Annotated in this window: 182 protein-coding genes, 10 tRNA genes, 3 rRNA genes and 3 other annotated features (2 of these 198 only partly in view); of the genes, 30 read left to right on the forward strand and 165 right to left on the reverse strand. The window is 44.5% G+C overall.

Annotated elements, in window-relative coordinates:
• A protein-coding gene (gene secD, locus MHH86_RS24050) for a protein translocase subunit SecD (RefSeq protein ID WP_036677653.1) crosses the window boundary here: on the reverse strand, positions 1-97 show its start. 1,154 nt of this gene lie to the left of the window's left edge; only the first 97 of its 1,251 coding nucleotides appear in the window; its start codon is at positions 95-97; its stop codon lies beyond the left edge, outside the window.
• A gap of 222 nt (positions 98-319) precedes the next feature.
• Positions 320-571, reverse strand: coding sequence for a post-transcriptional regulator (locus MHH86_RS24055; protein ID WP_036677655.1), 252 nt, complete (start codon positions 569-571; stop codon positions 320-322).
• A 196-nt stretch (positions 572-767) separates the two neighbouring features.
• Between MHH86_RS24055 and spoVB the strand changes: the two genes are divergently transcribed.
• Positions 768-2,366 (forward strand): stage V sporulation protein B, encoded by a 1,599-nt coding sequence (gene spoVB, locus MHH86_RS24060; protein WP_076105445.1) that lies wholly within the window; start codon positions 768-770, stop codon positions 2,364-2,366.
• Between the two features lie 4 nt (positions 2,367-2,370).
• On the opposite strand, the gene MHH86_RS24065 is transcribed toward spoVB, so the two are convergent.
• Positions 2,371-3,135 carry a DUF421 domain-containing protein gene (locus MHH86_RS24065; protein ID WP_036677658.1) on the reverse strand — a complete coding sequence of 255 codons (765 nt, stop codon included), beginning with the start codon at positions 3,133-3,135 and terminating at the stop codon, positions 2,371-2,373.
• Positions 3,136-3,361: 226 nt separating this feature from the next.
• Here MHH86_RS24065 and MHH86_RS24070 point away from each other — a divergent pair, with 226 nt between their 5' ends.
• Both MHH86_RS24070 and MHH86_RS24075 read left to right on the forward strand, forming a co-directional pair.
• Positions 3,362-3,754: a TIGR04086 family membrane protein gene (locus MHH86_RS24070; RefSeq protein ID WP_036677660.1), complete on the forward strand. Its 393-nt coding sequence runs from the start codon at positions 3,362-3,364 to the stop codon at positions 3,752-3,754.
• 109 nt (positions 3,755-3,863) lie between these two features.
• Positions 3,864-4,688, forward strand: coding sequence for a phosphatase PAP2 family protein (locus tag MHH86_RS24075; protein ID WP_038572997.1), 825 nt, complete (start codon positions 3,864-3,866; stop codon positions 4,686-4,688).
• 96 nt (positions 4,689-4,784) lie between these two features.
• On the opposite strand, the gene yajC is transcribed toward MHH86_RS24075, so the two are convergent.
• From yajC to MHH86_RS24130, 11 genes are all read right to left on the reverse strand, one after another.
• A complete protein-coding gene (gene yajC, locus MHH86_RS24080; protein ID WP_038572999.1) occupies positions 4,785-5,105 on the reverse strand; it encodes a preprotein translocase subunit YajC in 321 nt (106 codons plus the stop codon).
• A 63-nt stretch (positions 5,106-5,168) separates the two neighbouring features.
• Positions 5,169-6,305: a tRNA guanosine(34) transglycosylase Tgt gene (gene tgt / locus MHH86_RS24085; RefSeq protein WP_036677666.1), complete on the reverse strand. Its 1,137-nt coding sequence runs from the start codon at positions 6,303-6,305 to the stop codon at positions 5,169-5,171.
• A gap of 21 nt (positions 6,306-6,326) precedes the next feature.
• Positions 6,327-7,355 (reverse strand): tRNA preQ1(34) S-adenosylmethionine ribosyltransferase-isomerase QueA, encoded by a 1,029-nt coding sequence (gene queA / locus MHH86_RS24090; RefSeq protein ID WP_076147853.1) that lies wholly within the window; start codon positions 7,353-7,355, stop codon positions 6,327-6,329.
• Between the two features lie 9 nt (positions 7,356-7,364).
• On the reverse strand, positions 7,365-9,464 hold the full coding sequence (locus MHH86_RS24095) for a SpoIID/LytB domain-containing protein (protein ID WP_076147855.1): 2,100 nt from the start codon (positions 9,462-9,464) through the stop codon (positions 7,365-7,367).
• Between the two features lie 32 nt (positions 9,465-9,496).
• Positions 9,497-10,504 carry a Holliday junction branch migration DNA helicase RuvB gene (gene ruvB / locus MHH86_RS24100; protein ID WP_036677672.1) on the reverse strand — a complete coding sequence of 336 codons (1,008 nt, stop codon included), beginning with the start codon at positions 10,502-10,504 and terminating at the stop codon, positions 9,497-9,499.
• A gap of 36 nt (positions 10,505-10,540) precedes the next feature.
• A complete protein-coding gene (gene ruvA / locus MHH86_RS24105) occupies positions 10,541-11,158 on the reverse strand; it encodes a Holliday junction branch migration protein RuvA (protein ID WP_036677675.1) in 618 nt (205 codons plus the stop codon).
• Positions 11,155-11,658: a crossover junction endodeoxyribonuclease RuvC gene (gene ruvC, locus MHH86_RS24110; RefSeq protein ID WP_036677679.1), complete on the reverse strand. Its 504-nt coding sequence runs from the start codon at positions 11,656-11,658 to the stop codon at positions 11,155-11,157. The genes ruvA and ruvC overlap by 4 nt, the downstream gene beginning before the upstream one ends.
• Before the next feature lie 244 nt (positions 11,659-11,902).
• A complete protein-coding gene (locus tag MHH86_RS24115) occupies positions 11,903-12,628 on the reverse strand; it encodes a BofC C-terminal domain-containing protein (RefSeq protein ID WP_076147858.1) in 726 nt (241 codons plus the stop codon).
• Between the two features lie 748 nt (positions 12,629-13,376).
• The gene (locus MHH86_RS24120; RefSeq protein ID WP_076148084.1) at positions 13,377-15,503 is read right to left on the reverse strand and encodes a CocE/NonD family hydrolase; all 2,127 of its coding nucleotides are present in this window, start codon (positions 15,501-15,503) and stop codon (positions 13,377-13,379) included.
• A gap of 11 nt (positions 15,504-15,514) precedes the next feature.
• Positions 15,515-16,675, reverse strand: coding sequence for a membrane dipeptidase (locus MHH86_RS24125; protein WP_076148081.1), 1,161 nt, complete (start codon positions 16,673-16,675; stop codon positions 15,515-15,517).
• A gap of 14 nt (positions 16,676-16,689) precedes the next feature.
• The gene (locus MHH86_RS24130) at positions 16,690-17,664 is read right to left on the reverse strand and encodes an ornithine cyclodeaminase family protein (protein WP_076148078.1); all 975 of its coding nucleotides are present in this window, start codon (positions 17,662-17,664) and stop codon (positions 16,690-16,692) included.
• A gap of 182 nt (positions 17,665-17,846) precedes the next feature.
• On the opposite strand from MHH86_RS24130, the gene MHH86_RS24135 reads away from it, so the two are divergent.
• The 3 genes from MHH86_RS24135 (at position 17,847) to MHH86_RS24145 (ending at position 21,576) form a co-directional block, all read left to right on the forward strand.
• Positions 17,847-18,782, forward strand: coding sequence for an aldo/keto reductase (locus MHH86_RS24135; protein ID WP_076148075.1), 936 nt, complete (start codon positions 17,847-17,849; stop codon positions 18,780-18,782).
• A 520-nt stretch (positions 18,783-19,302) separates the two neighbouring features.
• Positions 19,303-20,493 carry an enoyl-ACP reductase FabV gene (gene fabV, locus MHH86_RS24140; RefSeq protein ID WP_038573009.1) on the forward strand — a complete coding sequence of 397 codons (1,191 nt, stop codon included), beginning with the start codon at positions 19,303-19,305 and terminating at the stop codon, positions 20,491-20,493.
• A 162-nt stretch (positions 20,494-20,655) separates the two neighbouring features.
• Positions 20,656-21,576 carry an aldo/keto reductase gene (locus MHH86_RS24145; protein WP_038573011.1) on the forward strand — a complete coding sequence of 307 codons (921 nt, stop codon included), beginning with the start codon at positions 20,656-20,658 and terminating at the stop codon, positions 21,574-21,576.
• 210 nt (positions 21,577-21,786) lie between these two features.
• Here the strand turns inward: MHH86_RS24145 and MHH86_RS24150 are convergent, their stop codons facing one another.
• Positions 21,787-22,569: a hypothetical protein gene (locus MHH86_RS24150; protein ID WP_038573013.1), complete on the reverse strand. Its 783-nt coding sequence runs from the start codon at positions 22,567-22,569 to the stop codon at positions 21,787-21,789.
• On the reverse strand, positions 22,566-23,507 hold the full coding sequence (locus MHH86_RS24155) for an ABC transporter ATP-binding protein (protein WP_169744800.1): 942 nt from the start codon (positions 23,505-23,507) through the stop codon (positions 22,566-22,568). The genes MHH86_RS24150 and MHH86_RS24155 overlap by 4 nt, the downstream gene beginning before the upstream one ends.
• Positions 23,508-23,663: 156 nt before the next feature.
• Here MHH86_RS24155 and MHH86_RS24160 point away from each other — a divergent pair, with 156 nt between their 5' ends.
• Both MHH86_RS24160 and MHH86_RS24165 read left to right on the forward strand, forming a co-directional pair.
• Positions 23,664-24,401 (forward strand): LytTR family DNA-binding domain-containing protein, encoded by a 738-nt coding sequence (locus MHH86_RS24160; RefSeq protein WP_076148072.1) that lies wholly within the window; start codon positions 23,664-23,666, stop codon positions 24,399-24,401.
• Positions 24,394-25,683: a sensor histidine kinase gene (locus MHH86_RS24165; protein WP_076148069.1), complete on the forward strand. Its 1,290-nt coding sequence runs from the start codon at positions 24,394-24,396 to the stop codon at positions 25,681-25,683. The genes MHH86_RS24160 and MHH86_RS24165 overlap by 8 nt, the downstream gene beginning before the upstream one ends.
• Before the next feature lie 1,190 nt (positions 25,684-26,873).
• On the opposite strand, the gene MHH86_RS24170 is transcribed toward MHH86_RS24165, so the two are convergent.
• From MHH86_RS24170 to MHH86_RS24190, 5 genes are all read right to left on the reverse strand, one after another.
• Positions 26,874-28,676 carry a M56 family metallopeptidase gene (locus MHH86_RS24170; protein ID WP_342479446.1) on the reverse strand — a complete coding sequence of 601 codons (1,803 nt, stop codon included), beginning with the start codon at positions 28,674-28,676 and terminating at the stop codon, positions 26,874-26,876.
• Between the two features lie 17 nt (positions 28,677-28,693).
• Positions 28,694-29,083: a BlaI/MecI/CopY family transcriptional regulator gene (locus MHH86_RS24175; protein ID WP_036687483.1), complete on the reverse strand. Its 390-nt coding sequence runs from the start codon at positions 29,081-29,083 to the stop codon at positions 28,694-28,696.
• Between the two features lie 344 nt (positions 29,084-29,427).
• A complete protein-coding gene (locus MHH86_RS24180) occupies positions 29,428-30,435 on the reverse strand; it encodes an iron ABC transporter permease (RefSeq protein ID WP_036687482.1) in 1,008 nt (335 codons plus the stop codon).
• Positions 30,432-31,481, reverse strand: coding sequence for an iron ABC transporter permease (locus tag MHH86_RS24185; RefSeq protein WP_080742574.1), 1,050 nt, complete (start codon positions 31,479-31,481; stop codon positions 30,432-30,434). The genes MHH86_RS24180 and MHH86_RS24185 overlap by 4 nt, the downstream gene beginning before the upstream one ends.
• Positions 31,468-33,462 carry an AraC family transcriptional regulator gene (locus tag MHH86_RS24190; RefSeq protein ID WP_244886384.1) on the reverse strand — a complete coding sequence of 665 codons (1,995 nt, stop codon included), beginning with the start codon at positions 33,460-33,462 and terminating at the stop codon, positions 31,468-31,470. Before MHH86_RS24190 ends, MHH86_RS24185 begins: the two co-directional genes overlap by 14 nt.
• Before the next feature lie 642 nt (positions 33,463-34,104).
• On the opposite strand from MHH86_RS24190, the gene MHH86_RS24195 reads away from it, so the two are divergent.
• Positions 34,105-34,605, forward strand: a complete 501-nt coding sequence (locus tag MHH86_RS24195; RefSeq protein WP_052097279.1) for an AAA family ATPase — start codon at positions 34,105-34,107, stop codon at positions 34,603-34,605.
• A gap of 170 nt (positions 34,606-34,775) precedes the next feature.
• On the opposite strand, the gene MHH86_RS24200 is transcribed toward MHH86_RS24195, so the two are convergent.
• The 5 genes from MHH86_RS24200 to MHH86_RS24220 all read right to left on the reverse strand — a co-directional run bounded on the left by MHH86_RS24200 (position 34,776) and on the right by MHH86_RS24220 (position 39,891).
• Positions 34,776-35,933: a hypothetical protein gene (locus MHH86_RS24200; RefSeq protein WP_143767795.1), complete on the reverse strand. Its 1,158-nt coding sequence runs from the start codon at positions 35,931-35,933 to the stop codon at positions 34,776-34,778.
• Positions 35,934-36,004: 71 nt separating this feature from the next.
• The gene (locus MHH86_RS24205) at positions 36,005-37,150 is read right to left on the reverse strand and encodes a hypothetical protein (RefSeq protein WP_076215913.1); all 1,146 of its coding nucleotides are present in this window, start codon (positions 37,148-37,150) and stop codon (positions 36,005-36,007) included.
• An 18-nt stretch (positions 37,151-37,168) separates the two neighbouring features.
• A complete protein-coding gene (locus MHH86_RS24210; protein ID WP_076148063.1) occupies positions 37,169-38,377 on the reverse strand; it encodes a hypothetical protein in 1,209 nt (402 codons plus the stop codon).
• Positions 38,370-39,233: an ABC transporter ATP-binding protein gene (locus tag MHH86_RS24215; RefSeq protein WP_076142375.1), complete on the reverse strand. Its 864-nt coding sequence runs from the start codon at positions 39,231-39,233 to the stop codon at positions 38,370-38,372. Before MHH86_RS24215 ends, MHH86_RS24210 begins: the two co-directional genes overlap by 8 nt.
• The gene (locus MHH86_RS24220) at positions 39,223-39,891 is read right to left on the reverse strand and encodes a hypothetical protein (RefSeq protein WP_076142374.1); all 669 of its coding nucleotides are present in this window, start codon (positions 39,889-39,891) and stop codon (positions 39,223-39,225) included. The genes MHH86_RS24215 and MHH86_RS24220 overlap by 11 nt, the downstream gene beginning before the upstream one ends.
• Before the next feature lie 458 nt (positions 39,892-40,349).
• Between MHH86_RS24220 and MHH86_RS24225 the strand changes: the two genes are divergently transcribed.
• Both MHH86_RS24225 and MHH86_RS24230 read left to right on the forward strand, forming a co-directional pair.
• Entirely contained in the window at positions 40,350-40,637 is a 288-nt protein-coding gene (locus MHH86_RS24225) for a transposase (RefSeq protein ID WP_339279432.1), read from the forward strand.
• A gap of 262 nt (positions 40,638-40,899) precedes the next feature.
• A complete protein-coding gene (locus MHH86_RS24230; protein WP_139331146.1) occupies positions 40,900-41,064 on the forward strand; it encodes a hypothetical protein in 165 nt (54 codons plus the stop codon).
• Between the two features lie 500 nt (positions 41,065-41,564).
• Here the strand turns inward: MHH86_RS24230 and MHH86_RS24235 are convergent.
• From MHH86_RS24235 to MHH86_RS24425, 39 genes are all read right to left on the reverse strand, one after another.
• Positions 41,565-41,643, reverse strand: a tRNA-Leu gene (locus MHH86_RS24235).
• Between the two features lie 19 nt (positions 41,644-41,662).
• Positions 41,663-41,739: transfer RNA gene (locus MHH86_RS24240), tRNA-Arg, on the reverse strand.
• A gap of 10 nt (positions 41,740-41,749) precedes the next feature.
• Positions 41,750-41,824, reverse strand: a tRNA-Gly gene (locus tag MHH86_RS24245).
• 36 nt (positions 41,825-41,860) lie between these two features.
• Positions 41,861-41,933, reverse strand: a tRNA-Lys gene (locus MHH86_RS24250).
• A 14-nt stretch (positions 41,934-41,947) separates the two neighbouring features.
• Positions 41,948-42,025, reverse strand: a tRNA-Asp gene (locus MHH86_RS24255).
• Between the two features lie 25 nt (positions 42,026-42,050).
• A tRNA-Met gene (locus MHH86_RS24260) sits at positions 42,051-42,127 on the reverse strand.
• A gap of 89 nt (positions 42,128-42,216) precedes the next feature.
• Positions 42,217-42,292, reverse strand: a tRNA-Val gene (locus MHH86_RS24265).
• A gap of 89 nt (positions 42,293-42,381) precedes the next feature.
• Positions 42,382-42,456: transfer RNA gene (locus MHH86_RS24270), tRNA-Glu, on the reverse strand.
• A gap of 619 nt (positions 42,457-43,075) precedes the next feature.
• Positions 43,076-43,192, reverse strand: a 5S ribosomal RNA gene (rrf, locus tag MHH86_RS24275).
• Between the two features lie 146 nt (positions 43,193-43,338).
• Positions 43,339-46,263, reverse strand: a 23S ribosomal RNA gene (locus tag MHH86_RS24280).
• Positions 46,264-46,496: 233 nt separating this feature from the next.
• Positions 46,497-48,054 (reverse strand): 16S ribosomal RNA (locus MHH86_RS24285).
• Together the 16S, 23S and 5S rRNA genes form the textbook arrangement of a ribosomal RNA operon.
• Positions 48,055-48,507: 453 nt before the next feature.
• Positions 48,508-50,175 carry a LysM peptidoglycan-binding domain-containing protein gene (locus MHH86_RS24290; protein ID WP_339279433.1) on the reverse strand — a complete coding sequence of 556 codons (1,668 nt, stop codon included), beginning with the start codon at positions 50,173-50,175 and terminating at the stop codon, positions 48,508-48,510.
• Between the two features lie 304 nt (positions 50,176-50,479).
• On the reverse strand, positions 50,480-51,361 hold the full coding sequence (ilvE, locus tag MHH86_RS24295) for a branched-chain-amino-acid transaminase (RefSeq protein WP_036685189.1): 882 nt from the start codon (positions 51,359-51,361) through the stop codon (positions 50,480-50,482).
• 4 nt (positions 51,362-51,365) lie between these two features.
• The gene (gene pheA / locus MHH86_RS24300; RefSeq protein WP_076224590.1) at positions 51,366-52,253 is read right to left on the reverse strand and encodes a prephenate dehydratase; all 888 of its coding nucleotides are present in this window, start codon (positions 52,251-52,253) and stop codon (positions 51,366-51,368) included.
• Entirely contained in the window at positions 52,250-53,227 is a 978-nt protein-coding gene (gene thrB / locus MHH86_RS24305; protein ID WP_036685186.1) for a homoserine kinase, read from the reverse strand. The genes pheA and thrB overlap by 4 nt, the downstream gene beginning before the upstream one ends.
• 59 nt (positions 53,228-53,286) lie before the next feature.
• Positions 53,287-54,573, reverse strand: coding sequence for a homoserine dehydrogenase (locus MHH86_RS24310; protein ID WP_036685184.1), 1,287 nt, complete (start codon positions 54,571-54,573; stop codon positions 53,287-53,289).
• Between the two features lie 33 nt (positions 54,574-54,606).
• Entirely contained in the window at positions 54,607-55,044 is a 438-nt protein-coding gene (locus tag MHH86_RS24315; protein ID WP_036685183.1) for an ACT domain-containing protein, read from the reverse strand.
• A 158-nt stretch (positions 55,045-55,202) separates the two neighbouring features.
• A complete protein-coding gene (locus tag MHH86_RS24320) occupies positions 55,203-56,564 on the reverse strand; it encodes a hypothetical protein (protein ID WP_076224592.1) in 1,362 nt (453 codons plus the stop codon).
• A 66-nt stretch (positions 56,565-56,630) separates the two neighbouring features.
• A complete protein-coding gene (locus tag MHH86_RS24325) occupies positions 56,631-57,407 on the reverse strand; it encodes a hypothetical protein (RefSeq protein WP_076224594.1) in 777 nt (258 codons plus the stop codon).
• Between the two features lie 14 nt (positions 57,408-57,421).
• Positions 57,422-58,168 carry a hypothetical protein gene (locus MHH86_RS24330; RefSeq protein ID WP_038573032.1) on the reverse strand — a complete coding sequence of 249 codons (747 nt, stop codon included), beginning with the start codon at positions 58,166-58,168 and terminating at the stop codon, positions 57,422-57,424.
• Positions 58,169-58,178: 10 nt separating this feature from the next.
• Positions 58,179-59,501 carry an SPFH domain-containing protein gene (locus MHH86_RS24335; protein ID WP_038573034.1) on the reverse strand — a complete coding sequence of 441 codons (1,323 nt, stop codon included), beginning with the start codon at positions 59,499-59,501 and terminating at the stop codon, positions 58,179-58,181.
• Between the two features lie 210 nt (positions 59,502-59,711).
• Positions 59,712-61,022 carry a GTPase ObgE gene (gene obgE / locus MHH86_RS24340; protein ID WP_036685174.1) on the reverse strand — a complete coding sequence of 437 codons (1,311 nt, stop codon included), beginning with the start codon at positions 61,020-61,022 and terminating at the stop codon, positions 59,712-59,714.
• A gap of 15 nt (positions 61,023-61,037) precedes the next feature.
• Complete coding sequence (locus MHH86_RS24345; protein WP_076105522.1) at positions 61,038-61,778, reverse strand: Spo0B domain-containing protein; 741 nt, start codon at positions 61,776-61,778, stop codon at positions 61,038-61,040.
• A 243-nt stretch (positions 61,779-62,021) separates the two neighbouring features.
• Positions 62,022-62,333 (reverse strand): 50S ribosomal protein L27, encoded by a 312-nt coding sequence (gene rpmA, locus MHH86_RS24350; RefSeq protein WP_036685171.1) that lies wholly within the window; start codon positions 62,331-62,333, stop codon positions 62,022-62,024.
• Positions 62,334-62,350: 17 nt separating this feature from the next.
• Positions 62,351-62,686, reverse strand: a complete 336-nt coding sequence (locus tag MHH86_RS24355) for a ribosomal-processing cysteine protease Prp (protein WP_036685168.1) — start codon at positions 62,684-62,686, stop codon at positions 62,351-62,353.
• Between the two features lie 12 nt (positions 62,687-62,698).
• Positions 62,699-63,010, reverse strand: coding sequence for a 50S ribosomal protein L21 (rplU, locus tag MHH86_RS24360; RefSeq protein WP_036685166.1), 312 nt, complete (start codon positions 63,008-63,010; stop codon positions 62,699-62,701).
• 14 nt (positions 63,011-63,024) lie between these two features.
• Positions 63,025-63,111 (reverse strand) — a sequence feature (ribosomal protein L21 leader region).
• A complete protein-coding gene (locus MHH86_RS24365; RefSeq protein WP_155288184.1) occupies positions 63,026-63,193 on the reverse strand; it encodes a hypothetical protein in 168 nt (55 codons plus the stop codon). It overlaps the preceding feature by 86 nt.
• Positions 63,174-64,415 carry an Rne/Rng family ribonuclease gene (locus MHH86_RS24370; protein WP_036685163.1) on the reverse strand — a complete coding sequence of 414 codons (1,242 nt, stop codon included), beginning with the start codon at positions 64,413-64,415 and terminating at the stop codon, positions 63,174-63,176. The genes MHH86_RS24365 and MHH86_RS24370 overlap by 20 nt, the downstream gene beginning before the upstream one ends.
• A 54-nt stretch (positions 64,416-64,469) precedes the next feature.
• Positions 64,470-65,312 carry a M50 family metallopeptidase gene (locus MHH86_RS24375; RefSeq protein WP_036685160.1) on the reverse strand — a complete coding sequence of 281 codons (843 nt, stop codon included), beginning with the start codon at positions 65,310-65,312 and terminating at the stop codon, positions 64,470-64,472.
• On the reverse strand, positions 65,305-66,201 hold the full coding sequence (locus MHH86_RS24380; protein WP_076218574.1) for a M23 family metallopeptidase: 897 nt from the start codon (positions 66,199-66,201) through the stop codon (positions 65,305-65,307). The genes MHH86_RS24375 and MHH86_RS24380 overlap by 8 nt, the downstream gene beginning before the upstream one ends.
• A 202-nt stretch (positions 66,202-66,403) precedes the next feature.
• Positions 66,404-67,198 carry a septum site-determining protein MinD gene (gene minD / locus MHH86_RS24385; protein WP_036685156.1) on the reverse strand — a complete coding sequence of 265 codons (795 nt, stop codon included), beginning with the start codon at positions 67,196-67,198 and terminating at the stop codon, positions 66,404-66,406.
• Positions 67,199-67,203: 5 nt separating this feature from the next.
• Positions 67,204-67,863 carry a septum site-determining protein MinC gene (gene minC, locus MHH86_RS24390; protein WP_036685154.1) on the reverse strand — a complete coding sequence of 220 codons (660 nt, stop codon included), beginning with the start codon at positions 67,861-67,863 and terminating at the stop codon, positions 67,204-67,206.
• 79 nt (positions 67,864-67,942) lie between these two features.
• Positions 67,943-68,473, reverse strand: a complete 531-nt coding sequence (gene mreD, locus MHH86_RS24395; RefSeq protein WP_080742577.1) for a rod shape-determining protein MreD — start codon at positions 68,471-68,473, stop codon at positions 67,943-67,945.
• A complete protein-coding gene (gene mreC / locus MHH86_RS24400; RefSeq protein ID WP_036685152.1) occupies positions 68,473-69,351 on the reverse strand; it encodes a rod shape-determining protein MreC in 879 nt (292 codons plus the stop codon). The genes mreD and mreC overlap by 1 nt, the downstream gene beginning before the upstream one ends.
• 62 nt (positions 69,352-69,413) lie before the next feature.
• Entirely contained in the window at positions 69,414-70,448 is a 1,035-nt protein-coding gene (locus MHH86_RS24405) for a rod shape-determining protein (RefSeq protein WP_036685150.1), read from the reverse strand.
• Between the two features lie 38 nt (positions 70,449-70,486).
• Entirely contained in the window at positions 70,487-71,176 is a 690-nt protein-coding gene (radC, locus tag MHH86_RS24410; protein ID WP_036685147.1) for a DNA repair protein RadC, read from the reverse strand.
• A gap of 25 nt (positions 71,177-71,201) precedes the next feature.
• The gene (locus MHH86_RS24415) at positions 71,202-71,798 is read right to left on the reverse strand and encodes a Maf family protein (RefSeq protein WP_036685146.1); all 597 of its coding nucleotides are present in this window, start codon (positions 71,796-71,798) and stop codon (positions 71,202-71,204) included.
• A 34-nt stretch (positions 71,799-71,832) separates the two neighbouring features.
• Entirely contained in the window at positions 71,833-72,078 is a 246-nt protein-coding gene (locus tag MHH86_RS24420) for a DUF4321 domain-containing protein (protein WP_036685144.1), read from the reverse strand.
• 198 nt (positions 72,079-72,276) lie between these two features.
• Positions 72,277-73,500 (reverse strand): SPOR domain-containing protein, encoded by a 1,224-nt coding sequence (locus tag MHH86_RS24425; RefSeq protein WP_342479447.1) that lies wholly within the window; start codon positions 73,498-73,500, stop codon positions 72,277-72,279.
• A 231-nt stretch (positions 73,501-73,731) separates the two neighbouring features.
• On the opposite strand from MHH86_RS24425, the gene MHH86_RS24430 reads away from it, so the two are divergent.
• On the forward strand, positions 73,732-74,718 hold the full coding sequence (locus MHH86_RS24430) for a diaminopimelate dehydrogenase (protein WP_036685143.1): 987 nt from the start codon (positions 73,732-73,734) through the stop codon (positions 74,716-74,718).
• 92 nt (positions 74,719-74,810) lie between these two features.
• Here the strand turns inward: MHH86_RS24430 and MHH86_RS24435 are convergent, their stop codons facing one another.
• From MHH86_RS24435 to MHH86_RS24660, 46 genes are all read right to left on the reverse strand, one after another.
• Positions 74,811-75,998 (reverse strand): glycosyltransferase, encoded by a 1,188-nt coding sequence (locus MHH86_RS24435; RefSeq protein WP_076215570.1) that lies wholly within the window; start codon positions 75,996-75,998, stop codon positions 74,811-74,813.
• A gap of 337 nt (positions 75,999-76,335) precedes the next feature.
• Positions 76,336-77,493, reverse strand: a complete 1,158-nt coding sequence (locus MHH86_RS24440; protein ID WP_076317206.1) for a GGDEF domain-containing protein — start codon at positions 77,491-77,493, stop codon at positions 76,336-76,338.
• Positions 77,494-77,525: 32 nt separating this feature from the next.
• A complete protein-coding gene (locus tag MHH86_RS24445) occupies positions 77,526-78,692 on the reverse strand; it encodes a GGDEF domain-containing protein (RefSeq protein WP_036685138.1) in 1,167 nt (388 codons plus the stop codon).
• Positions 78,693-78,900: 208 nt separating this feature from the next.
• Positions 78,901-80,277, reverse strand: coding sequence for a UDP-N-acetylmuramate--L-alanine ligase (murC, locus tag MHH86_RS24450; protein WP_076147960.1), 1,377 nt, complete (start codon positions 80,275-80,277; stop codon positions 78,901-78,903).
• Positions 80,278-80,283: 6 nt separating this feature from the next.
• Entirely contained in the window at positions 80,284-81,660 is a 1,377-nt protein-coding gene (locus tag MHH86_RS24455) for a folylpolyglutamate synthase/dihydrofolate synthase family protein (protein ID WP_342479448.1), read from the reverse strand.
• A 5-nt stretch (positions 81,661-81,665) separates the two neighbouring features.
• Positions 81,666-84,365: a valine--tRNA ligase gene (locus tag MHH86_RS24460; RefSeq protein ID WP_342479449.1), complete on the reverse strand. Its 2,700-nt coding sequence runs from the start codon at positions 84,363-84,365 to the stop codon at positions 81,666-81,668.
• Between the two features lie 103 nt (positions 84,366-84,468).
• Positions 84,469-84,752, reverse strand: a binding site (T-box leader).
• 194 nt (positions 84,753-84,946) lie between these two features.
• Positions 84,947-86,317, reverse strand: coding sequence for a LysM peptidoglycan-binding domain-containing protein (locus MHH86_RS24465; RefSeq protein WP_076105533.1), 1,371 nt, complete (start codon positions 86,315-86,317; stop codon positions 84,947-84,949).
• Between the two features lie 332 nt (positions 86,318-86,649).
• Positions 86,650-87,585: an RluA family pseudouridine synthase gene (locus MHH86_RS24470; RefSeq protein WP_249267762.1), complete on the reverse strand. Its 936-nt coding sequence runs from the start codon at positions 87,583-87,585 to the stop codon at positions 86,650-86,652.
• A complete protein-coding gene (gene hemL, locus MHH86_RS24475) occupies positions 87,582-88,868 on the reverse strand; it encodes a glutamate-1-semialdehyde 2,1-aminomutase (RefSeq protein WP_036685199.1) in 1,287 nt (428 codons plus the stop codon). The genes MHH86_RS24470 and hemL overlap by 4 nt, the downstream gene beginning before the upstream one ends.
• 97 nt (positions 88,869-88,965) lie before the next feature.
• The gene (gene hemB / locus MHH86_RS24480; protein WP_038573042.1) at positions 88,966-89,964 is read right to left on the reverse strand and encodes a porphobilinogen synthase; all 999 of its coding nucleotides are present in this window, start codon (positions 89,962-89,964) and stop codon (positions 88,966-88,968) included.
• An 865-nt stretch (positions 89,965-90,829) separates the two neighbouring features.
• Positions 90,830-92,377 (reverse strand): uroporphyrinogen-III C-methyltransferase, encoded by a 1,548-nt coding sequence (gene cobA / locus MHH86_RS24485; RefSeq protein WP_036685196.1) that lies wholly within the window; start codon positions 92,375-92,377, stop codon positions 90,830-90,832.
• Between the two features lie 5 nt (positions 92,378-92,382).
• Positions 92,383-93,336, reverse strand: a complete 954-nt coding sequence (hemC, locus tag MHH86_RS24490; RefSeq protein ID WP_076105534.1) for a hydroxymethylbilane synthase — start codon at positions 93,334-93,336, stop codon at positions 92,383-92,385.
• 1,110 nt (positions 93,337-94,446) lie between these two features.
• Positions 94,447-95,094, reverse strand: coding sequence for an NAD(P)-dependent oxidoreductase (locus tag MHH86_RS24495; protein WP_076317204.1), 648 nt, complete (start codon positions 95,092-95,094; stop codon positions 94,447-94,449).
• Between the two features lie 5 nt (positions 95,095-95,099).
• The gene (ccsA, locus tag MHH86_RS24500; RefSeq protein WP_036685126.1) at positions 95,100-95,927 is read right to left on the reverse strand and encodes a cytochrome c biogenesis protein CcsA; all 828 of its coding nucleotides are present in this window, start codon (positions 95,925-95,927) and stop codon (positions 95,100-95,102) included.
• Positions 95,928-95,932: 5 nt separating this feature from the next.
• Positions 95,933-97,330, reverse strand: a complete 1,398-nt coding sequence (gene hemA, locus MHH86_RS24505) for a glutamyl-tRNA reductase (RefSeq protein ID WP_076099450.1) — start codon at positions 97,328-97,330, stop codon at positions 95,933-95,935.
• 841 nt (positions 97,331-98,171) lie between these two features.
• Positions 98,172-98,747: a YdcF family protein gene (locus MHH86_RS24510; protein WP_342479450.1), complete on the reverse strand. Its 576-nt coding sequence runs from the start codon at positions 98,745-98,747 to the stop codon at positions 98,172-98,174.
• Positions 98,748-98,819: 72 nt separating this feature from the next.
• Complete coding sequence (gene rfbB, locus MHH86_RS24515) at positions 98,820-99,815, reverse strand: dTDP-glucose 4,6-dehydratase (protein ID WP_036685119.1); 996 nt, start codon at positions 99,813-99,815, stop codon at positions 98,820-98,822.
• A gap of 28 nt (positions 99,816-99,843) precedes the next feature.
• The gene (rfbC, locus tag MHH86_RS24520) at positions 99,844-100,404 is read right to left on the reverse strand and encodes a dTDP-4-dehydrorhamnose 3,5-epimerase (RefSeq protein WP_076129409.1); all 561 of its coding nucleotides are present in this window, start codon (positions 100,402-100,404) and stop codon (positions 99,844-99,846) included.
• A 20-nt stretch (positions 100,405-100,424) separates the two neighbouring features.
• The gene (rfbA, locus tag MHH86_RS24525) at positions 100,425-101,303 is read right to left on the reverse strand and encodes a glucose-1-phosphate thymidylyltransferase RfbA (RefSeq protein WP_036685112.1); all 879 of its coding nucleotides are present in this window, start codon (positions 101,301-101,303) and stop codon (positions 100,425-100,427) included.
• Positions 101,304-101,365: 62 nt separating this feature from the next.
• A complete protein-coding gene (locus MHH86_RS24530; protein ID WP_076137794.1) occupies positions 101,366-102,535 on the reverse strand; it encodes a nucleotide sugar dehydrogenase in 1,170 nt (389 codons plus the stop codon).
• A gap of 36 nt (positions 102,536-102,571) precedes the next feature.
• Entirely contained in the window at positions 102,572-104,017 is a 1,446-nt protein-coding gene (locus MHH86_RS24535; RefSeq protein ID WP_342479451.1) for an oligosaccharide flippase family protein, read from the reverse strand.
• A 53-nt stretch (positions 104,018-104,070) separates the two neighbouring features.
• Complete coding sequence (locus MHH86_RS24540) at positions 104,071-104,607, reverse strand: acyltransferase (protein WP_342479452.1); 537 nt, start codon at positions 104,605-104,607, stop codon at positions 104,071-104,073.
• A 225-nt stretch (positions 104,608-104,832) separates the two neighbouring features.
• The gene (locus MHH86_RS24545) at positions 104,833-106,167 is read right to left on the reverse strand and encodes an O-antigen polymerase (protein WP_342479453.1); all 1,335 of its coding nucleotides are present in this window, start codon (positions 106,165-106,167) and stop codon (positions 104,833-104,835) included.
• A gap of 13 nt (positions 106,168-106,180) precedes the next feature.
• Entirely contained in the window at positions 106,181-107,197 is a 1,017-nt protein-coding gene (locus MHH86_RS24550; RefSeq protein ID WP_342479454.1) for a glycosyltransferase, read from the reverse strand.
• A complete protein-coding gene (locus MHH86_RS24555; protein WP_342479455.1) occupies positions 107,194-108,345 on the reverse strand; it encodes a glycosyltransferase family 4 protein in 1,152 nt (383 codons plus the stop codon). Before MHH86_RS24555 ends, MHH86_RS24550 begins: the two co-directional genes overlap by 4 nt.
• A gap of 38 nt (positions 108,346-108,383) precedes the next feature.
• Positions 108,384-109,235 (reverse strand): glycosyltransferase family 2 protein, encoded by an 852-nt coding sequence (locus MHH86_RS24560; RefSeq protein WP_342479456.1) that lies wholly within the window; start codon positions 109,233-109,235, stop codon positions 108,384-108,386.
• Positions 109,236-109,247: 12 nt separating this feature from the next.
• Positions 109,248-110,372, reverse strand: a complete 1,125-nt coding sequence (locus tag MHH86_RS24565; protein ID WP_342479457.1) for a glycosyltransferase — start codon at positions 110,370-110,372, stop codon at positions 109,248-109,250.
• Positions 110,373-110,376: 4 nt separating this feature from the next.
• The gene (locus MHH86_RS24570) at positions 110,377-111,243 is read right to left on the reverse strand and encodes an NAD-dependent epimerase/dehydratase family protein (RefSeq protein ID WP_342479458.1); all 867 of its coding nucleotides are present in this window, start codon (positions 111,241-111,243) and stop codon (positions 110,377-110,379) included.
• A gap of 1 nt (position 111,244) precedes the next feature.
• Positions 111,245-111,871, reverse strand: a complete 627-nt coding sequence (locus MHH86_RS24575) for a sugar transferase (protein WP_342479459.1) — start codon at positions 111,869-111,871, stop codon at positions 111,245-111,247.
• A 92-nt stretch (positions 111,872-111,963) separates the two neighbouring features.
• Positions 111,964-112,989, reverse strand: a complete 1,026-nt coding sequence (locus tag MHH86_RS24580) for a copper amine oxidase N-terminal domain-containing protein (RefSeq protein ID WP_342479460.1) — start codon at positions 112,987-112,989, stop codon at positions 111,964-111,966.
• 2 nt (positions 112,990-112,991) lie between these two features.
• Positions 112,992-113,687, reverse strand: coding sequence for a hypothetical protein (locus MHH86_RS24585; protein WP_342479461.1), 696 nt, complete (start codon positions 113,685-113,687; stop codon positions 112,992-112,994).
• Between the two features lie 23 nt (positions 113,688-113,710).
• Positions 113,711-115,543: a nucleoside-diphosphate sugar epimerase/dehydratase gene (locus MHH86_RS24590; protein ID WP_342479462.1), complete on the reverse strand. Its 1,833-nt coding sequence runs from the start codon at positions 115,541-115,543 to the stop codon at positions 113,711-113,713.
• Positions 115,544-115,584: 41 nt separating this feature from the next.
• A complete protein-coding gene (locus MHH86_RS24595) occupies positions 115,585-116,271 on the reverse strand; it encodes a CpsD/CapB family tyrosine-protein kinase (RefSeq protein WP_036685074.1) in 687 nt (228 codons plus the stop codon).
• Positions 116,252-117,031 (reverse strand): Wzz/FepE/Etk N-terminal domain-containing protein, encoded by a 780-nt coding sequence (locus tag MHH86_RS24600; RefSeq protein WP_094903134.1) that lies wholly within the window; start codon positions 117,029-117,031, stop codon positions 116,252-116,254. Before MHH86_RS24600 ends, MHH86_RS24595 begins: the two co-directional genes overlap by 20 nt.
• Before the next feature lie 119 nt (positions 117,032-117,150).
• Positions 117,151-119,142, reverse strand: coding sequence for an S-layer homology domain-containing protein (locus MHH86_RS24605; RefSeq protein WP_342479463.1), 1,992 nt, complete (start codon positions 119,140-119,142; stop codon positions 117,151-117,153).
• 135 nt (positions 119,143-119,277) lie between these two features.
• Positions 119,278-120,060, reverse strand: a complete 783-nt coding sequence (locus MHH86_RS24610) for a CpsB/CapC family capsule biosynthesis tyrosine phosphatase (protein WP_076296948.1) — start codon at positions 120,058-120,060, stop codon at positions 119,278-119,280.
• Positions 120,061-120,164: 104 nt separating this feature from the next.
• Entirely contained in the window at positions 120,165-120,833 is a 669-nt protein-coding gene (gene yihA / locus MHH86_RS24615; protein WP_036685063.1) for a ribosome biogenesis GTP-binding protein YihA/YsxC, read from the reverse strand.
• Between the two features lie 12 nt (positions 120,834-120,845).
• Positions 120,846-123,209, reverse strand: a complete 2,364-nt coding sequence (lon, locus tag MHH86_RS24620) for an endopeptidase La (protein ID WP_111505379.1) — start codon at positions 123,207-123,209, stop codon at positions 120,846-120,848.
• 234 nt (positions 123,210-123,443) lie between these two features.
• The gene (gene lonB, locus MHH86_RS24625; RefSeq protein ID WP_036685060.1) at positions 123,444-125,153 is read right to left on the reverse strand and encodes an ATP-dependent protease LonB; all 1,710 of its coding nucleotides are present in this window, start codon (positions 125,151-125,153) and stop codon (positions 123,444-123,446) included.
• A gap of 1,304 nt (positions 125,154-126,457) precedes the next feature.
• The gene (locus MHH86_RS24630) at positions 126,458-126,607 is read right to left on the reverse strand and encodes a hypothetical protein (RefSeq protein WP_342479464.1); all 150 of its coding nucleotides are present in this window, start codon (positions 126,605-126,607) and stop codon (positions 126,458-126,460) included.
• A complete protein-coding gene (locus MHH86_RS24635; protein WP_076224631.1) occupies positions 126,585-127,256 on the reverse strand; it encodes a BlaI/MecI/CopY family transcriptional regulator in 672 nt (223 codons plus the stop codon). The genes MHH86_RS24630 and MHH86_RS24635 overlap by 23 nt, the downstream gene beginning before the upstream one ends.
• Positions 127,257-127,389: 133 nt before the next feature.
• Positions 127,390-128,517: a flavodoxin-dependent (E)-4-hydroxy-3-methylbut-2-enyl-diphosphate synthase gene (ispG, locus tag MHH86_RS24640; RefSeq protein ID WP_036685055.1), complete on the reverse strand. Its 1,128-nt coding sequence runs from the start codon at positions 128,515-128,517 to the stop codon at positions 127,390-127,392.
• A 113-nt stretch (positions 128,518-128,630) separates the two neighbouring features.
• Entirely contained in the window at positions 128,631-129,887 is a 1,257-nt protein-coding gene (gene clpX / locus MHH86_RS24645; protein ID WP_036685052.1) for an ATP-dependent protease ATP-binding subunit ClpX, read from the reverse strand.
• Positions 129,888-129,899: 12 nt separating this feature from the next.
• Positions 129,900-130,490 carry an ATP-dependent Clp endopeptidase proteolytic subunit ClpP gene (gene clpP / locus MHH86_RS24650; protein WP_036685049.1) on the reverse strand — a complete coding sequence of 197 codons (591 nt, stop codon included), beginning with the start codon at positions 130,488-130,490 and terminating at the stop codon, positions 129,900-129,902.
• Between the two features lie 386 nt (positions 130,491-130,876).
• Positions 130,877-132,211 (reverse strand): trigger factor, encoded by a 1,335-nt coding sequence (tig, locus tag MHH86_RS24655; protein ID WP_036685045.1) that lies wholly within the window; start codon positions 132,209-132,211, stop codon positions 130,877-130,879.
• A gap of 98 nt (positions 132,212-132,309) precedes the next feature.
• Positions 132,310-133,155 (reverse strand): hypothetical protein, encoded by an 846-nt coding sequence (locus MHH86_RS24660; RefSeq protein ID WP_038573064.1) that lies wholly within the window; start codon positions 133,153-133,155, stop codon positions 132,310-132,312.
• 279 nt (positions 133,156-133,434) lie between these two features.
• On the opposite strand from MHH86_RS24660, the gene MHH86_RS24665 reads away from it, so the two are divergent.
• Positions 133,435-133,508 (forward strand) — tRNA-Arg (locus MHH86_RS24665).
• A gap of 973 nt (positions 133,509-134,481) precedes the next feature.
• Here MHH86_RS24665 and pstA read toward each other — a convergent pair.
• From pstA to MHH86_RS24685, 4 genes are all read right to left on the reverse strand, one after another.
• Positions 134,482-135,363, reverse strand: a complete 882-nt coding sequence (pstA, locus tag MHH86_RS24670) for a phosphate ABC transporter permease PstA (RefSeq protein WP_036685040.1) — start codon at positions 135,361-135,363, stop codon at positions 134,482-134,484.
• The gene (gene pstC / locus MHH86_RS24675) at positions 135,360-136,307 is read right to left on the reverse strand and encodes a phosphate ABC transporter permease subunit PstC (RefSeq protein ID WP_036685038.1); all 948 of its coding nucleotides are present in this window, start codon (positions 136,305-136,307) and stop codon (positions 135,360-135,362) included. The genes pstA and pstC overlap by 4 nt, the downstream gene beginning before the upstream one ends.
• 82 nt (positions 136,308-136,389) lie before the next feature.
• The gene (locus tag MHH86_RS24680) at positions 136,390-137,250 is read right to left on the reverse strand and encodes a phosphate ABC transporter substrate-binding protein (RefSeq protein ID WP_326046219.1); all 861 of its coding nucleotides are present in this window, start codon (positions 137,248-137,250) and stop codon (positions 136,390-136,392) included.
• Between the two features lie 54 nt (positions 137,251-137,304).
• Complete coding sequence (locus MHH86_RS24685; RefSeq protein WP_076220484.1) at positions 137,305-138,741, reverse strand: stalk domain-containing protein; 1,437 nt, start codon at positions 138,739-138,741, stop codon at positions 137,305-137,307.
• A 461-nt stretch (positions 138,742-139,202) separates the two neighbouring features.
• On the opposite strand from MHH86_RS24685, the gene MHH86_RS24690 reads away from it, so the two are divergent.
• The 6 genes from MHH86_RS24690 to MHH86_RS24715 all read left to right on the forward strand — a co-directional run bounded on the left by MHH86_RS24690 (position 139,203) and on the right by MHH86_RS24715 (position 146,376).
• Complete coding sequence (locus MHH86_RS24690; protein ID WP_342479465.1) at positions 139,203-139,346, forward strand: hypothetical protein; 144 nt, start codon at positions 139,203-139,205, stop codon at positions 139,344-139,346.
• A gap of 59 nt (positions 139,347-139,405) precedes the next feature.
• Positions 139,406-139,894, forward strand: a complete 489-nt coding sequence (locus MHH86_RS24695; RefSeq protein ID WP_342479466.1) for a hypothetical protein — start codon at positions 139,406-139,408, stop codon at positions 139,892-139,894.
• A 531-nt stretch (positions 139,895-140,425) separates the two neighbouring features.
• Positions 140,426-141,157 (forward strand): ABC transporter ATP-binding protein, encoded by a 732-nt coding sequence (locus MHH86_RS24700; protein ID WP_036685020.1) that lies wholly within the window; start codon positions 140,426-140,428, stop codon positions 141,155-141,157.
• Positions 141,154-142,203: an ABC transporter permease gene (locus MHH86_RS24705; RefSeq protein WP_342479467.1), complete on the forward strand. Its 1,050-nt coding sequence runs from the start codon at positions 141,154-141,156 to the stop codon at positions 142,201-142,203. Before MHH86_RS24700 ends, MHH86_RS24705 begins: the two co-directional genes overlap by 4 nt.
• Positions 142,204-142,260: 57 nt before the next feature.
• Positions 142,261-142,950 carry a TetR/AcrR family transcriptional regulator gene (locus MHH86_RS24710; RefSeq protein ID WP_036685015.1) on the forward strand — a complete coding sequence of 230 codons (690 nt, stop codon included), beginning with the start codon at positions 142,261-142,263 and terminating at the stop codon, positions 142,948-142,950.
• A gap of 81 nt (positions 142,951-143,031) precedes the next feature.
• Positions 143,032-146,376 (forward strand): DEAD/DEAH box helicase, encoded by a 3,345-nt coding sequence (locus MHH86_RS24715; protein WP_036685012.1) that lies wholly within the window; start codon positions 143,032-143,034, stop codon positions 146,374-146,376.
• Positions 146,377-146,449: 73 nt separating this feature from the next.
• Here MHH86_RS24715 and MHH86_RS24720 read toward each other — a convergent pair whose 3' ends face one another.
• From MHH86_RS24720 to MHH86_RS24730, 3 genes are all read right to left on the reverse strand, one after another.
• Complete coding sequence (locus MHH86_RS24720; protein ID WP_141118624.1) at positions 146,450-147,679, reverse strand: exosporium glycoprotein BclB-related protein; 1,230 nt, start codon at positions 147,677-147,679, stop codon at positions 146,450-146,452.
• Between the two features lie 427 nt (positions 147,680-148,106).
• A complete protein-coding gene (locus tag MHH86_RS24725) occupies positions 148,107-150,605 on the reverse strand; it encodes a collagen-like protein (protein ID WP_339308824.1) in 2,499 nt (832 codons plus the stop codon).
• A 45-nt stretch (positions 150,606-150,650) separates the two neighbouring features.
• Entirely contained in the window at positions 150,651-151,010 is a 360-nt protein-coding gene (locus tag MHH86_RS24730; protein WP_036687001.1) for a hypothetical protein, read from the reverse strand.
• Positions 151,011-151,258: 248 nt separating this feature from the next.
• Positions 151,259-151,477: a binding site (T-box leader), on the forward strand.
• Positions 151,478-151,517: 40 nt separating this feature from the next.
• On the opposite strand from MHH86_RS24730, the gene argS reads away from it, so the two are divergent.
• Positions 151,518-153,383 carry an arginine--tRNA ligase gene (gene argS, locus MHH86_RS24735; RefSeq protein ID WP_036686998.1) on the forward strand — a complete coding sequence of 622 codons (1,866 nt, stop codon included), beginning with the start codon at positions 151,518-151,520 and terminating at the stop codon, positions 153,381-153,383.
• Positions 153,384-153,444: 61 nt separating this feature from the next.
• On the opposite strand, the gene MHH86_RS24740 is transcribed toward argS, so the two are convergent.
• From MHH86_RS24740 to MHH86_RS24770, 7 genes are all read right to left on the reverse strand, one after another.
• On the reverse strand, positions 153,445-156,789 hold the full coding sequence (locus MHH86_RS24740; protein WP_036686994.1) for a cellobiose phosphorylase: 3,345 nt from the start codon (positions 156,787-156,789) through the stop codon (positions 153,445-153,447).
• A gap of 46 nt (positions 156,790-156,835) precedes the next feature.
• Entirely contained in the window at positions 156,836-159,004 is a 2,169-nt protein-coding gene (bglX, locus tag MHH86_RS24745; protein WP_036686991.1) for a beta-glucosidase BglX, read from the reverse strand.
• A gap of 109 nt (positions 159,005-159,113) precedes the next feature.
• Positions 159,114-160,718: an extracellular solute-binding protein gene (locus MHH86_RS24750; protein ID WP_036686988.1), complete on the reverse strand. Its 1,605-nt coding sequence runs from the start codon at positions 160,716-160,718 to the stop codon at positions 159,114-159,116.
• Between the two features lie 57 nt (positions 160,719-160,775).
• Positions 160,776-161,675, reverse strand: coding sequence for a carbohydrate ABC transporter permease (locus tag MHH86_RS24755; RefSeq protein ID WP_036686985.1), 900 nt, complete (start codon positions 161,673-161,675; stop codon positions 160,776-160,778).
• Positions 161,676-161,692: 17 nt separating this feature from the next.
• Complete coding sequence (locus MHH86_RS24760) at positions 161,693-162,616, reverse strand: ABC transporter permease subunit (RefSeq protein WP_036687012.1); 924 nt, start codon at positions 162,614-162,616, stop codon at positions 161,693-161,695.
• A gap of 62 nt (positions 162,617-162,678) precedes the next feature.
• Positions 162,679-163,428, reverse strand: coding sequence for an alpha/beta hydrolase family protein (locus tag MHH86_RS24765; RefSeq protein WP_076101013.1), 750 nt, complete (start codon positions 163,426-163,428; stop codon positions 162,679-162,681).
• A 24-nt stretch (positions 163,429-163,452) separates the two neighbouring features.
• Positions 163,453-164,466 carry a LacI family DNA-binding transcriptional regulator gene (locus MHH86_RS24770; RefSeq protein ID WP_038573079.1) on the reverse strand — a complete coding sequence of 338 codons (1,014 nt, stop codon included), beginning with the start codon at positions 164,464-164,466 and terminating at the stop codon, positions 163,453-163,455.
• A gap of 443 nt (positions 164,467-164,909) precedes the next feature.
• Between MHH86_RS24770 and MHH86_RS24775 the strand changes: the two genes are divergently transcribed.
• Positions 164,910-165,818, forward strand: a complete 909-nt coding sequence (locus tag MHH86_RS24775; protein ID WP_340900997.1) for a serine hydrolase — start codon at positions 164,910-164,912, stop codon at positions 165,816-165,818.
• Positions 165,819-168,032: 2,214 nt separating this feature from the next.
• Here the strand turns inward: MHH86_RS24775 and MHH86_RS24780 are convergent.
• A tRNA-Arg gene (locus MHH86_RS24780) sits at positions 168,033-168,106 on the reverse strand.
• Positions 168,107-168,315: 209 nt separating this feature from the next.
• On the reverse strand, positions 168,316-168,672 hold the full coding sequence (locus MHH86_RS24785) for a hypothetical protein (protein WP_036686975.1): 357 nt from the start codon (positions 168,670-168,672) through the stop codon (positions 168,316-168,318).
• Between the two features lie 144 nt (positions 168,673-168,816).
• On the opposite strand from MHH86_RS24785, the gene asnB reads away from it, so the two are divergent.
• Entirely contained in the window at positions 168,817-170,661 is a 1,845-nt protein-coding gene (asnB, locus tag MHH86_RS24790; RefSeq protein ID WP_342479468.1) for an asparagine synthase (glutamine-hydrolyzing), read from the forward strand.
• 113 nt (positions 170,662-170,774) lie between these two features.
• On the opposite strand, the gene MHH86_RS24795 is transcribed toward asnB, so the two are convergent.
• The 4 genes from MHH86_RS24795 to MHH86_RS24810 form a co-directional block, all read right to left on the reverse strand.
• Positions 170,775-171,611 (reverse strand): aldo/keto reductase, encoded by an 837-nt coding sequence (locus MHH86_RS24795; RefSeq protein ID WP_342479469.1) that lies wholly within the window; start codon positions 171,609-171,611, stop codon positions 170,775-170,777.
• A 155-nt stretch (positions 171,612-171,766) separates the two neighbouring features.
• Positions 171,767-172,222, reverse strand: coding sequence for a cupin domain-containing protein (locus tag MHH86_RS24800; RefSeq protein ID WP_036686965.1), 456 nt, complete (start codon positions 172,220-172,222; stop codon positions 171,767-171,769).
• 102 nt (positions 172,223-172,324) lie between these two features.
• Positions 172,325-173,260, reverse strand: coding sequence for an SPFH domain-containing protein (locus tag MHH86_RS24805; protein WP_076129203.1), 936 nt, complete (start codon positions 173,258-173,260; stop codon positions 172,325-172,327).
• The gene (locus MHH86_RS24810) at positions 173,260-173,784 is read right to left on the reverse strand and encodes an NfeD family protein (RefSeq protein ID WP_256718601.1); all 525 of its coding nucleotides are present in this window, start codon (positions 173,782-173,784) and stop codon (positions 173,260-173,262) included. Before MHH86_RS24810 ends, MHH86_RS24805 begins: the two co-directional genes overlap by 1 nt.
• A gap of 512 nt (positions 173,785-174,296) precedes the next feature.
• Between MHH86_RS24810 and MHH86_RS24815 the strand changes: the two genes are divergently transcribed.
• Complete coding sequence (locus MHH86_RS24815) at positions 174,297-176,240, forward strand: glycosyl hydrolase family 18 protein (RefSeq protein ID WP_342479470.1); 1,944 nt, start codon at positions 174,297-174,299, stop codon at positions 176,238-176,240.
• A gap of 62 nt (positions 176,241-176,302) precedes the next feature.
• Complete coding sequence (locus MHH86_RS24820) at positions 176,303-178,699, forward strand: glycosyl hydrolase family 18 protein (protein ID WP_342479471.1); 2,397 nt, start codon at positions 176,303-176,305, stop codon at positions 178,697-178,699.
• Positions 178,700-179,093: 394 nt separating this feature from the next.
• On the opposite strand, the gene MHH86_RS24825 is transcribed toward MHH86_RS24820, so the two are convergent.
• The 3 genes from MHH86_RS24825 to MHH86_RS24835 form a co-directional block, all read right to left on the reverse strand.
• Positions 179,094-179,750, reverse strand: a complete 657-nt coding sequence (locus MHH86_RS24825; protein WP_038573081.1) for an XTP/dITP diphosphatase — start codon at positions 179,748-179,750, stop codon at positions 179,094-179,096.
• Between the two features lies 1 nt (position 179,751).
• On the reverse strand, positions 179,752-180,510 hold the full coding sequence (rph, locus tag MHH86_RS24830) for a ribonuclease PH (protein WP_036686952.1): 759 nt from the start codon (positions 180,508-180,510) through the stop codon (positions 179,752-179,754).
• A gap of 163 nt (positions 180,511-180,673) precedes the next feature.
• Positions 180,674-181,807, reverse strand: a complete 1,134-nt coding sequence (locus tag MHH86_RS24835) for a GerMN domain-containing protein (protein ID WP_170914313.1) — start codon at positions 181,805-181,807, stop codon at positions 180,674-180,676.
• Between the two features lie 269 nt (positions 181,808-182,076).
• Between MHH86_RS24835 and MHH86_RS24840 the strand changes: the two genes are divergently transcribed.
• Positions 182,077-182,685 carry a phosphatidylglycerophosphatase A gene (locus tag MHH86_RS24840; protein WP_036686950.1) on the forward strand — a complete coding sequence of 203 codons (609 nt, stop codon included), beginning with the start codon at positions 182,077-182,079 and terminating at the stop codon, positions 182,683-182,685.
• 1,548 nt (positions 182,686-184,233) lie between these two features.
• On the opposite strand, the gene MHH86_RS24845 is transcribed toward MHH86_RS24840, so the two are convergent.
• From MHH86_RS24845 to MHH86_RS24865, 5 genes are all read right to left on the reverse strand, one after another.
• Positions 184,234-185,244 (reverse strand): MBL fold metallo-hydrolase, encoded by a 1,011-nt coding sequence (locus MHH86_RS24845; RefSeq protein ID WP_342479472.1) that lies wholly within the window; start codon positions 185,242-185,244, stop codon positions 184,234-184,236.
• Positions 185,245-185,282: 38 nt separating this feature from the next.
• Entirely contained in the window at positions 185,283-186,017 is a 735-nt protein-coding gene (locus MHH86_RS24850) for a class I SAM-dependent methyltransferase (RefSeq protein WP_036679547.1), read from the reverse strand.
• Between the two features lie 151 nt (positions 186,018-186,168).
• Positions 186,169-187,860: an alpha-glucosidase gene (locus MHH86_RS24855; RefSeq protein ID WP_340892792.1), complete on the reverse strand. Its 1,692-nt coding sequence runs from the start codon at positions 187,858-187,860 to the stop codon at positions 186,169-186,171.
• Positions 187,861-187,931: 71 nt separating this feature from the next.
• The gene (locus MHH86_RS24860; protein ID WP_036679554.1) at positions 187,932-189,587 is read right to left on the reverse strand and encodes a response regulator; all 1,656 of its coding nucleotides are present in this window, start codon (positions 189,585-189,587) and stop codon (positions 187,932-187,934) included.
• The gene (locus MHH86_RS24865) at positions 189,588-191,408 is read right to left on the reverse strand and encodes a sensor histidine kinase (protein WP_076212905.1); all 1,821 of its coding nucleotides are present in this window, start codon (positions 191,406-191,408) and stop codon (positions 189,588-189,590) included.
• 238 nt (positions 191,409-191,646) lie between these two features.
• On the opposite strand from MHH86_RS24865, the gene MHH86_RS24870 reads away from it, so the two are divergent.
• The 3 genes from MHH86_RS24870 to MHH86_RS24880 all read left to right on the forward strand — a co-directional run bounded on the left by MHH86_RS24870 (position 191,647) and on the right by MHH86_RS24880 (position 195,033).
• Positions 191,647-193,023 carry an extracellular solute-binding protein gene (locus MHH86_RS24870; RefSeq protein WP_036679562.1) on the forward strand — a complete coding sequence of 459 codons (1,377 nt, stop codon included), beginning with the start codon at positions 191,647-191,649 and terminating at the stop codon, positions 193,021-193,023.
• A gap of 207 nt (positions 193,024-193,230) precedes the next feature.
• A complete protein-coding gene (locus MHH86_RS24875) occupies positions 193,231-194,115 on the forward strand; it encodes a sugar ABC transporter permease (RefSeq protein WP_036679565.1) in 885 nt (294 codons plus the stop codon).
• 27 nt (positions 194,116-194,142) lie between these two features.
• Positions 194,143-195,033, forward strand: a complete 891-nt coding sequence (locus MHH86_RS24880) for a carbohydrate ABC transporter permease (protein WP_038573086.1) — start codon at positions 194,143-194,145, stop codon at positions 195,031-195,033.
• A gap of 92 nt (positions 195,034-195,125) precedes the next feature.
• On the opposite strand, the gene MHH86_RS24885 is transcribed toward MHH86_RS24880, so the two are convergent.
• The 10 genes from MHH86_RS24885 to nifB form a co-directional block, all read right to left on the reverse strand.
• Positions 195,126-196,256 carry a homocysteine methyltransferase gene (locus MHH86_RS24885; protein WP_076223451.1) on the reverse strand — a complete coding sequence of 377 codons (1,131 nt, stop codon included), beginning with the start codon at positions 196,254-196,256 and terminating at the stop codon, positions 195,126-195,128.
• On the reverse strand, positions 196,253-197,005 hold the full coding sequence (locus tag MHH86_RS24890) for a HesA/MoeB/ThiF family protein (protein ID WP_076223453.1): 753 nt from the start codon (positions 197,003-197,005) through the stop codon (positions 196,253-196,255). Before MHH86_RS24890 ends, MHH86_RS24885 begins: the two co-directional genes overlap by 4 nt.
• 38 nt (positions 197,006-197,043) lie before the next feature.
• Entirely contained in the window at positions 197,044-197,610 is a 567-nt protein-coding gene (locus tag MHH86_RS24895; RefSeq protein ID WP_038573089.1) for a DUF269 domain-containing protein, read from the reverse strand.
• Complete coding sequence (locus MHH86_RS24900; RefSeq protein ID WP_036679578.1) at positions 197,594-197,998, reverse strand: NifB/NifX family molybdenum-iron cluster-binding protein; 405 nt, start codon at positions 197,996-197,998, stop codon at positions 197,594-197,596. The genes MHH86_RS24895 and MHH86_RS24900 overlap by 17 nt, the downstream gene beginning before the upstream one ends.
• A complete protein-coding gene (nifN, locus tag MHH86_RS24905; protein ID WP_036679582.1) occupies positions 197,964-199,301 on the reverse strand; it encodes a nitrogenase iron-molybdenum cofactor biosynthesis protein NifN in 1,338 nt (445 codons plus the stop codon). Before nifN ends, MHH86_RS24900 begins: the two co-directional genes overlap by 35 nt.
• Positions 199,291-200,655 (reverse strand): nitrogenase iron-molybdenum cofactor biosynthesis protein NifE, encoded by a 1,365-nt coding sequence (gene nifE / locus MHH86_RS24910; RefSeq protein WP_036679585.1) that lies wholly within the window; start codon positions 200,653-200,655, stop codon positions 199,291-199,293. Before nifE ends, nifN begins: the two co-directional genes overlap by 11 nt.
• A gap of 77 nt (positions 200,656-200,732) precedes the next feature.
• Entirely contained in the window at positions 200,733-202,274 is a 1,542-nt protein-coding gene (gene nifK, locus MHH86_RS24915; RefSeq protein WP_076223455.1) for a nitrogenase molybdenum-iron protein subunit beta, read from the reverse strand.
• Complete coding sequence (gene nifD / locus MHH86_RS24920) at positions 202,271-203,734, reverse strand: nitrogenase molybdenum-iron protein alpha chain (RefSeq protein WP_076179397.1); 1,464 nt, start codon at positions 203,732-203,734, stop codon at positions 202,271-202,273. Before nifD ends, nifK begins: the two co-directional genes overlap by 4 nt.
• Before the next feature lie 75 nt (positions 203,735-203,809).
• The gene (gene nifH, locus MHH86_RS24925) at positions 203,810-204,679 is read right to left on the reverse strand and encodes a nitrogenase iron protein (protein WP_235219430.1); all 870 of its coding nucleotides are present in this window, start codon (positions 204,677-204,679) and stop codon (positions 203,810-203,812) included.
• Positions 204,680-204,682: 3 nt separating this feature from the next.
• Entirely contained in the window at positions 204,683-206,059 is a 1,377-nt protein-coding gene (gene nifB / locus MHH86_RS24930; RefSeq protein ID WP_076223457.1) for a nitrogenase cofactor biosynthesis protein NifB, read from the reverse strand.
• Between the two features lie 662 nt (positions 206,060-206,721).
• On the opposite strand from nifB, the gene MHH86_RS24935 reads away from it, so the two are divergent.
• Complete coding sequence (locus tag MHH86_RS24935; protein ID WP_036679597.1) at positions 206,722-207,549, forward strand: TerC family protein; 828 nt, start codon at positions 206,722-206,724, stop codon at positions 207,547-207,549.
• A 78-nt stretch (positions 207,550-207,627) separates the two neighbouring features.
• Here MHH86_RS24935 and MHH86_RS24940 read toward each other — a convergent pair whose 3' ends face one another.
• From MHH86_RS24940 to MHH86_RS24965, 6 genes are all read right to left on the reverse strand, one after another.
• Positions 207,628-209,280 (reverse strand): response regulator, encoded by a 1,653-nt coding sequence (locus MHH86_RS24940; protein WP_339814934.1) that lies wholly within the window; start codon positions 209,278-209,280, stop codon positions 207,628-207,630.
• Complete coding sequence (locus MHH86_RS24945; protein WP_036679602.1) at positions 209,267-211,030, reverse strand: histidine kinase; 1,764 nt, start codon at positions 211,028-211,030, stop codon at positions 209,267-209,269. Before MHH86_RS24945 ends, MHH86_RS24940 begins: the two co-directional genes overlap by 14 nt.
• An 83-nt stretch (positions 211,031-211,113) precedes the next feature.
• The gene (locus tag MHH86_RS24950) at positions 211,114-212,001 is read right to left on the reverse strand and encodes a carbohydrate ABC transporter permease (protein WP_076099478.1); all 888 of its coding nucleotides are present in this window, start codon (positions 211,999-212,001) and stop codon (positions 211,114-211,116) included.
• 19 nt (positions 212,002-212,020) lie between these two features.
• Positions 212,021-212,926 (reverse strand): ABC transporter permease subunit, encoded by a 906-nt coding sequence (locus tag MHH86_RS24955; RefSeq protein WP_036679607.1) that lies wholly within the window; start codon positions 212,924-212,926, stop codon positions 212,021-212,023.
• 183 nt (positions 212,927-213,109) lie between these two features.
• Positions 213,110-214,762 carry an extracellular solute-binding protein gene (locus MHH86_RS24960; RefSeq protein WP_076179392.1) on the reverse strand — a complete coding sequence of 551 codons (1,653 nt, stop codon included), beginning with the start codon at positions 214,760-214,762 and terminating at the stop codon, positions 213,110-213,112.
• Between the two features lie 732 nt (positions 214,763-215,494).
• Positions 215,495-217,867 carry a YcdB/YcdC domain-containing protein gene (locus MHH86_RS24965; RefSeq protein ID WP_036679615.1) on the reverse strand — a complete coding sequence of 791 codons (2,373 nt, stop codon included), beginning with the start codon at positions 217,865-217,867 and terminating at the stop codon, positions 215,495-215,497.
• 113 nt (positions 217,868-217,980) lie between these two features.
• Here MHH86_RS24965 and MHH86_RS24970 point away from each other — a divergent pair, with 113 nt between their 5' ends.
• Positions 217,981-218,976: a serine hydrolase gene (locus MHH86_RS24970; RefSeq protein ID WP_081383658.1), complete on the forward strand. Its 996-nt coding sequence runs from the start codon at positions 217,981-217,983 to the stop codon at positions 218,974-218,976.
• Between the two features lie 148 nt (positions 218,977-219,124).
• Here MHH86_RS24970 and MHH86_RS24975 read toward each other — a convergent pair whose 3' ends face one another.
• From MHH86_RS24975 to MHH86_RS25020, 10 genes are all read right to left on the reverse strand, one after another.
• The gene (locus MHH86_RS24975) at positions 219,125-219,901 is read right to left on the reverse strand and encodes a Cof-type HAD-IIB family hydrolase (RefSeq protein WP_036679618.1); all 777 of its coding nucleotides are present in this window, start codon (positions 219,899-219,901) and stop codon (positions 219,125-219,127) included.
• 131 nt (positions 219,902-220,032) lie between these two features.
• Positions 220,033-221,121: a low temperature requirement protein A gene (locus MHH86_RS24980; protein ID WP_036679744.1), complete on the reverse strand. Its 1,089-nt coding sequence runs from the start codon at positions 221,119-221,121 to the stop codon at positions 220,033-220,035.
• Between the two features lie 208 nt (positions 221,122-221,329).
• Positions 221,330-222,322, reverse strand: coding sequence for a carbohydrate ABC transporter permease (locus MHH86_RS24985; RefSeq protein ID WP_081382488.1), 993 nt, complete (start codon positions 222,320-222,322; stop codon positions 221,330-221,332).
• A gap of 3 nt (positions 222,323-222,325) precedes the next feature.
• A complete protein-coding gene (locus MHH86_RS24990; RefSeq protein WP_052097289.1) occupies positions 222,326-223,201 on the reverse strand; it encodes a sugar ABC transporter permease in 876 nt (291 codons plus the stop codon).
• A gap of 4 nt (positions 223,202-223,205) precedes the next feature.
• Positions 223,206-225,578 (reverse strand): DUF5696 domain-containing protein, encoded by a 2,373-nt coding sequence (locus tag MHH86_RS24995; protein WP_342479473.1) that lies wholly within the window; start codon positions 225,576-225,578, stop codon positions 223,206-223,208.
• 18 nt (positions 225,579-225,596) lie between these two features.
• Positions 225,597-226,211 carry a YIP1 family protein gene (locus tag MHH86_RS25000; protein ID WP_076141536.1) on the reverse strand — a complete coding sequence of 205 codons (615 nt, stop codon included), beginning with the start codon at positions 226,209-226,211 and terminating at the stop codon, positions 225,597-225,599.
• A complete protein-coding gene (locus MHH86_RS25005; protein WP_143761269.1) occupies positions 226,208-227,701 on the reverse strand; it encodes an NHL repeat-containing protein in 1,494 nt (497 codons plus the stop codon). The genes MHH86_RS25000 and MHH86_RS25005 overlap by 4 nt, the downstream gene beginning before the upstream one ends.
• Before the next feature lie 8 nt (positions 227,702-227,709).
• Positions 227,710-228,570: a carbohydrate ABC transporter permease gene (locus tag MHH86_RS25010; RefSeq protein ID WP_036679629.1), complete on the reverse strand. Its 861-nt coding sequence runs from the start codon at positions 228,568-228,570 to the stop codon at positions 227,710-227,712.
• Position 228,571: 1 nt separating this feature from the next.
• A complete protein-coding gene (locus tag MHH86_RS25015) occupies positions 228,572-229,537 on the reverse strand; it encodes a sugar ABC transporter permease (RefSeq protein WP_051491076.1) in 966 nt (321 codons plus the stop codon).
• Positions 229,534-230,686: the end of an extracellular solute-binding protein gene (locus MHH86_RS25020; RefSeq protein ID WP_076099484.1), read on the reverse strand. It continues 1,778 nt past the right edge of the window; the window shows 1,153 of its 2,931 coding nt (coding positions 1,779-2,931); its start codon lies beyond the right edge, outside the window; its stop codon occupies positions 229,534-229,536. Before MHH86_RS25020 ends, MHH86_RS25015 begins: the two co-directional genes overlap by 4 nt.

Genomic DNA, 230,686 nt, shown 5'->3' on the forward strand with positions numbered 1-230,686 from the left:
GACCAAGTCTAACCTTGTCCAGCAGTCCAGGAGTAGTAAATGCCATAACGCCTGTCAAAACGAGCACGGTAATAAAAAAGCCCATTAGTCTCTTCATGCTCTAGCTAGTTCCCCTTTCATTAACTCAATATTCCTATTATAGCTACACGCGAAATGACCGTCAATTCACAGCATTGATAGAGCTATACTCACACAAAGAAACGGCCGCCCCTGCTTAAATCAGCAAGACATCCGTTTTTAATAGGAGATGTGGAGTTATTATTCTCTTACTTTACTGCTTTATCAGGCAGTTCGCAAAAAGAAATATGTGGTTTATTGTTCAGTTCAACCCCCGATAGGCCGCAATAGTCAAATAATTCATGTAACTATTGGCTTTCAAGGAATAAATGTCGTTTACCAGCTTATGTAGGGGAGGCAAGCCTTCCTTATCATAATTACGGCTGATGCAATCCCAGATATCCTTGCTGGTTACATACTCATAGCCGAGGAGCCGGAATTCTTCAGCTTTGCTGCGGCACATGGCTTCGATTTCTTCACTATGTTGATCATGATTCCACTGTTCCGATTCCACGTGTTGACACCTCCAAAGATCGCTCATGTTCGTATGCTCACCATAGATATTCGACTCTTGTTCTTCGCTTTCCTTCTTCCTTCACAAAAAGTTAAAGCTACTAAAACAAGGCATGCCGAGATAGGGGTATAGCATATCCATAAGAATAGACAAGTTCGCCAGCGTTTTATTTCATTTTGGGAAGAAGGCGTGACCTTTGAAGAAACAGAGCTTTATACAAGGAACTTTAATCTTGCTAGCCGCCGGCATCATTAATCGGATGCTTGGATTTATTCCCCGGATTGCTTTACCACGTATTATCGGAGCAGAAGGTGTGGGACTGTATCAGCTCGCATATCCTTTTTTTCTCGTGCTGGTTACTGTGATTACAGGCGGGATTCCACTGGCGATAGCCAAGATGGTAGCGGAAGCAGAAGGAGAGAATCGGCCAGAAAAATCACGGCTGATTTTACGTACTGGACTTGCCCTTAGTGTTGGACTTGCAATCTTCTTTACATTGGTTGCTATGATAAGCGCCTCATGGGTCTCTAATGTTATCTTAACAGACCATAGAGTTTATTATACGTTTATTGCCATGATCCCAATGATTGGGATCGTCGCCGTATCTGCAATCTACCGTGGTTATTTCCAAGGAAAGCAAAACATGATTCCATCGGCGCTCTCCTCTATCTTCGAATCTTTAGTTCGAATATTCTTTATGCTCTGGTTCTCCTGGTTGTTGCTTCCCAAGGGTATTGCTATGGCGGCGGCTGGAGCGATGTTAGGTGTGACGGTAGGAGAAATTGGCGGAATGTTAGCGATTCTGTGGCAATATTATGTCATTACTAAAAAAGATAAAAAGCAGACAAATCCGACTCCAGAGCAACCCGTTCTTGAGTCAGAGGTTATCCCATCTGATCCAGAAGGTGTGAAAGCCAACATCCCCATATTACGGCGCTTATTAGGCATATCCATTCCCGTTACAGCAAGTCGGCTTGTGGGCTCTTTTTCATATCTGCTGGAATCTATTATTACAGTGCGCAGTCTCGCCTTGGCAGGTATAGCCACTGCTGCCGCTACAGCCCAGTATGGGTCTTTACAAGGGATGGTTATTCCCTTATTGCTGCTGCCCGGGGCATTAACCTCTTCACTTGCTGTGTCTCTGGTTCCTTCCATATCAGAAGCTGCCGCAAGAAAGGACTTGCCTACCATTCACAAGCGTATGCATCAAGCGTTGCGGCTTGCGCTGGTAACAGGTGCCCCATTTGCTGTTCTTATGTATATCCTGGCGGTCCCGCTTTGCAATTTGTTATATGGCAACGCGGATACAGCCCCTATGCTGAAGCTTATGGCTCCGTTCGCCTTGTTCATCTATGTTCAAGCTCCCTTACAAGCTGCGCTGCAAGCTATGGATCGACCGGGCAGGGCACTCATCAACACCTTGATTGGAGCAGTAGTCAAAATCATTCTGATTGTAATACTGGCATCCCAACCTGAATATGGAATTTACGGCGCTATCATAGCCATTATTGTGAACAGCATTTTGGTTACGTTACTACACGGATACAGTGTAGTCAGTCTCATTTCATTATCTTTAAGAGTAACCGAAACCATAAAAACCTTATGTGCAATGCTCATTATGGGAGCGGGCGTGCATTATGTATACACTTCCATTCCCATTGCAGATGTACAATGGATTCAATTTTTATTTGCCTCTGCGATAGGAATGGTCCTGTATTTTGGAATCAGTCTGTTAGCTGGCCTTATCTCACTGCGTGATTTGGACCGTCTGCCGTTTATCAAACGCAGGCTCTAAAAGGTTATCTGTTGTCCAAACGGTCGACATAAATTCTGCCCTTATGATCTATGGAGCATAGAAATACATCTTTGAAATCAGATACTCCCTTTTGGCGAATTTGAGTTCTTAGCCAAAATCTGGTTTTTCCAATCATCTCTAAATTCTGATCCTGCACCTTTCCATCCATAATCAGAGGGATTGGAAGTCCTTCATACCTGATCTTATTCTTCGGCAGTTCTATCTTACGGTTCTTGTTCCCTTTATTATCGTCACTCTTTTTATGCTCAGCAGCTGCACTGCTATTGCCTGATTGGTTAGAGGATGAACTCCCCTTCTCTTTCTCGAATACGGTTAGCTGTCCACTAGGCTCCAGGATCGCAAATTCCACGTCAGCAGGACTGGCGATGTTCTGTCCACGCAATTGCTGCAGCAGATCATCAATATTATATCTCTGCCTACGCATTTCGCCCCGGTGCAGCTTGCCTCCAGAAATGAGTATGCTCGGTTTGCCGTCCATTAAAAGTCTGAGCTTTCTGCTCTTAAGACTGAGTTGAGCCACAATTACCTGTATCAACACCAATGTTGCCATCGGAACGACTCCTTCATAGATCGGCCGATTGATATCCTCAAGCACAAAAACAGCAATCTCGGCAATCATGATGGAGATCGTTAAATCAAATACAGACAGCTTACCTATTTCCCTCTTCCCCATGATGCGCATACACAGGAATATGAAGAAATACATCAGCACGGTCAAGAAAATATGGGTAGAGATATGCTGGAACATATAGCTTCGCTCCCCTCCATTCTCACCCGCAGACTTGTTTCCTCGGGTGGATTAATGTAACCCTATTCTGACCGCTCTGTGCAGGGAACATTCGGAAGCCGGCATATTAATTAATGGTAAAAAGGCTGCAATGCCCTTTCTTGTACTATTGGGGCAAGCCATCCCATACAATGAATAATAACTATGTTGATTCTTTTTTCTCAAAAAAACTTTAGGAGGTTGTACCATGTATTTAATCCGGCGCATGTTCTCGTGGAGAATAGCCAATCCTGTGTTATCTGGCCTATGTCGATCATTCCTTTGGATGCTGATGGGTGCGTTTGTCCTCTCTCTTTTGTTATGGGGCAGCAGTCTGAAGGAGCAGGATCTCTCAATGTACACATACATTGTACACGGCATAGCTGCAGCATTCGGAGGACTAACCGCCGGTCGCAGAGCCACGAGCAAAGGCTGGTATCAAGGAAGTCTTACAGGAGCATTTTATGGGATTATCGTTCTGTTAATCGGTTTTTTGGCACTGGATAGCGCACCATCTGGCGTAGATCTGCTATGGGTTCTCGCAGCTGCAGCAATTGGCGCTCTCGGCGGAATGTTTGGCGTTAATTTACAAAAAAGCTAAAATTATAATTCCATTAAATTCGAAACATTCCTTGAAAATATGTTAAACTGTGATCATCTGACTTCATTAAGAGATCAAGGAGGCTTCGATTGCTTTGTTTTACCAATCAATGAACCATATTGTTTTGTACACAGTTGCATTAGTAGTGATATTAGTATGGATTGGCTCTAAACGTAATCCAATCATGGCATTGGTTGAAATTGGGAAAGAGATGCTGCGATCTTATAAGTTTTTGTTGCTGATTGCAGGAATGTTTGGCGTATTAGCCATAAATAAATATGAACTGCAAATTGAACAAAAAATGCATCTTACCTCTGATTATACGCCATTTATATTTGGCCTAGAGGGTCATTTTGTCCAAGCCGTTCAGGATATATTCTACAGTCCATGGTTAACACCGATCATCGTCTTTTTCTACATTTTCATGCTTCAATCCGTTCTAGCAGCTTCATTAGGGGTCTATTTGTTAGATAAAAACCGGGTGATGTTATACGCAACCTGTTATGCTATTATTATCAACTATGCCTTGGCGATTCCATTCTATCTTTACTTCCCGGTAAACGAGGTATGGTCCTATCTGCCGGCAGGCGTCAAATTTACTATGCTGGATGTATTTCCGAAATTCGAACAGGAATATAGACCGCTATCCGGTCTCAATAACTGCTTCCCGAGTCTACATACGTCCATATCTGTTACAATGGCACTTCTGGCCTTCCGTTCAGGGAACCGCCGCTGGATGGTCATCACTAGTATTTCCGCAGTTGTAATCGTCTTTGGAATCTTCTATCTGGGCATTCATTGGCTTACAGATATGATTGGTGGAACCTTGCTAGCTGTACTAGCCTCTACAGTTGGCGTTCAACTCGCCAAATTAACTTTGCGGGGACGTGAAGAATCGCTTACCGTTCCGAGCCGCGTAACAAATGTACGTTAAAGTTAAAGCTGCTAAATCTCAATAACCTTGAAGATCAAAAAAGCGGTGTCCTCTCCAATGAGAAGACACCGCTTTTTATGTACTTAAATAACAAGTCTATACTTTCTCTTCGACATCCGTAGCCACAGCGTGGCTGATGGAACCGCGATCAAAAGTCAGCTTAGTTACATCGTTGACCCGCAGAACCACGATATCATCGGAAATCTCCATGATCGTACCGTGAAGTCCTCCAATAGTAACGATTTTATCGCCCTTTTTCAGAGCTTTCAACATTGCGTTACGAGTTTTGGTCTTCTTTTGTTGCGGACGAATCAGCAAGAAGTAGAATACTACAAACATAAGGACAAAGGGACCTACCAGACCTAGTATGCTACCTCCACCACCTGCGCCAGCTGCATATTGAAACGATTGAATCATATTTCTCCCCCCTTTCAAAGTACATTAAAGCATGACTCAAAAGCATGACTCATAAATCAAACCCTAAAAGCCTTTAAGATTATCATATAATCCGTATTTGGCAAAAAACTCATCGCGAAAATCAAGCAGCCGATCTTCCTTGATGGCTTCACGCACTTTACGCATTAAATCCAACAAGAAGTGCAAATTGTGGTATGTCGTCAATCTAAGTCCGAAGGTTTCATCGGCTTTGATTAGATGGCGCAAATAAGCGCGGGAATAATTCCGGCATGTATAGCAATTGCACTCCGGATCAAGCGGCCCAAAATCACGGGCATACTTAGCGTTGCGTACAACGAGTCTTCCCTGACTGGTCATCGTTGTTCCATTACGGGCAATACGAGTAGGCAAGACACAGTCGAACATGTCCACTCCTCGGATTGATCCTTCCAGCAGCGCATCCGGTGAACCCACGCCCATCAAATAGCGAGGTTTGCCTTGTGGCAGCAGGGGAACTGTATAATCCAGCACTTCATACATTAGCTGCTTGGACTCTCCGACGCTGAGCCCCCCAATAGCATACCCCGGGAAATCCATGGAAGTCAAATCAGCCGCGCTCTGACGGCGCAGATCTTCATACATGCCCCCTTGCACAATAGCAAAAAGACCCTGATCGTTAGGACGAGCATGACTTTTCAGGCAACGTTCTGCCCAGCGCGTGGTGCGCTCCAGTGATTTTTTCACATAATCATACTCAGCCGGGAATGGAGGACATTCATCAAATGCCATCATTATATCTGAACCCAGGGAGTTCTGAACCTCCATCGCTACTTCCGGAGACAGGAATTTCTTATCCCCATTTAGATGGGAACGGAAATGAACTCCTTCTTCCGTAATCTTGCGCATGTCGCTTAACGAGAATACTTGAAACCCGCCGCTGTCTGTCAGAATCGGACGATCCCAGTTCATGAACTTGTGCAGTCCACCAGCTTCACGAACAATATCATGGCCTGGTCTTAGAAACAGATGGTAAGTATTGCTCAAAATAATATGGGCATCCATCTCTTTCAGCTCTTCAGGACTCATAGTCTTGACTGTAGCTTGTGTGCCGACTGGCATAAATGCTGGTGTCTCAATCACACCATGTGGAGTGTGGACTCTTCCAAGTCTGGCTCCGGATTGTTTGCACGTTTTGATGTGCTCATAAGTAATTGCTGCCATAAGTTAACCCATCCTCTTACCTTAATAAATAAACATTGCATCTCCAAAGCTAAAGAATCGGTACTTCTGCTCTATCGCTTCTTCATAAGCAGCTAGAATATGTTCCCGACCTGCCAATGCGCTAACCAACATAACCAAAGTAGACTTTGGCAGGTGGAAATTGGTAATTAGCGCATTTACTACACTGAACTTATACCCTGGATAGATAAAAATATCCGTCCAGCCGCTGCATTCCACAAGCGGACCATCTTCACATTGTCTTCCGACCGTTTCAAGTGTCCGACAAGACGTTGTGCCAACTGCAATAATACGGCCGCCTCGTGCCTTAGTAGCATTTATGGTATCTGCCGTTTCTTGAGACATTACGAAATACTCAGAATGCATAACATGCTCTTCAACCTTCTCTACAGACATCGGACGAAAAGTACCGAGACCTACATGAAGGGTGATATAAGCGATATTTACACCCTTAGCCTCAATCTGTTTCAGCAATTCTTGGGTAAAATGAAGCCCTGCGGTAGGCGCAGCGGCCGATCCCTCATGCCGAGCATACACAGTCTGATATCGTTCACGATCATCCAGTGTTTCCTTAATATAAGGTGGCAACGGCATCGTTCCCAGCCTGTCCAGAATCTCCTGAAAAATACCCTGATATATGAAACGAAGCGTACGGCCGCCCATATCAGCTTCGTCCTCGATAACGGCACGAAGCTCATCACTAAAGATAATCACCGCGCCTGTCTTGAGCTTTTTCCCTGGCTTTACAAGTGCTTCCCAGCGATCATCCCCAAGATTCTTTAGGAGAAGCACTTCCGCCTTAGCACCAGTATCTTCTTTCACTCCAAACAATCTCGCTGGAATGACTCTCGTATCATTTAGAACAAGCGTGTCTCCGGGATTAAAATAATCAATAATATCGGTAAAATGCCGGTGAGCCAGCTCTCCATCCTCCTTATTCACTAGAAGCAGTCTAGAAGCACTGCGATCAGCGAGAGGTATCTGGGCAATCAATTCTTCCGGCAAATGAAAATCATAAGCATCTACATTCATGGTCTGTCTTCATTCCTTAACTATAGTAACGTTCTTATAATAGTGTTGCAATATTTGCTTGTAATCATACCCGCTGTCCGCCATGCCTTTCACGCCCCACTGCGACATGCCTAGACCATGGCCGTTGCCTTGTCCAATGAACAGAAAGCCCGAGCTGTTAGTGATCACTCTGGCCGCAGAATCTCCGCCCATCACTACAGTTCCACTGCCATTCACATTAACCTTCCCCGATGCGGAAAGCACGCCAGCACTCTGCGAGCTGCTAATTGTGGCGGTAGCACCGTCAGCGCCTAATACAGTATAACTTCCGGGTGCCACAATATCAAACAATGTACTAGGTAATCCATTAAACGCGGAGCGGAACATATCAGGATATTTCACATTCAGAGCCTGACCATTAGCTTTCACCTGAATCGCTCTTCCAGAAGGACCGCGCTGGGTGACCTGCAGGTTAGAGATGCTGGAAGGGAGCGTGCTTGTTGTTTTACCCTGCAGGCTTTTTAGAAGTTCAGCAGAGGTATACGGCCCTTTGATCCAGCTATAGCTGCCAGACTCATATACTTTATCCAGAGCCACAGCGTTCTCACCCGGATTCAGCTTTCCGACTGCACTAACACTGCTCTCAATAACTGGCAGAGGACGTATATTCACATCTTTGGTTGTAGCGGTAACTATATCGAGTCCGGCAGCGGTTTTGCTGCCCGTCAATTTAATATTATCTTCACGTGCATAACCAGAGGTACCATTCGCAAGCAGAACATAATACCACTTCTTAGCAGCAGCAGCCGAAACATCTTCAACGCTTGGAACACTAGCAAATACATCGCCACCGTTCGCCCAAACCTCTGAAGGGTCAGCTGTCATACCTCCACTATTGGAAGAAAATACAGCCTCAACAACTTTACCACCACTCATCAGCACTTCACCAGCAGTAGTATCTACAGCTTTGATAATGGAGGGAGCTTCAGACCCGATTCCGTTATATACCTGACTAAGAGTGGTATCTACTACATTCGCTACATCAAAACGGTTGCCTTGCGACAGCGCATAGCTGCGGGCGGCGACAGCCTGAGCTTTTAGCGCTTCTTCTGGCCAGCTGGAGGAAACCTCTCCTCCAACTACGGCATACAAATATTGCTCCAGCGGCACTACATTAATTACAGCCAGCGATCCGCTCAAATTGCTCAGTTCCAAATTTCCGCGATATGTACGCTTGGATCTTTCCACTAACTGAATCCCAGCCTCGCTGCCTGCAGCAAGAAATTTAGCATTGCTTCCAGAAACCAGGTAATGATCGGCTTGAGTTTCACTGCTAAAATCCAGTCCGGCATCCTTACGCAGTATTAATCCGGGCGAGGTTGCCACCGAAACCGTAAATTGTGGTGCCGCCGTAGACACAGCGGCTTGAACAGCTGTTAAATCACTATCGTTGGCAGCTTCGCCTACCCATACCTCTACTTGTGCACTGCCATCGTTTCCTGCCAGAAACACCTTCCAAGCATCCAAACCAGCTGCAGTGAGGCTATTAAGCGCCACATCTGCTTCCTGCTCCGAAGAATAGCGGCCAGCTGATAAATGTTTATTACCTTTCACCGCTGGGGTTTGGTCAGCAGGAATACTCAACCCTGCTTTGACTACACGGGTAAGCCCATCCTTGGCAGCTGCTTCACTAGCATAGACGCCCGTGTACAACTGATACACAGTCGCTCCATTTCTGGAGATTGCAAAAATCTGCGGTTTATCGGAGGTGGATTGGAGCTTTTTAGCTGCATCCGCTGCTGTCTGCCAGCTTGAAACCTCCATCACCTTAACTCTATATCCGTCCAGACTTATACGAATTTGCTTCTGTGCTGGGACAGATACCAAAGGAGCACTTCCTGCTTGATCCGACAGCAAAGTAAAGCTTTGCGTTGATTGCAGTGTTACTACTGGCACAGTTGATTTATATTTACTTCCAATATCAGCATAAAGAGCAACTCGTATCGTGCTATTAGAATCGGCATGACTGGCACCCGCAGGGATCAGGAAACTTCCTACAGCAAGCGCAGCCGCAAGCAATCCTTTGCTTAGCGGGGCGACCCCTCTCCATTTCCTCTTCGTATGCTTCATCCAGCATCCTCCTTTATAATTGTAGTGACGAACTAGTGCTGCTCCGGAGGGAGCGGAAGCCCTAAATGATGATAAGCGGCCGGGGTTACAATTCTTCCACGCGGACTCCGCTGCAAGAACCCTATCTGTAGCAGGTACGGCTCATATACGTCCTCAATCGTCTGACTTTCCTCACCAATCGTAGCTGCAATCGTATCCAGTCCTACAGGACCGCCGCGAAAGCTTGAAATCATAGCACTTAACATCTTGTGGTCAATACTGTCCAGACCACGTGGGTCCACCTGAAGCATCTTCAATGCTTCCCCAGAAATTTCAGGAGTTATAATTCCATCTCCGCGCACTTGAGCAAAATCACGGACCCGCTTCAATAAGCGGTTAGCAATCCGCGGTGTGCCCCGCGAACGAAGCGCGATCTCTTCTGCTGCATCGCCAACAATCTCAATGCCTAAAAGATCCGCATTTCGAGAAACAATGTAACTCAGCTCATCTATGTTATAGAATTCCAGGCGACTGACCACTCCGAAACGATCACGCAGTGGCGCAGACAGTAGTCCTGCCCGGGTTGTGGCACCTATCAGTGTGAACGGCGGCAAATCCAATCGTACCGAACGGGCACTTGGCCCTTTGCCGATCATGATATCCAGCGCGAAATCCTCCATCGCAGGATACATAACCTCCTCGACCGTGCGGTGCAAACGGTGAATCTCATCAATGAAAAGCACGTCGCCTTCCTGCAGATTCGTCAGCAGAGCGGCAAGATCGCCTGGACGCTCTATCGCAGGGCCGGAAGTTGTTCGCAGGTTCACACCCAGCTCATTGGCGATAATATTAGCGAGCGTTGTTTTGCCCAGACCCGGAGGTCCGTACAGCAGCACATGATCCAGCGCTTCGCTTCTCATTTTGGCCGCTTCTATATATACTTTCAGGTTTTCTTTCACCTGAGTCTGGCCGATATATTCTCCCAGATAACGAGGGCGCAAGCTTAGTTCTACCGCCTGCTCATCCATCATCAAATTCGCGGATATAATCCGGTCATCCATTTCCTATCGCTCCCTTTCTTTAGGATGTGTACGGCTTTACTTAGCTATATATAGCAGCCCTAGTGCTTTCTTCATCAGCACATCTACAGTTCCTGTCTCTGCTCCCTCTTTCTTCAACGCGAGCCACACGCGGTCCAATTCGCTTTCGGTATAACCCAGCCCCTTAAGCGCATCCCGCGCCTCTTGCCAGGCCAATCCATCCGTTGCTTCTTCCGTTGGCACTGCAAACAATCCCGTTTGCATTGAAGCCATACTGAGTCCGTCCAGCTTGTCCTTCAAATCAAGGATCATACGCTGTGCCGTCTTTTTGCCAATGCCCGGTAATTTCGTTAAGAACGTTATATTCTCTTGATAAATCGCTGAAATCAACTGATCCGGTGTTCCACCTGTCAGGATTCCAAGCGCAACCCTAGGACCGATGCCAGATACCTCTATCAGCTTGCGGAACAATTTTTGTTCCTCACGAGTCGGGAACCCAAATAATAGCGTAGCGTCCTCACGTGTTTGGTAATGAATATAGATCGTTACAGGTCCTTCTACTTTAGCAAAAGCATAAGGATTCGGGCAGAATACCCGGTATCCTACTCCCTGCACATCCAGCACCACATATTCCGACTCCAAATGAACGACGGGTCCTCTTAAGAAATCTATCATTTTCGCAATACCTCATTTAATTTAGAATTAAGACTGCTCGAATGGGCATGGCATACCGCTACCGCCAGCGCATCCGCCACATCATCGGGTTTCGGAATCGCCGATAGCTTCAGCAGCAGCTTCACCATTTCCTGGACCTGCCGTTTCTCAGCCTTACCATAACCCACAACAGCCTGCTTTACCATCATAGGTGTATATTCCGAGACGGGGAGACCCCGCTGTACTGCAGCTAATATAGTCACACCGCGGGCCTGCGCCACTGGCAATGCTGTAGTAACGTTGCGAGCGAAAAAAAGCTTTTCTATCGCCACAGCATCGGGTTTATATTTATCAATGAGCTGACCCATGCCTTCATAGACATGCAGCAGTCGTTCTTCTTCAGGCGTATGAGCCTCAGTCTGAATACAACCATATTGGACGGGGGTCAGTTTATGTCCTTCCTTATCCACAAAGCCAAAGCCGACGATCGCCAGCCCCGGATCAATTCCCAAAATACGCAAACACGATCTCTCCTCTATAACAGGCAGATTATTCCACCGTTTTCATCCATTCCTCCGCCATGAAGCGAACATATGTATTCCTTCTAACCATTATAGCAAAAATCGCCCTTGCGGGAGAAAAAAAGTTTACTGTTTGCAGCGAAATGGCAACTTTAGGCCTACAGCTAAGACTCTTCCCCGTTTCATTTCACACAAAAAAGCTGCCCTCAGCCATTAATAATGACTTTTGGACAGCTTATCAAATCTATTGCTTGTTCTGCATGACATGCTCAGCAGCTTCGCGGGCATAATCACTGAAGGTAGACAGCACACTGTTGTACTCTTCAATATCCTGAACACGAATCCCCTCGTGAAGCTCCTTCCAAATATTTTCCGGCAATGAGGATTTCAGGGAACCCATATCCATTTGAAAAAAAGTCTTCAGTACCTTTTCCTGAACTGGCGGACCTTTAAACAAGGTCAAATTCCCAAACGCATCTACACCAATATAAGCTTCATTTTTTATCATTGTCGATAAATCATTCACTTTTTGTTCCAGCCACAAATCCCCTTCTGAACTAATCCAACTGCTCCATTCAGGGTGTTCATTGATAATAGTCTTCAGCTGAAGCGGGTTCTTTACGCCCGGCAACGTCTGAATCTCTTCTCCGGACACATAGGTTGTTTTTAAATGAACGGTTCTGCTGAGCCCACTTTGGGAGATGGTTTGCAGCAGTTGTTCATTATTTAAAGTGCCCTTCTCTTTTGCCTCATCACTGTCCTCGCCTACTTTAAAGACAGCTGCGGCCAGCTCACTATCGGCACTATCCGCCCAGCTAGAATTCGTCAGCAGACCACTGATTTCCTCAGGTACCTGCATACTGCGCCAAGCCAGTACAGCAAAAGCTATACAAGCAGCTCCTACCCAAAGCGCCTTTTTCCAACGTCTCCATCGCCGCCAAAGTTGTTTTTTTAAGCGAAACGCGTTCACGTTAATCCCTTCATTCTGGTTTTTCCCTATTGTGACCTAAGAAGGGAGCATTTATGCGCTTTTCTGTGAATAATCGACATTTCTCCAAAAATACAAGGTTGACCTTGCAGTATGGTTCAAGGTTTATGGTGTAAGTCTGGAAGGGCGATTCTGGGGAGAGGTTTCACATACCGGCCTTAGGTGATACCTATTTCATGACGATCGACCATTTTTTCCACCAAAGCTTTTGCTTTGCCAATAGACTATTTAGTTCTTAGTGTGCTATGCCATTGAATTGGGCGTTTGGGATGGTAGCGATGTAGGCGTTCTGCGTTTGCGTGATGGGGGGATGCGTTCTGCGTTTGCGCGTTGTGCGGAGTGGATCTAAAACTAATTAGGGAAAAACTCCCTGAAAATAGCATATATTCGCTCTAAATGAACGAAATCAGGGAATTACTCCCTAATAAATAAGCTGTTTTCCTTAATTCCCGGGAATCAGACATATATTAGGGAGTTTTTCCCCCATTATATGTCTGACGACCAGAATCCTAAGAATTTCAGGGAGAAATTCCCTAATCGCTCTATAAGTGTTTTACTTTTGCTTCATTTAAAGCTTAAGTTCGTTCTTCACTTATTATTTTACCTAGGCCTCACTCGGTGCTCACTCGGTAAGCCACTTGAAGCATCATTGGTCATCAAATGCTGCCTCAGCTTCAAGTGGTAATTTCTTTTACCTTTGTTCAGCATCTTCTTCGTATTAAAGTCATATTTAAGCGTTAGGAACCACCGGCAGCTTCACATGGCTCGTATACTCACGATTATGGTAGACGGTCTGCAGCACAGTAATCGCTTCTGAATCTTCATATGGATTATTACCTGTATTTGTATTAGGGAAAGCAACGAATTTGCTGGACGAAGTAACCGAGAACCGAATTCGGTGTCCAACAGCAAATCTATGGGCTATATTCGGCATGAAAATATCATATTTCTCCACCTGCCCAGGAATCAGCAGCTCAGGTGCTTCCAATCCATGACGGTATTTAGCTCTGACAATATAATTGGATAACCGGATGGAGTCCCCTTGTTCATTCACATCACTAAGCGTAACTACCCAATCCGTATCCTTGCCAGTGCTGGCAGCGTAGATAACAGCAGACAGTTCTCCGGCCACAGTCAGCTCTTCCGTCAGAATATCACTAGTGTAGACAAGGATATCATTGCGCAGCTCGTATTTCCGCAAATTTTCAGGCTCTCGTTCACCGCTATCATTCATAGGATCATGAGGATTATAGACATAAGTATCTTCAGGAGAATGTTCCTCAGGCGCTGCGAGCAGTTGCCCATCTCCATGTCCTGAATTCGCTCGGCCACCGCTGGAAAGGTAGAAGGAAGAAACTGTGGCTTCGGCAGGTGTCCAATCCGCGGACGTTCTCCACTGATTTTCACCAACAACATAATAAGAGGCTCTAGGCTCCTGATCTATTCCATTTGGAATGCCTTTGAGGAAGCGGTCGAACCAGCGCAGCACAGAAACATCGTAATCATAGACTACGGCATCATTGCCGAAGCTCACACCTTCATAGTCTCTGGCTCTGTTCGGCCCGTGCTCCCAAGCGCCCAGACGGATTTTGCGATTAGGCACATCATGTTCTGTCAGCATTCTCCAAGTCTCCGATACGCCGGCGCTGTCGCCGTCATACCAGCCTGAGATGACATACATAGGTACCTGCACCTGATCTCCGCGCTCAGTAAAAGTACAGTTTTTCCAGAAATCATCATACTCGGGATGCTGGCTCCACAGATCCCATGGACCTGATGTTTTGCCAATCATTTGCTGAGGGATCTCTTTAATCGGTCTTGCATCAACGGCTGCTTCCGGATTCACCGTAATGCCTCCAAAGATATCAAAATCCGTCCGAGTACCCACAGATTGAGCAAGAGTCCAAGAGAGCAACGGCCAAGAACAAAGAGTTCCCCCTTTGCGAACGGTATCAACAAATGGAGAGCCTACATTCACTTCATCCACAACCGCCTTCAGATTCGGGTGCCCACTGGTGGCCGCCGCCACAACAACAAAACCTAGATAGGATGCGCCCCACATGCCGACGTTGCCATCCGACCATTCCTGAGCAATAATCCAATCAATCGTATCATAGCCATCATCCCGTTCATTATAAAAAGGAATCAGTTCTCCTTCCGAATCCGCCCGACCCCTAACATCCTGCGACACTACTGCATAACCTTTATTGGCCCATCTCATAAAAATCTCTTTTTTTCCGTTGCGGTCATAACATGTTCTTACGAGAATTGTCGGCAGCTTGGTTCCCGGCTTAATGCCCTCTGGTAAAAAAACATCTGTCGCCAGCCTCACTCCATCACGCATCGGAATCAGATCAGTACCCAGATCATTTACACCATATTCTGCCTTAGATAGAAGAGGATCATCGTAGACCACTAACGGAGTCAGCTTCTCATAACCCGCTTTAACCATAAGCTCAATACCATACCGATTCGGTGTAAGAAAAGCGATAATCTCCCCATCCAAAGTCACAATGTCCAGAGCCGTCTCTTTGCGCAGCGCCCATACTTGTGAGGTCAGTTCGCGGCCTTCAATCTGCGCCTGATACTGGATATGCTTTTGATAGATATCGCCATTACTCAGCACAACCTCATAATCTACCCACTCCGCTTTAGCATAAGCGTCTAAATGTTTGTGGATTTTTTGAAGTGGAAGCACAGTTTTGAACTGTCCATCCAGCACATTGTCTTGCATTTGCGTTCTTCTGCGCGGATCGACCTTAGCGAGCATGATCTGTTGCTCTGTAAAATGAATTTTGCCTGTATAAACACCAGAAAAGTAGACGTTAAATGTAGTTGTGTCTAAGTAGGTTGTCATCTGTTTATCCCCTATCCGCAAATTTCTTCAAATACGCGCAGCCAGTTGCCGCCCATGATCTTAGCAATATCTGCATCCGCATAACCGCGGGCAACCAAACCTCTAGTAAAGTTAATAAAATAACTATATTTCTCAAGTCCAGCAACGGCTTCTGTAGAAGGTCCGTCTCCTTTGGCGAATCCAAGCTTGGGGGCGATATGTTCTTTAAAATAAACCAATGACCAGAGCACATCGCTCATCGGCCAATCCGTTCCAATTCCGACATGATCCACGCCTACAAGCCGGATTACATATTCGATATGATCCAGCACATGGTCAATAGTTGTATGTTTAGGGTCTTCATGAACAAACCAAGGCATAGCAAAAATACCAATGACTCCACCCGTCTTGGCTATCGCGATAATCTCCTCATCACTTTTACAGCGCATATGCGGATAGATCGCCTCTACACCCGTATGTGAAGCAATCACCGGAGTTGTGGAATAAGCGCAGGCATCTAATGTAGTCTGTTTCCCGCAATGCCCCGTATCTACAATGATCCCCAGCTTGTTCAAGCGTGCAATGAATCTTTTTCCAAAATTAGTGACACCGGCGTTCGATTGTTCTGCGCAGCCCGCCCCAATCTGGTTCTGATTGTTGTAGGTCAATTGTAGAATTCTTAATCCGAAGTTATAAAGTACATCTAATTGATCAAGATTCGTGCCCAGACCATCCGTTTCTTGTGCTGTGATAATGCCCGCTTTATGACCATTACGCTTGGCAGCACGTATGTCTTCGGCAGTTAAGGCTTTGATTAACCAATCTGCGGAATCGAATTGCAGTTGCACCTCTGCCATGCTTGTAATGATGCTGTCTAAGGATTCCAAATGAAGTTCGCGGTTCCCTGCTGTAATTCCGGACTTGTACCACTCTTCCTTATACTCAGGGATCTCTCCGCTCGCAGATAGCTTTGTGATAATTTTTGCAGGCATACTGCTGTATACCATTGGCTCATCTTTATAAGGCTCACATAATTCTTTGATTCTGTCAGAGATAGAGTCTGGAATCGCGCTTGGAGATAAGGGACCTTGAAACAGCAGATCGATAATAATGTTCTGTTCATGCAAGCGTTTAGCCCGCTCCTCCTCTTGCTCCGTCAACTTGAAATCATACAGACCTTCATAAGTGCTCATCGTGTAGTCGCTCCTTAGAATGCAATTTCAGTGCCTTTATGTAATCTAACAGCTTCATGATATATAAAATTAGCTGCTGCTAAATCCTCAATGGCCAGCCCTAATCCTTTAAAAAGAGTAATGTCAGCTGCGGACCTTCTGCCCTCGATAGTGCCACTGATCAGCTCACCAATCTCCCCGACAATATGATCTGCTGTAATTTTGCCTTCGTTCAGCGGGATTAAATAATCACCAGATTCATTCTGAGCGGATTCCAGCCGATCTACATATAACTTAGCTAATTGGACGGTCTCCGAATCCAGCTCACGATCATTGGGTCTGCATGCGCCGACAGCATTGATATGTACACCCGGTTTCAGCCATTCTCCCTTGAGCACAGGTTCGGTGGATGCTGTCACGGTACAAATGATATCCGCTGCGCTGACTGCCGCTTGAACTGTCTCGGCAACAATGATCTGCACATCATATTTTTGGCTCATCTCCATTTGAAAATCCTGTGCCTTTGCGAGTGTCCTGCTCCATACTTTTACCTCACGGATGGGTCGAACCCGCAACATCGCTTCCAGATGACTTTTTGCTTGTTCCCCAGTTCCAAGAAGAGCAAGGATTTCGGCATCCTCTCTGGCCAGATATCGGGTTGCTGCTGCACTGACTGCCGCCGTACGAATGGCTGTAATCTTTTGTCCATCCACTATAGCTTTCAGAACACCCGTAGATGAATCGAATAGGGTAACAAGACCTTGATGAGAAGGCAGGCCTGAACCATGATTGCTGGGAAATACACTGATGATTTTGGCACCAGCTACCTCTTCATGCTGCAAATAACCCGGCATTAAGCCGAGCAGATTGCTCTTTTGTAAAGGAAGCACTTGTCTTAAGCTTTGTACCGCTTGTCCAGCGGACAGAGCCTTCAAAACAGATTCCATAACGGAGATGCAAGATTCCATAGCTAACAGTTCGGCCACTTCATTTTGATTAATGACTAGCATAAGACGGACCTCCTTCTCCTCATCATGATTGCACGAACGCGAATATAAAATTTTCTTACTATCATAACTTATCCGGTTTAAATATTCATGTATAAAGCTGGAAGGCAAAATTTGTCCTGACCCGAGTTATTCTCTATACTTAATATAGTACGTATTATATTTTAAGGAGCTGACTATTGATTATGGCTGATAAAATAACTTTAGGAAAAACCAATCTGCAGGTTCTCCCACTGGGTCTGGGTGCCAATGCTGTTGGCGGGCATAATTTATTTCCGGGTTTAAATGATGAAACCGGCAGAAATATTGTGCGCAGCGCTCTGGATCATGGGATTAATTTTATTGATTCCGCCTTTATTTATGGACCAGGAAGATCCGAGGAACTGATTGGCGAAGTGCTGAAGGAAAGAGGCGGCCGCGACAATGTGGTCATTGCTACTAAAGGCGCTCACGTGATTACCGGTGACAAGATTACACTCGACAACTCTCCAGCTTTTCTAAGACAGTCTGTAGAAGACAGTTTGAAACGCCTCCAGACCGATTATATTGATCTTTACTATATTCATTTCCCTGATGAAAGCACACCTAAGGACGAAGCTGTAGGTGAACTTAAGAAGCTGAAGGATGAAGGGAAGATTAGAGCCATCGGGGTGTCTAACTTCTCCATTGATCAGCTGAAAGAAGCCAACAAAGATGGTCATGTGGATGTTCTTCAATCCCACTACAATCTGCTGCATCGTGATGCGGAACAAAATTTGCTGCCTTATACGCAGGAGCATGGCATTTCTTTCGTGCCCTATTTCCCACTTGCGTCGGGCCTGCTGGGCGGCAAATATAAGCAAGGCGATACATTCAGCGACATTAGAAAAAATGACCCGCTATTTCAAGGGGAGACCTTTGCCAAGAATCTGGAGAAGGTGGACAAGGTTCGTCAGATTGCCAATGCTAAAGGTGTCGAAGTCGCACATGTCGTACTTGCCTGGTATTTGACCGTACCTTCCATCGATGCGCTTATTCCGGGCGCCAAACGTCCTGAGCAGATCGTTTCCAACTTAGAGACGCTGAAGGTGCGGCTGACACCAGAAGAGATCAAAACTATAGATTCCATATTTAAGGCGTAATCTAGCCTCATTAGATTAAGGGGTTGTCCCATGGCCACGAAATGGCTGCTGGGGCAGCCCCTTTTGTGCTTGGGTTCATCGGATGATTCGGGTTAGATAGTTCGATTGCCACGATTCGTAAGATTCGTCATTCGTTCGTTTTATTTCCTTCGTACGTTCGGTCGACCTATCACAGCTCCCCGCACAATGCCCCTATCGGACACAGTTGACCCTTAACGCAGCATTATTGCACATTTGGAATTCCAACGGACCTCATAGCCGCTATTGGCACAAAATACACCTAATATGAACCTTTTTCTAAGCAATAACGTCTCTGGGGTCCGAAACCCTGCTGAAAAGGCGATAAATTTGCATATAACGTCATCTGGGTCCGTAAGCGGCAGCGGATGGCAGTCGATCGTAGTGGAGAGCAATCATTCTTCTCCAATATCCTAAATTCTTTGTATTAGTAAATATTGTTTGCTATACTTTCTCTGAAGTAACATTGGACTTTAATTTTTATAAAAAGGGGAATTCCTTGATGATTATTCAACCTAAAACTCGCGGATTTATATGTACAACAGCCCATCCTGAGGGATGCGCCAAACAAATACAACAACAAATTGAATATGTAAAAGCACAAAAGAAAATTGAGGGACCTGCTAATGTACTAGTCATTGGCGCTTCTACCGGATACGGACTAGCTTCCAGAATTTCAGCCGCTTTTGGTGCGGGCGCCAACACCATTGGTGTTTTCTTTGATAAAGCTGCTGAAGGTCAACGTACAGCTTCTGCTGGCTGGTACAACTCTGCTGCTTTTGAACAACAAGCAGCGCAGCTTGGACTTAAATCTCACAGCATAGTTGGCGATGCCTTCTCCGATGCTATCAAAGAGAAGACCATTGAATTGATTGAAGCTGAATATGGCACAGTTGATTTAGTTGTCTATAGTGTCGCTTCACCACGCCGCACTCATCCGGTAACAGGAGAAACCTTCTCCTCCGTCATTAAACCGGTGGGAACCGCTTATTCGAACAAAACCTTGAACTTCCATACAGGTGAAGTTTCCATGACCACTATTGAGCCTGCTTCAGAAGAGGAAGTACGTCAGACCATCGCAGTTATGGGCGGCGAAGACTGGAGAATGTGGATCGATCAGCTTCAAGCAGCTGGCGTGCTTGCCGAGGGAGCTACAACCGTTGCTTACTCCTACATCGGGCCTGAAATCACTCACCCTATCTATCGCGACGGAACGATTGGTCAAGCCAAACATGATCTGGAACAAACAGCGGTCCAACTGAATGATCGCCTGTCCACTCAAGGTGGACGTGCTTTTGTTTCCGTGAACAAAGCTCTGGTAACCCAATCCAGCTCCGCGATTCCTGTAGTCCCTCTTTATATCTCTGCATTGTATGAAGTAATGAAGGAAAAAGGGCTGCACGAGAACTGTATTGAACAAATGTACCGTTTATTCTCTGAGCATCTTTACAGTGGGGGCGAAGCTACTGCTGACGGAGGCTGCTTGATCCGAATTGATGACTGGGAAATGCGTGAGGATGTTCAGACTGAGGTTATGAAACGTTGGGACGAGCTGACAACCGACAATGCAGGTGAGCTTGCTGATCTTGAAGGCTACCGCCAAGATTTCTTTAACCTGTTTGGTTTTAGAACAGAGGGTGTAGACTACGAAGCTGACATTGATCCTAATGTCGACATTCCAAATATGTATTAATAACTGATTTATAGACAAATGAGGTTATCTCTGAAGTAGTGAATTCTACTGATGAGATAACCTCTTTCTCTTTTAGATAGACATTGGCTTACCTCCCCTCTTTATGATATGGTTTGATTGAATACTGCATGTTCTACTAACATTCGAAGGAGTGAGTCACTTTTGGTTAAAAAAATTAGTGTAGCAAACGGCGCACTTGAGGTGTCACAAATTTCGCTTGGCTGTATGCGGATTGCTGATTTATCTGCAAAAGAAGCAGATACACATGTACATAGTGCCCTCGAGCTCGGAATAGACTTTTTTGACCACGCCGACATCTACGCAGCTGGCAAAGCCGAAGAAGTATTCGCAGGTGTACTGGAGAACAATCCGGGTATGCGTGATAAAATGATGATCCAAACCAAATGCGGAATCCGCAACGGTTTTTTTGATTTCTCCAAGGAACATATCCTGCAATCCGTGGAAGGCAGCCTTAAGCGCTTGAAAACAGACTATATCGACGTCCTACTGCTTCACCGTCCTGACACGCTATTTGAGCCAGAAGAAGTCGCTGAGGCTTTTGATATTCTGGAAAGCAAAGGTATGGTCAAACACTTTGGTGTCAGCAATCAGAACCCGTTGCAAATCGAGCTGCTTAAGAAAAATGTAAAGCAACCGCTGCTGTTCAACCAGCTGCAATTGAGCATTATGGTCACTGGCATGATTGATACAGGTTTCAATGTGAATATGACTAACTCCGGTTCAGTTGTTCATGATGGCGGGATTTTGGAGTACAGTCGCCTGCATGACATGACCATTCAGCCTTGGTCGCCTTTCCAATATGGCTTCTTTGAAGGCGTATTCTTAGATAACGATAAGTTCCCTGAATTGAACGAGGTCATTAACCGCTTAGCAGCTGAAAAAGACGTAACCAATACAGCGATTGCCATCGCATGGATTCTCAGACATCCGGCAAATATGCAGCCTGTCGTTGGCACAACTAATACGCAGCGCTTGCGTGATATTGCCAAAGCTTCCGATATTACTCTCACTCGGCAAGAATGGTATGAAATCTACCGTGCTGCCGGCAATGTCCTTCCATAAACACCTAAAGCCACGAGGTACGTTATTAACGTACGCCGTGGCTTTTTTACCAGAGAGCGATTCAATCCTCACGTTCTAGTAAAACTAGATAGACAGCGTCAAGATATTCGTATACTCACAAAAAGAACACAAAAAATAATAACTACTACCGAAATACTTAAGATCATAGTGGTTCTTTTGTTATCCTTTTTCATAATCCATCCTTCCTTTCTATAGATGCACATCTCTCTTTTCAAAAGAAATTAAAGCAACGCTCAAGCAAACTCCTATGATTACAACAGGGATTAGGATCATACGAACACCCTCGTTTAGGGTATATATTTCATGTGAATTTACAGCAGAGAATTTAAAAATTTGCGTCGTTAGCGTATTTTCAGAAATCACTCTCAGATATACATACGAAGAGTCTTTCAGATAACCACTGAGCAGAAAATCGCCAAATACAAAAACAAACGTGGCAATAACAGCGGTAGCCGATTTTTTCATCAATACTCCTAACAACAGCACGACAGCGGAATAAGCTGCGAGATACAAAATATTGAATCCAATAGCCCCCATAGCAACGATAAACTTCCCCTCTAAGCTTTCATTTCCGATATGGGAACCCGTAACAAGCGCTGCCAGTATATACAATACATAAAAAAGACCAAAAAATTGAATTACCCACCATAATACCACTTTTAATTCGGTCAGATATTTTCCCAGTAAATATAATGACCTGCTCTGACCCGAAGCGATAATGGTTTGAACCGACCCATACTCAAATCCCTCGGTAGCAAAAAAACAAACGTAAATCGGGATGATAAAATACAGAAAAAAAGATAACTGAATGCTAGTGATTAAAGGCTCTAAAGGACTGTCTATATCAAATCCTACTTGTACCCCCATCCAAACCAGTAATAAGGCACTTCCAAACAGCAAAAGAAGACTTATCCCCTTGAACATGGGATCCTTGGTTACATAATAAGCTTCAGCCTTAAGAAAATTCCTCATTCGTTACCTCCAGCAATTAGATCCATATAATAGTTCTCAAGATTTGGAGCCGACAGGTTAATCCCTTCAATATGGATGCCCCGCTGTAGAAAAAAAGACATCAGCTCTTCCAGATTTGTACTCTCTTTAGGAATTTGAATTTCTCCAGCTTCGCTGATCGTAATGGTTTCTAGTTGGAGTTCACTTTTCAAAATCTGAAGTGTCGCTGCGGGATCAGCCGTTCGAATACAGATCTTTGTTTCCGCCGTATGTAAGAGTTCCTCCGCAGAAGCTTCTTTGATTAACCTTCCTTTATGAATAAAACCGTATTGGGTCGCAAGTAGCTGCAACTCACTTAAAATATGACTGGATATTAGTATAGTCACTCCTTGCTCTTTGGATAGCTTCTCCAGGATCTTTCGCACTTCTACAATGCCTGACGGATCAAGACCATTAATAGGCTCGTCCAATACCAGAAATTTGGGATCGTTAAGTAGAGCAATAGCCAGACCTAAACGTTGTTTCATCCCAAGGGAGTATTCTGAGGTTAGCTTAGAACCGGCATCTGCCAGAGAAACTGCCTGCAATACTTCCGCAATTCTGCTCTTATCCTTAATCCCAAACGCACGGCAATAAAACGTAAGATTTTGCTTCGCATTTAGATTAGGATAAAGCGCTGGCCTTTCAATTAGAAATCCAACCTTTCGCCTCGCCTCGTGAACAGCTTTTGTGTCCTTTTTTTCAAAAAGAGAGATTTCGCCATGTGTCGGATGTACCAATCCGCCTATTATCTTCATTAATGTAGTTTTACCTGCCCCATTTTCGCCAACAAACCCATAAATATCTCCTACCCCAATCTTCATATAGACATCCTGAAGCGCAAAAGACTCTCCGTATTGTTTGCTTAAACCTCTGGCCTCAAAGATCGTTTGAGTCAAATCAAACACTCCTCTTTTCACTTTTCCACATCCTAACATGTTGTCATGGACACTACATTCAAACTGTAATAATCAAGTTAGTTAATGTAATTATTAAGAAGGATTTGTATAATGTGACTTATATGGTCGACAAATTCCCGGATATTTTGGACAATTCTTGTCGAAAGGAATGATAAAGTGATACGTATTGCTGTCTGTGATGATGACTTTCCCACTACTGAATTAATAGAGAGACTTATTCTGGAGACTCAAAGGAATTTCACAAGGAAAATAGAGGTGTCGATCTTTTATTCCGGAGAAAGCTTCACTAAGGCCATTCAAGAAGCCTGCTCGTTTGATATTATTTTTATGGACATTGAAATGGCGGATATGGATGGAATAAAAGCTGGGTATGTGCTGCGGGGAAATGATGAAAATGATCTAGTGCAGCTTATCTATGTCTCTAGTCATGATGAATATCATCTGCAACTCTTCGATGTTCAGCCCTCGGGATTTATCAAGAAACCTATCGATTCAGAGATATTTAAGCACAAACTGATTTCTACGATTGAAAAAGTAATTCGCAAGCTGCAGCAAGGCAAAAAAAACTTCTTATCACTACAGCAAAAAGGAAAAGAAATTCTAATCCCCTATCGAAATATCATCTATCTGGAAAGCAACCGGCGGAGAATTATTCTTTATTCCTGCAAGGATCAACATGACTACTACAGTACACTAAACGAGGAAGAGCAGAAGCTTCCTGTGAGCGATTTTGTCCGAATCCATCAATCCTACATCGTTAACTTTTACTTTATTAAAGAAATCAGGAACCAGGGAGTAATTCTCCTAAATGGCGAAGCCTTACCCATTAGTGCAAAATACAGTGCCGATTTCAAGAAAAAATATCTGAAATTCAGGGGGAGTCTTGTTGGATAATATCTTTCTGGAGGAGTTATTTTATCTAGTAACGCTTCCACTTTTACCTATCATTATTCATTACTTCTACAGGCATTGTTTCGTTAGCCGACTTACCACCAAAGCCAATCTTGTTATCGTGTACTCCCTATATTTCCTCTGTATTGTCTTTCTGCACTATAGCTCACTGCCAGGCTCAATCCTACTCACGCTCAATATTGGCCTGATTGCTCTCTTATCTTTTTTTTACAATGGAAATATCAAATGGCGGATCGTTGCCGCTCTTTTTCTGGTTGCGCTTATTACGCTTAGTGAGTTATCATTACCCCTATTTTACTCGACAAAGGGATATATTCTGAACCAGTTTCTTTCCAAGCTGCTGATGTTTATATTAGCTTTTGTATCCGTGCGCGTAGCTAAAGCCTTTGGAAATGGCGGGTTATCTAAATGGTATTGGGTTCTATTATTTATTTGCCCTTCTATAAGCACACTAGGGATCTACAGCTTCGCATCCAGCCTTTATATGCAGTCCTTCCCTACCCTTGTTCCAATCCTGTCCACAGGGCTACTCATTATAAATTTATTGATATTTATCTTATGCGACCGTATGTTAGTTATCCAATCTGCGCAGAACCAAAGTTATTTACTTGAGCAACAAAATGCTTACTATGTAAATCAATATCTTTTGACAAAAGAAATACAGGAAGAATCTTTTAAGTTCCAGCATGATATTAAAAATATTCTCATAGGTTTACGCGCAAAGGTACAATCCGGTGAAGCTGCCAATCTGAATGAGTTGGACAACTTACTGGGGCAAATAGACAATCCAATAGGCGTTAGTAATAGCGGGAATACGATTATTGATTCCATTATCAACTACAAGCAGCAGGTCGCTGAGAAGCATCAAATCCCCTTCAAGTTAGACTTGAACATCCCTGCACAGCTGACGCTCGACACCACAGTTATCAGTGTGATTTTAGGAAATGCACTGGACAATGCCATTGAAGCTTGTTGCGATAAAAGAAATGAAGAGTGCTATATAACCATACATATGCATTATCTTAATGAAAGCTTGTTCATCCGGATTCAGAATCCTTATGTGAATGAAATTCATACGAATCGTTTTGGCGACATCTGCTCCACAAAAACTAATAAATCCGGTCATGGTATAGGCTTAAAAAGTATCCAGAAGGTCGTAGAGGATAGTAATGGCTTAGTAGATATTTCATATAACAATAATCTATTTCAAGTCGAAATTGTTCTTTTTATGGTCGCCTGTAAAAAAAGGAACAGCCTATCGTAAGTACAATAGGTTGTTCTTTTTTAGTTAACAGTGAGATGAATCGAACCTCCACAGTTCTCCTCTCGATTTTGAGTAAACATATTATTGTGAGGATACCGAAATATAAGTCTAAGAATAGAAATCTAAAAAGCCAAAAAAAATTCTTGTACAATGAAGATTTTTCGCGGCTTTTTCCGCATTCACAAAAAGTCATAAGGATACAAAACTCCCACAGTTGGACATTAGAAAGAGAACGGAATGCACTACGAGAAAACCAACTCTCCCCTAACAAACTTAAGCGAAATTTAATAAAAATCTCAATAAAAATGCAGATCTGTTCTTCTTTTTCTAAATTAGATTTATAAATATGCTAGTTACTCCTCAAACAATGAATCTAGCACGGTTGTACCTCATATCCAACTAAAGTCAATTGCCTCTTTTATATCTACTAATTTATTCCCCCAAGAACTTGTGAACTATTTCTCATCTTCAAAATAATAACTTTACATTTGTTGGACGATACCTGAACCGTGTAGAAGGTTCTCATGACGGACTTACAGATGCTGAGATTACACGAATTTCTAATGCTGGGCTGTTCATAGTATCCCTAAATCCTAACGGTTATAAAGTGGGAATCTACGGTTCAAGAGCTATTTGTGCCTACATCCGCGGCTCCTTCTCAGCTACGACACGTTATACTTTTATCGTCGATAATAGCTGGGCAGGTACTTTCAATGATTGGAACTTACGTCAATATAATTTTAACACCACGCTTGGCTCAGGCAACGGTCAGATTAAGATTGATTACGTAGAGTCATCTTCTCATGGAGGAGGGGGGTGGAAATAGTAACCTATTTTATTCAAATTGAGAAACAAATAGAAGGGATCCTTTAGCCTCCGAATTTTCTCACTGCTGCATGTACCGCTTGATACCTTATAATATCCTATAAGAAGTTGCATCTGTAATACAACATATTAATTCATTGGATTCATGTTATTTTTTAATCAATGAACGTTGCAAAATTGGATCCCTTACAATTCGCTAATACTCTTTTCGAATATTTCTCTCATAGGCTTCTATCCTTAGGCATACTTTAGGATAGAAGCCTTTTTGACTTTAGTTCGGGAATTAGTATTCATCGTATCTATTTTTCCATTATCTGAGATCCCATTGGACAATCAAAAAGCGGCCATTCCAATGGCCGCTTTTTTTAAGGATTTAGAAGCTTATCATAAGCTTCATCATAAACCCAAGTGATTCCTTCATCTTTACTGGTAAGATATATAGTTCCTGCCACACCGGTATCCTGATCAATTAACGAGATAGGGAACAGTCCTTCCTTTCTATTAAAGATAGGAGAAAGGGGATTTTTTTTATATTTATCAAACTTTTCTGGAAGCGATACAGCAAGCCTTTCCCAAGTTTGCCCCTGATCTTTGGTCCAATAAATTACAGGACCCTCATCCATATAATATCTGTACCCTAAAAACCCGATATCCGAACTAGAAAATCCCACGCCGGTCAAATGTTCCGAATAAATATCATTTGGATTGCCTATCTCTTTCCACGTCTTACCTCCGTCAGAGGTTTGATATACATAATTCAGCGCACTCCCAACTCCTTGTGAAGCACCACTGACCAGCCAACCATCATTTTTATTCGTGAAACCGATAAATTTTGTTTCATATCCCATTGCTCCAGGAATAGGATAGTCATTCCATGTCTGTCCCTTATCATTACTGATTAAAACATGCAGCGGCAATGATTTTCCATCTGCAAAACCATAAACAATAGCTGTTTTATCCTCGGATATAAAATAACCGGTGTTCTCTTGCCCCATTCCCAGAACCCCTCCGGTCGTATCCAATTTTAATGGCACATTTGCTTTAACATCTCCATTCCGATATGAAACAGAAACATTCCCCTCTGCATCTATGGAGTACGAATTGCCAGCATCATTAACAACAACTTGCTCCCCATCAAAGCCAATGGAATAGATCGTGCCGGGTTTGATGAATTCGGTGCCTTTTATATTAGTGCACGACGCCAACACGCTGATTACCCCGATCAAAAGCAGGACGGTATAAAATAGAGTGATGCCGTTTCGTTTTTTCTTCGTATTAAGAATAGATATAAATCGCTCTTTCATAGAAATTTCCCCTCCTGAAAAGTTAGTTGATAAAGCCAAAAAGCGGGGATCCGAATTCTGTATGACAGATAAGATAGCCTCACAATATTTTTTACGGTAAGATAAGCTTCGTGTACCCACTACCGTCTCATCACAGTAAATTTCAATTTCACGTCCTGCTTGGCGTACCATGAACCACACGAAAGGATTAAACCAATGAATTGCATGTACAATTAAGAGGAGTATCTTATATACAATGTCATGTCTCTTATAATGAACTAACTCATGCTTGAAGATAAATTCAAGCTCTTCATCGTTATATTGATCATGCGGCAAGAAGAGAATCGGCTTGTAAAAACCAACTAACATTGGATTTGGAACCTTTTCACTAATTAAAACGGTGATGGATAATTTTATTTTCATTTCTTTATAAACTTGGTTTATTTTCAATACCATCTGGTCACTTAAAAGAGAATTACTCCAACGAAGAGACTGTTTTCTGAAAAAGTAGTAACTGGTAAAATGATAAAGCAAAAAAAGTACGAACCCGGAAAACCAGAGCCAAGTTAAGATGTCCATAAGAGATGGTATATGATTTAACGATGCGGCCTGCTGAACAGGATGAGAAATCCCTGACACATCAATTTGTATGCTGTTGGAGGGAATGTCTTGAAACACTGTACTTATCTTTGAGCTATCAGGAAGCGGAATCCGTACGACATTATTGGCAAACGAAATGTTAAACGGAAGTAGCAAGCGTATAGTCAAAATCATCCATATCCAATATTTCCATTTTGCCGAATAGTTTTTGCTTAACCATGGAGACAAGAACATTAAAATGAAAATCATTAGACTTGTCGTTACTGAAATTATTAAAAAATCCAAAAAAAGGCTGGTCATTATCAGGAATCCTCTCTTTCTACCCGGTCAAGCATTTCACGCAGTTCTGCAAGATCATTTTTATCGATAGCCTTGCCATTGTACAGCGACATCACCATATCTTGAATAGAATTACCGAATAGTTTTTCAAGAGTAGATTTCCCTTCACATTCCTTATAATCCGTTTCTGAGATGGCTGCACGATAACTATTGCTCCGTCCCTCCTTTTCACAATACAGAAATCCTTTATCAACGAGTCGCGAAAGTACCGTCATTAAAGTAGCCAAAGCCCAATTTCGTTTATTACGTAATTGATTCGATATGTAGGAAGAACTCACTGGATTCCCAGTTTTCCAAATGACAAGCATAATTTCTAACTCTGCATCAGGTAGCTTCTTAATTTCATTAATCATGAATCAACCTCCATATTATACAGTTGTATAACTGCTTCTATTATACAACTGTATAAATAAAATGCAAGTCATCTTTTCTTTTGTTTCTATAAATTAGAGACGTTGAAAAGTAGGAAAAGGTTTGCACTTTATAGTATCAATGCTAAATCATCGAATGCGAAGCTAACGGTATACACTAGAACTTTGGAAATAGGGTAATTCAGAAGTAGTAGTAGAGGAAAACCTAATGCTCCTATTAGAAATTCAATAAGCTCTGAAAATGAAAAAGGTCTATAAAATCGCTTATTAAGCAATTTTATAGACCTTTTTAGTATACCGGTGAGAGGAATGGAACCTATCGATATTTATTTTGAACGCATTAATAGATATAGAAAATAAGGCACACTCAGCATTGTTACAATAATTCCTGCGGGAATATCTGACTTAAAGCTGACCGTTCGAGCAATCGTATCCGCTACAAGCAGCAATAGCGCACCAATAAGCGCTGAAGTAGGTAGAAGCACTTTGTAGTCGTGACCTACCAGCTTGCGAGCCACATGCGGACTAATCAATCCAATAAAGAAGATCGAGCCCCCGAGCGCTACACAGCCAGAAGCTATGCCTACAGCCGCAATCGCCAAGCGCAAAAATTTCTTCTTTACAGCGACTCCTAATCCTATCGAAATTTCGTTGCCTAGCACCAAGACGTTCAATGTCCTGAAATTAGAAAGAATATATGCGAATAGCAGCAATACCCAAGGTGCCAACAAGCTGATATAAGACCACTTGTCACCCCATAAACATCCTGCTTGCCAACGCTGCGCAAACTCATACTTCTGGTCATCAAGCTTTAAAGTCAGGAATAGCGATAGCGCACTAAACCCCATATTGATCGCAACACCAGTCAAGACAAGTCGTGTAGAAGAAATCATACGACGTTTTCTATAGGCTAGAACATAGATCAGAGCTGCTGCCAGCAGACCACCTAAGAATGCCATAGACGGCAGTAATAATGTTATAGCGGCGCCTTGAATGCTTACCGTTGAGATAATCAGCAACACCATAAGACCTGAACCTGAGCTAATACCAAGCATGCCGGGATCAGCCAGATCATTGCGCAGCAAAGCCTGCATAACTGCACCTGCCAGTGCCATCCCAAATCCAACAAGTATCGCTAATACGATCCGAGGAAGACGAAACTTATAAACAACGAGATTATGCTCCTCTGGACCTTGTCCAAGCAATACTTGAAATACTTCAAGTGGATTGAGGGACACCTTTCCCATATTAAGACTAAGAATAGCTCCTGCAATAAGCAGTATTAAAAGAGATAGAATCCATATTGTAGCCTTATGCGATTTAACAACTTTCATTTGAAGGCTCTCCTCTCTTTGCTCGCAATTAGCAAGAAGAAAGGAACACCAATCATTGCAAAAATAATGCCCAGTGCTGTCTCTGCCGGACGATTAATCAGCCTTCCTGCGATATCCGCTACAACCATAAGTGCGCCGCCGTAAATGGCTGATGCCGGAATAATATAACGATAATCTACACCTACAAAAAAACGCATAATATGCGGAATAATCAACCCTACAAAGCCGATTGGCCCTACAAGTGCAACAGCTACACCCGCTAGTAAAAGGACCGCAAGCGTAGCTATCATCTTAACGAGAACGATCCGTTGCCCGAAGCCTTTCGCAATCTCTTCCCCCAAGTTTAAAACAGTGATAGAGCGTGCAATGAATAGTGACAAAGCCAGTCCACCTAAGAACCAAGGTATAACTAGCCTAATTTCCACCCATGTTGCTCCAGCCACACTACCCGAAGTCCAATAAGCAAGGGCACGACCAATTCCATAGTTTAATGAGATAAATGACCCCACAGCTCCAAATAGCATTGTAATTGATATTCCAGCTAGCACCAGTCGTTGAGGTGTCATTCCTGAACGATTCAATGAAGCGGCAAGATACGTTAATCCTGCTCCAAGTCCTGCGCCAATAAAGCTAACCAGCAAGGTTGTTGTCTGCAGTTGTCCTGGAAGAAAAACCAGTGTAACGGCCATTGCAAGTGCTGCTCCTGCATTTACTCCCATTAATCCGGAATCTGCTAAGGGATTTCGCGTATAGCCCTGCATAACCGCTCCTGCTACCGCGAGACACATACCTGCAATAATATCAGCTGCTGTACGCGGAATACGAAGGGCATGAATAATCTGATGCTCGGTCAGTTCAGGATCAAAATTAAAAATCGCTGTCCATGCCATCTTCAGGCTCATAGAAGCAGAGCCAAATGAGATAGAAGCTGCTACTGAAAGCAGCAGCAGCAGTATCCCTAGGAGTAGAAACAGACCGAAATACGATTTCCCTCTTAAATCAGGGATAACGGTTGTTCTATCATCTAGCTTTCTATTTTTTTTCATACGCTGACACTAGCTTCTCAACTACAAAATCTAGCTGCTTATCAAGAGAGTAGATATCGGAATAATATGAAAAATCAAACCCAATTTCGATCAATCTACCTTCTTTGATTGCTGGAATGCTGTTCCAAATTGGATTGTCTGACAAATCATCAGCCCCATCCCATACAGAGCGGAACACGAAGTCTCCTATATACTCAGGTAACACCTCTAAGGAAACAAACCCTCCAGTAGCCTTCTCTCTGCCATCAATCTTTTTCTGAAGAATCTCTGGTGCTTTTAGCCCTAAATATTCATAAATGATCTGAGAGCCCCTTCCATAAAGCTTGCTATCGATCACCGCCATCTCTTTTTTGCCGCCTTCGATAATGGTTACTGTCTTATCCAAAATTCCAAGTTCATCAAGCTGCTGCTTGCTCTTCTCCAACTTCTCGTGGAAATTATCTAATAGAGCTTGTGCCTCCTGCTCCTTGCCAAATACCTCGCCAATCTTCATTACACGTTCATCCGTCGCCATTTTTTCATAAGGAATTGGAACGGTCGGTGCAATATCCTTAAGGATTTCGTAAGTTTCTTCAGAAGCAGCTATGATCAAGTCCGGCTTTACTGCCATAATAGCCTCTGGATTAGGCTCATACCATGAACCTAGATCTTCAATCCCCCCCAGCTCTTCTGCAAAGGCCGCTCCTTCAAAGACACTCGAAGTCCCTACTGGCTTAATGCCGAGGGCCACAAGATCCCCTTGAAGGTATAACACGACAACCCTCTTTGGATTAGCTGGAACAACAATGTCTCCCTTTATTGTAGAGATAGTTCTTGTCTGAGCCTCCTTATTGGCATTGTCAATTGCAGTTGAATTATTTGCTGGTGATGATGTAACTTCAGAAGCTTTGGATCCATTAGAATTTGTGGCATTAGAACCAACACTTGCAGATCCACATGCACTTAATAGCAAGGTAAAGCTAAGCAGCATCGCTACAATAAAACTTGACGTCTTTGTTAATCTCATAGGTGAAGACCCTCCGGTTATTTCATTTTGATAATAGTAATGATAATGATTATCATACTCAATAACATTATATCGGGAGGATATGTGCGCGCCAATGGAGAATTTGGCGGTGGTAAATGGACGATTGTCCGATGAGCTCACCTGCCTGCTTTCCTTGCGGAACCGGATGGGAGATTGACCATTGTATTTACTGAACATGCGACTGAAGTAATATACATCGTTATATCCAACTTCTTCTGCAATATCGCGAAGTGGAGCATCGGTACATCGTAATAGCTCTTCTGCATGTTTAAGCCGGAATCGTATCAAATATTCAATCAAGCTAAACCCTGTCTCCCCTTTAAAGCGGGTTGATAAATGACGAGGGCTATAATTAAATTGCTCCGCTATAGATTCTAGTGATAAATTATGACGATAATGCTCCTCAATATAACGGACAACCTGCCCAATGACATCCGGTTGCCTGAGGTTAATTCCATCCTTTGTAAACTGCTTTAATAATTCATGTATAAACTGATAGAACAAGCCTTTAACTTGAATTCTTTCCAATTGGCTTCCTTGTGCCCAAAGTTGTTCCATTGCCATTAGTTGATAGTGCAGTGGTAATGGCTCCAAAGACTCGAAGCTATACTGCATCCGAAATGGATTGCTGCGTTCTAAAAGTCTTGCTAAATCCTTTCTTCCTGGCAAGGAGGCTCTATAGAATAATAAATAGTATTCAAACAGCTTCCCTGTCTCTATACTTAGTCTCATGCCCTTGCCACCATGCACAATAAAGTGACGGTCTGCGTCGTAATCTATGCCGTTGAGATTCAAGCTGGCCGTCCCCCGCACACAGTAGATAAATCCGCATGCTGGTAATATATAGCCTTGCAGATTGTCCCCAGGCTCCATCACAGCATGTCGAATATCAAGTACTTTAACAGCAGCATAATTCCATGCGAAAATATGATCTTCCAGCTTCATCTTTGCCATACACTCCGATCTGCTCCACAATCTATTTGAATTAATTATATTCCACAACAATGATAATGATTATCAATTAGTATTAGGTAGTTCCTCTATTTTGTCAATCGCTGTTTAGTATCATGCTTGCTTATAGCTTCGAAGTGGAGCTTCCTCAGGAATGCCTCTATCTCATTCACATATCCTCTTACATTAATCATTCTCGGTACAACTAAGTACAATTTCTTATTCACAACTGAAGGATGTATCAAAAGTTTTCCGGCACAGGCATGAACGGAATTGTAAAAAAACAAACAAAAAAGTTCATCAGATATAGTATCTAATGAACTTTGAGTTGATTTAGTTGGTACCGGTGAGAGGACTCGAACCTCCACGGTTTCCCTCTCGATTTTGAGTCGCTCATGCTATCGGGAAGATAGCAGAAACTAAGTCAAAGAAAAGGAATCTAAAGCCCGCGAAAATCCTTGTAAGATCAAGTTTTTTTGCGGGTTCTTTTGTTAGATTTAAACGCCGCAAGGCTTCCGGGAATCTTCTCAAATAGTAGTCGCTTTTGCACAAATGAGAGAACTCGGAGAGAACTATAACAGATCAGCCCGCTCCCTATCATTGACAGATAATATCGAAGCTTTGGCTTCAGGGAGGGGAATTGATATGAGAAAAACAACAGTAAACACTATCGCTAATCAAAAAGGCAGTACAGGTAAAACCACCACCGCTTATAACCTGGCTTACGCCTTATATAATGAAGGAAAAAAGATATTACTGATTGATTTGGATCCTCAAGGGAATCTAACGATGTACTTTGGTATCGAACAACCTGATAAACTCCCTTACTCTATGTTCAACATCAAGAACGCGATGATGACGGACGAACCGCTTCCATCGCCCGAAGAGTGCATTCATTCTCAAGGTAACATTGACCTGATTCCTAGCAACATTGAACTGTCTGTTGCCGAAATTAACCTACGGGATGAAAATGGCGGTGAAAAGACATTGACCCCTTTACTGGAACCGATGAAAGCCAACTATGACTACATCATTATAGACACGACTCCATCACTTGGCTTACTCAATATCAATGCTTTGGTAGCACTCAACTGCTCAGACCATTGTGAAGGTAAAGAAGCGAATCAATCCACATATTCGCATTGAGGGCGACTTGATGACCAAGTGCGACACCCGTACCAATTTATATAATGAAACCATTCGTCTAGTGAAAGTGTGGTGTATCATAGAAGTCAGTCGTCCGGCAAGTTTATTTTGATCAATGAAAATGGACTCTAGACTCCAAAGCGAGGAAAACTGTCGGCCTGTCTTTTACGTTATTCAAAAATAATTAAGTCATCTATCTCCCCTAACGCAAAATACAAGAATCCTTTGAATTTATCAATCGTAACATTCCGTAAAATATCAGCAAAATCTTCATAATCTTTTATTACTTGAAAATTATTAAAGTAAACTTTATTCAATATCTCTGCTTCGCATTCACTTCGACTTATTGGACTAAATCTATTACTGTATACATTTATCCTTAACTCCTCTTTTAACTCGTGGAAATTTACACTTTCAAGCATGAAATTTATTATCTGTTCCACATCTATGGTTATCTTATTTGGAGTCTCGTAAATATCATTGCTGCTCGTTAATTCAAATATATAGTAAATTCTAGTAGAGTCCTCATTACTAAAAAATATAATTTCAAATTTACAGTTATTTTTGACACCATAAGCTTTATCTAATAATTTGCAAATACTTATCAAGTACAATTCATTAAGAATCGTTTGTTCTTTGTTAAAAATCTTAGAAAAATAAGTACTAGAAAGTGCAACTTTTTTATCACTATTACAAAATAATTTAAATATTTGTACATCTATATTTAAATTAGATGCTATGCGTTCCAGTTCTTTGTCATGGAATTCTTGCTTTTCCACACAACCTTTTCGCTTTGTTTTTTGAGGCAAGTCAGAAATAACAAACTCATTCTTTTCATGATTAAAAATGAAATATCTTAAATTTCCTGCTACATAAATACTACTTAAAGTCTCAAATAATTGGTCAACGTTCAAACTTTTTACGTCCTCAAGTAGGCCTATTGGTCGAGAAACAATATCTTTATTTAAATAATGAATCATTACATTGATCTTTGCCACCTCATTGTGTTTCGATAGTATTTCTTCCTCGACCTCTCTAATGGCCATTAACATTAAGTCATAATATTCATTTTTATTATTTAATATCCTCCTCATATAGTTTTCAAATTCAAAGATAAGGTTTAAACCTACTTGGTACTTCGCATTGCTCCAACTATATAAGCAATAGCAGTAACTTGTTTGTCCTCTCAAATTACTTTCTTTCTCTGTGAAAAAATCTTTGAGCATCGCCAGTATAACAAAGTGCTCTAGAACGTGAGCTAAACCGTTGTTGCTAATACCATCTTTTTCTGATCCAGCTTCGCATAAAATAAAAAATGAATACATCATCTACCTTCTTTCCGAACTTCACTTCATTTTTTTATCCTTGATGTGTTTTAACTTTATGCGTAATGCTCAATCTAAGAAGTAAACCTCATTTTATTAATCCATCTTGGCAAAAATAGTAGGAGTATAAATAAAACTGCAACAGTAATGGAAGGAACGGCAATAATTCTAGAAATACCTCCATAGGGTTCAAAACTTGTGTAATAGCTGTTGAACTTGGCTATCTGCATGGGCAGAAAATTGCCCACATAATGTTTCAGAAAGAATACCTCACTCATCTGAATGGCGTAAGATATGGCTATGGTGAATAGTAACAGGGCGTAGCCAGTATAAATCTGTGTGACTAATACGCTGATCAATAAAGTAATCCCTGTCATCAGTGAGATTGCCACATATCCAATAACCAGGTTGATTAAAAACTGCTCGAAATAATTCACCGCAACCATTGATAAAAAAAATTGTGGACTACTTTGTATAGGCAAATCCGCTCCTTGTAAACCGTACATAAAGAATATAGGCGTAATGTAAATCGCCACCGCCGCCAGATAAAGCAATAAAGAGAGCTGGAAGGCGTTGATAATCCGTATCCTACTCAGCTTACGTTTTCCAAACCTCGTGGATTTGACCAGTCCGTCCACGCCCAAGGTCTCGTCTTCATTAAAAATTGGGACCAGTAGAATGGAAATGAGAACCAGGACAATAAAAACACACTGGCTCATCCCTGAGTTAACGTTCTTCCATCCCTCGGCATAACCCATCCGGATAGGTTCGGAGAGAGAAGCCGCTGCATAATTCCCGTTGCTGATTCCTTCCCTAGAACTCCCCGCTTCCTTCTGTGCACTTTTGATGATGTCTGCCCTGTCCTGATAAAATTGTTCTGCTGAGACATCTCGTATTCCAGTCCAGTTCCAGCCATACACTTGGATAATCATATCCAAGGCTGGCAAATCTGCAACATCCGCTTTATTCCTGTCTTCTGGTAGGCTAAGTTCTCTGTATTTTTCCAAAATTTTATTAATCTCAACTTCATCCAATACCTCCGGTTGATAGAAATACCGGTATTCCGTCCCATCTGTTACCTCATATCTTGCCTGATTTAAATAACCTGTTTTGATGGTGTCTAAGTTGTAAAAGGTAAGTATCAGAAACAATGCCAACAAAAAACCGAATATGTTTATGTTTAGGATTTTACTTCTGTTTACTTTTGATAAATAGCTCATGATTTCACCTACCTTCCTCTACTGTAAATAATATCTTCTCATCCATATAGAGATACCGATTCGAGATAAGAGAATGTACACAGTACCCAGAAACAGGGCGACAAAAACATAAGGAAATACAGTATTACCCACAAAATATAATTTCTCTATGCCTATAAGATTATTGATAAAGTTCTGGGGCATGAAGACCATCACTTTTTCAATCAGCGCCCCCCTCCCCATCTGATAAGTATTTACGAGATAAAAATAAATCAGTGAAAGTGCTAATACCAGTTTCCCTCTTTTAAAAACCACTGACAAAAACAGGATAAGATGCGTCACGACAAGTGTGGAAAAGTATCCCATGGAAATATAGAGTAACCCCTCTTGAAGCTGATTCATAGAATAAAATGTAATTGTTCCGATTTGAACCGAAGAGTCCCAGCCGTGCAGCGTATACACTGCGGTAATAAACAGCAGTATGATCGCAATATACACAAAATAGGCTATCGTAGAAAACACACAAGCGGCACCAAGCTTGTAGCTGAGCAGCCTCCTCCTGCTCTCCTTGGTGGATAAGGTCACCTTGTCAATTCCTTTGCTGCTGTTTTTGGAGAATCCCTCGCATAGGATAAAGGCCAAGAACATGAAGAAAAGGTAGATCGTATTTAATAAACCTATTTTCAGGTACTCCCAGCCACTATCGTATTTGAATAAAAATGGGGTGGGTACTTTTTGCATTTTCTGGGATATGATTTCGATTTGTTTCTCTGTATAAGGAAATAGATTTTGTTCAGTGGATAAATATTCGGTAAAACTGCCCTTCCAATCTACATAAAAATTGGCGAGCTGCTCATCCGTTAAATTTAAGCTGTTATCGAGAACACGGTACTTTATATATGGAAAGTTCAGTTCCCAGTTCAGCGCATCGTGAGGAAAAGTTAATCTTTTTCCCAACTTGCGATCTGTATCCACTTCGCCTTCAATATAAGGTTTGTCCACGCTGTTTTCGTAGTTTTGTTTCATTTGTAATAAATAATCCGTCGTCATCGTGCCCTCAACCGTGCGCTCCCTTAAAATTTTCCAGCCTCCAAGACCGCTATGTATGGTTCCCTCATCATCCAAGACATCTATACTCTTGGCGGTTTGAATCCAGGGGATCAGAATAATAGTGAGAAAGAGTAGGCTGATAATTACTGTATTTTTATTTAATATTTTTTTCAGTTCTAATGGAATGAAATTACGCATGGCTCCCACTCCCTAAGTAGATGTAGTAATCTTCCAGCGTGGGCTCGCATACGATTGCGCCTGATTCCTTTTCTCCCAAGTAACGGACATTAACAACGTTTTCTTCCTGCCGGATCCGTACGATCAGGTGCTTCTTTTTAAAGGAGGCCAGTCGCTCTCTGTCCATCTCCTCAGTAAATACTTTTCCTTTAATCCCGGATAACATCTTTTGCACATTACCTTGCTCTTTAATTTTCCCCTGATCTAGGATGATCACATTGGTGGTAATTGCTTCGATATCCGAAATAATGTGGGTAGAAAACAAGATGATCTTGTCCTGTCCCATTTCGCTTATGATGTTTGAAAAACGGATTCGCTCATGGGGGTCAAGCCCAGCGGTGGGCTCGTCAAAAATTAATATCTTCGGATCGTTAATAATGGCTTGGGCAATGCCCACCCGCCTTTTCATCCCTCCGGAAAAGGTTTTGACCTTTTTATTAGCAACATTCTCCAGGTTGACAAACTGTAATACCTCTGGAACTTTGTGCTTCAGTTCTTTTTTTGACAACCCCTTCAGTGCTCCCATATATTCCAGATATTCTGTTGCTGTAAACGCGGAATAAACCTCGAAATCCTGGGGAATATATCCCACAAGATTCCGGTAGTCGTCGTTCATATGGAAGATATCCTTGCCGTTAAAGGTAACCTTACCACTAGTTTGATGGTCAATTGCCACAAGAATTCTCATCAAGGTGCTTTTCCCTGCCCCATTATCTCCCAAAAGCCCATACACACCTTCAGGCAATGTAAAATTTAGTTCACTGATTGCCCGTTTCATTCCAAATGTTCTTGTTAAATTCTCCGCTTTAATTTCCATCGCTAATTTCCTCTCTCAATTGATATACGTCTCCTTCCGAGAGAACTTGCCATTCTTCTCCCGTAGACTTTCTACCTAACAGGAGGTTGGTATATTCTCCGTCCAGCTTTTTCACTTCCCATGCGAACAGATTTTCATTTTCGAATCCTGCTATGATACCTGTTTTTTCTTCCTTGTATAGAATATTTTGGATTCTCGGATCATCAGTGTTTCCCCTAGTGCCATTGTCCGCTGGTTCGGGAAACCGATCTGAATTTTCTCTCATGTATGCATCAACTGTTTTGTAGATGCCTGTTATATCCTCGATAGAAAGAGATGGAACTTCTATTGTTGGCCTAATTGATGACTCTTTTCTTCCTTGCTCCCGATAAGTTCTTTCATTTTTTTTCCTCCCTTCATCAAGACGTTTGTCCAAGGCAATATCCTCAAAAGTCCTTTTATCATCTAACGTTGCATCCTTTGGAGTTTCCTCATTGCCCGGACTCTTATTCTCTGACTTTACATCCTTCGGATTATTATCTAAGATAATTAAATCCTCTGAGATGGTTTTATCATCCTGTATGCTTGCATATTCTGAGTAGCTGCTTCGATTTTGGAAGTAGAGGCTTCCTCCAATCAAAATGGTTATAGTTAATACAAACATTAAGATTTTTTTCACTAAGACACCTCCATTTTTAATATGTAATTCTACATTTTATCGTTTATTTCAACTGACTTAATTTTCCGTATAAATTTAATTTATCACCAATTTTCTCAACTTCCATTTTATACCTATTCTTCTTGGTACAAATTATAGATTGAACACCTTAAAAATCTAGGTGTGTAGATCTTAAATTTTTATTAACAAATGGTTGTCAATGGTATTATGAGTAAAATCTCCTGAATGATAGATCTTGGGATCAGTCTGTAGCCGAATTTTTTGTATGACCATTTCGCATCACTATAAAAAATTGAACAGCTTCATCCGAAAAAATCGGTAATTGAAAAGATAAAGAGAACAATAACAAATAAAACTTCCGTTTTATTGAACAGTGGTATTATCCCCTTCAAGTAGACACTCGAAAAAAAATACATGTTATCATGGAGATTCGAGTAACACTTGGAGGGGATATTTTTATGGCGAAAAAAGGACAAACATTTCAGATGTATACAGAAGCATTTAAATTAAAGGCGGTTAGAACCTACTTAGATGGATCATCTAGCTATACGATCATAGCTGAACAACAAGGTATCCGTAGTTGCACGCAATTGAAGGTTTGGGTGAGAAAATGGAAAAACGGAGATTCTTTCGATGAACGTAAAAATGAGGAAAAAGAGATGAATCCTGGGAAAGGTCGCTCTCGCACGTCCTTTGGTAGTGTCGAAGAAGAAAGTGACTACCTGAAAGCGCAGGTGGATATTTAAAAAAGCGGTATCCAAATCTAATAAAGGAGAAGCTCCCAGGCAGCGAGAGAACTACGCTACCCGCATCATATTACAGACCTCTTAGCGATTGCAGGGATATCACGGACCAGTTACTACAAATGGCTAGCTACATAGCCTAAGCGTCAGAGCCAGGAATGATAAAAATCAAGAGATCAAGGAACACATGATGGCCATTCATTTTTCGCATCCAGATTTAGGCTATCCTCGCATTTCGACTGCCTTGTAGGAGGCAGGCTTCAACGTGAATCACAAGAAAGTATGGCGAATCATGAAAGAACTATCGATCAAATCTATCATTCGAAAGAATCGAAGACAGTCTAGTTATACCCTTTCTATCGTTTTCCCGAATCGCTTAAAACGTAAATTTCATGCCACAGCACCACAGCACCACAGCAAAAAATGGTAACGGATATTACCTATATTTCGGACGGAACTAACTTTCATTACTTATCCGTCATACAAGATCTATTCAACAACGAGCTTGTCACTTTGCAATTGTCAGAACGTAACGATGTTCAACTCGTGTTGGATACGGTCACGAAGTGGACAAGAAAAAGAGACGTACATTGGAAGCCGTGCTCCATTCGGTTCAGGGCTTCCAATACACGTCTCAGGCATACAATACAGGATTAGAGGTATTCGGCATTAAAGGCAGCACTCTCGCAAAGCTACCTCCCTAGATAATGCATGTTTCGAATCCTTCTTTTCGCATCTCAAAACAGAGAAGTTGTACCTCAAACAGTATAATTCAAGAGCGGAAATATCACCGCTTTCAAGCAAAACTATCGGTGCGCGCTGGCAGCATAGCTTTTTTCATTTGTCTACTTGACAGGGGTATGACCAATACTCAGAAAATAAAAAAACTTGTAAAATTGCTGGAAGCAATCTTACAAGTTTTTTTCGATATACCGGTGAGAGGACTCGAACCTCCACGGTTTCCCTCTCGATTTTGAGTCGAGCGCGTCTGCCATTCCGCCACACCGGCAAAGTATTAAGTTAAAATATGGCGCGCCCTGAGAGATTCGAACTCCCGGCCTTTTGATTCGTAGTCAAACGCTCTATCCAGCTGAGCTAAGGGCGCAAAATTTATATGGAGCGGACGACGGGAATCGAACCCGCGACCCTCGCCTTGGCAAGGCGATGCTCTACCGCTGAGCCACGTCCGCACACGGTATGTATTGATGTCCGACTCACTAAAGAAGTGAGCCATGAAGGACTCGAACCTTCGACACCCTGATTAAAAGTCAGGTGCTCTACCAACTGAGCTAATGGCTCATAAAGCAAGAAAATGGCGGAACCGACGGGATTCGAACCCGCGGTCTCCTGCGTGACAGGCAGGCATGTTAGGCCAACTACACCACGGTTCCAGAAGAATAATTGCTTAATGAAAATTGGTTGCGGGGGCAGGATTTGAACCTGCGACCTTCGGGTTATGAGCCCGACGAGCTACCGGGCTGCTCCACCCCGCGTCAGTAAAAAAGTATTAATTTCCTTTGATTCCCCGGAAAGTATCCGGAATCCTCAGTGAAGCATTAACTTCACTTTTGGGGATGTGTTATGGTGGAGGCTGAGGGGATCGAACCCCCGACCCTCTGCTTGTAAGGCAGATGCTCTCCCAGCTGAGCTAAGCCTCCATGTAAAGAAGCAACTTAATTATCATAACATAATCAAATCTGTAATGCAACCATTTTTTCTAGAAGTCTAATGCCGTTTCAAGAAGAAATGGTGACCCGTATGGGATTCGAACCCATGTTACCTCCGTGAAAGGGAGGTGTCTTAACCCCTTGACCAACGGGCCGTTTTAAAAACAAATTGTTTTGACAACAAAAAAGATTATATCATGTATTATTAAGTATAGCAATACCTAAACTAATTATTTTTCTTTCTACTCTTCACTAGGTAATAGATTGATATGAAGCTTTTGAGCTATTATCTCAACAATTTCACCCGTAGTTCTATCATTCGTGTCTAGATGCTGCTTAAACACCTCGTGATCAAGCCCTGTGATGCACCTGTCGATCTGCTGAGCAGCCCAAGAGTCTTTTCATTCACCTCTCGCTTAATCTCTTAAGCAAGGTCTCTCGGGAGGCACACAAACTAAAATGATAAAGCTTTATACCTCCATCCATTAACTTGCCGATGATTTCCCTGCAATAATCCGGATTCATTAGGGTCATAGGCACGATAATTATTCCATCATATTCGCTAGCTATGTTTTTCTTCGATACATTTCATATGCGGTTTGTGTCTTCCCTGAACCAAAAGCACCATTGATCCATATAATCATGATCATTTGCCTCCGTGAACTAATTTTCATTCGAAGAAATCACTCACAATGATTGCCTATCCTTATAATAAGCGGATAAATATCATACAACAAAAAGACCACTGTCGATAACTCAACAGTGGTCTTGCGTGCTTGGCAACGTCCTACTCTCCCAGGACCCTTCGGTCCAAGTACCATCGGCGCTGGAGGGCTTAACGGTCGTGTTCGGGATGGGTACGTGTGGAACCCCTCCGCTATCGCCACCAAACGGGCATTTGCGGTACAAATGCATTATTCAGGTCTCAGCATCGCCAAATGCTGAAAACAAATTCATCATCAAACAGTCACTTGGACTATATAAATCTGAGCTTGATTCCTGAAAACTGAATCCGAAACGAATTTGCATTCTACGTATAGGATAAGCCCTCGACCGATTAGTATTGGTCAGCTCCATGCATTGCTGCACTTCCACCTCCAACCTATCTACCTCGTCGTCTTCAAGGGGTCTTACTAATTGGGAAATCTCATCTTGAGGGGGCTTCACGCTTAGATGCTTTCAGCGCTTATCCCGTCCGTACGTAGCTACCCAGCCATGCTCCTGGCGGAACAACTGGTGCACCAGCGGTACGTCCATCCCGGTCCTCTCGTACTAAGGACAGCTCCTCTCAAATTTCCTGCGCCCACGACAGATAGGGACCGAACTGTCTCACGACGTTCTGAACCCAGCTCGCGTACCGCTTTAATGGGCGAACAGCCCAACCCTTGGGACCTACTTCAGCCCCAGGATGCGATGAGCCGACATCGAGGTGCCAAACCTCCCCGTCGATGTGGACTCTTGGGGGAGATAAGCCTGTTATCCCCAGGGTAGCTTTTATCCGTTGAGCGATGGCCCTTCCATGCGGTACCACCGGATCACTAAGTCCGACTTTCGTCCCTGCTCGACTTGTAGGTCTCGCAGTCAAGCTCCCTTATGCCTTTGCACTCTGCGAATGATTTCCAACCATTCTGAGGGAACCTTGGAACGCCTCCGTTACTCTTTAGGAGGCGACCGCCCCAGTCAAACTGCCCGCCTGACACGGTCCCCGTACCCGATAAGGGTACTAGGTTAGAACCTAGATACGATCAGGGTGGTATCCCAACGGCGCCTCCACCGAAGCTTGCGCTCCGATTTCTACGGCTCCCACCTATCCTGTACAGATCGTACCCAAATTCAATATCAAGCTGCAGTAAAGCTCCATGGGGTCTTTCCGTCTTGTCGCGGGTAACCTGCATCTTCACAGGTATTAAAATTTCACCGGATCTCTCGTTGAGACAGCGCCCAAGTCGTTACGCCATTCGTGCGGGTCAGAATTTACCTGACAAGGAATTTCGCTACCTTAGGACCGTTATAGTTACGGCCGCCGTTTACTGGGGCTTCGGTTCATAGCTTCGGGTTACCCCTAACCACTCCCCTTAACCTTCCAGCACCGGGCAGGCGTCAGCCCGTATACTTCGCCTTGCGGCTTCGCACAGACCTGTGTTTTTGCTAAACAGTCGCTTGGGCCTTTTCACTGCGGCCCCCTCGTGCTATTCACACTACCGAGGCACCCCTTCTCCCGAAGTTACGGGGTCATTTTGCCGAGTTCCTTAACGAGAGTTCTTCCGCGCGCCTTAGAATTCTCTTCTCGCCTACCTGTGTCGGTTTGCGGTACGGGCACCTTCTCCTGGCTAGAGGCTTTTCTTGGCAGTGTGAGATCATGACCTTCGCTACTATAATTTTCGCTCCCCATCACAGCCCAGCCTTAATGATGTGCGGATTTGCCTACACATCAGCCTCACTGCTTAGACGGACATCCATCAGTCCGCGTCACTACCCTCCTGCGTCACCCCATCGCTCATAGCGGATTACGGTGGTACAGTAATTTCAAACTGTTGTCCTTCGACTACGCCTTTCGGCCTCGCCTTAGGTCCCGACTTACCCTGAGCGGACGAGCCTTCCTCAGGAAACCTTGGGCTTTCGGCGGATCAGATTCTCACTGATCTTTTCGTTACTCATACCGGCATTCTCACTTGTGTAGTGTCCAGCGCTCTTTTCAGTACACCTTCAACCCCTACACAACGCTCCCCTACCCCAGATACATAGTATCTAGCCATAGCTTCGGTGGTGTGTTTAGCCCCGTTACATTTTCGGCGCAGAGTCACTCGACCAGTGAGCTATTACGCACTCTTTCAATGGTGGCTGCTTCTAAGCCAACATCCTGGTTGTCTGTGCAACTCCACATCCTTTCCCACTTAACACACACTTGGGGACCTTAGCTGATGGTCTGGGCTGTTTCCCTTTTGACAATGGATCTTAGCACTCACTGTCTGACTCCCGGCAATAAGTATATGGCATTCGGAGTTTGACTGAGCTTGGTAATCCTTGCGGACCCCGCACCCAATCAGTGCTCTACCTCCACTACTCTTATACCGAGGCTAGCCCTAAAGCTATTTCGGGGAGAACCAGCTATCTCCGAGTTCGATTGGAATTTCTCCGCTACCCCCACCTCATCCCCGCACTTTTCAACGTACGTGGGTTCGGGCCTCCAGTGCGTGTTACCGCACCTTCACCCTGGACAGGGGTAGATCACACGGTTTCGGGTCTACGTCCACATACTCATTCGCCCTATTCAGACTCGCTTTCGCTGCGGCTCCACCTTCTCGGCTTAACCTTGCATGTTAAACGTAACTCGCCGGTTCATTCTACAAAAGGCACGCCATCACCCATAGATCGGGCTCTGACTTTTTGTAAGCACACGGTTTCAGGTTCTATTTCACTCCCCTTCCGGGGTGCTTTTCACCTTTCCCTCACGGTACTGTTTCACTATCGGTCGCCAGGTAGTATTTAGCCTTAGCAGATGGTCCTGCTGGATTCATACGGGGTTTCACGTGCCCCGCACTACTCGGGATCCGTCTCGGAGAGAATACAGTTTAGGTTACAGGGCTTTTACCTCTATCGCGGGCCTTTCCAGACCTCTTCACCTACCATATTCCTTTGTAACTCCATGTGAGACGTCCCACAACCCCTAAGAGCAAGCTCTTAGGTTTAGGCTGTTCCGCGTTCGCTCGCCGCTACTGACGGAATCACTATTGTTTTCTCTTCCTCAGGGTACTTAGATGTTTCAGTTCCCCTGGTCTGCCTCTACACACCCTATGTATTCAGGTATGAGTAACTGCGAATTACCACAGCTGGGTTTCCCCATTCGGACACCCCCGGATCAAAGCTTGCTTACAGCTCCCCGAGGCAGTTTCGTTGTTCGCCACGTCCTTCGTCGGCTCCTGGCGCCTAGGCATCCTCCGTGTGCTCTTATTAGCTTAACCTTGATTTTTCCGAAGAAAAATCTCACTAATAACATTTACTTGTTTGCACAAGTTGCTAAAAGATGTTCTAAAACGCAAATTCGTTTCGGTATCCAGTTTTCAAGGATCAAGTCTTACTTGAGAGCTTAAACTCTCAAAACTGAGCAACGAGTGAGTAACAGGCCTAAACCTGAGATTGTGGAAGCTAAGCTTCCGATTTGAATGTCTTCATTGCAGAAGACGATTCTCCATAGAAAGGAGGTGATCCAGCCGCACCTTCCGATACGGCTACCTTGTTACGACTTCACCCCAATCATCTACCCCACCTTCGGCGGCTGGCTCCCTTGCGGGTTACCCCACCGACTTCGGGTGTTGTAAACTCTCGTGGTGTGACGGGCGGTGTGTACAAGACCCGGGAACGTATTCACCGCGGCATGCTGATCCGCGATTACTAGCAATTCCGACTTCATGCAGGCGAGTTGCAGCCTGCAATCCGAACTGAGACCGGCTTTGATGGGATTGGCTCCACCTCGCGGCTTCGCTTCCCGTTGTACCGGCCATTGTAGTACGTGTGTAGCCCAGGTCATAAGGGGCATGATGATTTGACGTCATCCCCACCTTCCTCCGGTTTGTCACCGGCAGTCACTCTAGAGTGCCCAGCATTACCTGCTGGCAACTAAAGTTAAGGGTTGCGCTCGTTGCGGGACTTAACCCAACATCTCACGACACGAGCTGACGACAACCATGCACCACCTGTCTCCTCTGTCCCGAAGGCCGCTGCTATCTCTAGCAGATTCAGAGGGATGTCAAGACCTGGTAAGGTTCTTCGCGTTGCTTCGAATTAAACCACATACTCCACTGCTTGTGCGGGTCCCCGTCAATTCCTTTGAGTTTCAGTCTTGCGACCGTACTCCCCAGGCGGAGTGCTTACTGTGTTAACTTCGGCACCAAGGGTATCGAAACCCCTAACACCTAGCACTCATCGTTTACGGCGTGGACTACCAGGGTATCTAATCCTGTTTGCTCCCCACGCTTTCGCGCCTCAGCGTCAGTTACAGCCCAGAAAGTCGCCTTCGCCACTGGTGTTCCTCCACATATCTACGCATTTCACCGCTACACGTGGAATTCCACTTTCCTCTTCTGTACTCAAGCCACCCAGTTTCCAGTGCGACCTCAGGTTGAGCCCAAGGTTTAAACACCAGACTTAAATAGCCGCCTGCGCGCGCTTTACGCCCAATAATTCCGGACAACGCTTGCCCCCTACGTATTACCGCGGCTGCTGGCACGTAGTTAGCCGGGGCTTTCTTCTCAGGTACCGTCACTCCGATAGCAGTTACTCTACCGGACGTTCTTCCCTGGCAACAGAGCTTTACGATCCGAAAACCTTCATCACTCACGCGGCGTTGCTCCGTCAGGCTTTCGCCCATTGCGGAAGATTCCCTACTGCTGCCTCCCGTAGGAGTCTGGGCCGTGTCTCAGTCCCAGTGTGGCCGTTCACCCTCTCAGGTCGGCTACGCATCGTCGCCTTGGTGGGCCGTTACCCCACCAACTAGCTAATGCGCCGCAGGCCCATCCCTCAGTGACAGATTGCTCCGTCTTTCATTCTTCTCTCAGGAGAAAAAAGAAATTATCCGGTATTAGCTACCGTTTCCGGTAGTTATCCCAGTCTGAAGGGCAGGTTGCCTACGTGTTACTCACCCGTCCGCCGCTAAGTTACTTTGAAAGCAAACTTTCAAAGTAACTCCGCTCGACTTGCATGTATTAGGCACGCCGCCAGCGTTCGTCCTGAGCCAGGATCAAACTCTCCAATTAGTATTGAAAAGAGCGATATGCTCATTTTGAAACATCTGACGAGAAAATTAATTCTCTAATTTTGGATATCACTTGCGTGATTTCCTACTCACTCGTTGTTCAGTTTTCAAAGATCAAGTTCTCGTTGACGCCGCTTAATGTCTCAGCAGCAACTCTTATAATATATCATGCTTTCTGATTTATTGCAACTCTTTTTTTCAAAGTTCTTTGCAATCTAATTCAGATTAACATTCACCAACCGAAAGCTTTATAGATCCTCTTTGCGACTGGATTTATAATGTACCATATATCCCTATATAAAAACAATACTTAAAAATTTATATTTTATAAATAAGTGCTTTTGCCCCACTTTATTTAACATCTTTTATCCCTATTTACCTATAAAAAACGTGTAGATTCTAAGGATACAGAATCTACACGTGTGTCCGGACAGCGGCTTGTTATATAAATTTATTAGTTTGAAATCCAAGGATTTCTACGTTTTTTAGTACTCGCTGCTGAACCTTGAGATTTCGTAGCAGTTTTGCTTTTCTTGCTACTAGGTTGACCTGAGGTCTTTGCTTTTTTGCCTGTTGCTGTTTCCTTTGCTACACTCCCCTTATTCTTGAGAGAAGCGTTAGAAGTTAACTCATCAGTCTCTGTTCTAGCCGCTTCAGGAGATTCCTGCACGAACGCTTCAGGTTCTTGAATTTCCGGCACCCGATTATGCTGCGAATAATTACCTATCCCTGGATACTGCGGATTGGATGGAATATTAGAGTTATCCTGTCCGCCAAATGCTCCAAGCGTAGAAGTAGGAACCATTCCCTGATTAGGCATTCCTGCTCCATATGCAGAAAAAGCGTTTGGATTCCCATATTCAGGATAGGTGTTGTATACAGGCATGTCATATGAATAAGTTTGCACTGGTTGAATATGCACGCCTCCGCACCCACAAGTTGGCCAAGGAAGGTTCGGCGTCTGTCCTCCATATTGAGGAACAGCATACGGGGAGAAATCCCCGCCTACGTTCATGCCAGCAACATTAGCCTCCATCGGATTCCACTGTCCTGGAGGGGCAGCATTGGGACTCCATTGTTCTGGGCTTATGTTAGGCGCTGCATTGGGATTCCACTGTTCCGGGCTTATGTTTGGCGCGGCATTGGGATTCCACTGTTCCGGGCTTATGTTTGGCGCGGCATTGGGATTCCACTGTTCTGGGCTCATATTAGAATACATATTGCCCGAAAAATAACATGGGGAAATACATTCTGGTGCATAAGCCATTGGCTGAACATAACTTGGTGCCCAGTTCATGTTCATATTAGGGCTATTTTGATATGAATCATAGAGATAAGGATTTCCTCCCAAGCCCGGGTATCCGTTGGAATTATCCCATGAGCAATCATTGTCTGCTTTCTTCTCAGCTTTAGGTGCTTCTTGTTGAGCAACCGGTTCTTGATTTGGAACCGTAATCTGAACAAATAAACTCTGCATTTCAATTTCTTGCACTGGAGCAACTTCCATTTGCATATTAGGCGCAGGATTTGGTGCAATATTTTGTGTATTAATAGGGGCGATGTTTAGCGATGGGTGTGGTGCAGAATTAGATTCAGGTGAGATATTTGTCACTGGTTTAGGTGCTGGTTTAGCTTCTGGCTTTATTTCTGGTTTAGTTTCCGGTTTAGGTGCAGGCACTACTTCAGCAGCAGGCTGTTCTTTGGGACCTGTATATTCCTTGCCACCCACTTGTGTTTTCTCTGAGGCGTTAGAAGGTGTATACCCAGGCTGTGTGGGTGAGGTATTGGATACTTTTTTAGGGATATTAACTACTTCCCCTAGCATAAGTACATTTGGATTCTTTAATTGGGGATTGGCCTCAACCATATCCTTTAAAGGAATTCCCCAGGCTTTAGATAATTTCCACAAGGTATCTCCTTGTTTAACGGTGTGCTTGTAGTAAACTTCACTGTTCTCCGGTACGGATACTGGGGCCGTAGGTATTTTTACTTTGTCTCCAACCGCTAATACGTTCGGATTACTGATCTGCGGGTTAGCTTCAATAAGTTTTTGTAACGGCACTCCGTACTTTTGCGATAATGCATACAAACTATCGCCTTGTTTGACAATGTGTATTTTCACGTAGCATTAACCTCCTAAAAGTTTTGTGGAGTATTGCTTTCTTTACAGCTACACAGCAAAACTGACTTCGAAAGCAAACACCCTTTTCATGGAACATTGCTCTCTTACAAAGTTATATGCGGTACAGCCGCCTCCTTCGTTACTACATCTTATGCAGCCCATGGGCGAATGACATCCCCGAAATAAAAAAAATCCTTTCATGATCCATGAAAAGATTAACCGGAGACTCCCGTTTTCTTCTGCATGTATGCATAAAAGGACTTCTGATGCGTATTCAATGCTATTTACGTTGTATGATTAGTCTTTATTCCCAAACCTTATAGCCATCTTTATCAACCACATTACGGAACTCTTCGAGCAGCTTCAAAGTGATTGGACCCGCTTGTCCCTCACCAATGATCCGGCCGTCAATTTCACGTGCAGCAATAACCTCAGCAGCTGTGCCAGTGAAGAACACCTCGTCCGCTATATAAACATCATGCATTGTGAACGGTTCTTCTTTCAGTTTAATACCTAATTTCTCGCAGAGCTCAATGATCGCCAGACGGGTAATTCCTTCAAGGGCTCCCAAGTAACATGGAGGAGTGAAAACTACACCATTTTTGATGATGAAAATGTTATCGCCCGATCCCTCAGTAACATAACCTTGAGCGTTCATCATGATTGCTTCGTCGGCTTCTGCCAAGTTGGATTGGATTTTTACTAGGATATTGTTTAGGTAATTAAGCGATTTGATCTTTGGATTGAGTGCATCCGGAATATTACGGCGCTGGGATACAGAAACTGCACGAAGTCCGTTCAAATACGCTTGTTCTGGGTAAATAGCCAGTTGTTCAACGATAATAATTACACTAGCTTTTGGACAACGGCGCGGATCAAGACCTAAGTTCCCTGGTCCCCGGGAGACGATCAGTCGAATATAGCCGTTACGCATGTCGTTAAGACGAATCGTTTCAGCCATAGCTTCCAGCATCTCATCATACGTTAGCGGAATGTCCAGCATGATCGATTTTGCCGAATCATACAGTCTGTCCAAATGCTCTTTACATTTAAAAATATTGCCGTTATAGATACGGATACCTTCAAAAATACCGTCTCCATACAAAAAACCGTGATCAAAAACGGATACCTTTGCATTTTCCTTCGTTACGTGTTGTCCATCCAAATAGATCCATTGCTCAGCCATGAATTTACTGCACCTCCGCTTTCTCTTCCTCATAGGTGTATGTGGGATACGAGCCCAGAATCCTTACCTGACAGCCTAAAGCACTAATTTCTTCAATAGCCCCTGGCAGCAGAACAGATTCTATCGGTTCCAGCACATCAATATAAAAATAATAAGTACCCAGCTTCTTCTTCGTTGGTCGTGATTCAATCCGCGATAAATTCAGTTTCCGCCAGGAAAAAGCAGCAAGCACCTGATGCAAGGCACCTGGAAAATCCTCTGGCAGCGTTACTAGAACACTCGTCTTTACTCCGGTGCTGCTCCGCGGAAGATTTATCTTCTGTGGGCCGACCAGGACAAACCGTGTGTAGTTGTTGTTGTGATCTGTAATTTGCCGATCTACAATCTCCAGCCCATGCGTAGCGGCGCCAAGAGCGGTACCGATAGCAGCCCAGCCCTTGCCGGGATTGTTTTTGACGATTTCCACAGCTTCAGAGGTGCTTCCGACCGACTCCAGTTCAGCCCAAGGGGCATGCTTACGAACAAATTGCATGCATTGTGCCATTGCTACGGGATGCGAAAGGATTTTTACCATCTTGGTGAAATCCTTGTTGCCGTCTGTATCTGTGAATTCCCTTGGGTTACCGATAAGATTCTGTATCGATGGAAAAATCCATTCCGTCTGCATTGGCAGATCCACTTCATTGATGAGCCAATCGATGTGAAGACTAACTGAGCCTTCAATGGTATTTTCAATCGGAATCACGCTGTAATCGGTGGTTCCACCCGCCGTAGAGAGAAATACATCGGAAATTAACTTGTGATGCACAAGCTTTACAGGTTCACCGTTAAACAAATGCAGCAGCGCTTCGTGGGATACCGAGCCCTGCGGCAATACCGCTATTGATTTCATGACCGTACTCCTTTTATCATATCCAAAAATGATACGTTTTGCATCTCGTTTATTTCGAGCAGCTCTGTAGTCACTCCAGAAGCACAAGGTGTTAACCAGCAGGTCCGAGCGGAAATGCCATGTTCCTGCATCGTATTCTTCAAGAAGGCCTCAAGCTCACTCTTGCGGGTCTCTTGGCGATCCACTAAACATAGCAGAGTCGGTCCAGCACCGCTAAGTGCGATCCCTAAAGCACCGTGTTCAGGAGCTTCTGCAAGCAGCTTCTCCATGCCCGGTATAAGCGGTGCACGATACGGCTGATGCAGGCGATCCTGCATCGCTCTGCTAAGCAGATCAAGCCGACCTGATGCCAGCGAAGCCGTCAATAGAGAGGTTCTGCTGATGTTGTACACAGCATCACTAACTGAGATTTCTGTTGGAAGCAATCCCCGCGCTTTTGTGGTTTCCAGTTCGAATTCAGGAATAACCACCAGCACCTCAAGATTTTGTGGTGGTTCTAGCCGAACATAATCCGCATGTTCACCATCCCACACAGCAGTAATAATGCCGCCAAACAAGGAGGCACCCACATTATCGGGATGTTTCTCAAGCTGGGTAGCCATATCAAATAGCTTGCCATTATCCAGCGGAGAGCCAATCATTGTGTTCGCCGCAGCCATGCCGCCAATAATAGCTGAGGCACTGCTGCCGAGTCCGCGCGTAAGGGGAATCTCCGAGTACATCGATATCGATAATTCAGGCACCGTAACGCCTGCCTCTGCAAATACCATTTGAGCGACCTTATAGAGTAAATTGCTCTTATCCTGAGCCACTCCATTCATCTCATCACCATATAGATGAAAAACAGTCTCCTCTGCTTCCTCCATCTCAATCCAGGCATATAGCGGCAAAGCCATACCTAGAGTATCGAAGCCCGGACCAAGATTGGCAGTACTAGCAGGCACTTTAACCCTAGCTCTTCCGTAAATACTCATAACAGGTACAATCTCCTTACTATGTTTTGAAATATGAAAGTATTAGTTCAGTGACGTGGTTAACCTTCCACTCGATAATGGCTCTTGATCCGGCGGATGACTTTCAGCTCCTCGAAATGGCGCAGCACTTTGTTCATGCTTGCTTTACTAGCGTTATGAGTGACAATAATGATCTCCGCATCAGGATTATTGGGATTGGCTTGCTGAACTACTGAATCCAAACTTACATCATATTCGGCAAACACTTGAGTAATCTTAGCCAATACCCCTGCTTTATCATCAACATGCAGAAGTAAAAAGTTTTTATAAAAGATAGCTTCATCACTCTTAAGCTTTTTCTGCTTGTAAGGTACTTTTTGCTTCAATCCATTAACACCTAGTTTAAGGTTCTTAATGACAGCTACCAAATCAGCTACCACTGAGGTTGCAGTTGGCATAGCGCCCGCACCCGCACCGTAGAACATAGTCTCTCCCACTGCTTCCCCGTATACGTAAACTGCGTTGAACACGCCATTGACGGAAGCCAAGGGATGACTAGCCCGAATCAAGGTTGGCTGAACACTGATGCTGAATTCTTCATCCTGACGTTCAGCGATGCCTAACAGCTTAATTTCATATCCGAGACGTTTCGCAAAGGCGATATCCGCCTTACTCACCTGAGAAATCCCACTCACACTTACATCATGCAGCTCCACGTTAGTACGGAAACCTAAGGTTCCGAGAATCGCCATTTTGCGGGCTGCATCCAGTCCTTCCACATCCGAGGTTGGATCAGACTCTGCGTATCCCAGATCCTGCGCTTCTTTTAACACATCATTATAGGATGCGCCTTCTTGGCTCATTTTGGTTAGTATGTAATTAGTCGTTCCATTCACGATACCTATAATTTTCATAATCTTATCCGAGGAAAAGCCCTCGATAAGTGTGCGGATAATCGGAATGCCTCCTGCAACGCTAGCCTCATAAAAGACATCACATTGCTTCTCCTGCGCCTTAGCAAGAATCTCTGATCCGTGCAGCGCCATCAAATCCTTGTTCGCAGTTACGACATGTTTACCGCGTTCCAAAGCTTCAAGAATATATTCTTTGGTTCCCGCGATTCCACCCATAACTTCAACGATGACATCAATTTCAGGATCACGAATCACATCCCATGGATCTGTCGTTATTTTAGCAGGATCAACCTCGATTTCGCGTGGTTTATTAGAATTATTCACAGCTATACGTTCAATGACAATTGAAGAGCCTACCTGGCTGCTTAAATCCTCTTGATTCCCTTCCACGATACGAACTACACCTGTGCCTACTGTTCCCAGGCCCAGCAACCCCACTTTAACCGGCTTCATCTGTCTCCTCCTAAAAGTTTACGAATATAGTTCCTATCCCTGTCCAACGATTAAAGCTCGCTTCACTCCTGGAATCTCTTTCAGACTATCCAGCATCTCCCCGAGTTCCTCATTTAAGTGTGAAATTTCTACGGAGATCACCACATTTGCCCGCCCTTGCAGCGGAATACTCTGGTGAATCGTCAACACATTAGCCCCATGTCCCGCTACAGAGCCTAGTACCTTGGAAAGCATTCCAGATTCGTGCTCCAAATCCATGGAAATCGTAACGATCCGCTCCCGTTCGAGCTGATGGATCAAATGAATTCCATCCTTGTATTTATAAAAAGCGCTTCGGCTTAATCCCACCTGCTCTACACCTTCATTTACGGTCTTCGCATCCCCGGCCTCAAGCAATTGTTTAACCTGCATAGTCTTAAGTACAGCATCAGGTAATATGTCCTCCCGGACCAAATAATAGCGTTCTTTCACGAACGTCCTCACCTCAAAGACTTTTGTGTTTTCTTAGTGGACATTATATCGGAAAAAGCCTGTAAATTGCAATAACTTTATCTGGATACTCTGAGGTCGGGGAGTTAGACGCAATAAAACCCCCGGATTCCCGGGGGCAGTTGGCAATCGTATGTACACTAACTGTATGGAATCGTCGTCCCGCAATAGTCACAGATTTTATCCTGCCCTGGAAGTACTCTACTCTTAGCACCGCAACTCGGACAAACGATGGATTTGGGCAGTTGGACAGGTGGTTTAGGCCTATTCTCCGGCAATGACTGCCGCCCAGATGATGGCTGGTTCTCTGATGCCGCGGAGGGCTGTGCCCGGTCAGGATGCACAAGATTGGGCGGTTGTTTATCTAAGAGCTTAACACGTCCTTCATAATAGACAAGATCAGAAGCAAGTAACCCCCATCTCACTAAATACCGTAGGTCTCTACGTACATCATCTTCACTTTGTTTCGTGATATCAGCTAAATTACCGATATGTCTAACATCATCCACTATGATCAGCATGAGATACTTCTTGCACAGAAAATCAAAGTTTTCTGTTGCGAAGGTAGCCCTCCCTGCAAAGCTGTCCGCCGGAATTATAAAGATCAAGTAGAGGACCACCAGAATGATCAATAAAGTGAACCACTTAAAATCCCCTTTGTAGGTCCCCACGGCGAAGAGGACGGCAAGTTCCATAAAAGCTCCCATACATACATGATAGAGCAATTTATAGTTAAATGATTTCCGCTCATTCTTATAATGAGTGCTTACAAAACGAAGCATCGCAAGTACAAACCCAAGCGGAGCAAACAAATAGGCAATCGCCATGATGATTCGATCAAACACTGTCCGGTCTCGCTTGTTACGATAGCGAAGGTTATTCTCAGGCGCACGCACCAGTGCTTGTGCCCGTTTAGAATAAATAAGCTTCGGCGGCAATTTTACAAATGGGTTATCTACACGTCCTTCATAATAAACAATATCTGGAGAAAGTACTCCCTGATCTTTTAAATATTCCAAAACCTCGCGGACGTTCTCTTCACTGAATCCGCGAATATCGGATAGGCTGCCGATATGCCTTATGCCGTCCACAAGAACCAATGCGATATAGTCATTGCAAAGATAGGTGAATCCCTCTCTCCATCCTACGGCTCTAACGGATAATTTGATGGCGGGAATCCTAAACAATGCGTAGATAATCACCAGCCTGATCAAGAGTGCGACATAATCGATTTGACCGAGTAGCTTGCTAATAATGAAATAGATCGCCAATTCTACAAAGGCACCCATACACGCATGATAAAACAGGTTAATATTGCTTGCTTTGCGCTGTCTCTTGGAATGTGTAGATAATAACCGAATGGCAGCCAATATAAAGCCAACCGGAGCAAATACATACGCAAACACAATAGTCGTATAATCAAACGCCGTCCGCTCATATTCATGCTTGTACACGGGTTTTCCCGATGTCGGCGGCTGTCTGCGTATATCCAATCCACTCATTTTGTCTTTAATCCCCTTATTTATGTAATCCTATATGCGATGCAGCTAATCTATTGGTTGACGGCATTAATTGTACGGGATCTTCGTTCCACAGTAATCACAGCTTTTAGATTGGCTTGGGAGCACAGTATTCTGGGCTCCGCACCCCGGACAACGGATAGACTTAGGCAGTTGCGGTGGAGACTGAGGCTGCGCAGGTATCTGCTGCCCCGATGCTTGGGTTCTCCCCGTTCCTTCGAAGCCCGAAGTACTTCCAGGGTAACCTTGATTAGCTGCTGATGACTCTGGCGTCTGGCGCCCTTCGGATAATGCAATATCAATATTAAGCAGCCCTTTATCCTTCAGATACTGGACATCTCTTCGTACATCACTTTCACTTTGGCCTATTCGTTCAGATATACTGCCAATATGCCGGATATTCTTATTTTGAATCAGCTCTATATAAGAAGTGTTAAGCTTAGAAAGGGTATATTTAGCTTTCGCTGTCACACTGGCCAGTATAAAAGCTGGAGTCAAAAACATGATTGCAATTAAAATAAGCGTTGATACTAATTCAGAAGTTCCAAATTCCCCATTGAGCGCACTAGAAAACATGGCAATAGAAAGTTCAACAAACCCACCAATAAATACATGCATCAGCAGGTTGAGGTTAGTCGGTCTGCGGTAATTTTTGTAATGCGTTGTCATCAAACGCAACAAGGCAAGCACGAGTCCAACTGGCATCAGCAGATAAGCAGCCGCGAGAATAACATAATCAAACCCGGTACGTTCGTATTTAAGCCGGGGAACGGCTGCATTTCCTCCCGGGAGCGGTGACGGCTCTTGTAGGTTCAAACTGTTCATGTAGTAAACTCCTCCTATTTAAGTGCCGCTAATTCACGGTTACGCCGCTGAAGTGTAGACTTTATACTCTCTGACATCTCATTTACTTCTACCTGCCAGCCCTCATGTGGCTCTTGGGTCGCCAGCAGTAGCTTCACGTGATCATGTAACAGGGAAATCTGCTGCTGCAGAATATCCTCTGTAGCATATAAAGACGGTTCTGATATCGGATCACTGTACTTAAATTTTTCCTCCAACATATCTAACACGTTCACTAGCTGCTCGGATTCGGAATTCTTCCAGCTACTAGCCAGCTCACTCATTTCAGTTAATTCGTTCTGATACCGCCGAAACTTTTGTAAAGACCTTTTGGCTTGCTGTTCCCCTGCCCCAGCATTCCACCCGTAAAGCCCTATCGCGGCCAAAGTGATCGCTCCTAACACAAGAATCAGCAATTGTTCGGCTGCGTACCACAAGGCGGGTAACTCCAGCAGCCAATCGAAGAGTAAGGCCGATACAAATACGATGGCTGCATAGATTCCCGTAATGATTGCGCCGCTGATAAGAAAAGGCGGAGTCTGGTGAATGCTACTTGCCGTTCGGAGCCAAAAAATACAATAGCCATAGATTACACTTTCTGCTAGCAGAACCGCGGATAAAGAAATTATGAACCGAAACAGTGAGTCAGAGAAACCTAATCCAATAAACGAGAACACTGTCAGTACTATAGCTACCGCATAAATGATGGTAATAATGTATATATATCTCCTGCTTTTGTTCATTAGGTCCTCCTTAGCCTGCTTTTGTTCCGCACTCTGCACAGAATTTTTGTCCAGCTTTCAGCTCATGTCCACAGCCGCTGCATTTAATCACCATGCTGTCTCCACAATGAGGACAGAATTTCACCCCTGGCGCTACCATAGTCCCACATTTACCGCAAGCTTTAGGCATTTCTTTTCCACAGGAGACACAAGAAGCCGCTCCCTCAGGATTATCTGCTTTACAGGATGGGCAAGGACGATAAGGATTCCCGCAACCTGGACAGAACTTAGCTCCCGCATTTAGTTCATGCCCGCATTCAAAACATTTGATCTTGTTCGCAGAGGGAGAACCTTGCGGGTTGCCTCCAAGCGCCTGCCCACAACCGCTGCAGAACCGTCCCTCTACTGGATTCATAACTCCACACTTAGAGCAGGAACGCTGCTCTTGACGTATAACTGTAGTCCCTGAATCCAAGTTCATCCCTCTAGTCATACGGTTCACCATATCCATAGCGGGTCCAGCAAATCCCATTCCAAGTCCAAGCCCCATCCCGGTGTTCATCATGCCCACTCCAAGATTGCCGGGATTACCTGCCGCTTCTTCCATCGTGTCAAAACCACGCTCCTGCTGATAGGTGAAGCCCATGATATCCATTTCCGCTTTTTTAGCCAAAGCTTCCTTCAAACGAATCGTTGCCGGATCATCCTCTGGAATATTGATCGAATCAATATAGAAATTATTCAGTTCAATGCCATTATCCAAGAAAGCCGAGGCTAGTCGGCCCTGAATATGTTTGGAGATCTCTGCAACATAAGCATTAATCTCCAGTATGCTGATTTGCTTGTGCACAAGGTAAGAAGAAATAAGTTCATTTATATTCGACATCAGCAGTCCGCGGAAATAACTGATAAGCGTTTCATGATCAAACTGCGGGAGCGTCCCTACGAGCTTCAGCAAGAATTTTCGCGGATCATCGATTTTTACACCAAACTGCCCAAAAGAACGAACAGAAATCATAATTTTGTATTTGGGATCCTGAAGCTGTAAAGGTGAGCTCGTTCCCCATTTGACATTCATCGAATTCGTCTTATTCACATACCATACTTCAGCCGTAAATGGTGATTTTCCACCAAAAGGAAGATTAACGATATTGGATAAAATAGGTATATTAGCGGTGCTAAGGGTGTGCCGCCCAGCTGTAAAGGAATCAAGCGCTTGTCCGCCCTTGAATAGAATCGCTTCCTGGGATTCATTAACGATTAGTTGTGTCCATGTTCCCAGCTCCTGGTTAGGATATTTCCATGCAAATATACCTGGAGGACCGTCATACTTGACCACTTCTATAATTGCCATCTGCTATTCCTTCTTTCATTATCTTATATATAAATAACGTGTATGCTCCCAAATGGGAATTAGTGTATTTCGATATTTATTGTATACGATATATATCGTGTTTTGGGTTCTTTTATTGAAAAAAATTACTGATCTCCTCACAGAAAAAGCGCCAACTATGCCATCCCTTTACAGGAAAACCATAGTTGGCGCTTCATAGTCAGCTAAATATTAATAGTAGCTGCTGTTCTCAACGAATTCGAATTCGAAATCAGCGATACGGACAATTGTTCCTTCTACAGCACCGCGTTTACGAAGCTCTGCATCTACACCCATATGACGCAAAGTCCGTGCCAGCTTGAGAATCGCATCATGTGTGCTAAGCTGCATGCGCTTCAGCATACGTTCGATACGTGGGCTTGTGACCACAAATGCCTCGTTATCACGTGTAATAGTAAACGAATTATCTTCTTCTGCTTCCAGCTTATACACCTTACGTTCAGTAGTTTCAGCAACTTCCTCAACCACCGGAGCAACCGGAATACTGTCGAGAATATCCGTTGCACGATATAAGAGCTCCTGAACACCCTGACGGGTAAGGGATGAAATTGGCATGATTTCTAAATCCGGCCGCACCTCAGCTACGCGTTCGCGGAAAGAAATAAGATTCTCTTCTGATTCAGGCATATCCATCTTATTCGCCGCCACAATCTGCGGACGATCGATTAGACTAGCATTGTACTGCTTCAGCTCATCATTAATTAGAACCCAATCCTCGAAGGGATCACGGCCCTCAGAGCCAGACATATCAACTACATGAATGATGATACGCGTGCGTTCAACGTGACGCAGGAATTCGTGACCCAGACCTATGCCTTCACTAGCTCCCTCGATTAATCCAGGCAGATCCGCCATCACAAAGCTTCGGCCATCCCCAACATCCACTACCCCTAAATTCGGTGTAATTGTTGTGAAATGGTAAGCTCCGATTTTGGGCTGGGCTGCGGACACAACCGACAGCAACGTAGATTTACCCACACTCGGGAAGCCTACAAGCCCTACATCAGCCATTACCTTAAGTTCCATAACAACATAACGCTCTTGGCCTTCTTCACCGTTCTCCGCAAGCTCTGGTGCAGTATTATTAGCTGTGGCAAAACGGGTGTTACCCCGGCCTCCACGGCCTCCACGTGCAACTACAACCTGTTGTCCATGACGCGTCATATCGGCAATGATCTCTTGCGTATCATCGTCAATCAGAATGGTTCCTGGCGGAATACGAACGATCATATGATCCGCATTCGCTCCATGTTGGCTTTTGTTCCGTCCTTTAATCCCTTTGTCAGCTTTGAAGTGGCGCTGATAACGGAAGTCCATCAACGTGCGCAGTCCCTCATCTACACGGAAAATAACGTCGCCTCCACGGCCTCCGTCACCACCGGCAGGACCACCCTCCGGTACATATTTCTCCCGGCGAAACGCAACGAGACCATCCCCGCCGTCACCGCCTTTAACATAAATCTTAGCTTTATCTACGAACATAAATGTTCACCTTCCTCACATTTCAAGCGGTAATCGCAGCTCTACATAAGCCCTGCTAGGCTTAAACTGCTCTGCTTTCATGATTTTTCCTTGTACTATATTATAAATTTGCCCTTTGAGCAGCTCGGGATTGCCATGCTCCCCCTCGCCTTCGAAGGAGATAAGAATGTCTCCTCCATCCTGAAAAAAGCCAAGGCGCAGCTTGCGCGTCTCCCCCTGAGGAGCCAGCCCGTTGTACTGATAAGCCCGTATGGTCTGCATAATCACTGAAGTCAGCTCATCTCCTGCTTCTGGATTTAGCTTGTCCTCTAGCTGCAACCCTTCCTCCACCTGAACTTCCAATTCCAGACTAGACCTGTTAGTTCGGAAGGATTGGATATAGAAAACCAATGAAGGAATGCCCAACTTAGCGATACGACTATCAAGTGCTATGCGTTCCTTTATTCTTTCCACACACTCCACGGATTTATTAGGCTTTCCAAGCTGAATATATCCGTATAGAATCTGCAAATCGTTCATCCAATCATGTCGATGATGATTCAGTGTCCGAATCGCCGCCTGTTGCAGAGTGTTCTCTTGTATACGCAGCTCCCGTTCATAATGACGCTGGCTCCAGATAAAACTGAAAGCAACGATTGCCACTACCCAGACTCCGAGTAATAGACACGTCAGAAGAGAAGTATGCCAATACAAAAGACCTAAAGGAAGCATTACGGATAACATGACTGCCCAGATTGCACTTTTCCAGGATTTCATTCTTTCTCCCCGTCCCTCAGTTCGCAAAATTCATGACTTCGTTTAGATAATTTGTTTTGTTAGTATCATTTACCATTTCCTAGTATAACACACGCGTTCACTGTAGTTCACCAGAGATAATAACGAGATTTTCACATCTATCTAACCCTTCCAACTTTGCAACACAAATAATTATGAATATTCTACAAAAAAGCCTCCGGCACTCATGCCGGAGGCTTCTACTTGCTCATATGGTCCGTAAGCTTACGCTTCCAGTGCCGCTGCTACCGGAGCGACATCAACTGGGTACACGCTCACTTTTTTGCGATCGCGGCCCCAACGTTCGAACTTCACTACGCCATCCACCATTGCGAACAAAGTATCATCTTTACCGATGCCTACGTTAGTTCCTGGGTGAATTTTTGTTCCGCGTTGACGAACCAAGATGTTACCGCCGGTTACTGCTTGACCGTCAGCACGTTTCACGCCAAGACGTTTGGAATGGGAATCCCGTCCGTTTTTTGTGGAACCTACACCTTTTTTCGATGCGAACAATTGAAGATTCAATTTCAACATGTTGTCAACCTCCTTCTTTAAATATTTACTTGCTGTATTTGAATATACTTCCCGTATGATTCTGCGATATCATTCAGCATCACGACCATGGATTCAAGCAGCAATTGTACCTTCGCGGAAGTATCGAAATCTTCAACAGAACTTAATGTTCCACTTAAGAATCCGTTCTTCATGGACGTGTCCATGGAGATTCCGGTCAAGGTCTCAATCGAATTGACGGTTCCAACTGTTACAGCGGATACCCCGGCACATACGATATCTTCGCCACGCTTCGCATAACCCGCATGCCCCTTAACCTCAAAGCCAACGATAGTTCCTAGATCCGATAATCGTGTAATCCGCACGCTAATCATTAACGCACCTTCTTACGCTTGAATCTTCTCGATAGTTACTTTCGTGTACGGTTGACGATGACCTTGTTTCTTGTGGTAGTTCTTCTTAGGTTTGTATTTGTAAACTACAACCTTAGCGCCTTTACCATGTTTCTCGACTTTAGCTGTTACAGACGCGCCGCTTACTAGCGGAGTTCCTGCAGTCAGACCACCATCGTTAGAAACAGCCAATACACGGTCAAAAGTTACACTTGCGCCGTCTTCAGCTTCCAACTTTTCAATGAACAAAACGTCGCCCTCTTGGACTTTGTATTGTTTACCACCAGTTTCGATAATTGCATACATTTTACTTGCACCTCCTCATGTCTCAGACTCGCCTAGTCTAGGTGGCAGAATTCCCGTAGGAACTGCGCTTATGTACCCGATCGGAGCGGTTACAGCATGTGCAGGATCAACTGCATCAAACACATACTTGAAGATAGTATCATACTTATGACTTATCGTCAACTCATTCCAGCCATTCTCCAACTTTTCCGGTTCCCCCGCAGCACTGGCAAATCACAGGCGCAAAGCTGGCTGAATCATGCCTTGCCTTCTTTCTGGTCATCTCGAGCAGCCCGAGTCTTGTCCACCCCAAAATATGTGTTTTGGTGCGATCCTTGCAGATCACTTTCTCTAATCGCTCTGTGACCATCTTGCGGTGAAGCTCTTGTTCCATATCAATAAAATCGACAATAATGATTCCACCAGTATCGCGTAACCGGATCAAACGACCGATCTCCTCAGCTGCGAGCAAATTCGTATTAGTAACCGTTTCTTCAAGCGATGCTCCGCCAATGTATTGAGCGGTGTTGACATCAATTACGGTTAACGCCTCTGTCTCATCCCAGATCATTGTTGCTCCGCCCTCCAGCGTGATTTTGCGGCTGAAGCTCTTGAGCAATTGATCCTGAATACCATAAGCAGCGAAAATAGACTCCGCTCCATTATAAAGACAGACTGGCTTGTACCCTTCAGGAGCCATGTCGTCCAGAAAGGCTGTTGCTTCTCTAGCTGCGGCAGATGAATCAATAATCAACTGATCCCGTTGCGGATTAAAGGCATCTCTTATAAAGCGTTGGACAATACTAAGATCACGATGTAGTAAAGCGGGAGCCTCTACCGTTTGTGCCTTACGTGTAATATTCTCCCATTGGGCACGCAAAAAAGAAAGATCACCCTCCACAGCTTCATGTGGCTCGTCCTGAGAAACCGTCCGCATAATAAGCCCTTCTTCTTTCATTCGCAGACGTTCTCCGATTCCTTTGAGACGACTGCGCTCTGCATCCCGGCTTATTTTTTTGGAGACACCGACGTATTCTGCAAAGGGCATGTACACCATCCAGCGCCCGGGCAACGTATAATGAGTCGTTACACGCGCGCCTTTTCCGCCGCTCGGCTCTTTCCGCACTTGAACAACAATATCCTGTCCCGGCTGCAAAAGCGTCTCGATAGAGGGCTTCACATCAGGCTGTTTATCCAAATTAGGATGCAATACATCATCAACATATAAAAAAGCATTCTTCTTCTGTGCGATATCAACAAAAGCAGCCTGCATACCTGGAAGTACGTTAATCACACGGCCCTTGTAATAACTGCCGACCAACCCTTGCTGCTGATCGCGTTCAGCCGCGTACTCCACCAGCCTTCCGTTTTCCAGAAGAGCCATTCGGGTAATGTGCTGCGTGCAGTGAACGATCATCTGTTTCATGGCTTCACCTCTGGTTTCGTTCGTTCATTCCTTCACATTCTCTGCATAAATACACTATATTCCGAAGTAGGTTGATATTAAGCGCTGTTCCGGCACAACAGCAACAACATTTCCTTTACCGTTTAACACATAGATAAAATGATATTGATTACGTTTAAATAGACGCAATATATCATCTAAAGGTTTCGCAGATAATGCAACTATTGGACGAGCTACGCTTCCTGTTCGCAAATGATACTCATAAACAGCCTCCCGATTCATCAAAAAAGCAACAAACCGGTACGGTAAATTACGATGGTCGGTGAAATTCGAATACAGCAGAAAAGCTCCGATCATGACCATATTCAGCCTAAGGCCTCCACCCGCTCCAAGAGGCAGCAGCGCATATATAATCACAAGGACACTTGCGGCTACACTCACCCGTCCAGTCCATAACAAAGTGTAGTAATAAGGAAGTACTAAACTAATAGTGGCCTGAAGCACTTTACCTCCGTCAAGCGGCAGCACTGGCACTAGATTAAAAAGCCCAATAATGGCATTGGCATGAATAAAATAGGTCAGAAATTCCTGATTGCCATAACCGGCTTGTTGAAGTCCAAAAGCAATAACGATCATAATTCCATTTTGCAGTGGACCGGCAAGGGCTATTCCGATCTCACGACTGGCTGTAAGCCGCCCATGATCTTCAATAACAGCCACTCCGCCAAACGGAAGAAGCTGAACCGACTTAACTGTAACACCAGCCAAAAGAGCCGCAACGACATGTCCCATTTCATGAATGAAGACAATCGTAAATAAGGTGAGCAGCTCTAGAAATTGTCCCGTGACCACGGAGAATAACATAATGATCACGAACAGTGGATGTAGTGACAGTTCGATACCAAAGATCCTAATCAAACGATACCACTTCTGTAGGATCAATATAAGTCTTGTCTTTCATCACTGCGAAAAATAGTGTTGAAGCTGAGGATACGTCCTTCTCCATCATCCAACCGAGTGAATCCCCGCTCTGCACCCAGTCATCAACCTCCAGCTTGGTGCCGCTCAAATGTCCGTATTCTGCAGTGACACCGCCTGAATGCTGAACAGCAATTCGAATGCCCCCTTCCAGCTCTTTAGAGATGGAGAGAATACGTCCCATGTCTATACTTTTCACCGTCACATTTAAGGTTGAATCGATTTGAGGCATAATTTCCACCCCTTTTAGCGTAGATGCAAAAGGCTGGACAATGCTCCCAGCTATCGGAGCAGTGAGTTGATGATGAGCGGCCACTTTTTGAGCAGGCTCATCTTTATCCCCAAATATCGGAATGAACGCTGGAGCTCCGTTAAAGTTCTCCTCATACCAGACTCTCACAGCCGTGAAATCCATGTCATTGCTTAACGCATCACTAATAAAAGCTTGCATCTTATAGGACCATGGCTGATGTACCGCAAAAATCCCCCACACTGCTCCAAACACAAGAACACTAGCAACAAAGCGCCGAATAAAACCGGCAGTAAAATTTGAGCCTCCACCGCCGTTATCCTCCCAGCCTCCACGACTCTTTTTCCACATCACCTCTGGATCGGGCTCTACAGAGGATTGATCGGCATTCTTAAATCCTGTTCCCCATTCCTTAAAGCTCGTACTCTTATCCGGCATAATAAATAAAGGGGGAGCCTCCGCTATTTCTAGTTCCGGGACTTCCGAAACTCCTGAGACTGCTGAGACTTCCGGGAGTTCCTCCAATAAACTACGAATACGCTCCTTGCGGCGATTCTTGATATCTGATTTCTGATCCATATTTATCCCTCCGGACGGGCTTGTTTTACTTCCATTTTATGAAGCACGGAAGTCTCTTTAGAACAAGCCCCTCCAAGGTAGGCCATATAAATACCGGAAATGCCATACATTCATATTTATTCAAAAAAAATAAGCCCCACCATAGATTTCTCTACTCGTGGGACCCGTGTATGCTTCTTATAATAGGATTGCTTAGTAAAAATTAAGCCATACCGAAAAATTTCTTAAGCTTCTTAAATGCTCCCGGTTTGCGGTCAAGCTGCATCAGGGGTACAGCATCACCTAAAATTCGGCGTGCAATATTGCGATAGGCAATAGCTGCTGACGAATCGGGATTCATAACTGTAGGTTCTCCGTTATTTGCGGCTTTAATAACTAGCTCATCATCCGGAACAATTCCGATAAGATCAATGTTCAGCACCTGTAATATATCCTCAATATCAAGCATATCCCCAGACTTCACAAGACCTGGGCGAATACGGTTTACCACCAATTTCGGCGATTCCACACTCGACTGTTCTAATAGTCCGATAATACGATCGGCATCCCGCACAGCGGCATGCTCTGGTGTGGTAACCACAATCGCTTTATCCGCACCGGCAATCGCATTGCGGAAGCCGTGCTCGATTCCTGCCGGACAATCGATCAGAACATACTCATATTCCTTCTTTAGTTCAAGAATGATATCTCTTACTTGTTCAGGAGAGACAGCCGTTTTATCCTTTGTTTGAGCTGCAGGCAGCATATACAATTCATCAAAGCGCTTGTCTTTAACGAGCGCTTGATTAAGGCGGCAACGTCCTTCCGCTACATCCACAAGATCATAAATAATACGATTCTCAAGCCCCATAACTACATCCAGATTACGCAGTCCAATGTCGGTATCGACGAGACATACTTTTTTGCCCTGCAGTGCAAGTGCGGTTCCAATGTTGGCTGTTGTGGTTGTTTTGCCAACTCCGCCTTTGCCCGAGGTTACGACTATCGCTTCTCCCATGGAGGCTACACCCCTTTAAACACATTTAAATCCTGACGTAATTTGACCAAATTATGAATCTTATCGATCTGCATAGCTCCGTTTGTTAAATATGCAAATTCCATACTGCTTTCACGGGTTTCCCATTCATCGGGCGGACGACTAATAATATCGGCAATTCGCAGCTGTGTTGGAGACATTAAAGAAGCAGCTATAATCGCTTCCTCATTCCCGTCTACTCCAGCATGCGCCATCCCTCTTAGCGAACCTAGTATATAAATATCGCCTGAACAGGTTATGGTCCCCCCAGGGTTCACATCCCCCAGATATAGAAGATTTCCGTTATGGTGCAGCACCTGACCGGAACGTAGAATTCCACTCATCAAAAACAATGCGTCATTATCCTCACTGCCGGGCGCTGGAAGCGCCTCTATAGATCGAATCAACAGATTTCCCTGTCCCTTAAGAATCTCCAGCACAGCTTCCTTGTCTTCCTCAGTTACGGTACGATTGCCCAGCTTTATGTCCACATGTACAATCGGTCCAGTTAAAATATTTTGATGGCTGTGCTCCAGCTTATAGCGAAGCTCGCTCAGAAGATCTTCAAAGGGACATTTGTCGTCTAGCAGGAATATCAGGCCATCCTTGATGCCCTTAATCCTTACATGCTTGGATTTTACTGTCATATGCCTGGCCCCCTATCCTCATTCATTCGTGCCGGGCCCCTTAAATTCCTGCTTTGTATAGAAAGAAAATAGAAGCTCTTTAAGCCGCTTCTTCCTTATTCGTTTCTTTCTTGATTAGCTCAAGCTGGCGCCGAACCGGTATGTAGAAGAGTAGCCCGATGGCAAAATGAAAAAGCATCGTCGGCAGCATGTGATTCAAAATCGCCCAGCTATAAGGTTCTTGATTAAGATTAAATACACTATAGATACCAAATAGTATACTATCCTCAAGTAGACTTCCAAGCAGAACCACAGTCATCATAAGGGGCAGCGGAGCACGTGGAATCTGAAATAAAAGGCCGATTAAATAAGCCGACAATCCCATCGCAAAAGAGTGTGCTCCAAGAATTCTGCCGTAAAAAACGACATCATGCAGCATTCCAAAACATAATCCCAATATAAGTGCTGTATGCCGATGATGATATATAGTCACGAACAATAACACTACAAAAACCAGATTCGGAATGATTCGCATCTGCCAAACATCTGGAATCAGCCAAGGTAAAATGGTTCCCTCCACAATAAATAAGAGGAACAGTAACAGAACAAGAACTGATCTGCGCATATTCACTATTCAGCACGCTCCTCCGTAAACACAACAATCAACTGCTTCCAGTCCTGAAATTCTGCTGAAGGCTTAATCACTGCTGTGGAGGTTAATCCAAATTCACCAACATCGACGCTTTCAACTGTGCCTATTGTCAATCCCCTTGGATACAATCCTCCAATACCGGAAGACAGAATAGTATCCTTCGCTGCAATAGGATCACCCGGTGGAATCTTAGTCATCAGCAGTCTGTTCGTCTCTGGATTATAACTCTCAATCATCCCAAAGGATTTACCCTCTTTATTTAAGGCAGTTGCCGCAATAGGCGGCTGGGAATTAGGATCATTGGTGTCCATCATTGTCATCAGCTTCACTGTGGAGGTGAAATTGCTCACCTTACTGATAACACCGACTAGACCATCCACTGAAATCACGGACATATTAGGTCTAACCCCATCTTTGGAGCCCAAATCGATAACAATCGTACTATTGCTTGGCTCTGTTGTCTGGCTAATTACCTGTGCAATACGATATTCATATTTATACAAATTTTTCTGTTCTTCAGTGAAATTCCAATTTCTCTCCAACTCGTCATTCCGCGCCTTGACGAAATTATACTGGGCTTTATCACGTGCATACTGGGCAGCCATAATTTTAAGCTGTTCATTTTCTTTAGCAAGATCACTCAGATTTCCAATATCTTCAAACAAGCCCGCTACATATCCAGCGGGCTTGTAGAACATTTTTTGCACGAAACCAGTCGAATCTCTGAGAAAGTTCTCCGGCCAGGACAAGCCTTTCCTTGTTGCCAAGCTGAAGCCCATTACCACAATGAACAGCACCAGTGTAATCAACAGAATAAACAGACGTTTATTGCTTAAGAGTTTAAACAGTTTCAACACCCTCTAACAACAGTATTTCTCCCATAACAGGGGTTGACTTACACAAGTGGTAGAACATCATCTTATCTCTTCGAACGAAGACTGGATCCGCTGCGGCTCTTGAACAAATGAATGTTCTCAAGTGCCTTACCGGTTCCAATAGCTACACAGTCCAGTGGATTCTCAGCAACAATAACCGGCATTCCCGTCTCACGTGCAAGCAGCTTATCCAAGTTGCGAAGCAAGGCTCCCCCACCTGTCAAAACAATTCCACGATCCATAATATCTGCTGCAAGCTCTGGCGGACATTTTTCCAATGTTACTTTAACAGCTTCAATAATAGCATTCACTGTGTCAGACAAAGCTTCACAGATTTCATCAGAAGTAATTGTAAGTGTTTTTGGCAGACCTGTTACGAGATCACGGCCGCGAATTTCCATGGTTTCAGCCTTTTCAAGAGGAAGGGCCGAGCCAACATCCATTTTGAGCTGCTCCGAAGTACGTTCACCGATCATCAGATTGTATTGACGTTTGATGTATTGAATGATGGACTCATCCGCTTCATCACCTGCAACACGCACTGAACGGCTAGTAACAATACCGCCGAGCGAGATTACGGCAACTTCAGTTGTACCTCCACCGATATCTACAACCATACTACCTGTAGGCTCCCATACTGGCAGATCCGCACCGATAGCAGCAGCAAAAGGCTCTTCGATAATGTAAGCTTCTCGAGCGCCAGCTTGTTTGGTAGCATCTTCTACCGCACGTTGCTCTACAGCAGTAATACCAGATGGCACGCAGACCATTACATTAGGGTGACGCTGGAACATAGAACGCTGTTTCTGTGCTTGACGAATAAAATATTTAATCATCGTAGCCGTTGTATCAAAATCAGCGATAACGCCATCTTTCATCGGGCGGATCGCACGGATATTTCCAGGAGTACGACCGATCATTTTTTTGGCGGATTCACCCACGGCTTCAATCGTCTTAGTATCAGTGTTAATGGCTACAACGGAAGGCTCTCTTACAACAACGCCCTTACCGCGTACGTAGACAAGCGTATTCGCTGTCCCCAAGTCAATTCCTAAATCTTTTGTGAAACCACCCAACATGCTAATTTCTCCTTTTCCTAAGTAAATCTACATTTATATTACATATGTCCTTTTTCTTTCAAGCTTACGAAACTGCTATCTCCGATAATTAGATGGTCCAGCACATCTATTCCGATAATCTCACCTGCCTGAAGCAATCTAGCGGTTAGGGAAATATCTTCTGGACTAGGTGTTGGATCACCACTAGGATGATTGTGCGCGCATATAATAGAGGCGCTACTGCATTTTATAGCTGCTCTGAATACCTCACGAGGATGAACGATCGAAGCATTCAGGCTGCCCATGGACAATGTTTCTTGTCCAATCACATGATTCTTCGTGTTCAGAAACAGACAGACAAAATGCTCCTTTTGCAAATAACGCAATTGCTCAGTCAGAATCTCTGCAGCGTCCCCAGGACAGCGGATAATGACCGGCATATTGAACCTGGAATTCGCAAGGCGCCTTCCCAGTTCGATGCCTGCTTTTAGTTGTACGGCCTTGGCAGGACCGATACCGTTGATTTTGGTCAGTTCTTCGATGCTAAGGTCAACTAGCCCACGCAGGCCACCGATCTTCCCCAGCATCTGCTGTGCAATATGAATAGCCGACTCGCGGCGTGTTCCCGTACGCAGCAGAATGGCTAACAACTCCGCTTGACTTAATGATTCCGCCCCATAATGCATCATGCGCTCTCTAGGTCGTTCTTCATGGGGGAGGTCCCGCAGCATAATTGGTTGCGACTCCATCCCTATCCCTCTTTCCCCAGGCTTCCTACCGGCTCAATACAGTTATACCGAACTCGGATAGCATTTCGCCAAGAAGCGACAAAGGCAATCCGACTACATTGAAATAACAGCCTTCAATTCGTTCCACCAAAATGGACCCAAGCCCTTGTATCGCATATGAGCCAGCCTTATCAGCAGGCTCTCCCGTAGCTATATAAGCAGCAATTTCCTCTTCAGTCATTGCCCTCATCGTTACGGAAGTAACACGGTGCTCCACTATAGTCTTCCCATTCGGGAGTCCGAGGCAGGCTACACCCGTGTATACCTTATGAGTTCGGCCCTGAAGTCTGGTAAGCATCGCTTTGCTGTCCAGCTTGTCCACCGGTTTGCCTAGCACAGTATTATCTAATACAACAATTGTGTCGCTTCCTATAATGACTGCGTTACGCTCTCCGGCTGCAGCTACTACGGCTTCTGCTTTTCGCAAAGCTAGACTGCGCACGATTCTCTCCGGCGTCCAATCCGGCGGTGTGCTCTCATCAGCTTCGCTGGTAATGACCTCAAAGGGCAAACCCAGTAAGGATAACAGCTCACGTCGACGCGGTGAACCTGAGGCTAGAATAATGAGTGGTGAGTTGTCCACGTTGTAAACGTCCCTTCTTGCTCAGTAACGAGAGTTACAGTCTGCGGTACAGCCATACAGCTGTAATAATACCGGCGAGACTAAGCATGCACAATTTCAAATGAATAGTGATGTCATAGGTTATGATGTCTAAATCGGCTCGCGGAGACCATTTGAGCACAGTCGATGTTGTTAGAAAAGACAGAGCCTTTACGGGCTGCAGCAGCTTGGCGATCCAGGCTCCAGCCAGCCAGCCTAGAATTAGAAATAACAGCAGTGTTCCTACATTTTTCTTCTTCATCTCAGTCTTCCCTCGCCATTTTTTGACACCCTAATTATTATACGGTGAAACGGTGATCAATACAAACGTAAAATCCCCTACGGTAATGTTTACCACCTTTTGCCCTAAAAGTTGCGGAACGATACCCCTCTCCAAAAAAAACAACAAGCCCCCAATTCCCCGGAGACTTGTTGTTTTTTGAATCCGCAATCCAAGCATTCAATTCATAGCAGACAGCAGCTGTTTTTGGCTGGTCAAGAAGCTCAGCATGGACTCCTGCACTTCCCAAAGCAGGGCTTGCGCCTTGTTCTTGTTATATTCACTCAGTGCTGAAATTCCTTGGCTCATAGATTTCTCTAGCGCTGCGCAAATGCTTTTGGCTTCAGGCGTTATGCCTTGCTCCAGAGCTTTAACAGCTTCACTCCATTGGAGATGAAGATCACTCACAGCTGAGGTATTAGCTGCCGCATCCGTTTGTCCTCCGCTGAGTAAAGAAGCGGATTGACTGCTTAGTTCACTGAGCAGCTGTCCACTCACCGCAAAATAACTATTCACAGCCTCCGCATTTCCGGCAAATCCTAATCGTTCCACTCCGGGAAGCTCCACCTCTCTTACATAAAGCTCAATCCCTTGATTCTTCAGACCACTGCTGAGCAACTTAGCTTGTTCACGGTCAGAGGACATTCCGGCATATACACGATTTCCGTCAGCAGGGTCCAAGCCCGCAGCCAAGCCAGCGTCCAACAGCTCTTGTCTAGCTTGTTCCGCGCCTGCCGGCGTACTGAATACGCCATACTGCAGCAGGTAGTAGCTTTGCGCAGCCACTTGAACAGGAATAGTGTTTTTGCCGGTATCATCTGTGCCCGTAACCGGCAATCCCGAGGTTCCTACACCTGCTGGATCATTAGCTCCGGAAGTCTGCCCTGAAGTAGCCAACGTATCTGTTATCCCGGTTCCTGAACTACTGTCCATGTTTCCTCCATAAAAAAAGGAAAGTGCCGCATATCCTAATAGTAGACCCGTGCCGATCGCCCCCACCACAGACAGGGATAATTTCCACCAATACGATGGACGACGAGTATGGTATGAGCCCCCATAACCTCCCGTGTAAACCTCTGCTGATTTATCTCTGTCATCCAGTACCAAATCTGAAAGCAGATACGATTGCTGCGTATTTCTGAAATCTCTATCCTGTTCGTCCCATTCTTGCTGGCGTGGATCTACAGTTCCTGAGTAGTAGTCGTAAGCATCCTCCGGTGGTGCCTCACGCGTAGAGCGTAAATTAGGTTCATGCACCCAAGTATGCTGCTGTGCTGGACCGACCTCCTTGCGCAACTCCTCTGCATATTCTTCAGCTGTGCCCAGTCCGCCACTGGACCAGCGCTCCACTACCTGCGGTTTTGGCTTAGGCTCGTCCTTATTCACGTCAAATCGGAATGTCATTCTTCCGTTATTCAACAGTAACACCTCACCTCATCTAATCTATATGGAAATATATGATAGACAATAGAGAGATATGCTATTTTTATAGCCAAATGAATAATGAAAGTTATACGGATTCAGTTTACATTACATGTAACTTTTATATACTATATAAAAAGAGCTAAAAGTGTGCACTATACTAGTTAAGCTAGAAATAGGATTTTAGTTCATTACAGTTTAGGAGGGCTTTTTCTGAAACAAAAAATTCAAGCAGCAATTGTGGGCTACGGTAATTTAGGAAAAGGTGTACGTAAGGCTATTAACCAAAGTGAAGATATCGAGCTGGTTGCGATCTTTACGCGCAGAGAGCCTGGACAACTGGAAGCCGGTGAAACCGGTGTGAAATTCGAGCATATCTCTGCCGTCGAACAATATAAGGGAAAAGTGGATGTTATGATTCTGTGCGGAGGATCGGCTACCGACCTGCCAGAACAGACACCAGCTATTGCCCGGATGTTTAATACCGTGGACAGCTTTGACACTCATGCCAAAATCCCTGAGTTCTTTGCGACCGTTGATGCCGCAGCTAAACAAGGCGGAACACTCAGCGTAATTTCTACGGGCTGGGATCCAGGCCTGTTCTCCATGAACCGTCTGCTAGCTGAAGCTATTCTTCCACAAGGTAAAGAATATACTTTCTGGGGTAAAGGCGTCAGCCAAGGTCACTCCGATGCCATTCGCAGAGTAGAAGGCGTTAAAGGTGGCGTACAATATACGGTTCCAGTACAAGAGGTTATCGAGGCTATCCGTGCGGGTGAAACACCAGAACTTACTACTCGTGAAAAACATCTTAGAGAGTGTTTTGTAGTAGCTGAGGCAGGTGCAGATCAAGAGCGCATTCGCGAAGAAATCGTGAATATGCCGAACTATTTTGCAGATTATGATACTACGGTTACTTTCATCACTGAAGAAGAACTAGCAGCTCAGCATAGCGGTATTCCGCACGGCGGGTTTGTTATTCGCAGTGGTGTAACAGGAGAAGGCACGAAACAAATCGTTGAATTCGGCCTGAAGCTGGAGAGCAATCCTGAATTTACGGCTAGTGTGCTTGTGGCTTATGCCAGAGCTGCTCAGCGTATGAGTCAAGAAGGTCAAAGCGGAGCGCGTACTGTATTCGATATTCCACTTGGAACGTTGTCTCCGAAATCACCAGAAGAACTGCGCCGCAACTTGCTCTAAAATCCTGTCAACAAATAACCCGCGTAGGACTTTTAATGGTCCTCGCGGGTTATTTGTTGTCCAGAGCAGCAAGCATCTTGTCAGACAACCTTCTATACAAGACTAAGAATCTTACTCTTAACATGATTCATTTCATAATTCTTTAATAAAGTCTCATGCGCACGATCCGCAATAATAGCGCCAAGCTCAGGATTTTTCAGTAAATTCAATACACTTCCAACAACCTCAACCGAGGTATTAGCCAGCAAAATATTTCGGTTATGCTCACAATTCAGCTTCTCACACATGATAGAGCTAGTAACCACCGGCGTTTTAAGCGCCCAGGATTCCAGTATATTTCTAGAAACTTCGCAGCCTTCAAGGATAGGCACCAGAACAGCTTTAGACCGTCGTATGTATTCAGTAGAGGAATTTACTGGTCCAGTGACTATGACCGATTCATCTTCCTTAATCAAAGTCATGACCTCCGGGTGAACCTCTGAGCTGATAATATAACTTTTGATATCTGGCACTTGCTCCTTAATCATGGGATAGGTTTTTTTAAAGAATACTCGGGCTGCATCTATTCCCAGTCTCATATTCATATTCCAGTGCAGCACAATTGAATTTTCTTTAGTCACAGGCTCTGCAAAAGTCTCATACTCATTCATCTTGATGAAATGGGGGACAACATGAACCTTACGGGCATCGGCAAATGATAGAGATTTGAACGCTAGTGCATCCCATTCCGAGGTTGCTAAAAGCAGACCCGTTTTATTCATTAATCGCCGTTTATTCCTACGATCCCATGCAGCATTGAGTTTATTATAAGGATTCTTCCTGCTTAACTTCCCTGTCTCTCCGGAAGATCCTCCGCTTCCGTTTGCAAAACTATAGGTATCTGTGATCACACTGGCTTCTGGAAGCAAGTTCCTCACCATATCAATACATTTTCCCAATAGGACATGCGATATAAATACATGCTTATAATTATTGGAACGGCAAAGCTCCAGAATAGTGTTCTTCATATCTTTATCTATATGACTTAAATTTGTGAAATTCCGCAGTTTATGTAAGGGGCGCAACATTGGCCTCCAGGTCGTATAATCTTCGTTAATGTTATGAACCGTAAGTGCCGTCCGCTCATTAATAGACACGGTTTGGTTGGCACTTCCGTACGTCAGCAAATCTATATCAAATTTCCCAAGCAAAATCTCGAGAATACTCCCTGTTCTCATTTCTCCTTCTAGATCCTCTGCGCTTTGATTCTGGGCTGATAGGAACAGCATTCTTTCTCGCATGACTCTGGCTCCTTGTATTTTGTAATAAAAACCCCCATCTACCAACTGAAACTTTAGATGCAGTTCAATAGTAACTCATTTCACTTAAAAGTTTTGTCGATTTATAGGGGAAGTCTAAATTTTTTTAAGTTTTTTTCTGGTTCCTCAGAATTCTATTACAATTTCCCCTTATAAACCGCCACTTTTTCTAAAAAACAGACTAACCCCCCTTTTTTCACGACATACATAATCATGAATTGCTCTATTAATAGAAGTTGTAATCGTTAGGTATTATGTACTAATCCTCTTTGCATACAAAAAAAGCGTCTCCCTCGTATAATGTCGAAAGGAAGACACTTTAGTTGTCGTAGCTTCTAACTACACAGTTCCGGCCCTTTTTCTTAGCCTGATACAATGCAATGTCACTAAGTTTGTAAAGAGTGCTCAATGAGTATCGTTCACCTGAATCCACCGTGATGACTCCAATACTTATTGTGTAAGGCAGAGGTACACCATGAATGATCGCCCCTGTAACCGCTGTGCGCATCCGCTCTGCAATCATATCACTGTTTTGTTCATCGGCTCTATGCAGCAGCACAGTGAACTCCTCACCGCCGAATCTTCCGAACAGATCGCCATTGCCAAGCTGCTGTTTTATTTTATGAGCCAGATCCTTCAGAACGTGGTCGCCGGTATTGTGGCCGTAGGTATCGTTTATACGTTTAAAGTGATCAACATCCAGCAGTAAAAAAGAATATGGCAGCTTCTTCATCGCTGAGGCAGCTATTAAAGGTCGGACACGCTGAACAAAGGATCTGCGATTCAAAATACCTGTCAGCACATCATAAGTGGCCACCCGCTCCAATTCTGTAAAGGAATCCTCTCTATATAGCAGCATGATTCCCGCAGTTCCTAAAAACATAAACAAATAAATCCCCAGATAAAAAAATATCTGCAGCCAGTGAGAGGTCAGTGCATTCAGTCCTAACATCGAATAAAACGGTTCAAGTCCCTTGCCAACCAGCGTTAAAATTACAACACCGTACAACAATCCCATGGTTTGCTGGAGAGAGGTCTCTCTAATCTTCACAGCTAATATGTAAGCAGGTAAAGCTATGATCATAATCCCAAATAGACAAGTTGCAGCCATAACGAACCGCTCATCTGGCATAATTAAATGCAGTAGGACTACAACGACAATGGACACTCCGAACAGGATCGTATAATATCGTTCAACCCAGCTCCCAAAAACCCTGAGAAGCATCAGAAGCGCTAAGCTTTCCAGCGTACCTCCTGCTAAAGCAAGCAGCATACTGATTGGAATGGGAAGTCGCGAGTCTGTGAAATCGTTCAGCAAAAGGAGAATTAAAGCTGCCAGCTGCAAATATTTTGCCGTGACAAACAAGGTAGAAGTCCGTTCCTGCGCGTAACGCAAACGATAGACAACAATAAGCAATACCGTGAATGATTGCCACATAAAGAGGCAGACCAGCAGTGTCTTGAGATCCAGATGCATGTTAGTGAATTTCACCCCCTGTTTCTCTAAGCTCAATAAATATAATTGTATCTGACCACTCGGTTTCTTCCTTCTTGTTTGGCTTGGTATAACGCTTTATCGCTCAGCTTGTACAGCTTATTTATCCAGATCTCCTGATCCGGCATGATCGTAATTACACCTATACTAACTGTATAACCTTGTGAGAGTTTTTGTGTGGACGTCTTCATTACTGCCTCTCGTAACGCTTCAGCTTTCCGGTCACAGCTAGCTTCATCAAGCCCGCAAAGTATAACTGCAAATTCCTCGCCGCCAAGCCTGCCGAATAAATCGCTGTTTTCGAGGTTGTCCTTAATCGTCAATGCGAATTCTTCCAGAACAACATCACCGGTATCATGGCCGTATGTATCATTGATTTCTTTGAAGTGATCCAAATCCAGCAGCATAAACGAAAAGTACTCCTGCTCAGCAACTGCCTTCTCAAGCCGTACCTCAGCTTCCTGAAGAAATGCTCCACGGTTAAGGATTCCAGTCAGATCATCGTAGCTAGCGATTCGTTTCAGTTTTACAAAGGAATGCTCGTTAGAAAGTAGAATAAAGCCTGCGGCTCCCACAATCAATAATAAATACATCCCCAGGTAATATAAATACTGCGAAAGATTAGTTGTGAACACGTTCATCTCTGGCTCCCAGATCAGTGCAACAATCGCGCGGAGCAGCATAATCCCTGCAAAAGCGTAAAATAATATTCCGAGTATCTTCTGAAGAGGGGTGCCTTTGGGGTTCACCGTGAGGTGGTAAGCTGGATAGACAATAAAAAGTATCGACCATAGTGAGGTGCAGGCTATGCGCCAGCTGGAATGATGAAAGAAGACGGCAACAATACTAAAAGTAATCGAACTAAGTATGGAAAGCGTTATGTAATACAACTTTATCCGCTGCCCAAGGATGCCCATCATCAGCAGTAAAGCAATAATCTCCAGACAGCAGCCTAGAAGAATCAAAGCGTTGCTAAGTGGAATGGATAAAGCGCGGGGAATATGGCCCCATAATAATAATGAACACCAGAAGAGCAGTTGCACCGCCTTAGAGCGTATGAATAAGGTGGATGCCCTGTCTTTAGGAGCGCTCCTCCGGTAATTGGTTATCAGCACCAATATAAATAGGTTTCCAAAAATAAATAAATACACTAACGTTTTGATATCAAGCTGGGAGTCCATGAGTCACCACCTACACGGAAAAATTGATCCTCTACTGACAGCACTATAGCACTCAATGGCCGGTTCAGCAAATACCCTATTTATTTCATTTTTTAGAATGTACATACACCGCTTAAGTATACAAAAAAGCACTTCCCCCTGCACGGAGCTCGGGGGAAGTGCTATGGTCAAGAGAATATGAATATTCTCGTGTAGGCCTGTGTTTGTATTAACGCTTCTTCAAGCCGTCCGCCAATGCGTATCCAACCTTCCAGATATCGCCTGCGCCCATCGTAATCACCAGGTCACCTGGGGCAATACGAGGTTTCAGATCAGCAAGCACATCTTCTTTGGTTGGCAGATGTCTTGCACCGGCGTTACTGTTCTGCACAATAAGCTCAACCAGCTTCGCAGATGTAACCCCCTCAATCTGCTTCTCACCTGCCGGAGAGTAGATGTCGGTAATAATCACTTCATCTGCTTCGCTAAAGGCGCGGCTGAAGGCATCTAGCAGGAAGAACGTACGTGTATACCGCTGAGGCTGGAATACGGCAATAATCCGTTTCCCCGTTGCCTTAGCAGCACTGATTGTCGCCTGAATTTCAGTTGGGTGATGCGCATAATCATCGATGACCAGAATGTCATCGACTTCTCCGAGCACTTGAAAACGGCGCTTCGCACCATGGAATTTCACAATCGCTTCAGCGATTTTCTCAAAAGAGATTCCTGATTTCAGACAAGCGATAACCGCAGCCATTGAGTTATACAGATTGTACTGACCTGGCACGGACAGTTCAATTTGTCCCAATACTACGCCATTATGGTTCATCATATACGAAACCTGACGGTCGCCAAGAACGATGTCTGTTGCAATATAATCTGCTGTCTTCGACTTGATGCCGTAAGTAATCACCTTACCTGACACTTCAGGCAATAAAGAAATCACGTTCTCGTCATCTGCACACACAATCGCAGTGCCGTCTTCACGTGTCTGGTTCATAAACTGTACGTAAGCAGCCTTGAGACGGTTAAAATCTCCGCCGTAATTCTCCAAGTGATCTGCTTCCACATTCGTGACAATTCCAAGCCAAGGATGATAGTGCAAGAAAGAGCCATCGCTCTCATCCGCTTCCGCCACTACATAATCGCCTTGTCCTGCCTTTGCATTCGTACCGACATTCATAATCTCTCCGCCGATAATATACGTAGGATCAACTTCACACTCTTCCATTACAAGCGCGATCATGGAGGAGGTAGTTGTTTTACCATGCGCTCCGGCAACGGCTACCCCTTTACGTTCGTTCAATAAACGGGCTAACATTTGTGAGCGGTGCAGAATTGGAATCTTAAGACGCTCTGCTTCCACCCATTCCACATTATCGCTGGACAAAGCCGTTGAGTACACGACCAGATCCGCACCTTTTACTTGTTCTGCTGTATGCCCAATATAAATCTTGGCACCTTTAGCAATCAATTTATCCGTCAATTCTTGGGCAGCCACATCGGAGCCCGTAACCGTATATCCCATTTCTAGCATTACTCGGGCAATCGCGCTCATACCGTAGCCGCCGATCCCTATAAAATGCACACGTTCAGTAGTATCCAACAGTCGTCACCAGCCTTTTTCAGTATCGGGTTGCTGCAAAAGTGTACCGCGCACGTCAGAAATCAAATACAGCGTACCAGATACGACGGCAAGGTCATCCTCCGCTGTAATCGACTTCAGTTGTTGCAGCGCTTTTCCCCAATTATGTTCTACTATGATTACCAAGTTTTCCTTGGCATATTTATCCCGCAGACTTTCTGCGATAACCTGCAGATGCTCCGCGTCCATTTTGTTCTGGAAATCCGGTTCGGTCAGGATGAGCGTATCCACTATAGGCAGTATATGCTTAAAGTAGGATTCATGATGCTTATTTGCCATCATTCCCATAAGTAAATTTAATTTACCGTATTTATAGAGCTGTGGCAGGCTTTTGGCAAGGCTCTCCGCGCCTTCCGGATTATGTGCTCCATCCAGTACGATCCTCGGAGATTTACTTACCTCTTCCAGCCTTCCAGCCCAAAATGCATGACGCAATCCTTCCAGAACATCTTCATCCTCTAACATGAACGCCATATACTGGCGCAAAACTTCAAGAACCATCATGGCTCCCGCCGCATTGCTAATCTGGTGTTCGCCTTTCATCACAATCCCAAGTTCAAGCGAACGGAAGGGACCCTTAAAGTTAAAACTCTGCACATCCGCATGGATTCCAGTAGCTTCATAGCTAAAATCTTCTCCGGCAAGATAAAGAGTAGAGCGGCAAGCCGCCGCTTTCTCCTTGAGTACAGCCACGACTTCCGGTTGATTTACGCAGCTAACAACAGGTACACCGGGTTTGATAATTCCGGCTTTCTCCATTGCAACCTTCTCAAGCGTATCTCCCAAAATATCCATATGGTCATGGCCAACATTTGTAATCACCGACACGATCGGAGTAACGATGTTCGTTACATCCAGCCTTCCCCCAAGCCCAGTCTCCCATACGACAACATCCGGACAAGAAACACCCGCAAAAAATAGAATAGCCACAGCTGTAGTTACCTCAAACATCGTTGGTGAGCCAAATTCCGTTTCTGCAATCTCATCTACCAAAGGACGAAGGGTATTCACTAGCTCAAGAAGAGTTTCTTCAGGAATGTCCGTATTATTATATTGGAACCTGTTCGTGAACTTCGTAATATACGGAGACGTGAAGGTGCCTACGGAATAGCCGCTTTGCAAAAGTGCGCTTGTCAAAAAAGCACAGGTAGAGCCTTTGCCGTTCGTACCCGCCACATGAATAAATTTCAGCCGACGGTGCGGGTTTCCCAGCTTGTCCATCAACATCTCAATTCTGTCTAAACCTGGCCGGATTCCAAAAGGAATCAGGCCCTTGATCCAGTTAACCGCTTCGGTATATGTCGCAAGAGGGGCGGTGCTCCCGCCCCGATTTAGGTCATCCATGTCTCTTATCCTCTCAGCTCTGCTATGCGGGCAAGTACTCTCTCACGTTTGGCAGAATAATCTGCCTGCTTCGCCTGCTCCTCTTCGATAACTTTTGCGGGAGCTTTGGCCACGAAGCCCTGATTGCTCAACTTTTTCTCTACGCGTTCTACTTCGCTGTTCAGCGTCTGCACTTCTTTTTCCAGACGAGCGATTTCTTGTTCAATATCAATTAGCCCCGACAAAGGCAGAAGCAGTTCCGCTCCCGTTACTACAGCGGACATTACCTTGTCTGGCGTTTCCGGATTCAGACCAGCTTCGAAAGAAGAGGTATTGCAGAAACGTCCAATGTAGTTGTCGTTACGAGTAATGATGCTCAGCGTTTCTTCATTGCTCGCTTTAATAATCAATTCAACCTTCTTGCTCATCGGTACGTTCACTTCAGCACGGATATTACGAACTGCCCGGATTACATCCATCAGCAGGTTCATTTCCGCTACCGCTTGCGGGTTCTCCAGAGCAGCATCATACTCAGGCCATGCAGCCAGAGTAATTGTCTCTCCTTCATGCGGCAGATGCTGCCAGATTTCCTCCGAAATAAACGGCATAAACGGATGAATCAAGCGCATCGTGCGGTCGAGTACATAAGCAAGTACGGACTGTGTCTTCGCTTTGGCTGCGGCATCCGTTCCGTAAAGCGACAGCTTCGCGAACTCAATATACCAGTCACACAAATCGTCCCAAATGAAGTTGTACAGCTGGCGGCCGGTCTCGCCGAACTCGTACGAGTCAATTAGACGCGTAATTTCACGAGAAGTTTCGTTCAGGCGGTGCAAAATCCAACGGTCAGCCGTACTTAGCTCACCAGTAATGTCAATATTCTCGAAGCTAACTCCTTCAAGATTCATAAGGGCGAAGCGTGACGCATTCCAGATCTTATTAGCGAAATTACGCGCCTGCTCTACCTTTTCCCAGCGGAAGCGTAAATCCTGACCCGCTGTGCTGCCGGTAGAAATCATATAACGCATAGCATCTGCCCCGTACTTCTCGATAACCTCAAGCGGATCTACGCCGTTGCCGAGTGACTTGGACATTTTTTGTCCTTCAGCATCCCGTACCAAACCATGCATCAATACGTCGGAGAATGGTTTCTCTCCCGTGAATTCCAGTGCCGAGAAGATCATCCGCGCTACCCAGAAATAAATAATATCATAGCCCGTTACGAGCACATCGTTCGGATAGTAACGTTTGAAATCTGCGCTGTCTTCATTCGGCCAGCCTAGGGTTGCAAACGGCCAGAGGTTGGAGCTAAACCAAGTATCCAGAACATCCTCGTCCTGTTTCAAGTCGGTTAGGCCGCTGATCCGGCGCGCTTCTTCCTCATCATTCGCCACAACCAGCTCACCGGTAGATTCAGAATACCAAGCCGGAATACGATGTCCCCACCAAAGCTGACGGGAAATACACCAGTCGCGTACGTTTTCAATCCAGTTCAGGTAGGTTCTTTCGAACCGTTCAGGTACAAAGTTAACCCCATTACCATCCTTCTGTGCATTGATGGCAGCTTCGGCGAGCGGCTGCATCTTCACGAACCATTGTGTGGACAGGTACGGCTCAACAACAGCTCCTGAACGTTCACTGTGTCCAACTTGATGCACATGATCTTCAATAGAGATCAGAACGCCTTGCTCCTTCAGATCCGCTGTGATGGCCTTACGGCATTCACTCCGGTCTTGACCTTGGTAAGGTCCTGCTTCTTCGTTCATTGTGCCGCTCTCATCCATTACGTTGATCTGCGGCAGATTATGACGTTGACCTACCTCGAAGTCATTTGGATCATGAGCTGGCGTGATCTTAACCGCACCGCTGCCAAACTCTTTATCTACATACTCGTCAGCGATAATTGGAATCTCCCGGCCGATAATCGGCAGGATCAGCGTTTTGCCAATCAGATCTTTATAACGATCATCCTCAGGATGAACAGCAACTGCCGTATCACCCAACATCGTCTCCGGACGTGTGGTCGCTACAGTGATATGTCCGCTGCCATCTTTAAGTGGGTAACGCAGATGGTACAGATGACCGTTAACTTCCTTATATTCAACCTCGATATCCGACAACGCCGTACGAGCCGCCGGGTCCCAGTTGATGATACGTTTACCGCGGTAGATCAAGCCTTTATTATAAAGCTTAACAAATACCTCGCGAACTCCCTTCGACAAACCCTCATCGAGGGTAAAACGCTCGCGGGAGTAGTCAAGGGAAAGTCCCATTTTAGCCCACTGCTCATGAATGGTGTTTGCGTATTTGTCTTTCCAATCCCACACCTGCTCCAGAAACTTCTCACGTCCGAGGTCATGTCTGGAAATCCCCTGCTCGCGCAGCTTCTGCTCTACCTTCGTTTGTGTTGCAATACCTGCGTGGTCCGTACCTGGCAACCAAAGCGTATCGAAGCCCTGCATCCGTTTGGTACGAATCAGGATATCCTGTAATGTGAAATCGAGCGCATGCCCGATGTGCAGCATTCCTGTTACGTTTGGCGGCGGGATCACAATGCTATAGGCTTGAGCATCCGGACGCTGGCCTGCACGGAAATATCCGCCCTCTGTCCAGTAGGAATACCATTTCTGTTCTGCTGCCTTCGGATCATACGTTGTTGGCATCTCGTTTTTAGATTCATTCGTAGCGGCAGCATCTGCCGCTGTTAGATGGTTTTGGTCAGCCATTCTCTGATACCTCCACTAGTTTACTTGTAGTTGCTTATAGTTGTTAATAAAGTTGCTGTATAGAGCGCACAGGTCTCTGAAAAAAACAAAAAGACCCCTCGTCTCAAAGGACGAAAGGTCATTCTTTCGCGGTACCACCTTTGTTTCGCGCCAATGAAAAATAAAACTACACTTCTTACCCAACGGATTCAGAAGCTTAGCGCGACACTCGTACAGATAACGGCTGCTACCGGCCACAACCTAACTTATCCTTCATAGATATGAAGATAAGCTCAGAAGGGCGACTCCGGGGCGACTTCGGGGGCTGTTTCCTACGGAATGTCACAGCACTTGCAATTCCGCTCTCTGAAGGGCTGACCGCCTACTCTTCCCGTTCCCAGTCTTTACTTAGATATTGCTTACTCCATAATACATTTTGAGCCCCCCCTAGTCAACCTGGATACGCCTTTGCAGCGGGACTTTAGGCTGAATTTCGACTTATTTCTTCTGAAGCATTCATTCCAACAATGAAACAGCAAAAATCCCGACCCTAATACCTGATCGGGATTCACCTATTCATTTGTGTACGCATCACGATTCGATTACGGGATGTACAACACTTGGCCTTCCTCTACACTCTGCCCGGACAAGCGATTATACATCACCAGCTCCCGCGCACTTAGCTGATACTTCTCTGCAATGGTATCCAGTGTTTCTTCACGCTGTACAATACACAGCCGAACTTTGCGGAACATGTTAGCTCCGTCCGCGCTGGCAATGAATCTGCTCTTCCATTCCGTATTATTACCAACCTCTGGAACGTCCACTGCTGCAGATGTGTTTCCTTCCGACTGCAGAGCTTCCTGCTCTTTACGGACACGACTGGAGCTTAGTAAAGAGGAGAAGGTGAGATGTTCTTTTTCCGGAACCTCTGCTTCTTTTTTACTGCCCAAGGCGATCTTAAGATCTTGTTTCTCCTCATGAGAAGCCACACTCTCTTGTGAAACAAAAACTTCGTTCGCATTCTCATGGATGGGTTCAGCGTTCTCATCCTGTTCATGAAGCTCATGATTAGCCTCACTCTCAGAAGCAAATACAGGTATATCTTGATTCGCTTCTGCACTAGCCGTTGGAACAACGGTCTCTCTAGAAGCAAAAGAATATTCCTCTTCCGGCTGCTGCTTCTCTTCGCTCACATAACTTGCTTGATTCAGCTGGGACACTTCAGCTTCCTTGATCTGTGGCTCGGCTTTAAACCAGTAATCGGATAAACCCGCTTTGGCATCCTCTGCTTGTGACTCTAGACTATGTGTCCGGGCTTTTGCGCCCTTGTCCTTCTCCTGAGCGGATGAGAAATTGACTACAGGGGACGTATGAGCCGCTCCGCTTGAGACTAGTAACTCCTGTGCGTCCTCAGCCGCATCGGCCTGTTCATGTTCTTCTACAGCAACCTGTGATGCATCTTCACCAAAGGTCCACTGTGAATTTTCATAAAGGGTATCATTTTCGTGTTCTTGGTGCTCAGCAGTTGCTTCTATCACCCTGTCATCATTAACAGGAGAATAGGCGACTGTATACTCCTCTTGCTGCCAGGCCGGTTGAGGTTGAGGATCCGTACTACCGATCCCCCGCAGCGATAGTACACCTGTTATATTCACAGTGCGCATCGTGAGCAGATCAATATCAAAATTCTCGATCTCCACCCCAATATCTTCAATCGAGCTGACGCGTGTAAGCGGAACAGTGATTTCGACGGGAATGGCATGCTCCAGACGTTGTGTTCGGTCATCTTCACTCCGGTAAAGCCCGGTAAGCAACAGCTGACCATATAACTCGGCCCGATCCTCCCGCTGAATCACCTGAATTTCCGGAAGTAGTTCAACCTCCTCCAGCTCAGCTATTCCCGGAAGCTCTTCCGAAAGGTGAATGCGTTCGTAAATATCAAACCGCAAGCCGTGGGACTGATCAAACACGGGATATGTCCTCCTTCTTGGCATAATCTAACCCTGAGACAGGCCCAGAGCATAAGCCCAAAATGTTACTCCCCACATGTATATGCTTCAAACAGAGAGGCATGACAACTTTGGTAGTACTAACCGGACAGGATGCTAATAAATTTCATGAATTTAAGAGCTCATCAAACCTTCAGCCTGCTGATAGATGCACTACTTCGTAAGAACAAAGTATTATATGCTGCTTTTATTAATAAGACATGGATAGATGTTTTTTTTCTGAAAAAAATAGAAAAAGAACAGCAGAACCAGCCTTTGCTGATTCTACTGTTCTTTAGTTGCTTACGTATCCGTCAGGGTGCTTCAGACAGCAGCTCTCGCAGCTGCAGCATATCCTCCGGCCACGGATCGCTGACTTCCAGCTGTTCTCCGCTCCAAGGATGGCGGAAGGACAACGACTCGCCATGCAGGGCATGGCGGCCGGCAGCGCTGGAAGCCCAAACCGGGCCGCCATATAGTTCATCCCCATACAAGGGATGACCCATATGGCTGAGATGGACGCGAATCTGATGCGTCCGCCCGGTCTCCAGCTGCACATGCACCAGGCTTCCGCCATGCAGTGCCTCGCGCTCGATGATTCGCGTCGCGGCAGATTGTCCGCCGGGCGAGACCCGTCTGCGCGCAGCGTGATGCCGATCGCGCCCAATCGGGGCATCGATCACCTTAAGCACAGGCGGCACTGTGCCTTCGACGATCGCGGCGTAGTGCCGTGAGATGCTTTTTTCACGCATATTCTCGTCCAGAACTAACTGTGCGAACTCATTTTTCGCATACATCACCGGACCCGTTGTATCTTTGTCCAAGCGGTGAATATGGCGCACAGCCACACTCTCGCCGGAAGTGATATAATGCGCAGCTACGAGGTGATCCAGAGTTACACCTGTTCCACTGCCATCTGGATGAACCGCCATCCCAGCTGGTTTATGAGCTACCAGGCAAAAATCATCCTCGTACAGCACCTCAAGCTCTTCCCATATCGGTTCAATCCCCGCTTCACGATCGGGAAAAAGTGCCAGCCGAAGCCGGTCACCTTTCCACTGAATACCTCCCTCGCGGCGTAACCGCAGATGAAGTTTCTCGGGCATGCCCACAGTTTCTAGCAGCCACTTATCAATCGTCGCCTGCGTATCCTCAGCTCCAGTAATGATTTTGCCGGGTGTTACCTCCAGCCATTCTCCACGCCGAGTCCAAGCGCCACCACCGGTTGTTTCTCCGGCTCCGATGCTCAAAGGGCCTTCAGGGCATTATAATGGCCCTCAATGGTATCATCAATATCCTGCTCACTATGTGCAGCCGATACGAACATACCCTCAAACTGTGAAGGTGGCACACTGATGCCTTGGCTCACCATATGACCAAAATAACGACGGAAAAGATCCGTGTCACTCGTCTTAGCCGTTTCAAAATTGATTACAGGTCCTTCAGTGAAGAATGGACAAACCATTGATCCTACCCGGTTGATCGTGAGCGGAATGCCAGTCTCGATTGAATTCTTTCTCAAACCCGCTTCCAGACGTGCACCCAACTGTTCCAGTCGGTCATATACTTCCGGTGTCAACAGCTTGAGCGTAGTATATCCGGCTGCCATCGCTAATGGATTACCACTTAGTGTGCCCGCCTGATAAATCGGTCCAGTAGGAGCGATTTGCTCCATGATCTCTCTTTTCCCGCCATAAGCACCCACTGGAAGTCCGCCGCCGATAACTTTGCCAAAACAAGTAATATCCGGAGTAATCCCGAACAAGCCTTGAGCACAGCCGCGATTAACACGGAAGCCTGTCATAACCTCATCAAAAATAAGCAGCGAACCATTGTCAGAAGTTAATTTACGCAGCCCTTCCAGGAAGCCTGGAAGCGGTGGAACAACGCCCATGTTGCCGGCAATCGGCTCTACGATCACTGCCGCAATCTCATTGCCAAAACGTTCGAAAGCAATCTGAGTGGACTCCAAATCATTGTAAGGAACCGTAATGGTATTCATTGCAACGCCTTCTGGGACACCCGGGCTATCCGGCAATCCCAATGTAGCTACACCAGAGCCAGCCTTAATAAGCAAACTATCCGCGTGACCGTGGTAGGAGCCTTCGAACTTCAAGATCTTGCTGCGTCCAGTGTAACCACGTGCCAAACGAATCGCGCTCATCGTAGCTTCCGTTCCGGAGTTAACCATGCGCACGATATCTACAGATGCCACACGTTCAACAACGGTTTTTGCCATTTCCGTTTCGAGTAGCGTTGGGGCGCCAAAGCTTGTCCCTTTTACCGCCGTCTCCTGCAATGCCTTCACAACCTCAGGATGCGCATGACCCATAATCAGCGGACCCCATGAGAGCACATAGTCGATAAAGCTGTTGCCGTCGATATCAAAAATACGCGAACCGATCCCATGATCCACATAAATCGGAGTCAGACCTACGGATTTAAACGCCCGTACAGGGCTGTTCACCCCGCCGGGAATATATTGTTTTGCTTCATCAAAAGCCTTCCGGGACGCTTCCTCTTTACGCGCCATTGGCACATTACTCATGTATCTTCACTCCTATTCTCTTCTTGGTTACACAAGCTTGTACAAACATATATTAGCTGCCGCGATGTTGGTGTGATGAAGATTAGCCTCGCAGCCAGCGGGCTGCATCTTTTGCAAAATAAGTAATAATAATGTCCGCACCAGCGCGTTTCATGCCCGTCAGCATTTCCAGCACAACGGCTTGCTCGTCGATCCAGCCTTGTAATGCCGCTGCTTTTACCATGGAATATTCTCCACTCACATTATAAGCCACCAAAGGAAGATCAAACTGATCACGAATCGTACGAATCACATCTAGGTAAGCCAGGGCTGGCTTCACCATTAACATATCCGCGCCTTCCAACACATCGGATTCTGCTTCACGGAGCGCTTCGCGCAGATTGGCAGGGTCCATTTGATACGTTTTGCGATTCCCGAATTGTGGCGCTGAATCCGCTGCTTCGCGGAAAGGGCCATAAAATGCCGAAGCATATTTGACCGAATACGACATAATCGGCACATGCTCAAAACCGTTCTCATCAAGTCCCGCACGAATCGCGTGAACGAATCCATCCATCATGTTGGAAGGGGCGATAATATCTGCTCCAGCTTTTGCTTGGGATACCGCCGTACGAGTCAAAAGCTCCAGCGAAGCATCGTTGATAACATCGCCATGTACCACACCATTCACCGTATGCGTATGCACCATTCCACAATGTCCGTGATCCGTAAATTCACAAAGGCAGGTATCTGCAACGACCAACAGCTCTGGGTACCAGTGCTTGATCAAGCGAGTAGCCTCTTGCACAATTCCATCCTCTGCAAAACCGGAAGAACCGATAGCATCCTTCGTCTCAGGAATCCCGAACAACAATACAGCCGGGATGCCTAGTGCGGCGATCTCGTCCACTTCTGCTTTTAACGTATCCAGCGAAAAATGATACACGCCCGGCATCGAGCTAATCTCATTCTTCACACCTGTTCCATAAGTCACAAAAATAGGCTGTACCATATCCAGCACATTCAGTATCGTCTCCCGCACCATGCCACGAATTCCAGCAGAACCGCGCAAACGGCGGTGACGTGTAATTGGAAAGCTCATTTGTTCATCCTCCTGAAAAATAAAATATAAAACCAAATTATGTGTCTGGCAGCAAACCACAACTAGCCGCAGCCAAGTCCAAATTAGCCGCAACCAAACCGCCGACCACTGGCTAACTGCGTATAGTTGTAGTTTGTGCAACTATCTCGATGTTTTGTCCTAATTGTAAGCTTAGTTGCATTCTCTACAGTTATTTATTACAAAAGAGCGAAGATTCCTCATTTAGCGGATATTTAATTGTACATACTACAACTAAACTCGACTTTAGCTGATATATAGGAAATTTAATTGTATGAAGTACAACTAAAACTAAAATTCAAGCAGATCTGATCACATTAACCTACTGCATATTCTCTACATACCAGTTAGTTTACAACCAAATATTATACTCCGAACTCCATAAGTAACTACTTTCGGAGTTCAATTTATATGTTACTTGAAGGTTGCGATGTGGCACTTTTGAGCGTAGATATAACGGCGAGCAAACCAACACATGCAATTAGTAAATGTAAGCGCAGACTCAACTACCAATTCACACGTAAACCCAACTATTTAGCAACTACCAGCTCACATGTAACCACGAACTATTTAGTAACTACGAACTCACATATAACCACCAACTATTTAGTAACTACCAACTCACATGTAACTACGAACTATTTAGTAACTACGAACAAAACTCTAGCCTGTAATGTAACTAATTATAAGCTGAGCGCTATATTTCTAAGCAGGCACTGCCTTTCTCCGTTGAACAGCTACTACTCTCCCCGCAGAGTAATCAGCTTCTACCTTCCCACCAGAAAGTAAGCTAAACAAGCCAAGCTCACCAGTAAACTATTGCTTCGTTCTATCCTCGATCCGAGCGCTACTGCAGCTGAGTCTCCGCATTCCAGCGGCAGAGCTCCTGCACCAAACCATCTATGGTTGCCTCTTCAGGCAAGAGTCCCGGTGTCAGTCCCGCGTCTACCGCAGTCTGCTCCGTTAACGGGCCGATGCAGGCGATTTTCACGTTTGCAAGTAGCGGGAGCGGATCTTCAAGTCCCATCCGTTTCAGGATGTGTATGAAATTACGCACGGTTGACGAGCTGGTGAAGGTTACCGCGTGTACGCGACCTTCCTCTAGCAGCTTCAACAACTCGTCGTCATCCTCACCAGTGACAACCGTCTCATAAGTATCCACGTCTGTCACCTGAAGGCCAAGCTCTCTCAGCTTGTCCGGCAGCCAGTCCCGCGCCAGATCGCCGCGCGGCAAAAGCACGTTCTGCCCCGGCAGCAGCTGGGGACCGAACGTCTCAATCAGACCTTCCGCCTGAAACTTCGCCGGAAGTTCCTCAGCGATCACCCCGCGCTGCGCCAGCGCGGCGGCTGTGCCTGGCCCCACCGCTGCAATACGCGCGCGGTGTAGCCCGCGAATGTCCGCCCCCAGCTCCGCCAAGTGGCGCCAAAAAAACTCCACGCCGTTCGGGCTAGTGAAGAATACCCAGTCATACGATTCCAGCGCGCCAAACGCCGCTGCAATCTTCGCCTTCTTCTCTGCCCCTTCCGGCATGATCGTCTCGATCACCGGGAACTCGTAGGGTTCCCCGCCGAGTTCTTCAATTCTATCCACCAGCTCGCTTGCTTGGCTGCGAGCCCGTGTCACCACGATGCGTTTGCCGAATAACGGCATCGCCTCGACCCACTTCAGCTGCTCACGCTGCAGCACCACGTCGCCGACGACGATGACTGCCGGCGGCTGAAAATCCGCCGCCTTCACCTTCGCCTCAATATCGGCGAGGGTTCCCGTCAGCGTCTCCTGATCCGCGCGGGTGCCCCAGCGCACAAGTGCCACTGGTGTTTCTGGCGGCCGCCCGTGCTTGATCAGCTGAGCGCTGATATAACCTATTTTAGCTACGCCCATCAGAAACACTAACGTGCCTGTGGCGTTCGTTACTTTATCCCAATGTATGGAATGATCCAGTTTATCCGGACTCTCATGCCCGGTGATAATCGACAGGGAAGAGGCATGATCGCGGTGCGTAACAGGTATACCCGCATAGGCAGGTACACTGATCGCTGACGTGATGCCTGGTACGATTTCGTAATAGATCCCATTTTTGCGCAGCAGCTCCGCTTCTTCACCCACTCGGCCAAAAATCGTAGGGTCCCCACCCTTAAGCCGCACCACTGTTTTCCCCTGTAAAGCCAAATCAACTAACAATTGATTAATCTCTTCCTGCTTCATCGTGTGGCGATCCGGGAGCTTGCCCACATAAATCTTCTCCCCGCCGGGTTTCATGCATTTCAGCAATCTAGGACTTGCCAAGCGATCATACACCAGTACGTCGCTTTTTTGGATACACTCGAGGCCTTTCACAGTAATCAGCTTTGCGTCCCCGGGACCTGCACCTACCAAATAAACCTTCCCCGTCAATCCACTCATCCCCTAACGTCTGACAGTATCTTCTCCGCTCCTCTTGCAATCAGCTTTTTAGCGACTTCTTCGCCGAGCTGTACCGGGTCAATCCCCGTGCAAGTTTCTTTCAAAATCGTTGAACCGTCCGGTGTTCCCACCATCCCCGTTAACGAGATTACTTTGTGCTCAGCGGTAGCAGCTTTGTCGGCTGCGTCAAGCACCGCATGAGCACCAATCGGCACTTGGCAGCCGCCATTCAGCACGCCAAGGAACGTGCGCTCCGCCGCTACCGTCAACGCCGTATCGGCATCGTTGTATAACGCCAGCAGCTTCCGCAGGTCAGCGTCATCTGCGCGGCACTGGATGCCGAGTGCACCCTGCCCTACTGCGGGCAGGCAAACCTCCGGCGGCAGGTAGGCGCTCACGCGATCCTGCCAGCCCATGCGCGACAGCCCCGCCGCTGCCAGCAGGATTGCGTCGTATTCCCCGCTCTCCAGCTTGCGCAGCCGCGAGTCAATGTTGCCGCGCACGGGCTCAATGACCAGATCAGGCCGCAGCGCAGCAAGCTGGCTGGATCGGCGTAGGCTGCTTGTGCCTACGCGTGCACCCTGAGGCAGCTCGTCTAGCGAGACGCCTCCGTTAGAGATCAAAACATCACGCGGATCGACACGCTTCGGCACAGCACCATTGATCAGCCCATCCGGTAACTCGGATGGCATATCCTTCATGCTGTGCACCGCCATGTCGATTTCTTTTTCCAGCATCGCTTGCTCGATTTCCTTCACGAACAACCCTTTGCCGCCTACCTTGGATAAAGTAACGTCAAGAATGCGGTCACCTTTGGTGACGATCTTTTTCACTTCAAAAGTAAATCCAAAACCATGCTCTTCGCTAAGTCGCTCCAAATCAGCAATCACATGTCCCGTTTGCGTCAACGCAAGCGCGCTCTGTCTACTCCCCACTATAACCTTACGCATTGTCCATTCCTCCTGGTAACGTTCGCCTCTTACTCTTCACCACAGAACCTTGCACTAGAAATCCAAACCCAAACTAACCAATTAACTACTCTCACTCTAAAAAAGGCATTATTGCCTTTGAATTCGCTACTTCGGATGACTCCCACCAACCTGAGGCATTCTTGCCTTTCATTTGGCTCCTTCGGCGACTGTGGCTCGTTTAGAGGGCATTGTTACCGTTCATTCCGCCATCACAGCTACTTAAGTCCAATTCAACGGGATTTATACCGTTCATTCCACCCTCTAAGCCACTTCAGCCGAATTCAACAGTATTTATACCGTTCATTTCACCAAACTAGCTACTTCAACCCAATTCAACGGGATTTATACCGTTCATTTCACCATTCCAGTTACTTCAGCCCAATTCAACGGGATTTATACCGTTCATTTCACCATTCCAGTTACTTCAACCCAGTTCAACGGGATTTATACCGTTCATTTCACCAATCCAGCCACTTCATACCAATTCAACGGGATTTATACCGTTCATTTCACCAAACTAGCTACTTCAACCCAATTCAACAGTATTTATACCGCTCATTTCGCCATCCTAGCCACTACGAGCCAATTCAACAGTATTTATACCGTTCATTCCGCCATCCTAGCCACTACGTGCCAATTCAGCGGGATTTATACCGTTCATTTCGCCCTTCCAGCTACTTCAACCCAGTTCAACGGGATTTATACCGTTCATTTCACCAAACTAGCTACTTCAACCCAATTCAACAGTATTTATACCGCTCATTTCGCCATTCCAGTTACTTCAACCCAGTTCAACGGGATTTATACCGTTCATTTCACCAAACTAGCTACTTCAACCCAATTCAACAGTATTTATACCGCTCATTTCGCCATCCTAGCCACTACGAGCCAATTCAACAGTATTTATACCGCACATTCCGCCATTCCAGCTACTTCATCCCAATTTAACAGTATTTATACCGTACATTTCGCCATGCTAGCCACTACGAGCCAATTCAGCTATTCATTATGGTTACCCAAACAACCGCTCATCACTTCATATCTTAATCTAACCCAATTTTCTAATCTTTACAGTGTCCACGCGCACTTTTACTCCACCCGTTGCTGAGCAATCCAAGCGTCCATATCCTCCGGGCTCCACGCTATGAAGGTACCCTTACTCATCTCGTTCAACACATCCAGCGTGCCAAGCTTCCGCAAAAGCCTTCCACGAACTTCAGTAGAAGGTTCTTTTTCCTTAATCCGGGTACGCATGGCATGCACAAAATCCAAATATGGCTCATACGCCGCATCCAGCGCTTTTTCAAGCACATTTTTGATCTTCGTTGCCGCAAGCGGGCCAGCACCCGAAGTAGATACAGCTACCGTCAAACGTCCCCTCCGAACCACTCCGGGCGTGATAAAGTTTCCCGCTTCCGCATGACTGGCCACATTCACATGAATTCCAAGCCGTCTAGACTCCCGCGCAACCTCTTCATTAACCGCCCTATCGTTAGTGGCTGCATATACGAGAAAGGCCCCACGGAGATCTCCGGGAGCATAAGTACGGTCCATCCAGATCAGAAGACCTTTTTCAGCTAGAGAATCAAGCGGATCTGTCAAAGAAGGACTAATCACCTTAACCGCCGCTCCAGCTTCCAACAGCCCGCTCACCTTACGTTCAGCCACGACACCACCGCCAATAACCACACAGTGCTGCCCTTCACAATCCAGCATTATGGGTAAATAACGCGTCATGCCCCTCACTCCCCGCTCCAACCGTGAAAATCAGACCAAGAATTCAACAGAAAATTTAAGATAATAAAAGCATATCCTAAAATCGCCCAGCGAGCCATACTTACTCCACTTTTCCGCCCGGACTTCTTAAAGATAATATAAAATATGTAAATCCCAAGACCGATAAGAGTCGTTAATACTTTTAAATCCTTCAATAAAAGCGTCCGTCCCTCAGATACTATAGATAAACCAGCCACCACCAGTGATATTCCCAGCAAAGGAGTGCCCACCAAAATAGCGGTGTAAGAGTATTTATCTGTAGTCTCCAGGTTCGGCAAACGACGGATCCGGTCGCTCCATTTCTTGCTTTTGAGTCTGGTGTGCAGGAACAAGTACAATATTGCAAAAACCGTCCCTAACGTCAGTGCTGCAAAACTCATATTTGCCAAAATCACATGCATCGTCAGCCAGCCATACACCGCACTCCAAGTCTCAAGCGTATGCCCACCCGCCGTCAGCCACACCCGATTAAGCAGAAAAACACTAAACCCGGCCATACTGAGCAGCAAAATCGTAAACTCGCCTCCACGTGTAAAAGCCACCGCAAGCGAAGTCAGCACAATACTAAACGCAAACCAAAACAAGAAATCATAAGGTGTGAAAATAGGCAGGCCTTTCTCCTGAGAGAAACGAATTCCAAGTCCTGCAACTTGCAAAAGACCTACAACAACAAGAAGCCCCGTGCCTAGCCGCTTCCCACCCGGACTCCTTTTAAGGCAATCCGAGAAAACAAACAGCAGGCTCAGGGCATAGACCAGCAGAGCGGCATCATATATTCCGTTCAGCAGTTGCATATTATTCACCCACCCAGCAAGCCTGCCGGAGCAAGCGCCGTTTTAGGCACAGAAAAATCAGCGCTGCCAGCCGTACGTTCTCCAGAACTAGACTCCTTAACCGAGGCAATATCTCCATCATCTGAATCGGATTTGAGCTGTTCCTGCAACGCAAAGATTTTGGAAAAATAATCAAGAGCTTCATTCCCCTGCTTACCGCCGGACAGCTCTTTAATTACATTGATCGGATCATGCATCATCTGGTTCACGATACTTTTAGTCAGACGGCGGATTACTTTCCGCTGATGCTCGTCCAGCTCGGGCAGCTTATTGAACAGACTCTCCATCGTTTCTTCATGAATCGTATTCGATTTATCCTGGAGCGCCCGGATCACCGGTCTTACCCCAAGCGTCTTGAGCCACAGCTGGAACTCATCCATTTCCTCGCTGATCATCACTTCGATCTTCGCAGCTTCACTTCGGCGCATTTCCAGATTGTTCTCCACAATGCCCTCCAGATCATCAATATCATACAAAAAAACATCCGGCACATTTGCCGCCGCAGGATCAATATCACGTGGTACAGCAATATCAATCATAAAAAGCGGCCGCGAAGGGCGGCGTTTCATAGCATGCGCTACCTTATCAGCCGTAAGCACATACCCATCTGCTCCTGTTGAGCTGATCACGATATCTACTTCATTTAGAGTTGTTAACGCATCTTCAATCGTGCTCGGCTTACCCGAGAACTTCTCCGCCAATTCAATCGCACGCGACAGCGTACGGTTAGCGACAATCACTTCTGCCGCACCACTACTGTATAGATGCTTCACGGTAAGCTCGCTCATTTTTCCGGCGCCGAGAATCAGCACTTTTTTCCCAGTGAACATGCCAAAAATCCGCTTGCCCAGCTCCACAGCCGCATAACTGACAGATACTGCACTCTCGCCGATTGACGTTTCACTATGTGCTCTTTTGCCCAGCGTCACCGCTTGCTTGAACAACCGATTGAACCAAGTTCCAGTTACACCCTCAGCCTGAGCTGTGAGAAAAGAACTCCGCACCTGTCCCAGGATCTGCGTCTCCCCAATCACCATGGAATCCAGACCGCAGGTCACGCGGAACAAATGCGCAATCGCCTGTTCGTCTTCATAAATATACATATGCTGAGTAAATTGCTCGCTTTTCACACCAAACCATTGCTCCATAAAGCCGCGGATGAAATAACCAGCCATATGAAGGCGGTCCATCACCACATAAATTTCCGTACGGTTGCAAGTAGCTACTAAGACCCCTTCTAGCACACCCTTCGTCTTCATCAGTTGATGGAGCGCTGCCGGAAGGTCACTTTCCGCAAAAGCAAACTGTTCCCGAACCTCCACGGGAGCCGTACGATAATTCAGGCCAACGACGACGATGTGCATCGATAGTTCACCATCCTAGTCTCTATAAGTTGCTGAAATCCAGTTATATAAATTAATATCTTACTTACCGTTCACTTTCACAACATCCCAAAACACTGTGTTAAGTATATCACACGAAAATAAGACTTTTTACAGATTTTTTGAACGCTTTATGAAATCCAGATAATAATTATTATAAATAAAAAACCGTAGGTTCGCTACGGTTAGGATGAGTTATTTTTAGCTAATTTATAAGGTTGTGGAAGTGAGAATGAAATATTATGGCCTACTAGTTCTTAAAATCGTCAAAAAGTCCGTTCTCCAAAAAAAATAAGTCACTGCTAAGTGACTTAAAACTTCTCAGGTTTCTTAACTTTTATCGACGCTACTTCTCCACACCTTTTGCAAAATGTGAAGATAACTGGTGAGCCAAAAGAGAAGGCTTTCCCAATAGGCATGACGTTAGCATATCCGTTGCTCATTTCGCCTTTAGCGAATGTAGTATTCCCACATGATTTACAAACTAAATTGTCTTGACTCATGAGATCACCTCGGAAGTTGGACAAAAATATTAATTATATAGTAGACTCTACTCTTTTTAGAAGTCGCCGATGCTTAGACCAAACTTTAACCCAAACACGATTTTCATCATCTAGATAAAAACGAATATTCACTAATTTTAAAGGCGTCCATATTTCTTTAAAATAGTAATTTGGCATTTGGCGTCTCTCCCACGAGAATAATATTGATATAGTTATAAGTATAAAACTATTAAACAATATTGTTTGTCGTAATGCGCCTTAAGCCAAGATAAGAAAAAAACTGTTTTTGTCGGATTATAGTGTGAACGTTCTACAGCAGATTAGCGAAACCAGTTCTTAATCTGATCAAGGGTACTTTTTGCCTCCGGACCATTGTAACCAAAGGTGTTGCCGATCATTTTTACATACTCATTGAACGTTGTTTCTCTACTCTTTCGGTCACTCCACCAGCGTTTAGCGTTATATCCTGATGCAGAACCCACATACGTCAGCTCAATCTCCGATTTTTTGTACACACGACCAAAAAGAAATTTCACCCTCCGCATGTGAAAGTCAGAGGAAACAACAATCGCAGATTTAAAACCGTATTCTTTCATTATAGGAAGAGTGTACTCGGCATTCTGATAAGTGCTATCCGCCGCGTTCTCGGTATAAATAACGTCCTGTGGTATGCCTAAAGCTAGGGCGGTTTGGATCATATCACCCGATTTACTCGTTGACTCTTTAGCATTGGAAAGAATTATATAAGGAGCATAGCCTGCTTTATATAACTCAGCTGCCTGCTCCACACGACCTTGGCCTCCGCTTAGGACGATGATGACATCTGATTGTTTGGGAGGTTCAGATAGTGCTAAGAAGCGGCCTGCACTGAATAAACCAGTAATTAACAATAGCAAGCAAACGAAAAGGACCAATCTTTTATTAATTAAATTACCTTTTCTTTTCTTAACCGTTAAGTCGTGCATAAATCACTTATGCGATTCGTTACTAAGGATTTGTTGCCACCATTCAGCATTATCAATATACCATTGGATCGTCTGCGCAATTCCGGTCTCAAAAGTATAAGTTGGCTTCCAACCTAAATTCTCAAGTTTCGTTGGATCAATGGCGTAGCGTTTATCATGTCCTAATCTATCTGTTACAAATTCAATCAAATCTTCAGATTTCCCCAAGGTACTGATAATCGTCTTAACTACTTCAAGATTAGTTCTCTCATTATGACCACCTACATTATAAACTTCACCGCTTACTCCTTGGTGCACGACAAGGTCAATGGCCGCACAGTGATCCCAGACATGGAGCCAGTCGCGAATATTTTTTCCATCTCCGTATACAGGAACCTTCTCTTCGTTTAATACTCTTGAAATGGTTAGTGGAATCAGTTTCTCAGGAAAATGATAGGGGCCGTAATTGTTCGAGCAGCGTGTTATGTTCATTGGTAAATCAAAGGTCTCATAATACGCACGAACTAACAAATCAGACGCTGTTTTGCTAGCACTATAAGGACTGTTAGGCTGCAAAGGTGTTTCTTCGGTAAAAAATACAGTAGGATCAAAATCGAGTTCGCCATACACTTCATCCGTAGAGACATGGAGGAATTTAGTAATGCCGAATTTTTTAGCTGCATCCAGTAGTACCTGTGTCCCCATAACATTCGTACGAACGAATATCGCAGGATCAGTAATTGAGCGATCGACATGGCTCTCCGCAGCGAAATGAACAACATAATCGAATTTTTCCAACTCAAAAAGAGACAATATTGCCTCTCGGTCAGCAATATCAGCTTGAACAAACCGATAGTTGGATTTGGACTCAATATCCTTATGCTTCGTTAGATCACCCGCATAAGTTAGCAAATCCAAATTCACAATATCATAATGCGGATATTTATCTACCATATACTGTACGAAGTTGCCTCCAATAAATCCGGCACCACCCGTAACCAGCATCTTTTGCTTACTCAATGAACGCACTCCCGATCTATTAGCTTTATTAGTTATTGTAAAAAAAATTCAAATTAGCATCTTTTAATAAAGGCGCCTTCTCATCCTTGGCAGATAATACCGGTGTAATATGAAGAGGCCATTCGATGCCAATAGAAGGATCATTCCACAGAATACCCCCATCACATTCCGGGGCATAAAGCTCATCGCACTTATACTGAACCTCTACGTCTTCTGTTAGCGTCATGAATCCATGGGCGAATCCTTTTGGGATCAGCAGTTGCTTTTTGTTCTCAGCATTCAGTTCAATGCCGAACCATTTACTATAGGTAGGACTACCTTTTCTGATATCTACGGCTACATCAAAAATAGCACCACGTGTACAACGAACCAATTTCGTCTGTGCCTTGGGATGTAATTGATAGTGCAAACCACGTAATGTTCCTTTAGTCGCAGAGTAGGATTGGTTATCTTGTACAAACTCCATATCTATTCCATGCTCTTTAAACTTAGCTCCGCTATACGTCTCCATAAACCAACCGCGGTGGTCCCCAAAAACAGCCGGTTCAACGACTAATACGCCTTGCAATAAGGTTTCTGTAATTTTCATCACTGCCACACTTTCAGTTATTAGTATTGTATTTTACCTGTAGCTACTTTCATCAAATACTGACCATACCCCGTCTTACTTAACTTCTCCCCGCAATTCCACAAGTGTTCTTTAGTAATCCATCCATTAATATATGCAATTTCCTCCGGAGCGGCGATCTTGATTCCTTGATGATCTTCAATAGTCCGTACAAAGTTAGTTGCGTCGACAAGACTTTGATGAGTTCCTGTATCTAACCAGGTGAATCCCCGACCTAGGAGTTCCACATCAAGCTCACCAAGATTTAAATAAGCTTCATTAATGGAGGTAATCTCCAATTCTCCACGTGAAGAGACCTCAACGTTCTTAGCAATCTCAATAACTCTGTTATCATAAAAATATAGACCAGTAATTGCGTAGTTAGATTTTGGCTGTGTTGGTTTTTCTTCTACGCTCAATACTTTACCTTCTTCATTAAATTCTACCACACCGAAGCGCTCTGGATCTTGCACATGATATCCGAACACCGTTGCTCCTTGTTGTTTAGAAGAAGCACGTTGCAACATCTTCCGCATTCCATTTCCATAGTAGATATTATCTCCAAGGATCATAGCAACTGAATCATCACCTATAAAAGATTCACCCAAAATAAAAGCCTGCGCTAAACCATCAGGACTTGGTTGAACTTTGTATTGTAATGAGATGCCAAATTGAGAACCGTCACCTAATAAACTTTCAAATCTAGGCGTGTCCTCTGGAGTTGAAATAATAAGAATTTCTTTAATGCCCGCTAGCATTAATGTAGATAGTGGATAGTAGATCATTGGTTTGTCGTAAATAGGTAAAAGCTGCTTGCTTGTGACCATTGTTAATGGATATAGGCGCGTACCGCTGCCGCCTGCTAGGATAATGCCTTTCATTCATGCCACCTCTTCTTCTTTTTAGAATATATATAGAAAAACCTAATTTTAACATATTAATTCTAGTCCCTGCTGAATAAATCTCTCGTATACACTTTTTCCTTAACATCTTTAATCTCATCAGACATTCTATTGGCAACAATAACATCAGAGATACTTTTAAATTCATTGAAGTTCTTAATAACTCTTGATTGATTGAATTTTATTTCATCTAGAGAAGGTTCATATAAAACAACTTCAACACCTTTCTCCTTAATACATTTCATAACCCCTTGAATAGAAGACTGCCTAAAGTTATCCGAATCCATTTTCATAGTAAGTCTGTAAATACCAACAATCTGAGGCTTTCTAGCTAATATCATTTCAGCTATATGGTTTTTTCTTGTTCTATTAGCATCTACTATTGCAGTCATAATATTATTAGGGACATCCGAGTAGTTAGCCAATAACTGTTTTGTGTCTTTAGGTAAACAATACCCACCATAACCAAATGAAGGATTATTGTAATGATTTCCTATCCTAGGATCCATTCCAACTCCCTCAATTATCTGTTTTGTGTCTAAACCTCTTACTTCTGCGTACGTATCCAGTTCGTTAAAAAATGCAACTCTCATTGCAAGATATGTATTAGCAAATAATTTAATAGCCTCAGCTTCTGTAGAATCAGTTAAAAGTACTGGTATATTGTCCTTAGTAGCTCCATTTACAAAAAAACTGGCTACTTTTTCAGCTCTTTCAGATCTTTCGCCAACTATAATACGTGCTGGAAATAAATTGTCATATAATGCTTTGCCTTCCCTCAAAAACTCCGGTGAAAATATAATATTTTCCGTTTTAAACATTTCTCTAACTTTCTGTGTGTATCCAACAGGCACTGTAGATTTAATTATTATTAAAGCCTTATTGTTTACAGAGATTATATCGTTAATAACCTTTTCAACAGTTTGTGTATTAAAATAATTTTTTTCAGTATCATAATTGGTAGGTGTTGCTATAATAATAAATTCTGCATTTTCATAGGCTTTACGGTAGTTAGTAGTTGCAAATAAATTTAATTCTTTAGTACTTAAATATTCTTCTATTTCACGATCACATATCGGTGATATCTTATTATTAATCATATCAACTTTATCCTGTATAGTATCGAGCGCTATAACTTCATTATTTTGAGCTAGAAGTATTGCATTTGATAGTCCAACGTACCCGATACCAACTATAGTTATTTTGGCCATTTAATATAAATACCTCCTAAACTAATTTTTCTGTATTTATGTACTCATAAATTGTTTTAATTTGTTAAACGATTTAGCAATATCCCTCCTTTTCATGATTAGAAATGTAAAATAAACAACTATATATACAATTCCACCAATTAAAGAGGAAAAAAACCAACCACTAATAACAAAAAGAGCCACGACAATTAATTCAAGAATAATATCTTTCATTATTGATAATTCTAAACTTTTACATAATAGAATTTCTGCAAATATAGATCTAAATGCCAACAATAACAATATCGAAAGAACAGCAAAATGTAAATTCTGTAGAATTAAAGTTGTTATCACTGTTATTAAAATGCTAATGAATAAAGAAATTAAATTAATTTTCAACAACAAGGATTCTTTTCTCATGGCCTTATAATATGTATTAATTAACACAGCCGTTCTACCTTCAAAAATACACATTGGAAATAATAAGCACATATACATTAACGTATCTGCGTAATCTGGTAACCATAAGGTGAGTATAGATTTCATAGGAAAGTATAAAAATAATACTCCCAAAGTAGCGACTAACAAAAAATCTCTTATAGTAAGGTATAAATTCGAGATTTTCCTCTCATCAGTTCTCTTTAATAGTGGAAACATTATTATCCCAATTGCATTAATGAAAATCATCATTAAATTCGAAACGCTAAACGTTAGTGAAATTTTTCCAAATGTAGATACTCCCCAAAAACGTTCAATCCCAAACCGTACTACACCAATTATCATAATATTTGCGATATTTGAAAACATCAATTTTATTCCAACCTTAATATTTTCGAACATCTCTATAAAATTAAAATAAAATGTAGATAGTTTTTGAAATGCAATTTCTTTGCAACAATACATTGCATACAATAAAAAAACAAACTTTGCGCTAATGTCCGCTACTATTATCAGTTTATAATCTCTGATACCAAGAAGCAAAAACAAAACTATCAAAATAACATAAACAATTCTATCCAACATTGTAATTTTTGCGTACTCTTTTATCCTGTTAGTAGCTTGAAGAATGTATAAGAACATGTACCGAACGTTAACAACTAATAGACAAAGGGCCGTCATTCTAATAATATAATTTCTATCAGAATCATGTATATTTAGTAAAGTAAAAACTACAATTAAACATGCAATCAAAATTTGAGAGATAGTAAGCATTAAGAATTGTGAAAAAAATAACTTTTTATCTAAATCTCGGTAATTATCCCCACCGTATCTTAAATATATTCCATCATTCCATCCAAAATGTAAAAAACCGACATATGAAGTAAAGAACATATACAATTGCCAATATCCATATTCTTCTACACCTATTAATTTAGGGACAACTAGAACAACTAGACTGGAAATAGCTAAAGAGACGAGGTTTGAAGTGAGAGTATATGATAAGTTTTTCATTACACTTTTTGCTCTAGTATTCAAAGCTCTAACCTCAACATTCTTATTCATTTTTAAATCAAAACCAATATGTAAAGTGATATTTTAAAACATAAAAAAATAGATTATCCCTTCGCTTTTTGTATGATATCTCTTTTATTATAAACTATTGAGTTTTCTTCCACGGTACCTCGAACCACAGTACCTGCGGCAATCACTGAATTTTTCTTGATAGTAGTATTTTTCAGAATTATTACATTCGCACCTATCCACACGTTATCTTCTATAACAATCTTTCCTATTTTAAAATTATTCGCATAATCTTTTGCCAAATAATCATGATCATGATCAAAAACCATAACATTAGGTCCAAACAGGACATTATTGCCAATATTAATATCTCCTCTACACGTAACTATACAAGCATTATTAAAGTTCACCCCAGTTCCAATAATTAGTTTTGCAGATTCTCGAACTCTTATAGATACATTTTTATTGAAAATCACTTTCCCTAATTTAACTTCCGACTTTTTGTGAACTTCAAAGTTCAGACTTATTGGGAGTAATATACGAGTATTGAAAGATATATTCCCATTATTTAATAATAAACTTTTTAATTTGTAATATAAATACCTGCTAAAACCAAAAATCTTCCTAAACAATTAGTTCACCTCGAACAATTCAGAATAATGTCAGTTTAGAAATTAAAAATTCTACAAACTTTATTTATGAGAAAAGTATAAAGTTAATAATTTTTTATAATCAAATAGAATAAAACCATGAGTACAAAACTAGATTAAATAATATTTTGTGTGTAAATAAATGACTAGTTTCTTATTAATAGTCATGTTTATGCAGTAATGATCGTACCCTATTAAATACTAACCTCACAGATGATCCCGAACCCATGATCTCCTAATTTTTGGTTTAACAAGCCAGTTGTACAATAAAATCAAATAAAAGATACGAATTAAATATCCAAGCGATAATACATTCATGAAAAATCTTTCTTCGATAGAACATTCAATTATAGTTTGAAATAAAATTGCATATATTATCAAATTCACACCTGGTTTATTCACTATTCTTAAGTTCAAGTACAATGCAGAATAAAAAATTCCCAAGAAAATTTCAATAAGTACAAAACCAAAAAATGAAAAATCTTTAATGTATCTCATGTACGAAGTGTATACATTTGTTTCATAATTACCTATTCCAACAAACTCTGCTTGTTTTAATAATTTAGGAAAATGACCATCAAAAATACGTAAAATATCGTAAATGCCAAACAGCGTACTTCCACCAAAAAATTCCGAAGAACTCCCTGGGTTTTGCAAAAAATGATCTAACGCCACCACAGACGATCCAGTATAAATTGATAATGTATCAACTAAGTTCAATTTTGCAGTCTTGCCTGTATAACTTCCAAGGAGATAAAAAATAAGTAACATCGAAATAAATGTAAATAAACCAATTCTTAAATATTTTAAATTTTTATCATTTTTCCATCCATTTTTAATATTGTAAAGTATTACACTAATTAAAAAAGCTGAGCTAACTAAATAGATAAATTGCGTTCTTCCACCAGTGAGTATTATCTGAATTACATATATCAGTATAGGGACAATATACAAAAAGTACTTTTTTCTGAATTTTGTGAATATAAGATTATAAAGTAACACAAAGAGTATTAAATAAGTGTATGAGTATGATATGATTACAAATTGACCTAGAATTTTATTAGTATTCAACTCATCCAAACTAGTTGTTGCGATTCTAGCGAATTTTAACATAGGCAGATTTGATGATGATGAATAACCTGCGCTATATGCAATATTTAGAACTTGTTTATAGTAAAAAAAGGTAACTACAGACATGAAAATTATTGACAGAACAATAATGACTGTATGAATATTTATAGGTTCTCTCGGCATATTTTCATTATTTTTTTTTGAAATTTCATAATGATAAGAAAGTTTTGTCTTATAAAGTCGTCTAACAGTCATTTCACCTAAACCAAAAGATAATAATCCTAGACCAATCGTCATCAATGTTTTTAAACTCAAATCTACATTCCAATTACCGACATTAGGAACAATAAATAAACAACTCAAAATAAACATACAACAACTTATCACCCAAGGTGACATTAAATCCCTTTTGGTAATGAAATAGCTCAGAAAGAACATTAATAATAAAAAGGAGATAAGAATAAATATCATAAAGAGCCCACTTTCAATTTGTCTTATTACCAAAAATATACATACTAAAATATAAAACAAGAAATAATTTAAGTTTGTAGAGAGTAAGTATTACTGCTTTTTTTTTATTTTTCTTTCCTAGTTCAATCAACTTACTATAATTATAATTTGCTTTGAAACAATCTAACTTCGATATATTTCTCAAAAAAATCATTTTATCGCGTATACTTTTCGTTTCTATTTTAGTAAGTGCAAACAAAATTTGAACAATATAACTACTCAGACATTCATTCCAAATTTCATTTTTAAAACTTTGAGAATTAATCATTTTATATTCCAATTCTGCATTAATTATATAAGCGTCAAGTTTGTTATCATTAAATTTAACTGCAGTACTATGTGAAAAACGTTTATAATGTATATAATGTTCGGTAGGATTTATAGCTAATTTATTTATAAACGGAAATATAGAAAGATTAAAATCAATATCTTCTCCTCCGTATTTTAATTTTTCATTAAAATAAATTTTATTTTTTATAAGTTCGGCTTTGTATAAGCCGTCCCATACATACACTAAAAACTTATCTTTTTTCAAAAGTAAATAAGCTTCCTTTATTTGTTCCCTTGATAAAACTTGAAATTTTCCAGACCTAATTTGAACTTTTATCTTTTTTGTTTCTGATACAACATAATAAGAAATACCATATTTCACAATATCAGCTTCGTATTTTTTCGCTATACTATAGTTTTCTTCTAAAAGCTCATTTGAAAACTCATCGTCATTATCAGCAAAGGTTATATATTCTCCATTTGAGAGTTCTATCCCCCTATTTCTTGCAGCAGATATACCTTTATTATTTTGATGAACAACCCTAATTCTATTATCTTGATTAGCATAATAATCACATATTTCTCCAGACCTATCCGTTGACCCATCATTTACTATAATCAATTCAAATTCTTTAAATGTTTGTGACAATATACTTTCAATGGCTAAAGAAATATATTCTTCGGAGTTATAGACTGGCATAATAATGCTAATTGGAATCATTCTTTTCTCCTTATCATTTCATATTGTTCAATTACTTCTCTAGCTGTCCGTTCTATACTGAAGGATTTTTCAGCACGTTCAAAGGCTCTCTCCACTATTTCATCCATTTCATTTTTATTAAGAATAGCGTACTTGATTCTATTTGCTAAACTAATATAATCACCTTGATGATAAATTAATCCTGTTTCCATATCATTGATTATTTCGATAGTTCCACCAGTATTCGAACCTATTACCAGCTCCCTAGCAAGCATTGCTTCAACAGTAACTCTACCAAACGCCTCCATTTTAGAACATATTAATGCTATAGAACACAACTCTCTAAATGTTGAAACATCTGTATGATAGCCATGGAAAATAACATATTCATCTAGCTGATTATCTTCTATGTATTTCTTTATTTCCGAAAAATATTGCACATCAATGATATTACCAACTATATGTAGGACAATATTCGCTACTTCTCCACTATTAACTAAAAATGATATAGCTCTTACTGCTTCATACTGCCCTTTATCCTCTGCAATTGCTCCAACCAATAAACAGGATATTTTATCATTGCTGGACTTTCTTTTTAGAACGGTTTTATTATTATTCACCTTTAAACCATTATAAATCAATTTAATTTTCTTTTTATCAAACTGTAATGAAAAATGATTATAAATCGCACCAGAGATTGCCATTATTTTTTCTGCCTTCGATACAAGCTCATAAGTTTTTTTTCTATTATAAAATGTTAACCCAAAAGTTTCTTCAGGAAATTCCCTAATATGCCAAACATATGGAATATTAAGTTTCAGCAAGGATTTTGCACCAACTCCATATATAAAAGAGTTGTAATGAATTAAATCGAAATTAAATTTGTTATTTTTGAAAAACGAATAGAAACGATATTCTGCAAATAAATTAATAACTATCTTCGCCAACTTCTTAAATTTTTTTTCTTTTTTCAGATCACCTAACCAAGACCCAGAGTAAATACACAAATTCTCAATCTTAAGTTCGTCTAGTTTTCTACTCAGTTCACCTTTTTTGGGAGTAATCACAAAAACGTCCACTCCTAGATTGCGAACAGCACAAACTAAATCCACTAGAGACCTATTGGCACCTGATAAATCTCCTAGATGTGCTATGTAACATATTCTCATCTCTATTCTCCTAAACGTTTGTATATATAATCAAGTATTCAATCATTTTTTAAATTCATTTTCAATCCATGTAATATTCCTTTGAAATAATTCTTAATCTTTTCTTTTTTATTAGATTCAAAAAAAATTGCTAGAGTTAATACTTTGATTAGTCTTAAGTACTCAAGTTTAACATTCATTACCTTTCTATACTTTCTAATATAATACGTTATATTACGAGCAATAAAGTATTTTCTAAAGGCGGAATGATTCGTTACCCTTATCTCCTTAAAGAACAATTTCTTTATTTTACTATCACCCAATTGGTGGCTTAATGCCACGTCATTCATTCTAAGAATTTTATAATTATTTATAAAAAGCCTTGCGCAATAATCAAAGTCAACATAATCAATAAATAGTTCATCATTAAAAAAACCAATTTCATTCCAAATTTCTACATTCGTTAAAGATGCAGAAGTTATACATCTATTAACAAATTCATAATCAATGTCTTTATTAGGTTCAGTTAATAAAACATTAATTTTTGTATCAATTATTTTTGGGCAAATAATCCCAATATTTCTTTTTTCAATATATCTCGATGACTTAACAATTAAATCATTAGGACATATTGAATCTTGATCCAATGTTAATACCCAATCAGCTCCTTGTGTCTTTGCAATTTCCATAATTTGATTAAGACCTTTAGCAACCCCAAAATTCCGTATATTATTAACAATAGTTATATTCCTTAAACCCTTAAATTCTCTTTCAATTTCTTCGATATTAGAGGAACAATTATCAATCATATAAAGCTTATCAACTTGCGGTAAAATACTATTCACATTCTCTTTTAATCTATAAATGTCTGGATTAAAGAGAATGATTCCACCTATAATTTTCATCAACATTTCTACCTCTCTTTAATAAATAGTGAAATATTGATCCAACACTTCATTAAAACCTTCAACCGAAAAATGCTTTTCAAAGACTTTTCTTGCGTTTTTTCTCATATTAAGTAGTTTCTCAATATCTAAATTACAAATACTTGAAGCAAGAATATCAATATTATCATTCATAATATTGATACCTACGCTATATTTATTAACTAATCTTTCAGTATCAAACTGAATATTGTTAATTATTGGTAAACCACCTTGAAAATAATCTATTGACTTCATCGTAAGACCTACACAAACTTCATCTTTCATAATATTGATTCCGAAATGACATTTATCAAATACTCTTTGTTTTTCTGTATAATCATATACTTTTCCATAGTATTCCACTGAAGCTCCAGTTTCTTTTACTTCTCTCATTAGCTTCTCTCTGTTTTCTCCGTCACCAATAATATGAATTGTTGTAGGTTTTAAGCGGTGAATCACTTCTATTGTTTTCTTTATTTTTTGTATATCAATAATATTATTGATAGATCCTAAATAGCACAAATGAATCTCGTTTTCAGACAAGTTAGGAATACTCTCATATGAGATTTCTTTTTTTGCCAAGTAAAGTGTGAACGACTTCAAATTCACTAACACATCTTTCAGAATGGATCTAAATAAATCGCATTCCGAAATTATAAAATCAGCATATTTCAAATTTTTATCTCTCATTGATTGCCAAAATGAGAATGGAGGGAAGTTCTTAATCTTCCCTATTGGCATCGTTTCTGGCCAAAGATCAATTAAATCAAAAATCAACTTCACTTTCGGATTCTTTTTTTTATAGTTAGCAGCAAATTTCGCTATAGAATTCGGAGGGATAATTGCATATATTAAATCCGGTTTATTGTTTTCAACAAGTTTGAAAGCATTCTTCGCAAATATATAATGCGATTTCATCCTAGAAAAAGAAAGGTTTTTGTAGTAAGGCTTTGAAGGTACAAATAAAAAATCTGCTTTTTGTTCTGTTCGATACACTTTTTTAAAATGTCTAAAATCAGACTGAATAACTGTAACTTTATGACCGTTGCTAACAAAATATGCGTGGAGAAGGTCAACCCTCTCTTCATAAGTATCAAAACAATTTACTATTATTACATTCATTGCTTTATCTCTCCACTTCAGTCACTGTAATAGATTCTCTTAAGCTGAGTACTCTATAGTTAACTTTATACTCACTGATATTTTGTTCATAATACAGATTCCCAAACACCTTATTTACTATACCTACTTTGGTAATCATCATTTTTATAATTGGATTAAATACTTTAGTTAATCTAATGCGTTTGTTGTGAGCCTCAGCAATACAACTAACCATTTCGCTTGTTTTAACATACTCACTATTTTGAGGAAAAAAAAGACCACTCTCATAATTATCTATTACAAGCTTTACAAACTCGCAAAGATTCTTTATATAAATCATACTTCGCTTGTTATCATAATCAGGAAAGACAGGTAGCTCCCTAGCTAATCGCGATAGTCTTACAAAGTTGCCCTTTGAGTGTCGACCATATACCATTGGAGGACGTAAAATAACAACCCTAAAAGAATTACTCTCTAATAACTTTATTCCCTCTTCTGCCTGTAATTTGCTATTTCCATAGAAATTACTTGGTTTAGGTACAGTATTTCTATCTATGACCTTCTCACTACTACTATCACCATAGACGATAATACTGCTTGTGAAAACAAACTGCTTAACGTGTTCTTTTTTTGCCTTTTCCGCAACTTCAATCGCCAAATCACGATTAACTTTATAATATTGTTGCTCCATACTTGGATCCGTAGATACATGAGCAATTCCAGCAACATGGAGTACTACATCATAAATTGAAAAATCATGTTCCTTCCATTCCGTACCTCTAACCGATAGCTCCACGACTTCGTATTGTTCTGGCGATTGTTCCAGCCACTTTATAAAATTTGTACCCACATAACTACCTTTACCAGTTATTAATATCTTTCGTTTGCTCATCTTATAAGGTTACCCCTTTAGTAGAAGACACTTCCTGTTTTGTTGTTCCTTCCTTTACACCATCCGATTTCAGAACACTCAAGATAGTCATAAAAAATACCTTTATATCAAACTTAAAAGAAAGACTTGTAGTATATTCTCCATCCAGACTCGCCTTCTTCTCAATAGGCAATTCATCTCGACCATTAATTTGAGCCCATCCAGTCAACCCAGGTTTAATATCATTAGCTCCATATTTATCACGTTCAGCAATCAAATCATATTGATTCCACAACGCAGGGCGAGGTCCCACGATACTCATTTCACCTTTTAGGATATTGATTATCTGAGGTAGCTCGTCCAAGCTAGTTTTTCTTAGAAACTTGCCTACTTTAGTAATGAAGAAGTCAGGATCTTCTAGTAAATGCGTTGGCATATCTTGTGGTGTATTTGTTCGCATCGTTCTGAATTTAAGTATGTGGAATTCCAATTTGTTTTTGCCTAATCTTTTTTGTTTAAATAAAACAGGGCCTTTGGAGGTTACCTTAATTGCAATCGCAATAATTAAAAAGACCGGCCATAACACTAGCATCCCAATTAAAGCTAATAAAAAATCAATGGTTTGTTTCACGTAAACATAAGGTCTCATAAATTCACCTGATCCTTTAAGTTACTATTTCTTCATATATGTAGATCATCTCTATGCCAAATGAGCATAGAGATGATATTCTAACTACTCTCTTAATTCGCCATCTTCTCGGCTATATCTTTACCCGCCTGAAGCTGTGATTCAAATTCACTTTTATATTGACTAATAATCTCCGTGCTATAGCCATTGCTGTTCAGTTTTTGTTCAGTGTCAGCAACTATACTATTAAAGCTAGCAGTAAATGAGGCCAGCTGTTTCAACCCTTTTTCTTTAATACTTTTCTTACTCGCTTCATCTGTCGCTCCAAGATACTCAAAACCAATACTCATTAATGTCGATTGACTTTGATTTTTAAGCGCCGTAAGCTTAGCTTCAGTGTCACTAGTGATAGTTTCATATGAAACCTTTCCAGTTCCTGCAGAACCACCACCTGGTGCACCTATTGTATCCGTTGGCGCTGATGTCGCCACTGGAGATGGGTCCTTAACATTGTCATTGTTTGTCGATCCATTAGTGGTTTGTTCCTGATAAGCCTTGGAAGCTGCAGTAATGGTCTTCGTCTTCTGATCCCAGCTAATGTTATGACCTACAGATTCCGATAAAAAACGTAGGGGTACATATAAAGAACCATTCAGGATGAAGCTAGATTGACCTGTAGGCAAAGCCTTGGTTGCATCGTTAAATACATAACTTGCCTTAACTTGATTGAGGACAATATTCTTCGCTGCTGCTGAAGTACTATTCCCGTTCGTTGCATTCATTAGATATTCTTTAATCATAACTAGCTCTGAGCTGCTAGGCTCTGCTACGGTAACTTTAACATTTTTAGCATCCCAAGCTACACTCTTCTGTAAAGCATATGACATAAACCGTAATGGAACATAAGTTGTATTGTTGTACATGAATACATACTGACCTGTGGGTGGCTGAATACTCACGTTGTCAAAAATCAAATTCACGTTCATGCTTTGCACTTTAATCGTAGGATTTGCAGCCTTAGTCGTTGCACTTGGTACTGCCGCTGCTGATACTGAGATAGGTGCGGATGCTGTTAAGGGTGCTAGACCAATTGAAGCTATTAACGATAAAGCTACGACTGATAATATTGCTTTAGACATATTTATTCACTTCCCTTTTCTTTCGCTTTTAATTGTTCTTCTTCAGCAATGATTTGGTCATGTGTTTTCCCTTGACTGACTCCGTACTTCTTAGCAATCTGAGAAAGCTCATTGTACTGCTCTGTGGATACTTTACCTAGGATGATACTGCGCGCTTCACGCTTCTCCTCAGTCGTTAAGCCACCCTTTGCCAAATCTTTAAGACGATTAATATCCGATACACTAAGTTGGCCAAGTACGATAGAAGCTACATCTGCTTTATCTTTAATCGTTACATTCTCTTGAATTTGTTTAGCTTTATCCGTGGAGACCTGTGCTGTATAACCATCTGAAGAGCCATCTTTTTGTTCTGATGATGGAGCTTTGGTCGGTTCACTAGTAGTAGAAGCTGTTGTTTCTCTACTAGGTTTAGCGTTATTTTCACTGCTTTGATTACTATTTCCCTCATCATTTACTGGTGGAGTAGAAGGTACCGCAGACTCTACAGGTTCGACATTACCATCATCAACTGTATCAGTTGGTGCCGTTCCTTGATCTTGACCACCAACATTATCCTCAGACTCCAGATCAAAACCATCTACCATTGAATTCATCAGCTTATCGACAGCATAATTCGCGGCGAACAAGCCACCAACACCCAGCACTACAATTACTGACAACGTCCATAAAAGGATCTTTTTCCATCGTTTGTTGAACACTTTATATCCCCCTTTATGAATAGTTAGCTAATAGCAACTTGGGCAACGGGCTGCATTGGTACAATCTGATTGATTATTTCGCGGATGACTTCTGGTTCCTCAGCGAGAACACGTTCCAAACGTTTAAACTCCAGTTCTAACTGGTTCAGACTTATGACATTAGGTTTACCGATAAAGATTCTTCCATGATCGGTAGAGCCTAAATTCTCTTCATCTGTAAGCAACTCTTCATACAACTTCTCACCCTCACGAATACCGGAGAAATGAATATCAATGTCCTTATAGGGTTCATATCCAGAGAGCGTAATTAAGTCTTCCGCCAACGTTAGAATCTTAACCGGCTCTCCCATATCCAGAATGAACACTTCTCCGCCTTTGGCGAAAGAACCAGATTGGATGACAAGCTGAACAGCTTCCGGAATCGTCATGAAATAACGCACCATTTCTGGATGAGTGACAGTGACTGGACCTCCGGCAGCGATCTGTTGCTTAAAGGCTGGAATTACACTGCCGCGACTGCCAAGAACATTTCCGAAACGCACAGCAGAGAACTTCGTTTGACTTGTGGTGTGCAGGCTCTGCACATACATTTCCGCAATCCGTTTAGTAGCACCCATTACACTGGTTGGGTTAACCGCCTTATCAGAAGAGATCATTACAAATCTCTCCGCACCATATTTATCTGCACAATCTGCAACATTTTTGGTGCCAAAAACATTATTTTTAATGGCTTCCGAAGGATTACGCTCCATTAAAGGAACGTGTTTATGTGCTGCTGCGTGAAAGACTACATGCGGTCTATGACCACTGAATATGTCCATCATCCGACTGCGATCCTGCACATCTGCTATCGCGGTCACAATGTTCAACTCCGGAAAACTCTTACGAAGCTCCATTTCAATCGTGTAGATACTGTTCTCACCGTGTCCAAGTAACATTAGCTTGTCCGGACCAAAAGGAGCAATCTGCCGGCATAACTCTGAACCAATAGAGCCCCCAGCCCCCGTTACTAACACCGTCTTATGATGTACATAACCTAAAATACTGTTCAAATCAGCTACGATCGGCTCACGACCTAATAAATCTTCTACGCTAACATCCCGAAGTTTCTTAACTGATATTTTACCAGCGATCAGATCATTAAGAGCCGGGATTATTTTCAGCTTAGCTCCAGTTTTTTTGGCAAGATTAATAATTTCAGAAATCTCAGTACGTGAAACAGAGGGCATGGCGATGATAATCTCATGAATTTCTCTTTCTTTCACAATAGCTGGGATTGCATAACGATTTCCAATTACAGGAACACCCATAATATACATATGGTATTTATTCGCATTATCATCAATGAAACCGACTAATTTGGTATGCGCAAAAGAGGGTCCCATCATTTCCCGAGCAATTAATATCCCACAGTCACCAGCACCTACAATTAGTGTATGGGTCTTAGTGTCTTTGTAATTGATTCGGTCATTATGAAGTACTCTCCACAAAAATCGGACTCCACCTACTAATAAAAGAATAGTCTCCATCGACCGAACTTCTATGGCAAGAGGTACTCTATCCGGCAAAATAAGATACGCCAGTGCAAATGAAAATAAAGACCCTACTACAATAGCTTTAGAAACCGATATAATTTCACCGATACTGGCATATTGCCACATTCTTCGGTAAAGACCGAAGTATATCAGGCTTCCACCGAATGCAAATGTTGCAATCAAACCAAATTGCAGCATCTGTACAATGTATTCCTGAAGAGCATGGTTAGGGTACCGAAACAAATAAGATGTCACAATACTGAACCAAATGATCGCAAGATCAATGAAGAATAAAAGAATCACTCTAGATTTCGCTGTCATTTTTAGTGCCTCCAAAAATAACATTTTTAATTATGAATAAATCAATTTCCATAGTAGTAGTAATAGTACCCTTCACTAGCTTTACGTTTTACATTATTGAGAACAACGCCGAGCATTTTTGCACCTACACGATCTAGATTAGCTTTAGCTTTTACTGCGATATCGCGTTTTACCTTACCATAGCTTACAACCATAATAACGCCATCACTCTTCGAGGCCACAATTTGTGCATCCGTAACCGCTAATAATGGTGGAGTATCAATAAGAATGACATCATACCGCTGACGCAAGTCCTGTAAAAGAGTGCTCATCCGATTAGATGCCATCATTTCCGCCGGGTTGGGCGGGATTGGTCCAGAGGTCATAATTGAAAGATTATTAACACCGGAGTCTTGGACAGTGTCCTCAAGAACTGCCTGTTGAGACAGTAGGGAGGATAAACCAAAACGGTTGCTTAGTGTAAAAGTCTTATGTGCCGTCGGCTTCCGCAAATCGGCGTCAATCAACAATACTCTTTTATCTGCTTGTGCGTAAGCTGCCGCCAGGTTAGCAGATACCGTAGATTTACCTTCTTCCGGTCCGGATGAAGTGACCATAATCACTTGAATAGTCTGATCTACAGAAGAAAAATCAATATTCGTGCGCAATGCGCGAAACGCTTCAGAGACAGGAGAGCGTGGGTTCGTAACGGTGATCAGATGGCGTTGTTTATTTGGAAGCTGTGACATGTTCGAGGTCCCCCGCCTTTCTGGATGATTGTTTTTGTGTTTGTGCGGCACCTTGCTTGCTTTCATCTTGACCCAATCTTGTAATCATAGCTATGGTAGGCAAACCAAGATACTTCTCAATATCAGCTTCTGTCTTCAGGGTGTCATCCATATATTCCAACAGGAAGGCAATCCCTAATCCAATCATCAAAGAGACGATAAAAGCAATAGCCATGTTCAGTAAAACATTTGGTTCTACCGGCCGTGGCTCAACAGTTGGATTCACTTTAGCTTCATTCAGAATCGATACATTTTCCACATTAAATAGACTTGGAATTTCTTCCTTGAACACAAGTGAAATGGCATTCACGATTTCAGCAGCCCGCTGATAAGAATTATCTCGAACGACAAGTGTCATCACCTGCGTATTATTTACGGAACTCACATTAACCTTTTTTAATAGCTCTTCCGCAGTAATATCGAATTGCGGATAATCCTTTGTAACAATATCAAGGATGGCCGGAGTCTTAATAATTTCCTTATACGTATTAATTAATTGAATATTGGTATTAATCTGGTTTAAATCAAGCTGCCCCACCGCTGACTGCGTCGGTGTTTGGTTAACGATAATTTTCGTGGATGCCTCATATACCGGGTTTTTAATATACAGACTATATACACCAGCAATACCGCACACCAATACAACTATGCTGAAAATGAGCCATAGTCTCTTCCTGACGATCTGAAAATAATCGCGAAGATCCAATTCTTGTGATGACAAGTGAAATTACCCCCAAGCTATTTCTGAAATATTTCGATGCCTGTTCAAATCTTCCCTATTTGCAAAAAAATCGCCTCCTCTCACCTACATGAGAGGAGGCTGTATACTATAAGTTTTATTTACTTGAAGTTAATAGTACGGTAGATAATTACTGCTGCTTCAGCACGGGTAGCTGTATCGTTCGGGTTGAACTTGCCAGCATTTCCGATAACCAGGTTGTGGCTTGCTGCAAACGCTACGCCATCTCTTAGGGATGCGCTGATCTTAGCAGCATCAGAGAATTTGCTGATTGCAGTAGAATCCGTTTTTGCATCAGGATTGATAGATTTCAACGCACGGGAGATCATTGTTGCCATTTCTGCACGTGTAATAGTTGCATTAGGATCAAATTTGGCCGCACTGCGTCCAGTGATAATCCCTTTCTCTGCTGCAACTGCTACATATGGTGCATACCAAGCTGTTGAACTTACATCGCTAAAGCTTTGTACAGCAGAGTTGTTTTCCAGGTTAAGCGCACGAATCAACATTTTGGAGAACTCAGCACGAGTTACGTTGTTCTTCGGTGCAAATTTACCTGCTCCGACTCCTTCAATCGCACCTTTAGCAGCTACGACTTGAATTTGTCTACCAGCCCATGCTTGTACAGCAGCAATATCATTAAAGGAGACTTTATTCTCAAGTACTGCGTAAGAAGAGAATGTATCACGTGGTTCTACGATGAAATCTCCATCAAGAACTCCACCTTGGAATTGCAGGTCGCCGTATACAAGTTTACCAACAGAAAGCAATTCTTTATCAAGACCATCAGTATTCTTAAGTGGCAGTTTGATAGTAATTGGTTGTTTAAATGTACTTTGTACTACACCGTTCACACTAAGTGTGAATTCATACACATCCGAAGCCAATTTCAGCTTGGTAACGGAAGTTACAACTTCTGGTTTAGCTGTAGTTACTGTCAATGAAATTGCTGTGCTGAATTGGCTTACAGGAATCGTTACAGTTACACCGTTGAAAGTAACGGCGATATTCGCAATACCTTTAGCTTTTGCAGCTTCAATAATGGCTTGGGAAAGTGGAACTTCAACTGTAGTAGCGTTTACTGTTCCCAGATTTAGGGTCAAAGTAAGACCAGTTTTACCAGGGTTCGCTGCAACCAGCTTATCAAATTCTTTAATTACATCAGCATCAACCAATTTCAAGGTTGCTTTACCGTCAACAATGCTTACGAGCTTGGATACATCGTAGATTCCTGGAGTTTGAACAGGAGCTACAGGCGTTGTAACACTTCCATTCCCGCTTCCACTACTACCATTACCATTGCCGTTGCCATTACCGTTGCCATTATCGCCTAATCCGTAGGCTTTAATATAAGCAAATGCAAGTGATTTCGCCGCAGGTTTCGCGGATTTAATATTATTGTTCAGGTTCTTCAGTGTTTGCTTCACATCACTAGCAGTAACTCCAAGCTTGTCCAACGCTTGACTTACTGTGAGTGCTCCTGCTCCTGTTGTATGGCTCAATACTTTTGCAATAGCTTCATCCAACAAAGTATCGTATCCAGATTCAGAAGTTAGGATTGCCAACAAATCTGCAGTTGACTTGCTGCTTACCAGATCACGAAGTTCTGTTTCAATGCTGCTCAAGAATTCAGAAACACTATCAACAGTAAGTCCAGACACACCCGCTTTCTTTGCAATTTTGCTCAGCAAAGCAATGTTTTTGTCGTCGTTACGGATAACTTGAATTTCGGAGAAGTCATTGCCATAGACGTCGTATACTACACTAGTAACGCTTTGGAACAATTTAAGTGATGTTTTTGTTTCTTCTGCATCCAGTGAAAGATTCTTCAGAATTGGAGCAAAAATTTCTACGAATTCTGCCTCACTCAGTGCTGCAACCTCAGTCTTCAAATTGTAGAGATAAACTGCATCTGTTGCGGTCAATTGTTTGTAAACAGCAAGAACCTTATCCTTAACTGCTGCACTGCTACTTACTGTAGCCGCAGATGCTGTACCTACTGCTCCAAGGCTTCCCAACGGAAGACCCGCTACGGATGCTGCTACCATACTTGCTGCTAATGTTGATACTACTAGTTTCTTTTTCAACGTCACTAAATATCCACCTCTTCTTATGTATTAAAATACTGTACTACCATAGACCTAGAACAATTCGCCCAAATGCTACGCTATTACGTATAGCATTAAATCACCCAATAAAACCCATTCTACCACTATTAGGTAGATTAGTCAGCCCTTTCGGAAAAAAAATCCAAACAATTTTTGTCGGTTTCCCCTTGTTTGTACGTGTTTTCCATGAATAACCTCGCCATTGGTCATAATTTGCTGAGCATTGCCGCGAACATAGTCACGCAGCTCAGGGCCTAATTCTTTCTCCATAACCACATAAGCAGCGTTTAATCCAAAAGGACGATGAACACTGTCATGTGCATCAGAGGCCAACACATGTACTGCATTTCTACGGCATAGCTCCAGCGACAATTTCTGTAGCTTATTCCCGAAAACGCCTGCAAGACTCTGTGCGGTTACCTGCCCAAGTGATCCTAGCTCTATCAGTCTCTCTAGTTTAGAAGGATCAGCAGCTATTTCAGCATTGCGCTCCGGATGGGCGATGACCGGAACGAACCCTTGAATGATCAGCTCGTGGCAGATTTCTTCCATGTTACGTGGTACTCGTGAAGAAGGCATTTCCAGTAAAATATACCGCGAATCTGCAAGACTCAGCAGTTCCCCCCGCTCCAGATCATTCAGAAGCTCCCCGTAGATACGGATCTCTTGACCTGGAAGAACAAGCAGTGGATTACCAGCCTGACGAAGTCTCTCATTCATCAACTCCACAGCTTCTTTAATCTTGGGGGCGTTATTCATATATTGACCGTTGGCATGATGTGGCGTGGCGATGACTGAAGTAATCCCTTCTCTGTGGGCGTCTTGCGCCATGGCAAGAGCAGCTTCCCAATCAGAGGCTCCGTCATCCAAAAAGGGTAAGATGTGGCAGTGAATATCTATCATATGTTATCTATCGGTCCTTTTCCATAGAAATTTTAGTTTTATCAACAAAAAAATACAACCATTCCCACCAGGAATGGTTGCTTGATTGTAAATGAGTTCATATCTTACGCTTCGGTTGACTCCTCTTGCTGAGATTCATTTGCTATCATTTCAGCATCCTCTGAATCCGGAGATTCATTCTCAGAAGGGCGAATATACCCATCAATTAAGCCCCAAAGCTCGTCTTTGCCGAGACCAATTTCCGAGGAGAATGGAATAAAATTATCCCCTGGCAGCACGCCCAGCTCCTGCTTCATGGTCTTGATATGCTTTTGCCAGCGTGTCTTCGGAATTTTATCCGCTTTGGTCGCTACAACACACATAGGAAGATCATAATGCTTCAACCAGTCGAACATCATCTTATCATTGCTGGTAGGCGAATGCCGCAGGTCCACAATAAGCAGAACAAGCTTTAACGTATCGCGCTCAGAGAGGTATTTCTCAACCATTTTACCCCATACGGCGCGTTGCGTCTTGGAAACCTTGGCATACCCGTAACCTGGAAAGTCAACAAAATACATGCTGTCTTCATTGATACGGTAATAGTTCATGTGTTGTGTCTTACCAGGCGTGGAGCTTGTCCGAGCCAGATTCTTACGGTTAATCATTCGGTTAATGAGGGAGGACTTCCCCACATTGGAACGTCCTGCCAGAGCAACCTCTGGCAAGGAATCATCAGGGTACTGATCAGGGCCAACGGCACTGATAATAAATTCGGCAATATTAACTTTCATAGGACTTCCTTTCTAATGCACACTACTCGGTGGCTCACTGCTAATTTCATTATGATGCTCAACTAACGCATGATGCAAGACCTGATCCATATTAGATACCGGTACGAACTCAACATCATTACGTACGCTCTCAGGAATATCTTTCAAATCCCGTTCATTGTCTTTAGGAAGAAGGATCTTTTTATATCCAGCTCGGTGAGCGGCAAGAGATTTCTCTTTCAATCCACCAATGGGCAGTACACGTCCCCGCAAGGTGATTTCACCTGTCATCGCCACATCCTTCGAAACATAACGTTTCGTGAGCGCGGAGATCAATGCAGTTGCAATCGTAATCCCTGCAGACGGACCATCCTTCGGAATTGCACCTTCCGGAATATGGATGTGAATATCAATCTTCTCATAAAAATCGGGCTGGAGCCCCAGCTCCTCCGCCTTCGAACGAGTATAGCTGAATGCGGCCTGTGCCGACTCCTTCATTACATCGCCCAGCTGTCCGGTAAGGGTTAGTTTACCTGTTCCCTGCACAACCGTAACTTCGATCAGCAGTGTATCTCCACCGACCTCAGTCCAAGCCAGCCCAGTGACCGTACCGATCTGATCTTCAAGCTCGGCCATACCGTAACGATATTTGGAAGCCCCAAGATAATCCTTGATGTCGTCAGGAAGAATAATCACTTTCTCTTTTTCCTCAGACACGATTTGTTTCGCAGCTTTGCGGCATAATGCTGCAATCTGCTGCTCCAAATTACGCACACCGGATTCACGGGTATATTCGCGGACAATGCGTAATAAGCTATCGTCTTCGATAATCAGTTGATCTTCTGCAAGACCGTGGTTTTTCTTCTGCTTAGGCAATAGATAACGACTGCCGATTTGCAGTTTCTCCAGTTCCGTATAACCTGGAATGAACAGCATTTCCATCCGATCCAGCAAAGGACGCGGAATATTATGCACTACGTTCGCTGTTGTTACAAACATTACGTTCGACAAGTCGAACGGCAGCTCTACAAAATGATCACTAAACGTGTTGTTTTGTTCTGGATCCAGTACCTCAAGCAGCGCTGAAGATGGATCTCCACGGAAATCCGCAGCCATCTTATCGATTTCATCCAATAGGATAACCGGATTAATCGTACCCGCCGTCTTCATGCCTTGGATAATCCGCCCCGGCATCGCACCTACATAAGTCCGGCGATGACCTCGAATCTCCGCCTCATCACGTACACCGCCTAACGAGATACGGACGAACTTGCGGTTCAGCGAGCGGGCGATGGAACGAGCCAGTGAGGTTTTCCCCACCCCTGGAGGACCTACAAGACATAATATCGGACCCTTAAGCTTCTTAACCAGCTGCTGAACTGCCAAATATTCCAATACCCGTTCCTTCGGTTTTTCCAAACCGTAGTGATCCTCATCAAGTACCTGCTCGGCCTTTTTGATGTCAAGATCATCCTCTGTCTGTTCACTCCAAGGGAGACTGAGCAGCCAATCTACATAGTTGCGAATGACGCCGCCTTCCGCAGAGCTAACGGGCATTTTTTCCAGCCGGTCGATTTCTTTCTCCATCTTTTCTTTCACGCGTTCCGGAACATTTTTCTCTTCCATTAGTGCCCGCAGTTCTTCCGCTTCTCCTACCCGGCCTTCCTTCTCGCCGAGTTCTTTCTGGATCGCTTTCATTTGCTCACGCAAATAATATTCCTTCTGCGTCTTTTCCATCTGCTTTTTGACACGTTGATTGATCTTACGTTCAAGCTCCAGCACTTCACGCTCATTATTAAGAATATCAAGAAGCTTCTCCAGCCGTTTACTAACATCAATCGTCTCGAGAATTTCTTGCTTATCCTTAATTTTTAGCGATAAATGACTCGTAATGACATCCGCAAGTCGACCAGGCTCTTCTATATCGGATACAGCAGCGAGGGTCTCTGGGGTCACTTTTTTGGATAACGTAATATAGTGTTCGAACTGATTGAGTACTGTACGCATCAGCGCGTCACATTCTTGATTGCTATCTTCATCTTCCGGCAGCTCACGCGCCATAACCTCATAGTACTCATCATTATCGATATAATTAATAATTTCGGCCCGTTCTACACCTTCAACCAGTACACGTATCGTACCGTTTGGAAGCTTCAGCATTTGCCGCACATTGGCGACAGTACCGACCCGAAAAATATCGTCCTGACCTGGCTCTTCAATATTCACTTCCGACTGGGAACAAAGAAGAATCAAATTATCTTCAACCATAGCTTTCTCTAGCGCCCGAACTGACTTCTCACGGCCCACATCCAAGTGAAGAACCATGCTTGGGTACACAAGAAGCCCTCTTAGCGGCAATAAAGGAAAACGACGACCTTTTGTTTTATTTGTCATCATCGCTTTCGCACCTCCCATGGCTCTCAATTAATCTCATATGCATTCATTCTAACAAAAGCAGCCCCAAAACACCAACAGAGTCCTTAGATTTCAAGAAGAACCGACTTGCTTTTCCTTAAATAGAGACAACATCTCTTATAGCATTTAAAAAGGAAGCAGCAGAATTGCCTGCAGCCTCCTTTATTTTACAGCGACAAATCTCACCTTATTCTTCGAATTAGGGATCAATTTAGTTTAACCCTTTGCAGATTCACCAGCGGCATCGGCCTTTAGGAGTGAAGGTGCAGCGGAGAACAACTCTCCAGCAACCGCAGGCAACCTTACATCAGCTGTATCGGCACCGAACAGGTGACGGAACACCTCTTCTACTGTTTCCATTGGAATAACGCGTAATGGCGCAAGGTCAGCGAAGAGAGACTGCCAGTTTTCTTTTGGAATAAGCACTGTAGTGGCTCCAGCTTGAAAAGCAGCTTCCACTTTGGCAATTACACCACCCACTGGCTTGACTCGTCCATGGATGCCTATCTCACCTGTGATCGCTACAGTGTTATCCACGGGAAGTCCACGAATAGCAGATACGATTGCTACTGCCATCGCCACCCCTGCCGAAGGTCCGTCAATCGGTGTACCACCTGGGAAATTCACATGTAAATCATAACGATCGGGCTCCAGATTCATCGTACGTAGTACAGTCAATACATTCTCAACCGAACCCTTTGCCATACTTTTTCTCCGAATCGTGCGGGAGCCTCCACCGATCTCTTCTTCATCCACCACACCTGTCACGTTCAGTCTGCCTTGACCGTTCAAAGCAGGCGCTGCGGAGACTTCGATTTCGAGCAGAGTACCCATCCCCGGTCCATACACGGCAAGACCATTGACTAATCCAATCTGCGGTGCCGAAGGAATCTTGCGTTCCGTACGCAGCGGAAGCTGGCTGCTGCCCGCCACCCATTCCACATCAGCAGCATTTAGTGTATCTCTCTGTTCAGTTAAAGCTAATCCGGCAGCCAGTTGAATCATATTAACTGCTTCCCGGCCGTTGGTTGCATATTGCTGCACCACAGTGACAGCTTCCGGACTTGGTTTAAGCCCGATTTTCTGTATCGCGTCACGCGCGATGACGGCAATCTCATCCGGCAGCAGCGGGCGGAAATAAATCTCCATGCAGCGCGAACGCAATGCAGGTGAAATCTCATCCGGAGAACGCGTAGTAGCGCCAACTAGCCGGAAATCAGCAGGCAATCCATTTTGAAAAATATCATGAATATAAGCCGGAGTATTATTATCCTCCGAATTATAATAAGCGCTCTCTAGCAGTACCTTCCGGTCCTCAAGCACTTTAAGCAGCTTATTCATCTGAATGGGGTGAAGTTCTCCTATCTCATCCAGAAAAAGAATCCCGCCATGCGCCTTAGTCACCGCTCCCGGTTTCGGCTGCGGCACGCCCGCCACCCCCATGGCTCCTGCACCCTGATAAATAGGATCATGCACGGATCCGATCAACGGGTCAGCAATACCACGCTCATCAAAACGAGCGGTTGTGGCATCAATCTCTGTGAATTTAGCGTCACTTTTAAAAGGAGAAAGCACATTCTTTTTCGCCTCTTCCATGACAACACGCGCTGCCGCAGTCTTGCCGACTCCCGGCGGACCATAAATAATCACATGCTGCGGATTAGCGCTACAAAGTGCAGCTTTCAGGGCGCGCAGCCCATCCTTTTGCCCGACAATATCTCCAATAGAAGCCGGACGTGTTTTCTCCGACAATGGTTTAGTTAATGTAATCATCCGCATTTTCCGTAACTTGTCCAGTTCCTTGCGCGACTCTCGTTCCACCGCTGTCTTATTTGTCTTCTGACCCCGCAGCAGATTCCAAAAGTATACGCCGATAACCAGCGCGAAAAAGAGCTGCACGATCATCACAACTATACTTAATTCCATAGGTCATCCTCCTGTTTCGTTCAGTCTACCTTTCCACCCTTGGCTACTATTAGGTAGTATAGCCGTTTCGGTAATTAGTAAACGCGAATTTGAGGATTTGTTGAATTGTTGCAGTAGGATAGACTCTGATAATTAACTATAAGGGCAATAATGAGTGTGGGGAGTGCAAATGTAGCTTATGTAAATTTAAAAAAGGAGATTGTTGAGGTGGTTAGAAAGGAGATTGGAGAAGAAGGAATGCGGAGGAGTGCGGAAGTAAAGGAGGAATGAAGAGGAATGAAGGTTGAATGATGGAGAGCTTAATGGGAATGGAATTGAGGAACTGTGGTGATATATCGAGCCGTTGAACTTAGTAACTGAGGATCGTGATCGATGCTATGTAGGGTGAGGAACCTAATTCTGCGACTTTACGGCTAAAGGTGAGGGAGTTGGGAGTTTCCTGAAGATGTTAGTTAGTTGAGTTCGTCGAGGTACTTTTAGAAGCTGAGTTACTCTAGAAACTGAGTCAACTGGGACGGTGAGCTACTTCTAGAGGTTGAGTCAGCTGGGAATGGTGAGCTACTTCTAGAGGCTAAGTCAGCTGGGCACGGTGAGTTACTTCTAGAGGCTAAGTCAGCTGGGCACGGTGAGTTACTTCTAGAGGCTAAGTCAGTTGGGCACGGTGAGTTACTTTTAGAGGCTAAGTCAGTTGGGGACGGTGAGCTACTTCTAGAGGCTGAGTTAGTTAAGTTCGGGGGACTACCTCTAAGACGCAGAGTTAACTTAGTTTGCTGAACGTATGAGTTTGTATCTTCTATGTTCGTAGAAACAACCTATTTAGTACAAAATCTAAGTATCATTGGTACCCAGCCAAATAATTAGGGAAATACTCCCTATTTATCAGTAATTCACGACCTTTCAACTGCTAATTAGGGAAATCCTCCCTGATTATCGGTAAAATCACACATAATGAGGGAAATGCTCCTTTTATTAGGGAGTTTTTCCCTAAAAAGCTCGATTTTGAGCCATAATCGGCTTATTTCAGGGAGAATTTCCCTAATTGTTGCGTTTCAATTCATAACCGACTTCACATCAAGCTCCCTCACATACCTTCTTTTCAAATCCCCACCTTCAGCAAAAGTCATGGCCAAAATTGTTACGCCTATATGATCAGTCCCATCAAACTACTTCAGCTACACCTGCTCCATCAGCCACTTTTACTACTTTATCCATTTCAACATTAGCTACGTCATCTACACCAGTTACATCAGCTACAATAGCACCAACAACTCCATAAGTTCCACCAGATACATCAATTACATAGGCTAAACTGTTACATTAATTACTCCTACATAAACTACTTCAATAATATAGCCTCCATCAGCCATTAGCCACCAGCCACCAGCCACCAGCCACCAGCCACCAGCCACCAGCCACCAGCCTTTACAATTATCAATCCCAGTAATAAAGAACATCACGAGCCAGCTTATACTCAACATTTTTGACGCCGATTCCCCTTTTTATGGGGGTTAGCCAGCCTTTTTCACAGAGACTCTTTAGCATCATGCGTACTGTTTTGGGATCTAGCGTGAAATAATCAGCTACCTCTTTAGGACGTATTATCCCAGCGTTTCGTACCACTAAACGCATGATTTCCTTCTCAGCGATTAGCAGCCTGTCACGTGGCGCATCTAAAATTTGGTAGCGGCTTAACGCCAAACGCAGCAGTGTAACACATAACTCAGGGCGCTGTTCAACATCATCATAGGCAAATGAAATTACTTGATAACCCATTCCGTACAGAAAAGTTTCACGATTTAGCTCATTACAATACTTCAGCCTATCCATGTCTCTTACATGAGCTGCATACCCTTTAATCTCAAACAAGAGCTTGATCGGCCCCGGCAAAAAAGCAAAATCAGCAAAATAAGCCCGTCTCTGTAAATCCAGCACCTCATACTCCGGATGAAGATCATTGAAGTCACCACGAAGCGGCCACCAGACGTTCTGCAAAAATAATTTTTCTGCGTGGCCATGACCTCTCTCCAGCCTCCCCCGCCGTTCGCCCGTTCTGTTTGCAAGATGATGCGCAATAAATTTTTCATGGGCTTGTTCATAGTTCATGTTTACTCATCCCTTCCTCCAAAATAAGAATAAACGCAAAAAAAACGCCCCATGGGCCCCGGATTTACCGGAGCTGCACAGGGCGTTCTTCGCCACGTATTATTAACGAATTATATATTCGTAAAAGACCAAGTTACTTCGACTGCACCGGAGGTGCAAGGTTAGCGTGGGCGCGGCCTGGGATTTCGCCCGTTGCCTCGTAAGCCACCACGATCGCATCAATTTCCTTCTTCAGCTCGTTTACGAGTTCTGCTTCAGGCACTTTACGGATCATTTGTCCGTAACGGAAAAGCAAACCTTCCCCACGAGCGCCAGCAATACCGATATCTGCTTCACGTGCCTCACCAGGACCATTAACAGCACAGCCAAGGACAGAAACTTTAATAGGCACCTTAAGCTTCGAAATGTATTCTTCCACCTCATTAGCGATGGAGAAAAGATCGATATCCAGTCGTCCGCAAGTCGGACAAGAGATCAGCGTCGCTGCGTTAGAGATCAGACCAAACGTCTTCAGCAGCTCACGCGCCACCTTAACCTCTTCAACCGGATCGGCACTAAGCGAGATACGCAGGGTGCTGCCGATGCCCATTGAGAGCAGTGCACCGATACCTGCGGAGCTTTTCACTGTACCAGCAAACAACGTGCCGGATTCTGTAATCCCCAGGTGCAGTGGATAAGGAATAACTTCCGCAGCCTGACGGTAAGCTTCGATAGCCATTGGCACATCTGATGCTTTCAGAGAGACGATAATGTCGTGGAAGTCCAGTTCCTCCAGAATACCAATATGGTATAACGCACTTTCTACCATAGCTTCTGGGGTTGGGTATCCGTATTTTTCTAAAAGGTGATTCTCCAAAGAACCAGCATTTACACCAATACGAATCGGAATCCCTTTTTCTTTACATGCTTTAACTACCGCTTCTACCTTTTCGCGGCGACCAATGTTCCCCGGATTAATCCGTACCTTATCGATGCCGTTCTCAATAGCCATCAACGCTAGCTTATAGTTGAAATGAATATCCGCTACGAGTGGGATATGAATCTGTTTCTTGATCTCCTTGATTGCGGCAGCCGCCTCTTCATTGTTGACAGTTACGCGTACCAGCTGGCAGCCTGCTTCCTCAAGCCGCAATATTTCAGCTACAGTAGCCTCCACATCAGCGGTTTTGGTTGTACACATGCTTTGAATCGCAACCTCGTTGTTTCCCCCAATAATGAGCCCGCCAACATTGACAGGACGGGTTTGGTGTCTCAAGAACATGATTTTTCTCCCCCATAACGCCAAAGCTCCACCCCTTCGCTCCCGCTAATGTGAAGCGGGATAAGCGGAAGAAAGGTGGAGACTGTGACATGTATTGTTTAAGGAAAAGCGGCTTACGCGCTTTCCTCTTTCTTCTTGTCTTTCTTAAGGTTGAGCTCAGGCAAAGCTTTCTCCTGAACGACCTGTTCCGTGATCACACAATCTTTAATATCATCGCGTGAAGGAACTTCATACATCACATCGAGCATGATGCTCTCAATAATCGCGCGCAGTCCACGGGCTCCCGTATTACGTTTGATCGCTTCCTTGGCAATTGCTTCGAGTGCCAATGGTTCGAATTTCAACGCTACGTTGTCCATTTCCAGCAGCTTGATATATTGTTTAGTGAGTGCATTCTTAGGCTCGGAAAGGATACGTACAAGCGTATTCTCATCAAGCGGCTCTAAAGTCGAGATGACTGGCAGACGGCCTACAAATTCAGGAATAAGACCGAATTTGAGCAAATCTTCAGGCAATACCATCGACAAATATTCGCCAGGCTTAAGATCCTTTTGTCCTTCAACTGCTGCGTTGAAGCCAATGATTTTTTTACCGATACGGCGTTTAATCATTTGCTCCAGACCGTCAAAGGCACCGCCAACGATGAACAGGATGTTCGTCGTGTCGATCTGAATAAACTCCTGGTGAGGGTGCTTACGTCCGCCCTGCGGAGGCACAGAGGCAACAGTTCCTTCCAGAATCTTCAGAAGCGCCTGCTGTACACCTTCGCCGGAAACGTCACGAGTTATGGACGGATTCTCGGATTTACGTGCTACTTTATCAATTTCATCAATATAGATAATGCCGCGTTCGGCTTTCTCCACATCGTAATCTGCAGCTTGAATGAGTTTGAGCAGAATGTTCTCAACATCCTCGCCGACATAACCAGCTTCCGTCAGGGAAGTAGCGTCTGCAATAGCAAAAGGAACGTTGATAATCTTCGCCATCGTTTGTGCTAACAAGGTTTTACCAGAACCTGTTGGACCAAGCAAAAGGATATTACTCTTCGTCAGTTCAACATCTTCGATCTTGCTTTGGCTGTTCACACGCTTGTAGTGGTTATAAACCGCTACCGAAAGAGATTTCTTCGCTTGCTCTTGACCGATTACATATTGATCCAAAATATCGCGAATTTCCTTTGGTTTTGGAATATCCTTCAGATCAAGCTCTTCCTCATGACCGAGCTCTTCTTCCACAATTTCCGTGCAAAGCTCGATACATTCGTCACATATATAAACGCCCGGTCCTGCTACAAGCTTACGAACCTGCTCTTGTGATTTACCGCAAAAAGAACATTTCAATTGCCCTTTTTCATCATTAAATTTAAACATCTAACCACCCCTTTAAGATTTCATCGGTGAAGAAAGAACTTGGTCAATAAGCCCGTATTCCTTGGCTTCTTCCGCGCTCATGAAGTTATCGCGGTCTGTGTCCCGTTCGATTTTTTCAAGGGGCTGACCTGTGCGATCTACATAGATTTGATTCAGCTTCTGTTTCGTCTTAAGGATCCAGTCAGTGTGAATCCAAATATCAGACGCTTGACCCTGAACACCGCCGAGCGGTTGATGAATCATAACTTCGCTGTTGGTCAGCGCATATCTTTTGCCCGGAGCCCCAGCTGTTAGAAGGAGCGATCCCATGCTTGCTGCCATCCCTACACAAATGGTTGAAACATCCGGTTTGATATATTGCATCGTATCGTATATACCCATGCCGGCTGTTACTGAACCACCGGGTGAGTTGAGGTACAAGTGAATGTCCTTCTCGGGATCATCTGCTGCCAAAAACAGCAATTGAGCAATAACCAGATTGGCGACATCATCGTCAATCGCACTGCTTAAGAAAATGATGCGATCCTTGAGCAATCTGGAATAGATATCGTACGAACGTTCTCCACGACTTGTTGATTCCACAACCATTGGTACCAGACTCATGCCACCAACCTCTTTTCTCTGTACAGATTAGTCTTATCGTTTCAGAAATATTTTAACACGTTCAAGGCGCGATGTCATTTTTTCACTACAGTCGACTGTCTGCTGCTTGTGAATTGTGACGTTACTACCCCTATTACCTTATTGCCATACGTTCATACGGATACCTATGTAGTCACATATATTTGCGGCCGAGGATAAAAATAAGGCACGTAACGAAACTTACGTGCCTTATCATATCTGTATGGAGGCCGTGTAACTTGGCCGTTCTAGGTAGTGTCAAGCTAAAACGCCTTCGGCGTCCTTTTAAGGACGGTAAGCGTTTATGCGAGAATTATAAGAATAAAGTATAAAGTGAAACTTATACCTTCTTATAATTTTAAAATATCCTACTCAGCTTTAGTGTCTTCAGCAGCTGGTGCTTCTTCTACTGCTTCAACTTCTACACTATTGCTAACAAGGAAATCAATGGTTTTACGCAACGAAAGCTCTTCGCTCAAACTGCCCAGTGAACCGTTAGCTGCCAAGATGCTGCGGATTTCTTCTGGAGTACGTTTGTAAGCTTCAGCCATAGTAGCCAACTCTTCGTTAACTTCTTCTTCGGAAACTTCAATGTTCTCTTGTTTTGCGATAACTTCCAATACCAGGTTGTTGCGAACGCGTTTTTCAGCATCGCCTTTCATTTGGTTCTGCAAGTCTTCACGAGTTTGGCCGGAGAAGCTAAGGAACATATCCATGTTCATGCCTTGTTGACGAAGACGAGTGTCGAAGTCACGAACCATGTTCTCAACTTCACTGTTGATCATAGCTTCAGGGATTTCAACTTCAGCGTTAGCTGCTGCTTTATCAACAACTGCATTCTCACGAAGGCCTTTCAGTTCTTCCTCTTTACGGGATTCGAGCTGAGCTTTCAGATCTGCTTTGTACTCATCCAAAGTTTCGAATTCACTTACATCTTTAGCGAACTCATCATCGAGTGCAGGAAGTTGTTTGCGTTTGATTTCGTGCAGCTTCACTTTGAATACTGCTTTTTTACCCGCAAGGTTCTCTGCATGGTATTCATCAGGGAAAGTAACTTCAACATCTTTGAAATCTCCAGTAGCCATTCCTACCACTTGCTCTTCGAATCCAGGAATGAAGGAGTTGCTGCCAAGCTCAAGAGAGTGACGTTCAGCTTTTCCGCCTTCAAACGGTACATCATCTACATATCCGTCAAAATCGATTACAGCGATGTCGCCGTTAGCTGCTGCTTCTTCTTCAACTACTACAAGCTCAGCATGACGTTCTTGCAGACGAGCAAGTTCAGCACTCAACTCTTCTTCAGTCACTTCAGCTTTTTGTACTGGAACTTCCAGACCTTTGTAATCGCCGAGCTTCACTTCAGGTTTAACCGTGATCTTCGCTTTGAAGATAAAGGATTGACCTTTAGCAAATTGCTCAATATCAACTTCAGGACGGTCTACAGGGAAGATGTCAGTTTGTTCAACTGCTTCACCGTAAGCTTCAGGAAGAAGAATGTCGATTGCATCTTGGTACAAGCTTTCTACACCAAAACGGGATTCAAAGATCGGCCGAGGTACTTTACCTTTACGGAAGCCTGGTACGTTAGCTTTTTTAACGACTTTGTTAAAAGCTTTATCAAGTGCTGCTGTTACGCGTTCTGCGTCTACTTCTACTTCAAGAACTCCAAGGTTCTTCTCTATTTTTTCCCATGTTGCTTTCATATTATACTTTTCCCTCCAAAATATAGGTTCACAAGTTTACTTCAAATAATGATACAATCCACGCACAGAATAACCATTATATTATATACAACATTACTTTATTTATCAAGTAGAGAAGTCTTTACAAAACCCTTGAGAGCACGATAAGCTCCCTCAAATTGAAAGCGCATGCCGTCTGTGATGCCATACATTCCACGTGTCTCTTCCTCTTGTCGGGAGCCGTTTAAACTTTCAGAAACAAATTGGTGCAAAGCTCCTGCCCAAATATCCAGCAAAACGTCTTCGCCTTCCAGCAATTTCCGATATTCGTCCGACCCATAAATCGACATGATGAACTGACCCCAGAGCTCTTGTGCAAAATAATACAGCGTAGGCTCATGCACCTCAGCCTGCTCGGCTACCCGCTCCAGCACATGACTCACCTCCGGAGGAAAATCCTCCGTCTGCAGTGGCACGCTCTCGATCTCTACGAGTACCGTTTCATGTCCGCGTATCAGCTTCACTGTTCCCTGCATCCCACGCCGCTTAAGCGTCTGCAAGGTCCGAAATTGCAGCAGTGGATGAACATTATCCCCCTGCAACCAAGTGGTCAGCTCCTCGTCAACGCCGCCACCTTCCAGATAGGATAGCTGCTCTAGTGCAAGTATTGTCGCCTCAGACAGAGGTTCATTCATCACCCGCTGCAGCAGCTTTTTGGGATACCCCGCATCCTCGTTCATTTTGGATTTGGCCAAAAAGCGGGCCATATCCTCTTCCCTTAAATCTTCGTCTTCGGGGTGAACAGCTCCCTCCGCATCTCCATTCTGGGACGCGTAAGGAAATGCCGTTTCGAGCCATTCCAGCAGGGACCGCCATTCCTCGTAATTTCGCTCTTCCTGTCCTTGACACTGCAGCAAAAAACGAAGCAGCTCCATCGCTTCCCCGTAGCGTTCACTTTCCAGCATCACCGTCAGCTGGATTTGATAATAGTCCAGTGTCTTGGGGAACAGGACGATATTCTCTTTGGTGGCGGGGGAATCCGAATGTTTAATGAGGGCACCTCCTTATGTCTACTTATGTGAATGGAATCCTAACCATTATAAAAGTTATTAATACCTTAAGCTTCTTCCGAAACTTAATAATTGTAGATTATAGCATACCCCGTACTCTTTTTAAAAAACAGCTTGAAAAAGATCATCCCATATGATATGATAATTCCTGCTTGCTTTTCTGCCAGCAACCATGTCCCGGTAGCTCAGCTGGATAGAGCATGCGCCTTCTAAGCGCACGGTCGGGGGTTCGAATCCCTTCCGGGACGTCATATAGAAACAGCCTTCCTTCGGGAAGGCTGTTTCTATTTTCAGGGGAAGGGTTGGGCGGAGCTCAGGGAGTCACTACTGGGACGAATAGACGACTGAACGACTGAGCTTAAGATTCGCGGCTCCGGATTACCCGAGTTTCAGGGATTCATGGAGCTTGGATTCGAAGCTCAGAACCTGATGAAAACTTAGCCTCGTCGGAGCTCTGGGTCCGATAAAGCTTAGCATTCGAAACTTAGAATTTGGTCAAAACCTGGGCCTCGTCGGGCTATGAGTCGATGGAGCTTAACTTTTGATGCTCGCTCGGACTTGGTCACACTTAGATCTTGTTGGGGCTCAGGGTTCTGTGAAGCTTAGCAATCGATGATCAGTTTCTATGAGTCAGTACCACATCATACCCGCAGCATTAGAACATTAGGGTTGCTTTTCCGGAGAAACGCCGCTACATGCTATCTAATTGCATTTTCTGCAACTAAAAGTACCCTTTTACCTCCAAAACTCGCTTCAATTGCATTTCATACACTTATATTCTCAGATTTACGCCTAGAATGGCCTTTTCACCATTTTTAACTGCACAAAGTACAATTAAACCCAAACAAACCTATCCCCATCAAAAATAAGTGCATAAAGTGCAATTAAAAACCACTCTTATCACCACTACTCATCACTTATTACTCACCATCCACCAATCATTACTCATTACTCATTACTCATTACTCACTACTCACTACTCACTACTCACTACTCATCGACTATTAATCTTCACATTCCCATTTCTGATTTTTAAATATGGGAACATTTTTAGCTCTCTATAACCGTGCCCAATCTAATTACTCAAAAGACACGCGCATTAGCAATATTATCGAAGGATGAGACTATCCTGCTTTTTTAATCGAGAATAAAAAAACTGTTCACGGCGTTTTCTTCCGCCGAGAGACAGTTTTTTATGCATGTTCTTCCTTTATAAGCGAATCAGCGCCCTTTGCGGCGATTTCCAAGCCAGAGCGGAAAACGGAAAGCAAAGTTAATAAACAAAACTACAAATACTAGTACTGCCGCTGATTTGTCAGCGATTTGCCGCGCATCTTCTACAATTGCCTCAGATTGTACATACCAAAGGTGTACGGCCAGGGTTTCTCCCGGCGAGAACAGATTAAAGTCCCACATTTCGCCCGAGGTACTGAGACCAGCGGTAAGGATAATAACCGCAGACTCCCCGAAGGCGCGTCCAGCAACGAGACAAATCCCAGTAACAATGGCAGACATTGCAACGGGTAGGACAACTGTGCGGATCACGTGGAATTTAGTCATGCCCAGTGCATATCCAGCTTCGCGCATCTCCCCAGGAACAGCACGGACCGCTTCCTCCGTCACACGTGCAAGCATAGGCAGATTCAAAAGCGCCAAGCTTACCCCACCGCCAAGAATCGTCAGACCGATCCCAAAATATTCAGCAAATATCGCAAGACCAAGCATACCGAATACAATCGAGGGAACCGAAGAGAGCGCCTCTACACATATACGCAGGCCACCTGTAAAAGCATTATCCGGAGCGTATTCCGCCATATAAATCCCCGCTCCTAAACCGATAGGGACGGAAATAAGCAGCGAGATGAACAAAATATAAAAAGAGTTGAAAAGTACAGGACCGATCCCGCCACCAACGTCAATCTCTTCAGGCTGTTTGATCAGGAAATCAGGCCGCAGCGCTGGCAGACCTTTACTAAGAATCGTGAAGAGCAGCCAGAAGATTAGCAGCATGACTAAAGCCCCAAGCGTATAAAACCCAATAGTCGCGAGCTTATTGCGTCTCTGAGCACGCGCTGTATGCTTTGTACTTGCGAATCCGTTCACGCTGCATCCCTCCTTTTTCTACCCAGCACGCGGATGATCAGAATCAGTACAAATGAAATCACCAGCAAAAGAAAGGCCATCATATGTAGGGCATAATTCCAGGTTGACTCAAACTCTACATTCGAGATTTGCATAACGATGTTACTAGTCAAGACCGAAGCAGGTGTAAATAAGGTTTTCGCCAACTGTGGTGTGTTTCCGATAACCATAACTACAGCCATTGTCTCCCCCACAGCACGAGTCATCCCGAGGATGACCGCGGAGATAATTCCTCTGCTAGCCGCAGGTAAAACAACACGCATAATGACTTGCAGACGGGTAGATCCAAGAGCGTACGCAGCATCCCGATATTTGCGTGGGACAGCGACGATAGCATCATCACTGATTCGACAAATCGTTGGCAGGACCATTAATGCGAGTACGAGGGCCGCAGCCAGCAAACCATCACCCAAGCTCTCCCCACTAACTCTACGCAGGAAAGGAAGTAATACCGTTAAGCCTAAATAACCATATACTATAGAAGGAATACCAACGAGCAAATCGAGCACCGGGCGAATGAAGGTCTTCATCCACTTTGGAGCAATCTCCGCACAGAGCACGGCCATACCCACAGAAATAGGTACTGCGATCAGCAGGGTCAAAGCCGTCAGTGAAAGTGTATTTACAATGAAGGCAGCAGCCCCAAAGGAGTCCTCTTCAGGCGTCCAGTTAAAAGAAAAGAAAAAGTCCGCAGGCGAGAGATGACCAAACAGAAGCAGCGCCGTTTTGCCGATAAATAGAATTACAAGTCCAAGCACGAAGCAAAGTGCAAGAATGCTGAATAAGAAATAAAAGCGGAATAATCGGTTGCTAAACATATGTCTACTGTGACGTTTGGAGTTGGCGCTAACTTCTGTAACGCCCTCCTTAACCTTAGTTGCCAGGTTGTGGACTGGTGCCCCCATACTTTCCCTCCTGTAAGCGGCCAACCCCGTATCAAAATCGGGGCTGGCCGCTGTTACCGTTCAATATGATCTTCAGATGTTATTAACCCTTCATTGCTGCGATCGGAATGAATTTAAGCTTTTTCAGAGAACCTTGTTGGAACTTTTTGCTTTGTACGTATTCGATAAATTCTTTAGTTGCGCCAGTAGGCTGGCCTTTAGTCATGTAGTAACCATAAGCCCAAATCTTATAAGAACCGTTAATTACGTTGTCTGTAGTAGCTGCGATACCGTTGTGTTTCACTGCTTTTACGTCGCCACTTACATAAACAAGGTCGATATAACCGATGGAGTTAGGAGTAGTTCCTACTGCTGTTTTCATGTCGCCGGATGAACCTGTTTCTTTGTAGTTCTTAGCTTTTTTTACGATATCTCCGCCATCCAAAGCTTTAGCCTGATAGTTAACGCGGGTACCAGAACCGAATGAGCGAGTGATGACAACGATATCTGCATCTGCGCCGCCTACTTCTTTCCAGTTGGTGATTTTACCAGCGAAAATACCTTTAAGCTGTTCTGTTGTAAGGTTATCTACACCCACATTTTTGTTCACGATCGTGGCAAAAGGAATGACAGCCACTTTGTTCGCTACCTGTCCGTCAAAAGCCTTGAAACCTGGTACGTCGATGCTAGCATCCCAGTCGCAAGCGCCGATATCAGCGATGCCTTTTTTTACAGCTTGTGGTCCAGTTACAGAACCTTTACCAGATGCTGCGATTTTCACTTTAGGGTGCAGCTTTTGGAATTCTTTTGCCGCTTGCAACGTCATTGGAAGAAGTGCGGTCGAACCGTTAACGGTGATTTTGCCACTAAGTGAATCTGCTGCTGCTGCAATCCCTGCAAAAGATGCGGTTACCGCGATTACGGCTGTTAAAGCCGTTACTGTTAATTTCTTGAAGATTTTCATTGTACTATTTTCTCCTCTCGGCTCTAGGCCTTTAAAATATGTTTGAAATAATAATTATTTAGTCAGTTGCAGCCCTTTACCGCCTTGGATAACCCATACGCTGTCGCCGCTCACAATCGCAAGCTTGCTTCCGTCTTTAGATACAGATACTTCAGATACATCTTCAGCCGTACGGAACAGTTCGGTCTTTGCACCACTACCATCGATAGAATAGATCACTGTGCTTCCGTCTGCCGTAGTACCTGCCACTACCAAACCATTGCTAACGCCAGTGGACCAATTCACTTCGATATCAAGTGCAATATTAGTGCTGGTTGCGTCCGCTTTTACAAGCTTCAGGGTATTCTTCGCATTGCCGTCTGCATCTGCGCTCAGGTATGCCACATTTCCATCAGCCAAAATCTCTGGGTAAAGCTTGTTATCCGCTGTGGTTGTTAATGCAGCTGGTTTAGCATCTTTTGTAGCCAGATCAAGCTTGTAAAGCTGCTCTCCTGCCGAGCTAAAGTCTACCGTAAGAGAATCTTCTGTGCTGTCTGCATCATTTTTTGCAACACCCGTCAAATTAACGATATAAACGGCGCTTTTTTCGTCAGCAGAAATGCGCAGTTCGGATTTATTCTCAACCTTGTCAGCCAAAACGGATTTAACATCACCAGTCTCTACTGAGATTTTAGCGATTTTTTCTTGCTTGTCTCCTTGGATGAAATAAATGCTTTTCCCATCTTTGGACCAAACCAGATCTGTCTTCACGCTATTGTCGGTGCCTAGTGTTTTAACAGCTCCGCTAGACAAGTTAATCAGATTCAGCAAACCTTTCTCATCATTAAAAGCTCCCCACTGTTGATCCGGCGATACTGCAAAGTCCACCGCACTGTCATTTGACGAAAACACTTCATAGTTACCTGGTTCTGTACTGAATTTGATAAGCTGAGTAGTTTCAGCATCACTTTTGTTCGCAATCAGGTTACCAGCTGCCGTCCAGTGCAAAGTATCAAACAATCCTTCCGGACGTGCAAAGCTCAAAATCGTGCTAGCATCAGCGTCCAGCTCTCCACCTAATGCAATAACTAACTTAGTCAGCTCTACATAGGTTTTACCGTTATAAAACACTGGAGCCACTGTGAACGATTCGGAATTACCATCTACTTGATAGCTCTTTGAGCCTGTTTTGAGTTGCACATTATGTAGTCCTTTGCTGTCGTTAAGTTCAAACCCGCTTGTTCCCAGTACTACCTTAGCCCCAATTTCACCAGCTACCTGAGTCAGCGAGTAAAGCTTGTAACCACTGCTGTTAATGGTGTTAAACACAATCGGCGTTCCGTTTACATTCCAAGTAGTTGTACCTTCTTTAACTGCTGTAACAGCAGCGACTTGATTGGTAGCTACAGATTTTACATTACTGCCGGTGCTAGCTGCAGATACACTTCCAACGCCTACTGTTGCAAGAAGTGCTGAAGCCAACGTTGCGCTAATCCATTTACTGTTTTTCAATTAGATTCACCCTTTTCGTATAGGTAACTGCTAATGTCATTTTCGTCTACAATTGTCAATTCTGTTGCAGAGGAATGTAATGGAAATATTAACTAGTATTCTTTTTTTAAAAAAACCAGGTATATTAGCTCATTTAACAATTTTCTTGATCTAAACCAAATGAACTAAGCAACAAAAACAGCCTCTTTTCGTAAAAAGGTGCTCGGTGCAGCTGCCTTATTTAGTTGGAGAATTGTTTGGGACTTTGGGGTGACGTAGGGACTAATTTGATATTGCAGGCGCGTGGAGGGAACTTGTTGCTGAGGTGGATGGAGTATATTGCGGAGGCAGCTTGGGTGTGCGGGGAAGCTTGTTGCTAAGGACGATGGACACTTGGAGTATATTGCGGAGTTCGCTTGGAGTGTGGGGGGAAGCTTATTGAGGAGGTCGATGGGCCACGTGGAGTATATTGCGGAGGTCGCTTGGGTGCGTGGGAGAGCCTTGTTGCTGAGATCGATGGGCACATGGAGTATATTGCGGAGGTCGCTTGGAGTGTGGGGAACGTATTACGGTGGTCGCTTGGCGCGTGGGGAAAGCTTGTTATGTGGCTGCTGCTTACAATTTAAAAACTAACTGGTCTGTTGTGGCGCATTCTGCGTAAGGGTCATCGAGGAGATTCGGCTGATTGTACGGGATTTATACCGTTCTTTTGAACTTTAGCGGGATAGACCTCATTGTACGGGATTTATACCGTTCTTTTACTAACTTTAGCGGGATTGAGCTCTTTGTACGGGATTTATACCGTTCTTTTGCTAACTTTAGCGGGATTGAGCTCATTGTGCGGGATTTATACTGTTCTTTTGCTAACTTTAGCGGGATTGAGCTCATTGTGCGGGATTTATACCGTTCTTTTGCTAACTTTAGCGGGATTGAGCTCATTGTACGGGATTTATACCGTTCTTTTGCTAACTTTAGCGGGGTTGAGCTCATTGTACGGGATTTATACCGTTCTTTTACTGACTTCAGCGGGATTGGGCTCATTGTACGGGATTTATATCGTTCTTTAACTGACTTCAGTCGGATTGAGCTCATTGTGCGGGATTTATACCGTTCTTTAACTGACTTCAGTCGGATTGAGCTCATTGTGCGGGATTTATACCGTTCTTTTGCTTGATTTATCTAGATCATGCTTATTTAGTGGCATTTATGCCCTTCTTTTGTCTGGTTTAGGTAAACCCGCGCTTTTTAGTGGCATTTATGCCTCTCTTTTGGCCAGTTTAGGTATATCGACGCCTTTCAAGGGAATTTATACCCTTCTATTACCTAGTTTAGGTGGACTGACGCTTTTTAGTGGCACTTTTGCCTTTCATTCAAATCATCTCTATATATATAGTAAAAGGACAAGTTGAATTAACAAACCTCAATTGGGATTAAGCTAATACTGTGGGATACATTTGTATAAAATATATGGTTTACAATTCCTAACTTTTGATGCAAGATAATGAGTGAGTACTCACTCATTATCTAATCAGAGTGTACAGAGCAGTATAATTCAGGAATATCTCAACACCTTCTACACCTTCATCACCATCACCATCACCATCACCATCACCATCACCATCACCATCACCATCACCACCACCTTATCAGCAACATCTTCAACTCAAGCAAGTATCCCAGAACATTCAGAATCGAGGAGATAAAAATGGGTTCAGAGGTTCCAGTTATTTCAGTGAGCCATGTCGGGAAAGCGTTTGGAGAGAAACAGGTGCTCGAGGATATTTCGCTTCAAGTGGAACGTGCGGAAACCTTTGGTATACTAGGGCCATCCGGCTCAGGAAAAACAACATTTGTGAAGCTGCTTACTGGTATCGATGAGGTAACCTCCGGCGAGGTGAAAATACTTGGCGTGACGATGCCTAAGCTGACTATGCTGCAACAGATTGGATATATGGCCCAGTCTGATGCCTTATACACGGAGCTTAGCGCGAAGGAGAATCTGGAGTTTTTTGCAGCGCTATATGGACTAAAGGGGGAGCAACGCTCCAAACGCATCACAGCCGTAATGGAGATCGTTAATTTACAAGATCATTTGCGAAAAAGAGTAGGCCAGTACTCCGGCGGGATGAAACGCCGCTTATCATTGGCGATCGCGCTGCTGCATGAACCGCCGTTGCTTATTCTTGATGAACCTACAGTTGGTATAGACCCGGTGCTGCGGCTATCCATCTGGAAGGAACTAAAAGCGCTGAACCAGAAAGGCACCACCATTGTGCTGACCACGCATGTCATGGATGAGGCTGAAAAATGTGACCGGCTCGGAATGATCCGTGATGGCAAGCTACTTGCCGCCGACACGCCTGCCGGACTGCTGCAAGCCACCGGTTCAGCTTCTATTGAAGAAGCCTTTTTATATTATGGAGGTGTGCGTTCATGAGAATCCGAGCGATCACCTTAAGGATTTTGCGGCAATTTATTCATGACAAAAGAACGATGGCATTAATGTTCATTGCACCACTCCTCGTTCTAAGCTTAATGAGCTTGGTCTTCAATGGTGACGCCTATGAACCAAAAATCGGTGTGTCCGGTGTACCTCTAAATATGTCAGCTGCGTTAAAAGAACAAAATGCCACCATCAAAGAATATGCCAGCGCAGAGCTGGGAAAAGGCGCTTTAGTAGAAGGAAAAATTGACGCTTTGATCACTTTGAACGGAACCGCCGGAGATTCGCAAGTTACGCCTCAAGTGCTGTTAGAAGGTAGCAACCCTACAGCCAACAAGGCAGTAATCATGACGCTTCAACAAATCTCCCAGAAGCTTCATCCAAGCACAAAGGAACAATTACAGCCGCAGATCAGCTATCTTTACGGTTCTGAGAATATGAAGACGATCGACCGTTTCGGTCCCATTATGATTGGCGTATTTGTTTTCTTTTTCGTATTCTTGATTGCAGGTGTATCCTTCTTAAGGGAACGAACCACAGGCACTCTTGAACGCCTACTTTCGACTCCATTAAAAAGATGGGAGATTGTGCTCGGGTATGTATGTGGTTTCGGCATATTTACCGTTTTTCAGGCGCTATTGATCTCATGGTATTCCATACAGATTCTTGGCATTATGATGACAGGCAGCTTTGGTTACGTATTGCTGATCACATTACTCCTATCGATGACAGCGCTGACGTTGGGCACACTGCTGTCGGCTTTTGCAGCCAATGAGTTGCAGATGATTCAGTTCATTCCGCTCATTATAGTGCCACAAATCTTCCTCAGTGGATTATTCCCGCTCGATACCCTTCCACTGTGGCTCCAGCGCGTTGGCCTCGCTACACCGATCTATTACGGATCAGAAGCTCTGATGGACATTATGGTCCGTGGCAAAGGATGGAGCGCAATTGCACTGGATGTCTATGTACTAATAGGATTTTCGCTGCTATTTATGCTGCTGAATGTATTGGCACTGCGCAAACATCGCAAAATGTAATTTCACAAAAGCTATTATCATTGAAACAAAATGAATCAAGCATGGAGGGTTATTGTAATGAAAGAGCAAGTTTCTACGGAACAAAATATAGAAGAGCAGTGGATAGAAGAGCTGCTGACCCTTGGCAAAGACGAGAAACTGACACCGAAGCAGATTTCTATTCTACAAGCGGCGATTGAGGTATTTTCCGAAAAAGGATACTCTGCGACTTCAACGAGTGAAATTTCTCAGAAAGCGGGCGTGGCGGAGGGAACGATTTTTCGCTATTACAAGACTAAAAATGATCTGCTGCTTGCCATAGTAGGTCCTACCATGAGTCGCATGCTTGCGCCTTTTGTGCTGCGGAATTTCAACGGCGTGCTCGATATGCCCTACGACAGCTTCGAAGAGTTCCTGAGGGCATTTATGATCAATCGGCTGGATTTCGCCCGCAAGAATTTTAAAATTCTTAAGATTCTTATTCAGGAGATTCCTTTTCAGCCAACAGTTAGAGCTCAGTTTGTAGAGAATATTCTTAGCAAAATACTGGAGCGCGTGATTGATATTGTTGAACATTTTAAAGAAAAGGGTGAAATCATCGAGGTGCCTACACCCACACTTATACGCTTCACACTCTCGTCTGTCGTAGGTTATTTGATGAATCGCTTGCTGCTGCAGCCAGATAAGGACTGGAATGATGAGGAAGAAATCAACCTGACGATCGCTTTTATCATGCATGGAATAAGTAAAACAACACCCCCTATTTGATGCGCACGCCCGTTCTGTTATCATAAGTACTATATTAAATTCGGACTTTTCAAGATCAAGTTATGAGGAAGGAATTATGTTATGGGCTTTAGTGTATCAGAACGGGTAATCAAACTGCTGTGTGGCAAGTCTATTTTTGAAAAAGGATTAGCTTATTACCAAACTGAAAGTGTCGATATAATTGAAGTTGAAGAATACAATGTCTCCATTCCAGATTTGCCCCGCTCTCGATATGAAGCCATTGTTCAGGGGGCGATCGACTATGAAGTTATGGTGGTCATTGATATTGATGGGGATGTCCAGGCAGAGTGTAATTGTCCAGCCTACTCCCATGGGGGGCCATTCTGTAAACATATCGCGGCTGTGCTAATCAACGTTGACGCCCTTAAAAATGGCCGAGATCGTTCAGAGCTTACCGGAGCTTCGCACCTGTCTTCTATAGAAGATACTGAGATTCTAACCCCACGTATTTTTACAGATACTGCGCGAGACAACGGGGGAAAGTCCAGAGATCAACAGCTCGTGAGCAGCCTACTGGGGATGTTCGGCAACCATACACCGCGTCCTAGCGGTACGGGGGCTTTTGTAGATAACAGACTTCCTCTAAATATAGAGTTTACATGCAAGCCATTCACCTATAGTTATAGCCACACCATGCTGGGTATAGAAATGAAAGTCGGTCCAAAACGTCTATATATTGTTCAGAAAATAAGAGGATTTCTAGAAAGTGTACACCGCGGAGAATCCTTTGAATTCACGAAACATTTTATCTATGATCCTGCCATTTACAGCTTTCGGAAGGAAGATAATGTTGTTCTACAGAAGCTGATTGATATTGTATTAAATGAAAAAATGTACCGTGATAACGTCACTCCTTACTCACCTTATGGGGGGAGTATTGGGGGAGATCGGTTGCTGGCCGTCCCTCCTTTTTTCTGGGAGTCGCTTCAGCCTGCGCTTTCAGAGGTCTCTTCGGTATTTTTGCAACAAGAAGAGATGCTGTACGAAGGCATCCATGTGTCTAATGAGGCGCCTCCACTCAGCTTTGAATTTGAACAGGCAGAAGAGGATGGATATCATCTGGATATTCAAGGACTTGAGCAGATTTCGGTCTTAGAAGATTACGGGATGGTACTATCGGAAGGTAAGTTTCTGAAGCTATCCCCTCAAGAATGCATACGACTTGCTGAAATGAAAAAAATGCTGGATTCCTCCCGCCGAAATGGCATCGATATTGCCCATGAGCAAATGGAGTCTTTTATGGACAAGGTTATTCCTGGTCTGAAAAAGCTGGGCAACGTCCATATCGCTGACTCCATTGCGGATCGGATTGTTCAACATAGGCTTATCGCGAGACTTTATCTGGATCGTGTAAGAGATCGGCTGCTCGCCGGACTAGAGTTCCAATATGGTGACATTGTGATCAACCCTTTAGATGAAAAAGCCCATGTTCGCGGGACGAATTTGATTCTTTTACGAGACGGGGAGGGAGAAGCTCGCATTCTGGAGCTGATGGAACACGAATCCTTCGCTAAAACCGAAGGCGGATTTATTATGACAGACGAAGAGGGCGAATACGATTTTTTGTACCATACCATTCCGCTGCTGGAACCGCTACTTTCGGTTTATGCGACCTCCGCAGTCAAAGCAAGACTGTTCACGAGCACTACACCCCCAAAGGTGAGCATTAGTTGGAATGAAAAGACGGACTGGCTTGATTTTAAATTCGATATGGGCGGGATTCCAGAAGCTGAGATTGTTATGGTTCTGAAATCCCTGCAGGAAAAACGCAGATACTACCGCTTGCCTGATGGAGCCCTGCTACCGCTGGAGAGCGAGGAGCTTCAAGAAATCATTACCTTTATGAATGATATAGGCATCCGGGAAGGTGAGATCAAAGGGGTGGAGTTTTCTCTGCCCGTTGTTCGTGGGTTACATTTGACCTCCACGGATGCTAAGAGTGACTCCATTAAGCTGGGCAGATCCTTTAAAAGGTTACTTGCGAACATGCGGAATCCTGAGAATCTTGATTTCCCTATACCTGACAGTCTGGTTCCTGTGCTAAGGGATTATCAACAGTATGGGTTTCAGTGGCTGAAGACGTTGGCCCATTACCGTTTTGGTGGTATTTTGGCGGATGATATGGGGTTAGGCAAAACGCTGCAAAGTATCGCTTTTCTACTGTCAGAACTTCCAGAGATCCGCCAGAATGGGCTGCCTGCCCTAATTGTCGCTCCTGCGTCTCTCACTTATAACTGGCTTAATGAGCTTAAAAAATTCACGCCAGAGATCAAAGCTGTCATTGCAGACGGTAGTCTAATTGAGCGCGGGCGGATTTTAAAAAATACAGCAAAAGCTGATGTAATCATCACCTCTTATCCGTTGCTCCGCAGAGATGTTCAGTTGTATGCCAAAAAGTCTTTTCATACCCTGATTCTCGATGAAGCACAAACTATAAAAAACCATACTACACAGACAGCCCAAGCTGTAATGGCGCTTCAAGCCCGGCACCGTTTTGCACTTACGGGTACTCCTGTGGAGAATGCGTTGGAAGATTTATGGTCCATTTTCGGCACCGTGTTCCCTGGGTTATTTCCAGGCAAAAAAGCTTTTCACGATTTACCAAGAGAAACGGTTGCGAAGCGGGCGCGTCCCTTTTTGCTGCGGCGCTTAAAGAGTGATGTGTTAAAGGAACTTCCGGACAAAATTGAGTCCGTACAAGCATGTGAACTGCTGCCGGAGCAAAAAAAGTTATATGTAGCTTATCTTGCCCGTTTGAAAAAAGAGGCGCTTAAGCATTTGACCCAAGATAGTTTCGGCAATAATAATCGGATCAAAGTTCTGGCGGGACTAACTCGTCTGCGCCAGTTGTGCTGCCACCCTGCTCTTTTTGTCGATGGATATGAAGGAAGCTCTGCTAAATTCGAGCAGCTGCTCGAAATCATAGAAGAATGTCGCAGTTCGGGTAAACGTATGTTAGTATTCTCACAATTCACAGAGATGCTGGGCCTGATTGGGCGTGAACTAGGATATCAGGGCATTCCATACTTTTATTTAGATGGTCAAACGCCTGTTTCTCAACGAGTAGATTTATGTAATAAATTTAATGAAGGAGAGCGGGATATTTTCTTAATCTCCTTAAAGGCCGGCGGGACCGGGCTCAACTTAACTGGGGCAGATACTGTAATCCTTTACGATTTATGGTGGAACCCTGCCGTCGAGCAGCAAGCAGCAGATCGGGCTCACCGGATCGGACAGAAAAATGTAGTACAAGTAATTCGTCTCGTCACCCAAGGCACCGTAGAGGACAAGATGTATGAGCTGCAGCAGAAGAAAAAGAACTTGATCGATGAGGTCATCCAGCCAGGTCAAGAAAGCTTGTCTACCCTCACAGAGCAAGACATCCGGGAGATTCTGATGATCTAAATAACAATGTTTGAGAAAAAATCAGGGATATCCCACAGCCTCTATGACTATCGGGATATCCCTTTTCTTCAGATTATGCAATTGTAACTCCTGCACTAGCGTAGCCAGCAACAGTAGTTGCAACGTCAATGCCAGCCGTGACCGTCGAAGTGAAGACCAACAACAAGCGTTCTCCCACAGTTACAGGAATGCTTAAGCCTGTGGTATTACCACTGCTAATAGTTCCAAGAGCAATTAATCCTGTAAGCGGAGGACTTAACGTAACTAAAGCCCCAGGTACTGCTGTGAAGGTATTGTTAGGTGTAGTAGATCTGTATAATTGAGCCGTGATTGTTACCGTAGAACCCACCAAACTAACGGAAGATGTCGCACTGAAATAGGCTGCCATAGACGTAAGCGTTCCTGTTCTAGGAACCGAGAACGCAAAGTTCAGCAAGGTTCCAGCCGCTCCAGTAAGATCTATAGTACCGCCTGTAATACTGATATTGGTCGCACTGCTACCAAAACCAACTGCACTTGAAGTATTCAAAAGACCCCCTAATACAGTGGTCATAGCAACTGGAAGTCCAGAAGAATATGGAATGATTGCGCCTGCGCCAGCAGTTCCTGTTGCTCCTGTGGCTCCAGCAGTTCCTGTTGCTCCTGTGGCTCCAGCAGTTCCTGTTGCTCCAGTTACGCCAGCAGTTCCTGTTGCTCCTGTGGCTCCAGCAGTTCCTGTTGCTCCTGTGGCTCCCGCAGTTCCTGTTGCTCCAGTTACGCCAGCAGTTCCTGTTGCTCCTGTGGCTCCAGCAGTTCCTGTCGCTCCTGTGGCTCCCGTTGCTCCAGCAGCTCCTGTCGCTCCCGTGGCTCCAGCACCTGTGGCTCCGGTTACGCCAGTACCTCCTGTCGCTCCCGTTGCACCAACGCTTCCTGTAGCTCCAGTAGCTCCAGTAGCACCTGTAATTCCTATATATTCTCCATATAATTCAGAGTAGACAAGGCGATGAGCAGTCACTAATTGACCTGTGCTGCTCTTCCCCCAAACTGAAATTTGAATGGGATCATCAATCGTAATAGGTGTTGTGAATAGAAATTCAAATGAATCAAAGTTTGCATAATAATCCCTATTAACCACTTGATTAGGAGCTAAATTAACCTGTTCACTTACATATAAAGTTCTTGTCCCATTCATATAATAGCCTTCGACTTGAACCGTTGACGGAGTATCATCACTCTGATTGACAATTTTAAGAGTAACAAGCTGAGTAGGTCTTACACCGCCTACCAGATTATTTTCTATAGGACCAGTAGATAGTTGACTCAATTTTCAACACCTCATTTTTTATGAATTTTAAAATACGCTTATTATTTGAATTGCGAAAATCAAACCAACCGAACAAAATCCTCCTCAATAGTTCTGTATAAAATATGATTCTATCTATAATCATTCCTCCCACCTACTCTAGGTTGATAATCTATGATCCTATAAAATTAGTTCATAATTTTTGGCTCTTTATAGTATTATTCTTATTTCGAATTAAGGTGTGGACATCCATTTAAAAACTACTGTTACACATATTTGATACATTATAGCAATCTGAAAATCCGTAATGGATTAATAGAAGAAGAACCTAATAAGCATCGCTCTAGTCAACTTATAACATATCGCCAACAAAACAGGGGATAACCCGAAAGCCATACTTACGGCTACCGAATTACCCCTGTTGTAAATACTGAACTCGAAGATAAACTTAAGTTAATTCATGAACAGACCAGACGATACCTGCTGAGTTCGCGCCACCCAAATTCAAAGGAACCGTCAAACCATTTGCCACATAGAACAAGCCAATCACATCACCTGCGGTTAATGCAAATTCTCCAGCCAGCGTCACAGTACCACTTCCCAAAATTGCTCTCAAATCTAATATAAGTGCAACATTCACATCAAGTACTGGGAACAAGCCACTTACCAGATTTGTTGCAGTAGGAGAAGTTCTCTGAACTACGAAAGCCGGATTAATTCCAGTACCAAGACTGACAGTGAGTGAGGCAGTTGTGGAGTAATTGATAGTCGCTTCAATCGAATATCTACCAGTTGTCGGAATAGTATAATTTCCCCCAACTTCGTCGAAGGACGGGCTATCATAAAAAGGTGTTGTCACAGTCCAGCCAGTTAATTGGGTAGATGTGGAAATTGCCAATGAGGGCTTAAAAGCAGAAAAACCTTCTTGTTGAATGTTCGGACCTGTAGCTCCAGTTACTCCGGTTACACCTGTTGCACCAGTAAGCCCAGTTGCTCCGGTTACACCAGATACTCCTGTCGCTCCTGTTGCCCCAGCTACTCCCGTTGCTCCGGTTATACCAGCTACTCCTGTCGCTCCTGTCGCCCCAGCTACTCCCGTTGCTCCAGTTGCTCCAGCTACTCCCGTTGCTCCGGTCACTCCAGCTTCACCCGTTGCTCCGGTGGCTCCTGTTGCTCCTGTTGCTCCTGTTTCACCCGTTGCTCCGGTTGCTCCAGCTACTCCCGTTGCTCCAGTCGCTCCAGCTTCACCCGTTGCTCCGGTTGCCCCAGCTACTCCCGTTGCTCCAGTCGCTCCAGCTTCACCCGTTGCTCCGGTTACACCAGCTACTCCTGTTGCTCCGGTTGCACCCGTTGCTCCTGTTGCTCCCGTTACTCCATCCGCTCCGGTTGCACCCGTTGTACCAGTTACTCCGTCTGCACCAGTCGCCCCAGTTGCTCCAGTTACTCCTTCTGCACCATCCGCTCCTGTTGCACCAGTCGCTCCAGTTGCTCCAGTTACTCCGTCTGCACCAGTCGCTCCAGTCTCCCCTGCTCCAGTTGCTCCCGTTGCACCAGTCGCACCAGTCACTCCATCTGCTCCTGTTGCCCCAGTCTCTCCTGCTCCGGTCGCCCCGGTTGCTCCGTCGGCTCCCGTTGCACCAGTCACTCCATCTGCACCTGTTGCACCTGTCTCTCCTGCTCCGGTCGCTCCCGTTGCTCCATCGGCTCCCGTTGCTCCTGTTGCACCTGTAGCTCCATCTGCTCCTGTTGCCCCAGTCTCTCCTGCTCCAGTCGCTCCCGTTGCTCCGTCTGCTCCCGTTGCTCCTGTTGCACCTGTAGCTCCATCTGCTCCTGTTGCCCCAGTCTCTCCTGCTCCGGTCGCCCCGGTTGCTCCGTCTGCTCCCGTTGCACCCGTTGCACCTGTAGCTCCATCTGCTCCTGTTGCCCCAGTCTCTCCTGCTCCGGTCGCCCCGGTTGCTCCGTCTGCTCCCGTTGCACCAGTCGCCCCAGTTACTCCGTCTGCTCCTGTAGCTCCAGTCTCTCCTGCTCCGGTCGCTCCTGTTGCACCCGTTGCTCCGTCTGCTCCCGTTGCTCCGTCTGCTCCCGTTGCTCCTGTTGCACCTGTAGCTCCATCTGCTCCTGTTGCCCCAGTCTCTCCTGCTCCGGTCGCCCCGGTTGCTCCGTCTGCTCCCGTTGCACCAGTCGCCCCAGTTACTCCGTCTGCTCCTGTAGCTCCATCGGCTCCTGTTGCCCCTGTCTCTCCTGCTCCTGTAGCACCCGTTGCTCCGTCTGCTCCCGTTGCACCAGTCGCCCCAGTCACTCCATCTGCACCTGTTGCACCTGTCTCTCCTGCTCCGGTCGCTCCAGTTACTCCATCCGCTCCGGTTGCACCAGTTGCACCTGTAGCTCCATCGGCACCTGTTGCCCCAGTCTCTCCTGCCCCAGTCACTCCAGTGGCTCCATCCGCTCCAGTCACCCCGGTTGCACCAGTCACTCCATCTGCCCCTGTTGCACCTGTCGCCCCAGTCTCTCCTGCTCCGGTAGCACCCGTTGCTCCATCGGCTCCGGTCGCTCCTGTTGCACCAGTCGCACCGGTCGCACCAGTTATCCCTTGCGTTACACCAAGCAATTCTGCATGTACAAGTCGATGGGCAGTCACAATCTGGCCAACGCTATTTTTTCCCCATACTGAGATTTGAATCGGATCATCTACCAGACTTGTAGTTGTAAAAATAAATTCGAACGCATCAAAATCGCCATAATAATCACGTGTTATAACTTCATTAGGTGCTACATTTATCAGCTCGCTTACATATAAAGTTCTTGTCCCATCCATATAGTATCCTTGAACAAGAGCCATTGATGAATCAATGTCACTTCGGTTATCAATTTTGACAGTAACATGCTGAGTAGGTCTTACACCCCCTACCATACTATTGTCTATCGGTCCGGTAGATAAATAACTCAATTTCTCATCACTCCTTTAACGTTAACTGTGTCACAAAAATAATTATTAAATTAATACTGCCTGCTTCTCCCACGCAACTATGCGATGAGGATCTACCAATGCCCCCGAGTTCTGTTTTCCCCAGACTGAAATCCCAACCTCTGCTTCAACTGCTTCTACTGTTGTAAATACAAATTCAAATGCGTCCAAGTCGGCAAAATAGTTCTTAGTTAAAACTTGATTAGGTGCTAGATTTACTGTTTCATTCACATACATCGTTCTTGATCCGTTAAGAAGGAAACCTTGAATAACTAGATTATAAGGATTAAGAGAATCCCGATTAACTACTTTTACGGTTACCAGTTGCGACGGTCTGACCCCTAGGATCGGGCTGTTATCTATAGGTCCAGTAGAAAAAATAGCCATGTTTTATTCACTCCTCCCTTCCACTACAATTTGAAAGATTAGTGGCTCCGTATAGTAATATTCCTTGGCTTGAGTTAGCGTGTGGACTGTTGTGCAAAGGAACAGCTGGTCCTATAACAAGACAGCCTTCTTTTTCCAAATTTATAATCTACTAAACTGATAATCTAATAACAAAGAGCAACCAAGATTGTTAAGAAGCTAACACTATTGCTTTTTATGAAATATTGGGTATACTGGTAAAAATTAATTAAGCATCGATGAGCGGGAGAGTAGTTAACGAGATCTAGTCCTCAGCGAGCCGGGAGAGTGTAAGCCGGTACAGATTTCTTTAATGAAGCGCACCCGTGAGATGGACTTCTGAATCTTAGTAGGAAGTCCCGGCTGAAGGCCGTTATCCCGTAAGGTGGCTGAACAACTTGTTCAGCAACGAGAGTGGTACCGCGAGCGCTAAAGCCCTCGTCTCTTTTGAGACGAGGGCTTTTTTGTATTTTCAAAGGAGGGTATACCATGTTAAATCAAATCATCAAAGACGGAATCGAGCACAGTGTACACCGTGTATTCAATACTTTAGGAGCTGACTATCCAGAGGACATTGCCATTCTGATCGAACAGCCAGCAAATCTAGAACATGGTGATTATTCATGTAATATCGCTATGCAGCTAGCCAAAACTCTACGTAAATCCCCAATGGTCATAGCAGAATTAGTGAAAGCAGAACTTCAATTCAAAGGGCGTTTCGCCGGTCTATTGCAAAAAGTTGAAGTCGCTGCTCCCGGATTTATCAATTTGTATATGAATTGGCAAAGCTGGGCTGAACATTCCTTTGAACTGCCTGCCAGCACTGGGGAAAAAGTCATCATCGAGCACACTTCTATCAACCCCAACAAAGCCGCTCATGTAGGTCATCTAAGAAACGCCTGTATTGGCGATACTCTAGTCAGAATTATGAAAAGAACTGGGTATAACGTAGAGGTCCATAACTACATTGATGATCTCGGCAATCAGCTGGCGGATACAGTTGTTGGATTATTAAATATACCTTTAGAAGGGGAACATCAACGTTTCGGTGATTTTTGCTGGGATCTTTATGCCAAAGTGAACAAAGAATATGCGCTGAACCCTGAGATGACACACAAGCGCACAGATATACTGCACTCCCTTGAACAAGGTGGCGGCAATGAAGCCTGGCTGGGCAACCTTGTAGCTGAACGTATCGTTAGAGAGCATGTAGAGGAAATGAAACATTTTGGGATTTATTATGATTTGCTGGTATGGGAGAGCAGTATTTTAAAAGAGGGATTTTGGGCAGCCGCAGCTGAGCTACTGAAGCAGACAGCCGTTTTTGTACAAGAGACTGAAGGTAAACTCGCAGGCTGCTGGGTGCTGAAGCAAGGAACAGAGGCTAACATTGGAGCGGATTCAGAGGAGCATCATCTCGATAAGGTGCTGGTGCGTTCGAATGGGATTTCAACGTATACAGCCAAAGATATTGCCTATCATCTCTGGAAATTTGGTCTTTTAACCAAAGATTTCTCCTATAGCGAATTCTCGTCCGGTTTATGGACAACAGGATTAACTGGAACCCAAGAGTCTTATGGGCAGGCGGACAGAGTCATCAATGTGATCGATTACAGACAGGAATATCCACAACAGATGGTTAAGCAAGCCTTAGGGGCACTAGGTTATAACGAGCAAGCAGACAAACTCCATCATGTGAGTTATGGTGTTGTATCTCTTAGTCCCGCCTCGGCTGCCGAGCTGGGTATAGATATTTCAGAAGGCAAATCTTCTTATGCTATGTCCGGACGACAGGGAATCGGGATTAAGGTAAGCGATCTGGTGGAACTCATGGAACAGAACATCGAACACTCACGTTCCGATAAAGACGGCCTCTCCAGCCGAATGATTGCCACTGCTGCGATTCGCTACTATCTGCTGCGGTTTAATTTAGGAACGGAAATCGTGTTTGATTTCAAACAGGCTACCGAAATATCCGGCAATACCGGAGTTTATCTGATGTATACTTTTGCGCGTGCGACAAGCGTTTTGAGTAAAGCTACGATCCCAATCCTTACAGCTGCCGCACAGCTTCTGTTCCCTTCCGAATTGGAAAAAGCAGAGCTTGCGCTGCTAAGACAGCTAAGCCTCTGGCCGGAGATATTACATTCAGCAAGTATAGAGTTAACGCCAAATACGCTCTGCACTTACGCCCATACCCTAGCTACCCTGTTCAACAACTTCTATTCTGTATGTCCAATTCTAAAAGGCGATTCAGCCACGATCGAATTCCGCCTCTGGCTCACTTCAAGATTCAAGGACATCTTGGGAGATGTGCTCGAAGTGCTTGGGTTACCGACACCGAGCCGAATGTAAAAAACACAAAAAAAGGGCAATCTCCGCGCTTAACGCGGAGATTGCCCTTCTATATATAATGTTACTTATAAATCTCTATCACATTTCCAGCTTCCGTGCTGAGACGATCAAAGTCCGCACGTTTGATGCGAACACCACCGTTACGATAGCGGTTAGGTGTACCTTCTGTTTGCACTTCCGTACCGTTGATAGTAATTCGACTGATCTCACGACCTGTAAGATGATAGATAAAATCTACCTTAGTGCCTGCATATTCAAAGCTAAAGTGCATTCCATCCAGCGATTCCGGCAGAATCGGGTCAACAATTAAGTCTCCACCTTCCGTACGGATCCCCAGTGCATTCGAGATTAACTGGTTCATATAGATCCCAGGACCGCTGGAATAGATTCTCCAGCCACCTTTAACAGCTACGTCACCATTGCGCAGTTTATCGAAATTCTCCTGTGCCTCATAACGGGTGTTAAATTTACCATCCGAGCTACTGAAATAGGAGTTAGCTTGACGTAGTTCAGCGTTTGGCACCACATCGCGGATTCCGATCGGATTAATCGCTGCCAGACCCTTCCAGACCTGATCGGTTTTACCGAGCTTGGCCATAGCCTCTACATAACGGATATGTGCATGCACATATTGAAGTCCAATTTCCCGGCCAAAGTTAGCCGCTTGCTCCGCACGTTTGAAATGAGTGCTGACCCCGCCAACATATTGAGCTGGACGATTCATCAGACGTACACCGTCAGGGCAGAATAGTTTATCCTGAATGACATCATAGTGTGCTTCGGCCTGTTCCGGAGTAAGCAGCTCACTGATCATACTGCGCGTCATTGGCAGCAGACGGTACTGGATACCTGTTTCTGTGTCACTTGGGTGCACCATAAGCTTAATCTGCTCAGGGTCCTCCATATACAGGAAGCCAGGAATCACTTCGGATTGAAGCATATGAGTATGGAAATCCTTACGGATTCCTTCCACCATCGCCTTCAGTTCCTCTGCCTCAGCTTGATCAACTGAACGAAGTACCTCTGAGAACTGATTAAGTGTCTGATAGGTAAGCGCCACTGTCCAGCTGCTAACCATATACTGCTTCAGCTGTGGATTTGCAGGCTGGAGTGTATCATCCCAGTCTCCATCACCGTAAGAAGACAGATGTGTGTCATGCAGGAAATGATCCTTAATATAAGCAATTTCCTTCCGCGCATGATCCAGCAACGTCGCTTTTTCTTCTGTAAAGTCAAAGCTGTGCTTACGGGTATACGGCACTGTTGCTCCCAAGATGCTGTAATCCTGAGTTACTGCCAAGTAGTCTCCAAGCACCTTAAGCGGCCACACAATAATATCTCCATGGCTCTCTTCTTGTTGTATCTTCGTGTATTTATCAAACATGAACCATTGTGGCCAGTTGCCATCATCTTCATATTGATGACTATACAGCGTCAGCAAAATTTCACGAACCTGTTCGTATTTTTGCGTAGCCATGAAATATTCCACAGGTCCCTGACATACATCCCGTGTTCCCCAAGCAGCGCCACCATATTGCTCTAAACCATGTGGAACCGAATAGTGAACCAGCATGTTATGTGTGTACCACCAAGTCAGAGCATTAACCTTAAACAGTTCACCTTCTGTTCCGTCCCCAAGCGTCAGGCGGAAGCCATTCATCACACCAGCATAAAATGCGCGATAAGCAGAAATCTCTTCCTCAGCTGAACGATTTCTTGGAGCAAGTGACTTACCATCCAGAAGGCCTTGAATATTCAAGGTCCATTCACTGCTGGCAGACAGCTCCAGTACTGCTAACGGTGCTTCAGTTGGTTGAACAGGAGAGACAAGTCTACCTTCATCCTGCAGAGTTAACTCCGCACCCTGTACCTGTAATTTATACTGTAAGTCAGGATATTCACCAGCACTTAGTGCGCTTCTGTCAGCCGAGAAGATTACTGCTCCACCTTCTTGCTTAGATTGATATGGAAGCTCGTATTCGTTAACGTTCATGGTGATTTGATTAGTGACTAAATAACGATAAGCTCGTCCGCTTTCCGAACGCACATTCAGGAATATCTCTGGCGAATCTTCGGTGGTGTAGTTCGTAATAATGAAGCATTCACCATCTGTTCTGTAATACCAACGAGCATAGTTGAAACCAACCTCAAATAGAGAAGGCATGGTCAGCAAACGATATTCACCGTTCCACTCTACATAAATGCGTTGTCCTGAAGCTTTTGGAATGTTAAGCGCATTTCTTGGATTGGACATTAGCTTGTTAAAATTGGTATTTCCAATTACCACCTGGGAGTTAAAGATCCCGTACATATATGAAGTTGTTGTGATGACCTTATCATTAAGCCGAGCGTTATCCCCACTCATCAGGATATGGCCGTGTGGCCGTTCTACGCGCATTTCTTTCTCTTTTAATACTACGTGCTCATAATTCTCCGTGAAAAAGGAAAGTAGTGTGTCTCCTTCTCTCTCCTCCTGATAACGAACCGGAAACAAGACCTCGATCTCTTTCTCTGTCAGCGAATCTGCAGCCAGCGGTGCTCCCAGCTCCTTCGAGAAGAAAGAACGTTCAAGTGCTGCTTCAGCTTCTAAAGGTAAATCTTTAACAGCATCCCAAGCCGCAGCAATATCATTAGCAAATTCTAGCGCAGTGATCGCTTCTGGATGATCTTGCTTAAACAATCCGTAGAACACAAACCGTGTTTCACCACTCAGCTTCACCCGTTCCGATTGCAGCGCAGTATATGCGAATTCATATTGATAGATTTCATTACTTAATTGCTCACGACCCAAGCTCTCTGGTTGGTTGGTTTCTTTATAGGACAGTCCAAAGAATTGAAAACCATCTGTTGAGAAGCTCGTTGCCTTGGTAAGTGAACCCTGTTGCAGATATGGGAATTTCCCGCCCTGTGGCTGATTCTGTCTAGAGCAAACAACGTACCCTTTGGATTGATCCTCAAATACCGCATGATCGATATACTGTGACAGGTAAGCTTCATTACTGCGGACAGCGGCGATATCAGCAATCCCTACATCCTGTCCGTACACGAGATCTACCTCTGCATTTTGTCCAGTAAGCTTCACATCCCAGAACCAAGTTCCTCCTGCAGTAGGGGTGAAAATAACTTGATATTCTATATTTTCCGCAGTACCTTCCCAAACCAAACGGTTTCCAGCCTTACGTACTGTGCTTGAAGAATGAATGCCAAGCAAAGGAATGGCTTGAATGTTTCCATCATTGTGCACTCGCAAAAATAGATTGGATAATGAGCCGTCCACAATGCTTGGCAGCAATTGATTGATCATTGTCCGTTCGTAAAGGACTTGGAACAAGTCCCCGCTGTTTGTAAAAGTGAAGGATAGATCCCCGGCGTTTAAACGGATGTTAGTATTCAAATTAGTAGTCATATTTTACACTTCCTCCATTACGGCGTTACTGCCGTATATATTCTACTTATGCTAATGTTAAGCAAAAATCCCGTTCTTTAACCTCATTGCTGTTCGAACCGACGAATAATTTAAATCGTCCCGGATCACTGCTAAAGCTTAGATCGCTATGATAATAACGAAGCTGCTGTTCGGTAAGGGTAAAGGTCACTTCACGACTTTCCCCTGGTGAGAGGTTGATTTTGGCAAAATCTTTCAGTTCCTTCATTGGTCTGACGACCTCTCCGGAAATGTCTCGGATATACAGCTGCACTACCTCTTCCCCATCTACTTCTCCAGTATTGGTCACCGTAACGGTTATTTCAATAGGCTGATTTTCAGTCATGATTTCACCGGACAGAATCGGTTCACTATAGCTAAATGTCGTATAGCTTAGTCCAAAACCAAATGGCAAAAGCGGCTCATTAGGAATATCCAGATATTGCGAGACATAACGTTTGTCGGCACCCGGAGCATGAAGTGGGCGTCCAGTGTTGAAATGATTGTAATAGACTGGAATCTGCCCAACGGATACCGGGAAAGACATCGTTAATCTTCCTGAAGGATTCTCATCTCCATAAAGTAGACTGGCAATTGCCGCTCCGCCTTCACTGCCTGGGAACCAAGCCTCCAGAATAGCATCTGCATGCTCGTACACGCCGGCCAAGTCTAGTGGACGTCCATTAAACAACACCACCACGATAGGCTTATTCAGCTGTTTCAGACGTTGTAAAAGCTCAAGCTGCGCTTCCGGCAAACGGATATCTGAACGGCTGCCCGCTTCTCCACTCATCTCTGAATGTTCACCAAGCGCCAGTACAATCACATCAGCTTGCTTAGCAGCCGCTTCCGCCTCCAGCCACTGTTCCTCTGTAAAGCTATCGACTCCAGAACCTTCTGCAACAGTAATCTTACCCGCACCTGCGCGAGCTTGAAGTGCCGGTGCAAGACGGCTTGCCTCTTCCGTTGAACCCAACCACGACCACGGTCCAAGAATATCTCCGCTAGTAGCAAACGGTCCAATTAGCGCAATCCGTTGCTCTGCAGCGAGCGGCAGAACCTGATCATTCTTGAGCAGTACGCAGGATTTAGCCGCCAACTCACGCGCCGCATTTCGATGATCTTCACAGAAGATTACCTCACGCTCTTTCTCGACGTCAGCTCCGCGGAACGGATGCTCGAACAAGCCCAATCTTTGCTTCAATTTCAAAATACGAAGCACAGCTTCATCAATAATCTTCTCATCTACTTGCCCATCTGCAACAAGCGCCGGAAGCTGATGAACGTAACAAGCCGTCATCATCTCGATGTCTACACCAGCTTTGATGGCTTTAAGTGCTGCCTCAGCCTCATCCTCGGCGACACCATGTGGGATCAGTTCCTTCACTGCACCCCAATCCGAAATCAATACGCCATCAAATCCCCATTCTTCACGAAGCAGCTGGCGAAGCAGTTTGACATTGCCGCTTATCGGAATCCCATCAATCGTATTAAATGAAGTCATGACCATTTCTGCACCTTCATCCAGTGCTGCACGATAGGCCGGCAGATAATATTCACGCAGCTGCCGTTCCGATAAATCCACCGTATTATAATCGCGGCCGCCTTCGGATAGACCATAGGCAGCAAAGTGCTTAATACAAGCCGCCAGACGATCTACATCACCAGTCAAGTCACTTCCTTGAAATCCGCGCACAAACGCACGGGCAAACCTACCATTCAAATATGGATCTTCTCCTGTAGACTCCATTACTCTTCCCCAACGCGGGTCCCGTACAAGATCCGCCATTGGCGCATAAGTAACGTGCACACCGGAGACTGCCGCTTCTTTAGCCGCAATCTCGGCGCTCAGCTCTGCGCGATCCATATCCCAAGAGCAGCCAATTGCCAGCGGGACCGGAAAAATCGTCTTGAAGCCATGCACAATATCCGCCATCATCAGCAAGGGAATGCCCAATCTATTTTTGCGTAAATGGGCTTCCTGAACCGCAATGACTTGCGCTGCACCTGATAGACCAAGTACAGAGCCGCTGCTCTCGATCATGTGGTCCGTAATTCCCATGGATGCCATAGGGCCAGTGATTTGTCCTCCATCCTCTGCCCCTTCATAGAAATTAGCGGCTAGCTGCTGCAATTGTGCAATCTTTTCTTCAAGCGTCATCTGGTTCAACAAGGTAGTCAGTTGCTGCTCATTCATTTCAAATCCTCCATTGTTCAATTCTGCCGATGCCTATGAATGGAAAAACCCGTGTGCAAGAATTGCACGCGGGTCCTGTAGGTTCATTCCTACATGCATAGGGCGAAAGCTATTTTTTTAGATTGTTTAGTTCATCTAGAACCGGCTGAACGAGGGATTGTTTGCTCTTAACCCATTCTTTCCAGTTCGTCTCTAGATCGCCTGGTTTCAAAATCAGGTTAGTGTATTCTGTAGCATAGTCAAAGGAAGCCTGATTTTTAGCCTTGGAATCATACAACTGGTAATCCCAGTCATATTCAGCCGTTGCTTTGTCTTTTAAAGCAAGCTCAGCTTTTTCTTTGAACAGTTCTACAGAACGATCGCGATATTCTTTTTTGATCGCAGGGTTCACGATACTAAAGTCATCCGCCAAGACATACAGTCCTTCAAAACGGTTCGGATATTTCTTATCCAATGTTGTTCCTTCAGGGAGTAGGCTGATTAATTCGCCATTTTTGCCTTTTTTCCAATCTGTTCCTTCAAAGCCCAAGTTAACGGTCAATTGACCTTCTTTACTTGTTGTATATTCCATGAAGTCCATAATCCGTTCAAATTTCTCTTTGCTGATATCTGGCGAGAAGATTACAGCAGACCAGAAGTTAACTTGATCGAGGTTACGATATTTACCGTCATCGCCAAGTACAATAGCTGTGTGCACTAGGTCATCACTATTTACACCTAGGTTATCTTTCATTTTAACGTCCATGTCTTTTCTGTAAGAAGCCAAACCACCTAGACTCGTAATACCGGAAACACCGTTAACTGTGAACTTTTGGCCAGATTCGCCATTTTTCCAAGTATAAAACTCAGGGTGCAGTAATCCTTCTTTATAAGTAGTTTGAAGTTCTTTCAGTGCCGCTAACGTTTCATCGTTGGCTGGACCCCATTGGTATTTGCCATCTGCATCTTTATAGAATGCCGACTCTACTCTGGAATGCACGCTATTAGCCATTACAATATTAGTCAAAGCATCGTTGATGTCATAAGAAATAGGAATGAGTTTATCTCCTACCTTGCCAGGGTCTTTCTCTTTAAGCAATCTAGCAAATTCCATCAGTTCTGTAGTAGTGTAGGCATCTTTCAATTCAAAACCAACGGCTTTAGCCCAGTCAGAACGCAGAGCAATTACTCCGATTTGGTTAATGAGCGGATCTGCCGGCTTGTTCTCAAAGTATACCGGTCTTGGCAGAACATAAGTGCCACCTACCGCTTTCTCCAATTCATCGCCAAGTCCTGTCAGCTTATAAGCGGCTGCCACATTCGGCCAACGTTCTTTCCAGTCATCTGGCAGCTTGTACAGCAGCCCTTGATCAATGTAATTAAGCGCATCACCGTGAACATAGTTCCAGCTTGCTACGTCAGGAAGATCACCGGAGTTAATCCACAGGCGCAGCTTCTCAGCCCATGAATCCCATTCAATATAGTTGTAATCCCATTTAATATTGAACTTATCCGTAAAATATTTATGATACACGTTATCAAAATCAGATTCTGTTGTCTTAATGGTGCTGGCTAACGAAATCTTCAACTCATCTTTATATCCATCTGTTGGATTGCCTGAATTTCCGCTATTAGCATTATTGTCTGAGCTTGAGCATGCTGCCAACATGATTGGAGTAAGACATAAAACACCGGCAAGGATTGACTTTACAGATTTTCTTTTTAAAATATTCATTTTGTCCTCCTTAAATTGTGTGACTGACCCTCTTTTATATGGATAAATCATAAATCCCTAGGTCTTGATAGCCCCTGTCAGTACTCCTTTGGCAAAGTGCTTTTGGAGCATTGGGAAGAAACACATAATAGGAACCATGGTAACGAACACTGCCGCCATTTTCATACCCATGGAGAATGATTGTTTACCCACTGCGTCAACACTTGTGGCATTCGATGCATTCACTTGGGCTTCCATAATGATAGATCGCAACACGTTCTGCAGTGGCATCTGATCCGCTTTCCGCAGGAAGATCATGGCGTCATACCACCCATTCCAGAAGGCTACTCCGTAAAACAATGTGATGGTAGCTACGATTGGAGCAGATAATGGCAGGACTACAGAGAACAGGATTCTCCATTCCCCAGCACCATCAAGTCGCGCAGATTCCATCAGGGACTCAGGCAGACTGCTAAAATAGTTCGACATCAGAATCAGGTTAAACGCACTGAAGCTTCCAGCCAGAATAACTGACCAAAGGTTGCCTGTCAGATGCAGATCCTTCATCACCAGATACAAAGGTACAATCCCGCCATTAAAAATCATTGTGAACAGGACAAGCATAAAAATCAGCTTTTTACCCGGGAATTTATTGCGGCTAAGGCCGTAAGCCATACTTGTCGTTAAGAACAAGCTAAGCGGGAGTCCTAAGATTAAGATCTTAAAGGTATTCCAATACCCTGTCCCGATCCGCCCATCAGCAAAGAGTGCCCGATAGGATTCCAGTGTTGGGTTCTTCGGAAATAACATCATAGGGTTATCAGCGTATTCTTTTTGCGTAGAAAAAGAAATCATAATGACATTCCAGAATGGAATAAGAATGGCCAAAGCGCCCACACTCAGAATTACGAAAATCACATAATCCATAGCGGTCATTTTTTTATGGTCTTGCATAATAGTCAGCTTTTTTTTACTCATACATTTGCACTCCTTTCTTACCGGAATAAACCGTCTCCGCCCATAAGTTTGGCAGCTCTATCTGCCAGAATCAGCAGAATCATATTAACAAGTGAACGGAACAAACTGACTGCAGTGGAGAATGAAAAGTCTGTTGAAGACTGGAACGTGATTCGGTAGATATACACATCTAGTACTTCTGAGACGTTTTTCGTTGCAGCGTTGCTCAAGTTAAAGATTTGGTCAAATCCAGATGACATCAGGCCACCGACGGAAAGGATAAACATGATCGTAATCGTCGGAAGAATGTTAGGCAGAGTAATGCGGAACATTTGCTGCAAGCGTGTGGCACCATCAATCTGTGCGGATTCATATTGGTCTGTATCAATACCAGAGATAGCGGCCATAAAGATAATGGCTCCCCAACCTGCTGATTTCCAGATATCCGTAAGATACAACATCGGAACGAACATTTTTTCAGAACCTAGGAAGTTAATGCCTGTCCCGCCAAACATTTGAATGAGGCTGTTAACCAGACCATCATAGGAAAGCACATTGATAACAACCCCGGATACTACGATCCATGACAGGAAGTTCGGAAATGTAAACACCGTCTGTAAAGCTTTTTTGTAACGATTCATGCGCAGTTCATTCAGCAGCAAGGCCAATATGATTGGAAAAGGGAACTGAATAATCAGCTTACCGATGTTAATGGTTAACGTTCTCCATACGGCGTCAATAAAAGCCGGGTCACGGAACACATAGGTGAAATTCTCGAATCCGCTCCATGGGCTGCCCCAAATTCCTAAATTCGCTTTAAAATCTTTAAAAGCCAGAGATAGACCACCCATCGGCAGATAAGCAAATAGGAAAAGCCACACTAGTCCAGGAAGCACCAGAGTATAGACCATTCTGTTCTTCCAGACTTCTCTTAGGAACAGTTGGAATCTACTGTCGTTCATTTTTTTAGCCGGTATTGCAACTTCGGATTTCAATTTGCATCTCCTCACTCTGCTTATGTCTTTTAGTTGTACAAGAAATCAAAGGTTGTCTTCAGATGCTCCTCCCAGAATCGCCATTCATGAGTTCCAGGGGTCTCAACATACTGAAATTCATAAGGGGTCGTCTCCAGGTGAGCTGCGAATTCCCGATTCATCTCCACAAACGGATCTTCCGAACCACAGCAAGTCAGAATCGAAGGCAGGTTACGTTTATCGTCGACCAATTTAGCGGCTAAAGCGTACAGATCCTGATCCGGCTTAATTTGTAAGCGTTTTCCAAAAGTACCCGCCATCTCCCTCGCCATGTCCTTGGACATTTGCGGATCGTTTAATCGTTTCTGGAGATCGGTAACTCCTGATAACGAAACCACTTTGCTGTAACGCTCGGGATAGGTAAGTGCACATTTCAGAGCGCCATACCCGCCCATCGATAAACCAGCGATATACGTCTTCTGCGGATTATCATCCAACCTCATCATTCGACCACAAAGCTCGGGAAGCTCATGGGTCACATAGTGGAAGTAATCCAGTCCGTACTCCATGTCTGTATAATAGCTCCTGTTTACTTGCGGCATTATGACTGTACAACCATATTGACTTGCATACTGCTCAATAGTAGTCATCCTGTGCCAAGTACTGGCGTTATCACCAGCACCATGCAGCAGGTAGAGCGTTCCTCCAGACATGTTGCCTGAATCGACGGGGGAGATAATACTGATGGTCGTTGTCATTCTCAAGGTAGGAGAGCCTGTCTCAACTGTTAATAATGCCATGAGTTATCTCCTTTTCGTTCTTATTCATTTGTTTATTTTCTTGCAAGATCCCCGCTTAACCAGTACGGATTCGAATACCATATGTTTGTTTTGCGAATCACCTGTGATCAGGTCAAACAAAATTTCAACACTGGCCTTCGCCATATCCACTCCGGGTTGGCTGATCGTATCCAGAGATGGATGATAATATTCTGCCATTTCAATCCCGTCGAATCCGATAATCGAAACATCATTTGGAATTGATAAGCCCAAAGACAATAACGCCTTAGCAGCCCCAATGGCAATCGTATCTGATGCAGCAAAAACAGCAGTGATATCTTTTTTCTTATTGAGCAGACGTTTGGTAGCTGTAAAGCCAGAGCTGGGACTATATTCACAATCCTCTACCATTGAAGGGTCGTACTCAATTCCATGCTCCTCAAGCGCTTTGATATATCCCATAAGCCGCCGGTTGCCTGTCGTATTTTGTACCAGAGGAAATCTGGCCAAAAAGCAGATATTGCGATGTCCTAATGAGATTAAATAGCTGACAGCCTTATAAGATTCCTGAAGATCATCAATGATCACGCTTGAAAAAACAGCAGGATCGACTTCTTTTGTAGTCGTGATGGTAGTCAGAACAAATGGAACTTTTAATTGTTTGAATTTATCTTCGGAATGATCATACGTTCCGCCCATAAAAATTACGCCATATAGATTTTTTTCTTTTACAAGCTGTAGAGCGATATCGATCTCATCTACTCCATCTTCTACATGCTGGATCATAAGCGGACATCCCCGCAGGTTCACCTGGCGTTCAACTTCCTTGATCATGTCTGCAAAAAACGGGTTTGAGATCCCTTTTACCATTAGCGCTATGGTATTAGATCGCGTCTTTTTCAAGTTGCTCGCATTACCATTTGGAATATAGTTATGTTCTCTAACAACCGCCATTACTTTAGCTCTAGTTGTATCGCTTACAACACCGCTATTATTGATTACTCTGGAGACTGTGGCAATACCCACGCCTGATAGCCTTGCAATATCTTTGATATTCATATTTACCTTGCTCCACTCCTATGATGAGTCCCCCCTTCACCCGATGAAAATCAGGTTGTGGAAACGCATGAAATGATGGGAAACGTTTCCCACGACATCATTTTGAGTCCTTAGCGTGTTTTTTCCGCTTACTTCGTCCATTATGAACAGGTAATTTTTATAAGTCAACTAAAAACACAAAAAAATTGTGATTCATCACTTTTTATTTGGTTAAAATTACAATAAGTCTATAGTTACTCAATCCAGAAATTAGAAATAATCGGTATTTATATATCACACAATAGTTCTCCTTGCTTTATTGACTTTAAAATAAGAATGGAATACCATCAATTTAGCGATTTTCATCGCAATAACAGAAAACGTTTCCACTCATTTTTCTGGTTTTTCTTTTTGTCACTTCGCTATCCTAGCTAGGAATATCAAGAGAAAGAAGGACTCTTTTTATGTTGAACATGGCTCAATTCGCAGCTAAGGCTCGTGAACGAAACCTGAATATCTTCAATGTTCGTGTGCTTCAAAACGGAAACCTTGTGGGAAAACTGGATCTCACGGAGGATATTCGGCGCTTGCAGCATTCCGTCAGCAAGTCTTTTACTTCTATGGCAGTAGGTCTTGCCATTGATGAAGGGAAGCTGACACTGGAAACAACGCTTAAAGATGTTTTTCCGGAGTATGCCTCTCCTCTTAAACAAACACCTCCTTCCATGCAGCCCGGAGATATAACTTTGTTCGATTTGCTGCGAATGAGTACAGGGCACGACTCCCCTCCATTTTGGGCTGAAGAGAGATTAGCCTTGAAGGATAAAAATTGGGTGCAGCATTATTTATCTCTGACTTTAGACAGAGCTCCCGGAGAGAAATTTACATACAGCAGCGGAGATACCATTATGATCTCTGCAATGGTGCAAGCCCGCGTCGGGCAAACCGTAAAGGATTATCTGGTACCTCGTTTGTTTGCACCTCTGGGCATAAACAATGTCGATTGGGAAACAACGCCTCAAGGGATCACCCTTGGCTGTGCCGGACTTCAGATTAACACGGAAGAGTTAAGCCGGTTTGGACAGCTGCTTTTACAGCAAGGAAAGTGGCAGGGCCAGCAACTGATCCCCGCAGCATGGATCGATTTTGTTACACAAAAACAGATCGACAATGATGGAATCGGCGACTGGGGAGAAGGATACGGCTGCCAATTCTGGCTCTGCTCCCACGACGCTTACCGTGCCGATGGCGCTCATGGACAATTCTGTCTTGTGGTGCCGGACGCTCAAGCAGTCATTGCAATTAACAGCATGGAAGATAACATGCAGGGAATCCTGGACACCGTCTGGGAGGAAATCTGGCCGCTTCTTTAGGAGCGGTCTTTTTTATGGCTTGAGGTTAGCGTGCGCATAATGGGTAATTTACATTCTTCGGCGATTAGCGATTGAGGAGGCTCGCGGAGTTTGGTGCTCGACGACGATAAGTGCTGAACACCGTAAGCGCCCAACACCGTAAGTGCCCAACACCGTAAGTGCCCAACACCGTAAGTGCCCAAAACCTATAAGTAACTCAACACACCAAGTAACCAGCACTTTCCGAGACTGAGGACGCTTGCGGACTCAGGTGACGTTATTTACTCTTTTATCGTCTTATGAGCAACCTTTCGGACACCAGTGCAGCTATTCCTGAGAAAGCAGCTCTTTTGGGGAACGTTTGGCACCAACAGCGACTATGGAGTCCGATAACATCGCAAATGTGGCACTTTTCAGCATTTAAGGTCATCTGGGTCCGATAGCTGCTGCGTATGTGCAAATGCGGTCTAGAGGCTCGAAGTTTGATCTCAACGATGATAAGAAGATAAACACGCACAAGCGTTCACACCAATCGATGCTCAAACCGTTTAAACCCTAAGTCCCCACCGCCAAACACGCCATGCAGTCAACACCAATAGATGCACAACACCAAGTAACCAGCATTACTCAAACTGAGGAGGAGGCTCGCGGACTCAGATGACGTTATTTTTTCATTTTTCGCCTTTTGAGCAACATTTCGGACTCCACTGCAGCTATTCCTGAGAAAACAGCTCTTTTGGGGCACCTTTGGCATCAATAGCGACGATGGAATCCGATAACATCGAAAATCCCTTAATTTTCAGCATTTAAGGTCCTCTGGGTCCGATAGCTGGTGCGTATGTACACAAATAAGTAGCTCAACACACCAAGTAACCAGCATTACTCAGACCGAGGAGGCTCGCGGACTCAGATGACCTTATTTGCTCATTTATCGCCTTTTGAGCAACGTTTCGGACTCCAGTGCAGCTATTCCTGAGAAAGCGGCTCTTTTGGGACACGTTTGGCACCAATAGCGACGATGGAGTCCGATAACATCGCAAATGTGGCACTTTTCAGCATTTAAGGTCATCTGGGTCCGATAGCTACTGCGTATGTGCAAATATGGTCTAGATGTTCGAAGTTTGATGTTCAACGATGATTAGTAGCTAAACACGCCCAAGCGTTCACACCAATCGATGCTCAAACCGTAAGTCCCCACCATCAAACTCGCCATGCAGTCAACAACAATAGATGCACAACACCAAGTAACCAGCATTACTCAGACCGAGGAGGCTCGCGGACTCAGATGACCTTATTTGCTCATTTATCGCCTTTTGAGCAACGTTTCGGACTCCAGTGCAGCTATTCCTGAGAAAGCGGCTCTTTTGGGGCACGTTTGATACCAATAGCGACGATGGAGTCCGATAACATCGAAAATTCCGCACTTTTCTGCATTTAAGGTCCTCTGGGTCCGATAGCTGCTGCATATGTGCAAAATAAGTAACTCATCACACCAAGTAACCATTTACTTTCTGAGGCTGAGGAAGCTTGCGGACTCAGATGACCTTATTTGCTCATTTATCGTCTTTTGAACAACGTTTCGGACTCCAGTGCAGCTATTCCTGAGAAAGCGGCTCTTTTGGGGCACGTTTGATACCAATAGCGATAATGGAGTCCGATAACATCGAAAATCCCACACTTTTCAGCATTTAAGGTCATCTGGGTCCGATAGCTGCTACGTAATGTACAAATGTGGTCTAGATGTTCGAAGTTTGATGTTCAACGATGATTAGTAGCTAAACACGCCCAAGCGTTCACACCAATCGATGCTCAAACCGTAATTCTCCACCGCCTACAAATAACTCAACACACCAGTAACCAGCACTTTCTGTTGCTGAGGAGGCTCGCGGACTCAGATGACCTTATTTGCTCATTTATCGCCTTTTGAACAACGTTTCGGACTCCAGTGCAGCTATTCCTGAGAAAGCGGCTCTTTTGGGGCACGTTTGATACCAATAGCGATAATGGAGTCCGATAACATCGAAAATCCCATACTTTTCAGTATTTAAGGTCCTCTGAGTCCGATAGCTGCTGCGTATGTGCAAATGTGATCTAGTCGTTCGAAGTTTAATGTTCAACGATGACTCGAATTTCAACATTTAGATCAAGAAGGAAGACAAAAGTACCCCGTGTGTGACCTCGAACTAAAACTCGCGCACGCAAAAACAGCCTTCCCGAAGGAAGGCTGTTAATTGACGTCCCGGAAGGGATTCGAACCCCTGACCGTGCGCTTAGAAGGCGCATGCTCTATCCAGCTGAGCTACCGGGACATATAAGAAATAAATACTATGTATTGACGCAACGATATTTATTATACCTTATTCAGCGGATTTTTCAAGTCAAAACAACTTAGAAAAATAATAAAAGAGTTTTCGGTGTGGTTTTTTCACACGTCAGCGTAACCACAGGAAATGAAAAGAACGGCATTTCTGCCGTCCTTTTCAGCGATTCCAGTGTACACTTTACAAGCCTTCGTTATTTACTCCAGCTTTCGAAAACGCTTCTCCAGCTGCTTTTTCAAATCCCCAAAAGTGAGTAATTCTCTTTGAAACTTGGAATGCTCATCTTCTGGCGACATGAAGTTGCTGCCTGTAAATGCACTCGAGGTCACATCTTGAAAAGCGTCATGCATATTGTTATCAAACCAATCGGTAGAGGTATCAGCATCATTAGTCAGAATACGGACAATCTCATATCCTTCTTCACGCCGATCCTCAACGATATACACCAAAAGCGCAGGATCACTAACAGCACCCGGCAAAACACCCACTTCTGCACAAGGCGCACCATCGTACTCCATCATTCTGCGAATTTTGGCGTCTTTAATATAATACACCTGTCATCCTTCCCTCCTGGCAAATTCCCCTCTCCCCTAGTGTTCGGATAAGGACATACATTTTATGCCTTCCTTCGGCATATATCTGTATTACTTGGCAAAAAAGTAAGGACAACAATCGCACAAAAGAGAGGATGAACCATCATGTGCGGAATAACCGGATTTATCCAGTGGCGCGGAGATCTCACTCAGCACTCGCAGCTGCTGGTCAAAATGACTGAAACTTTAGCAAACCGCGGCCCCGATGCAGCCGGAACCTGGATCTCAGGCCCCTGTGCTTTCGGTCACCGCAGACTTAGCGTTATCGATCCGGAGAACGGTGCCCAGCCCATGATCACCCGCCATGAGGAACAGGTATACGCGATTGTTTACAACGGCGAATTATATAACGCCCTCGAACTCAAACAAGAACTTAAGCAGCGAGGGCATCAATTCCGCACCCAGTGCGATACAGAGGTGCTGCTGCATTCCTATATCGAATGGGGCCCGGATTGCGCAGAGAAGCTCAATGGAATCTTTGCTTTTGCAGTATGGGACGGTCTTCGCGACCAAGTCTTTTTTGCACGTGACCGTTTAGGTGTGAAACCCCTGTTCTATAGCAAGGTTGATGATGTGCTAGTTTTTGGCTCAGAGCCTAAAGCGTTGCTGCAGCATCCTAAGGTACAACCAATTGTGGGTCCTGAAGGTCTCGCAGAAATCTTCATCATCGGTCCAGCGCGTACACCGGGTCATGGTGTTTATAAGGATATGCAAGAGCTTCGTCCAGGTCATGCTATGATCTATAGCCGTGAAGGTCTGCGCAGTTATGCCTATTGGAAGCTGGAGAGCGCAAAGCATACTGACAATGAAGCAGAGACAGCCGCTAAGGTGCGTGAACTGCTCCAAGATACACTCGAACGCCAACTGGTCTCAGACGTCCCTGTTTGCTCTCTTTTGTCGGGAGGGCTGGATTCCAGTGCGCTGACGGCACTTGCAGTGGATTACTACAACCGGAATGGTCAGGGACAAGTGGATACTTATTCCGTAGACTATGTAGATAACGACAAACATTTCAAAAGTCATATTTTCCAGCCGGGAGCAGATGGGCCGTGGATTAAACGAATGGTCGATGAATTGAATACAAACCACCACTACATCTCGTTCGATACCCCGGAGCTTGTAGAAGCGCTGGATAATGCTTTGTACACTAGGGATTTACCAGGGATGACCGATGTAGACTCTTCTTTGTACTTATTTTGCCGGGAGATTAAAAAGAACGCGACAGTAGCTATTTCCGGTGAAGCTGCGGATGAGATTTTTGGCGGATACCCTTGGTTCCACCGTGAGGAAATGCTCTCCTCAGGCACTTTTCCTTGGTCAGTTGCTCCGAAAATGCGTGCAAGTCTACTTTCCCCAGAAATTAACCAGTGGATTCGTCCACTGGAATATTTGGGTGACAGATATAGTGATGCGGTGGCTGAAGTTCCGAAGTTGGATGGAGAAACGGGAAAACAAGCACAAATGCGCGTAATGTCCTATCTGAATATCACCCGCTTTATGCCTACTCTGCTAGACCGTAAAGACCGAATGAGCATGGGCGCAGGGCTAGAGGTACGTGTTCCTTATTGTGATCACCGACTCGTTCAATATGTATTTAATATTCCGTGGGAAATCAAAAATCTGGGGGGCCGTGAAAAAGGGATTTTACGTAAATCTCTTGAAGGCATTCTTCCAGACGATGTGCTCTACCGCAAAAAAAGCCCTTACCCCAAAACTCATAATCCTGCCTATTTAAATGCGGTACGAACTCAGGTATTAAACATTCTGGATGACTCCACTTCACCCCTGCTTCCGTTAATTGATGCTGCCAAAATCCGTGAGATCGCCGCTTCCCCGGAATCCTCAACCAATCTGCCTTGGTTCGGCCAGCTCATGTCCGGTCCTCAGCTGTTTGCTTACCTCGCCCAAGTGGATCTCTGGCTGCTTAAATATAACATCTCCATCCAATAAGCGCGTAGAGAACTGAGATAATCGACAAGCCAAACAGCAAGTCACCGGATACGGGGACTTGCTGTTTGGCTTGTATTTGCAATAATTACTCTACGATCTTATCTGAACGATCCTTAAAGGTTAAAGTTGTCCGGGTCCGGGCCAAATCGATGGTCTTTGTTCAAGCCCTCGATAGCTTTGACATCCTCATCACTAAGCGTAAAGTCAAAGAATCCCGCATTCTCCTTGATTCGATCCGCATGTACGGATTTAGGTATCGTAATGACACCTTGCTGCAAATCCCAGCGAAGTACAATTTGAGCAGGGGTCTTGCCATACTTCTCAGCCAGCTCGTTTAAGAGCGGTAGATCAAGATTCCCTTGCATTAATGGACTCCATGCTTCAAGCTGAATGCTCTGTTCATTGGCATATTTCAGCAGCTCACGCTGAGTCAACAGCGGATGGAATTCCACCTGATTCACCACTGGTACCACTCCGGTATCCTCGATGATATCTTTCAGATGATGAACCTGAAAATTGCTCACGCCGATAGATTTGATGAGGCCCTCTTTTTGCAGATGAATTAAGGCCTTCCATGTCTCACGATATTTTCCTGCCACCGGCCAGTGTATGAGATACAGATCTAGATAGTCCAGACCTAGCTTGCGCCGGCTATCCTCGAACGCTTTTAGCGTAGACTCATAACCTTGATCAGGATTTCGTACTTTAGTCGTAATAAACAGCTCATCCCGGGCCACTCCACAATCACGAATAGCTTGTCCTACGCCTTCTTCGTTATTGTATCCGGCTGCCGTATCAATACTTCGATATCCTAATTCCACTGCGGTTTTGACCGCATGAATAACCTCTTCGCCATCTTTAGTCTTATACACGCCAAGACCCAGCCACGGCATGGTCACCCCATCATTTAAAGTAGGACCACCCGAGAACGGTGCATTCAATTCACTCATCACTTAACCCTCCAAGCTTATTGTTATTTCGTTAAACATACTTAACCTTTTTACCCACTTAAGAAGCAAACGCTACCATAAAAAGTATAGCAGATGGCTTCATCATTCCCCAAATCCTTACAAAAAAACGGAGGCGTAAGCGCCCCCGCTCTTCTTTATTTCTCAATTAGTTTGAAATCATCAAAATGGAATTCAGGAGAAACAATACAGGATACCAGCGTCGGCTCTTTGCCTAACGAACGCGCGGCCTGCCATACTCCCGCTGGAACAACCACTTGTGGCTGCTGGCCTGCAGCAATATCGAGACCCAGAATAACTTCCTGCACATCCTCAGGCTTATCTCCATTACCTCCGAGACTAAGCACGATTGGACTACCGGAATGCCACAACCAAACTTCATCGGACAATACAGTATGCCAATCAGATTGTTCGCCTTCGTGAAGTAAAAAATAAATTGAAGATGCCGAATGACGTGATCCAGAATAGCTATCGCCTAACACTTCCTGCGAAATTTCAAATTCCGAATTCCAAAGTCTTTTGTACCAACCACCCTCAACGTGAGGCTGTAATCCAAGCAGTTCAACTAGCGGTGAAATTTCTTTTTGCGTCACAGTAGCTTCTCTCCTTCAAAGTTAGCATGAACAACAATAGCTTCTTATGCATAAGGTTGTTTTTGCTTTTTACTTTAACGGAATAAGCTCGAATTGTAAAATCTATTTACTGTCCTTGCTCGCTTTGAAGACTTCCGCAATCGCTCCAAGACTTCCCAGCGTTTCAACAGCGCTAGTTGGCAAGAACACTTTATTAGCAGGGCCTTTGGCAATCTCAGCCAGAGCCTCGAAGGAACGATAAGCCAGTACATGCTCATCCAGACCTGCCGAACGAATCAGCTCAATGCGTGATTTTTCTGCTTCTGCCACGGCTTGAATCGCTTTAGCCTCACCGTGTGCTTCCAGTTCCTGCGCCTGGCGTGAACCCTCTGCTTGACGGATACGCGCTTCTTTATCGCCTTCTGCTTTTAGAATCTTACTCTGTTTATCCCCTTCAGCGCGTAGGATCATATCCTGCTTGGCAGCTTCCGCTTCCAAAACAATGGCACGTTTGCTCCGCTCTGCTTTCATCTGCTTATCCATCGCTTCCTGAATATCCAACGGCGGTTTGATATCGATAACTTCCACACGCTCGATCCGTACGCCCCACTTCTCAGTAGCTTCATCGAGAGCAAGACGGATATCCGTCGAAATCTTTTCCCGTCCAGACAAGGTCTCATCCAATTCCAGCTTACCGATGATTTGCCGCATCGTTGCCGTCGAAATGTTTCTTACCCCATAAACATAATCAGAAATACCATAAGTAGCTTCCTCTGGTCCAACCACCTGGTAGAAAATAATCGTATCAATCTGCACCTGCACGTTATCCTTTGTAATTACCGTTTGCGGAGGTACATTTGCTTGTTGAATCCGTAAATCATGGTAGGTGCGCACCTGATCAATTACAGGAATCAGAATGTTCAGCCCCGGTGTCAGCAGACGATTAAATTTACCGAGCCTTTCCACTACGCCTACCCGCTGCTGTGGTACGATTTTGACTGTTAATGCCACAAAAACTACGACCACTACAATAATAATTGCGATAATTGCCCATTGCATTAGTTCATTTCCCCCCATCGTTCTACTTCGATAATCGTCGTGCCTCTTTTCACTACTCTTACAACCTCATCCTTGCCCAGAGACTGTTCAGAGGTCGCGCTCCACGTATCTCCGCCTACCTTCACTTGCCCGTAACGTCCCTGCTCTATCGGCTCAACAACTACTCCTTGCCTACCGATGATTTCTGTACCTGTATCCTTGAACCCACGTGAATGGCGAAATCTAGAAACCAGTGGTTTCGAGAATATAGTCAGACCAAGTGCGACCAGTGATCCAAGGACCACCTGAAACAAAATGGCTTCGGGAACAATCAGCGACACCAAACCTGCGGCCAAAGCACCAATACTAAGCCACAATAAATAAAAAGTAAGCGTCATCATCTCTACAACAAACAGGACACCGGCTGCGATCAGCCAAAACACCCACACAACCATCGGTGAGCCCACCACCTTCCGTATGATACTACTATAACGAAAAGAAACATCGATGCGTTGCATAGTTCCATAAAAAAATATTTCAGGCATGTATATAATTTATATTCATTACATCGGTGGTTATGTGTTTCTTCATGAGTTTCTTGATAAAAGGCGAGTATACAAATCCAAAAGGGTTCACTTTTTGACGAGTCACTATAAATTAGAAAATTCTCCCCCTATATCACCTGATTTTATCCCTAGCGCAATTGCAAGCTATGCTTGAGAATAAGAGTTACCATCACCCATTTATATCTAATTCATCCTAATTATCCAACTTCCAAACATCCTCCTCTATTCATTCAAACCATACACAGCATGTTACATCTTTTAAAATCAATGAAACAGCAGCACACAAAAAGCATAAAAGAAAGCGCTTACTGATTGGGTAAGGCTTGATTTGGACCGCTGCTTTTTTGCTGCTGAATCTACGAATTGAACTTCAATAGAATGATAGGGACGCCAAGGGTGATGGTGCACTACAACCGACGGGAGGTGAAGGTCAGGACATCTTGCCGAAAAGAATTTCGAACTACACTTTGAATCTAGGAGGTAGAAATTCAATGATCTTCACGAAAAAAGCTTCACGCAAAACCTTTGCAATTGCGATGATCGCCGCGCTTGTTCTGACACTCTTTTCCACCCTGGGTGGCAGTCCCAAAACAGCCAACGCCGCACAGGATTACAAACTGGTTGGTTATTACGCTTCATGGGCCGCTTACGGGCGTGCTTACAATGTAACAGATATCGATCCTACCAAAATGAATGTCATTAACTACGCTTTTGCGGATATTTGTTGGAATGGCATTCATGGCAATCCCGACCCCACTGGCCCTAATCCGGTGACCTGGTCTTGCCAGAATGAACAAGGCCAAGCCATCAGCGTTCCGAACGGTACGATTGTTCTTGGTGACCCTTGGATTGACACTGGAAAAAGCTTCGGGGATGACAAATGGGATGATCCCATCAAAGGTAACCTGAAGCAGCTATGGAAGCTGAAGGAAAAGAACCCGAACCTGAAGACCCTAATCTCCGTTGGGGGCTGGACCTGGTCGAACCGTTTCTCGGATGTAGCTGCGACAGCTGCGACCCGTGAGGTTTTTGCCAATTCCGCGGTTGATTTTATTCGAAAATACAAGATGGACGGCGTGGATCTCGACTGGGAATATCCAGTAAGTGGTGGACTCGCAGGCAATAGCTACCGTCCTGAAGATAAAGAAAACTATGTACTGCTGCTGCAAAAAGTTCGCGAAAAGCTAAATGCAGCCGGCGCGGCGGATGGAAAAACCTATCTGCTGACCATTGCTTCCGGGGCAGGCCCAACGTATATCAACAACAATAACCTGGCCGGCATTGCTTCCGTTGTCGACTGGATCAATATTATGACCTATGACTTTAATGGGAGCTGGAACACCACCACCGGACATAATGCTCCGTTGTACTATGATCCCGCAGCTTCCGCTTCGGGCTTAACCGAACCGCAAAATTTTAACATCGATAAAGCGGTAACCTCCTATCTTGCGAATGGTGTACCTGCGAACAAGCTTGTACTTGGCATGGCTTTTTACGGTCGTGGTTGGGGCGGAGCTCCGGCTTCAGGAAACGGCCAATATCAGGTATCCGCTGGCATCTCACCAACAGGAACATGGGAAAAAGGCAGCTATGATTTCTATGATCTCGAAGCTAATTATATCAACAAAAACGGCTATACCCGCTATTGGAATGATACATCCAAAGTGCCTTATCTCTATAATCCAACAAATCAAAGCTTTATCAGCTATGACGACGTAGAATCCTTTGGCCACAAGATCAGCTACCTGAAGTCCAAGGGTCTTGCAGGTGTCATGTTCTGGGAAACAAGTGGTGACCGGAACAAAACATTAACCAACAAACTAAACGCCGATCTTGGTGGCGGAGTGGTGCAGCCGACACCGACACCATCCACATCACCAACACCTACGGCAACTCCAACTCCTACGGCAACAGCAACGCCAACGCCAACTGCAACCGTGACGCCAACCCCAACGCCTACACCGGGACAATGTTCGGCAGCGGCCTGGGGTGCAACAACCGTATACACTGGCGGACAGCGTGTCTCCTACAATGGCTCAGTCTATGAAGCCAAGTGGTGGACGCAAGGGGATCGTCCTGATCTTAGCGGACCTGATGGGGTCTGGAAATTCATCAGCGTATGCGGAACAGCGACACCAACGCCAACTGCAACTGTGGTCCCAACTTTAACACCTACGGTAGTACCAACGCCTACCGCAACCGTTGCACCTACGCCTACTGTCGCGCCAACGCCAACTGCAACCGTTGCACCTACGCCAACTCCTTTGCCTACCGCTACACCTACTTCGGAAGGGTCTAGCTGGGGAACAGGCGTTGCGTACAAAACAGGTGATGTCGTCGCCTACAACGGAAAAACATATACCTGCTTGCAGCCCCACACTTCACTTCAGGGCTGGGAGCCAGCCACCACACCTGCTCTTTGGAAGCTCAATTAAAGTCATGCAGGAAGCAGCGTTCCCTAAATAACATTATCCCCCCCCTTGGAGGTATATTAAATATGATTGCAAAAGCACGTGCTAAGCGCAAAATATCCATAAGTTACCTTGCTGCGCTAATGAGCCTAATCGTTCTGGTTCCACTTTACACCGGGACAGGTGCATCCTTACCAGTGGCCCATGCAACGGAAACAACACCTTCCGCTCCCGCTCCAGCAGCTGACCATCCTCGCAAAATCGTTGCTTACTTCCCAGAGTGGGGCGATCAGGAGAACAAAGGATTTTACACCGTAGACAAAATTCCGTGGGATAAAATTACCCATATTAACTACGCCTTCGCCAAGGTAAATCCTCAAACGAACAAGATTGATCTCATGGACCGTACAGCTGCAATCGAAAAAGACTATCCCGGTCAGCTGACTACCCTGCCTTTTAAGGGGCATTTTAACCAACTGATCAAGTACAAACAGCTCTATCCTGATGTACGCACCCTGATTTCTGTTGGCGGCTGGTCGGGTTCCGGAGGATTCTTCAACATGGCGAATTCGGAAGCCGGGCGAGAAGCTTTTGCCAATAGTGTTGTGGATTTTCTGCGTACCTATCAGTTCAACGGAGTGGACATCGATTGGGAGTACCCTTCTGGCACTGGGCAGTCCGGTAATCCTAACGATTTTGCCGTGGCAGAACCGCTGCGTACAGTTAATTACAACAACTACGTTCTTCTTATGAAAAAACTTCGCGAAAAGCTCGATCTGGCAGGTTCACAAGACAATCAGAAATATGACCTGACTATTGCGGCCACCGCCTCTTCCTGGATTCTTGGGGGCATGAAGCTTGGGGAAGCCAATCAGTATTTAGACTGGGCGAACCTTATGACCTATGATTTCCATGGTGCGTGGAATGGTTATGTAGGGCCGCATTCTGCACTGTACCCGGATTCCCGCGATACTGAAACTGCTGCGCTGGGTACTCCGGTTCTGAATACCGACTGGGCGGTCCGATACTATCTCGGTACGCTTCCTCCGGAAAAAATCGTGATCGGAGTTCCTTATTATTCACGAGGCTGGAAAAATGTGAATGGAGGCATCAACAATACCGGCTTTTACGGCACAGCTCCGACAACCGGTGGGGGAGCAGATGGCCAATACGGCATCTGGAATGATCCCGCACCAGAGCAGCCTGCTGGTGCAAATCCGATCTGGCATGTGCTAAATCTGCTCAAAGATCCAGCGAATAAACGTTACTTCGATCCTGTTACCAAAACACCGTACTTGTTCAACGCAGACAAGAAGGTTTTTCTTACGTATGAAGATAAGGAATCTCTAGGCTACAAGCTGGATTACATTAAACAAAAAGGCTTGGGAGGCATGATGTTCTGGGAATTAACGGGCGATTACTCTGAGCAGAGCGATGGCACTTATACGTACGGCAATTCTCTGACCGATTTTGCCTATGATCAGCTGAAGACAGCCTCGCCGCCGGGCGGAGCTCCTAAGCCGCAGTTGCCTGAACCTAAAAACTTCAACCTCAGCTTCAGCGGCGCCTATGATCATCCGAACTATACCTATTCATTAAAAATAACGAACAATACCGGCACAGATATTTCCGGTGGCTGGAAGCTGGAATTCGACCTGCCAACAACTACAACCCTAACCTCGGCATGGGGAGCCGGTAGCGTTGAGCAAATCTCCACGGCCTGGGATTTCAACCGCTACCGTATTACAGGCACAGCTACTCAAACTATTGCGAATGGAGCTTCACTTGAAATTCCGGGTATGATGAAGCTGAATTTTTCAGGCGGTCCACAGCGAATCACCCTGAACGGAAACTCGTCCCAACAGGAATACGATAAACTGTACGGAGGCATTACGCCAACACCAACACCGTCTGCATCACCGACACCAACACCGACTCCTACGACTACACCAACACCAACGGCTACACCAACGGCAACACCGACTCCGACCGCAACCGTGACGCCAACGCCAACTGTAGCGCCAACACCTACTCCTACGCCGGGACAATGCTCGGCAGCGACCTGGAATGCGGCAACCGCATATACTGGCGGACAACGCGTTTCCTACAACGGTTCACTCTATGAAGCCAAGTGGTGGACACAGGGAGATCGTCCCGATCTTAGCGGACCGGAGGGTGTCTGGAAATACATCAGCGTGTGTGGAACAGCAACGTCTACACCAACGGCAACTGTAACTCCAACGGTAACACCGACTTTGACACCAACGGTGGCACCGACGCCTACAGCAACCGTAACACCCACGCAAACTCCATTACCGACTGCTACACCTACTTCGGGAGGGTCTAGCTGGGTAACAGGAGTTGCTTATAAAGTAGGTGATGTCGTTGCCTACAGTGGAAAAACGTATACCTGCTTGCAGCCTCACACTTCACTTCAGGGGTGGGAGCCAGCTTCCACACCTGCTCTTTGGAAGCTGATATAATCCGGTAATCTCTTTGATTCCAACAAGGAGAACATCCCATTATTAGTGCAGAGTCATACTCATTCTCTGGGGCTTACGTTAAGGACCCAGTTGACGTTATTTACAAATTTCAAGCCTTTGGAGCTATGTTTCGGACTCCAGTGCTGCTATTCCTTATGAAATGCTTCTTTTGGGGTGTTTTTCGTGCCCATAGCGACTTTGGGGTCCAGTAGAATCTCAATTATCGGAAATAGCTACGTTTAAAGGTCAGCTGTGTCCGGGTGGCAGCTTCATACGGGTAAATGTGTTAGAATCGAACGAAGTTTGAGGCTTAGTTCAAAGGGAAGGTATAAAAAACGGGGGCGCCCAGCAGCCATTTCGCGGCTTTTGGACACCCCCACTTTTATAAAAAACTCTATTCCGGCGATAGGCCGCCTTCAGCCGCCAGTTTCTTCTCCAGCTTCGCCGTCAGCAGTCGCAGTGCAGTTCCTCGATGGCTGATCTGCTGCTTCTCTTCCAGCGTAAGCTCGGCCATAGTTTTTTCATGTTCCGACAGGTAGAATAGCGGGTCGTAACCGAAACCACCGGCACCTGATGGTTCTGAAGTAATCCAACCTTCGACCGCACCTTCTGCGGTTAGCTCCTGCTTGGAAACTGGATCGTACAGCGATAAAGTACAGACGAACCTAGCCGTGCTCAGCAAAGGCTGATCTGTGTCTTCCCCCTGTTTCAATCTCTCTAGCTCGCTAAGCAGCTTTAGGTTATTTTCCCCATCCGTAGCATCTTCACCTGCAAAACGTGCAGAGTACACACCAGGTCTGCCATCCAAAGCATCTACACAAAGACCCGAATCATCAGCGAGTACCGGAATTCCAAGTGCGTCACCTACGGCTTTGGATTTTTTAAATGCGTTTTCTGCAAAAGTAGCTCCGTCTTCTACCACATCGGGCAGATGCGGATAGTCATACATACTCTTAACTGTCAGGCCCAGCGGGGCAAAAGCGTGCTCGAATTCGCGCACCTTCCCCTTATTCTTCGTAGCGACAATGAGAATATTGCCCGTGGAATTCATGTTACACCTCTTGGCCCGGCTGGCCGGAAGGGATTTTCAGAGCAATCGCTCCGAGCGCTTCTTTTTGTGCGGCAATCAGTTCATAAATCCCTTTCTCACCTAGACCCAATAAAAGATCCAGCTCTTGACGCGAGAATGGTCTTTCTTCGCCAGTTCCTTGTACCTCAACAAAAGCACCGCCGCCGGTCATGACTACATTCATATCCACTTTGGCTTTGGAATCCTCTTCATAATTCAGATCGAGCAGTGTTTTATCCCCTACAACACCTACACTAATTGCTCCCAAAAAGTCTGTTATAGGAAAAACAGCCAGCTTGTGCTGTAGTGCAATTTTATTAATAGCAAATGCCATGGCAACAAAAGCGCCTGTTATCGAAGCCGTCCGAGTTCCCCCATCCGCCTGAATCACATCACAATCCAGCGTAATGCTGCGTTCACCTAACGCTTGTAAATTCACCACGGAGCGAAGCGCACGGCCGATCAGCCGTTGGATTTCCATTGTACGTCCGGTAAGTTTACCGCGTGCAGCTTCACGTTGATTACGGGACTGGGTGGCCCGTGGAAGCATCGAATATTCGGCAGTTACCCAGCCTTTTCCTTGTCCTTTAAGAAACGGAGGCACTTTTTCCTCTACAGTAGCCGTACAAATGACTTTGGTGTCTCCCATCTCAATGATCACGGAGCCCTCAGCATATTTATTCGTTTGGGTCGTTATTGTCAGCGGCCGTAATTGGTCGTCAGTTCGCCCGTTTGATCTCATCTTTTCTGCCTCCTACATCGTATAGCTAATAGTTTAGTGTGAGTCCCGTTTCCCTGTTGTTCATTGCGGCAGTACACCGTTCGGGACGTTACGTCTTTTTGAGCAACTTTTATTCTACCAAAGAGGAGGCACAAAAGCATCTTTTAAACCTTAGAAGGTCATTCTATAACGGGAGCTCGTTCAAAAATTCAGGTGCAGAAACAGGTTTGCTATAATCCACATTGTCAGTGTCAGTAATCGATTGTTTGCCGTTCAAACGAATTTGAACCAGAGCATCTTCCGTATTTTGCGCAACAGTCAGAACAACCGATTCCAGCAATTCGGCAGGAACTTCCTTCCCATCTGCGAACATATCGTCAGTCAAGGATACAGTAACAACACCGTTTTGTCCGGCTTCAACCGAATCAAGTGATGTGCCCTGTGTCATAACCATTTCCAGACCGTCTCCGGATTCAGGTCCCGCAATCAGTTCATTGATAGCAGCAGTCAGCTGTTCTTGCCCTGCGGGTACAAAGCGCGTAACCGGAACATAATATTGGATACCGTCAGGAGATGTTGTGGAAAAATAAACAGTAACCGCACTAGAGTTCATCAAAGATGGACCTTGTTTAGGCAGGTTAATGCCCATTGTGCGGGACAGCGGGCGATCCAGCGGAGTACCTTGAAGCGGCATTTCCGTAAGCTTTTTACCATCTACCCAGAACTGTACACCTTTAATGTCATCTTGACCGGTCAGCGTCCAAGTGATCGCTTCAAGGATTTTGCGTTCATCCGCAGCATCGTAGTTGTTAAATTCCGAATTGAACTCAACAACTGCCAGATTCGACTTGTCTACCGTAATGCTTTGCACCTCAGTTCCAGCTGGTAGAATGCCTTGGAAGCCTTCTGGCAATGAGGACGCATATTCTCCCTTATTCACTAATGCCATTAAAGAGTTCTTGAGCGTGCTGGAATCTTTGCTTTTTGGCAGATTTAGCGACACTGGAGCGAGTAAGCCGTTTCCATCTTCCAAATATACGGTCGTCCGGTCACCGGAAGCCGTTGTTTTATCCGTTGCTTTAGCGGTTTTGGTGCTGTCCTTAACAGCTGTTTGTGCATCATCCTGAGCCACTGGACCAAATACACCTGAATCCAAAGTGTTATTTCCCTCTGTCTGTAGCATCTGCGCTTCAACCTCAGGTGGCGGAGCATCAATCGATGCTGATTCCGAACCGAACAAGCCACAACCGGACAGTGCCAGTGGAACTGCGAGTAGGCAGACCGCGGAAATCCCGCGGATTTGTTGCATTGTTTTCATCATTTATTACCCCTTTCAAGGTTAGATAGCATTTGTACTGCTATGTATACGAGACCTTTGTCCAAAAAATAACAACTGCTTATCCTAAATTGTTGGAAAAGCCTGTGTACTTTATTTTCAGGTTGGGTTGGATCTAGATTTTAATTCACATAGACTACGCTTTCTGGACAAATACTTCTTCTAAACGTACAATCTGAGATAACACCAGCGCTTAACATCATGCTAACGAACGTTGTAATGCAAAGACTTAACTTACGAGGTGACTAATCATGGCTGATGAACCAATCGCAAAAATACCTTACAGTCTGAACAGCAAGGCAGTCGCAGATGCGACCAAAGTGTGGTTGAATAAGCGTGGAGTGAACCTGCAGGAAATCGCAGAGCTCGTTATGTTTCTGCAAAAAAAATATTATCCAAACTTAACAATGGAAGAATGTGTCCATAACGTTGAGATGGTACTCAGCAAACGGGAAGTGCAAAATGCAGTACTTACGGGCATTCAATTGGACATGCTCGCGGAGGAGGGGAAGTTGTTTCCGCCGCTTCAGGATATGATCGAAAATGATGAGGGATTATACGGAGTGGATGAGATTCTGGCTTTCTCCATCGTAAATGTATACGGCAGCATTGGCTTCACCAACTATGGTTATGTGGACAAGCTTAAGCCAGGCGTTCTTGAACGGTTGAACGACAAAAACACCGGGCAGATCCACACCTTTCTCGACGATATCGTCGGAGCTGTAGCCGCTGCAGCTAGTAGCCGAATCGCACACCGTAAGCAAGCGGAGCGTGAGATAGACCTCGAACTTCCGCATTCACCTGAGGATCGCGAAGAAGCTGCAAGGAAACTTGCAGAACATGAAAAACAACCGGAGTAACCGGTGTTTTGGGTACACTCTGAGAATTAAAAAGCGATTGTTTCGTAACCCTTGCGGGTTATGAGACAATCGCTTTTTTGAGGTTGGGTTGGGTTGGGTTGGGTTGGGTTGGGTTGGGTTGGGTTGGGTTGGGTTGGCTTGGCTTGGCTTGGGTTGGGTTGGCTTGGGTTGGCTTGGGTTGGGTTGGCTTGGCTTGGGACCGTTTTAGGGAAAAACTCCCTAAAAAATACCGAAAATCGTTCAAAACCTAAGGTATTAGGGAATTCTTCCCTAATAACTCTACGAAAACCTTAATTTATAGCTACATTCGTAGAATATTAGGGAGAAATTCCCTAATATCCGCTCTACACCTCAACAATCCTCAAAAAACAGGGAGGAATTCCCCAATTAGTCAATACCAATACTTAGTTACTCGACAAGATGTGTTTCTACCCACGAATAGCGGCATCTGAGTCCGAATGATCTGTGGGACCGTTTTAGGGAAAAACTCCCTAAAAAATACCGAAAATCGTTCAAAACCTAAGGTATTAGGGAATTCTTCCCTAATAACTCTACGAAAACCTTAATTTATAGCTACATTCGTAGAATATTAGGGAGAAATTCCCTAATATCCGCTCTACACCTCAACAATCCTCAAAAAACAGGGAGGAATTCCCCAATTAGTCAATACCAATACTTAGTTACTCGACAAGATGTGTTTCTACCCACGAATAGCGGCATCTGAGTCCGAATGATCTGTGTGACGTATAAGTAAAGTAATCAAACATTAGTTGGTAATGCGATCGGACTCAGGTGACACTATTTCCATAAAACACCCTTAATTTAGTCACTTTCGGACTCCAGAGTCGCTATTCACTCAAAAATGACCAATAACTCCCCTCTGCACTAGCAATAACGCCTCCCCGGTCCGATACTAACCTCAAAAGTCCCAAAATCCACGAATAGCTGCATCTATGTCCGAATGATCTGTGTGACGCATAAGTAAAGTAATCAAATGTTAGTCCGAATGTTCAGCCTGACGCATGAGTTAAGTAATCAAATGTTAGTTTGGTAATGCGTTCGGACTCAGGTGACACTATTTCCATAAAACACCCTTGATTTAGTCACTTTCGGACTCCAGAGTCGCTATTCACTCAAAAATGACCAATAACTCCCCTCTGCACTAGCAATAACGCCTCCCCGGTCCGATACTAACCTCAAAAGCCCCAAAACCCACGAATAGTGGCATCTGAGTCCGAATGACCTGTGTAACGCGTAAGCAAAGTAATCAAATGTTAGTCCAAATGATCAGCCTAACGCATGAGTATGTAATCAAAGATTAGTTTGGTATGCGATCGGACTGAGGAGCTCAATATTCATATAAATAGCACCGAATTATACTCTCTCCTTAGTCACTAAAACCAAAACCCAAAAAAAGAGCAGTCCCAATAACACAGGACTGCTCTGTACCTCTACTCGATCATAACCTTCACATCTCAATTCATTTCATCAATCATCATTCATCACTCATCACTCATCATTCATCACTCTTCGAGCCCGCTAGAAACTCTAACTAACATGGTCTCCAGCACTTTCAGATGCTGCAAACAATATAGCACCGTCCGCCTCTATCATCACAGCCCGCTCCCGGCGCATCAGCTCCTCTAAATGCGCCAGTGTCTCACTCATCGCAAAGCGCATCTGGTGAACGGTGGTTACCCGGCTGCGAAACAGAATTTCGCAGACTGCGAAGCCGCTCAGCGGGCCGTTTGCGAGCAAGGCTGCCGTGGTATCCAGCCGCTCCTCATGATGAGCGAGCAGGCTGCTGACCCGGTGCGTGAAGCCCGTGAACGGTTCCCGATGGCCCGGGAACGCCATGCTGACCGGATAGCTGCCCAGCTCCCGCAGCCCCTGAAGAAACGTCTGCAGCGGCTGTGGATCGCTGCCTGGAAGCAGGCTGACATTGGGCGAAATCTGCGGCAGCACAGCATCGCCGCAGATCATTTGCCCGCTGTCCGCATGATAAAAGCTCACATGTCCCGGTGCATGTCCGCCAGTTACAATCAATTGCCATTCACGGCCCCCCATCCCGAAAGGCTCTACCTCATTCAGATAAGTTACAACCGGCTGCGGCTCCACTTGAGCGTCAAAGCTCTCCAAATGCGTTTTTATTCCACTCGACCATTCTTCCGACATTCCGTGTCCAATGAAATATAACGGCAAAACTTCATTGATATCCGTGTCACTGCCCCACATCAACATCGCTTCGGCATGAGCACGTTCAGTCATCCATACCTTACATCCGGTCTGTAACTGCAACCATCCCGCCAATCCATAATGATCGGGATGATGATGTGTTACGACGATATCCCGCACGTCCTTCCACGACAATCCCAGCTCCTGCAGGATCGCCTGCCAGCATTTTTCTGTCTCCGGGCTACGCGGACCGGGATCAATAATAGTAATTCTGCCATCCTCATCGGGCAGAATATAGCTGTTCACTTGACGAAGCGGCGAGTCCATGGGCACCGAGACCTGAAGAATGTTCTCGTCCCATGAAGTGATATCCGCCTTAGACATGGTGCGATCACCGCCTTTGAATCTTTTTCCTGATACCATTACGATCGAATTCCACTAAAAATCATCCGCGTGGAGCTTTCTGCATTATAAACCTCATCTTCATAGCTGCCATGCACAGCTTCGAGCTGTAAACCCGCTTCCTCGATCATCCCGCTGAATTTCTCCAAGGAATACAGCTTCACACGTTCATGATATTGGCGAGGTGTAGAATCATTTTTAGAGGTTAAAATGATGTCCTTCTTCACGTACCCATCCTCGATCCGCCGCGACTCATCAATCAGATTTTTTCCATCCTCGCGGGTAGAATGCGGCACCAGATGACGAATCACATACGCAGGATTCAGATAATCAATAACAAACTTGCCACCCGGCTTCAACATCCGATAGATTTCACGCAAAACCTTTACCTGCTCCTCATCCTCTTCAAAATAACCAAAGGAAGTGAATAGATTAACCACAGCATCGAAACCTCCAGTTAACGGTAGGTCACGCATGTCAGAACGCAGCCAAGTTAGCTGCTCCGCTCCTGTTTGAGATCTTGCCTCACGCAGCAATACCTCTGATAAGTCCACTCCAGTTACCTCGTACCCTGCTTCCGCAAGCGCCAGTGAATGACGTCCCATCCCACAACATAAATCCAGCACTTTGGAGCCTGGCGGTAGTCCCAGCCACGAGATCATTCGTTCAACTTCTTTACGAGCTCCACCAAAGTCTCGATGTTTGTATACGACCAGATAATCCTCTCCGAAGCTCTTTTCATACCATTCAGTCATGTTGTCTCTCCTCCCACAGGCGTCTTCCTGTAACTCCACTCTATGTATGTTAATGTATCGCCATTGTACAGTCTTTTACTCACAAACTCAAAGAAGAGTTGTCACAGTGAGCGTTCAGCCCCTTCATGACAACTCATTCCTACAGCTTCCTTTACACAAGCTGCTGCAAATATACTCGTGCTTCATAAGGTCGAAGTTTAAGCGGTTGGATCTGCTCATCTTTCTCCACGGAATAATTAGAAATTAACAGCTCTATATTTTCTGGTTGGAACTCTGCTGGCCATTCGAATACAGGCTCTCCAGCATAAAAATTCAGAATAACCAGCAGCCGCTGATCTTCCAATGTCCGGGTATACGCATATATCTCTGTATGCTCTGCAAGCAACAGCTCGTAGGCTCCATAAACGATGACTTTATGTTTTTTTCTCAGGGCAATCAGCTGTTTATGGTAGTTGTAGATGGAATCGGGATCTTTAATCGCGTTGCCAGCGTTGATTTCCATATAGTTGGAATTCACTTCAATCCAAGGTGTCCCCGTCGTAAAACCACCTGCGTGACCATCGTCCCACTGCATCGGGGTGCGGGCATTATCCCGGCTTTTATGATGAATGGCAGACATAATCTGCTCTTCTGGAACGCCGTTTTTTCGCTTTTCTTCATAATAATTAAGCGTCTCTACATCCCGGTAATCATCAATGGATTCGAAACAGACATTCGTCATTCCAATTTCTTCGCCTTGATAAATATAAGGTGTGCCTTCCAGCATGTGAATGAAGGTCGCCAGCATTTTAGCCGAAGGAATCCGGTAAAAAAGGTCGTTCCCAAACCGGGACACTGCGCGCGGCTGGTCATGGTTGCAGAGATAATTCGCATTCCAGCCTTTGTCATGCAGAACCGTCTGCCAATTACTCATAATCTTTTTCAGCTCCAGTAGACTCCATGGGACGACATCCCATTTTCCACTACCTGCCGAAGCGGCATCCAGAAACATATGCTCAAACTGAAAAGTCATATTCAGCTCCCGGCGACCATCACCTACGTAATCTAGCGCCTGCTCCGGTCCAAGTCCTGAGGTCTCTCCTACCGTCATAATATCGTAGAAATAAAGCACTTTATCATATAAATTCTGTAGCAGGGTATGCACATCTGCCAGATTGGAGAACATTCCATAAGCCCGTACGGTAGGTGTTCCACCTGGATTATCCGCATCCGGGTAACCTTTCGTCTTCACGATATGTGCAATGGCATCAAAGCGAAATCCGTCCACACCCTTCTTCAGCCACCATTCCACCATCTCATGCAGCTTATCAATGACCACCGGATTCTCCCAGTTCAGATCAGGCTGATATTTGGAATAGAGGTGAAGGTAATATTCATCGGTCCGCGGATCAAGCTCCCACACCGAGCCACTGAAATAAGACTCCCAGTTATTCGGGGGACCTCCATTTTTTCCTTTTCGCCAAATATAGTAGTCCCGTTTCGGATTATCCTTCGACGATCTGGATTCAACAAACCATGGGTGCTCATGTGACGTATGGTTCAGAACCAAATCCATCATCAGCTTCATCCCACGTGAGTGCATCTCCCTCAGCAAATGGTCAAAATCATCCATCGTGCCAAATTCCTTCATAATGTCACAGTAATCACTGATATCATAACCGTTATCATGGTTTGGCGATTTATAAATAGGGCAGACCCAAATCACGTCTACACCTAAATCCTGCAAATAATCCAGTCTGGATATGATTCCTTGCAAGTCTCCAATCCCATCTCCGTTACTATCCATGAAGCTAATCGGATAAATTTGGTACACGACACTTTCTTTCCACCATTTCGGGTTCATTTCTCGGTTACCTCCTATTTAGCTATATGTAGAGTTTAACCACACAAAGCCTAGTAGATAACAATTTGCTCCTACTTCCCTAGTCCCTTTTGATATTGTGAGGGCGTAAGTCCGGTCCATTTCTTAAAAGTAGCACTGAAGTGGCGTTCTTCCCCGTAGCCTACTAACTTTGCAACAGCGTACATTTTTAAGTTTTGGCGGAGCAGCTTTTTTGCCTCTTCTACCCGGTATTGATGCAAATAATCGAGAAAATTCACACCCAGCTCCTGGCGGAACAGTGAACTTAAATAAGTATTAGATACATAAGCTTCCTTCGCAACATATTCCAGAGACAGATTGGTATTATATTTGTTACGGATGATCTCGAGCGCTGTAACTACTGTTCGATGCAGAGGGCGATGTTTAGAAAAAGCCTCCACCACATTCTGCATGATCTTATTCAGGATCGTAGACAATTCTTCCAGCGTCTCGATCTGTGGTGCCTGCTCCATCCAATTGACCAAATGCTGCTTCCATTCGAATCCAGCTACTTGTTTTTCCTGCGCAAGCCTCTTAAGGCGAACGACAAAAGCTGTTGCCCGAATATTCACCTCCTGCTTGAGGCATCCGGGGTTTCCGCGAAAACGTTCCAGCCATTGCTCCAGTAGATCGAGGGCAAGCTCATTACTTCCTGCACCGACTGCCACAAGCATCTCATCCTCCAGCACATTTAATTCAGGATCATCTAAAATCCCGATCTCCTGTGCGCCACCCCCAATAACTCCCGAGCCTTCTGTATAAAAATAAACGCCGCCTTTCCCGTTCAGAAAGCGGGATTCCATGGCCTGAAGCGCTTCTTTATAAGACAGGTGAGCTTCCGAAATATCCGCACGACAGGAGCCTACAGCAATACTGATTGACAGCTTGAGGTATTTCTCCAGATTGCTTTGCAGCATCCCGATTTGCTCTTTTAAATAGATGGGGGTTCGGTAAGACTTGCGGGAATCCGTTCCAGCTAAACCACTGCCGATCCAGAGCAGGAGATTGCCATCATGAAAGGTCTCGATTTTTCCTTTATAGATAGGAGACAAGGTCTCACTAATAATATTTAGGGCCGCGTAACGTAAAAGTACAAAATCCTGTCCAGACCCACCGGCAGAGGGAGGATCAAAATCAAAGCTGACCAGCCCAATCTGCGGACCTTCATGGCTAATAGCCATAGCTAATTCACCGATCAGCTCCTGCCGCCGCTCCAGCGGAACCGGAGGATGATGAATCCATTGGGACAGCACTTGGCTTTTGACAAGCGGTGCATTTTTATGCCAGGAACGATCTCTTTTTAGCTGTTCATTCTCCTGACAACGCTGCCTTTCAATTAGCTCCTTAGCCTTGAGTACCGTCTTCAGAATTTCTTCCGGCCGGCACGGCTTCAGCACATAATCGACAACCCCCAGCGCAATCGCTTGTTTTGCATAAGAGAACTCATTGTATCCAGATAAAATAATCGAGCGAAAGTCGTAACCTCGACGCCGTCCCGCTTCGATTAGCTCCAGACCATTCATCTGCGGCATGCGGATATCCGTTAACAATAAATCCGGCTGTTCAGACTCCATCAGAGCCAGCGCTTCACTTCCGTTCCCCGCCTCGCCCATTACCTCAATCTGATGCGAATCCCAGTCAATCATATTGACGATACCCTCACGGATGGTGTCTTCGTCTTCAGCAATCAGCAGCTTCAGCTTCATCATTTAGGGACCCTCCACAGTGATATGAATGATAATACGTGTGCCTGCTCCTTCTACACTCTCTACTTGCAATGAGGCTCCGGCAAAAAACAAAGCTAAACGTTCCTGTACATTCGAGAGTGCAAACCCCGAACGTCCAGCATTCTCCTCTTCCTCCGAAATAGAGCTTCCTCTCGCTAAACGCTGATGTAGCTCCTGAAGTCTTTCCGGCGTGATTCCCACCCCGTTATCTTGAACCTCGAGCACAATAGTTCTATCTTTGCGGAAGGCGCGAATCGAGATGAGTCCACTTCCAGCCAGTGGCTCGATCCCATGAATCACTGCATTTTCCGCCAGTGGCTGGAGCAGCAGCTTCGGAACTGTGAAATCCTTGATACTCTCATCCAAGGCAATTTCGAACTCAAAACGTTCTCGAAACCGATTTTTTTGCAGGAACAAATAATTCGTCACAAGCTCTACTTCCTGTTCTAATGTAAACGTATCCCGCCCATCATTTAAGCTCAGCCGGAATACTTGAGAAAGCGAATAGACCATATCCGCTATTTCTTTGTCGCCCTTCTTCTCAGCTTCCCAACAAATCGTATTCAGCGTGTTATATAAAAAGTGCGGCCTGATCTGCGCCTGAAGCGTTTTCAATTCTGCTTCCTGCTGCTTCAGTTTGGAGGCATATACATCATTGATGAGCGATTTGATCCGCTGCACCATTAGATTATAACCATGGCCCAAGAGACCAATCTCATCATTTCCTTCAAAAAATACGCGCTGCGTGAAATCCCCTGTCTGCAATCTGCGCATGGAGCGGGAAAGCTTTTTCAGCGGTTTCGTTATTGAGGCGGCGGCGAGCCAGGTAACCATTAAGCTAACTGCTAAGCACAGAAAAGCGATCGTCACCGTGACCTGTGAAATCTGTCCCAGCTCTTTGACAAGCTGCCGTTTGGAATGCACCACCACTACATACCAACCCGTCGTTTCTGACTGCAGATGCGAGACAATCCACTGTTTGTGATCCGCTGTAGACTCCAGCCTCTCCTTTAGGCTCAACTTAGGATCGCTGTCCGCAAAATACGGAAGATCAAGATCTCTTTTGCCGATCCAGCTCTTGTTAGAAGCCGTAATGATGAGCCCGTCTCGATCTACCACAAACATATCTACATCATCTTCAGAGTTGTCTAGATATTGGCTTCCAATCTTACCAGCATCGACCCCGATCACCGCAAGCCCTGCCGGTTTTAAAGTATATACATTCTTGATAATTCTGGAAAGTACAATCTTATGATAATGATCACCAACAAATATGCCATCCGTGGGTCTGGACAATCCAAAGGTTGGACTACCTGCGGCTTCAACGGCTTCCTTGTAGTACGAGGTTTGGATAAAGTTAGAGAACTTCATGCCAGTTGTCAATCCGGCTTGGTTCGCAGCAAAAGGCTCCGCCCCGTTATTCTGGTCTTCCAAAGAGTATAGAATCAGGGATTGAATCGAGTTGCCAGCGACCATCAGGTTGGTGACCGTTTTAAATACGGAATTTCGTTCTTTTTGTGCTTCTGACGACACTAAGAGCCGCTGCACACTTTCATCCAGAAAGAGTGTATTGGAAAAAGAAATCATTCCCCTCACCATCTCATCAATCTGCTCTGCTGTTTTTCGGGTCAGGTGATCCTGTGACTGTTTCATTTTCTCCACCACCTGCTGCGAAGAGATCTGATAGGAGTTCCACCCCATAGCGAATATAGTCACGAGAAGCAGCGGCACAAACCATAATAACAGCTTAAACTGGAGCGGAAGATGGCGATAACGGCTTAATAAGCGGATGTTTCGATTCATGAGAACCACCTTCATGTATAATCAATAAATGTGTAAACCAAGTATAACTGAAATCATTAAACCCTGAACCAGCTTTTTACAATCACTGAAAAATGCCTACATAGTTCTTAAATATGGACCATGTTTCTATCGGTCATAAACTCTTAAGATGGGGATGCAAGAAGAAACGACATTGTCGTCCTCGTTTGATGACAGCCGTTCTCGTGGAAATATATCTCATAAAAAAGGTGGGTTTTTGATGAAAGGTAAAGGAATAAAGCTAGCACTTATGAGTCTAATGCTACCAGCTCTGCTCGCAGGCTGCGGTGGCGGAAATAACAATGCGAAAGCTACCAATGCACCTACAAATGACAAGGCCGAAGCTACTGCCGAAGCAACAGCAAGTGCAGGGGAAAACACACCCGCCGAAAAAATCACACTGAAGTTCTTCACCGCGCTCGCGGATCGGGCAAATGGTTCAGGTAAGGTAGAGCAAGACATTATCGATGCTTACATGAAAGAGAACCCTAACGTCAAGATTGAAGTGGAAGCGCTTCAAGATGAGCCTTACAAATCAAAAATCAAAGTGTATGCCTCCAGCAATCAGCTGCCTGATATCATTCAAGCCTGGGGTCAGCCCTCCTTCCTGAGTCCCCTGCTGGATAACGATCTGCTGCTTGAACTGAACAGCGCTGACTTCGAAGGTAATCAGTTTGTGTCCGGATCCATGGACGGCTTCAGTAAAGATGGTAAACTTTACGGCTTGCCGCGTGGTGCCGACTACATGGTCATGTACTATAACAAAAAAATATTCGCTGACAACGGCATCGAGGTTCCAAAAACCACAGATGATTTGCTTGCCGCCGTCAAAACACTTCGTGCCAAGAAAATTAACCCGATCGCTATGAATGGTATGGACGCTTGGACACTGCCTATCTGGTATGAATTTGTAGCCCAACGTCAGACTGGCGATTTCAATACAATGGATGAAGCTGTTGCGCGTAAAATATCCTTTACAGATCCTAGTCTCGTTGCAGCCGCAACTGAAATGCAGCAATTTGCCGATGCTAAAGGTTTTGCCGATGGCTGGCTGACTGCCGATTACGGTGCTGCACGCAACTTGTTCGGACAAGGGCAAGCTGCCATGTTCTTTATGGGCGCTTGGGAGTCGGGTCTGGCAACAGACGAGAACTTCTCTGAAGAATTCCGCAATAACGTAGGTGCTTTCGCTTTCCCAGCTTCAGATAAAGGTAAAGCAACCGATGATGCCGCTTGGTATGGTGGTGGATATGCAGTCAGCAAAAATTCCAAACATGCTGAAGCCGCTGTTGATTTCTTGAAATATTTCTTCGCTCCAGAGCATTGGTCTAAAATGCTATGGCAAGCCGGCGCGGGTACACCTGCGCAGCAATTCGATCAATTCCTAACGGGTAACGAAACCCAGCTGCAAAAAGAATTGATTGAAGTATTCAGCTCCATGACCTCTTCCAGCGGTACTCCACTGCAGGATGTGGGTGACGATGAGTTCAAGCAAAAGGTAATGGAGGCGCATCAAAGCCTGCTTTCTGATGCAATTACCCCTGAGGAATTCGCCAAAGCACTGGATGCTGCATCCGATAAATTCGCTGGTAAATAAACCAGAGAACTACAAAAAACATGAACCTTAGCGCTCCTGAAGTAACCTAATAGATGGCAGTGCGCAAACCCCGGCTTCCCCCAGAGGCCGGGGTTTTGTTTTCGAAAAAATGTATACACCGATCTGAAATTTACGGCATGTTCCGGTGCCTGGCTTCCCGTTACGATGGTAATAGATAGATTACTCTTTAAAAGGACGGAGATTTCCATGCACAGAGTGTTAAGCGACAAAAAAGCGATATTCTTACTCATCGCACCTGGACTGTTCCTATTTGCTTTTATGATCTGCATCCCTATCTTCATGAGCGCTTATTACGGTTCTACGGATTGGGGCGGAATCGGCAAATACAATTTCATCGGCTTTGATAACTACCGTGAAATTCTATTTCATGACAAAGTGTTCTGGAGATCGCTAGTCAATGCCCTGCTCCTGACCGCCGCCACTGTATTTTTACAACATCCCTTTGCCATTCTCATGGGGATATTCCTAACCAATTCCGGCAAATACGAAAAAATATTCCGGACGATCTTTTTTATCCCCGCTGTAATTTCCGTCGTCGTTACAGCCAAGCTGTGGACCGGAATTTTCCATCCAAACTACGGACTGCTCAACAAGCTGCTAAGCGGAGTTGGATTGGATGCACTTACGCATGATTGGCTCGGTGATCCAAAGACGGCCATCTGGTGCATCATCATTGTTGTTATGTGGCAAGGCTTTGGGTATGCACTGCTGCTGTATTATTCAGGTCTGCAAGGCATTCCGGAAGATTTAAGCGAAGCCGCAAGAATCGACGGCGCCAACAACTTCACCCTCTACACGCGTATCATCATTCCGCTGCTTTCGCCGATGATGCGGGTTGCCATCATCATTGCCGTCACCACCTGCCTTAAGCAAATGGAAACCGTATTCTTAATGACCAACGGTGGCCCTGCAAATAGCACACAGTTCCTAGGGAACTATCTGTACAAAACTGCCTTCTCATCATCGCTATACGGTTATGGTAATGCCATTTCGATTCTGTTTATTGTGTTCTGCCTGATCCTAACCGTTATCCTCAACAAGATTTTAAAGAAAGATATCGGAGAATTTTAAAGAAACCCTGTAACCGGAGGAAATCCTATGAATAATTCCTTATCGCCTGCCGCTTCACCCCCTAAGCTAAACCTTCACAAACAAGAACGCAGAAAGCCTACAACGGGCAAAATCCTAATGATGGTGTTCCTGTGTATCATGGCGTTGATTCAGTTATTTCCGCTTATTTGGTTGATCGATTATTCCCTGCTCAAGAGCGGTGAGTTCTTTGGAAGCTCATTTCTGAAATGGCCCTCTCCACCCCAGTGGGAGAACTATCGAAACGCTTTTACCTACGGGCGTGTGCCACGTTATTTTGCCAACAGTCTTATCATTACAGTGATTACTGTTATGCTCTCTGCGCTGGTGTCCCTGATGATGGGATATGCGTTTACCCGGATGAAATGGAAGCTAAGTGGCATCGTCCTCTCTCTAATCATGTTAGGCATGATCATTCCCATTCACGCCACATTGCTGCCAAACTTCATTCTGTTTAACAAGCTTGGGATGCTGAACAATATGTACACATTGATTTTGCCTTACTCAGCCATTGTCATCCCCATGAGTGTCCTGATTATGACCGGGTTCCTGGAGACCATCCCACGGGCTATTGAAGAGTCCGCCGTTATTGATGGCAGTGGCATTTACGGGTTAATCTTCCGTATCATCCTGCCCATCACCAAACCGGCGCTGGCAACCATCTGTGTACTCAATTTCATCAGCACTTGGAATGAATTCATTATGGCGAACACCTTCCTCACCTCGGAAGATCTTAAGACGATTCCCTTCTCCATTATGAAATTCACTGGTGAGTATTCATCCAACTATGGTGCACAGTTCGCGGTTATGACGATCATCGCTATCCCAACCATCCTGATCTACCTGCTCTTCACAGAACAGATGACCAAGGGAATTACCGCCGGGGCGGTTAAGGGCTAACACAATAAACTTAATCATAACAACATAAAAAAGCTGACAAGACAGGTTTCGTACCCGTCTTGTCAGCCTTTATTCATTCTTACTGATATCTCTTACGGTCGTTGCCAATCCTCCCTCAGCCATTCAACCAAGAGGAGTTCTGGCACATTCACTTTATTAACTTCGGCATAATCTCTCACCCGTTCCAGCAAACGTCCCGCGGTTCCCGCACTAACCTCTAAACCATGTGCGTTCAGAACATGCATGATTCCACCACTTCCGGAATGTTTACCTAACACAAAATGATGTGCTCTCCCCACCTCAGTGGGATCAAAGGTCTGGTAGGTGGCTGTTTCTTTCAACAAACCGTCAACATGTATCCCAGATTCATGTGTGAAGGCGAGTGATCCGACGATTGGTTTGGCATCGCCGACACTTCGGCCCGAGGCTGCGATCACCCTATCCGCCACCCCCTTCAGACACTCTGGACGCACGCTGTTCTCCCCGCCATAAAGATAACGCCAAGCCATCACTACTTCTTCCATTGCTGCATTCCCGGTGCGTTCACCAATCCCTGCCACCGTAGTGCTTGCCCAGACCGCACCCGCGGCAATACCGCTAAGTGTGTTTGCTGCCGCAAGACCAAAATCATTGTGGCAGTGTACCTCAAGCTCTACATCTGCAGGAACAGCACTAAGTAATGTGCTTACCCGCTCTGCCATTTGACCCGGATGATGAGCAGATACCGTATCTGCATAACGGAACCAACGAATGCCTTCTTTATATAATGTATTTACCAGTTCAACCAAGTACTCCATACTTGCCCTTGAAGAGTCCTCCATCCCCACCGACACAGTCATTCCTAGCCGTTGACCATATTCCGTCGCATGCAGTAATCTTGTCAGACCTTTGGCAGGTGTTAAACCTAGCTTACCTTGTAATTGAATTTCCGAGACAGGGATCGATACATGACTCCAGTTCACACCCGTCGCCCATGCTTTGTCGATATCACTTTCCAAGGCCCGATTCCAGGTCATCATCTTCATAGGAAGACCTAAATCAGCGATAGCCGCAATATCTTCTTGCTCTTGCTTGCCCATGGCAGGAATTCCTACCTCTGCTTGCTCCACTCCGCATTCCGACAGCAACCTTGCGATTTCCAGCTTTTCTTCCCTCGTGAATGAAACTCCAGCCGCTTGTTCACCATCCCTAAGTGTCGTGTCACATAGCCTGAGACTTTTCACGGTTTACCTTCCTCTCCGCAGCAAGTGCAATTCGGATTACGGGTAATATGGACGCTGTAACAGGCGAAGTCGAGTGAATTGAAGCGATGCATTACGCCCGCATAAGTCGTCCCTACCCTTGTAACCCATTTTACGGCTTCCAACGCAGCCAGACAACCCGCAATTCCGGAGGTTGCTCCCAATACTGGAAAGCCAAACGGTTCCCATTCTGGATTAACATCCGGATAAAGACACTCTAAGCAAGGGGTTTCACCAGGTATAACCGTTGTTAGTGAAATCTCAAATCCATACATCGCCGCCTCTATCATTGGCGTGCCGGTTTCTACACATAGGCGGTTCAACGTATATCTTTCCGGAAAATCATACCGTGCATCAATCACTATATTAGCTTGCTCTACCCAAGGTTTTGCCATATTGTATTCAATCTTCGAATTATATCCTTCAATTTCAACATTTGGATTCAGACGTTTTAGCTGCTGAATTGCTGTGCTCATCCTTTCCATACCCAAATGATCACTGTCCATCAAAATCTGTCGATTTAAATCTGGAGGCACAATGTTTCCTTCATGCGCCAAGATCAGCTTGCCGATTCCGGCAGCAGCTAAATAAAGTGCGGCAGTGCCTCCAAGCCCACCAATTCCAGCAATCATCACTGTAGCTTCTTTTAGCGCTTTCTGCCCGCCTTCTCCAAGCAGCTTCAATTGGCGTGCGTATCGTTCCAGTTCGGTGCCGCCTACAAGCTGCTCCATTTTGCTCCCTCCCTGTGGCTGAGCTGCATCATTGGAATCTAACCCTCCAGACCATCCGTTCCATAGAGAGCTGTCATTTCATTAAATTTATCCATAAAGGCCAGCCCTTCTTCTACACAAGCAACGCCGTAGCGAATTACTTTATCCTCCGAGGTAAAAGGAAACGGAAAACCTGCTCTCAAGCTTTTTAACACAAGAATAATCCGATCACTATATAAAAGAGCACGCCCAAATCCTTCCCCATTTATTTCAGAAGAGCTTTGAACCAGAACCCCACTTTTCTCCTCGATCACGCCCGCCACCGCCTGAAACAAGAGAGGAACCTGCAAACGGACCTTTGGAGAAACCGCGCAGTTAAAATCAGATTTGTTCTTGTCTTCAGGGGAAGCGAGAAACAATCGTTCGATCTTCTTCTGTGGTGAAAGAGAAGCATGCCTTCCAAAAAAGTCTTCTGTATCAAGCAATTGACACAACCGGCGTATGAGCATCTCTGCTATATCTTTATCCAGCTTTTTCTCCGTGGTTCGACAACGGCGTTTTAATACTGCCGCTTCCGGAGCAACCCGGCCCATTAATGCAGCACTCTCATTAGCTATGGGATCCATCTACACTCGCCCCTTCCGCTTCATTTTCAGCATGTAATACCTTGGCTAGCCACATCGGTGGTTTGCCCTGTAGCATTTCAACAATCCGCTTCACTTGCTCATCAATAGGACTGCCTGGTGGAACCTTTACCGGCATAATTTTACGACGTGTGACTCTTGCCGCTGCTGAGGCTCCAATCTGCATGATGAATATTAGCGTGCAATCCTCTACCACCTCCAGACGACTCTCTATTTTGCCTGCTTCATCCTGATTGAGAATCGTTGGCAGTTTACGAAGACCTATAAGCTCCCCGCCACCTTTGGTAACTTTATAAATTGCGAACATCGGACTCTGCCCAAAATGGGCATTCACTCTAATTCCATCCTCTGTAGCGAATGCTACTTTCACGATGTTCCTCCTCCCTTCGCATTAACAGATTCGCCGCTTTATTCGACCACTCCATCGCTCCCCGATACCCTACAGAGGTGGCCATATAAGCACCAAGCTCATTCCAAACGGGAAATCCAGCCGCCATAAAAGCAGCATCTAACCGCGCCGCTCCATTTATCCCATGTGAGTTACCGATCCATAAATCTGCACCTTTGCCCAAAAGCTCAACATCATCCAGATCACCGACCCATACCTCTCGTTCCATCTCAACCACCAAAGGAGTTTCATAGGAGGTGACCAGGGCCTTTTGCTCCACCCCCAGCTCTTCGAGCCAAGAAGATACGGTATACAAATGATCTGGCTCCAGCGCGACAAGTGCAGACATCCCCGCAAATTGAAAATGAGCATCCAGCATGCTATCCAATAAATTCTCCCGTTGCCAGCAATAACGAAGCTGTACCGGCTCCCCGCTAATTTGATGCAGGAATTGCAAAATATCATCCGTTGCTTTAAGCCCCATCGCACTCTCGAATACTTTGTAGGGAGTTCCCAGCGCATTATGCAGTCTTCTAGCTGGACGCTCCATACTTCCGCCGATGGCAATGGTTAGACCCGAATGCAAGCTTTGCAGCATCGAATCCAGAGGCACCCCACCTCTTGTCAGCGGTGAAAATCCTGTCAGCAGATGCCCAGACAAAGAGGTCGAAATATCAGGTACAGCGATTACCTCAAAACCGAAGGAGGATATCATTTCTTTCAGCTCCATCACATCACCCGGCGTCAGAAACGATCCCGGCAAGAGGGTAATCTGACGTGTATTTACACTCCTTGAACCCCGATGGCCTACCTGCTGGATCATCTCATCAAGCATCGCCTCCACGGTAGAGCTGAACCCCGATTCCAATGAACCACGAAAGTCTGGTAAGGTGACGGAAAAAGCAAGCCCACCCCGCATGTTCCGCTCCCTTTTATAGGTCTTGAGCATGGATTGATAATCCACTCCTGCCACATCCGTCAGCTCAGTCCCAATAATGCCTATAATGTCTGGTCGGTGTTTACTGAGTATGGTATTTAGAGCTTCCTCTAAATTACGATTCGCATCAAAGATTACATCCATCTCCTGCAAAGCAGAGGTCTGTACGGCTATAGGCTCACGAAAATGCCGGGTAAGCAGCGCCTTCGGAAATGCGGAACAACCTTGCGCACCATGCACAATAGGTAATGCCTTGTAGCAACCCTGAAATGCCAGTACGGAACCAAGGGATTGGCCTATTTTCATTGGATTAACCGAAGTCGGTTTACTCCTTTTGTTAACGGTCATAGGAAGGTTCCCCCTTATCCCAGGGAGCGGCACTGGCAGCCAGCTTCCAGATTGGATTAGCAAGAGAATACGTCAGCTCCTTAGCCAGCCTTAGTAAACCTTCGTAACCAGCATAGGCCTTGTGTCTTTCTTGATTAATATCGATAAACGGAATCTGCTCTTTCATTGCCACATACATATTCCGTCCGCCAGCAATCATAATATCTGCCTTACGATCCCGGACGGTTTTGATAATTCGGCTTGCCCCGCCCTCCGGAATATATTCGGTGTCATCACCAACACGATCCGCTATACGCCGTACATCATCTTCCGTGCTTTTGTTCGTGCCTACACCTACCACCTGAACGCCTAACTCCTTCAGTGCGGAAATAATCGACCAGCTTTTTACTCCACCCGTATAGAGAACTGCTTTCTTTCCTTTAAGCAGCTTGCGGTAGGGCCGCAGCTCCTGAATCAGTCTGTTTTCCTCTCGTTCCGTCAACCGATCCACACGCCGCTCCATCTCACGGTCATTCAGCAAATAAGCCATTTGACGTAAGGAATAAGTTGTCTCTTTGGCCCCATAGAAGGAGCCTTCGAAATAGGGAATGTGGTATCTTGCCTCCATTTCTTTTGCCAGACCTAACAATGCACGGCTGCACACAACCATATTCACTTTTGCATGATGTGCCCATGTAATTTCCTTATATCTTGCATCCCCTGTAATTCTGGACATTAGCGTAATTCCAACACTCTTCATTAATTTCTCGATATCCCACATTTCACCCGCGATATTGTACTCTCCAATCAAATTCACACCTAAAGGAATCTCAATCTCTGGTTCACCTGTGCCAATGACATATTGTAGCAGCGCTTCACCAGCCAGCCGATTTCCAAGATTCTTACTGCCTACGAATCCGGGACTGTTCACGGGGATCACAGGAAGCCCCAATCTGCCTGCCGCTTCCTTGCATACCGCATCCAAATCCTCGCCAATCAATGCTGTCACACAGGTCGCATATACAAATATTGCCGGAGGCATAAAGCGCCCGGCAATATAGTCAATGCTATCTTTAAGTTTCTTTTCTCCGCCAAAAATAATGTCGTTATCGTTGAGATCTGTAGTAAATCCGTATTGTGAAAGTGATGGCCCGCTTGACAAAGCCCCTCTACTTTCCCAGCTATTCCCGGCACAAGCAGCCGGCCCATGGACGAGATGCGCAGCATCCATAATCGGCAGCAGCGTGATTTGGGCTCCGTCGAAGGAGCAGCCCCCAGCCGCTTCGCCCGGCTTGGGGCGTGGACATGGCTTCGATTTCGGAGTTAAGCTCCCGCAAGCTTGCGCGTCGAATACATCGTTTCTGATGGACTCCATCGTACCACCTCCCGTAACTGAATACTCCTTACTCTTAAAATGCTCAATTATTCAGTGTCACTACGATAAATATTGGACTAACGAACAAGATCGTGGTTGAAGCCAGATGAATCCTCATCCAACCCCTGCAGGATTGTATTTACTATAGTAGTTAACAAGTTCAAGGCACCTTGATAACCGATAATCGGATAACGATGCAGATGATGGCGATCAAAGACAGGGAAGCCTACACGGATCAAAGGAACGTCGGCATCTTTGGCAGCAAATTTAAGATGAGAGCTTCCAATGGCCAGATCCACAGGATCATCAATCAGCAGCGAGCGCATATGCCACAAATCATTTCCGATATGAACCGTTGTTTCTGCTCCGTAGGGACTGGCAGCAAGCAGAGCTTTCGCTTCTTCTTTAAATCCGTTTTCCCCATTGGAGCACACAATATGAATAGGCTCTATACCGACTTCCAGACAGAATTCAATCAGGCCGATCAGCAAATCCGGATCGCCAACTAAAGCCACTCGTTTGCCATGCAGATAAGGGTGGCTATCGAGCAAAGCATCCACTACCCGGCCACGTTCTTCCACAAGCTCAGGCGGAATGGGCAATCCCGTTAATTCACTGATAGACTCTATGAGCCGATCTGTCGCATGAATGCCCAGTGGAGTCGACATCGCAACGGTCTGTTGTTTCCATGTGCTGCTGATGTATTCCAATGTTTTTTTGACAGAATATTTCTGAAGTGATAGAGTTCCCAACGCATTAGCTGCCTTCGGCACATCTGCCAGCTTCGTTCCCCCATAATAATAGGAATATTCTCCTGTAGCCGGGGAATCAAAATTGCTGCTGTGGTCACCAAGGAAGGTGTAGCCTGTATCAAACGCGGCAAGGATTTTTCGAATTTCCGCAAAATTCCCCGTATAAGGCTCAAACCCTAAAATTACATTCAGCTTCTCTCCAGTTCCCTCTCCACTGCCAGGGGTAGCTTCAATCCCAGAGCGGATGAACAAGGTACTGAGGATGGACTTTAACATGGAATCGTAACCTGTAATATGTGATCCGGAAAAACTTGGCGTGTTGGCGTAGGGCACTGGAATTTCGTTCGAAATTGCACCCTTCTGGCGGGCATTGGATATAAAAGCCTGCAGATCATCCCCTATAACCTCAGCCATACATGTAGTGGATACAGCTATCATCTCTGGCTTATAGAGCGCCACACTATTTTCAAGACCATCAATAAGATTGTTCATCCCTCCGAACACCGCACCATCTTCTGTCATAGAGGAAGAAACCGCGGGGGTTGGCTCCTTGAAATGACGGCTCAAATGACTACGAAAATACGCAGTGCAGCCTTGGGAGCCATGTATAAACGGCAGAGTTTTTTCGAATCCCAGCGCAGCCATCAAGGCTCCTAGGGGCTGGCATGCTTTATGAGGATTAACTACCAGTGAGGTTCGGGCAAAATTCTTATCCTTATATTCAGACGACTTCGAGTAGGCTAATGCTTCTGCTGTCTCTTGCTCACTGCAGGGTGCCTCGAATGCTTTTTTCCCTTCACGTTGCTTCACATAGGGTTCAGTTTGAAATAATGTATTGTAATCCGGGATCTCCAGTTTGTCCTTCATACGCCCGCCTCCTTTTTAGGGAGTGATCCTGTTTTCCCTGAATTGATCAAGCTCCACACTGGGCTGTTAATGGTCATGTCCATGTCCTTAGCAAAAATCTTAAACCCGTCATAGCCATGGTAAGGACCACTATAATCCCAAGAGTGCATTTGCCGGAAAGGAATACCCATCTTGTGATACACATATTTCTCCTTCACACCCGAGCCCATCAGATCAATATCAAGTCTTTGCGCAAGCTCTTCCAGCTCGTAAGCGGTTGGATCATCGTAGATAATAGTGCCTTCCGGCAGTTCAGGGAATGTTTTCTCGTAATCATCCTTGTGAGCGAACTCATAACCTGTGCCCACTACCTCCATACCCAGATCCTCATAAGCCCCCAGTGTATGGCGGGCACGTAATCCGCCTACCAGCAGCATGACCTTTTTACCTTCCAGCCGGGGTTTAAATTTAGAGATAATCGCCTCCATTTGTGGCGTGTATTTAGCGATGACTTTCTCGCAATTTTCCTGAATATACTCATCAAACCTTGCGGCGATGGCTCGAAGGCTTTCAGCTGTTTTGGTCGGCCCGAAAAAGTTGTATTCCAGCCAAGGAATCCCATATGCTTTCTCCATCGTCGTTACCATATAGTTCATGGAGCGATGACAGTGAATCAGATTGAGCTTCGCCTTATGCGCGATCGCCAATTCATTGATGGTTCCATCCCCAGACCACTGCGCAATAACACGCAGCCCCATTTCCTCCAGTAAAATGCGTGAAGCCCAAGCGTCCCCGCCGATGTTATAATCTCCGATAATATTAATATCGTAAGGACCACATTCCGCAAGCTCCTTCTTCCCCATCAGAAAATCACGGATCGCATCGTTAGCAATATGATGACCCAAGGATTGGCTAACCCCACGGAACCCTTCACAACGAACGGGAATGATCGGGATACCTAGCTCGATAGACATTTTTTTGGACACCGCTTCAATATCGTCTCCGATTAGCCCCACAGGACACTCTGATTGGATCGAAATTCCTTTAGCCAGTGGGAACATTTCTTTAATTTCACGGCAAATGACTTCAAGCTTCTTGTCACCGCCAAATACAATATCTGTCTCCTGAAAATCACTCGTCACCTGCATAGCCGTAAAATTATCAATGCCCAGTGTTCCATTGGCATAATTCCGTCTTGTTCCCCAGCTATATTGTCCACAACCTACAGGACCATGGCTGATATGCACCATATCCTTGATCGGGCCCCAGACCACGCCCTTCGAACCGGCATAAGCACATCCTCTTTGGGTCATAACCCCCGGACGGGACTTCATATTCGATTTGATGGCGCATTTGCCACAGTTTATTAACTCTTCATTATTGATTTCAAAATGCTTCTGACGATCCTTCCGTGCCTTTTCCGGGTAAACCTCAAGAATCTCTTCGAGCATCTTTTGGTTATCTTCGATATTTAGCCCCATTCTGAATCCTCCTCATCCCTTAGAGTGATCCGGTGAACAGCCGTCTCTCCACTCCTGTTCACCGGACGAACCTAATTATTGGCCAGATGCCTTCAGCTTTTTCAGCGCGGTCTCTTCATCCTCAATCACACCAAATTCCATGAGTAAATCCTCCAGCTCTTCCATAGAAATCGGGGTCGGGATTGTCATCATATTGTTATTCAGAATCTTTTCTGCCAAAATCTCATATTCTCTAGCTTGCTGATGATGAGGATTATATTGGGCTACGGTCATTCTTCTCAGCTCTGCATGCTGAACCACATTATTCCGCGGGACAAAATGGATCATTTGTGTATTCAAACGGCGTGCCAGCTCCATAATGAGCTCATCCTCACGGTCCGTATTACGACTGTTGCAGATCAGACCGCCCAATCTTACGCCACCGCTGTTGGCATACTTTAGAATTCCGCGCGCAATGTTATTGGCCGCATACATAGCCATCATTTCCCCGGAGCATACGATATAAATTTCCTGTGCTTTATTCTCACGGATCGGCATTGCAAATCCACCACATACCACGTCACCAAGTACGTCATAGGATACAAAATCCAATCCTTCATAAGCCCCTTGCTGCTCCAAAAAATTAATCGCTGTAATAATCCCGCGGCCGGCACACCCCACACCCGGTTCAGGTCCACCGCACTCCACATTAAGAATGTCGCCATATCCCAACTGAACTACATCCTCAAGCTCCAAATCCTCAACCGTTCCTCTTTCAGCTGCCAATTGGAGCACTGAATTCTGAGCTTTGGTGTTCAGAATCAACCGTGTGGAGTCCGCTTTAGGATCACAGCCTACGATCATTGTTTTTTGACCAAATTTAGTGGCGAGCTGCGCCAAAGTGTTCTGCGAAGTTGTGGATTTACCGATACCGCCCTTACCGTAAAAAGCAATTTGTCTCATCATTCATCATCCCTTCGAAATCGATATATTTTCAAAATAAGAGCTGATCTTCACACTTTCGAGAATCACATCCTGTATTTCACCTTTACGCACCAGAGGCAATACCCCGGCTTTATTTAAGCTGGCGCGAGGGACATCGCCAATGCCAGAGCAGAGCAATATTTGACAGTCCTGTAATATAGAAATAATTTCTTGTAGCGTGGTATTCTTATCCCCATTACAATCCGCTTTACCGTGGCAATAGGCCTGAATCTTTCGGACACCTAGCAGCTTCACGCTTACTCCATCTGTTTCATAAACCATGAACTCTGTCGCGTGGCCAAAATGTTGATTGACCTTATCCCCACCGCGTGTAGCAACAGCGACTTTGGTGGTGTGCTGCCCTTGCTGGAAAGAGTTCTGCCTTAGCTCTTTGGCTTTGACACGCTGACGGATTTTGGCATCGAGTTCACGTTGAAAGAGCGCTCTAGCTTGCTCATTTATAACTGGATTTTCATCCATCTTTTCTAATATAAAATCCTGATTACGATCCTGACCTAGCAGCCCAATGGCATCAGCACGGCATTGTCGACAATGGCGCATGACCTTCATTCCTTCGCGCCCAAGCACTTCCTGCAGGTTGTGCAGTTCTTTAGGACGCGGCGCCTTGCGCCCATCCCGTTCATACTGACTTCCCGGTGCGATAATTAAAGGCGTCACATTATGCAGAGTTGCCCCGAGCGCTTTAACTGTTCGCGATACTTCAGGGAGATGATGATCATTGATCCCTGGAATCATAACGGAATTAACTTTAACAAGAACGCCTTGCTGTGCCAGCAGCTCCAAACCTTGAAGCTGGCGGCTGATCAGCAGCTCCGCTGCTTCTTCTCCTTCGTACCGGATCCCTTCGTCAACAACCCATGGATAAATTTCACGGCCCACATTGGGATCAATGGCATTGATGGTGATCGTGACATGACGGATACCTAGCGCTAGTATGGCGTCTACATGCCTGTAAAGGGTCAATCCATTAGTACTTAGGCAAAGGGTAACATCAGGCACCTGCCGCTTGACTCGTTCGAACGTGTCAAAGGTTCGTTCTGGATTCGCCAGCGGATCACCCGGACCTGCAATCCCAACTACCGACAGTTGCATCAGCTGTGCGGCTACACCTTTCACTTTTCTTTCAGCTTGCTCTGGAGTTAGCACTTCACTAACTACACCAGGCCTGCTTTCATTCACACAATCGAATTTTCGGTTGCAGTAATTACATTGGATGTTACAGGCGGGAGCAACCGGGATGTGCATCCTAGCAAAAAAACGATGAGCTTCCTCGCTGTAGCAGGGATGGCGGCTGAGCTCCTCCTCTGCTTCAATGGATAACCTCGATGACGTCTGCGGCATTTCCCCACCTCCTAAAAGTTTTATGCAGCATGAACTTCTAGTACTTCTTCGCAGTAAAACTCACTTCAACAGAACAACTGATGTAATTTTAGTTAACACAAATCATGTTCGATTGCTTTGATTAGTTTCATCATATTTTCATCAACCTACATCGTCAATCGAGTTTTTCCTTTTTAAGCCCTGTTTTTCCTTACGTTTGCAGTTTCGTCATATTAAATGTTAGTTTATATAACCTAAATGTATCATGTTTCCGTTTCCATTTTTATTCAATCTCTGTTGATTTCCGTCATCATGTCATGTTTCTGGCCATTTTAATGATTCTTAAAAGATAGAATCCATTTATTTCTGCAACTTTTATTGACAATGACTTTCATCTCGTATATGATCTCTTTAGGCAAGAACACATTGAATAATCTTAAAAATTTAATATATCCCGTAAAGGGGAGTAGCTGTTAAATAAAGTCGTCAATACGAGAATATGAGGATATTCTCCGGCTTTATTGGCAATTCACATTGTTAGCGAGACCTTTACCAATCAGGTTAGACCTTTATTCCAAAGGCTAATCTGTTTGGTAAAGGTCTTTTTTATATAAATTTGGTTAAAATGGTAGGGTAGATATCTTTTGGTAGATATTTGCATTCAAAAAGGGAGGACAACAGTAATGGATTGGGGATTATTATTAGAGTACGGTTGGGTATTGCTTGTTCTGGTAGCACTAGAGGGACTACTCGCCGCAGATAACGCATTGGTATTGGCAATTATGGTTAAGCACCTTCCTGATGAGGAAAGAAAAAAAGCGCTGTTTTACGGATTAGCGGGGGCCTTCGTGTTCCGATTCGGTTCGCTATTTGTCATCTCCTATCTGGTCGATATCTGGCAAGTACAAGCCATCGGCGCGATTTATTTATTATTTATCGCGGGTAATCATATTTTCCGAAAACTGTTGTTTAAGAAGCCCGTCACAGATGAAGCTGCTGAAAGCGGCACTGACGGTGCGGTCAATAAAAAGAAATCCAGCTTTTGGTTTACTGTTCTGAAGGTAGAAGTCGCTGACATCGCCTTCGCGGTCGATTCCATCCTAGCCGCAGTTGCACTCGCGGTTGCTCTTCCTGCAAGTGGTCTTCCAAAAATCGGAGGCCTCGATGGCGGACAATTCCTCGTCATCTTTGCCGGTGGATTTATCGGTCTGGTCATTATGCGTTTCGCAGCTTCCTTCTTCGTTAAGCTGCTGCATTCCCGTCCAGGACTTGAAATTGCAGCCTTCTTTATCGTAGGTTGGGTGGGTGTTAAGCTCTCAGTCATTACATTGGCGCACCCTTCACTTGGTGTTCTGTCCGAAGATTTCGCTCATAGTACCTGGTGGAAAGCCACCTTCTACGTTGTGCTTGTACTCATCGCTGTAATCGGCTGGTTTATGAGTAGCCACAAGGTTGAAGAGAATGTTGGCGAGAATCCGGTTAGAGAAGTAGACAAACAACTCGGTAAATAATCGTTAAAATACAGCCACAAACAATACCCCGTAAGATGCACCTTCTGAACAGGTGTACGTCTTTCGGGGTATTGTTATTTATCCTCGTTTTTGCTCTCGATATTCCTGCGGCGTACAGCCAACGGTTTTTTTGAAGAATCGAAAAAAATAGTGCTGATCACTAAACCCGAGCTGGCCGGAGATCTCGTGCATTTTTAGAGCAGTTCCAAGCAGCAGCTCCTTACTCAGCTCCACTTTTTTCTCCAGAATATAATCAGAAATCCCCTTCCCTGTCGTTCTTTTATACCAGCGTGACAGATAGGACGGATTAAGTGAGACTTCCTGCGCAATCCGGGTTAAGGACAAATCATCGGCCAGATGGGATTTAATATATTGGTGGATCATGGACAGGATATTCGATTCATCATGTTTATAGGTAGCGCTTCTGTTCGAGATAATCCATTCAAAAAACGTGTGATAAAAAGAGATGACGTCCGACCAGTGTGTATTGATATTAAAATATAACATACGTGATAAATTCATACCGCTATGGGCTTTTTCCGTTAAACCTAACTCTTGTAAAGTCTGCAGCAGGGTGTTACTGATCCCAGACATTAATCTTAATCTCAAAAAAGGATCCTCCGGCCCACCTTCCCCCGAGAGCTCCACCCATTTGCGAAAAGATGTGCCCCAATCGAGATCACCTTCAAGCAGCCGTTGTTTTAAATAGTCGAGCAGTAGTTCTGCTGTTGCATTTCGATTATGCATAGAACCTGGACTTGGGCTCACTTCCTTGGTATTTATCCTCAGCAGCTTTTCCATCCCAAGTCCGGGGCTATCAAAAATGGCTAATCGTAAACGGTTCAAGGCATAGTTCAGCTCATGCCAATGCACTTCCTGATCACTGGCGATAATAGACACAGATAGTTGCAGACATTTGCCACAGGCTTGCTGAACGGATTCCATGGTTCCATGGACGAAACGGAGCGTTTTTAACCAGAGCTCTTCTTCCTTGATTGAGGATACACTTTCACTTTTAGGCTGAACAAAACAAGCTATCGTCCCCGGGTCCAGATCCACAGCCTTAACTTCAACTTTGTCGCTGAGCAGCTCCTCCGCAATATTGGCTACCGCATAACGAATTAAGCTCCGGTCTGAAGCCGTTTCATAATTTCGCCAAGCCTCCATTCGTAGAATAATAGGCAGGACGGGTCCATCCGCTTTGAACGGGAGCTGAATGGCGTCAAATTCAACCTGTAAGCTCTGCCGGTCTATCCGTTCAGTGCGTCTTAGAATATCGTGTAATAATTGCTGCTGTAACTGGGGCAGAGCACGCGGGAGCTTATCGCGAAGCCATTGGCTTTTATAGAAATAATCCTCTTCTGAAGATATTTTCTCCAAAGTCAGCTCCACAGCGGCACGAATTTTATCCATCCCCTCTGTCTTCAATAAATAGTCAACTACACATGGATTTCGGATCGCCTGATGGGCAAAATCGAATTCATTATGTCCTGTCAGCAGAATTACTTTACAACGCGGCCAGCGGTCGACAATTTCCTGAATTAACGCCATCCCATCCATACCTGGCATACAGATGTCACTAAGCACAATATCTATTTTTACGGTATTAAGCCAATCTATGGCATGATCCGCTGAATGAACCTTTATGATCTCCAAATCTTTAAAATCTGCCTTTACAAAAAATTCGTACAGCCCATCCAAAATATTAGGCTCATCATCAACTATCATCATTCGTTGCATCCTGCACGTCCCCTTTAAGCGGTAAATTGACTCTTACACAAAGCCCGCCCAAACAACTTCTCTCTGCCTGCAAGCCATAAGGAGAACCAAATTTGATCCTCAATCTCTGATTTACATTTAATAAACCTGTGATCTCCCCCTGAATGGCATTCTGCTCGGAGAACTGGCGCTGCAAGAGATTTAACTTGTCCTCACTAAGCGAGTCACCGTTATCTTCTATTATAATAGTCAGCGTATGCTCAACTTTTTCATAACTCATTTTTAATAGGCCATTGCTGCTTTTTTGCTTAAGCCCATGTTCGAATACATTTTCAATAATGGGCTGCAGGAGGACCCGTGGGACTTTGATGTCCCGGCAATCCGCTGCAATCTCATCTACTTCAGCTCTAATTCTCGCGCCAAAACGAATCCGTTGTATAGCCAGATAGACCAAAGCATGCTCCTGCTCTTGCTGCAAAGTAACCTCCTGGGCGGAATCCCGGGTCATGTACCGAAAATATTGCCCTAAATAATCAGAGAACTCCTTGATCAGCTCTACATTTTCCACCTCAGCCATCTGTTTTATGCTAAATAGACTGTTGTAGAGAAAATGAGGCGTGATCTGCGATTGTAAATGTTTAAGCTCCGCTTCCCCTGTCCGGATACGCTGCACGTAGTTCTCATCAATTAGTGTATTTAAATGCTTAAGCATCTCATTGAAACGAGAATATAGATACCCAAACTCATCCCTGCGGGAGTGAGTAATAAAGATCCCCGTCTGCCCCTGCTCCGCTTTCTTAAACCCTCTGATAAGAATAGACATCGGTCGATGAATCATCCTGTACGTCCATAAAGAGAACAAGATAATGATCACTATCGAGACAACGAACAACAGCCACAGCAGCAATGAGTACACATGAATCGGCTTCATGAGCACCGTGTTGGGAATATTTGCGGTCAGCCTAAAGTTATTGCTGTGATCGTAGAGCGAATAATAAAAAGAGTCATCATAACGATACCGCTGCACACTTACAGTATCTTCACTATTTAGCGGTTTCTCTACTGGGAATAACCTGGGCTTCTGGTCAGAAGTTGATATCACATAATCGTTATTGCCGAAGGCCAACGTAATATCGCTCCCCCCTGATACAGCAAATTCTTTCAAACGCAACTCAAGCTCAGGCGAGGAAAGCTTCACTCCCAGCAAAAAATTAGGTGAAAGATTGCGATCCAGGTTATAGGGATTACTGCGCAGTAAATACAACTCGTCTTCGTATTTAGATAAAGCGCCCTTCAGATTGCCCATAGTGGCCAGCAGACTTTGCCATTCCTCATTGGTGACATCCCTAACCCCCACCGCAGCGCTAACCCGCTTATTAATTTCCGGTACATAATACACAACATCACTAATATAAGGACTGGTTTCTTTGATTTGTTTTAGCTTGGTGTATATATTGTTCAGATTAGAATCCACTTCGTACCGGCTCATAATTGGAATACGGGTACTGAAGGTAGCCAGCGTTTCATCCTGAGAGTACTCCGTGACTAAGCCCGTTATCCGTTGCAGCTCAAATTCAAGATGGCTATAGTAAAAATGAACCTTCGATTCGTTCGCCCTCTCCACTTCAGCTTGCATTTGGTTGGAGCTATAGTAGGTAATAGATATACTCAGCGCACAGAGTGGAAGCATGACCAATAGGAAAGCTCCGATCAGCTTGATCACAATGGAATCGGGGTTCCACCCGATGGAGAATGATTTCATTGGAATTTTCTCCCTCTTCTATCGAATAATAATAAAGAAGGAGCCATGTTCAGGCTCCTTCTTATATTTAGGTCCAGTCCAGTTTACCCCTTTACACTACCCACGACTAGTCCATGCACAAAATATCTTTGCAGGAACGGATAAATCGCCAGGATCGGAATGATAGACAAGAAGATCTGGGAGGCTTGCGTTGTACGGTCTGAGATTTGATTTAATAACGCAGCTTGTTCAAAAGTAATATTTTCAGTCTGGATCGATACCTGCTGAAGTATGGATTGTAAATAGGTGGCCAGCGGATAATGTTCCGGGCTTCTCATATAAATCATACCATCGAACCATGCATTCCAGTGCCCCACCAAAGCGAACAACGTAATGGTCGCAATACTTGGCATAGATACCGGCAGATACACACTCCATAACGTACGTAAGTGTCCTGCGCCATCCATCCATGCGGCTTCCTCCAATTCTTTTGGCAAACCTCTGAAGAAATTGAGCATAAGCAGAACATTAAAGATCGGCACCGCGCCCGGTATAACAAGCGCCCAGATGCTATCCAGCAGCCCCATTTCTTTTACAATTAAATAGCCAGGAATCAGACCCCCACTGAAGAGCATCGTGAACACAAAAACCCAGGCATACACGGTCCGTGAGCGGAAGGACTTTGCCTCTTTAGACAATGGATAAGCTACTAGAATCGTAAACAACAGGTTAACGGATACGCCAAGCACTACCCGGAGCAGACTAGTTCCGAAGGAGTGAATGAACTGGTTGTTCTGAAGGATATATTTATAGGAAGAAAGTGTGAAATCCACAGGCCAGAAGGTTACGCTACCCGCGTTAACAGCTGCGCTGGAGCTGAAGGAGATCGCCAGAATGTTCACGATCGGAAAAAGACAAAGCACTGCGAGCAAAGTCAGAAATACATAATTGCAGCGGAGAAACCAACGATAAGCAGTTGAAGTATGGTGCATTTAGTCCACTCCTTTCTCTCTAAAAAATCCGATATTTAGCAAAACGATACGCCAGATAATAACCCAGCCCGATAAATACGAAGGAAACTACCGATTTTATCAATCCTAGTGCGGTCGATACAGAGTATTGAGCATCCTGAAGACCAATTCGGTAAATCATCGTGTCCAAAATATCACCTGATTCATACACTAGCGGATTGTACAGGTTGAACACTTGGTCAAATCCCCCGTTCAGGACGTTGCCAAGACTGAGTGTAAGCATCAGGATCATAATCGGGCGAATGCCCGGAAGCGTAATATGCCAGGTCTGCTTCCATCTTCCGGCACCATCGATTACAGCAGCTTCATAAAGGGAGGAGTCAATGCTGGTTAAAGCCGCCAAATAAATGATCGTCCCGAATCCAAACTCCTTCCATTGATCTGTGATCACTAGTACGTATGGGAACCAGCTATTGTCCGCTAGAAATTGAATAGGCTGCATGCCTAGTGCTTTTAAAAGCATGTTGACAATCCCGCTGCTCGGAGACAGTACATCTACGATAATCCCGCCCAAGATAACCCATGAGAAAAAGTGCGGCATATAAATAATCGTCTGAATCGAACGTTTGAAGCCGTTTACACGAACCTCATTAAGCAATAGAGCCGCTATAACTGGCACGGTCAGGCCAGCAATAATTTTCATGACGGAGATAAATACAGTATTCCATACGACCTGACCAAAACCGGGAAGCTCAAACAAATAACGAAAGTTTTCGAGCCCTGTCCAGTTCATATTCTTAAACCCTGAGATCGGGGAAAAATTCTGGAAGGCAATTACAAGGCCAGCCATCGGAATATAACTGAAAATAATGATTACTATTAAGGCAGGTAAAATCATTAAATGGAGCGGAATATTACGTAGAAATTGCTTAGTATTAAAGTGCATATGCTTTCTCCTCCTTGTATCTCAATTATAGAGCAGCCCCAAATTGCCTTAATAGTGTAGCGTATTGACTTTAAGTATCTTTTGTTGACCTGGTTATCGAACCGAATAGCTGCTCAGCCAAAAAAAGAACTGCCCGTTTGTCATTATCATGACTAGGGGCAGTCCTCTTCTGCGTAGTTTTTACTAGTTTGCTTTTACGATATCATTTACTTCTTTCGTTATTTGATCTCCACCGAGCTTTTTCCAGTTGGCTACGAATTTGTCGAATTCATCGATAGGAAGACTTCCGTAAATGATTTTGACAAAGGTCTCTGCACGCAGTTTATCCAAGGTAGCCGCTTTGCTGTTCATCGTTTTGGTTGGGGCATAAATGAACTCATTCATCAACACCAAGTCATTGTCGCGGTAGTGTTTGATAACCGATTGTGAGCTAAGCGGCCCAAAGATCCGTTCCATATGCCATTTATCAAGATCTCCACCGCGGTAGCTTTGAATATCATCATAGAATAATTTAGCTTCAAGGCCCATGTTTGAGGTATCTCCCGATTCAAGGGCTTTTTCCACTTCATCCTGTGCCTTTACATTTTTGTTCGGTGGCAGGTTGGATACAACCGCGTTTTGGAAGCCCAGACCTGTGTCCCCGTTCAAATATTTTGCCCGTTCTGTTTTAGCGGACTCCCCAAACATTTTCTCTGCTTGGAAGTTAAGCAGCTTGATCAATGCCTCCGGATGCTCGTAGCCCTTACGGACCGCGAATACGCCACCAATTGTAAGATGGTTTTGAGTTTTGGCAGGTTGGTCATCAATAGATTGTACTGGATAAGGCACCCAGTTAACATTTTGATCTTTTTTAATCATGTCCTTTACTTGGAAAGGTGCCCATTGCGGCAAAAATAACATACCGGATTTACCAGCATTCACATCCTCCATCGCTTTGGCAAAGTCTTTTACCCCAAACTCTGGATCAATGACTCCTTCTTTATACAATCTTTGCAGCTCCGCAAGTCCAGCCTTTACCTCCGGTTGAATCGTACCATTCACAACCTCGCCATCGGCATTTTTGATCCAAGTTTCCAGGTAAGCATGGTACCCGAGAAGAAACGCATTGATTGGCAAGTCCTTGTTCAACGAAATGCCGTAAGTGTCCTGTTTGCCATTTCCGTCTGGATCTTTAAATGTAAAGTCTTCTGCAATCTTAATAATATCCTGCATGGATGTTGGTTCTGCCAGACCCAGCTTGTCCATCCAGTCTTTTCGAATCCATATCATATCAGAGGAATCCAGCGAACCCGGGAAGCTTACCATCGCCATCAGTTTTCCATCTTTCGTAACCGGCTTTAGTCCTGCTCCGTCTTCTTCAGCGTAATATTCTTTGACAAGATCCGAAGCATATTTATCAAACACCCCGGTCAAATCCTCCAACATGCCAGCTTCATAAAGCTGCTCGAATTGCACCGTGGACACCTTTAACAAATCAGGCAAATCGCCGCTCGCCAAGGTAACGTTCATTTTATCGTTATAGTTGGCATCAGCCACAATCCAGTCATAGGACACTTTAATCCCAAGTTCTTCCTCGTATCCTCTGGTCCAGATGTTATTGGAATGTGTATCGCCCTGCGCCAACGTCTCTTTGCCTGTTTCGTTCATCGTGGAGCGAAGTTTGATCGGCGGATCATATTTGGTTAAAGGACCGCCTTCCATTTCCGTTTGCGCACTAGTGTTTCCCTCTGCGGAACTACTACTGTTTCCACTATTATTGCTGGAGCAACCACTGAAAACTAATGATAAAACAATGGCCGATGCCATTAAAGGCAAGCCTTTAATCTTACTTTTCATCTATTGAACCTCCCTTATTTTCTATATCCTAATTGTAAGAAGAAAGCGTTAACACAGCGAGTGTGAACCGTTTACATTCGGTATCTTTTCTTTACCTATTCATGTTCGCCTAACAAAGCTCCGCTTTAGGGTCACTCTGATTATCATAATACTGTGAGATTGTTAGTGTCTATGTATTGGTAATTAATTACACGAAAAAGAGGCTGATCCTTATGCTACCCCTTAAGAATCTTAGCCATCAAGATTACCTATATAGTGAGCCGTCGGTACATAGTGTAGGAGGTATGGACTGAGGATTGCGTTGAGGATTGCCCTGAGGATAAATTCAACGTTGAATTCAGCATTGAATTACGCGGCATTACGCGGCATTACGCGTTTAATTGTATTTAGTACACTTATAATGCATCAAATCACTCAGCCAAAGGATATAAGTGTATTTCGTACACTTATATGCTTGCTTTTCTCGCCGATAGGTGAATTCTCTAGTTTTTAGTTGCAGAGAATGCAATTAAAGATACACATTCACCTTTTGCATAAGAAATAACTGTATAGAATGCAGTTATTTCGCGGATTCCAGCAAGAATCGGCGCACAAAAAAAATGCTGGGTGGAGACCGAAAACTGCATCTGCCAGATAGAGATGCTTTAGTCAATCCGCCGCGCTGCAAACTAAAAAACCAGGCAGCGCTTCTCCAATCGTCGGAGAATCGCTGCCTGGCTGTCTTTTTAACACTTATTGACCTATGATCTGATCAGTCTTTCCTTGCAGCTCCACTAGCTTCATGATCACCGAAGCCGCCAGCGCTTTTGTTACATTCTGCTGCGGATTAAACTTGCCGTTGTCATCCTTTAAGAGTCCCAATTTCACAACAAGAGCCACCGCCCCCTTATTGTTTATAGCTGAGCTATCACTAAACTGACTTACAGTCACATCTTTATCAAGATAAGCTGTAAGTTTATTGTATTTCAAGAAATTAGCCAGATGAACAGCAAGCTGTTCCCGGGTTAACTTACTCTCTACTTGCAGGCTTTCATCCTTATTGATCCATTTACGATCTGCTGCAAAAATAACAGCGTCATAATATGAATTCTCTGGCTTCACGCCTGCTACAGTTTTCCGTTCATTATTATTATAATAATTGGTGAAATTTGGGCTAGAAGCTTTGGCAAGATAGGTTAACCAATCACCGACAGTTATTTCTTGATCCGGGTTCACTTTGCCATCGGCATCCGGTGTAATCACATGGTGGTTTACCAATTCTGATAATTCTCGCTCTGCTGTATGGCCTTTGATATCCGTTGCAGATAGTTGAGCATCCTGCTGACCGAGATAATCATAGACCGCAATCCATTTTCCAGTGACTGCATCCAAAACCTGATTCAATCCGTTAGATTCATCAAAGGTTGTATCATATACCAGCTTCACCTTCGGTGCGACATAGTTTCTATAAGTATTATATCCGCCAACCTGAGTATACTTCAGCTTAGTCTGATATTTAGGTTTATAACTTTCGAGCGCTTCTTTCTTGGAAATTGTTGCATCAGGCGATAATGTGATTTCATCGATACTGCTTATCCGATTCCCCATATAAGAAGTCAGTCTGCCGTAAAGATCCAAGCTTACCGTAATGGTGCTGCCACTCACAGGAATTCCTTGATGATATCTAATAAACTGATATCCATATCCTGATCCGTCTGAAGTCAAACTCGAATTATCCCCGTATTCTACCAGCTTTAGCTTCTGGCTCGCCTGAGGATATAGACTATTAATTATACTAAGCGCTTTCACCTTCGCTTCAGCCTCACTAAGCTTCTTACCTCCAGCAGGTGCCGGCTCTTCCTTCTTCTTATCCTGAATAGCACCATAAGCTTGAACCTGGTACTGCAATACTTCACCGGTCTTTGCATCGATCTCGGCAGAGGATTGCTCTGGAAAGCCAGCACCAATGTAACGATCATTTCCATTACTGCCCCAGTATAGCTGCCAGATTTTTCGATCTGAATCCTGATAGTCATTTCTCAAGGTTTGCGAGATCAATTTACGGTCTGCTGGAATATAAGCAACCTTCTCTACAAGTTGTGCTGCTTCTTTTGCAGAAAGCTCTGTACTAGAACTTCTTGCCTGAAAAACATCCTTACTCTTCGCTACTTCTGAATACACGACTGAGGTGGATACGGATTCTTTTCCTTCATAATCTATCCGCTTGCCCGTTAATGCATCGATAGGATATAGAGACTGATCTATTGGACGCCAGCCTAGAATCCAGTTGTTAGGTTTTCCGTTCTTATAAATAGGAATGTAAAATAGGCCCACATCAAACTGTTCCGCAAATTGCTTCTGTGCTTGCTCCAAGGTAATCTTGGGCTGTGCAGACGGGTACTCAAGCCCTTGAGAAGACTTAGAGAATTGCGTTACATTTCCGTTACCATCCACAACTATGTTAATGCTGTCCGATCCAGAAGGAATACCATTCTTCAGAATACTGAAGTTATACCCATATTGAACAGGACCGAATAATGATTCCGAAAAATAACTATAACCGACATTCTCATTTAATTGCAGCTCACTGCTCTTAACTGATGAGGCTGCCTTAGCCACAAAAGTCTTGGCGATCTCCAATGCCTGAGTCTGCGATACTTTCGGTGGATAATAGGACTCGTTCTTTTCCTGCGAGAATGAGAGATAGGTATTGATGATATCACCATTAATGGCGTCTACCTCACTGCTAAAACCATATCCCATATTCCCTTCTTGAACCTGCCACTGAATATGCCAGATCATTTGATTTGCTGGTGCTGGGTAGCTTTGGTTAGATCCCAGTTGAACATTGTTTACAGTTGCATCTTTTAGGGATGGGAATAGTTCTTTTAACTTTGCAATGGCTTGCTCCTGCGTGAATTTCACTTTTGTAGGATCAGCCTCAGAGTTCGTAGTCGTAGCTGGAGCCGCTGATTGCGTACTAACCTGCGTTACGGAAGTGTTGCTGCTAACAGATATAGAATCGGCTGCGGCTAAGCCAGGGGGTAAGAGTAACGCGAGTGCAACTGAAGTGATCAATACCGTTTTAGCCGTTTGATGAACAAAAAGAGTACTATTGCTTTTCAAAAGAATTCATCCTCCTCTAACACGTGATTCATATTATTATACAGATATTTTCTTGTATTTTCCATAATTATTTAACGACAGGAAATTACGACATTTTGGTGATGTGAGCTATAATGGTAAACAGTTGCAGCTTTAATTCATCTAGAAAGGGGGTCACCAACATTACTGACTGGAACCTTCAGCCGCTTATTGACGGTATTACTAGCCTAGACATTCGCAGTTGTCTAATCGTTCAACATGGAGAAACCATACTGGAGCATTACCGTGATCCACAAATCGCTGCAGAGCTTGGCAAAATCAACTCGTGCACCAAAAGCGTACTTTCTGCCTTAGTTTGCATAGCCATAGATAAACTAATCATTCCACCTCCAGACACACCTATTTCTTTATTTTTTCCTTCATTAAAAGAAGATCGTGACCCACGTAAAAGAGAGATCACTATCGAACACTTATTAACGATGACCGGAGGCTTTAACTGGACAGAGTTCGGTGGGCAGAATTCTTTTCCGGCCATGACTAAAACCGCGGACTGGATAAAATACGTGCTTGCACAGCCATTAGCTCATACACCAGGAACCGTGATGACCTATAACTCAGGCTCCTCCCAGCTTTTGTCCGCAATCCTGCGTGATTGTTCTGGACAAGCGGTTGCAGAATTTGCCGAAGACCAGCTGTTTCAACCGCTTGGTATTCAAAGCTATCACTGGGAGAGCGATCCGCAAGGCATACATACCGGTGGGTTCGGACTTCATCTGAAGCCAGAGGATATGCTGAAATTCGGCTTACTTTATTTGCAGGAGGGACGCTGGAAGAATCAGCAGATCCTTTTTTCGGATACAATTCAGCAATCCACTCGCCCTTACGTTGAAGCCAATCATCCGCAAAAAGGATTCTACGGCTGGCATTGGTGGGTATCCCAGTTCAATGCAGGTTCAGAGCAGCAGCCGAACGAGATCCCTTATTATTTTGCACTCGGCTTCAAAGGGCAGCATATTATTGTAGTTCCTGCTTACGAGCTGGTTGCCGTTATCACCGCGGATAAGTACAAAAAAGGCTCTCCTGCAAATGTTTTCGGCCGGTTTATTGTACCTGCTCTTCTAGGGCAGTAAGAACCAGGAATCACATGCAGTTCTATGTGTGGATACCACACAATCCATAAAGCAGCCACAGCCATAGACTGATAAAGTCTTGGGCTGTCGCTGTTTGATTTGAACGAAAGATCGTTCTCAATTTTTCATCAATTAGTTTGCTGCAAGCTTAAATGACACCAAATTTCTTTAATGCGTAGGCTATCCCGCCTTCACTTGTTTTTTTTGTAACAAAATCCGCTTTTTGTTTTAACTGTTCCGCACCATTTCCCATCGCAATTCCCAATCCCACATACTCCAACATGTCGATATCATTTCCACCATCACCAAACGCGATAGCTTCTGACCTGCAAATATTCAGATAATTCAGCACTTGTTTAATCGCAATTGATTTAGAAACTTTTGTTTCTTCAAGCACATTCATAACGTATCCGTGAAAACGTTCGAACCGTAATTCAGGAAATCTATCTTGGAATTTTTGCGCTTCATTTTCGTCCGCATACAAGCATATACAGTAAACCTCCTCTGGCAGAGCGCTCATTTTTTCGGGATATTGTGTAAGACTCAAAGTCTCCATTAATGCCTTCATAACGCGCTCATCCTCGGAACCCATTCCGTTCATAGTTATAAGTTCGGTTAAATAGGACATGCCATGTCCGTTTAACTCAGCAAAAGCCGAGACATCCCGCACGGTTTCTGTTGAAAGCATTGATTTATAGATAACGTTATCCTTACATTTGATAAGCGCACCGTTAGCAGAAATAAAGGTATCAATGCCCATAGACTTGAACTCTTCACATAAGTTATGCGGTCTCCCTGTTGCAACTACGACTTTAATTCCTCTCTCTATCAACTTCTCAATTGCTTCTATCGTGCTAAGCGGGATGCTTCTATCAATTTCACTTACTAGAGTACCGTCCACATCAAAAAATACAATCTTATACATATTATGAAATAAGCCTCCCCGTTCGAACGTAACTAGATAGATTATATTTCATGGGATCTAAAACAAGAAGGAAGCCGATCACATGGATCGGCTTCCTTCTTGTTTTCTTATTCAGCTTCGGCACAACAAACTTACGTCGTTAATTTTGCATATACCACAAAAAATAACATCATTTCACCAATGATCAGGTAATTAGGTATAAGGAACAACAAATCTACTGCGAAAAAAACACCAAGTAAACCTAATAATAACGCCAAATGGAATATCCCTAACCGTTGCTGTATACGTCTATATTTATGGAAGACCAGTGAGGTAGAGAAGAAGTAAAGCAGGACCGATCCAAAAATAAAACACACCATAAATATATAATTTAATTGATCTAAAAATAACAGTTGGATCGAAGCTGCAATCATACTCAAGGATACATAAATAAATAAATGTCCATAAATTATGGTTTGCCCGGCAGTCTCTATAGTTTTGTCCACTTTCTTTTCAACATTATCAAAATATTGCCACCACATAGCTATAATTAATAGAAAAGTTAATAATGCAAATACAATAGATTGCCACGTCCAGTGGCTAGACTGTAAAACCGCAAGGATACTGACCACTGATTCCCCAAGCAGAATAAGCGTAAACAACGAGAAGCGTTCTAATAAATGATGAGTATTGATCGGACTTTTCACCAAGTATTTCCGACCGACTAATGGAAGCAAAATGTCTACAGTAATTCCCGCATACAAAACTACATAACGCATCCAAGAGTCAAAGAAAAGTGATAAAGAAGAGATCACTAATCCAATCCAAAATCTGCTTCCCAGATACCGGGCAGTGCCCTTTCTATCATCCTCTTCATTCTTATTTACCGTAAGATATTGAATGGCTGTCATAGCTCTTAAACCAACATAACCTATTAAGAATGGCATATAATATTGATCAAAGTTAACCGATAAGCTCGCCGTCATTATTAATACAAAAAATAATTGTAGAATCAGAAATATCCGATGTGAAAAGATGTCTTGCCCAAACCGATTTACAAAAAGCGATTGCCCTACCCAGGCCCACCAGATCGGAACAAATATCAAGATAAATTTAGATAAGTATTCAAGTGGGATTTTACCCGCCTCTACATGCAATAGGACATGGCTCGCTTTTGAAACTGCTGCTACAAAAAGCAGATCATAAAATAGCTCCAGCCAAGTAACTTTCTTCTCAGCAATGGATGCTGTACTGTGCTCAAATCCCGATGTGCGTTTATTCATCGTCTGACTCCCTTGGTTTGGATGTGTATTTCTAATACAGTTTATCGAATACTTATCCATCTTAACCGAATTGATATACTAATTTGAAGCCCCTTTGCCTAAAATAAAACCAGCAAGCCCCCACATACGGGAGGCTTGCTGGTTTTTTCTGACTAGAGCTTTGTTCTTATTCCCCGGCAATACCGGAGCGTTCCACACTTTCTACGAAATGACGCTGTACGAACAAATACAGAATCAGAATTGGCAGAATGGTTAGAATACACGCCGCCATAACCTGATTCAGTCCAGTTGGGGCCATCCCAATAGAACCCGAAGTCATTTGCGACATCGTCTCCGCTGCCTGATTATTGGAACCATAAAACATCGCTAATCGCTGCGACAGATTATAGAAATCCGGTGTTGTTAAATACGTATTCGGTTCAAAGCTGTCATTCCAGTGCCATACCACAGAGAATAAGAATACGATCAGCATTGCGGGCTTGGCGATAGGAAACATGATTTTCCAGTACGTTCTGAATGCGCCTGCACCGTCGATACGTGCTGCTTCCTCCAACACTTTAGGCATTCCGCGGTAGAACTGAATAAAGATCAGTACGAATAATGCCCCCTTCAACCCGTGCCCAAACATAGAGGGAACCACAAACGGCAAATGTGTATTAATCCACCCCAAGTCACTAAAGAACAAATACAGTGGCACAACAATCGTCTGCGGTGGAACTAGAAAAGTAAACAACAGCAGAACGAAACACACTGCGTAGCCTGGAAAACGGTATCTGGCAAAGCCATAACCGATTAAGGAACAGCTTAAGATTTGCAGAACCGCACTCCCGAAGGAAATAATCGTACTATTTGCGAACCCGGCCCAGAATTTTAGCGAATCCCATGCCAGAAAATAGTTGCCAAAACTTATCTTTTTCGGAAGCCATTGCACTGTGGCATCGGCCACGTCTGTTACTTGCATCATGGATTTGGATACCATGTATAACAAGGGATATAGGAATACGAACGTTAAGCTGAGAATAACCAAGTAATAAAAAGCGATATTCAGCACCTGAAGCGAACGTTTCACGACCCTGTCCAGCTTGCCGCTTGCTTTTAGACGAGTTGTCAGATGTTCCATGTTCGTTGTCCGAACCTGCTTTACGGATTCCTTCAACATCTTCTACTTCCTCCCTTCGGTGGCACCGAGCGACTTGCTGAATAACAGGAAGACCAAACCCAGAACCAAGAAAATAAACACAAAATAAATCCAACCCATCGCTGAGCCATATCCAAAATCATTATTCTTAAAGACGACATTCAAAATATGACTCATGATTTGATTATCTGCCTTCGTGAATGAGCTGACGATACTAAACAATGTGTTTACGAGCATCATCGGCATAATCATCGGGAAGGTGATTTTCCAAAAGCTTTCCCACGCGGTTGCTCCATCACATTTGGCCGCTTCATACAGTGAAACAGAAATCGTCTGTAACCCCGCTAGAAAAATCAAAATTTGCACGCCAGAATCCCACATCACCAGCGTTAAAGATTCTGCATATTTCAGCAACGACTTCAAAATGTCGCCGGGGATAAAGTTATGGAGCTTATCATATAAATCCTGATTATAAAAAATCGGTAAATTTGCGGCACCCTGATCCATCAATTTGCCCAGGATCGCCCCTGAAGCAATGATGACCGGCAAAAAGAACACGCCACGAAAAAAGGTTTTTCCTACGAGTCCTCGATTTAGCAGAATCGCACAAAAGAGCGAAAAGATAAGAATTAACGGAACCTGAGTCACCGTCGACACCATCGTCGATTTGAGCAGAGGCAAGAAATTAACATCTGTAGTAAAAGCGGCGCGATAATGCTCCATCCCAACAAAAGTGGCCAGTAAGCCGCTTTTGCTCACTTGGAGATCCTGAAAGGAATAATACAAGGAACGGCCCAGCGGAACAGCCATAAACACCAGAAATCCGACCAGCCACAGGCCGATGAAGGAATATCCTTCAACGAAATAACGCGCTCGCATCGATAGCTTTGATTTTTTCACTTCATCATCCTCCTGTTACCGCATAGCTGAATGCCTCGACGGTCTGACCAGACACGTCAACAGACTGCTCATTATAGTTGACTATAATGCTCACACCGTTTGCATAAGTCGTCCGAAAGACCTTACTTTGCAGCTGCTCATGATTCGTCATTTGCTGGTTACTAATGCTGTCATAGACCTCTTTCAATGCGAGATAATTCTGTACAGAAGGTGCCAGCCAGTTCTCAAGACTAGAACTGAACAGCCGGTCTGCCATGGTTCTCTGAAGATCGCTAGTCGGAGCATAAGTTAATTCATAACTTGGAAGGGCTCCATATTCCAGCGCCCGTAAGGTTTGGTTACGGGAATCATCGTACAGATTAACCGGGCTTGCTGTATAAGGCACTAAGCCGTGTAACACTAGTTGATAGAAAGGAATCGCCCGATCTGTATAGACAAATTGACTGGAGTCGAGCGGCACTTGATCAATCCGGTTCACATGTCCTAATGTATAGGCAAAACCATAATCTACTGCCGTGTTAAGCTCACCCTTACGGAAGTTATCCAATGCATTAACATAAGTATCTTCTGTAAGCTGGCGGTCCGTATTGGATTTATTATCCTCATCGGAGTATAGCAAGCTTCCAAAGTGTTCAAACTGTACACCCTTCACACCCAAATCCTGGAACTTGCTCAGCTCAGCATTACTGCGTTTTGCGATAACACTAGGTTTCATTAAATAGAAATAATCATCCGTATTCCACCGGGTAGAGAGATAATAAACGTACTGCTTCAAGACTTCACGATTAATGCCGCGCACAGCATCTCTGCTTGCCTTCACGCTGTTGCTATCTTGGTAAGGTTTCACGTAGTTAGCTTTCAAATAAAGATTTACGCCCTTGCCTGCGGCATATTCCTGAAGCTCTTTAAGTCCCTTTTTACCTCCCAGCTTCTTTTCAACCGGAAATTGTTCTGGCTGGTTTCCGTATAAACCATTTTTGGACCATCCCTCGATCGTAATCTCTAGCTGAGTAACACCCTCTGCCTGATATTGATCAATCATGTCCTTGATTTGTTTAAACGTAGCTGCTTCTATAAAAGTTGAACCGATGACTTCATCACGAGAAATCCCACCGAGCACTTGAAGATACAATGGCGTGTTCTCAAGAACTACTTCCTTGACCTTTTTCTCTTCCATTAAATAATTACGGTATTCCTTCGCCATCCCAACGTAGTTAGCTTCCTCGCCTTGGAGCAGAACATAACGTACGCTACGATCGGTTTTGATCATCTCACCCTGATAATAAGGAATTTGGCCGGAATTGCCGACAAAAATAACATCATCCTTGCGCAGGGTAAATTCACTTGATGCTCTATAAAGCGAAATAGCGCGAATGCCTGATGGAACACCGTTTATTTTAGCGTCGGTATCTCCCTTAGTAACAATTGCTAAATATCCGGTGTCTCCCTGATAGATCCCAAACACTGGCAAAGCGATGGCTTTTTTAAGAGGTGCCGCCTTTTGCCAAGAGTTATCCGTAATTTCATGATTTTGTTTCACGAAGGTTTCGTCCCCGCCGTAAATGTACTCAGAATAACCTTTCAAATAAACGGGATGTTCTTTACGAAACTCCAGCAATGCCCCTGAACCATCTGGAAGCATCATTGCCCCCTCTGCATCTTCTCTAGCCGCATGAAAAAATGGCAGAACCTCCAGACTCGTGAATTTCGCATTCCCCTCTTCCTTCAAATACTCCTGTGGAATGGAAGCCTCAAATCCATTAGCCGTCAGTCTGTACTCCAGAGCAAAAGAAAGCTTCAGGCTAATAAAAGCAAACTCCGCGCGGACGACATCTTGCTCAATCGTTACGGTAACCGTGGAGTCCTCATCTTTAAGTGGGTAGACCTGTGTAATGTCAGCCCCCTGTGTGTATCTTGCATAAATCGGCGCGGTCGTGTATTTCTTAATATTTGGCATGGCTGTTCGCTCCAGCTGTGGAGATCCAAGCCACTCCTTGTTTGTGATTTTGTCTGTGATGCGAAGATTTCCCGATTTCTCATCTACATATAAAATATAGCGTTCGTTCTCCAATGCTTTTGTTCCAGGCGTGACCGGCTGCAGCTCAACCTTCTGTACAGGTGCTGTTACAGCGGCTGGGGTCTGCTCTTCTGCAGGAACCACAGTCTCCTTTTCTTGCACGGCTGGGGTCTGTTCTTCAGCTGGTTCAGTTACCACCGATGTTTGCTCTTGCCCAACCTCTTTGCTTTCTTCAGTCTGAACAGACTGCGCAGCGGTGGACGGATCGGCGGAACTGTGTAGGGGTTGAACATTTATCACTGCGAACAGCATCATCACAACAATACAGAGAATGCCCCGCACTTTAACTTTTTTTCTCATCGTGTTACCTTTCCCTCCTTACGCGCGCAATCTCAATTCTTTGAGCAGATCGACAATAAATGAAACAAATTGATTGGAAATACCAAACAGCAAAATACCTACGAACCAGATAATGGTGATTCCTATTACACTGATTATGGTGATAAAAATAACCTTGCGAATCTCAAAATCATGCAGGATCTTCACCTTCATTAAAATCAACCAAGCCACCCAAAGAATCACAAACTTGTGCAGCAGATTGAAGGTTGAAGCCTCATCCAGCGAAAGGACCAACGTTAACAGTGTGACTGGAAGGATAAAGAGCATGTATGGAACAAGGGCAAAGGCACTGCCCACAAAAATCTCTTTGAATTTCCCCTCACCATCCATAATCGTACTGACACCCCAGTTCGAGACACACCAGGTCAACCAAGGAACGATAAGCCAAATAAACTCATGAAACATGGAGATTTCATGCGGCTCTCTTGTTTGAAAAGCATACCCTGTAATCAGAATCGAGATCATTCGTGCCACAAAGGTCAGTAGAACGATGGCAATCCCCTGTATCCAGCGGATACGCTGCTTTCCTTGAATATCGTTATAGAACTGATAAGGATGAACTACAACCTGATGAATCATTCGCAAAGTGTTCATCCAATCTCCCCCTTTGCCGGATCCAATACTGCCTTGTTTCCTCTATACAGCCAGGTATGGAATCTCCGGTATAATCTCGGCACACTCCAGAGCAGTACTAAGAACAGTCCAATTCCGCCGGCGAAGAAATAAGTAAAGTGCTCTCGGATAAACAATTTACGATATTCGCGGAAAGCAGATGAATAGTCAGCTTTGGAATTTGAAAGCTTGAAGTAGCTCATAGATTCCTTATATTGCTCTGCTTTATATAGCGCTTTGCCGATAGCTTGATAAGCCATATCATAATTGGCGTTCAATCGCAGCACCTCTTGCCATAAGGATTGCGCTTCGTCATAGCTGCCATCTACATAGAGCAAAGACGCCTGATGAACCAAATCCGCAAAGGGCGTGGTCCGGAAGCGATCGATTCTGCCCCGTCCTTTATCCACTACATAGATCAGGCCATCAGCGGTTTGATCTACGGCGGAAGGAGTCACGAAGAGTCCATTCTGATCCCCGATCCCGCCGAAGCTGAATAACAAATTCCCCAGCTTGTCATATTGAAAGACTTTACTGGACTGCAAATCCAGCGCGGTTATAAATCCGTTCTTATCAATACTGATCCCCATAAAGGAAGCCATACTGAATGGACCCTCAGAGTAATAATCGCCGTACCAGCGTTTACCAATGTTCAGCGTATCTACGCCTACCGGAGATAACCGTTTGATCTGGTTATACTCTTCGCCCAGGGTTGTGCTGTAGATAAATCCTTCTTCATCCAGATCCACGTTGGAGAACTCAGAAGGTTTAACGGTCGCCAGCTGGTTCTGCTGCTCTTTGGTGGCCACCAGCTTAATTAAGAGTCGTGTCCAGGAGAAGCCTACATGGTTCGCTCCATAGAACCCCTTGAACTTACCGCCTGAGTCAATTTGCAGCAACCCCTGCGTGTTACCATCGCTCACCACATACATATAATCACGCTTATCTACGACTAATTTAGAAGGAGAATAAGAGAAATTAGCACCCAGTAATGGGCTGTCCGGTTTTAGAAACTCTTTTACGAACTTGCCATTTTTATCAAAAATAGCAATACGCGCGTTTTTTGTATCTGCTACATATACCGTTCCATCCTCTTTCACGAATACACCCTTCGGCTCTTGCAGCTTGCCGCTGCCTTCCGTATCGCCGATCAGATTTAGCAGACGACCGTCCTTATCCATATGAACAATACGGCTATTGCCCGTGTCTACTACGTAGAGTGAATCGTCATCACTAATAAAGAGAGATTCCGGATTTTTGAAGGACCCCGTATCTGTTCCTGTTGGATCGATAGAAGAATCGTAGAGATAACCATTAATCGAGCGGACCTCATTGCCGGACTGATTCCACGTATACCCCTCATATGGGGCTTCACCAGCTAGCGCCTGCCCTGGAAGCAGCAGCACTGGCAGTGTCAGCGTCACCAGTAGCCCTGTTAGCAGCATTTTTTTCATATTACGTCCTATCATCATGACTCCCCCTATTCCTTCAGCCCCGAATGGGCCATTGTCTGAAGCACCATCCGCTGCGTTAATATAAAGACAAGAATAGTCGGGAGAATCATCAAGAAGCTTGCTGCTGCCAAAGTGCCTACCCTAGCAACGACTCCGGCTCCACCACTGATGGTTTGGATGGCAAGCGGCAATGTCTTCATTTCCTGAACAGTCGTATAGACCATTGAAGGATACGGATCATTCCAAGCAGAAATGAAGCTGAATAAAGCAAAAGTCGAAATCGCCGGCTTAAGCATTGGCATCACAACCACCCAGAATACCTTCCATTCGGAAGCCCCGTCTATGCGGGCCGCCTCTAATAAAGCGTCTGGAAGCTGCCGCAGGAACTGGGTCATAAGAAACATTCCCATCGGTGCAGCCAGATAAGGTAAGATCATTGCAAAATACGAATTCATTAATCCGCTGCGGCTAATCAGCAGATATTGCGGAATTTGCAATACTAAGGGTGAAAACATCAGCGCCGCCACAATCATACTAAAGATAGCGCTTTTAAATGGCATATTGTGCTTGGCAAGCGGATAAGCTGCCATTGCTGAAATTAAGACACCCCCGACCACAATCCCTGATGTAACAACCACGCTATTGAAAATAAACCGTGAGAACGGCACCGCCGAAGTTCCGGTAATTAACAGCAGATCACGAAAGTTCACCAACGTCGGATTCACTACGAAAAACCGTGGTGGGAACAGGAATAGTTCGCTTGTAGGTTTTAAAGCAGTCACTGCCATATAGACAAGTGGCAGCAGCATAATTAGGCCAAACACCGTTAAGAACAGATATAAAAAGATGCCGCCATAGTCAATACGCCGTAAATTTATTTTGTGCATCCTAATCCCTCCCCAGCACTTTGAAGATGAGACGGTTGAGCCCAAGCATCAAAGCGAACAGTAATACAGCAATCGCTGACGCATATCCCATCTCAAAGCGGATAAATGCGTAGTCGAACAGATGCGCCATAATCGTATGGCCTGCATAAAGGGGACTCGGAAATCCAACAAGCCGCATACTGACGTCAAATACGGTAAGCGAACCGACCACCTGCATCACCGCACCGAATAACAGCTGCGGTTTGACGCATGGAATCGTAATGTACCAAAGCTCCTGCCAGCGGTACTTGACCCCATCAATTGAGCCAGCTTCATATAAATCTGTCGGTACATTTTGAAGTCCGGCCAGAAAAGCAAGGAAACCTACCCCCATACTCATCCATAAGGAAACTATGATGATCACCGGTACGATCGAATCTACATTTTGTAGAAATAAATAAGGTTCATTGATAATCCCCAGCTGAATGAGCCAGTGATTGAGCAACCCCTTGCGGTCGCCGGCGAACAAATACAACCAAACCACGGACATTGCTACTGCACTTGTAATCGATGGCACATAGTAGCATAGGGTATAGAAAAAGCGGAACTTCTGCGGAATCTGGCTAATCAGCCAGGCCAGCAAGAAGGCCATAATATAACCTATCGGACCTGTAATAATGGCAAATTTCAGCGTAATCCCAACAGCTTTAAGAAAGATATCATCGTCTACAAACAACAGCTTATAGTTAGAGAAGCCAATGAATCTCGGTGTCTCAATAATGTTGTAATAGCTGAAGCTTAGAACGACGGACATGATAATAGGAACAATAGTAAAAACGGTGAACAGAATCAGGAAAGGGGCCAAGAAATAATAGGAAACTTTATTTTTCTTGATATCTAACCAAAGCTGAGTCCATTTCCCGGGAGTTTTCGTCGGCTGCATCTGTACGGCTTCGTTCTGTACCGGTGTAATTATTTCACTACTCATTTCTGACCTCCTTCCTCTTTGGCGCTTGAAGTCTGGGAAGTTTCAATTCCGAACTCTTCGCGTTTCTTACTAAGCTCTTTATTGATTTCACGTACACCTTGCTCCATCGCCTCCCGCGGGAATTTACCGTTGAGCACAATTTCATTCCAGATGTTGGCGATATGCCGGGTCGTGTAATATCCTCCAAGCACCACTTCGCGCTCTTTAAACCACTCCCACTGTTCCATAATGGCGTCGATATCATCCTGCTGCCACGGCAGACGTTTGAGTGCTTCAACATTGGCTGTATTCCAACGAGCTTCAACACCCAACAAAGACTCAAGCTCTGAGCCGAAGTTCTCCTGTGCATCCGCACTGGTCCACCATTTCAGGAACTCCCAAGATTCTTCTTTCATATCCGTATCCTTAAAAATAATTCCTGTCTGTGCAAGCCCGCCTGTAGAACGGTTAATCTGTCCATCTGCTTGTTCAATACCCGGCATTGGTTTCATGCCCCACCAGCCTGTCAATTCAGGTGCGGCAGTAGATAACAGAATGTATGTGGAATAATCAGCAACGCCGATTGGCATCTCTCCAGAACGGAAACGGTTATAGAAATCCGCTTGTTTCTGCAGCTTGTAGTTCGTAAAGAGTCCCGTCCACATTTTCATAGCTGTCAGTGCTTCTGGTGAATTCAGATCAGACAACATCCCATTATTCTTATAGAAATCCCCGCCATACTGGAATAAGAACGGCGCAAACTCATTAATTGCTAGACTTGGATTGTTCGGGGCATGTGGATAATAGAAGTCCATCCCGTTTTGTTGCAGCACAGGAATCAGTTCCATAACCTCTTGCCACGTATCCGGAATATCCTTCTCGCTAATGCCCAGCTGTGCCATAATATCTTTCCGGTAAAAGAGCATCGTGAAGTTCTGATTCTCCGGCAATGCGAAGTCTCCGTTATCATACTTATAAGGAATCAGTGCACCCGCTCTGAAACGTTCAGCAACCTCTTGATAATCTGAGAATTCATTCAGATTCACGAGTGAATTCCGCACCGCGAAGTCAATCGGCACTTCACCCTCAACCCCCAGTGCCACATCGGGAGCAAGTCCGGCAGTATTGGCTAATAACAGAATCTGCTTCTGATCCGCTGCAAGCGTAGGA

Origin of the sequence: Paenibacillus sp. FSL F4-0097 (assembly GCF_038593125.1) — a bacterium.
In the GTDB taxonomy this organism is placed as follows: Bacteria; Bacillota; Bacilli; order Paenibacillales; family Paenibacillaceae; genus Paenibacillus_AQ; species Paenibacillus_AQ odorifer.

Bases quoted from the DNA above. Each gene is read 5' to 3' on its own strand.
- MHH86_RS24865 (WP_076212905.1), bottom strand. From the start codon at position 191,408: ATGAATCGAAACATCCGCTTATTAAGCCGTTATCGCCATCTTCCGCTC.
- MHH86_RS24755 (WP_036686985.1), bottom strand. From the start codon at position 161,675: ATGAGTAAAAAAAAGCTGACTATTATGCAAGACCATAAAAAAATGACC.
- hemB (WP_038573042.1), bottom strand. From the start codon at position 89,964: ATGAGCTTTCCAATTACACGTCACCGCCGTTTGCGCGGTTCTGCTGGA.
- MHH86_RS24715 (WP_036685012.1), top strand. From the start codon at position 143,032: ATGGGCTTTAGTGTATCAGAACGGGTAATCAAACTGCTGTGTGGCAAG.
- MHH86_RS24130 (WP_076148078.1), bottom strand. From the start codon at position 17,664: ATGCTAGTCATTAATCAAAATGAAGTGGCCGAACTGTTAGCTATGGAA.
- MHH86_RS25005 (WP_143761269.1), bottom strand. From the start codon at position 227,701: ATGATGATAGGACGTAATATGAAAAAAATGCTGCTAACAGGGCTACTG.
- MHH86_RS24550 (WP_342479454.1), bottom strand. From the start codon at position 107,197: ATGATTCCAATTAGCATTATTATGCCAGTCTATAACTCCGAAGAATAT.
- MHH86_RS24425 (WP_342479447.1), bottom strand. From the start codon at position 73,500: ATGACATTCCGATTTGACGTGAATAAGGACGAGCCTAAGCCAAAACCG.
- MHH86_RS24765 (WP_076101013.1), bottom strand. From the start codon at position 163,428: ATGGCATTATTAACAGTTGAGACAGGCTCTCCTACCTTGAGAATGACA.
- MHH86_RS24610 (WP_076296948.1), bottom strand. From the start codon at position 120,060: ATGATAGATATTCACTGCCACATCTTACCCTTTTTGGATGACGGAGCC.
- pstC (WP_036685038.1), bottom strand. From the start codon at position 136,307: ATGGGGGCACCAGTCCACAACCTGGCAACTAAGGTTAAGGAGGGCGTT.
- MHH86_RS24215 (WP_076142375.1), bottom strand. From the start codon at position 39,233: ATGGAAATTAAAGCGGAGAATTTAACAAGAACATTTGGAATGAAACGG.
- bglX (WP_036686991.1), bottom strand. From the start codon at position 159,004: ATGAATGAGCAGCAACTGACTACCTTGTTGAACCAGATGACGCTTGAA.
- rplU (WP_036685166.1), bottom strand. From the start codon at position 63,010: ATGTATGCAATTATCGAAACTGGTGGTAAACAATACAAAGTCCAAGAG.
- MHH86_RS24890 (WP_076223453.1), bottom strand. From the start codon at position 197,005: ATGGAGCAGCTTGTAGGCGGCACCGAACTGGAACGATACGCACGCCAA.
- MHH86_RS24440 (WP_076317206.1), bottom strand. From the start codon at position 77,493: ATGCATCTGGATCTCAAGACACTGCTGGTCTGCCTCTTTATGTGGCAA.
- MHH86_RS24320 (WP_076224592.1), bottom strand. From the start codon at position 56,564: ATGAGTGGATTGGATATACGCAGACAGCCGCCGACATCGGGAAAACCC.
- ilvE (WP_036685189.1), bottom strand. From the start codon at position 51,361: ATGGCTGAGCAATGGATCTATTTGGATGGACAACACGTAACGAAGGAA.
- yihA (WP_036685063.1), bottom strand. From the start codon at position 120,833: ATGAAAGTTAATATTGCCGAATTTATTATCAGTGCCGTTGGCCCTGAT.
- ruvB (WP_036677672.1), bottom strand. From the start codon at position 10,504: ATGGATGACCGGATTATATCCGCGAATTTGATGATGGATGAGCAGGCG.
- MHH86_RS24185 (WP_080742574.1), bottom strand. From the start codon at position 31,481: ATGAAAAAAAATAGAAAGCTAGATGATAGAACAACCGTTATCCCTGAT.
- MHH86_RS24775 (WP_340900997.1), top strand. From the start codon at position 164,910: ATGTTGAACATGGCTCAATTCGCAGCTAAGGCTCGTGAACGAAACCTG.
- MHH86_RS24310 (WP_036685184.1), bottom strand. From the start codon at position 54,573: ATGAAGCCGGTTAAAGTGGGGTTGCTGGGCCTGGGAACAGTAGGCACA.
- MHH86_RS24200 (WP_143767795.1), bottom strand. From the start codon at position 35,933: ATGATGTATTCATTTTTTATTTTATGCGAAGCTGGATCAGAAAAAGAT.
- obgE (WP_036685174.1), bottom strand. From the start codon at position 61,022: ATGTTCGTAGATAAAGCTAAGATTTATGTTAAAGGCGGTGACGGCGGG.
- MHH86_RS24635 (WP_076224631.1), bottom strand. From the start codon at position 127,256: ATGAACTATGAACAAGCCCATGAAAAATTTATTGCGCATCATCTTGCA.
- minD (WP_036685156.1), bottom strand. From the start codon at position 67,198: ATGGGAGAAGCGATAGTCGTAACCTCGGGCAAAGGCGGAGTTGGCAAA.
- argS (WP_036686998.1), top strand. From the start codon at position 151,518: ATGTTAAATCAAATCATCAAAGACGGAATCGAGCACAGTGTACACCGT.
- MHH86_RS24770 (WP_038573079.1), bottom strand. From the start codon at position 164,466: ATGAATATCAAAGATATTGCAAGGCTATCAGGCGTGGGTATTGCCACA.
- nifE (WP_036679585.1), bottom strand. From the start codon at position 200,655: ATGGAGTCCATCAGAAACGATGTATTCGACGCGCAAGCTTGCGGGAGC.
- tgt (WP_036677666.1), bottom strand. From the start codon at position 6,305: ATGGCAGCAATTACTTATGAGCACATCAAAACGTGCAAACAATCCGGA.
- MHH86_RS24435 (WP_076215570.1), bottom strand. From the start codon at position 75,998: ATGCGAGAAAGAATGCTGTTCCTATCAGCCCAGAATCAAAGCGCAGAG.
- MHH86_RS24630 (WP_342479464.1), bottom strand. From the start codon at position 126,607: ATGTTCTTTATTACTGGGATTGATAATTGTAAAGGCTGGTGGCTGGTG.
- MHH86_RS24850 (WP_036679547.1), bottom strand. From the start codon at position 186,017: ATGACTGAATGGTATGAAAAGAGCTTCGGAGAGGATTATCTGGTCGTA.
- MHH86_RS24820 (WP_342479471.1), top strand. From the start codon at position 176,303: ATGATTGCAAAAGCACGTGCTAAGCGCAAAATATCCATAAGTTACCTT.
- clpP (WP_036685049.1), bottom strand. From the start codon at position 130,490: ATGAGTCTGGTACCAATGGTTGTGGAATCAACAAGTCGTGGAGAACGT.
- MHH86_RS24095 (WP_076147855.1), bottom strand. From the start codon at position 9,464: ATGAAGCATACGAAGAGGAAATGGAGAGGGGTCGCCCCGCTAAGCAAA.
- MHH86_RS25010 (WP_036679629.1), bottom strand. From the start codon at position 228,570: ATGCACAAAATAAATTTACGGCGTATTGACTATGGCGGCATCTTTTTA.
- MHH86_RS24760 (WP_036687012.1), bottom strand. From the start codon at position 162,616: ATGAACGACAGTAGATTCCAACTGTTCCTAAGAGAAGTCTGGAAGAAC.
- MHH86_RS24150 (WP_038573013.1), bottom strand. From the start codon at position 22,569: ATGAGGAATTTTCTTAAGGCTGAAGCTTATTATGTAACCAAGGATCCC.
- MHH86_RS24455 (WP_342479448.1), bottom strand. From the start codon at position 81,660: ATGGATGACCTAAATCGGGGCGGGAGCACCGCCCCTCTTGCGACATAT.
- MHH86_RS24205 (WP_076215913.1), bottom strand. From the start codon at position 37,150: ATGAGCTATTTATCAAAAGTAAACAGAAGTAAAATCCTAAACATAAAC.
- MHH86_RS24895 (WP_038573089.1), bottom strand. From the start codon at position 197,610: ATGGATCCCATAGCTAATGAGAGTGCTGCATTAATGGGCCGGGTTGCT.
- MHH86_RS24065 (WP_036677658.1), bottom strand. From the start codon at position 3,135: ATGTTCCAGCATATCTCTACCCATATTTTCTTGACCGTGCTGATGTAT.
- hemA (WP_076099450.1), bottom strand. From the start codon at position 97,330: ATGCACATCGTCGTCGTTGGCCTGAATTATCGTACGGCTCCCGTGGAG.
- MHH86_RS25000 (WP_076141536.1), bottom strand. From the start codon at position 226,211: ATGAACACTTTGCGAATGATTCATCAGGTTGTAGTTCATCCTTATCAG.
- MHH86_RS25015 (WP_051491076.1), bottom strand. From the start codon at position 229,537: ATGAGTAGTGAAATAATTACACCGGTACAGAACGAAGCCGTACAGATG.
- rpmA (WP_036685171.1), bottom strand. From the start codon at position 62,333: ATGTTGAAATTGAATCTTCAATTGTTCGCATCGAAAAAAGGTGTAGGT.
- MHH86_RS24135 (WP_076148075.1), top strand. From the start codon at position 17,847: ATGGCTGATAAAATAACTTTAGGAAAAACCAATCTGCAGGTTCTCCCA.
- rfbC (WP_076129409.1), bottom strand. From the start codon at position 100,404: ATGAAAATTACAGAAACCTTATTGCAAGGCGTATTAGTCGTTGAACCG.
- ruvA (WP_036677675.1), bottom strand. From the start codon at position 11,158: ATGATAGATTTCTTAAGAGGACCCGTCGTTCATTTGGAGTCGGAATAT.
- pheA (WP_076224590.1), bottom strand. From the start codon at position 52,253: ATGAAATCAATAGCGGTATTGCCGCAGGGCTCGGTATCCCACGAAGCG.
- MHH86_RS24070 (WP_036677660.1), top strand. From the start codon at position 3,362: ATGTATTTAATCCGGCGCATGTTCTCGTGGAGAATAGCCAATCCTGTG.
- MHH86_RS24555 (WP_342479455.1), bottom strand. From the start codon at position 108,345: ATGAGAATATGTTACATAGCACATCTAGGAGATTTATCAGGTGCCAAT.
- radC (WP_036685147.1), bottom strand. From the start codon at position 71,176: ATGGAGTCGCAACCAATTATGCTGCGGGACCTCCCCCATGAAGAACGA.
- lon (WP_111505379.1), bottom strand. From the start codon at position 123,209: ATGATGACAAATAAAACAAAAGGTCGTCGTTTTCCTTTATTGCCGCTA.
- MHH86_RS24125 (WP_076148081.1), bottom strand. From the start codon at position 16,675: ATGAGCACTTATGAAGGTCTGTATGATTTCAAGTTGACGGAGCAAGAG.
- MHH86_RS24120 (WP_076148084.1), bottom strand. From the start codon at position 15,503: ATGACAACCTACTTAGACACAACTACATTTAACGTCTACTTTTCTGGT.
- MHH86_RS24950 (WP_076099478.1), bottom strand. From the start codon at position 212,001: ATGCACCATACTTCAACTGCTTATCGTTGGTTTCTCCGCTGCAATTAT.
- MHH86_RS24075 (WP_038572997.1), top strand. From the start codon at position 3,864: ATGAACCATATTGTTTTGTACACAGTTGCATTAGTAGTGATATTAGTA.
- MHH86_RS24460 (WP_342479449.1), bottom strand. From the start codon at position 84,365: ATGGCTGACCAAAACCATCTAACAGCGGCAGATGCTGCCGCTACGAAT.
- nifB (WP_076223457.1), bottom strand. From the start codon at position 206,059: ATGCCGCAGACGTCATCGAGGTTATCCATTGAAGCAGAGGAGGAGCTC.
- yajC (WP_038572999.1), bottom strand. From the start codon at position 5,105: ATGATTCAATCGTTTCAATATGCAGCTGGCGCAGGTGGTGGAGGTAGC.
- MHH86_RS24560 (WP_342479456.1), bottom strand. From the start codon at position 109,235: ATGTTGATGAAAATTATAGGTGGAATCATTCTCTTTAATCCAGACATT.
- MHH86_RS24840 (WP_036686950.1), top strand. From the start codon at position 182,077: ATGGCTGATGAACCAATCGCAAAAATACCTTACAGTCTGAACAGCAAG.
- thrB (WP_036685186.1), bottom strand. From the start codon at position 53,227: ATGAGTATTTACGGAAGAGCTAGGGTTAAAGTGCCTGCTAGTACTGCC.
- MHH86_RS24955 (WP_036679607.1), bottom strand. From the start codon at position 212,926: ATGCACTTTAATACTAAGCAATTTCTACGTAATATTCCGCTCCATTTA.
- MHH86_RS24855 (WP_340892792.1), bottom strand. From the start codon at position 187,860: ATGAACCCGAAATGGTGGAAAGAAAGTGTCGTGTACCAAATTTATCCG.
- MHH86_RS24545 (WP_342479453.1), bottom strand. From the start codon at position 106,167: ATGATATTTATTCTTATCTCCTTTTTATTATTAATGTTCTTTCTGAGC.
- MHH86_RS24825 (WP_038573081.1), bottom strand. From the start codon at position 179,750: ATGAATTCCACGGGCAATATTCTCATTGTCGCTACGAAGAATAAGGGG.
- MHH86_RS24945 (WP_036679602.1), bottom strand. From the start codon at position 211,030: ATGAAATCATTCTCCATCGGGTGGAACCCCGATTCCATTGTGATCAAG.
- MHH86_RS24975 (WP_036679618.1), bottom strand. From the start codon at position 219,901: ATGTATAAGATTGTATTTTTTGATGTGGACGGTACTCTAGTAAGTGAA.
- clpX (WP_036685052.1), bottom strand. From the start codon at position 129,887: ATGTTTAAATTTAATGATGAAAAAGGGCAATTGAAATGTTCTTTTTGC.
- MHH86_RS24935 (WP_036679597.1), top strand. From the start codon at position 206,722: ATGGATTGGGGATTATTATTAGAGTACGGTTGGGTATTGCTTGTTCTG.
- MHH86_RS24795 (WP_342479469.1), bottom strand. From the start codon at position 171,611: ATGAGTGAATTGAATGCACCGTTCTCGGGTGGTCCTACTTTAAATGAT.
- MHH86_RS24590 (WP_342479462.1), bottom strand. From the start codon at position 115,543: ATGACAGCGAAATCTAGAGTGATTCTTTTATTCTTCATTGATCTTGCG.
- lonB (WP_036685060.1), bottom strand. From the start codon at position 125,153: ATGGAATTAAGTATAGTTGTGATGATCGTGCAGCTCTTTTTCGCGCTG.
- rph (WP_036686952.1), bottom strand. From the start codon at position 180,510: ATGAGATCAAACGGGCGAACTGACGACCAATTACGGCCGCTGACAATA.
- MHH86_RS24870 (WP_036679562.1), top strand. From the start codon at position 191,647: ATGAAAGGTAAAGGAATAAAGCTAGCACTTATGAGTCTAATGCTACCA.
- rfbA (WP_036685112.1), bottom strand. From the start codon at position 101,303: ATGAAAGGCATTATCCTAGCAGGCGGCAGCGGTACGCGCCTATATCCA.
- ccsA (WP_036685126.1), bottom strand. From the start codon at position 95,927: ATGCAACTGCTGAACGGAATATATGATGCCGCTCTGCTGGTCTATGCC.
- ispG (WP_036685055.1), bottom strand. From the start codon at position 128,517: ATGTTCTTGAGACACCAAACCCGTCCTGTCAATGTTGGCGGGCTCATT.
- MHH86_RS24700 (WP_036685020.1), top strand. From the start codon at position 140,426: ATGGGTTCAGAGGTTCCAGTTATTTCAGTGAGCCATGTCGGGAAAGCG.
- MHH86_RS24995 (WP_342479473.1), bottom strand. From the start codon at position 225,578: ATGAGAAAAAAAGTTAAAGTGCGGGGCATTCTCTGTATTGTTGTGATG.
- MHH86_RS24845 (WP_342479472.1), bottom strand. From the start codon at position 185,244: ATGTCTAAGGCGGATATCACTTCATGGGACGAGAACATTCTTCAGGTC.
- MHH86_RS24570 (WP_342479458.1), bottom strand. From the start codon at position 111,243: ATGAGCAAACGAAAGATATTAATAACTGGTAAAGGTAGTTATGTGGGT.
- MHH86_RS24575 (WP_342479459.1), bottom strand. From the start codon at position 111,871: ATGAGACCTTATGTTTACGTGAAACAAACCATTGATTTTTTATTAGCT.
- MHH86_RS24210 (WP_076148063.1), bottom strand. From the start codon at position 38,377: ATGCGTAATTTCATTCCATTAGAACTGAAAAAAATATTAAATAAAAAT.
- MHH86_RS24330 (WP_038573032.1), bottom strand. From the start codon at position 58,168: ATGAACAAAAGCAGGAGATATATATACATTATTACCATCATTTATGCG.
- MHH86_RS24810 (WP_256718601.1), bottom strand. From the start codon at position 173,784: ATGCCTGAAATATTTTTTTATGGAACTATGCAACGCATCGATGTTTCT.
- MHH86_RS24860 (WP_036679554.1), bottom strand. From the start codon at position 189,587: ATGATGAAGCTGAAGCTGCTGATTGCTGAAGACGAAGACACCATCCGT.
- MHH86_RS24750 (WP_036686988.1), bottom strand. From the start codon at position 160,718: ATGAATATTTTAAAAAGAAAATCTGTAAAGTCAATCCTTGCCGGTGTT.
- MHH86_RS24815 (WP_342479470.1), top strand. From the start codon at position 174,297: ATGATCTTCACGAAAAAAGCTTCACGCAAAACCTTTGCAATTGCGATG.
- nifN (WP_036679582.1), bottom strand. From the start codon at position 199,301: ATGACCGTTAACAAAAGGAGTAAACCGACTTCGGTTAATCCAATGAAA.
- MHH86_RS24530 (WP_076137794.1), bottom strand. From the start codon at position 102,535: ATGGCCAAAATAACTATAGTTGGTATCGGGTACGTTGGACTATCAAAT.
- MHH86_RS24565 (WP_342479457.1), bottom strand. From the start codon at position 110,372: ATGAATGTAATAATAGTAAATTGTTTTGATACTTATGAAGAGAGGGTT.
- MHH86_RS24880 (WP_038573086.1), top strand. From the start codon at position 194,143: ATGAATAATTCCTTATCGCCTGCCGCTTCACCCCCTAAGCTAAACCTT.
- asnB (WP_342479468.1), top strand. From the start codon at position 168,817: ATGTGCGGAATAACCGGATTTATCCAGTGGCGCGGAGATCTCACTCAG.
- nifH (WP_235219430.1), bottom strand. From the start codon at position 204,679: ATGATGAGACAAATTGCTTTTTACGGTAAGGGCGGTATCGGTAAATCC.
- MHH86_RS24580 (WP_342479460.1), bottom strand. From the start codon at position 112,989: ATGTCTAAAGCAATATTATCAGTCGTAGCTTTATCGTTAATAGCTTCA.
- MHH86_RS24325 (WP_076224594.1), bottom strand. From the start codon at position 57,407: ATGAACAGTTTGAACCTACAAGAGCCGTCACCGCTCCCGGGAGGAAAT.
- MHH86_RS24420 (WP_036685144.1), bottom strand. From the start codon at position 72,078: ATGAAGAAGAAAAATGTAGGAACACTGCTGTTATTTCTAATTCTAGGC.
- queA (WP_076147853.1), bottom strand. From the start codon at position 7,355: ATGAATGTAGATGCTTATGATTTTCATTTGCCGGAAGAATTGATTGCC.
- tig (WP_036685045.1), bottom strand. From the start codon at position 132,211: ATGAAAGCAACATGGGAAAAAATAGAGAAGAACCTTGGAGTTCTTGAA.
- MHH86_RS24445 (WP_036685138.1), bottom strand. From the start codon at position 78,692: ATGGACTCCCAGCTTGATATCAAAACGTTAGTGTATTTATTTATTTTT.
- MHH86_RS24380 (WP_076218574.1), bottom strand. From the start codon at position 66,201: ATGGATCAGAAATCAGATATCAAGAATCGCCGCAAGGAGCGTATTCGT.
- fabV (WP_038573009.1), top strand. From the start codon at position 19,303: ATGATTATTCAACCTAAAACTCGCGGATTTATATGTACAACAGCCCAT.
- MHH86_RS24495 (WP_076317204.1), bottom strand. From the start codon at position 95,094: ATGACGCGTTATTTACCCATAATGCTGGATTGTGAAGGGCAGCACTGT.
- MHH86_RS24335 (WP_038573034.1), bottom strand. From the start codon at position 59,501: ATGGCAATTATAGAAGTGGTCAAGTATGACGGTCCTCCAGGTATATTT.
- MHH86_RS24370 (WP_036685163.1), bottom strand. From the start codon at position 64,415: ATGAAACAGATGATCGTTCACTGCACGCAGCACATTACCCGAATGGCT.
- MHH86_RS24180 (WP_036687482.1), bottom strand. From the start codon at position 30,435: ATGAAAGTTGTTAAATCGCATAAGGCTACAATATGGATTCTATCTCTT.
- MHH86_RS24225 (WP_339279432.1), top strand. From the start codon at position 40,350: ATGGCGAAAAAAGGACAAACATTTCAGATGTATACAGAAGCATTTAAA.
- hemL (WP_036685199.1), bottom strand. From the start codon at position 88,868: ATGGCGCGTAAAGAGGAAGCGTCCCGGAAGGCTTTTGATGAAGCAAAA.
- MHH86_RS24985 (WP_081382488.1), bottom strand. From the start codon at position 222,322: ATGTTGAAGGAATCCGTAAAGCAGGTTCGGACAACGAACATGGAACAT.
- MHH86_RS24710 (WP_036685015.1), top strand. From the start codon at position 142,261: ATGAAAGAGCAAGTTTCTACGGAACAAAATATAGAAGAGCAGTGGATA.
- MHH86_RS24175 (WP_036687483.1), bottom strand. From the start codon at position 29,083: ATGATTAATGAAATTAAGAAGCTACCTGATGCAGAGTTAGAAATTATG.
- nifK (WP_076223455.1), bottom strand. From the start codon at position 202,274: ATGAAGGACAAACTGGAGATCCCGGATTACAATACATTATTTCAAACT.
- MHH86_RS24535 (WP_342479451.1), bottom strand. From the start codon at position 104,017: ATGAATAAGAATGTTGAGGTTAGAGCTTTGAATACTAGAGCAAAAAGT.
- minC (WP_036685154.1), bottom strand. From the start codon at position 67,863: ATGACAGTAAAATCCAAGCATGTAAGGATTAAGGGCATCAAGGATGGC.
- MHH86_RS24195 (WP_052097279.1), top strand. From the start codon at position 34,105: ATGAGAAAAACAACAGTAAACACTATCGCTAATCAAAAAGGCAGTACA.
- MHH86_RS24875 (WP_036679565.1), top strand. From the start codon at position 193,231: ATGCACAGAGTGTTAAGCGACAAAAAAGCGATATTCTTACTCATCGCA.
- MHH86_RS24405 (WP_036685150.1), bottom strand. From the start codon at position 70,448: ATGTTGGGTGGTTTCACAAAAGATTTAGGAATTGACTTGGGGACAGCG.
- MHH86_RS24805 (WP_076129203.1), bottom strand. From the start codon at position 173,260: ATGCAATGGGCAATTATCGCAATTATTATTGTAGTGGTCGTAGTTTTT.
- MHH86_RS24740 (WP_036686994.1), bottom strand. From the start codon at position 156,789: ATGACTACTAATTTGAATACTAACATCCGTTTAAACGCCGGGGATCTA.
- MHH86_RS24940 (WP_339814934.1), bottom strand. From the start codon at position 209,280: ATGATGATAGTTGATGATGAGCCTAATATTTTGGATGGGCTGTACGAA.
- MHH86_RS24960 (WP_076179392.1), bottom strand. From the start codon at position 214,762: ATGAAAAGTAAGATTAAAGGCTTGCCTTTAATGGCATCGGCCATTGTT.
- MHH86_RS24970 (WP_081383658.1), top strand. From the start codon at position 217,981: ATGGTAAACAGTTGCAGCTTTAATTCATCTAGAAAGGGGGTCACCAAC.
- MHH86_RS24660 (WP_038573064.1), bottom strand. From the start codon at position 133,155: ATGCTGGAAAGTGAACGCTACGGGGAAGCGATGGAGCTGCTTCGTTTT.
- MHH86_RS24680 (WP_326046219.1), bottom strand. From the start codon at position 137,250: ATGAAAATCTTCAAGAAATTAACAGTAACGGCTTTAACAGCCGTAATC.
- MHH86_RS24705 (WP_342479467.1), top strand. From the start codon at position 141,154: ATGAGAATCCGAGCGATCACCTTAAGGATTTTGCGGCAATTTATTCAT.
- MHH86_RS24595 (WP_036685074.1), bottom strand. From the start codon at position 116,271: ATGTCACAGCTTCCAAATAAACAACGCCATCTGATCACCGTTACGAAC.
- MHH86_RS24835 (WP_170914313.1), bottom strand. From the start codon at position 181,807: ATGAAAACAATGCAACAAATCCGCGGGATTTCCGCGGTCTGCCTACTC.
- MHH86_RS24730 (WP_036687001.1), bottom strand. From the start codon at position 151,010: ATGGCTATTTTTTCTACTGGACCTATAGATAACAGCCCGATCCTAGGG.
- MHH86_RS24345 (WP_076105522.1), bottom strand. From the start codon at position 61,778: ATGAAATCCTGGAAAAGTGCAATCTGGGCAGTCATGTTATCCGTAATG.
- nifD (WP_076179397.1), bottom strand. From the start codon at position 203,734: ATGGGGCTAAATATCGAAGATAACCAAAAGATGCTCGAAGAGATTCTT.
- MHH86_RS24190 (WP_244886384.1), bottom strand. From the start codon at position 33,462: ATGGCAAAGATGAAGCTGGAAGATCATATTTTCGCATGGAATTATGCT.
- MHH86_RS24355 (WP_036685168.1), bottom strand. From the start codon at position 62,686: ATGATTAGCGTGCGGATTACACGATTATCGGATCTAGGAACTATCGTT.
- hemC (WP_076105534.1), bottom strand. From the start codon at position 93,336: ATGCGTAAGGTTATAGTGGGGAGTAGACAGAGCGCGCTTGCGTTGACG.